Annotated in this window: 186 protein-coding genes, 2 tRNA genes and 1 pseudogene; 76 read left to right on the top strand and 113 right to left on the bottom strand. The window is 39.9% G+C overall.

All coding sequences use genetic code 11. The features are described from left to right. The first annotated feature begins 550 nt into the window (after positions 1-550). A complete protein-coding gene (locus G6W42_RS10450) occupies positions 551-1,033 on the top strand; it encodes a hypothetical protein (protein WP_242042575.1) in 483 nt (160 codons plus the stop codon). Between the two features lie 61 nt (positions 1,034-1,094). Here the strand turns inward: G6W42_RS10450 and G6W42_RS02210 are convergent, their stop codons facing one another. The 27 genes from G6W42_RS02210 to obgE all read right to left on the bottom strand — a co-directional run bounded on the left by G6W42_RS02210 (position 1,095) and on the right by obgE (position 23,373). After that, a complete protein-coding gene (locus G6W42_RS02210; protein ID WP_194172774.1) occupies positions 1,095-1,895 on the bottom strand; it encodes a cell surface protein in 801 nt (266 codons plus the stop codon). 9 nt (positions 1,896-1,904) lie between these two features. Beyond that, the gene (locus G6W42_RS02205; RefSeq protein ID WP_194172773.1) at positions 1,905-3,086 is read right to left on the bottom strand and encodes a Cj0814 family flagellar-dependent secreted protein; all 1,182 of its coding nucleotides are present in this window, start codon (positions 3,084-3,086) and stop codon (positions 1,905-1,907) included. A 117-nt stretch (positions 3,087-3,203) separates the two neighbouring features. After that, positions 3,204-4,307 (bottom strand): Cj0814 family flagellar-dependent secreted protein, encoded by a 1,104-nt coding sequence (locus G6W42_RS02200; protein ID WP_194172772.1) that lies wholly within the window; start codon positions 4,305-4,307, stop codon positions 3,204-3,206. A gap of 136 nt (positions 4,308-4,443) precedes the next feature. Then, on the bottom strand, positions 4,444-5,202 hold the full coding sequence (locus G6W42_RS02195) for a tRNA 2-thiocytidine biosynthesis TtcA family protein (protein ID WP_103597313.1): 759 nt from the start codon (positions 5,200-5,202) through the stop codon (positions 4,444-4,446). After that, the gene (locus G6W42_RS02190) at positions 5,199-5,882 is read right to left on the bottom strand and encodes a 5'-methylthioadenosine/adenosylhomocysteine nucleosidase (protein WP_148786942.1); all 684 of its coding nucleotides are present in this window, start codon (positions 5,880-5,882) and stop codon (positions 5,199-5,201) included. Before G6W42_RS02190 ends, G6W42_RS02195 begins: the two co-directional genes overlap by 4 nt. Continuing rightward, positions 5,879-6,808 carry an ACP S-malonyltransferase gene (gene fabD, locus G6W42_RS02185; protein WP_194172771.1) on the bottom strand — a complete coding sequence of 310 codons (930 nt, stop codon included), beginning with the start codon at positions 6,806-6,808 and terminating at the stop codon, positions 5,879-5,881. Before fabD ends, G6W42_RS02190 begins: the two co-directional genes overlap by 4 nt. Positions 6,809-6,817: 9 nt before the next feature. Further along, positions 6,818-7,402, bottom strand: a complete 585-nt coding sequence (locus G6W42_RS02180) for an FKBP-type peptidyl-prolyl cis-trans isomerase (RefSeq protein WP_223154902.1) — start codon at positions 7,400-7,402, stop codon at positions 6,818-6,820. 55 nt (positions 7,403-7,457) lie between these two features. Beyond that, positions 7,458-8,300 (bottom strand): tetratricopeptide repeat protein, encoded by an 843-nt coding sequence (locus G6W42_RS02175; RefSeq protein WP_194172770.1) that lies wholly within the window; start codon positions 8,298-8,300, stop codon positions 7,458-7,460. Positions 8,301-8,313: 13 nt separating this feature from the next. Beyond that, positions 8,314-8,820: an OmpA family protein gene (locus G6W42_RS02170; protein ID WP_002939415.1), complete on the bottom strand. Its 507-nt coding sequence runs from the start codon at positions 8,818-8,820 to the stop codon at positions 8,314-8,316. Positions 8,821-8,883: 63 nt separating this feature from the next. Further along, positions 8,884-10,140 carry a Tol-Pal system protein TolB gene (gene tolB, locus G6W42_RS02165; protein ID WP_103567598.1) on the bottom strand — a complete coding sequence of 419 codons (1,257 nt, stop codon included), beginning with the start codon at positions 10,138-10,140 and terminating at the stop codon, positions 8,884-8,886. 24 nt (positions 10,141-10,164) lie between these two features. Beyond that, positions 10,165-11,112, bottom strand: coding sequence for a TonB C-terminal domain-containing protein (locus tag G6W42_RS02160; RefSeq protein ID WP_194172769.1), 948 nt, complete (start codon positions 11,110-11,112; stop codon positions 10,165-10,167). A gap of 1 nt (position 11,113) precedes the next feature. Continuing rightward, positions 11,114-11,512 (bottom strand): biopolymer transporter ExbD, encoded by a 399-nt coding sequence (locus G6W42_RS02155; protein WP_194172768.1) that lies wholly within the window; start codon positions 11,510-11,512, stop codon positions 11,114-11,116. Further along, positions 11,513-12,097, bottom strand: coding sequence for a MotA/TolQ/ExbB proton channel family protein (locus G6W42_RS02150; protein WP_009294341.1), 585 nt, complete (start codon positions 12,095-12,097; stop codon positions 11,513-11,515). It abuts the gene before it with no gap. Continuing rightward, positions 12,098-12,487 (bottom strand): ATP synthase F1 subunit epsilon, encoded by a 390-nt coding sequence (gene atpC / locus G6W42_RS02145; RefSeq protein ID WP_002939398.1) that lies wholly within the window; start codon positions 12,485-12,487, stop codon positions 12,098-12,100. It abuts the gene before it with no gap. An 18-nt stretch (positions 12,488-12,505) separates the two neighbouring features. Next, positions 12,506-13,903 carry a F0F1 ATP synthase subunit beta gene (gene atpD, locus G6W42_RS02140; RefSeq protein WP_002939420.1) on the bottom strand — a complete coding sequence of 466 codons (1,398 nt, stop codon included), beginning with the start codon at positions 13,901-13,903 and terminating at the stop codon, positions 12,506-12,508. A gap of 11 nt (positions 13,904-13,914) precedes the next feature. After that, positions 13,915-14,802 carry an ATP synthase F1 subunit gamma gene (gene atpG, locus G6W42_RS02135; RefSeq protein WP_194172767.1) on the bottom strand — a complete coding sequence of 296 codons (888 nt, stop codon included), beginning with the start codon at positions 14,800-14,802 and terminating at the stop codon, positions 13,915-13,917. A gap of 9 nt (positions 14,803-14,811) precedes the next feature. Next, on the bottom strand, positions 14,812-16,329 hold the full coding sequence (atpA, locus tag G6W42_RS02130; RefSeq protein ID WP_009294343.1) for a F0F1 ATP synthase subunit alpha: 1,518 nt from the start codon (positions 16,327-16,329) through the stop codon (positions 14,812-14,814). Positions 16,330-16,343: 14 nt separating this feature from the next. Further along, the gene (locus G6W42_RS02125; protein WP_194172766.1) at positions 16,344-16,874 is read right to left on the bottom strand and encodes a F0F1 ATP synthase subunit delta; all 531 of its coding nucleotides are present in this window, start codon (positions 16,872-16,874) and stop codon (positions 16,344-16,346) included. Next, positions 16,874-17,386, bottom strand: a complete 513-nt coding sequence (locus G6W42_RS02120; protein WP_194172765.1) for a F0F1 ATP synthase subunit B — start codon at positions 17,384-17,386, stop codon at positions 16,874-16,876. The genes G6W42_RS02125 and G6W42_RS02120 overlap by 1 nt, the downstream gene beginning before the upstream one ends. A gap of 9 nt (positions 17,387-17,395) precedes the next feature. Next, positions 17,396-17,818, bottom strand: coding sequence for a FoF1 ATP synthase subunit B' (locus G6W42_RS02115; protein ID WP_194172764.1), 423 nt, complete (start codon positions 17,816-17,818; stop codon positions 17,396-17,398). A gap of 95 nt (positions 17,819-17,913) precedes the next feature. Continuing rightward, entirely contained in the window at positions 17,914-18,774 is an 861-nt protein-coding gene (locus tag G6W42_RS02110) for a ParB/RepB/Spo0J family partition protein (protein WP_194172763.1), read from the bottom strand. A gap of 15 nt (positions 18,775-18,789) precedes the next feature. Beyond that, on the bottom strand, positions 18,790-19,572 hold the full coding sequence (locus G6W42_RS02105; protein WP_087582696.1) for a ParA family protein: 783 nt from the start codon (positions 19,570-19,572) through the stop codon (positions 18,790-18,792). Next, on the bottom strand, positions 19,569-20,204 hold the full coding sequence (locus G6W42_RS02100) for a biotin--[acetyl-CoA-carboxylase] ligase (protein WP_194172762.1): 636 nt from the start codon (positions 20,202-20,204) through the stop codon (positions 19,569-19,571). Before G6W42_RS02100 ends, G6W42_RS02105 begins: the two co-directional genes overlap by 4 nt. A gap of 1 nt (position 20,205) precedes the next feature. Beyond that, the gene (thiD, locus tag G6W42_RS02095; protein WP_194172761.1) at positions 20,206-20,994 is read right to left on the bottom strand and encodes a bifunctional hydroxymethylpyrimidine kinase/phosphomethylpyrimidine kinase; all 789 of its coding nucleotides are present in this window, start codon (positions 20,992-20,994) and stop codon (positions 20,206-20,208) included. 16 nt (positions 20,995-21,010) lie between these two features. Further along, positions 21,011-21,916, bottom strand: coding sequence for a methionyl-tRNA formyltransferase (gene fmt, locus G6W42_RS02090; protein WP_194172760.1), 906 nt, complete (start codon positions 21,914-21,916; stop codon positions 21,011-21,013). Between the two features lie 16 nt (positions 21,917-21,932). Further along, a complete protein-coding gene (locus tag G6W42_RS02085) occupies positions 21,933-22,268 on the bottom strand; it encodes a hypothetical protein (protein ID WP_194172759.1) in 336 nt (111 codons plus the stop codon). Positions 22,269-22,314: 46 nt separating this feature from the next. Then, positions 22,315-23,373, bottom strand: coding sequence for a GTPase ObgE (obgE, locus tag G6W42_RS02080; RefSeq protein ID WP_194172758.1), 1,059 nt, complete (start codon positions 23,371-23,373; stop codon positions 22,315-22,317). A 175-nt stretch (positions 23,374-23,548) separates the two neighbouring features. On the opposite strand from obgE, the gene polA reads away from it, so the two are divergent. Both polA and G6W42_RS10725 read left to right on the top strand, forming a co-directional pair. Continuing rightward, entirely contained in the window at positions 23,549-26,185 is a 2,637-nt protein-coding gene (polA, locus tag G6W42_RS02075; protein ID WP_194172757.1) for a DNA polymerase I, read from the top strand. A gap of 221 nt (positions 26,186-26,406) precedes the next feature. Beyond that, entirely contained in the window at positions 26,407-27,321 is a 915-nt protein-coding gene (locus tag G6W42_RS10725) for a TerB family tellurite resistance protein (protein WP_194172756.1), read from the top strand. 56 nt (positions 27,322-27,377) lie between these two features. Here the strand turns inward: G6W42_RS10725 and ttdB are convergent, their stop codons facing one another. The 7 genes from ttdB to larA are packed head-to-tail and all read right to left on the bottom strand — an operon-like array spanning position 27,378 to position 34,183. Continuing rightward, positions 27,378-27,989, bottom strand: coding sequence for a L(+)-tartrate dehydratase subunit beta (gene ttdB, locus G6W42_RS02065; RefSeq protein ID WP_194172755.1), 612 nt, complete (start codon positions 27,987-27,989; stop codon positions 27,378-27,380). Next, on the bottom strand, positions 27,986-28,885 hold the full coding sequence (gene ttdA, locus G6W42_RS02060; protein ID WP_194172754.1) for a L(+)-tartrate dehydratase subunit alpha: 900 nt from the start codon (positions 28,883-28,885) through the stop codon (positions 27,986-27,988). Before ttdA ends, ttdB begins: the two co-directional genes overlap by 4 nt. Positions 28,886-28,896: 11 nt before the next feature. Beyond that, positions 28,897-30,222, bottom strand: coding sequence for a DUF2809 domain-containing protein (locus G6W42_RS02055; RefSeq protein ID WP_242042568.1), 1,326 nt, complete (start codon positions 30,220-30,222; stop codon positions 28,897-28,899). Positions 30,223-30,251: 29 nt separating this feature from the next. After that, entirely contained in the window at positions 30,252-30,998 is a 747-nt protein-coding gene (gene larB, locus G6W42_RS02050; RefSeq protein WP_194172753.1) for a nickel pincer cofactor biosynthesis protein LarB, read from the bottom strand. After that, positions 30,995-31,768 carry an ATP-dependent sacrificial sulfur transferase LarE gene (gene larE / locus G6W42_RS02045; protein ID WP_194172752.1) on the bottom strand — a complete coding sequence of 258 codons (774 nt, stop codon included), beginning with the start codon at positions 31,766-31,768 and terminating at the stop codon, positions 30,995-30,997. The genes larB and larE overlap by 4 nt, the downstream gene beginning before the upstream one ends. Further along, positions 31,740-32,930, bottom strand: coding sequence for a nickel pincer cofactor biosynthesis protein LarC (larC, locus tag G6W42_RS02040; RefSeq protein WP_194172751.1), 1,191 nt, complete (start codon positions 32,928-32,930; stop codon positions 31,740-31,742). Before larC ends, larE begins: the two co-directional genes overlap by 29 nt. Positions 32,931-32,932: 2 nt before the next feature. Continuing rightward, positions 32,933-34,183 carry a nickel-dependent lactate racemase gene (gene larA, locus G6W42_RS02035; protein WP_194172750.1) on the bottom strand — a complete coding sequence of 417 codons (1,251 nt, stop codon included), beginning with the start codon at positions 34,181-34,183 and terminating at the stop codon, positions 32,933-32,935. A gap of 203 nt (positions 34,184-34,386) precedes the next feature. Between larA and G6W42_RS02030 the strand changes: the two genes are divergently transcribed. Further along, the gene (locus tag G6W42_RS02030; RefSeq protein ID WP_194172749.1) at positions 34,387-36,066 is read left to right on the top strand and encodes an anaerobic C4-dicarboxylate transporter; all 1,680 of its coding nucleotides are present in this window, start codon (positions 34,387-34,389) and stop codon (positions 36,064-36,066) included. Between the two features lie 61 nt (positions 36,067-36,127). On the opposite strand, the gene flhB is transcribed toward G6W42_RS02030, so the two are convergent. Beyond that, positions 36,128-37,201, bottom strand: coding sequence for a flagellar biosynthesis protein FlhB (gene flhB, locus G6W42_RS02025; protein WP_194172748.1), 1,074 nt, complete (start codon positions 37,199-37,201; stop codon positions 36,128-36,130). A gap of 144 nt (positions 37,202-37,345) precedes the next feature. Here flhB and G6W42_RS02020 point away from each other — a divergent pair, with 144 nt between their 5' ends. The 3 genes from G6W42_RS02020 to rpmA all read left to right on the top strand — a co-directional run bounded on the left by G6W42_RS02020 (position 37,346) and on the right by rpmA (position 38,999). Beyond that, the gene (locus G6W42_RS02020) at positions 37,346-38,308 is read left to right on the top strand and encodes a hypothetical protein (RefSeq protein ID WP_194172747.1); all 963 of its coding nucleotides are present in this window, start codon (positions 37,346-37,348) and stop codon (positions 38,306-38,308) included. Between the two features lie 107 nt (positions 38,309-38,415). Continuing rightward, the gene (rplU, locus tag G6W42_RS02015; RefSeq protein WP_002942523.1) at positions 38,416-38,730 is read left to right on the top strand and encodes a 50S ribosomal protein L21; all 315 of its coding nucleotides are present in this window, start codon (positions 38,416-38,418) and stop codon (positions 38,728-38,730) included. An 11-nt stretch (positions 38,731-38,741) separates the two neighbouring features. Continuing rightward, positions 38,742-38,999, top strand: a complete 258-nt coding sequence (rpmA, locus tag G6W42_RS02010; protein ID WP_002942569.1) for a 50S ribosomal protein L27 — start codon at positions 38,742-38,744, stop codon at positions 38,997-38,999. Positions 39,000-39,121: 122 nt separating this feature from the next. Here the strand turns inward: rpmA and uvrA are convergent, their stop codons facing one another. Further along, positions 39,122-41,950, bottom strand: coding sequence for an excinuclease ABC subunit UvrA (uvrA, locus tag G6W42_RS02005; protein WP_194172746.1), 2,829 nt, complete (start codon positions 41,948-41,950; stop codon positions 39,122-39,124). A 173-nt stretch (positions 41,951-42,123) separates the two neighbouring features. Here uvrA and G6W42_RS02000 point away from each other — a divergent pair, with 173 nt between their 5' ends. From G6W42_RS02000 to G6W42_RS01935, 14 genes are all read left to right on the top strand, one after another. After that, a complete protein-coding gene (locus G6W42_RS02000) occupies positions 42,124-42,408 on the top strand; it encodes an NADH-quinone oxidoreductase subunit I (RefSeq protein WP_002942606.1) in 285 nt (94 codons plus the stop codon). 102 nt (positions 42,409-42,510) lie between these two features. Then, positions 42,511-42,924, top strand: coding sequence for a nucleoside-diphosphate kinase (gene ndk / locus G6W42_RS01995; protein WP_087584078.1), 414 nt, complete (start codon positions 42,511-42,513; stop codon positions 42,922-42,924). Between the two features lie 14 nt (positions 42,925-42,938). Continuing rightward, the gene (locus tag G6W42_RS01990; protein WP_194172745.1) at positions 42,939-43,298 is read left to right on the top strand and encodes a hypothetical protein; all 360 of its coding nucleotides are present in this window, start codon (positions 42,939-42,941) and stop codon (positions 43,296-43,298) included. Between the two features lie 11 nt (positions 43,299-43,309). After that, the gene (gene rpmF, locus G6W42_RS01985) at positions 43,310-43,456 is read left to right on the top strand and encodes a 50S ribosomal protein L32 (protein ID WP_194172744.1); all 147 of its coding nucleotides are present in this window, start codon (positions 43,310-43,312) and stop codon (positions 43,454-43,456) included. Positions 43,457-43,459: 3 nt separating this feature from the next. Then, positions 43,460-44,449 carry a phosphate acyltransferase PlsX gene (plsX, locus tag G6W42_RS01980; RefSeq protein ID WP_194172743.1) on the top strand — a complete coding sequence of 330 codons (990 nt, stop codon included), beginning with the start codon at positions 43,460-43,462 and terminating at the stop codon, positions 44,447-44,449. A 3-nt stretch (positions 44,450-44,452) separates the two neighbouring features. After that, positions 44,453-45,457: a beta-ketoacyl-ACP synthase III gene (locus tag G6W42_RS01975; RefSeq protein WP_194172742.1), complete on the top strand. Its 1,005-nt coding sequence runs from the start codon at positions 44,453-44,455 to the stop codon at positions 45,455-45,457. A 198-nt stretch (positions 45,458-45,655) separates the two neighbouring features. Then, positions 45,656-46,255 carry a peroxiredoxin gene (locus G6W42_RS01970; RefSeq protein ID WP_021086863.1) on the top strand — a complete coding sequence of 200 codons (600 nt, stop codon included), beginning with the start codon at positions 45,656-45,658 and terminating at the stop codon, positions 46,253-46,255. A 122-nt stretch (positions 46,256-46,377) separates the two neighbouring features. Continuing rightward, positions 46,378-47,460, top strand: coding sequence for a PilZ domain-containing protein (locus G6W42_RS01965; protein ID WP_194172741.1), 1,083 nt, complete (start codon positions 46,378-46,380; stop codon positions 47,458-47,460). An 8-nt stretch (positions 47,461-47,468) separates the two neighbouring features. Beyond that, complete coding sequence (locus G6W42_RS01960; protein ID WP_194172740.1) at positions 47,469-49,757, top strand: helicase HerA domain-containing protein; 2,289 nt, start codon at positions 47,469-47,471, stop codon at positions 49,755-49,757. Between the two features lie 59 nt (positions 49,758-49,816). Continuing rightward, complete coding sequence (plsY, locus tag G6W42_RS01955) at positions 49,817-50,428, top strand: glycerol-3-phosphate 1-O-acyltransferase PlsY (protein WP_021089007.1); 612 nt, start codon at positions 49,817-49,819, stop codon at positions 50,426-50,428. Next, positions 50,425-50,751, top strand: coding sequence for a dihydroneopterin aldolase (locus tag G6W42_RS01950; RefSeq protein WP_002942574.1), 327 nt, complete (start codon positions 50,425-50,427; stop codon positions 50,749-50,751). The genes plsY and G6W42_RS01950 overlap by 4 nt, the downstream gene beginning before the upstream one ends. A 76-nt stretch (positions 50,752-50,827) precedes the next feature. Then, on the top strand, positions 50,828-51,499 hold the full coding sequence (gene hsrA, locus G6W42_RS01945; RefSeq protein WP_021091657.1) for a homeostatic response regulator transcription factor HsrA: 672 nt from the start codon (positions 50,828-50,830) through the stop codon (positions 51,497-51,499). A gap of 38 nt (positions 51,500-51,537) precedes the next feature. Then, positions 51,538-52,755, top strand: coding sequence for a sensor histidine kinase (locus G6W42_RS01940; RefSeq protein ID WP_194172777.1), 1,218 nt, complete (start codon positions 51,538-51,540; stop codon positions 52,753-52,755). A gap of 3 nt (positions 52,756-52,758) precedes the next feature. Next, the gene (locus tag G6W42_RS01935) at positions 52,759-54,207 is read left to right on the top strand and encodes a Ppx/GppA phosphatase family protein (RefSeq protein WP_194172739.1); all 1,449 of its coding nucleotides are present in this window, start codon (positions 52,759-52,761) and stop codon (positions 54,205-54,207) included. 590 nt (positions 54,208-54,797) lie between these two features. Here G6W42_RS01935 and G6W42_RS01930 read toward each other — a convergent pair. The 10 genes from G6W42_RS01930 to G6W42_RS01885 form a co-directional block, all read right to left on the bottom strand. After that, positions 54,798-55,676, bottom strand: coding sequence for a hypothetical protein (locus G6W42_RS01930; RefSeq protein WP_194172738.1), 879 nt, complete (start codon positions 55,674-55,676; stop codon positions 54,798-54,800). Continuing rightward, a complete protein-coding gene (fliN, locus tag G6W42_RS01925) occupies positions 55,673-55,990 on the bottom strand; it encodes a flagellar motor switch protein FliN (RefSeq protein ID WP_002942551.1) in 318 nt (105 codons plus the stop codon). Before fliN ends, G6W42_RS01930 begins: the two co-directional genes overlap by 4 nt. Continuing rightward, complete coding sequence (locus G6W42_RS01920) at positions 55,987-56,406, bottom strand: chemotaxis protein CheX (protein ID WP_107791023.1); 420 nt, start codon at positions 56,404-56,406, stop codon at positions 55,987-55,989. The genes fliN and G6W42_RS01920 overlap by 4 nt, the downstream gene beginning before the upstream one ends. A 66-nt stretch (positions 56,407-56,472) precedes the next feature. Beyond that, positions 56,473-57,222 carry a tryptophan synthase subunit alpha gene (gene trpA / locus G6W42_RS01915; protein WP_194172737.1) on the bottom strand — a complete coding sequence of 250 codons (750 nt, stop codon included), beginning with the start codon at positions 57,220-57,222 and terminating at the stop codon, positions 56,473-56,475. After that, positions 57,215-58,396 (bottom strand): tryptophan synthase subunit beta, encoded by a 1,182-nt coding sequence (gene trpB, locus G6W42_RS01910; protein WP_194172736.1) that lies wholly within the window; start codon positions 58,394-58,396, stop codon positions 57,215-57,217. Before trpB ends, trpA begins: the two co-directional genes overlap by 8 nt. Then, positions 58,389-59,000 carry a phosphoribosylanthranilate isomerase gene (locus G6W42_RS01905; RefSeq protein WP_194172735.1) on the bottom strand — a complete coding sequence of 204 codons (612 nt, stop codon included), beginning with the start codon at positions 58,998-59,000 and terminating at the stop codon, positions 58,389-58,391. The genes trpB and G6W42_RS01905 overlap by 8 nt, the downstream gene beginning before the upstream one ends. Then, the gene (gene trpD / locus G6W42_RS01900; protein WP_194172734.1) at positions 59,000-60,604 is read right to left on the bottom strand and encodes an anthranilate phosphoribosyltransferase; all 1,605 of its coding nucleotides are present in this window, start codon (positions 60,602-60,604) and stop codon (positions 59,000-59,002) included. The genes G6W42_RS01905 and trpD overlap by 1 nt, the downstream gene beginning before the upstream one ends. Before the next feature lie 83 nt (positions 60,605-60,687). Then, complete coding sequence (recR, locus tag G6W42_RS01895) at positions 60,688-61,260, bottom strand: recombination mediator RecR (RefSeq protein ID WP_194172733.1); 573 nt, start codon at positions 61,258-61,260, stop codon at positions 60,688-60,690. Continuing rightward, entirely contained in the window at positions 61,257-62,513 is a 1,257-nt protein-coding gene (locus G6W42_RS01890) for an ArsS family sensor histidine kinase (RefSeq protein ID WP_021086841.1), read from the bottom strand. Before G6W42_RS01890 ends, recR begins: the two co-directional genes overlap by 4 nt. Next, positions 62,510-63,181 (bottom strand): response regulator transcription factor, encoded by a 672-nt coding sequence (locus tag G6W42_RS01885; RefSeq protein WP_009294394.1) that lies wholly within the window; start codon positions 63,179-63,181, stop codon positions 62,510-62,512. The genes G6W42_RS01890 and G6W42_RS01885 overlap by 4 nt, the downstream gene beginning before the upstream one ends. Before the next feature lie 124 nt (positions 63,182-63,305). Here G6W42_RS01885 and dnaJ point away from each other — a divergent pair, with 124 nt between their 5' ends. Next, on the top strand, positions 63,306-64,448 hold the full coding sequence (gene dnaJ, locus G6W42_RS01880; RefSeq protein ID WP_194172732.1) for a molecular chaperone DnaJ: 1,143 nt from the start codon (positions 63,306-63,308) through the stop codon (positions 64,446-64,448). A gap of 126 nt (positions 64,449-64,574) precedes the next feature. On the opposite strand, the gene G6W42_RS10440 is transcribed toward dnaJ, so the two are convergent. From G6W42_RS10440 to gap, 5 genes are all read right to left on the bottom strand, one after another. Then, entirely contained in the window at positions 64,575-64,709 is a 135-nt protein-coding gene (locus tag G6W42_RS10440; RefSeq protein WP_242042556.1) for a DUF2625 domain-containing protein, read from the bottom strand. 78 nt (positions 64,710-64,787) lie between these two features. Next, positions 64,788-65,606, bottom strand: coding sequence for an enoyl-ACP reductase FabI (gene fabI / locus G6W42_RS01875; protein ID WP_194172731.1), 819 nt, complete (start codon positions 65,604-65,606; stop codon positions 64,788-64,790). Positions 65,607-65,822: 216 nt separating this feature from the next. Next, positions 65,823-66,506: a triose-phosphate isomerase gene (locus G6W42_RS01870; protein WP_194172730.1), complete on the bottom strand. Its 684-nt coding sequence runs from the start codon at positions 66,504-66,506 to the stop codon at positions 65,823-65,825. A 3-nt stretch (positions 66,507-66,509) separates the two neighbouring features. Next, positions 66,510-67,709 carry a phosphoglycerate kinase gene (locus G6W42_RS01865; protein WP_194172729.1) on the bottom strand — a complete coding sequence of 400 codons (1,200 nt, stop codon included), beginning with the start codon at positions 67,707-67,709 and terminating at the stop codon, positions 66,510-66,512. Positions 67,710-67,725: 16 nt separating this feature from the next. After that, positions 67,726-68,724: a type I glyceraldehyde-3-phosphate dehydrogenase gene (gene gap / locus G6W42_RS01860; RefSeq protein WP_009294741.1), complete on the bottom strand. Its 999-nt coding sequence runs from the start codon at positions 68,722-68,724 to the stop codon at positions 67,726-67,728. Between the two features lie 79 nt (positions 68,725-68,803). On the opposite strand from gap, the gene nadD reads away from it, so the two are divergent. Next, positions 68,804-69,685 (top strand): nicotinate (nicotinamide) nucleotide adenylyltransferase, encoded by an 882-nt coding sequence (nadD, locus tag G6W42_RS01855; protein WP_194172728.1) that lies wholly within the window; start codon positions 68,804-68,806, stop codon positions 69,683-69,685. Here the strand turns inward: nadD and G6W42_RS01850 are convergent. Then, on the bottom strand, positions 69,669-70,652 hold the full coding sequence (locus tag G6W42_RS01850) for a YeiH family protein (protein ID WP_194172727.1): 984 nt from the start codon (positions 70,650-70,652) through the stop codon (positions 69,669-69,671). The genes nadD and G6W42_RS01850 overlap by 17 nt on opposite strands. Positions 70,653-70,755: 103 nt before the next feature. Between G6W42_RS01850 and G6W42_RS01845 the strand changes: the two genes are divergently transcribed. Then, a complete protein-coding gene (locus G6W42_RS01845) occupies positions 70,756-71,691 on the top strand; it encodes a sugar transferase (protein ID WP_194172726.1) in 936 nt (311 codons plus the stop codon). A 50-nt stretch (positions 71,692-71,741) separates the two neighbouring features. Here the strand turns inward: G6W42_RS01845 and argS are convergent, their stop codons facing one another. The 19 genes from argS to gpmI all read right to left on the bottom strand — a co-directional run bounded on the left by argS (position 71,742) and on the right by gpmI (position 89,067). After that, complete coding sequence (argS, locus tag G6W42_RS01840; RefSeq protein ID WP_194172725.1) at positions 71,742-73,325, bottom strand: arginine--tRNA ligase; 1,584 nt, start codon at positions 73,323-73,325, stop codon at positions 71,742-71,744. Positions 73,326-73,334: 9 nt separating this feature from the next. After that, positions 73,335-73,556: a twin-arginine translocase TatA/TatE family subunit gene (gene tatA, locus G6W42_RS01835; protein WP_194172724.1), complete on the bottom strand. Its 222-nt coding sequence runs from the start codon at positions 73,554-73,556 to the stop codon at positions 73,335-73,337. A 51-nt stretch (positions 73,557-73,607) separates the two neighbouring features. Next, positions 73,608-74,219: a guanylate kinase gene (gene gmk, locus G6W42_RS01830; protein WP_194172723.1), complete on the bottom strand. Its 612-nt coding sequence runs from the start codon at positions 74,217-74,219 to the stop codon at positions 73,608-73,610. Further along, positions 74,220-75,776 (bottom strand): Highly acidic protein, encoded by a 1,557-nt coding sequence (locus tag G6W42_RS01825; protein WP_194172722.1) that lies wholly within the window; start codon positions 75,774-75,776, stop codon positions 74,220-74,222. Positions 75,777-75,832: 56 nt separating this feature from the next. Then, entirely contained in the window at positions 75,833-76,594 is a 762-nt protein-coding gene (gene fliR / locus G6W42_RS01820) for a flagellar biosynthetic protein FliR (RefSeq protein WP_194172721.1), read from the bottom strand. An 89-nt stretch (positions 76,595-76,683) separates the two neighbouring features. Then, a complete protein-coding gene (locus tag G6W42_RS01815) occupies positions 76,684-77,328 on the bottom strand; it encodes an ABC transporter ATP-binding protein (RefSeq protein WP_194172720.1) in 645 nt (214 codons plus the stop codon). Next, positions 77,328-78,392: a translation elongation factor Ts gene (gene tsf, locus G6W42_RS01810; RefSeq protein WP_194172719.1), complete on the bottom strand. Its 1,065-nt coding sequence runs from the start codon at positions 78,390-78,392 to the stop codon at positions 77,328-77,330. The genes G6W42_RS01815 and tsf overlap by 1 nt, the downstream gene beginning before the upstream one ends. Continuing rightward, entirely contained in the window at positions 78,392-79,180 is a 789-nt protein-coding gene (gene rpsB, locus G6W42_RS01805) for a 30S ribosomal protein S2 (protein ID WP_002941277.1), read from the bottom strand. Before rpsB ends, tsf begins: the two co-directional genes overlap by 1 nt. A 190-nt stretch (positions 79,181-79,370) precedes the next feature. After that, positions 79,371-80,510 carry a beta-aspartyl-peptidase gene (iadA, locus tag G6W42_RS01800; RefSeq protein WP_194172718.1) on the bottom strand — a complete coding sequence of 380 codons (1,140 nt, stop codon included), beginning with the start codon at positions 80,508-80,510 and terminating at the stop codon, positions 79,371-79,373. A gap of 10 nt (positions 80,511-80,520) precedes the next feature. Next, positions 80,521-80,730, bottom strand: coding sequence for an acetyltransferase (locus tag G6W42_RS01795; protein WP_194172717.1), 210 nt, complete (start codon positions 80,728-80,730; stop codon positions 80,521-80,523). Further along, positions 80,720-81,439: a polyphenol oxidase family protein gene (locus tag G6W42_RS01790; protein WP_194172716.1), complete on the bottom strand. Its 720-nt coding sequence runs from the start codon at positions 81,437-81,439 to the stop codon at positions 80,720-80,722. Before G6W42_RS01790 ends, G6W42_RS01795 begins: the two co-directional genes overlap by 11 nt. 10 nt (positions 81,440-81,449) lie before the next feature. Continuing rightward, positions 81,450-82,064 (bottom strand): riboflavin synthase, encoded by a 615-nt coding sequence (locus tag G6W42_RS01785; protein WP_194172715.1) that lies wholly within the window; start codon positions 82,062-82,064, stop codon positions 81,450-81,452. Between the two features lie 344 nt (positions 82,065-82,408). Then, the gene (locus tag G6W42_RS01780) at positions 82,409-83,251 is read right to left on the bottom strand and encodes a YwqG family protein (RefSeq protein WP_194172714.1); all 843 of its coding nucleotides are present in this window, start codon (positions 83,249-83,251) and stop codon (positions 82,409-82,411) included. Positions 83,252-83,262: 11 nt separating this feature from the next. After that, entirely contained in the window at positions 83,263-84,117 is an 855-nt protein-coding gene (locus G6W42_RS01775; protein WP_194172713.1) for a CbrC family protein, read from the bottom strand. Positions 84,118-84,320: 203 nt separating this feature from the next. Further along, entirely contained in the window at positions 84,321-85,256 is a 936-nt protein-coding gene (gene accA, locus G6W42_RS01770; protein ID WP_002941254.1) for an acetyl-CoA carboxylase carboxyl transferase subunit alpha, read from the bottom strand. Position 85,257: 1 nt separating this feature from the next. After that, a complete protein-coding gene (locus tag G6W42_RS01765; RefSeq protein ID WP_021085320.1) occupies positions 85,258-86,469 on the bottom strand; it encodes a beta-ketoacyl-ACP synthase II in 1,212 nt (403 codons plus the stop codon). Positions 86,470-86,503: 34 nt separating this feature from the next. Continuing rightward, on the bottom strand, positions 86,504-86,737 hold the full coding sequence (acpP, locus tag G6W42_RS01760) for an acyl carrier protein (protein WP_002941395.1): 234 nt from the start codon (positions 86,735-86,737) through the stop codon (positions 86,504-86,506). 86 nt (positions 86,738-86,823) lie between these two features. After that, entirely contained in the window at positions 86,824-87,567 is a 744-nt protein-coding gene (fabG, locus tag G6W42_RS01755) for a 3-oxoacyl-ACP reductase FabG (protein WP_194172712.1), read from the bottom strand. Positions 87,568-87,603: 36 nt separating this feature from the next. Next, positions 87,604-89,067 (bottom strand): 2,3-bisphosphoglycerate-independent phosphoglycerate mutase, encoded by a 1,464-nt coding sequence (gene gpmI / locus G6W42_RS01750; protein ID WP_194172711.1) that lies wholly within the window; start codon positions 89,065-89,067, stop codon positions 87,604-87,606. 79 nt (positions 89,068-89,146) lie between these two features. Here gpmI and mraY point away from each other — a divergent pair, with 79 nt between their 5' ends. The 9 genes from mraY (at position 89,147) to G6W42_RS01705 (ending at position 106,802) form a co-directional block, all read left to right on the top strand. After that, entirely contained in the window at positions 89,147-90,211 is a 1,065-nt protein-coding gene (gene mraY, locus G6W42_RS01745; protein WP_194172710.1) for a phospho-N-acetylmuramoyl-pentapeptide-transferase, read from the top strand. 3 nt (positions 90,212-90,214) lie between these two features. Then, positions 90,215-90,730 (top strand): hypothetical protein, encoded by a 516-nt coding sequence (locus G6W42_RS01740; protein WP_194172709.1) that lies wholly within the window; start codon positions 90,215-90,217, stop codon positions 90,728-90,730. Positions 90,731-90,734: 4 nt separating this feature from the next. Continuing rightward, positions 90,735-91,952, top strand: a complete 1,218-nt coding sequence (gene murD, locus G6W42_RS01735) for a UDP-N-acetylmuramoyl-L-alanine--D-glutamate ligase (RefSeq protein ID WP_194172708.1) — start codon at positions 90,735-90,737, stop codon at positions 91,950-91,952. A 172-nt stretch (positions 91,953-92,124) separates the two neighbouring features. Then, positions 92,125-94,158 (top strand): hypothetical protein, encoded by a 2,034-nt coding sequence (locus tag G6W42_RS01730; RefSeq protein WP_194172707.1) that lies wholly within the window; start codon positions 92,125-92,127, stop codon positions 94,156-94,158. A 105-nt stretch (positions 94,159-94,263) separates the two neighbouring features. After that, entirely contained in the window at positions 94,264-100,158 is a 5,895-nt protein-coding gene (locus tag G6W42_RS01725; protein WP_194172706.1) for a hypothetical protein, read from the top strand. Between the two features lie 372 nt (positions 100,159-100,530). Further along, complete coding sequence (locus tag G6W42_RS01720; protein WP_194172705.1) at positions 100,531-105,321, top strand: hypothetical protein; 4,791 nt, start codon at positions 100,531-100,533, stop codon at positions 105,319-105,321. 116 nt (positions 105,322-105,437) lie between these two features. After that, a tRNA-Phe gene (locus G6W42_RS01715) sits at positions 105,438-105,513 on the top strand. Positions 105,514-105,544: 31 nt separating this feature from the next. Further along, positions 105,545-105,635: transfer RNA gene (locus G6W42_RS01710), tRNA-Ser, on the top strand. Positions 105,636-105,779: 144 nt separating this feature from the next. Continuing rightward, a complete protein-coding gene (locus G6W42_RS01705) occupies positions 105,780-106,802 on the top strand; it encodes a tyrosine-type recombinase/integrase (RefSeq protein WP_242042549.1) in 1,023 nt (340 codons plus the stop codon). 289 nt (positions 106,803-107,091) lie between these two features. On the opposite strand, the gene G6W42_RS10720 is transcribed toward G6W42_RS01705, so the two are convergent. Both G6W42_RS10720 and tupA read right to left on the bottom strand, forming a co-directional pair. Then, positions 107,092-109,335, bottom strand: coding sequence for a molybdopterin oxidoreductase family protein (locus G6W42_RS10720; protein WP_346010455.1), 2,244 nt, complete (start codon positions 109,333-109,335; stop codon positions 107,092-107,094). Between the two features lie 257 nt (positions 109,336-109,592). Further along, on the bottom strand, positions 109,593-110,411 hold the full coding sequence (gene tupA / locus G6W42_RS01690; protein ID WP_194172703.1) for a tungstate ABC transporter substrate-binding protein TupA: 819 nt from the start codon (positions 110,409-110,411) through the stop codon (positions 109,593-109,595). 71 nt (positions 110,412-110,482) lie between these two features. On the opposite strand from tupA, the gene tupB reads away from it, so the two are divergent. The 10 genes from tupB (at position 110,483) to G6W42_RS01640 (ending at position 120,103) form a co-directional block, all read left to right on the top strand. Further along, complete coding sequence (gene tupB / locus G6W42_RS01685; protein ID WP_194172702.1) at positions 110,483-111,175, top strand: tungstate ABC transporter permease TupB; 693 nt, start codon at positions 110,483-110,485, stop codon at positions 111,173-111,175. A gap of 9 nt (positions 111,176-111,184) precedes the next feature. Continuing rightward, positions 111,185-112,138, top strand: a complete 954-nt coding sequence (tupC, locus tag G6W42_RS01680) for a tungstate ABC transporter ATP-binding protein TupC (RefSeq protein ID WP_194172701.1) — start codon at positions 111,185-111,187, stop codon at positions 112,136-112,138. 245 nt (positions 112,139-112,383) lie between these two features. Continuing rightward, positions 112,384-113,079: a molecular chaperone TorD family protein gene (locus tag G6W42_RS01675; RefSeq protein WP_194172700.1), complete on the top strand. Its 696-nt coding sequence runs from the start codon at positions 112,384-112,386 to the stop codon at positions 113,077-113,079. Continuing rightward, positions 113,069-113,242, top strand: a complete 174-nt coding sequence (locus G6W42_RS01670; protein WP_194172699.1) for a twin-arginine translocation signal domain-containing protein — start codon at positions 113,069-113,071, stop codon at positions 113,240-113,242. The genes G6W42_RS01675 and G6W42_RS01670 overlap by 11 nt, the downstream gene beginning before the upstream one ends. A 31-nt stretch (positions 113,243-113,273) precedes the next feature. Then, a complete protein-coding gene (locus G6W42_RS01665) occupies positions 113,274-116,099 on the top strand; it encodes a formate dehydrogenase subunit alpha (protein WP_194172698.1) in 2,826 nt (941 codons plus the stop codon). Between the two features lies 1 nt (position 116,100). Beyond that, positions 116,101-116,742: a formate dehydrogenase FDH3 subunit beta gene (gene fdh3B / locus G6W42_RS01660; protein WP_194172697.1), complete on the top strand. Its 642-nt coding sequence runs from the start codon at positions 116,101-116,103 to the stop codon at positions 116,740-116,742. Positions 116,743-116,961: 219 nt separating this feature from the next. After that, positions 116,962-117,744: a formate dehydrogenase accessory sulfurtransferase FdhD gene (gene fdhD, locus G6W42_RS01655; RefSeq protein ID WP_194172696.1), complete on the top strand. Its 783-nt coding sequence runs from the start codon at positions 116,962-116,964 to the stop codon at positions 117,742-117,744. Continuing rightward, positions 117,737-118,480 (top strand): winged helix-turn-helix domain-containing protein, encoded by a 744-nt coding sequence (locus G6W42_RS01650; protein WP_194172695.1) that lies wholly within the window; start codon positions 117,737-117,739, stop codon positions 118,478-118,480. The genes fdhD and G6W42_RS01650 overlap by 8 nt, the downstream gene beginning before the upstream one ends. A 23-nt stretch (positions 118,481-118,503) precedes the next feature. Beyond that, positions 118,504-118,692 (top strand): hypothetical protein, encoded by a 189-nt coding sequence (locus G6W42_RS01645; RefSeq protein WP_002941192.1) that lies wholly within the window; start codon positions 118,504-118,506, stop codon positions 118,690-118,692. An 85-nt stretch (positions 118,693-118,777) separates the two neighbouring features. Further along, the gene (locus G6W42_RS01640) at positions 118,778-120,103 is read left to right on the top strand and encodes an aminotransferase class V-fold PLP-dependent enzyme (RefSeq protein WP_194172694.1); all 1,326 of its coding nucleotides are present in this window, start codon (positions 118,778-118,780) and stop codon (positions 120,101-120,103) included. Positions 120,104-120,482: 379 nt separating this feature from the next. Here the strand turns inward: G6W42_RS01640 and G6W42_RS01635 are convergent, their stop codons facing one another. From G6W42_RS01635 to G6W42_RS01610, 6 genes are read right to left on the bottom strand one after another with little or no spacing between them, the layout of a single operon-like run. Then, positions 120,483-120,794: a DUF6980 family protein gene (locus tag G6W42_RS01635; RefSeq protein WP_194172693.1), complete on the bottom strand. Its 312-nt coding sequence runs from the start codon at positions 120,792-120,794 to the stop codon at positions 120,483-120,485. 37 nt (positions 120,795-120,831) lie between these two features. Continuing rightward, entirely contained in the window at positions 120,832-121,446 is a 615-nt protein-coding gene (gene hisG / locus G6W42_RS01630; RefSeq protein ID WP_002941288.1) for an ATP phosphoribosyltransferase, read from the bottom strand. Further along, complete coding sequence (locus tag G6W42_RS01625) at positions 121,443-122,072, bottom strand: type III pantothenate kinase (protein WP_194172692.1); 630 nt, start codon at positions 122,070-122,072, stop codon at positions 121,443-121,445. Before G6W42_RS01625 ends, hisG begins: the two co-directional genes overlap by 4 nt. Beyond that, positions 122,059-122,391 (bottom strand): hypothetical protein, encoded by a 333-nt coding sequence (locus tag G6W42_RS01620; RefSeq protein WP_194172691.1) that lies wholly within the window; start codon positions 122,389-122,391, stop codon positions 122,059-122,061. Before G6W42_RS01620 ends, G6W42_RS01625 begins: the two co-directional genes overlap by 14 nt. Next, the gene (locus G6W42_RS01615) at positions 122,388-123,395 is read right to left on the bottom strand and encodes an L-seryl-tRNA selenium transferase (protein WP_194172690.1); all 1,008 of its coding nucleotides are present in this window, start codon (positions 123,393-123,395) and stop codon (positions 122,388-122,390) included. The genes G6W42_RS01620 and G6W42_RS01615 overlap by 4 nt, the downstream gene beginning before the upstream one ends. Then, a complete protein-coding gene (locus G6W42_RS01610) occupies positions 123,395-123,958 on the bottom strand; it encodes a hypothetical protein (RefSeq protein ID WP_194172689.1) in 564 nt (187 codons plus the stop codon). Before G6W42_RS01610 ends, G6W42_RS01615 begins: the two co-directional genes overlap by 1 nt. A 124-nt stretch (positions 123,959-124,082) precedes the next feature. Between G6W42_RS01610 and gatC the strand changes: the two genes are divergently transcribed. From gatC to G6W42_RS01560, 10 genes are all read left to right on the top strand, one after another. Beyond that, positions 124,083-124,370, top strand: coding sequence for an Asp-tRNA(Asn)/Glu-tRNA(Gln) amidotransferase subunit GatC (gatC, locus tag G6W42_RS01605; protein ID WP_194172688.1), 288 nt, complete (start codon positions 124,083-124,085; stop codon positions 124,368-124,370). Between the two features lie 4 nt (positions 124,371-124,374). After that, on the top strand, positions 124,375-125,508 hold the full coding sequence (locus G6W42_RS01600) for a type IV pilus twitching motility protein PilT (protein WP_194172687.1): 1,134 nt from the start codon (positions 124,375-124,377) through the stop codon (positions 125,506-125,508). Then, entirely contained in the window at positions 125,505-126,125 is a 621-nt protein-coding gene (locus tag G6W42_RS01595; protein ID WP_242042538.1) for a CvpA family protein, read from the top strand. The genes G6W42_RS01600 and G6W42_RS01595 overlap by 4 nt, the downstream gene beginning before the upstream one ends. Next, positions 126,122-126,589, top strand: coding sequence for a Fur family transcriptional regulator (locus G6W42_RS01590; protein ID WP_002941362.1), 468 nt, complete (start codon positions 126,122-126,124; stop codon positions 126,587-126,589). The genes G6W42_RS01595 and G6W42_RS01590 overlap by 4 nt, the downstream gene beginning before the upstream one ends. Positions 126,590-126,593: 4 nt before the next feature. Beyond that, positions 126,594-128,102, top strand: coding sequence for a lysine--tRNA ligase (gene lysS / locus G6W42_RS01585; RefSeq protein WP_223231786.1), 1,509 nt, complete (start codon positions 126,594-126,596; stop codon positions 128,100-128,102). After that, a complete protein-coding gene (locus tag G6W42_RS01580) occupies positions 128,099-129,343 on the top strand; it encodes a serine hydroxymethyltransferase (RefSeq protein WP_194172686.1) in 1,245 nt (414 codons plus the stop codon). Before lysS ends, G6W42_RS01580 begins: the two co-directional genes overlap by 4 nt. Next, positions 129,343-129,885 (top strand): DUF1882 domain-containing protein, encoded by a 543-nt coding sequence (locus G6W42_RS01575; RefSeq protein WP_002941307.1) that lies wholly within the window; start codon positions 129,343-129,345, stop codon positions 129,883-129,885. The genes G6W42_RS01580 and G6W42_RS01575 overlap by 1 nt, the downstream gene beginning before the upstream one ends. A 9-nt stretch (positions 129,886-129,894) precedes the next feature. After that, positions 129,895-130,788 carry an SPOR domain-containing protein gene (locus G6W42_RS01570; RefSeq protein WP_194172685.1) on the top strand — a complete coding sequence of 298 codons (894 nt, stop codon included), beginning with the start codon at positions 129,895-129,897 and terminating at the stop codon, positions 130,786-130,788. After that, positions 130,785-131,573 carry a shikimate dehydrogenase gene (locus G6W42_RS01565; protein ID WP_194172684.1) on the top strand — a complete coding sequence of 263 codons (789 nt, stop codon included), beginning with the start codon at positions 130,785-130,787 and terminating at the stop codon, positions 131,571-131,573. The genes G6W42_RS01570 and G6W42_RS01565 overlap by 4 nt, the downstream gene beginning before the upstream one ends. Before the next feature lie 170 nt (positions 131,574-131,743). Continuing rightward, entirely contained in the window at positions 131,744-132,061 is a 318-nt protein-coding gene (locus tag G6W42_RS01560) for a hypothetical protein (RefSeq protein ID WP_194172683.1), read from the top strand. Positions 132,062-132,118: 57 nt separating this feature from the next. Here G6W42_RS01560 and G6W42_RS01555 read toward each other — a convergent pair whose 3' ends face one another. From G6W42_RS01555 to G6W42_RS01540, 4 genes are all read right to left on the bottom strand, one after another. Further along, positions 132,119-133,954, bottom strand: a complete 1,836-nt coding sequence (locus tag G6W42_RS01555) for an aryl-sulfate sulfotransferase (RefSeq protein WP_194172682.1) — start codon at positions 133,952-133,954, stop codon at positions 132,119-132,121. Positions 133,955-134,158: 204 nt separating this feature from the next. Next, the gene (locus G6W42_RS01550) at positions 134,159-134,902 is read right to left on the bottom strand and encodes an ABC transporter ATP-binding protein (protein WP_012140336.1); all 744 of its coding nucleotides are present in this window, start codon (positions 134,900-134,902) and stop codon (positions 134,159-134,161) included. Next, a complete protein-coding gene (locus tag G6W42_RS01545; protein ID WP_194172681.1) occupies positions 134,899-135,624 on the bottom strand; it encodes an ABC transporter permease in 726 nt (241 codons plus the stop codon). Before G6W42_RS01545 ends, G6W42_RS01550 begins: the two co-directional genes overlap by 4 nt. Then, entirely contained in the window at positions 135,621-136,538 is a 918-nt protein-coding gene (locus G6W42_RS01540) for an ABC transporter substrate-binding protein (RefSeq protein ID WP_194172680.1), read from the bottom strand. Before G6W42_RS01540 ends, G6W42_RS01545 begins: the two co-directional genes overlap by 4 nt. 153 nt (positions 136,539-136,691) lie before the next feature. On the opposite strand from G6W42_RS01540, the gene cooS reads away from it, so the two are divergent. Further along, positions 136,692-138,731 (top strand): anaerobic carbon-monoxide dehydrogenase catalytic subunit, encoded by a 2,040-nt coding sequence (gene cooS / locus G6W42_RS01535; protein ID WP_194172679.1) that lies wholly within the window; start codon positions 136,692-136,694, stop codon positions 138,729-138,731. A 204-nt stretch (positions 138,732-138,935) separates the two neighbouring features. Here the strand turns inward: cooS and G6W42_RS01530 are convergent, their stop codons facing one another. The 6 genes from G6W42_RS01530 to gltX all read right to left on the bottom strand — a co-directional run bounded on the left by G6W42_RS01530 (position 138,936) and on the right by gltX (position 143,746). Beyond that, a complete protein-coding gene (locus tag G6W42_RS01530; RefSeq protein WP_194172678.1) occupies positions 138,936-139,619 on the bottom strand; it encodes an MqnA/MqnD/SBP family protein in 684 nt (227 codons plus the stop codon). Next, complete coding sequence (locus G6W42_RS01525; RefSeq protein WP_194172677.1) at positions 139,616-139,888, bottom strand: barstar family protein; 273 nt, start codon at positions 139,886-139,888, stop codon at positions 139,616-139,618. Before G6W42_RS01525 ends, G6W42_RS01530 begins: the two co-directional genes overlap by 4 nt. Then, a complete protein-coding gene (locus tag G6W42_RS01520; protein WP_194172676.1) occupies positions 139,885-140,391 on the bottom strand; it encodes a ribonuclease domain-containing protein in 507 nt (168 codons plus the stop codon). The genes G6W42_RS01525 and G6W42_RS01520 overlap by 4 nt, the downstream gene beginning before the upstream one ends. Positions 140,392-140,400: 9 nt before the next feature. Continuing rightward, a complete protein-coding gene (gene upp / locus G6W42_RS01515; protein ID WP_194172675.1) occupies positions 140,401-141,027 on the bottom strand; it encodes a uracil phosphoribosyltransferase in 627 nt (208 codons plus the stop codon). Between the two features lie 89 nt (positions 141,028-141,116). After that, on the bottom strand, positions 141,117-142,370 hold the full coding sequence (locus G6W42_RS01510; protein WP_004317644.1) for a malic enzyme-like NAD(P)-binding protein: 1,254 nt from the start codon (positions 142,368-142,370) through the stop codon (positions 141,117-141,119). After that, the gene (gene gltX / locus G6W42_RS01505; RefSeq protein ID WP_012140345.1) at positions 142,367-143,746 is read right to left on the bottom strand and encodes a glutamate--tRNA ligase; all 1,380 of its coding nucleotides are present in this window, start codon (positions 143,744-143,746) and stop codon (positions 142,367-142,369) included. Before gltX ends, G6W42_RS01510 begins: the two co-directional genes overlap by 4 nt. Positions 143,747-143,816: 70 nt before the next feature. On the opposite strand from gltX, the gene G6W42_RS01500 reads away from it, so the two are divergent. Beyond that, complete coding sequence (locus tag G6W42_RS01500; protein ID WP_021087484.1) at positions 143,817-144,647, top strand: peptidylprolyl isomerase; 831 nt, start codon at positions 143,817-143,819, stop codon at positions 144,645-144,647. A 206-nt stretch (positions 144,648-144,853) separates the two neighbouring features. Here G6W42_RS01500 and G6W42_RS10425 read toward each other — a convergent pair whose 3' ends face one another. Beyond that, entirely contained in the window at positions 144,854-145,117 is a 264-nt protein-coding gene (locus tag G6W42_RS10425; RefSeq protein WP_242042532.1) for a hypothetical protein, read from the bottom strand. A gap of 137 nt (positions 145,118-145,254) precedes the next feature. Here G6W42_RS10425 and G6W42_RS01490 point away from each other — a divergent pair, with 137 nt between their 5' ends. Beyond that, positions 145,255-145,467, top strand: a complete 213-nt coding sequence (locus tag G6W42_RS01490; protein WP_194172674.1) for a hypothetical protein — start codon at positions 145,255-145,257, stop codon at positions 145,465-145,467. An 84-nt stretch (positions 145,468-145,551) separates the two neighbouring features. Here G6W42_RS01490 and dapE read toward each other — a convergent pair whose 3' ends face one another. From dapE to murC, 6 genes are all read right to left on the bottom strand, one after another. Next, complete coding sequence (gene dapE, locus G6W42_RS01485; RefSeq protein ID WP_194172673.1) at positions 145,552-146,643, bottom strand: succinyl-diaminopimelate desuccinylase; 1,092 nt, start codon at positions 146,641-146,643, stop codon at positions 145,552-145,554. Then, the gene (locus G6W42_RS01480; protein WP_194172672.1) at positions 146,643-148,553 is read right to left on the bottom strand and encodes an EAL domain-containing protein; all 1,911 of its coding nucleotides are present in this window, start codon (positions 148,551-148,553) and stop codon (positions 146,643-146,645) included. The genes dapE and G6W42_RS01480 overlap by 1 nt, the downstream gene beginning before the upstream one ends. A 96-nt stretch (positions 148,554-148,649) precedes the next feature. Further along, positions 148,650-150,851 carry an endonuclease MutS2 gene (locus tag G6W42_RS01475; protein ID WP_194172671.1) on the bottom strand — a complete coding sequence of 734 codons (2,202 nt, stop codon included), beginning with the start codon at positions 150,849-150,851 and terminating at the stop codon, positions 148,650-148,652. After that, the gene (locus G6W42_RS01470) at positions 150,848-151,192 is read right to left on the bottom strand and encodes a hypothetical protein (RefSeq protein ID WP_194172670.1); all 345 of its coding nucleotides are present in this window, start codon (positions 151,190-151,192) and stop codon (positions 150,848-150,850) included. Before G6W42_RS01470 ends, G6W42_RS01475 begins: the two co-directional genes overlap by 4 nt. Next, on the bottom strand, positions 151,186-151,503 hold the full coding sequence (locus tag G6W42_RS01465; protein ID WP_194172669.1) for a hypothetical protein: 318 nt from the start codon (positions 151,501-151,503) through the stop codon (positions 151,186-151,188). Before G6W42_RS01465 ends, G6W42_RS01470 begins: the two co-directional genes overlap by 7 nt. Continuing rightward, positions 151,503-152,810, bottom strand: a complete 1,308-nt coding sequence (murC, locus tag G6W42_RS01460) for a UDP-N-acetylmuramate--L-alanine ligase (protein ID WP_107714132.1) — start codon at positions 152,808-152,810, stop codon at positions 151,503-151,505. Before murC ends, G6W42_RS01465 begins: the two co-directional genes overlap by 1 nt. A gap of 291 nt (positions 152,811-153,101) precedes the next feature. Between murC and G6W42_RS01455 the strand changes: the two genes are divergently transcribed. From G6W42_RS01455 to G6W42_RS01380, 16 genes are all read left to right on the top strand, one after another. After that, a complete protein-coding gene (locus tag G6W42_RS01455) occupies positions 153,102-154,058 on the top strand; it encodes a transposase (RefSeq protein WP_194172668.1) in 957 nt (318 codons plus the stop codon). 174 nt (positions 154,059-154,232) lie between these two features. Further along, complete coding sequence (locus G6W42_RS01450) at positions 154,233-154,685, top strand: hypothetical protein (RefSeq protein ID WP_148807322.1); 453 nt, start codon at positions 154,233-154,235, stop codon at positions 154,683-154,685. Between the two features lie 86 nt (positions 154,686-154,771). After that, a complete protein-coding gene (locus tag G6W42_RS01445; RefSeq protein WP_194172667.1) occupies positions 154,772-156,193 on the top strand; it encodes a hypothetical protein in 1,422 nt (473 codons plus the stop codon). Next, on the top strand, positions 156,190-156,489 hold the full coding sequence (locus tag G6W42_RS01440; protein ID WP_194172666.1) for a hypothetical protein: 300 nt from the start codon (positions 156,190-156,192) through the stop codon (positions 156,487-156,489). Before G6W42_RS01445 ends, G6W42_RS01440 begins: the two co-directional genes overlap by 4 nt. Before the next feature lie 9 nt (positions 156,490-156,498). After that, entirely contained in the window at positions 156,499-157,287 is a 789-nt protein-coding gene (locus G6W42_RS01435) for a hypothetical protein (protein ID WP_194172665.1), read from the top strand. Further along, positions 157,287-158,528: a hypothetical protein gene (locus G6W42_RS01430; RefSeq protein WP_194172664.1), complete on the top strand. Its 1,242-nt coding sequence runs from the start codon at positions 157,287-157,289 to the stop codon at positions 158,526-158,528. Before G6W42_RS01435 ends, G6W42_RS01430 begins: the two co-directional genes overlap by 1 nt. Beyond that, positions 158,528-159,292: a hypothetical protein gene (locus G6W42_RS01425; RefSeq protein ID WP_194172663.1), complete on the top strand. Its 765-nt coding sequence runs from the start codon at positions 158,528-158,530 to the stop codon at positions 159,290-159,292. Before G6W42_RS01430 ends, G6W42_RS01425 begins: the two co-directional genes overlap by 1 nt. Continuing rightward, positions 159,282-159,479: a hypothetical protein gene (locus G6W42_RS01420; protein ID WP_194172662.1), complete on the top strand. Its 198-nt coding sequence runs from the start codon at positions 159,282-159,284 to the stop codon at positions 159,477-159,479. Before G6W42_RS01425 ends, G6W42_RS01420 begins: the two co-directional genes overlap by 11 nt. Beyond that, positions 159,479-160,291, top strand: a complete 813-nt coding sequence (locus G6W42_RS01415) for a hypothetical protein (protein WP_194172661.1) — start codon at positions 159,479-159,481, stop codon at positions 160,289-160,291. The genes G6W42_RS01420 and G6W42_RS01415 overlap by 1 nt, the downstream gene beginning before the upstream one ends. Next, positions 160,257-160,616 (top strand): hypothetical protein, encoded by a 360-nt coding sequence (locus G6W42_RS01410; protein WP_194172660.1) that lies wholly within the window; start codon positions 160,257-160,259, stop codon positions 160,614-160,616. Before G6W42_RS01415 ends, G6W42_RS01410 begins: the two co-directional genes overlap by 35 nt. A gap of 60 nt (positions 160,617-160,676) precedes the next feature. Beyond that, complete coding sequence (locus G6W42_RS01405) at positions 160,677-161,078, top strand: hypothetical protein (RefSeq protein ID WP_103607843.1); 402 nt, start codon at positions 160,677-160,679, stop codon at positions 161,076-161,078. A 405-nt stretch (positions 161,079-161,483) separates the two neighbouring features. After that, positions 161,484-161,831 (top strand): hypothetical protein, encoded by a 348-nt coding sequence (locus G6W42_RS01400; protein WP_012140358.1) that lies wholly within the window; start codon positions 161,484-161,486, stop codon positions 161,829-161,831. A gap of 10 nt (positions 161,832-161,841) precedes the next feature. Continuing rightward, positions 161,842-162,180, top strand: a complete 339-nt coding sequence (locus tag G6W42_RS01395; RefSeq protein ID WP_194172659.1) for a hypothetical protein — start codon at positions 161,842-161,844, stop codon at positions 162,178-162,180. After that, the gene (locus G6W42_RS01390; RefSeq protein WP_194172658.1) at positions 162,180-162,566 is read left to right on the top strand and encodes a hypothetical protein; all 387 of its coding nucleotides are present in this window, start codon (positions 162,180-162,182) and stop codon (positions 162,564-162,566) included. The genes G6W42_RS01395 and G6W42_RS01390 overlap by 1 nt, the downstream gene beginning before the upstream one ends. Before the next feature lie 212 nt (positions 162,567-162,778). After that, positions 162,779-163,078 carry a hypothetical protein gene (locus tag G6W42_RS01385; protein ID WP_107790733.1) on the top strand — a complete coding sequence of 100 codons (300 nt, stop codon included), beginning with the start codon at positions 162,779-162,781 and terminating at the stop codon, positions 163,076-163,078. Positions 163,079-163,082: 4 nt separating this feature from the next. After that, entirely contained in the window at positions 163,083-163,421 is a 339-nt protein-coding gene (locus tag G6W42_RS01380) for a M15 family metallopeptidase (protein WP_194172657.1), read from the top strand. Positions 163,422-163,465: 44 nt separating this feature from the next. Here G6W42_RS01380 and G6W42_RS01375 read toward each other — a convergent pair whose 3' ends face one another. The 8 genes and pseudogenes from G6W42_RS01375 to ileS all read right to left on the bottom strand — a co-directional run bounded on the left by G6W42_RS01375 (position 163,466) and on the right by ileS (position 172,139). Next, the gene (locus tag G6W42_RS01375; protein ID WP_194172656.1) at positions 163,466-163,819 is read right to left on the bottom strand and encodes an MmcQ/YjbR family DNA-binding protein; all 354 of its coding nucleotides are present in this window, start codon (positions 163,817-163,819) and stop codon (positions 163,466-163,468) included. Positions 163,820-163,822: 3 nt separating this feature from the next. Continuing rightward, positions 163,823-164,380, bottom strand: a pseudogene (locus tag G6W42_RS01370) (DNA-3-methyladenine glycosylase I). Positions 164,381-164,383: 3 nt separating this feature from the next. After that, the gene (locus G6W42_RS01365; protein WP_194172655.1) at positions 164,384-165,178 is read right to left on the bottom strand and encodes a carbon-nitrogen hydrolase family protein; all 795 of its coding nucleotides are present in this window, start codon (positions 165,176-165,178) and stop codon (positions 164,384-164,386) included. After that, positions 165,171-165,362 carry an exodeoxyribonuclease VII small subunit gene (gene xseB / locus G6W42_RS01360; RefSeq protein ID WP_103589975.1) on the bottom strand — a complete coding sequence of 64 codons (192 nt, stop codon included), beginning with the start codon at positions 165,360-165,362 and terminating at the stop codon, positions 165,171-165,173. Before xseB ends, G6W42_RS01365 begins: the two co-directional genes overlap by 8 nt. 3 nt (positions 165,363-165,365) lie before the next feature. Next, positions 165,366-166,472, bottom strand: coding sequence for a homoserine O-acetyltransferase MetX (gene metX, locus G6W42_RS01355; protein WP_194172654.1), 1,107 nt, complete (start codon positions 166,470-166,472; stop codon positions 165,366-165,368). Beyond that, positions 166,472-167,920 carry an IMP dehydrogenase gene (gene guaB / locus G6W42_RS01350; RefSeq protein WP_103566481.1) on the bottom strand — a complete coding sequence of 483 codons (1,449 nt, stop codon included), beginning with the start codon at positions 167,918-167,920 and terminating at the stop codon, positions 166,472-166,474. Before guaB ends, metX begins: the two co-directional genes overlap by 1 nt. 4 nt (positions 167,921-167,924) lie before the next feature. Continuing rightward, positions 167,925-169,283 carry an Asp-tRNA(Asn)/Glu-tRNA(Gln) amidotransferase subunit GatA gene (gene gatA, locus G6W42_RS01345; RefSeq protein WP_194172653.1) on the bottom strand — a complete coding sequence of 453 codons (1,359 nt, stop codon included), beginning with the start codon at positions 169,281-169,283 and terminating at the stop codon, positions 167,925-167,927. Positions 169,284-169,382: 99 nt separating this feature from the next. Then, positions 169,383-172,139, bottom strand: coding sequence for an isoleucine--tRNA ligase (gene ileS, locus G6W42_RS01340; RefSeq protein WP_194172652.1), 2,757 nt, complete (start codon positions 172,137-172,139; stop codon positions 169,383-169,385). A 95-nt stretch (positions 172,140-172,234) separates the two neighbouring features. On the opposite strand from ileS, the gene G6W42_RS01335 reads away from it, so the two are divergent. Next, a complete protein-coding gene (locus G6W42_RS01335; RefSeq protein WP_194172651.1) occupies positions 172,235-173,332 on the top strand; it encodes a CinA family protein in 1,098 nt (365 codons plus the stop codon). Positions 173,333-173,404: 72 nt separating this feature from the next. Further along, positions 173,405-174,655, top strand: a complete 1,251-nt coding sequence (locus G6W42_RS01330) for a hypothetical protein (RefSeq protein ID WP_194172650.1) — start codon at positions 173,405-173,407, stop codon at positions 174,653-174,655. Positions 174,656-174,727: 72 nt separating this feature from the next. Here the strand turns inward: G6W42_RS01330 and G6W42_RS01325 are convergent, their stop codons facing one another. The 6 genes from G6W42_RS01325 to G6W42_RS01300 form a co-directional block, all read right to left on the bottom strand. Further along, entirely contained in the window at positions 174,728-175,411 is a 684-nt protein-coding gene (locus G6W42_RS01325; protein ID WP_194172649.1) for a sulfate ABC transporter ATP-binding protein, read from the bottom strand. A 429-nt stretch (positions 175,412-175,840) separates the two neighbouring features. Further along, positions 175,841-176,695 (bottom strand): TPM domain-containing protein, encoded by an 855-nt coding sequence (locus G6W42_RS01320; RefSeq protein ID WP_194172648.1) that lies wholly within the window; start codon positions 176,693-176,695, stop codon positions 175,841-175,843. After that, a complete protein-coding gene (locus G6W42_RS01315; protein WP_194172647.1) occupies positions 176,695-177,288 on the bottom strand; it encodes a LemA family protein in 594 nt (197 codons plus the stop codon). Before G6W42_RS01315 ends, G6W42_RS01320 begins: the two co-directional genes overlap by 1 nt. A 110-nt stretch (positions 177,289-177,398) precedes the next feature. Next, the gene (locus G6W42_RS01310) at positions 177,399-182,501 is read right to left on the bottom strand and encodes a retention module-containing protein (RefSeq protein ID WP_194172646.1); all 5,103 of its coding nucleotides are present in this window, start codon (positions 182,499-182,501) and stop codon (positions 177,399-177,401) included. A gap of 294 nt (positions 182,502-182,795) precedes the next feature. Continuing rightward, a complete protein-coding gene (locus G6W42_RS01305) occupies positions 182,796-183,203 on the bottom strand; it encodes a hypothetical protein (RefSeq protein WP_194172645.1) in 408 nt (135 codons plus the stop codon). Beyond that, positions 183,204-183,572 carry an L-arabinose ABC transporter gene (locus tag G6W42_RS01300; RefSeq protein WP_242042525.1) on the bottom strand — a complete coding sequence of 123 codons (369 nt, stop codon included), beginning with the start codon at positions 183,570-183,572 and terminating at the stop codon, positions 183,204-183,206. It lies immediately after the preceding gene. A gap of 84 nt (positions 183,573-183,656) precedes the next feature. Between G6W42_RS01300 and G6W42_RS01295 the strand changes: the two genes are divergently transcribed. Beyond that, a complete protein-coding gene (locus tag G6W42_RS01295) occupies positions 183,657-184,178 on the top strand; it encodes an ATP/GTP-binding protein (RefSeq protein WP_148822898.1) in 522 nt (173 codons plus the stop codon). 18 nt (positions 184,179-184,196) lie between these two features. Here G6W42_RS01295 and G6W42_RS01290 read toward each other — a convergent pair whose 3' ends face one another. Together G6W42_RS01290 and dut are read right to left on the bottom strand one after the other, a co-directional pair. Continuing rightward, positions 184,197-184,937, bottom strand: coding sequence for an EI24 domain-containing protein (locus tag G6W42_RS01290; RefSeq protein WP_194172644.1), 741 nt, complete (start codon positions 184,935-184,937; stop codon positions 184,197-184,199). Continuing rightward, entirely contained in the window at positions 184,934-185,629 is a 696-nt protein-coding gene (dut, locus tag G6W42_RS01285) for a dUTPase (protein ID WP_009294967.1), read from the bottom strand. The genes G6W42_RS01290 and dut overlap by 4 nt, the downstream gene beginning before the upstream one ends. A gap of 129 nt (positions 185,630-185,758) precedes the next feature. On the opposite strand from dut, the gene G6W42_RS01280 reads away from it, so the two are divergent. Then, positions 185,759-185,947 (top strand): hypothetical protein, encoded by a 189-nt coding sequence (locus G6W42_RS01280; RefSeq protein ID WP_002940779.1) that lies wholly within the window; start codon positions 185,759-185,761, stop codon positions 185,945-185,947. On the opposite strand, the gene G6W42_RS01275 is transcribed toward G6W42_RS01280, so the two are convergent. Then, positions 185,944-188,313, bottom strand: coding sequence for an EAL domain-containing protein (locus tag G6W42_RS01275; RefSeq protein ID WP_194172643.1), 2,370 nt, complete (start codon positions 188,311-188,313; stop codon positions 185,944-185,946). The two genes, G6W42_RS01280 and G6W42_RS01275, sit on opposite strands and share 4 nt — an antisense overlap. Positions 188,314-188,403: the final 90 nt, after the last annotated feature.

Raw genomic sequence — 188,403 nt, 5'->3', positions numbered from 1 at the left:
AAACAAAGTCATTTTTAGGAATAGTGGCTTGGCTGATCGAATTTATATTTGGAGTGTTAGGTAAGAAATTTGCAAAACCTTCGCTTTTTGTCTGTTTTTGGTAGTGCTGTTTTGTTAAGATGGAGTTATAAGAGACTTTCATAGCTTACTCCTTGAAATTTAGTTTCAAAGAGTAAGCAAAAGTTGTGCCGTAAATTTTTATCAACAGGGGAGCATTGTGTGTAGAGATAAGTCACATATAAACTAAATTGTTGAAAGGTCGATTTAGTTATTGATTATACTCTAGCCCATAAAAGCATTAAACCTAAGTAGATTGAATTCATATTCTTTAGCTGAATGTGTGTTGGTGTATAAAACAGCACTGCTGGATAGGTGGTAATATGCTCTAATGCAAATTAATACCATTAAAACCTATGAAAGAGATGTTGGAATATCTAAATAAAGTGAGACCTTAACAATGCTTAATAATATAACCTATTCGCCAAATCTCAATAACGATTCACTATTTGAAGGAAAAGAATTTGCGAGTAGAGTTAATTATAAGAAAGTGATGGGCAATAGCACAAACTTTACTGGAGCTTTTAAATCATACAATGATGATAAACAAACCATTTGGGGCAAAACATCAGATAATGATTTAGAAGGACAAAAGATACGTCAAACTTTAGAAAGATTTGGTGTGTCTTTTAGTAATGAGGGTCGTGAGCTTCTCGAGTCGTCTAATATAAGTGTGGATGAATTTATTGAGAGATATTCTAAGGTTATAAATAGAAGTATGCCACAAGAGGTTGGTGACTATGGACTAATAGATCAAAAAAGCGATCATGAAGAACAAGACAATCAAACTGACACGCAAAAACAAGAAACCTTTAAGCCCATGCAAGTAACTAAGAAATTTAAAACTTATGATATGCAAGCTGACGAGAAATTTAAAGAATTTTACAAATTTATAAAAACTGAATTTGATAATGGCGAAAGCATATTTGAAATTTTAGAAAAAGTCGCAAATACAAAAGTGGATAAAACCGCATAAAAGAACTAAATTTAAAGCAATCATTGTTTTCTATAATAAATAAGATGCTATCTTTAACCGATCAAACCATCTTATTTAAAATTTGCTTCTTATCTATCTTTTGCATAAGCTCTAAGACATCTATGCCTCTTTTTTCTTTAAAATTTAAAAGCTCTCTTGTATAAAGAAATTTTTGATCCTTGTTTATATCATAGGTCTCATACTTCTTTTTAACCTGCATAGGTTTAAATTTCTTCTCATTTTGCTCTTTAGCGAAATTTGCATTGTATTCTTGTTCTTCTTTGATTATCTGTTTTCTTTGTTCTGCAACATCATTTGTAGCTTTTTCTCTTGCTTTGGCAAATAAAGTCTTAAATTCATCTATGCTTAGGTCGGTTCTATTTAAAAGACTAAGCGACTCGTCATTATTATTTGGATAAAGGGAGGACATAGTTTCCATAAAAGCATCTAGTTCATCTTCTTCTTCTTTTGTGCCGATACCTATTAATTTTCCTAACATGGTTGGCTTGCCATCAACAGAGTTGGTAAGTAGCCAATCCATATAGCTTTGTAACTCTCCAACTCTAAATTCTTCCATAGTTTCTGGATATTTTGATGCTAAAGCTCTTCTTTCTTTCATGGGGTAATCAGACAGCATACTATCTATTCGATTTATAGTATCTGTTATCCAGCCCTCTTTACTTTGGTCTATATCAATAAATTCTTTTACATTATCAGTCCAGGGTCTAAACATATACTTTGAGTAATCAAATTTTTCTTCGATGACGCTTTTGTCTTGCTTGCCTTCTTTGACTAGATTTTCTTTTTGGATAGTGTTATCTTGTATTGGTGTATTGCTAAGTCCGTTTATGCTAGTTATCATTTCAACTCCCTACGCCTTTATATCAACATCTCTTTTTATGCCAAGCATATCTACTAGGTATTTTCCAGCTGGGTTTTCATTTAGCTCTTTTACTAAATTTAAAGGTGGCATGCTAAATTTCAAAAAGCTATCCATAAAGTCCTTGCTCTTTTTGCCGTCCTTGTCTATCTCACCAAAAAGTAGCTTTAGCATTTTTAGATTATGCTCCATCATCTTTTTAAATGAGAGTTCGTCTTCTTCATATCCCCTACGTCTATCTTCAGGAGTGCTGACAAAACCACTTTCTAAGTCGATATAGACAAAGTCTCTTTTAGATCTGATGTAGTCTTGCATATATTTAGGCATACCTGCTATGTCATTATCAGTAGCATTTATAAAGCCAGGTCCAAATTTCATCTCGCCCATAAGTTCAAACAGCTCAAAAGCTCTATTAAATTCTTTACTATCTATGCTCTTATCATAGCCTTCTCTTTTGCCTTGTGCTGTTGTCTCGCCCTCTCTTACATCAAGGTTGTTGTTTATAACGGCTGCTATAAGTCCGCCTTTAGTTATAGAGCCGTCTTTATTAGTGTATTTCTCTCCATGCGGATCCATAAATACACCACTTCCCACACTCTCCTTGCCGCCATTGTTGTTGTTAAAGATATCTGTTGTTGGCTTTAATGGCTGTCTGCCGTCTCCTCCTTTAAAGCTTGGGTTGAAAAAGAGCGTGCTTATCATCTGCTTATTTGACTCTTTGCCGTTAAAATCAGCCGCAGCCGAGCCAAATTCATGAATGGAGTTATGAATTTTTGTTACTTGCATACTTTGGCGGTTATACTCAAAGCCTTGAGGGAAATTTCTTATCTCATCTAAGCTAAAGCTATCTTTTGAATTTAGCGTGTCTTCACCAACGACTTGGGAGAGAATTTTATAGGCATTATTTACGGTTTTTAGTATGTCGATGCTATCAAAAGTCCTTTGCATATAGTCAGACTGCGTCTCTATCCTTACTAACGACTCCAGCGTGCTTGAGTGAATTTTATAATCACTTGGTATGCCAGCTTGCTTGTTAAACTCATCTGTAAAGTAGCCATCTTTATCTACCTTGTAGCCTAAAACTAAAGAGCTCGTTTGGTTGGTAGAAACTTTGGTTGATACCTTTATGTTCTGCTCTAAATTTAAGGGGTAGCTACCAAGTGCGTTTATCATTTTAGATCCTTTTAGCTTTAACTCACACCAAAGATATCGTCTTTTTTGTGAAAAGATTTACCTAGTAAATTTAGCTACTTTGGCTAGAGCAAATGTCTATCTTAAGAGATGCCTAAACTACTTTTGTCTGCCTAAAGCATAAATTTGATTTAGCTCATTAAAAGCTAAATTTATATTATCTTCGCTTGGCTTTAGGGTGCTGTTTTTTAGTAGCTCAAGCACTAAATTTTTAAAATTTTCTCTATCTTCTGCTAGCTTTTTAAGACTAGCTACATCGCTCAAGCTTTTGTTTCTATGATCCTTTGTCTGGGCAGCGATGAAAGCGTTATTTAGTAAGACTTCGGGCTTTAGCGCAGTCTCTCCACCTTCTAGGATCGCAGGACTTTCTGACTTTAGAAAACTAATAAACAAAGCCTCTTTTTTGTAACCAGACTCCGTTTTATAGTAAGAGACGTCTGGGCTAAAGCCACCACTATTTTCCTGATCTAAATTTGCAAAATTTAGCTTTTTAAGGTTTATTTTTATGCCTAGTTTTAATAGATCTTCGCTTAAATTTGATGCGAGCTTCATTTCATCTTCGCTAATAAAGATGTTTGTCACGACCTCGTTTTTGCGACTATTTAAAAAATCAATATTTGATCTATCACTCAAATCTGCGTTAAAATCGATGCCTTTCATCCCTTGCGAGATGTAGCCTTTTGGCAAATTTACTAGGTCGCTATCTGTAAAACTATCTTTGTTTAAACTCTTGCCCATTACCTGAGAAAAGATAGCGTAATACTGACCTATCGTGTTTGCTATGTCGATATTTTCAAAGACATCATTGTCAAAAAGCTTGCCGCTGGCGTTGCTATAAAGGACGCTATTTATATTATTTTGCTTTGTTGCGAAGTTTAGAAATTCTTTCAACGTGCTTTTGTGAAGCTTAAAGTCCTGTGGCAAGCCGGCTGCTTTATTAAAGCTAGCGTCCATAAAGCCAGCCTTATCGCTTTGATAGCCAAGCTCGTTTTTGTCTTTAAATTTCACGCTATAAATGCTTTGCTGTGTATCTTTTGTAAGCTCAAGTCTTTGTAAATTTTGTGCAATGTCTTTTGTCTTTTCATTATTTGCAAGAGCATTTTGAAATTTGACACTTTCAGACTGCTCTTTTTGAAGTTTCCTTGCTGTTGCTTCAGTTGCTACTGAGCTATACTTTTGCGTGCTAACACTAAAAATGCTCATTTACGATCCTTGCTTATCAAATTTACATTTAACAAGCAAGGAGTGTTCCTACTTCAAAATGAGTTTTGACTTTTTGTATGTGTTGTAAGAAATTTTGTTTTAATTTAGCTTTAAGGGCAGAAACGAAGAGTTAAATTTACTCTTCACTGCCTTCATTGATGCCAAAAAATGTATCTGTGTGGATATTTTCAAATGCTGCTTTAAGCGAAGTGAAAAGCTTTGGATTTTCTTTCTCTAAATTTGCTAGAAGCTGCTTGGTCTCATATCTAGCGTGTGGCATCTTCACATCAAATCTCATCGCAGGACACGCCTCATCACCAACAACTCTTAGCTCATTTTTGATCGCATTTTCGCGAAGTTGTCTTTCGCGCACAAAGATAAATGGCCTGATCACGACGATGCCATTTTTGGCTCTGTATTTTGGAGCAAGCGTCCTTAGCGCGCCATTATAAGTAAAATTCATAAAAAAGCTCTCGGCTGCGTCGTCCAAGTGATGAGCGATCGCAAGCTTGTTAAAGCCGTGCTTTAGCGCATAGGTGTAGAGATAGCCTCTTCTCATGCGTGAGAAAAAGCTGCAAAAGCTAGAATTTTTGCGGATCTTCTCCTTTGATATCTCAAATATCGAGCTATCTATCACCTCATGCTCTATGCCGTGCTCGTTGCAGTGTTTTGTAAGATATGCGTAGTCTTCGCCCATGCCGTAGCTTAGCGTCACAGCCTTAAACTCAAATTTCTCAGGCGTGACGTTTTGAATGTGCTTTAGCACGTGAGCGAGTGCGAGGCTATCTTTGCCGCCACTAAGGCCAAGCAATATCTTATCCCCGCCCTCTATCATCTTGTATCTAGCGTTTGTCTGACCAACCTGCCTTAGTAGCCTTTTACTAAGCTCTATCATAAGCTCTCCACCATTTCTAGGATAAATTTAGCGCTCACGTTTGCTGAGTCTTGCAAAAATTTATCAAAGTCAAATTCAGCCTCATTGCCAGCTCCGTCGCTGATGGCTCTAAGGATGAAGAATGGCACACCAAGCGTCTCACAAACTAGCGCAACGCTCGCACCCTCCATCTCGGTAGCACTTGCATTAAATATCTTTTTGATCCACTCTTTTTTCTCGTTGTCACAGATGAACTGATCGCCAGTTGCGATGATGCCTGAATTTAGGCTCATGCCTTTTTTACTGGCGACATTTTTAGCTAGCTCATTTAGACCCTCATCACTCTTGACAAAGATACTTGTCCCTGGCACAAAGCCGTATGGATGACCAAAAGCTGTGATGTCAAGGTCGTGCTGCACAAGGCTGGTGGCATATAACATATCACCTATTTTCAAATTCTCATCAAGTGAGCCAGCAACGCCTGTAAATAAGAGCTTTGAAGCCTTAAATTTCTCTATCATCAAGGTCGCAGTGATCGCCGCATTTACCTTGCCAATCTTCGAGTAGGCGATGACTAGGTCTTTGCCTTTGTAGTTTGCCTCGTAAAATTTGTTGTTTGCGTACTCTGTGGTTTTATACTCTCCCACCATCTCAAGGATAGGTGTGATCTCCTCTTGCATCGCTCCAAGTATCGCTATCATCTCTCCTCCAAAATCTTCACAACTTCTTCAAGACTCGCCATGTCCGTGACGCTGTATGTTGGTTTTTCAGTGATCTTTTTGTTTATGCCTTTTAGTGTCGCAGCACCAAGCTCGATAAAGCAATCAACCTCGTTTTCATAGTTTTTAATACTTTGTTTGTAACGAACTGGATGCGTTAGCTGCTCTTTTAAAAGAACTAATGCCTCTTTTTTATCATTGTAAATTTTTGCATTTACATTTGAAACGACTGGGACAAAATTTGCAGCCAAAACGCCCTCAAGCTCGTTTGCTAGTTTAACACTAGCTGGCTCAAGTATCGGGCAGTGGCTAGCTACTGACATATTTAAAGGCATCGCTCTTTTAGCACCTGCTTCTTTAAACTTTGCCTCGTATTTTGCAAGGTCTGCTCTCACACCAGCTACAACGATCTGACCATCGCAGTTGTAATTTGCAGCGTAAATTTGCAAGCCCTCATCCTGTGCTTCTTTACAAATCCCCTCAACAACTTCATCGTTAAGTCCAAGCACTACCATCATGCCAGCATCTTTGCCAACGCAGGCTTCTTGCATAAATTTACCACGTAAATTTACAAGTCTAATCGCTTCAATAAAGCTAAATGCGCCACTAACCGCAAGAGCTGTAAATTCTCCGAGTGAGTGGCCTAAGCTAAATTCTGGCTTGGCTTTTATGAAATTTGAAAATGCCAGGTAGCTCATAAGCGAGTTTAAAACAATAGCAGGTTGGGTAAATTCTGTCTTGTCTAGCTTATCATTTTGTGTAAATAAAAGCTCTTCAAAATCAATGCCTATGTCGTTGCAAGCGTCATTTAAAAGAAGTTTTGCCGAAGAGAAATTTTCATAAAAGTCTTTCCCCATGCCAACACTTTGCGAGCCTTGACCCGCAAAAATAAAAGCAAATTTTTTCATTTTGGCTTCTTAGTGGTGATGATGTCCGTGACCGCCACAACCGCAACCGCCTTCACCATGTCCGTGACCGCCGCAGCACTCATGCTCGTGATCATGATCATGTCCGCCACAACCGCAAGTGTGTGCACCTGCTACCATGCCAGTTGCTTTTTCATCTTCAGTAGCGTCTCTAACTTCTAAAATTTCAACATTAAATAGCAAGTCTTTGCCAGCGTATGGGTGGTTAAAATCAACTGTCACTTCGTCATCTTTGATCTCTTTAACGATGACGCGAACACTTGAGCCATCTTCATTTTGACCAAAAAGCTCCATGCCTTCATGTAGGTCTATACCGGCAAATTGCTCTTTTGGAAGTGATTGGATGGCGTCTTTATTGTATTCGCCACAACCCTCAGCTGCTTTGATATTTATAGTAGCTTTGTCGCCTGATTTTAGCTTGCTAACTTCTTCTTCAAGCTTTTCTATAATATGGCCATGTCCTGTAATAAAAGAAATTTGACCACCTTCTTGCATATTTGACTCTAAAATTTCGCCAGTATTAGCGTCTTTTAGCTCATAAAACATAGTTATAACTTGATCTTTACTCACAATAATCTCCTTGAAATTTAGTTTTGATTAATGCGAGATTATATCTAAAAAAGAGTAAATTTTAGTTTCTGTTGGGAGCAGCTTTGGCTTCTTTACTATCTGGATAGCCTACTTTTAAAGCCTTATAAAACCTATTTGCACTTTGAGTATCACCTATCTTATCAAAGCTTATAGCTGTGTGATACAAAAGTTTTGGAGTGTAGTCAGCCTTATCTTCACTTTGTATACTTTTTTTATAGTATTGTATGGCTGTGCTGTATGATTTTTGACTATAAGCAACTTCGCCTAGATAATAATTTGAAGCACCAGTTTTATAGCCTTTTTTATTTAAGTATTCAAAATATTCAGCTGCTTCTGTGCTATTACCAGAATTTAATAGTTTAATGCCGTCAGCTAAAATGTCCTTGTCGCTTTTGCCACTAAAATTTGAAGTTGGCTTATTTTGTTGTTTTGGATTTGCATTTTGCTTTGGTTGAGCAGCGTTTTTATCCATTATCGCGCCTAACTTATTTAAGGCAGCAGTAATGTTTTTATAGTTTTTATCTTGTATATCTCTAGTCTCATCAACGTAAGCTTTTAGCGATGTTAAACTTACACCAGAATCGCTTATACCACCATTTACTTTGGTTTCAATATCGTTCATCCTTTGCTCAAGCTTATTCATCCTAGCACTCATACTCTCGATCAAGCTTTGCAAACCTTGAAGTTGTTCTGAAACATTATCCATGTTTTCTTCGATATTTTGAACGCTTCTTTTGTTACTTAGAGTTGCTTTTTCATCATCTGTTAGACCGTATGGATTTGCGCTATCCATATTGCCTGCATCAAATACTGAAACTTCTTGAGCTGAACCTATAGAGAAAGCGGCTCCAAGAAGAGCCGCAATGATTATTTTTTTATTCATTATTACTTACAGATTAAGGAAGCACTTTGAAATCTGCACGTCTGTTTTGAGCGTCGCAAGCTTTTGTTTTGTCTGTACAAACTGGGTTGCTTTCGCCAAAGCTTACTACAGCGATTCTATCAGCGCTAACGCCATTTCTTACAAGAGCGTCTTTAGCACTTTTAGCACGTTTTAGACCAAGAGCATAGTTATACTCATCTGTACCCCACTCGTCGCAGTTACCTTCTACTTTTATAGAAAGAGCTTGAGCGTCAGCTTGGTTGAATACTGATGCATTTGAGCTAACAACACCTTGTTGATCAGCTTTGATGTTAAATTTATCAAAGTCAAAGTATACACTTTTAACTTGGCTCTCGATATTAGCGATAAGAGCTGCTAATCTATCAGCATCACTCATGCTACCTGAGTTATCTGCAGATTGATTTGAATTTGCATTCATATCAACTTCAGGGTTTTTAGAGCTACAACCGCTCAACAATAAAGTTGCAACTGCAACACTTGCTAGAACTACTTTTTTCATTCCTTATCCTTTTTGAAAAATTTGGTCGAATTATAACATATTTTTTTAAATATTATCAGAATATTACCAATCAATAGATTGAATTTTACCTACCTTTAGTGGAAATTGGAAACTTCTGTTCTCATTTAATCTAACAACGCCAAGCGAGCTTTGACCGCCAAGTTCTTTGATAAATACGACACTTTGACCGTCACTTGAAAATCTTGGATAGTTATTTTTACCATTTGCTGTAAGCTGACGGATAAAATCTGTTTGAGTTGAGATCAGATAGATGTTAAAGCCACCACTAGCCTCTCTACTTGAATAAACTACATAGTTTTCAAAAGTGCTTACTGAGTTGTTGTTTTTACCATGAAACACCATTTGCTCAACACTTCCGCCTGAAGTTGCAGGTGTTGCGAAGATGTTTGGATATCCAAGTCTATCTGAGACAAAAACTATTCTGCTGTCATTATCTACAAAATTTCCATTTACGTCAATGCCCGGATAGTTTGTTATCTGAGTTAAATTCTTACTACCTGTGTTGTAGATAAAAATATCTGGCTGATCTTTTGGCGCCATAGTTAATAAAATTTTGCTTCCATCTTTGCTAACGTCTGAAGCTATAAGCATACCAACGCTGTCGATTATCTTCGTTTTTGTGCCTGAATTTAGGTCATATCTAAACAAAGTTGGTTTGTTATTCACATAAGATGTGTAGTAAAATTTACTTTGATCAGCGCCTGCCCATTTAGGGAAGATGTTTAGACCACCGCTTACGATTGTCTTTTGATATGTAAGTGTGTAATCAGCCACTATGATAGAGCTTTGGCGAGCCGAAGTGTATTTTGCTAGGATGATAAATTTCTCCATCCAGCCAACTGGTGGTAAATTTAGTTCATTTGTTAGCTCAACTATACTTTTGTGTGCCAAAAACGGATACTTCGCACCATCAGGCATGTTATATACTCTCTCATACCTTGTAGTTGCAGTCTTTGCATCGATGAGTTTTACTCTTAAAGTAAGAGGTGAGCCCATAGAACCCTCAAGAGCATATCTAAAGATAAGCTCAACACCTTTGTCGCTCATTGTATTTGTAGCTGCTGTTCCTTCGTAGCTTGAAGGCACGTGATCTTCGATAACCTCAAAGTCAGAACTAACTTTCAAGTCTCCTAGCATGATCTTAAAGAATTTATCTTTAAAGCCTGCATCACTAACAGCTGTAGTTGCATCTTGCAAAGCTATCTTTGGCAAAGCAACACCTTGGTTTATAACAGATATCGTCGCATCAGCAGCATAAAGCCCTAGAGCAACGCACAAAAAAAGAAAAATTTTCTTCATCTCTACTCCGTAAATTTATAAATTTTAGTTTATTTTATCTTCTAAATTTAAATTAAAAGTAGTACTTTTGTCTGGATTAAATGGAAATTTCTCTGCAGTAAGCTTTTCCAGGCACTCTCTAACCTTTGCATTAAACTCTTCATTGTATGATAGCTCTAAAATTTCATAGTTGAAATTTCCACTCTGATCTATCATGACTTTTACCTTAGCTATATTTGCAGAGTCAGCTTTATAGCTTTGCCATCTTCTTTGAATTTGTTTTGTTATGGCTCCCATCAATGGATCATAAGTGCCCGTCATTTGCGATTTTGGTGCGGTTGGATTTTGATCTATTTTTAGGCTCTTTATAATATCACTAGCCTCTTTTGCAGCTTTTGAGCTAGAAGCCTCGCTTTGTTTGCGGCTTTGCACTTTATTTTCAGCCTTTTTTATACCATCATCTTTTTTAAGCTTAGTCGAGTCTATGTCACTAAAAAGGTCTTTTATATTTGGCTCTTTTGGTTTTGGCTTTTCAACTGGCTTTGGCGTAGGTTTAGGCTCAGGCTTTGGCTCTGGCTTGACATCCTCTTTAGGCTCTTCGCTAGGTTTTGGGATTTCAGGCTTTGGTTCTGGTTTTTTAGGCTCAGGTTTTGGCTCTTCTTTTGGAGGAGTTGGCAAGCTTGGGGTTGGCAATGGCTCATCTGGCACAACAGGCTTATTTGTGGTCTCTTGTTTGTCTTCTTCTGACTCTTTTTTTGGTTCTGGCTTGGTCTCTTTTACAACCTCTTTTGCTTGTTTTGGCGCTTTTATGGTTTGATCAACTTCTCTATCAACCATAACTACATCCATAATAGCATCTTTGTCATCAGTATATTTTTTAGGAGGTTCGCTAAAAAAAGTAAGCTTTATAAACAAAGCAAGCACAATTATAATGTAAATACAAAACGCTACAAAAAACGAACTAAGCGTTGGAAATTTAACTTTATTAGGCATCTTAACCGTTTGTCTCTAAAGCTACTTTATTAAAACCAGCACCTTTTAAAGTCTTTAATACAAACATAACATCATCGTATTTTAAATTTTTATCAGCCTTTATGTATATAGGCGAGGTTTTGTCATATTTTGCACTCATCAGCGCAATATTATCTGGGAGTTCAGCGAGGCTCATTATACTTTGATCTATCCTAACTTGTCCTTGTGCATTTATAGAGACTATAAGATCTTTTTGTTTGGATGTAGATGTCTTTGCCTTTGAGCCATCTGGCAATGTTATATCTTCTTGATATGTTATAGTTGGCATTGTAACCATTAAAATAGCCAACAAAACAAGCATGATATCAACAAGAGGCGTTATGTTTAGCTCTGGTTTTTCGTCGTCGAATTTAAGAGCCATCTATAACGTCTCATCATCTTTTTTAAGTGCTATCATAACGTCAGCTTGACGCTCGATAACGCTCATTAGTTCGTAAGCTTTTCTTTTTATAAGCAAGTTAAATGTATATGCTGGGATGGCAACAAAAATTCCACAACCTGTCGCAACAAGTGCTTCAGAGATAGCTGGGGCTATAACTCCAAGAGATGAACCTGCGCCATTTCCTAGCTGTGAAAATGTCTCCAAGATAGATACAACTGTTCCAAAAAGACCGATAAAAGGAGAAGTAGAAGCTATTACGCTAAGCCATGTAAGCCCACTTGTAGCATTCTTTTCTGCAATGCTTATGCAGACATTTAGCTTTTCTTTTGAAATTCTACCGCTTGCGCATTTCTTTAAAGACGAGTCATTTGGTATATTCTTAGCGCCCATAAGTAGTGCTTCAAGCGCATTTTGCTCGCGTTTTTGCCAAGCTCCTATGCCAGCCATTCTTGAAAAAAGAATTGTAAAACTAACTATAAAATATATTGACAACCAAGTTAAAACTATAATTGTAATAAAACTACTTCTTTGAATGTAATTTAAAAATATATCTATTCCGCCCACTTATCTTGCTCTCACTACATTTTCCATTTTTGATATAGTTGCTGCAAAAGCATTTGTATCACTACTCATACTCTCTATCAAATTTCTAGCAGCTTCTAATGAATTTGCAAGCTCACTTTCACTATTGCCAGAGACATAGACCGCACCGTCAGCTAGTATAACTACTTTGCCCTCATCGATCTTTGCATAGCCCCAGTTAATAGCAACTACATCGTGCTTTTTATGCTTATCTTCTATATCTATAATACCTGCTTTTAAAAGAGATATTAATGAGGCGTGGTTTGGCAAAACACCAAACTCACCCTCACTACCTGGAAGCACTACACTACTCACGTCATCATTAAATATCTGACCTTGAGGAGTTACGATCTCTAAATGTAATTTATCCATTACGCTTCCTTTTTAAATTTAAGCCTTAAGTTTCTCAGCTTTAGCTAAAGCCTCATCTATATTTCCAACCATATAAAATGCTGCTTCTGGTAGATGATCATATTTACCTTCTAAAATTCCCTTAAAGCCAGCGATATTTTCGTCAAGACTTACGTATTTGCCAGGGCTGCCTGTAAATACTTCAGCAACGAAGAATGGCTGAGATAAGAATCTCTCTATCTTTCTTGCTCTATCAACTGTTAGCTTATCTTCTTCGCTAAGCTCGTCCATACCAAGGATAGCAATGATATCTTGAAGGTCTTTATATTTTTGAAGCACAGCTTGAACGCCGCGAGCTACCTTATAGTGATCTGCTCCTAAAATTTGAGGATCGAGCATTCTTGATGTTGAATCAAGTGGATCAACAGCTGGATAGATACCTTTTTCTGCGATCGATCTGTTAAGAACTGTCGTAGCGTCAAGGTGAGCAAAAACAGTTGCAGGAGCTGGGTCTGTAAGGTCGTCAGCTGGAACATAAACAGCTTGAACAGATGTGATCGAGCCTTTTTTAGTTGATGTAATCCTCTCTTGGAATTTACCCATCTCACTTGCAAGAGTTGGCTGATAACCAACAGCTGACGGGATACGTCCAAGTAGAGCTGACATCTCTGCACCTGATTGAGAAAAACGGAAGATGTTATCAATAAACATCAAAACGTCAAGTCCCATCTCATCACGGAAGTACTCAGCCATTGTAAGACCAGTTAGCGCGATACGGTTTCTTGCCCCTGGTGGCTCGTTCATTTGGCCATAGCACAAGGCAACTTTATCCAAAACATTACTTTCTTTCATTTCGTGATAAAGGTCATTTCCTTCACGAGTTCTCTCACCAACGCCTGCAAATACAGAGTAACCGCTATGTTTAAACGCAACGTTGTGGATAAGCTCCATAATAATAACCGTTTTACCAACACCAGCACCACCAAATAGACCAACTTTACCACCCTTTGCATAAGGAGCTAGAAGATCAACTACCTTGATACCAGTTTCGAAAATTTCACTCTTCGTGCTTTGCTCTTCAAATGGAGGAGGATCGCGGTGGATAGACCAGTGCTTATCAAAATTTATACCCTCGCCCTCGTCGATCAAATCGCCAACTACGTTAAAAATTCTACCCAAAACTTTTTCGCCAACTGGCACACTTATAGGTGCGCCAAGCGCTTTAGCCTCTAAGCCACGAGTCAAACCCTCACTCATATCCATAGCGATCGTTCTAACTCTATTATCACCTAGGTGAGCAGCAACTTCTAATATTAGTTTATGTTTCTTGCCCTCAACCTCAAAGAAAACTTCGATAGCTTCATTGATCTTCGGCAAGTAGTCATTAAAGTCAACATCGACCACAGGGCCCATAACTTGACTAATAACACCCTTCATTCATACTCCTTTTATTTCATTGATTCAACACCACTGATAATCTCGATAAGCTCAGTGGTAATAGACTCTTGTCTTGCTTTGTTGTAAGCAAGATTTAACTGTTTAACGCGTTGTTTAGCATTGTTTGTTGCATTATCCATAGCTTGCATTCTAGCGCTGTGCTCAGCCGCCAAAGAGTCAACCAAAGCATAATACATACTATACTCAAAATATTTATTGAGCAATTCATCCATAATCTTAGTATAGTTGTCTTCTGGTTCAAATTCCATCAAAGAATTTGTCTCAACCGCAACTATCTTAGACGGCTCAATAGGCACAATATCATTTACTCTAATCTCTTGAGAAATCATATTTTTATAGCCATTGTGTATTAGCACGACCTTATCTGTTATGCCGTTTGTAAAATCATCAATAGCATCTTTTATGATCTTTTGAGCTTTTTCATAAGTAGGAGAAGAGCTAGCTCCGACATATGTCTCAAGTAGTTCAACACCTTGGAAATTGAAAAATTCAATACCTTTTTTACCAACAGCTCTTAGTCTAACTTTCATCTTTTTGGCTTTTAGCTCATCGATCATGCGCCTAACTGTCTTTATAGTCTGGACATTAAAGCCACCGCAAAGCCCTTTATCAGCCGTCACAAATATAATATCAACCTTTTCTACACTCTTTGTTGTATTAAAGAATTTACTCTCACTCATAACTGAAGCGTATTGATTGATCTTATAAGCTATCTCTGATAAAACCTCATTGATCTTAAGTGCATAAACTCTAGAGTAGCGTGCAGCTTCTTCGGCTTTGCGAAGCTTTGCTGTTGAGACAAGCTTCATCGCACGCGTCGTCTTTTGAGTGTTCTGGACGCTCTTGATCTTTCGTTTTATATCTTTTAAATTTGACATATCTTAGCCCTAGTTAGCGGCAAAAGTCGCTTTAAAATCTTTCAACGCTTTATGTAAAATTTCTTCTACTTCTTTATCAAGAACTTTTTTAGTTCTGATCTGCTCAAAAATTTCAGGGTATTTTGCCTCGATATATGGATATAGCTCAGCTTCAAATTTTGTTACATTTGCAGTTGCAACGTCATCTAAATAGCCCTTAGCACCAGCAAATATAATAACTACTTGATTCTCAACTGGAAGCGGAGAATATGGAGGTTGTTTTAGCACTTCAACCATCTTTTGACCACGCTCTAGTTGTTTTCTTGAGCTCTCGTCAAGGTCGCTTGCAAACTGAGCAAAGGCTTGTAGTTCGCGGTACTGAGCAAGATCTAGTCTTAACGTACCAGAAACTTGTTTGATAGCTTTGATCTGAGCTGCACCACCGACACGAGATACAGAAAGACCAACGTTGATCGCTGGGCGGATACCTGAGTTAAATAGGTCGCTCTCAAGGAAAATTTGACCATCTGTAATTGAAATAACGTTTGTTGGAATATAAGCTGAAACGTCGCCCGCTTGAGTCTCGATAATAGGTAGAGCTGTTAGAGATCCAGCACCTAGTGCGTCATTTAGCTTACTTGCTCTTTCTAAAAGTCTTGAGTGAAGGTAGAAAACGTCACCTGGGTAAGCTTCACGACCTGGTGGTCTTCTTAAGATCAAAGACATCTCACGATAAGCAACCGCGTGTTTTGACAAGTCATCATAGATGATTAGCGCGTGGCGAGAGTTATCTCTAAAGTATTCACCCATTGTTACACCAGCGTACGGAGCAAGGTATTGAAGCGCAGCTGCGTCACTAGCACCAGCATTTACAACTATCGTGTAGTCCATAGCGCCGTATTCTTCAAGCTTTTTAACGACTTGAGCAACTGTTGATTGTTTTTGACCGATAGCTACATAGATACAAATGACATCTTGACCTTTTTGGTTGATGATAGTATCTATCGCAACTGTTGTTTTACCAGTTTGGCGGTCGCCGATGATTAGCTCTCTTTGACCTCTACCAATTGGCACAAGTGCATCGATAGCTTTGATACCTGTTTGAAGTGGCTCATGAACGCTTTTTCTAGCCATGATACCTTTTGCTTTTTCTTCGACGAAGCGAGATTCAGTAGCTTCGATTGGCCCTTTTGCGTCGATTGGCTCACCGAGTGAATTTACAACACGGCCGATCAATGCGTCACCAACTGGAACGCGTAGAAGTTTTTTAAGTCTTTTTACAGAGCTGCCTTCTGTGATACCGCTAGTTTTTCCAAGGATAACTATACCAACACTGCTCTCTTCAAGGTTAAGAGCCATACCTTTTTCGCCGCTTTCAAATTCAACCATCTCGCCAGCCATAACGTTTTTCAAACCATAAACGTTAGCAACGCCATCAGCGACTGAGATGACTTTACCGGTCTCTTCTACATCAACACTTAAATCAAAATTTTCAATACGCTCTTTGATTATCGTGCTAATTTCGTCAGCTTTAATTTTTGCACTCACGCTTTCACTCCTTTTTAAATTGCTTTTAATATATATTCACTCATTTGACTTTTTAGTCTGTCGATAGAGAAATTTACCTCGACACCTAAATCATCTAACTCAACTTTTACACCGTTGTAATCGCTCTTTGAGCCATCAAGCTTGATCTTAGAGTCAAATTTCTTAGAGAAATTCTCTTCTAAAGCTTTTAGCTGCTCGGCGCTTAGATCAAAATTTCCAATAACCTCACCACGATATGTATTTTCAAGCAAAGATTGCTCTATCTTCATCTCGTTTAAGATCGCTGGGATAAGTTCTAGTCTTTTGTTTGCACCAAGAAGCTTTATAAAATTTGCAAATTTGACGTCTGAATTTTTTACTAAAGAGAGTATAAATTCAACCTTTTTTGCAGCTTTTAGAGTTGGCAAGCTTATGATGCTCTTAAATTTATCGCTTCCAAAAGCGGCAGCTAGCTCAACTAAATTTTCGATAAATGCGTTTAGTTCACCTGGCTTTGCATCGCTCAGGATCGCTTTAACATATTTTTTGGCTACTACTTCATTCATTAGCTAACCTTTTTAAGTATGATATTTACAAGCTCTTTTTGATCGACTTTTAGGCTATCGCTTGAGAAAATGTCGCTCAAAATTTCATTTACAACGCCTTTTGTCATCTTGCGCTCTTCAAATTCTTTTTGCTCTTTGTAACCTTTTTCGATATTTGCGATATCGTTTTGAGCCTCTTTTTTAACTTTTGCAGCTAAATTTACAGCCTCTTTTTTCGCGGTTTCGATTAGAGCATTTGCATTTTGCTTGGCCTCTTCTACACGCTTTAGAACGTCATCTTTTTTAGCTTTAGAGTCGCGAAGCTTCTCTTGGATACTCTCAAGCTTATTTGCGATCCTATCTATCCTACTTTGATAAAGAGCTTTTAGTGGCTTAGCAGCAAAATAGACCAAAATAGCAAAGAAAAGTAAGAAGTTTAGTGTTCTCTCGACTATGTCGTAGTTTGTTCCACCATGCTCGCTAGCGTATGCTAGAAATGGAAATGCTAGAAAAAATAAAATTTTTATCTTCATAAATTTCCTTTAAATTTTAGAGAGCTTAGCATTTAAAGCAGCTCTAAGCTCAGGTAGTTTAGCTGATAGATCTGCCTTTAGGCTATCTTTTTGAGAGCTTAAAGCGTTTAGGAATTCGTTATAATCAGCCTCTAAACTACTTTTTACTGCATTTATCTCTTTTAAAGACTCTTCTTTTGCCAAATTTAAGGCCTCTTGTCTTATTTTGTTGGCCTCTGCTCTTGCGTTTTGTATGATCTCTTCGATCTCTTTTTCATGAACGCTTAGATCACTTGCGTTTTTGCTTGTGCTCTCTTCGTCATGTTTTATAGAGGCATTTCTGTCATCTATAAATTTGAGCATTGGCTTATATAGCAAGGGATTTAAAATGGCGATCAGGGCAAAGAAAACGATAGCCGTTAAAAGCATCAATGGCACATCTATTTCTAACATCCACTCTCCTTATTTTGTTATTAAGTTTTATTTAATATTCAAATCAAAGTCTGATTTTACAATAAAATACTAAAAATAAAAATAAATTTGTAATTCTATTTTAGCTTAGCGATAAATTCTTCTACCTGCGAAATATCGCTAAATTCTAATATTAAATTTTTAGATTTTACTTTCGTCTTTATCTTTAAATTTTTAAAAATTTCTTGTAAATTTGATAACTTTTTGCTCATTTCCTCTGAAATTTGAGGCTTTGGCTCTTTTACTTCTTCTTTATTTTTTATCTTTTTTACTAAAATTTCTGTATCTCTAACACTTAGCTTTTGACCGATGATCGTATCAACAACCATTCTTTCTTCTTCGCTGCTAAGTCCTACGATGACTTTAGCGTGGCCTTGCGTGAGCTTATCTTCTTGCAAAAGTCTTTGCGTATAGTCGCTAAGCAGCAAAAGTCTCATCGTGTTTGTTATCTGAGTTCTGCTCTTGTGGATGATGTTTGCTAGGCCATCTTGTGTGATCTTATACTCGTTTATGAGCTCTTTATATGATTTTGCAAGTTCGATTGGATTTAAATTTTCACGTTGTATGTTTTCGATAAGCGCAAGCTCTCTTAAATTTTGAGACTTGATATCAGCGATGATCGCCTTTATCTTGCTTGCTCCAAGCATCTTTGTAGCACGGTATCTACGCTCACCAGCTATTAGCATATAGCCATCATCTTTTTTGATGACGATTATTGGTTGTATTAGTCCGTGCCTTTTGATACTTGCACTTAGCTCTTTTAAAGCCTCTTCGTCAAAATACGTTCTTGGTTGGTATGGGTTTGGTAAAATTTCATCTATATTTATCTCTTCGACTATCTCAGAGTCATTTAAATTTGCGATCTCTTTGCTGTAGGCCTGCTCTACATCTTCAAGTATCGCGCTAAGTCCGCGCCCTAATCCACCTTTTTTCGCCATTTTTTTCCTTATTTTTTAGTTTAAAATACAATATGCCAAATTTTGATACGCAATCGAGCCTGGTGATTTTATATCATAAAGTATCACTGGCTTGCCAAAACTTGGGCTTTCAGCTAGTTTTACATTTCTTGGAACGACTACAAATTCATCCTTGCCGTCCTTGCTCTTAAAGAGCTTATTTTCAAAATGCTGCTTTAAATTTGCAATGGTCTCTTTTGAGAGATTGTTTTGCGAGCTAAACATTGTTGGCAAAAAGCCCTTTATATTTAGCTTTGGATTTATCGTTTTTTTGATGATCTTTACAGTGTTTAGGATCTGCGCCAAACCCTCAAGTGCGTAAAATTCGCACTGGATAGGGATGATCACACTATCGCTTGCACTAAGAGCATTTATCGTGATGCTGCCAAGTGCTGGAGGACTATCGATGATGATAAAATCATAGTCGCCTACAACTTCTGAAATTTTGTTTTTAAGTATTAGTTTATAGTCTTTGCTTTGGTCGTTAAATTCTTGCTCGATGCCAACAAGTCCGATGTTTGACGGAGCTAAAAAAAGCGTTGGGATCTCAGTTTTTAGCACTATTTGTGAGAGCTTTTTTCTATCTGTTAAGACGTGATAGATGTTAAACTCATAATCGCTTCTGCTAAAACCAAGTCCGGTCGTCGCGTTTGCCTGTGGATCGATGTCTATTAATAATACTTTTTTTTCAGCAACCGCCAGTGATGCGGCTAAATTTACGGCCGTTGTGGTCTTGCCAACGCCGCCTTTTTGGTTAGCTATTGTTATTATCTCGCTCATCTTAAAGAATATACCTTTTCCCCGTTTAATAATATCGCTCCATCCTCGCAAATTTCAGCATCCTGAAGCGAAACAGCTCTATTTGCAATATGCGTAATAAAACTTTTTGACTTGCAAAAGTCTATCCTAAATTTGCTAAAAATTGGCTTCCATAAAATCTTTTTATCAAGCATGCCAACAAAGCCCCAAACTAGCTCATCTACGCTAGCTTTTATGTCTAAAATGCCCGCATTTTCAGGCGCACTAGCTAAATTTATCCCCATGCCGCAAATGTAAATTTCATCCACTTTATTTGTCAAAGTGCCGCCTATTTTACGCTCATCCACGTAAAAATCATTTGGCCATTTTAGCCAGCACTTTGAGCCAAGCTCGCTCAAGACTTCACGCATCAACATAGAAAAATATATCGAGATCGAAGGCGGAGGTATGTCACTTGGCAGATCATCTTCGCTTATGCAAAATGACATAAATAAATTTCCGCCAAGTCCCTCCCAGCTGTTGCCACGGCTGCCGACCCCTTTTGTTTGATTGTACGCCACAACCATGTGCGGAGGCTTTATCTCGCCGTTTTTTAGGGCTTCTATCAAAAATTCCTGCGTCGAAGGCAGACTCTGGATAAACTCAACCTTCAAATCACACCTTAAATTTATAGAAGTGATTTACCGGATTTTGTCCGCCGCCGATGATGACCGCGTTTTTGATAGCATTAAAGATATAATCATGCGCATTTTTCACGCTTTCTTTTAGGCTATGGCCATTTGCTAAATTTGATGCGATCGCACTTGATAGCGAGCAGCCTGAGCCGTGTGTCGCAGTCGTTTTTATGCGCTCGTCGCTAAAAATTTCATACTCGCTGCCATCATAAAATATATCAAGCGACTTGCCGTCTATCTCGCCACACTTTAGATAAACGCTCTTTGTGCCAAATTTCAAAAGATCTTTGCAAGCCTCTTTTAACTCGCTCTCGCCCTTTAGCTCACGCTTTAAAATTTCGCGCGCTTCAAAGATATTTGGCGTGATCACGCTTGCAAGCGGGAAAAGCTCCTCTACGATGGCGTCTTTTGCCGAGCCTTCTAGCCAGATGTCGCCATTTTTACAGCTCATGACTGGATCAAGCACGACTGGCGGTAAATTTTTGATCTCTCTTAGCGTTTTTGCGACGCTTTTGATGATCTCAACGCTTGGGACAACGCCTATTTTTATCACATCAACTCTTATATCATCAAATATCGCTCTTATCTGATCCTCGATGAGCTTAGTTTCAACTAGCTGCATGCCAAAGATGCCTTTTGTATTTTGAGCAGTGACCGCTGTGATCGCTCCCATCGCATATACGCCGTGTGTTATAAAGACCTTTATATCAGCTAAAACTCCAGCTCCGCCACTTGGATCAACCCCTGCTATACTTAGCGCATTTTTCATAACCGCTCCTTTAAATTTATTTTAATTCATCGCCAACACTAAGACGCTTACCATTTATATATGCTTTTGCGTTTGTTGGCTTTTTACTTGGCTCTTGAAGCTCGTAAATTTTAACCGCCCCACCCTTGCAAGCAACCACGACGTGATCTTTTTCTACGCTTAAAATTTCTCCACTTTTGCCACTTTTTTCACTTAGCTCAAGAGATAAAATTTTAAGGCCGCTTGCCAGATAAATCCCCGGCCAAGGTGTGAGCGCACGAAATTTATTATAAATTTGCCCCGCCTCTTCATCAAAGCTAAAAAGTCCGTCGCTCTTGCTTATCTTTTTGCAGTGCGAGGACTCTGCGTCATCTTGCTTTTGTGGCTTTAAATTTTCAAAATTTCTTAGTACTTTTACGATTAGCTCGCCGCCAAGCTCGCCTAGCTCACTAAAAAGCTCGCTTGACATCTTACTCTCGCAAGGCGTGTAGATGAAGTCCAGCATATCGCCAGTGTCAAGCCCAGCGTCCATTAGCATTGCAGTCACGCCAGTTTGCTTTTCGCCTGCTAGGATCGCGCTTTGTATAGGGCTTGCACCTCTATATTTTGGCAAGATCGAGGCGTGTAAATTTATACAAGTCGCCACGTCAAGCACACTTTGTGGCAAAATTTTGCCATAAGCTGCCACTACGATAAATTTAGGCTCAAATGCCTTTAGCTCGGCAACCACCGCCTCATCTTTTAGCGTATGTGGTGTAAAGACTGGCACACCATTTAGCTCATTTTGAGCGTAAATTTTGACCTCGCTTGGGGTTAAAATTTGCTTTCTGCCAACTGGCTTATCAGGCTGGGTAAAGACCGCTTTTATATTAAAGCCAGCTTCTTTTAGGTGCCTAAGTATCCTAACGGCATAATCAGGCGTCCCCATAAAAACTACATTCATCACTTTCCTTTAAATTTCAACGACTTTTATTTTGATCTAGTTTTTTGTTATCCCGCAGCCAAAAAGCGCAAGGATCTTTCTGCCAACTAATCTTTTGAAACACTAAACTTCTTAGCTCATCAACGCTAATCTTGTCGTCGCGGTTTGTATCAAGCCTCTTAAATTCCTGCTCAGTGCATAGATCTGGCGCTATTTTTAGAGCTTGGGGCGCTTTGCAGGTCATCCACTCATCTAAATTTAGCGTGCCGTCGCGGTTATTGTCATTAAAATGCAAAAACATATATGCTGGATCGGCTGGCTCACAGCTATATGCACCAAGGCAAAATAGCATAATGCAAAAAATTTTCTTCATTTTATATTCTTAAATTTTTAAGTTCAAAGCACTAAAATATCGCAACTCAAAGCTCCTTTTTAAGTAGCTCAAGCAGTGCAAATTTAAGCTCGTCGATGTTCTCATTTGTCGCTGATGAGACCCGCAAAACAAAGTATGGTTTTTTGGCATCAAAATTGTATAGGTCTTGCTTATAGACAAATTTACCAACTTGATTTAGCTCTAAATTTATACTTTTCATAAATTCTTTTATATTTTCATCTAAATTTTCCGCCGCATCGACTCTTGTAATAGCGATAGCATAGTCCCTGCTAGCAAGCACGCTTGAAAATTTAGCGACCTCTTCTTTTAGCACGCTAAACTGCTCGCTCATGCTTCTGTAGTTCGCACTATCTATCATGAAAAGTAAAATTTTATTTCTCTCAATATGCTTTAAAAACTGCACGCCAAGGCCGCGTCCGTCGCTCGCTCCCTCGATGATGCCAGGGATATCAGCCATGACAAAGCCGCTAAACTCATCGACCTCGACAAGTCCGAGCTTTGGCGTAAGCGTGGTAAATTCGTAGTTTGCTATCTGTGGCTTGGCGTTTGAGACGGCTGAGATAAGGGTTGATTTACCGACGTTTGGAAAGCCAACAAGGCCCACGTCAGCTATTAGCTTTAGCTCGAGCCTAACCTCTACGCTCTCTTCTGGCATGCCCTTTTGAGCGTATTCTGGAGCTTGGTTGATAGAGTTTTTAAAGTGAAAATTTCCTAGTCCGCCCTTGCCGCCTTTTAAAAATAGCGTCCTTTGCCCCTCTTCTACCATGTCACAAAGCAGCTCGTTTGTCTGTGCGTCATAGACCGCCGTTCCTGGTGGCACGATGAGCTCTAAGCTCTCGCCCTTTTTGCCAGTCATGCGTCTGCCCATGCCAGCCTCGCCGTCGCTCGCTCTCATCGCCCTTTTGCCCTTGTAGTTTGCCAGTGTGTGGGTGTTGTTGTCGCAGACAAAATAGACATCTCCGCCATCACCGCCATCACCGCCGTCTGGGCCACCTAAAATGACGTGCTTTTCGCGGCGAAAGCTTACTGCACCAGCTCCGCCATGCCCTGAGCTTAGGGTTAGTTTCACGCTATCTATAAACATTTTTTACCTTAAATTTATCTATTATTTAGTTTGAATTTTAGGCGAGATTATATCTTTTAAATGATTAAAATTTGTTTTGCGCTTAAAATCTCACTTTGTTTTTAGCATCTTATAAATTTAGAAAATCAGCCAAATTTTTGCCTAAATTTCATAAAATGGCGCAAAAGGATAGAGAATGAAAACACTTACGATTATTGATACTTTTGGCTTCTTTTTTAGGCTTTACTACGCTATGAGCGGGCTTAAAAACAGAGATGGCAAACCAAGTGGCATGATAAGTGGCTTTGCAAATTTCATAGCGAGCCTAAAAGACGAGTACCAAAGCGACTACCTCATCTTCGCACTTGATAGCAAGGGCAAGACCCTGCGCCATGAAATTTTGGGCGAATACAAGGCAAACAGGAGCGAGCCACCAGCTCAGCTAAAAGAGCAACTACCAGTTTGTATAGATATGATAGAAAAAATGGGACTTTACAGCCTTAGCCGTGAGGGCTACGAGGCTGATGATATCATCGCGAGTGCGGTTAAAATTTGCAAAGATAAAGATATATTTGTGCGAATAGTCACGCACGATAAAGACCTTTATCAGCTCATAGAGGACGGCAAAGTGAGCATCTACAGCCCACAAAGCAAGATCGACCACGATAGCGCTAGCTGCTTTGAAAAGTATGGCGTCTATCCAGCTCAGGTCAGGGACTTTTTAGCGATCGCTGGAGACAGCTCAGATAATATCCCAGGTGTCAAAGGTATCGGCGCAGTGGGAGCTAAGAAGCTTTTGGCTGAGTATGGCAGCTTAGAGGGAATTTATGAAAATTTAGCCCTTCTTAGAAACGAGCGCACCAAAAATATGCTAGCAGACGCAAGAGACGAGGCGTTTTTGAGCAAGAAACTAGCCACGCTCTTTGATGACGCCATCACTTCGCTTGATCTTGAGCACTCTAAATTTCCAGAGCAAAATCCTTTGATAAACATCTCAGAAATTTTAAAAGAGTACGATCTAAACAGGCTTCTTAAGAGCTTGCAAAAAGAGGAAAATGCTGAATTTAAGCTTGGCTTTAGAGCAAATTTACTACTTGATGAAGCGAGTGTTGAGAAACTGCTTGCCGACATTACTCCAGAGACCATCGTCGCCTTCGACACCGAGACCACGGGCGTTGATAGCAAGAGCGCAAAGATCGTTGGCTTTAGCTTTTGCTTTAACGACGAGGACGCCTACTACGTGCCAGTAGCTCACAACTACCTAGGCGCACCAAAACAAATAGACCTAAAATTTGCCACTTGGGCGGTTGGGCAAATTTATAAAGGCTGCGTGATCGGACAAAATTTAAAATATGACTTTGAGATCGTGAAAAACAACCTTGGCCTAAACCCACCTGCAAATTTCAAAGATACGATGATACTTGCGTGGCTTAGCGATCCAAACTCGAGCGTTGGCATGGATGCGCTAGCAAAGAGGCTCTATGACTACGACACGATCAAATTTGAAGATGTGGTCAAAAAGGGGCAAACTTTTGGCGATGTGCCTCTAGAAAATGCCGCTAAATACGCCGCTGAGGACGCTTGGATAACGCTTAAATTTTATAAAACTTTTCAAAACACGCTTGATAAAAATTTACTCACCCTTGCCGACGCACACGAGTTTCCTTTTATCCTAACGCTTTTTGACATGGAGCAAAATGGCATCAAGATAAATGAAGCCAAAATGCAAAAGCTCATCCTTGAAAACGACACCAAACTAAAGGCGCTAACAAGTGAAATTTACGAGTTAAGCGGCGAAAATTTTAATATAAACTCAGTAAAACAGCTCGGCGTTATACTCTTTGAGCATCTAAAACTTCCAACCAAAAAGAAGACAAAAACAGGATATAGCACCGATGAGAGCGTGCTAGCTGAGCTCATAGACGCTCATCCGGTGATTGAAAAAATTTTAGCTTACAGAGAGCTATATAAACTGCAAAGTACCTACTGCGAGCCACTTTTAGCGCTTGCGAAAAAGGATGAGGACTCACGAATTTACACGAGCTTTTTGCAAACTGGCACTAGCACTGGCAGACTTTCAAGTAAAAATCCAAATTTGCAAAACATCCCAGCTCGTGGCAGCCTCGCAAAGGACGTCAGAGAGTGCTTTGAAGCGCGCGCGGGGTATAGTTTTGTGGGGCTTGACTACAGCCAGATCGAGCTTAGACTGCTAGCTCACTTTAGCCGTGATCCTGCGCTTCTTGAGGCGTTTAAAAATGATGAGGATATCCACGCAAGGACGGCTATTAGCATATTTGGCAGCAGTGACGGGCAAAATAGAGCCGTGGCAAAGAGTATAAATTTTGGCCTCATTTACGGCATGGGCTCAAGCAAGCTGGCAAATCAAGTAAATATCACGCGTGCCGAGGCAAAAGAGTATATAGAGCGCTATTTTAAGGCATTTGCGACGATCAAAGAGTTTTTGGAGAGCATAAAAATTTCAGCTAAAAACGAGGGCTTTGTGCAGACGCTACTTGGCAGAAGGCGCTACTTTGACTTTAAAAGTGCCACACCTATGCAAATAGCTATGTTTGAGCGCGAGGCGGTAAATACGGTCTTTCAAGGCTCAGCAGCCGACCTTGTCAAGATGGCGATGGTAAAAGTTAGAGCAAATTTAGATGAAAATGCAAAAATGCTGCTTCAGATCCACGACGAGCTGATCTTTGAAGTAAAAGACGAGTTTGCACAGGAATTTGGAGAAACGACACAAAAGACGATGGAGGAAATTTACACGCTAAATGTGCCACTTAAAACATCGCTAAATATCGCCAAAAACTGGGGCGAGCTAAAATAAAAATTTTATGCAAAAAGTGCTAATTCTTAGCGTAGATATTGACTTTACAAAAAAAAAAAAAAACGATATAGTTACCTGCAAAAATACCTTAAAGGAAAGGAAATAACTATGGTAAATGCGGTAGAAAGTAAAATTACAGAAGGTATTAATAGTGCACTAACGAGTGTCATTAATGACAGGGAGGATTACTATGAAAAAACCCTCTTCCAAGCGTCAGCGATGTGAAAGGTTTAATATCTAGTTGCAGCTACAAAAATGCTGCTATTTCTGGAGGGGCAGGTTTAATACCAGGTCCTTGGGGTATGGCTGCAGCTGTGCCTGAAATCATAGCTATAATTAGAAATCAAATGACTATGGTAGCTGATATTGCTAAGGCTCACGGTAAGACAGCTAGTAACGAACTGATTTTAGATGTGCTATTTGGCGCAAGCGGTAATGTAGCAACTGGACTAGTCGTGGTGCATGGACAAAAAATTTTAGTAAAACGTGCTGGAGCTAGAGTTATACAAAAAATAGTAGCAATGCTAGGTGGCAAAATAACACAACAACTGGCTAAATCTATGGTTGCAAAATGGCTTCCAGTAGCTGGTGCGGTGGCTATGGCTGCATGGTCAAAAATAAGTACCGATAAAATAGGCAAAAAAGCCGATTTTATTTTTTCAAAACAGATAGAGTATGAAACCACATCTGATGATCTAGCCAGAATTAGTGATGGTGTTGCACAAATTCAACTGGCTGCAGATGATTTAAAATCCGCATACCAAGATTTAACACAAGGCACAAGTATTATAAAAACCAAAATCCAAGTTTTAATAAATTTGATGAAGATAGACGGCAAAATCGATGACAGCGAAGTAGCACATTTACAAAATCTTATAGAAAACTCTTTATTGTCTAACGAAGACCAAATGCAACTAATTGAACAGATTGGGTCGAAAGAGAAAGTTGCAGTGGATTATTCGGTTTTTAAAGAGAATTTTGATGAGTCTCTAGCATTAGTATTAGATATGATAGCACTTGCGAACATAGATGGAAATTTTCACGTAACTGAAAAGATGTTCATTAAAAACGTTGCAAAAATGATAGGATTTGATGACAACGACTTAAATGAACTTTTAGAAAACAATACAAAATAATCTAAATATGATGTGAGATAAGCAAAACTATCTCACATCTACAATTTCATACAATTTTACTTTATAAATCCAACCCGCGGTAAAATTTCAGCTAATGCCTCGTCCTTTTTCTCGTTAAATTTAACCTTGTTTTGCTCAAAAAGGTTGTTTCCGTGCGCATCGATCGAGACGATGAGCGGACCAAACTCCTTCACGCGGCACTTCCAAAGAGTCTCAGGCATACCAAGCTCCGTCCAGTCAGCACTCTCTATCTCTTCAACCTGCGTCGCAGCCACTACCGCACAGCCTGCTGGAAACACACAGTGAATCGCGCCAAACTCCCTGCAACCGCTCATTGTGCCTTCCCCCATGCCGCCTTTACCGACAATGAGACTAACGCCAGTTTTTGCGATAAATTCTCGTTCAAATTTCTCCATTCTCATGCTGGTTGTAGGTCCTACTGAGACCATTTCAAAGCTTTTTTCGCCTGTTTTTCTGATGATCGGTCCTGCGTGTAGGATCGCGCCGCCTCTGATATCAAGCGGTAGCTCTCTAGCCTCCTCCACCACGCGTCTATGTGGCACGTCGCGGCAAGTGACGATGTGTCCCGTGAGGTATATGACGTCGCCGATTTTGATATTTGAAAGATCCTCGGCGCTTATTGGCGTGGTTAAAATTTTCTTACTCATAGCGCGAACTCCTTGTGCGATTTTACGTCGAAATTTAGATCTGCGTCCCAGACGATGTGGCCTTTACGGTGCGACCAGCAGCCCACGTTTACGGCGACGGCTATGACGCTTGGGTGACGGGCGCAGTTTTCTATATGCACGCCCATTACAGAGCTTGCACCGCTCATACCTTGAGGGCCTAGGCCGATTTTATTGATGCCCTCTTCGAGCAGCTTTTCAGTTAATGCAGCGCGTTCATTTGGATTTTTAGAGCCCAAAGGTCTCATCAGTGCCTTTTTAGACAGCAATGATGCCACGTCGATCGAAGTGCCCACGCCAACACCAACTAATAGCGGCGGACAGGCGTTTATGCCGTAGCTTGTCATTATATCCATGACAAATTTAACAACGCCCTCATAGCCCATGCCAGGCATCAAAACGGTCGCTTTGCCAGGCAGGCTACAGCCGCCACCTGCCATATAGGTGTGTATCTCGCACTCGCTGCTACCTGGTACGATATCCCAAAACACACTCGGCGTGCCCTTGCCGACATTTTTGCCAGTGTTGTACTCGTCAAATGTCTCGACGCTGTTATGGCGAAGCGGAGCTTCACGAGTAGCTTGCAGCACCGCCTCTCGCAGCAACTCTTCAAGCTCGCCGATGAGTGGGAAATTTGCACCACATTTTACGAAAAACTGGATCACTCCAGTATCCTGACAGGACGGGCGGTTTAGCTCCTTTGCAAGGCGCTGGTTTTCAAACATCGTTTTGTAGATCTCCTTTGCCAGCGGCTGCGTCTCGCGCTCGCTAAGCTCAAGTAGCTTCGCTGTCACGTCATCAGGCAGCACCTTGCCCGTGTATCCAACAAATTTCGCCATGACCTCAGTCATCTTTTTTATGGATTTTTCTTTATCCATCACTTCTCCTTTTAAATTTCGTCCTCAAAAAACGGCTCGGGATTTTTAAGCAACCAAAGCACGAACAGGTATCTAAGCTTACCTATATCTTCGGCATGCCAGCTCTTTCTTAAATTATAAAACATCTTATCAAGCGCGTCATCATTTAGCTCTTCGAGCCTATTGCCTAGCTTAAAATATTTTTTAATTTCGACAGCAGCTTTATCTGTATATTCATCATCCCATGAACGTCCATATTCTCCGTTGTAGTCCCAGTACCGGTATAAATTAGTAGCCGCATGTATCATTTTATACTGCACGCTATCTTTTTGTCTTAAGAATTTCATCCAAAAATTATAGGTAAATTCGCTGTATTCTTGCGGATCGTATTTTTCCATATCCGTTGGATACTCGGGTACATATAGGTATTCCAACCTTTTGCCAAAGCGACGCCAAATATAAATTTGCGATTTTTCAGGTAGAAGATTGTATATATAGTTATACATTATTCCAAAATCGATATTAACGACTTCACCCACCTGTTTTATATATTCCCGAGAGGTATAGTCCTGCTTGCCTACGATTACTAACTTTTGATGCGGTTTTAAATTTTTATATACATACCACATAAAATTTCTAAGCGGCGTCTCGCCCTTTTTATTTTTAGCGTTTATGTTACCGCCTTGCATAATAATCCATTCGATTAAATTTGCGTCCGCATACGCATAGGGCGAGTTTGGGTCTTTTTTCTTGATATCTTTGTCCGCATGCAGCATATGCAGTATCGTGTTGCCGTCTTTGTCGGTCGCATTTATATCGTAAATTTCAAATACCGCCTTAATCTTCTCATCGTCGCCGCTTTGCAAAATTTCATTAAAATTTTTGGGTAATCTTTTACGCCTAAAAATTCGTATCTCGTTATAGATCGCATGCTCACTACCGATGAAATTTTCAGATGCGTAAGCTAAAACGCAGCCTATCGCGTAGCAGATAATGTCCGTCCAATCAAATGTTCCACCAAAAATTATCCATAGTGCGTAATTTTGAACGCCTAAAATTTCAAGTACCTTAAAATATTGTGTGATTTCGATAACTAGCGAGAGAGTAAAGACCGAGAGCGCTAAAATTTTAGGCGGTAGCCTGAACGCGGCTCGCCCAAATGCATAAAGCATCGCTACGGCTAGTACATCGCCTAGATAGTAGCGTATGAAGCCGTCTTTGGCGTAAATTGCGATAAAAATTTCAAATGCTAAAATAGCAATACCCGTCATCACCCAGTTCATTCTAGCATCCCAACAATATTCACTTCTAGATGCGTCCATAGGCGAAAGTATTGCTTTTTTCGTATCCTCTCTCAATTTTGCTCCTTACAAATTCTATTTAAAATTTAGAGATGATTTATCAAGCTAGCGTTATATGCAGCGCCGTATCCGTTGTCGATATTTACGACACTTATGCCATTTGCACAGCTATTTAGCATAGCTAGCAGTGCTGCTAATCCTCCAAAATTTGCCCCATATCCCACGCTAGTAGGCACTGCGATCACAGGCACACTCACGAGGCCAGCTAACACGCTAGCAAGTGCGCCCTCCATGCCAGCAACGGCGATGACGACCTTTGCGCCGCGTATCTCATCAAGCTTTGCGACCAGCCTATGTAGCCCTGCCACGCCGACATCGGTAAATTTTTTCACTTCATTGCCTAGAAATTTTGCCGTTTCGTAGGCCTCCTCCACGACTGAGCCATCAGCAGTGCCAGCAGAGACGATAGCGATGTAGCTTTTAGTGAGCTCACTCTCTTTAAATTTGACACTAATCACCCTGCCACGAGCGTTAAAATTTGCCTGCGGAAAGATCTCCTCTATGCGTTTAAAAACGCTCTCATTTGTTCTTGTGATCAGGATATTTTCATTTTTTTCGCCGATCGCACTAGCAATTTGCAAAATTTCATCATCTGTTTTATTTGCCCCGTATATCACCTCACCAGTGCCATTTCGCAAAGCGCGCTGAGTGTCGATCTTGGCGCATCCGATGTCGTTAAATGGGTAGTTTTTTAGATACTTTAGCGCATCTTGCTCGCTCGTCTTGCCGTTTTTTATACTGGCGATAAATTCTAAAATTTCAGCCTCACTCATGCCAAAACATCCTCTCTAAGCCCCTTTAGATCAAGCATCACCTCTGCTACACCAAGTGCTACTAGCTCTTTAATGATAGACTTAAATTTCACGTCATTTAAAAAGCTTTGCATGCTAGAAAATGGCATTTGCAGCTTCATTTTTTTATCATCAAGCCTTGCTCGCACATTTGCGTAGCCGCTTTTTATCAGTAAATTTTCAGCCGCCTCTACTAAATTTAGATCGCTAATACTTATCTCTTTTTCATGTGGCAAACGAGTTAGCAAGCATGCGTAGCTTGGCTTTTCAGCCGTTGATAAATTTAGCTCACGCGAGAGCTCGCGGATCTCAAATTTACATAAATTTATTAGAGGCGAAAGCACGCCAAGCTCCTCTTTTGCCTTAAGCCCTGGGCGATATTCGCCAAGATCGTCCTTGTTTGTGCCATCAGCCAAATTTGTAAATTCAAGCTCGTTTGCACGTGTGATAAGCCTTGAAAAAACTGCTTTTTTGCAAAGATAACAGCGATTTTGCGGATTGAGCTTGATCTCATCAGCGATGCCTACCTCAAATATCTCGTGCCTGATGCCATAAAATTTAGCAAATTCCGTCGCCTCGTCTATCTCTCGCAAAGACATATAGGGCGATTTTACCGTGAGTGCTAGCGCATTTTCGCCAAGCACGTCCGCAGCGACCTTTAGCAGTAGCGAGCTATCCACGCCGCCACTAAATGCAACGGCTAAATTTCCTAGCTTTTTTATATCATTTTTTAGAATTTCTAATTTCGTCATACTTTTTAAAAATTTCTTTTTTTACCTGAAATATCGATATTTTATGCGCAAGTGCTGCGCTTTTGCACTCGTCAAATTCAGGCTTTGCCTTTTCATCATCGCCTGAAATTTTTAGTCTTATATCGCCAAATTTTGTGCGAACACTTACAAATTTTCGTTTTAGCTCGGTTTTTACGACATCTATCTCACGAACGCCAATGGCCGTCGTATGCGTAAATATAAGCTCTTTTAGCTTTTTTGCATCTTCGTCTTTGCACAAGACGTTTAGTTCAAAGCCGATGCGCCCTTTTTTCATATATATAGAGTGGCTAAAGACGTCTAGCGCGCCATTTTCACGTAAAATTTCGCACGCAAAGGCAAAGCTTTCTGCGTCCATATCGTCTATGTTTGTAGATATCATTTTTTGCACCAAATTTTGACTCTCATCCACCTCGCAGATCATCGCACGAAGGGCATTTGCAAAATTTGGAGCGTTCTTTTCGCCAGCTCCATAAGCTACTTTTTCTATTTTGAAATTTATACCCTCTACAAACTCATCTACGCATGCTTTTAGTATCGCCGCACCTGTTGGCGTAGTCATCTCAAAATTTGCTCGACCAAGACTTACAGGCACGCCCTTTAAAATTTCACAAACGGCAGGCGCTGGGACATTTAGCGTGCCATGGTCGCACTTTGCTACGCCGCCGCCAAGCTCGATCTTTGAGCTAACAATCCTAGAAATACCAAAATTTTTAGATAAATACTCAAAGCAGATCGCCGCTCCAACGACATCTACTATGCTATCAATCGCTCCAACCTCGTGAAAATGCACCTCATCGATGCTAACTGCATGTACTTTTGCTTCAGATTGAGCGATCACGCGAAATATCGCTGCAGCCTTTTTCTTGCAAATCTCGCTTAAATTTGAGCTAGCCAAAATTTGCTTGATATCAGCGTAACTCCTAGCGTGAGGCTGCGATTTTAGTAGCACGACGTCTATTTCGATCGCAGCGATGCCATTTTTTACTACGTTTTTTTGCTCTAAGCGAAATTCTCCGCTCAAATTTAGCTTCTCTAGCTCAGAGCAAAGATAGTTAAAATCCACCCCAAGCCCGACAAGAGTGGCTAAATTCATATCGCCACTAATGCCACAGCTTGCGTCATAATATAAAATTTTAGCCAAGCTTAAACCTTAGGCACGGTCATAGAGCCAAACGGCAGGATGATTATTTTTGCGTTTGCACCTTTTTGTGCTAGTGCCTCATCTACAGCCTTTTGTAAGTCGTGATATGGCTTTAGATGCACGGCTTTCATCTCATCATCGCTTAGATCAGTCACTGCCCAAGTCTGCGCCCAAAGCGAAATTTCAGCCATTTTTGCAGCCTTGTGGTAGCCAAGTTTAAAGCCAGAATTTATCTTTTCTAGCACTTTTTTTGGCGTATCGGCCGATGCCATAAGGTCAAAGAAAGGTTTTGGACCGATGCCTGTGCGGCATTTTGCGACCATTATTAAAATTCCGTCCTGCGCAAGCGCTAGTTTGCCGTTATCTAGGGCCTTTTGTGCCTGATAAAGATCCACATCCATAGGATAGGGCGCAACAGAGATCACGATGTCGGCTTTTTGTGGGATATTTACACAAAATACCTCATCAGCCTTTTTCACGCAGTCATAAAAGCTATCGTTTAGATCGCCAGCACTCGCGTAATAGACGCCATGCTCGCTATCAAGCACTGTCTGGATCGAAAAGACATCGATATTTGAAAGAACTTTCATCGCATCGATCATATCTTCATGCACAGGGTTGCCCTCTAGTCGCAGTGCCTGAGCGTCAGCGCTAAGTGCTAGTTTGTGGTTTTGCGTGATGCTTTCGTATGAGGCAGTGCCTGGTAAAAAGGCCTTTCTACCGCCAGTGTAGCCTGCAAAATAGTGCGGCTCGACAGACCCTATAACGATCACTTTTTTAGCTTCAGCTACGATTTTGTTTAGATACATCTGCGTGCCGTTTTTGCTCTCGCCCAAAAAGACCATCTCATCGTGCTTTGAGTCGTGGTCATGAACCTCGTTTTTAGCTCTAAGCTCAGGATAAATTTCTTTAGAAAATATCATATTGTATTCATCTAGCGTCCCCTCTCTGTGGCAGCCAGTGGCAATGATGAAAATTTTATTTTTATCGCGAAGTTTTGGATAAATTTGCTTTAAAATTTTAGCAGTTGGCGTAGGTCTTGTGCCGTCGTTTACGATGATGACGATCTTTTCATCGCCAGCGATAAACTCATCAAAGCTTTTTTGGTTTATCGGATTTGCCAGAGCCTTTGCGATGAGCGCTGCTTCGTCAAATTTAGCGACTTTGTTTGGATCAAAAACTCCAAGCAGGTTTTTCTCGTCTATTTTTAAATTTATGCGGTCATCTTTGCCGTAAGCGATAGGGATTTGCATGCTTGCTCCTTAAATTTAACTATTAATTGTTTGCTTTTAGGATTTTATCTCAATCTTTCTTTTAAATATATTTAGTTAAAAACTCTTTTTCAGAGATAATCAAACAAACTTTAAATGTATTATTAAAGATTTCAAACTTTTTTTAATTAGTATTTAATTTTAATATTTATATACTATTTACGTAATTTTCGAAAGGGGAAATCATGGAATTTCTTACAAGTTTGTCTGAAAGCACGCAATTTTTCTTACAATTAATCGTCGTGCTAGGTTGTTTGTTCTACGGAGCAAAGAAAGGTGGTATGGCACTTGGTGTCCTTGGGGGCATCGGTCTTGTTATTTTGGTATTTGCATTTGATTTAAAACCAGGTAAGCCTGCTATTGATGTTATATTAACTATTCTTGCAGTTGTTGTAGCAAGTGCCACACTTCAAGCAGCTGGTGGTCTTGATGTTATGCTTCAGATCGCTGAAAAAGCGCTTAGAAAGCATCCAAAACTAGTCTGTTATCTTGCGCCGATTTGCGGCTGGACACTAACGGTGCTATGTGGTACTGGTCACACAGTTTATACACTTTTACCGATCATCTATGACGTATCAATGAAAAGTGGCATCCGTCCAGAACGTCCGATGGCAGCTACTACGATCTCGTCACAACTTGCTATTATCGCAAGCCCTGTTTCAGTTGCTGGTGTGTCTATGGTTGCTGTTCTTCTTGGTACTGGCACAGTTCATATTGAGGGCTTTACAAGCTATGTTGATCTATTAAAAGTTACCATTCCTTCTACATTTTTGGGCGTGCTTTGTATAGGAACTTACTCAGTATTTAGAGGTAAAGATCTTGATAAAGATCCAGAATTCCAAGCAAAAATAGCCGATCCAGAACAAAGAAAATATATATATGGTTCTGATGAGACACATTCATTGATCGGTGTGCATTTACCAAAAAAACAATGGAATGTTATGTGGATATTTCTTGCTACAATCGCTGTTGTTGCGGTTTTAGGCTATTACAAACAACTTCGTCCAAGCTGGACAAGTAATGTCCCTGGTAAATCAATAGAAATACTAGTAGATAAAAAAACAGTTAAAAATATCACTGTTAAAGACGGACAAGTTGTTTCTATGGTTGGAGATAGCAAGATCGTTTCAAACGTAAAAGATAATAAAGTAAAAGACGCTACTAAATTTACAAGCGTTCAAGTGCTAGATAAAGACAATAAAGTAACACAAAGCATTGTTTCAAACGGCGCTGATGTTGTTATCACTGCAGGCGATAAAAGCGAAACTGTTGCAAATGCGAGCATTGTAGTAAAAGACACTATGAAAAAGACTGCACCGCTTGGCATGGTTGATACGATCCAAATTTTCATGCTTTTAGCAGCATCTATAATGATGATCTACTCAGGCATTAAAGCAGCCAAGATCGGTCAAAATGAAATTTTCCACAGCGGTATGGTTGCGCTTGTTGCGATTTACGGCATTAGTTGGATGGCTGAGACAATGTTCAACTCACACATTGATATGCTTAAAGGCTCACTTGGTGAAGTTATGAAGGCATATCCTTGGATGTATATCATAGTTGGTATGCTTATATCAAAATTCCTAAACTCTCAAGCTGCCGCAGCTGCGACTTTCGTGCCACTCGCTGTTCAAATAGGCGTTCACCCAGGCGTTATAATCGCATTTGCTACTGCTTGTTATGGATACTTCATCCTTCCAACATATCCAAGCGACCTTGCAGCAGTGCAGTTTGACCGCTCAGGCACAACGCACATTGGCAAATATGTAATCAACCACAGCTTTATCATACCTGGTTTCATAGGTGTATTTAGCTCTTGTGCTGTTGGCTGGGTACTAGCTAATGCTTATGGATTTATTAAATAAAAAATTTATACCAAAGACAGGCTGTTTATGACAGCTTGTCTTTTTTGCTACATCAAATTTTCTAAAGCCTATCTTTAAATTTCTGCTTGTTACTCATATAAACAAAGCTTAACACCTCAGCCACAGCTCTAAAAAGATGTGCTGGTATCGTATCATCGACCTCGCAGACCTTGTAAAGTTCCCTTGCAAGAGGTGGATTTTCATAAATTTGCACTCCGTTTTCAACCGCTACCTTTTTTATCTGCAGCGCTAAAAAGTCGACACCTTTAGCAAGTATGAGCGGCGCTTCGTCACGACTCTTGTCATATCTGATCGCCACAGCGTAGTGGGTCGGGTTTGTGATGACGACGTCAGCTTGCGGGATATTTTGCATCATACGCCGCTTGGCTGCACGCATTTGTGCTTGGCGGATCCTGCCTTTTACCTGTGGGTCGCCCTCCATCTGCTTATACTCGTCCTTGATCTCTTGCTTGCTCATGCGAAGATCCTTAAAATACTGAAAACGCACGATAAGCAGGTCAGCAAGGCCGATCACAAAAAGTATAAAAAGCATGACGCTAACTAGGATGATGAGTTTCTCCTTTAGCCACGCAAGCTGGTCAAACATAGAAAAAAATAGCGTGTGTGGAAGCTCTTTGATAAACTGCAAGAAAAAGTAAAATCCAACTCCAAAGACGATGCTTACTTTAACGACGATCTTGATGCTCTCGATCGCCTTTTTCATAGAAAATAAATTTTTTAGCCCTTTTAACGGATTTATCTTGCCAAAATTTGGCGTTATAGGCTTTGTGGTAAATATAAAACCAAACTGCATTACATTTGCGATTATGCCGGCAACCGCGACGCAGATACAAACTGGCAGGATCATCAAAAGCGCCCTGCCAAAGGTATTTACAACGATCATCTTCACCGTTGGCAATGTCAGTGGCTGACCGATAAATTTAGAGTAGTAGATATAAAGCGAGATGACCTGATCTTTCATGAAATTTAGCATCGCAAGCAGCACACCAATAGCAATGACTAGGGTTACAAAGCCAGATAGATCCTGACTTTTGGGGACGTTGCCGTCCTTTTTGGCGTCTTCTATCTTTTTGGGGGTCGCTTCTTCGGTTTTTTCCTGATCTTCGCCTGCCATTTTTGTCCTAGGGTTGCTTAAATTTGGGGCAATTATAGCCAAAATGCGGTTAAAATATCCGCTAAATTTAACTTTTTGTGAGCCAAAAAACTAAGCCACTTTAGGCGTTTTTGGCTAAAATTAGCAAAAATAAGGAGACGCAAAATGTCATTTTTAGAAGGCTTATTTAACATTTTTAAAGCTAAAAAACCGCCAAAAAGCGATGAAGAGCTACTTTTAGACGAGTACGCAAGCATTTACACCGAGATAAAAGAGAAAAATTTAAACGATTACGACTTTTTATGTGAGCTCATACGATTACTCTCTTTTTCAAGAGCCAGACGTTACGACTTTTGCCTTGAAAAGTGCCTAGCTGATGGCGACGCCGAGGCACTAAATGATCTCATCTTTCAATACGCTAAGCTAAATTTACTCCCAGGATGTAGCGGTGGATATGATCAGTGCGAGAAGCTGATCCCTGCGTTTTTTGCTATCGCTTGTGGCGACACAGATAGTATGGCAAGCATCTTTCCAAAAGACCTGCCGCCTAGCAAAAACGGCTATAAATTTCTATGTGTTATGCATGATCTGCTCACGGCGATGCTTTGGCAAGATGAAAATTTACTCGCCCCTGCCCTAGAAAAAGCTCGCACTTTTGCAGAGTCCAAAAAGCCAGCAAATGAAAGAGAAGCGGTTAAATTTGTGCTTGCCTTGCATAAAAAAGATACGGCCGCTATGAGTGAGCATTTGCAGAAATTTTGCTCCACTTTTGGCAGGACAGATGCACCTAAATTTGAAAAACGACTTTACATTTTTGCGCACGGACTTCATGCCTTGGCGCGCTACTTTTTACCGCTTGAACTCTTTAAAGAGATAAAGCTACCAAAAAATGAAAATTTCAGTAAATTTTACGCACAAAGGCTCTTTCAAAATGAAATTCCTAAGCCAAAACTTTATTTTGTTTTCCCGCCTGAGCTTGAACTAATAAATGTGATCTTAAGCGCACCAGTAGCCAAGACGCTGATATATCAGCCACATTTGCCAAGTGATAAAACATTTTTCTTAGATCATACATCTATGATAAGAAATTTAGCGGGTGAGATCATAAGATCAGGAGCATTAAAGTAGAATTTATAAACTTTTAGCTAATATTCACACCTTACAACCAACAAAGCTCCATAAATCTTTTGCAAAAAAGTGCTTTTTGGTCTTACCAAATTTTAGAAAGGTAGAGTATGTCAAAATACGCTATATTTAAGCATGGCGGTAAGCAATATCGTGTTAGCGAGGGCGAGTTTCTTAAGCTAGATCACTTTAGTGCTGAAGCTAAATCAACCGTTGAGATTACAGAAGTTTTAGCTGTAAACGACGGCGAAGTAAAGGTAGGTGCGCCATTTGTTAAGGGTGCAAAAGTTGTTCTTGAGGTCGTTAATGAAGGCAAAGACAAAAAAGTAGTTATCTACAAAAAACGCAGACGTAAAGACTCAAAACTAAAACGCGGCTTTAGAAGACAATTTACACGTGTAAAAGTCGTAAGTATCGCAGCTTAAGGAGATAAGATATGGCACACAAAAAAGGTCAAGGTTCAACCCAAAATAACCGTGATAGTATCGGACGCCGATTAGGTGTTAAGAAATTTGGTGGCGAGTTCGTTCGTGCTGGAAATATAATCATCCGCCAAAGAGGAACGGCAACTCACGCTGGAAACAACGTAGGTCTTGGCAAAGATCACACTATTTTTGCATTAGTCGATGGCTTTGTAAAATTTGAAAGACTTGATAAAAACAGAAAAAAAGTATCTGTTTATCCAGCTGCATAACCCCAGGGGCATTCGCCCCTTTTTCTTTTAAATCCACTAAAAATTCAACAAATTTCATTTACCTTACTTATTATATTATATAGCTTGGCATTTTAGACAAACACCAAACTATTAAATTTATTTTATTTCGCTTTTAATAAAGCAAGCTCTTGTGCTAGAAATTCCCCTGTGTAGCTGCCAGTTTTTTTGTAGTTTTTAGCTACCTCTTTGACACTGCCACAAGCTATCACTTTACCGCCTTTTGCGCCGCCTTCTGGTCCCATATCTACGATATAGTCGCAGTTTTTGATGACATCCATATTATGCTCGATCACAAAGACTGAATTTCCAAGATCGACTAGGTGATTTAGCACCTTTACTAGCCTATCAACATCGGCAAAATGAAGTCCCGTCGTTGGCTCATCAAGGATGTAAAGCGTATTTCCAGTGTCGCTTCTACTAAGCTCTTTTGCTAGCTTCACACGCTGCGCCTCGCCTCCACTAAGTGTGACTGCATTTTGCCCAAGCGTGATGTAGCCAAGCCCCACGTCTTGCAGTGTGGTGAGCTTTGAAGCGATCTTTGGTACAGCCTTAAAGAACTCAACCGCCTCATCTATGCTCATATTTAGCACTTCGGCGATGTTTTTGCCTTTGTATAAAATTTCCAAGGTCTGAGCATTATATCTAGCGCCATTACAAACGTCACAAACCACGTTTATGTCAGGCAAAAAGTGCATCTCGATCGTGATCTCGCCCTCGCCTTGGCACTTCTCGCAGCGCCCACCCTTGACATTGAAACTAAAGCGCCCTATTTTATAGCCTCTAAGCTTTGCCTCTTTAGTCTGCGCAAACAAATTTCTTATCTCATCCATCACGCCGGTGTAAGTCGCTGGATTTGAGCGTGGGGTGCGGCCGATCGGGCTTTGATCGAGGTATATGACCTTGTCTAAATTCTCAAGCCCGCTTAAATTTACCCCAGCTATCTTTTTCACTTTTTTAGCTCTATTTAGCTGTTCCTGCGCCTCTGGGAGCAAGGTCTGAAGCACTAGCGAGCTCTTGCCAGAGCCTGAGACACCAGTGATACCCACAAGGTTTCTAAGCGGAAATTTAGCGGTTAAATTTGAGATGTTGTTGATATTTACATTTGAAATTTCGAGCCACTTTTCAGCTTTTCTATTTTTTTGATAGTCGATCTTTTTCTTTCCATTTATATATAAAGCAGTCTGTGTGTCTGAGCTTAAAAGCTCTTTTGCCGTGCCTGCAAAGACCACATTACCGCCAAATTTACCAGCTCCAGGGCCGATATCTACGATATAGTCAGCCTCCTCTATCGTCTTTTTATCATGCTCGACGACGATCACGGAGTTGCCTTTAGCTTGCAAATTTCTAAGTGTTTTTATGAGTTTTATCGTATCTCGCTCGTGAAGGCCGATGCTTGGCTCATCAAGCACATACATGACGCCACTTAGCCCACTTCCTATCTGGCTTGCGATCCTGATGCGCTGTGCCTCGCCGCCGCTGATCGTCCTAGCATCGCGCCCAAGCGACAAGTAGCCAAGTCCCACGTCATACAAGAAGAAAAGCCTTTCGTTGATCTCTTTTAAGATAGGCTTTGCAATCGCCTTGTCGTAGTCGCTAAGATAGGCAAAATTTTTCTCATTTGAAAAAAATGCGGTGCAGTTTTCTATACTCATATCTAAAATTTCACCAAGCCCAAGACCAGCGACCTTGACCGCTAGGCTTTGAGGCTTTAGTCTGTGGCCGTTACAAGCGTCACAAATTTTCTCACTCATATACTCGTCAAAGTCCTTATAATCCTTCAAAAGTCCATGTGAAATTTTAACTACTCCGTCAAATTTTCTAAGCAGTTTGTTTCGCTTCCAAAAGAACTCAACATCCTTGACGTTGCCGTATAAAACGAGCCTCTTTTCATCTTCGCTAAGCTCATAATAGGGCTTTTTGATATCTATCTCATTTTGCTCACAAAAAGCAAGTAAAAATTTATAGTAATAGCTCATGTTATAGCCGTAAAGTAGCTTGATAGCGCCGTTTTCTATCGACTTTTCCTCGTCGATGATCTTACTCATATCTAGGCTATATCTTATGCCAAGTCCGTCGCAGTGCTCGCAAGCGCCCTTTGGCGAGTTAAAGCTAAAACTTAGCGGCTCAAGCGGTGTAAATGAAATTTTGCAGTCAAAACAAGCCATGTGCTCGCTGTAATGTATAAAACTCTCTTTTAAGCCCAGTTCGTCGGCATTTGCGATCTCTATCTCGACCTCGCCAAAGCTCTCATTTAGCGCCTTTTCAACGTCGCTTGCTAGGCGCTCGTGATTTTGCTCGTCGATGGCGATCCTATCAACGATGACCTTTATCGTATGCTTTTTTGTTTTTGCAAGCTCGATCTCCTCATCAAGCCTCACCACCACGCCATCTATCTGCGCCCTTACAAAGCCTTTTTGGCGTAAATTTTCGATCAGATCCGCCCATGTGCCCTTTTTCTCACGCACTAGCGGCGCATAGATGATCACTTTTGCGCCAAGTGGGAGCTTTGAAATTTCATTTATGATGTCGCTCGCACTCATTTTTGAGATAGGTTTGCCGCATTTATGGCAGTGCTGCACGCCAACCCTTGCGTATAAAAGTCTTAGATAGTCATAAATTTCAGTGATCGTGCCAACCGTTGAGCGAGGGTTTTTAGAGGTGGTCTTTTGATCTATCGCGATAGCAGGCGTTAGACCCTCGATCTTATCAACATCAGGCTTGCCCACGCGGTCTAAAAACTGCCTAGCGTAGCTACTAAGGCTCTCCATATACCTTCTTTGTCCCTCGGCATAGAGCGTGTCAAAGGCTAGCGTGCTCTTGCCGCTTCCGCTAAGACCGGTAAAAACTACTAATTTATTTTTTGGAATTTCAAGGTTTAAATTTTTAAGATTGTGCTCTCTTGCACCGGTAATTTTTATAGTATCATTCATTAAATTTATACGACCTTTTTAAAATTTTAATCTGTAAATTTAGTCTAAAAGTGATAAAAACTTTATAAAGCAGTTTAGAGAAATTAAGCGTGCTGTGAAAATTTAAGAGTATATTTATATCATTTTCAGTTTTTTTTGATATTCTACGCCAAAATTTTATTTAAGGAGAAAAAATGTCTGTAAAAATAACCGATATATGCATAAGCTGTGGTTCATGCATCGATGAATGCCCGGTTTCAGCTATTGTTGATGATAGCGACAACCCAACTGGAGCGGATACATACTATGTTTATTCAAACAAATGCGTTGAGTGCGTAGGTTACAACGACGAGCCAGCCTGTGCATCTGCCTGTCCAACTGATGGCTGCATCGTTTGGGATGCCGTAGTAGCAGGACAACCTTCACGTGATCAAATCGGTGCTGACGCTCGCACTGGCAGCACTCCAGTTATCCAATAAATTTACAAAATTTAGGCTCAAATTTGAGCCTATTTTATTTTTAAGCTTTATTTGATATAATTGCCAACTTCATTTAAATAACCTAAATTTTAAGGAAAATTTATGCAAAGAACACTTTCTATTATTAAGCCTGACGCTGTTAAGAAAAATGTTGTTGGAAAGATCATAGATAGATTTGAAAGCAATGGCTTAAGAATCGCTGCTGCAAAGAAAATCAAACTTAGCAAATGCGATGCAAAAGCATTTTATGCTGTTCATAAAGATAGACCTTTCTTCAACGACCTAGTTGAATTTATGGTAAGCGGACCAGTTGTGGTTATGGTTTTAGAGGGTGAAAATGCAGTTGCTAAAAACCGTGAGTTAATGGGTGCAACTAACCCAAAAGAAGCAGCTCCTGGCACTATCAGAGCTGATTTTGCTGATAGCATTGACGCAAACGCAGTTCACGGAAGCGACAGCCTAGAAAACGCTGTAAATGAGATAAATTTCTTTTTTGCTTCAAGAGAAATTTGCTAATTTTGGACTAAAACTTGATTATTACGTTTTCTAAAATAGCAAACAAAGAGATAAACTTTGAACTAGTAAGAAACAATGATCTAGTTTTTAATGGAATTTTAAAAAGAAAAGACCCTTTTTTGGTAAAATGCCAAGGCACTATAAAGGGCGAGATAAAATATATTTGCGATCGATGCGGTGATGAATTTATGTTGCCTATCGATCAAAACGTAGAGCTAAATTTAAGCGATGGTGTCTATAAAGACAGAGAAAATGAGCTTAGCGATACGGTTGAATTTTTTGATGGCAATATAGATTTAAAAGAAGTTTTTGAAAGCGAAATAGAAGCTTTTAAGAGCGATTATTTTTATTGTGAAAAATGTAAAAATTTATAAAGGAGAGTAAAATGGCAGTACCAAAGCGTAGAGTGAGTCATTCTCGTTCAGCAAAACGTAGAACACATTACAAAGTTACACTTCCAGTGCCTGTAAAAGACAAAGATGGCTCTTGGAAAATGCCTCACCGCATAAACAAAACAACAGGTGAATACTAAAATATGATTCGCATTGCTATTGATGCTATGGGTGGTGATTTTGGTGCAGATCCTATAATATCTGGCGTTATCGAAGCACTAAAAGAGACAGAATTTAAAGCTGTATTAGTTGGCGATAGCAATGCCATAAAACCACTCATCCCACAACACTATTTAAAAAATATAGAATTTATAGAAGCTACTGAAGTCATCTCTATGGCTGATGGAGCTACAGACGCACTAAAAAGAAAAGATAGCACGATCTACAAAGCTGTTGAGCTTTTAAAAGAAAAAGAAGTCGATGCTGTCGTTTCTGCTGGTCACAGCGGTGCTACTATGAGTTTAGCTACACTAAGAGTTGGTAGGCTAAAAAATGTATCTCGTCCGGCAATAGCTACGCTTATGCCTAATTCAAAAGAGACAGCTACTTTGGTTTTAGATGTTGGTGCAAACGTTGATTGTAGAAGCGAACATCTTTTTCAGTTTGCCATCATGGGTGAAGCCTACGCAAAAGAAATTTTAGGTAGAAAAGAGCCAAAAGTAGGTCTTTTGTCAAATGGCGAAGAAGAGAGTAAGGGCAATGAAGTCAGCAAAGAGGCTTTTAAACTAGTTTCTAGACTTGATAGCTTTGTTGGCAATGCAGAGGGCAATCAAATTTTTGATGGTAGCATTGATGTCATGGTCTGCGACGGTTTTATGGGAAATATCCTACTAAAAACGAGCGAAGGCGTCGCTGATGCCATAGGCAAGATCATCAAAAAGCAAGTCAAAAAATCACCCCTTGCTATGGCTGGATCGGTGCTTATGAGAAAAGTTTTCAAAACTCTAAAAAAACAGGTTAGCTACGATGAGTATGGCGGTGCTCCGCTTCTTGGTGTAAATGGCTGCGTCATCATAAGTCACGGCAAAAGCAACTCAAAAGCTATAAAAAATGCAATCTTTCAAGCAATTAAATTTGCTAATTCGAATATAAATAAAGTTATAGAAGAAGAACTTTCACACTTTGCAAGGTAAAATATGCCAAAAGCTTCATTGATCTCCATTGCGTCATATGTCCCAGAAAAAATTTTAACAAATTTTGATTTTGAAAAAATGGTCGATACGAGCGATGAGTGGATAGTAAAGCGAACTGGCATAGAGCAAAGACACATCGCAAGAACCGAGATAACAAGCGACCTTGGCACAAAAGCTGCCGAGCTAGCTATAAAGCGCTCAGGCCTTGAAAAATCACAAATCGATGCAGTGATATGTGCTACGATATCTCCAGATCATCTTTGCATGCCTTCAACCGCTTGTAAGATAGCTGCAAATTTAGGTTTAAATTTTGGCATTACAGCTTTTGATATAAGCGCGGCTTGTACGGGTTTTATCTATCTTTTAGAGCTTGCAAATTCCCTTGTTACAAGTGGTGCTAAGAAAAATGTTTTAATCATAGGAGCTGAAAAACTAAGCTCGATGATCGACTACACAGATAGAAGCACTTGCATACTTTTTGGTGACGGAGCTGGTGCTGCTGTGATAAGTGCGAGCGAAGAAAACGAGATCATTGACATCCACACTGCAAGCGACGGCAGACAGGCTGAGCTTTTGATAACTCCAGGATGTGGCAGTGCATTTCCAGCTAGCGAAGAGACACTAAAAAATAGGCTAAATTTCATCCACATGAGCGGAAATGAGGTCTTTAAGATAGCGGTTCAAACGCTTAGCAAAAGCGTGATAGAAATTTTACACGCAAACAAAATGCAAAGCGAAGATATCGACTTTTTCATACCCCATCAAGCAAATATCAGGATAATAGACGCTGTAAAAAACAGGCTAAATTTCACTGACGAGCAGTGCGTTTTGACAGTTGCAAAGTACGGCAACACAAGCTCTGCTTCGATCCCGATGGCGATAAATGATGCTTACGAGGATGGACGCATCAAAAATGGTTCAGTTTTGCTTCTTGACGCATTTGGTGGTGGCTTTACTTGGGGTTCAGCGATACTAAAATTTGGCGGGAAAAATTTTAGCGATCTGTAATTAGCCGCTTTTGCACCCAAAACTCTAAATTTAATAAAATTTCTACGACACCCTCTATAAATTTTTAAAAAATTTCCATTCATTTTCAAATGCATATTAAAATTACAATGTTTTAAATTTCCAGATCTATTTAATTAGAATTTAAATTTTTATGGATATAATTTTGCAATCAATAAAATTTATTATTAAGGAGAAAAAATGTTAGTAACAAAAAAAGCACCTGACTTTACAGCTGCAGCAGTTTTAGGAAATAATCAAATTGTAAATGATTTCAACCTTTACAAAAACATCGGCGAAAAGGGCGCTGTTGTGTTCTTCTACCCAATGGACTTTACATTTGTTTGCCCAAGCGAGATCATCGCTTTTGATAAAAGATATGATGAGTTCAAGTCACGCGGTATCGAAGTTATCGCAGTCTCTTGCGACAACCAGTTCTCACACTTTGCATGGAAAGAGACTCCAGTAAACAAAGGCGGTATCGGCAAAGTTCGCTTCCCAATCGTAGCTGACATGACAAAATCAATCGCTCGCGGCTTTGATGTACTTCTAGAAGACGCTGGCGTAGCACTTCGCGGATCATTCTTACTTGACAAAGACGGCACAGTTCGCCACGCAGTTATAAACGACCTACCACTTGGCAGAAACATCGATGAGATGATCAGAATGGTAGATACTATGCTATTTACAAATGAGCACGGCGAAGTTTGCCCAGCTGGCTGGCACAAAGGTGATTCTGGTATGAAACCAAGCACTGAAGGTGTTGCTGACTACCTTTCACACAACGAAAGCAAACTATAATTATTCAAATTTCTAGGCAGCTTTGCCTAGAAATTCTCTCTCTACACAAATTTAAATATTTTTTTAATATAACTTTATATATGATAGCAATGTTTTAATAAATAACCTTTTTTGGAGACCCCATGGAGTTTAAGGGCAGGCAAGAACTTGTCGAAAATTGCGAGGATTGCATACTTGGTTTAAGAGCTAAATTTATAGATGAGGGCATCAAATTTTGCAGACAATTAACCCTTGTGGTGCCGCACGAGCAGATGAAAATTTGCCTTGAGAGTATCTTTGACGCACTTCTTATCCAAAAGCCAGATGCCACACAAATTCGCGACGACTTAAACAGCCTAATACCAAAACTAAACGCAAAAGACGACCTTATAAATTTCCTACTTTTAAATTTGACACTAAATTTTAGTCACGCCTGCGACGATGCAGTCTATGTAGGCTACTTTGTAAATGCCATCTCAAGGTTGAAAGAAATTTTATATAACGCCGAAGATCACCAAGAGACTACAGTAAAAGAAATGATCGATACTGGCTCATTTTTCTACGAAGATCCGATCAATACATTTACACGCATGAAAAACGCCAAAGTCCGTCCTGAGTTTTTAAATTTATACGACGGTCTAAATATAAAATATGAAGCAGAAATTTTAGAAGTTAGAGAAGATAGTGTCGTATTTCGCGTAGATATGATGCAAATTTTAGCTATGAAGCAAGACGGCAAGGGCTTTATCCTGCCAAATAGCTTCTTCTCAAAGCAACTTCGCGCCGACATCATCGACTACAATATCGCCGATAAAAGCGTCACTCTTTCAAATTTCTCGCGCACAGCGACCATGCATGCAAACAAGAGAAAATTCCAGCGCGTCTTACCAAACCGCTTTACCAAAATTTCTCTAAAAGGAGAGCAAGGCGAGCTTGTTGGCAGCCTTTACGACATCTCAGAGGGCGGCATAAGTATATTGAGCTCACAAGCTACAAATTTTAAAGATGGCGAAGAGTTAGAGGCAAATTTTGACATCTTGCTCTCACCAGATGAAGTAAAAAACGTCTCCTTAAAGCTAAAACTTGTCACTGAGCTAGCCTACAAGGGCTACATCAGATACTGCATGCAGCTAGTTGATGATGACAAAACGATAAAAGACTTCACGCAAAAGCGCGTCAAAGAGACACTTGACGAGCTTCGCTCACGCATAAATTTATACGAATAAGGCAATTAGTGAAAACCATACAAGAAAATTTAAAACTTTTTTACATCGGACTAAAAGATAAAGAGCCATTTTTTTATAAAAACAAGGACCTTACCACCCATGCAGCTATTATCGGTATGACTGGCAGTGGCAAAACAGGCCTTGGTATCACACTTTTAGAAGAGGCCTGCATAGACAACATCCCCTCTATCATCATCGATCCAAAGGGCGATATCACAAATTTAGCCCTCACCTTTCCGCAGATGAGAGCGGAGGATTTTTTACCATACGTCGATGAAGTAGAGGCTGCAAACAAAGGTCAAAGCGTAGAGGAATTTGCCGCCGCTCAGGCCGAGCTTTGGAGAAACGGCATAGAGTCGAGCTTTCAAGACCTTGAGCGGGTAAAAATTTTAAAAGATAGCGCTAGCTTTAATATCTACACTCCAAAAAGCTCAGCTGGCATAGGTGTGGCGTTACTTAGCGACTTTGCCTACCCAAATATCAATGACGAGGAAATTTTTAGCAACTATATAAATTCGCTAGCAGCCTCGGTACTCTCGCTTATTGGTATGAGTTCTGAGGATATGAGCTCAAAAGAACAGCTGCTTATCTCAACCATTTTTGAGACTAAATTTAAAGAGCAAAAAGACGTCACTATCGAAGAGCTCATAAATTTCATAGCAAATCCGCCGTTTAAAAAGATAGGCGTTTTTGACGTAGATACCTTCTATCCAAGCAGTGAGCGTCTAAAGCTTGCCATGAAGATCAACGCGCTCATCGCAAGCCCAAGCTTTAAGGGCTGGACGCAGGGCGTTAGACTTGAAATTTCAAAGATGCTTTTTGACGAAAACGGCAAAGCAAAGTGCAATATCTTTACGATCTCACACCTAAATGACGCTGAGAGGATGTTTTTTGTCACCCTTTTACTAAACGAGATCATCGCGTGGATGCGCGGTACAGAGGGCACTAGCTCACTTAGAGCGATCCTATATATGGATGAAATTTTTGGCTTTTTTCCGCCTAACGCAAACCCTCCGTCAAAAACGCCTATGCTCACACTTTTAAAACAAGCCCGTGCATTTGGTTTGGGCTGCGTATTAAGCACGCAAAACCCAGTCGATCTTGACTACAAAGGCCTTAGCAACATCGGCACTTGGTTCATCGGCCGCCTTCAAACAGCGCAGGATAAGGCCCGCGTGATCGACGGCCTAAGCGGCATCGCAGGCTCGAGCTTAGATAAAGCCTCACTTGAAAATCTCATATCAAATTTAGCCAAAAGAAATTTCTTACTCAAAAATATAAACGAGGACGGCCTAAACGTCATCTCCACGCGCTGGGCACTTAGCTATCTAAAAGGCCCGCTAAGCCGCGAGCAAATTTCAAATTTGATGAAAGACAAAAAAGAAAATTTAAGTAGTCAAAGCGTGGATAAAAGCGAAATGAAATTTAGCGCAAAACCTATCATCTCAAGTGCGATCACGCAGCTTTATGCTAACTCAAAAAGCCTCACACCAAATTTACTAGCAAACGCAAAAGTGAGAATTTATGACACCAAAAAAAGCATAGATAGCGTTTGTGAGGTGAGCTATCTTTACGAGCTTAGTGAAAACGACAAAGAGCCAAACTGGAGCGAGGCTAGCGAAGGCATGCACGTTGATGCGAGCGAAAATGAACCAAGCGGTGCAAGCTTTGCTGCTGTGCCAAATTTCATAACGAGCGCTAAAAATTTTGACGCTTTAGAGAAAGATTTTAAAGAGTTTTTGTATAGAAATTTCAAATTTAACACCTTTGAGGCGATGGGAATTTACTCAAAAGAAAACGAGTCAAAAGAGGAGTTTTTCATAAGACTTCAAGATAAGTGCAACGAAATTTTAGAGGAGCAAACCGCAAAACTCACGGCTAAATTTGAAAAAGAGCAAAAGAGCTTGCAAGATAAGCTAAGCAAAGCCCTTGCAAAGCTTGATAAAGAGCAAAAAGAGATGACCACAAGCGGCCTTGACGCAGCTATAAATATAGGCGCAAGCATATTTGGAGCGCTATTTGGCAACAAGCTCTTATCTCGCCAAAATGCCGGCAAGATCGCCTCAAGTGCTAGGAGTGCAAACAAGGTCTTAAAAGAGCGAAGCGACGTCAAGCTTAGCGAGCAAAGTGTAAATGATATAAATTTGGCCATAAGCGAGCTTGAAGAGAAATTTGCAAAAGAGTGCGATGCACTAAAAGAGGCAAATGATGTTAAAAACATCACGATAAACGAAACGCAAATTTCGCCAAAGAAAAGCGACATCTACGACAAAAAAGTCGTGCTTTTGTGGAGATGATTTATAAAAAAATTAGTATTTTTTTATTATCATTTCTCTTTAAATTTAAAAGGTAAAATATGCAAAATTTAATACTTTATGCCGTTAGCTACCTGCTTGGTAGCATCCCATCAGGGCTCATACTAGCAAAAATTTTCGGACATGTTGATATAAAAAAAGAGGGCAGCAAAAGCATAGGCGCGACAAATGTTTTAAGGGTTTTAAAGCAAACAAACCCAAAACTCGCCAAAAAACTAGCCATTTTAACAGTAGTTTGTGACGTTTTAAAGGGTGTTTTGCCACTCATCATAGCCTCTTTGCTTGGAGCTAGCCAAAGCGTGCTTTGGACGATGGCAGTTTTAAGCGTTGCGGGGCATTGTTTTTCTATATTTTTAGGCTTTCAAGGTGGCAAAGGCGTGGCAACCGGAGCTGGCGTGCTCGCATTTTTCTTGCCAGTTGAGATAATAATCGCTCTTGTCGTTTGGTTTTTGGTCGGTAAATTTTTAAAGATAAGCTCTCTAGCCTCGCTATGCGCGCTGATAGCTCTCATCGCATCAAGCTTTATCATCCACCCAGAGCTTGATGAAATTTACACTCACGCGCCGATCCTTATCATTGCATTTTTGGTGGTTTATAAACACATACCAAATATCGTTCGCCTGCTTTCAGGCAAGGAGCAAAAAGTCGTATGAAAAGTGAAATAACAACGATCATTAAGGATTATAAATTTCAAACTGTTATCGGGATGTTTGACTTTGAGCGAGTTGCAAAGCAAGAGGTAAAAGTAAGCTTAGAATTTCGCTCAACTAGCTTGATTGATTATGTTTTGGTGGCTGATTTTATAAAAGAATTTTACAATGAGATGAAATTTCAAAGCGTAGAAGAGTCACTAGAAGCAACCTGCAAAGCGCTAAAAGAGAGGTTTAGCTCACTTACTAGTTTGGATATGGAGATTTTAAAAACCGAGATTTTACCAAATGCAATTGTCGGTGCAAAAATCAGCACTGTTTTTTAAAAATTTATTAAAGTATCTTGAAATATTTCTTAATTTATGATACAATCGACCATAAATTTTAGTTTAAGGAAAAGAAATGCGTATTTTAATAGTAGAAGACGAAGTAACGCTAAATAAGACGATTGCTGAGGGGTTGCAAGAGTTTGGTTATCAGACAGATAGCTCTGAAAATTTTAAAGACGCTGAGTACTACATCGGCATCAGAAACTACGACCTAGTTTTGACTGACTGGATGCTTCAAGATGGCGACGGCATTGATCTTATAAACATCATAAAACATAAATCTCCACGCACTTCAGTTGTAGTTCTTTCTGCAAAAGACGACAAAGAGAGCGAGATAAAAGCACTTAGAGCTGGTGCTGATGACTATATCAAAAAACCATTTGATTTTGACATTTTAGTAGCTAGACTTGAGGCTAGACTACGCTTTGGCGGCACAAATATCATCAAGATAGACGAGCTTATCATCAACCCTGACGAAGAGAAGATCACTTATCTTGGCCGCGACATCGAGCTAAAAGGCAAGCCATTTGAAGTGCTTACTCACCTTGCAAGACACTCAGATCAAATCGTATCTAAAGAGCAACTACTTGACGCTATCTGGGAAGAGCCAGAGCTCGTAACTCCAAACGTTATCGAGGTTGCTATCAACCAAATCCGCCAAAAAATGGACAAACCGCTAAATATTTCAACAATAGAAACTGTTAGAAGACGCGGATATAGATTTTGCTTTCCCAAAAAAGCTTAAGAAATAGATTTATACTGCAATTAGCATCTGGTGCGATGATGCTAATTGCCGTTGTTTCGGTGATGCTCTATCACTACATAAGAGTCACCGTTTTTCAAAGCGTAGTTAATGAACTAAATCAGCAAGCAGCAGATTACAAAAACAATCCACAAAATTTTAATCCCAACAATCTAAAAACTTTTACTATAGAAATCCCAAACAAAACTTTAGCCACCGTAAAAGCGGGCGAGCTTAAAGGCGAAAAGCCCTACCTTGTGATGCAAAAAATAAAAGATAAGAGCATAACCACTCTAACAACAAGGCTAGATGACAGCAGCTACTTAGTCCTAGAAAAAGAGACGACGCTTCAAAGCCAGATAGTCGAAGAAATTTTTATAGATATTATAATCGTAAATGTCACAGCGATACTTTTGGTGCTATTTTATGCACTATTTTTATCAAGAATGCTTTTAATACCTATAAAAATTTTAAGTCACAAGCTTACAAATTTAGATGAGAAATTTCTAAAAGAGATTGATATCAAAAGCTTGCCAGATGAGTTTTTGCCACTTGGTAATAGCATAAATAGGCTAATTGCTCGCATACAAACTTTTGTCTTATACCAAAAAGAGCTTTTTGTAGGCGTTGCACACGAGCTAAAAACTCCACTTGCCGTTATGAAAACCAAAAACGAAGTTACGCTTTTAAAACCACGCGAGAGCGAAAAATACATAGAAGCGCTAAAATCAAACAACGAAGCGATCAACGGTATGAACGCTATGATAGGCTCAGTCCTTGAGATCGGTCGTCAGGAGGGTGCGCAGTTTGAAGAGCCAGTAAATACCGATGTTATAGCATTTATAAAAAAACTAGGCAAAAACTACGAAGTGCTCGCAAAAGGTGAAGAAAAAAATCTCGCACTTGATCTAAAACCTGAAATTTTTAACCTAAATATCCAAACTAGCCTACTAACTCACATCGTGCAAAATTTCGTCCAAAATGCTATCAAATTTTCTCCAAAAAATAGCACGATTACGATTAGCTCAAGACTTGAAAAGAGCAAATTTATCATCGAGGTTGCCGACGAAGGCGTGGGCATAGACGAGAGCAAGGACCTGTTTGCTCCATTTAAAAGATACGGCAACAAAGGTGGTGCTGGACTTGGACTATTTCTAGCAAAAGGCGCAGCACAGGCACTTGGAGCTGAGATATCTATCAAAAATAGAGAGAACACAAACGGAGCAGTTGCAAGCCTCGTTTTAAATTTAAAAGGATAAAAAATGGCAAAGAGAACCGCAGTGATCGATCTTGGCTCAAATTCTATGCGTATGGCGATATTTGAGCGCACGTCACGCTTAGCATTTTTTATACTAGCCGAATACAAAACAAAAGTGCGATTAGGCGAAGGTGGATACGGTTCAAACAACGAAATTTCAGAAGCTTCAATGCAAAAAGCCATCAAAGCTTTTAGCGAATTTGATAACATCATAAAAAGCTATAAATGCTCCAAAGTCCTATGTGTCGGCACTTCAGCGCTTAGAGATGCTCCAAACTCAGGCGTTTTGATCTCGCTTTTAAGAAAAAAACTTGGCATAAATTTAAAAGTTATTGACGGCAAGGAAGAGGCCACTTTTGGAGCGATAGCAGCTAAGAATTTGCTTCATAATCTAGCTGAGTGCGTTACTATCGACATAGGCGGAGGCTCAACAGAGCTTGCTAGGATAAGTAACGGCAAGATAGTCGATGTCCTCTCGCTTGATATAGGTACAGTGAGGCTAAAAGAGCTATTCTTTGATAAGAAAAATTTAAACAAACTACCAAAATTTCTGTCGCAGATCACGGCGCAGATATATGAGCGATTTAAGTGTCCGAATTTAATAGCGATCGGCGGCTCTTTAAGAGCGATCTCATCAGCCATAATGAGCAAAAATTTATATCCGCTCTCGTCGCTACATGGCTTTTGCTACAAGCTTAGCGACGAGCAAGCCTACATCGAGAGCATCGCAAACGTTAGCGTGCTTGAACTAAATAAATTCCCTATAAAAAAAGATAGATATGACACCATCAGAGAGGGTGCGCATATATTTTTAGCCCTTGCCAAGGCGCTAAACGCCAAAAACGTCATCACAAGTGGCGTTGGTGTAAGAGAGGGCGTCTTTTTAAAAGACTTTTTGCGTCCAAGTCTTAAATTTCCAGAAAATTTTAACCCGAGCGTCAAAAGCCTGCAAGATCGCTTCATCCTCTCTTGTAATAAAGCCGTGGCAAGATACGCAAAGGATATTTTTGTGGCGCTTAAAAAGCTTCATGGACTAAATGAGAGCTATCTTAAGACGCTACTAATTGCCGCAAAACTCCACAACGTCGGTCAAGAGATAGGCTTTTACGGCGATCACAAAAACTCGGCCTATATCATACTAAATGCCCTAAATTACGGCTTCTCACACGATCAAAAGACACTAATAGCCGCAGTCATAGGCACAAATGGCAAGAAAAATATTTATGAGTTTGAAAAGTATAAAAATTTATTACCAAAGGCTGAGTGTGTAAGGTGGCTAAGCTTCATCCTTGCGCTAGCCAAGGCACTTGATATAACCTGTGAGAAGCTAAATTTAAGCTTTGAGTTTAGTGGCCATACGCTAAAAATAGAGGGAGCAAAAGAATTTACCATGGCAAAAGAAGAGATAAAAAAGATCGCAAAACCTGAAATTTTTGCCATTTCGTTTGTATAAATTTAAAAAATTTTCAATCAAATTTACATATTTTAAATTTATCCATTTTTACCCTCTTAACCATTAGCACTATCACATTGCATAATTTTTTTCAAAAAACTCTATCAAATTTTAAAATTAGAGCTGGCATATCATACTTCTAAATTTAGCAGCCTGCTAAGGAGAATGAGTAAAGTTTTAAAATTTGTAAATTTGCTTTGTTAAATGAGGCGAGTGTCAGGTAAATTTTAAAAATTCATGAACGAGTAATTTCGGCTCTAAAATTTGAGCTAAGCGATAAGCGAAGCCAAATTTTAGTAGTCAATTCTTAGGAGTGAGTGAAATTTTAAAATTTGCAAAATAGTAAATTTCTATTTTTGAAATCGCAACTTTAAATTTATAAATTCTTTTATTCAAAAGGGAGACAAAGCCGTCCTATTATCCCCCCCCTTTTTTTTTAAATCCCCTGTCTGCTTGCAGTTACGAGACGAAGCCACAGTAAAAACCATCACACGTTAGAAGTGCATGCGATAGCACTACCATGCAACATGCGTTTTTATTACAAAAATTTCTGAGAAATTTTAAAATTTTAGTGTCATAACAAAGTGGGATTAAAATTCCCCGCTCATTTTGTCTTTGTAGTTATTTAGGCTATTTTGGCGCTCTTGTAAAAATGAACCAAGTTTTTTCTTATTTTCCTCAAAGAAAACTGCAAAGTCCTGCTCATTTTGGATCTTATCCTCACCAAAGCTATCAAGCATGACATTTGAGCTGCCAACTATCACTAGATAGCGCCTATTTTCGTAGCTTAGAAGCATTAGCTTGTTTGTGCGATCAAGGTATTTTTCATAGATGATATTGACGCCACTATTTTGGTTTTTAAGCAGCCAGTTCATCGACTTTGTGTCATTTTGTTGTTGATTTTGTGGCGTTTTGAACCCGCTAAAATCACTACTTTTTGAAGTGATATATCTTTTAAAAACATATAAAAATATAAGAAGCGCGATGAGCACACTTAGGACGATGAAATATCTCGAATCAATATTAACCATAGGTTCATTTTCTGCCTTTGGCGTGCTAGCAGTTTCTATCTTTGCGCTTGCTTGAGGCATGTTTTGTACCTGCGTTTTTGTGTTTTTTAGTGTCACTCTGATGCGAAGCCCGAAGCTATCTGTTGTCTTTGAAGCATTTACGATGATCGCATCGTTTGAGCGTAAATTTAAAACTAAAGAGTTTTGCTTTGGCTCAATATCTAGCTCTTGAATGATCTTTGAGTTTATATCCTTGCTCGCGCTTTGATCGTAGCTTAGTGAATTTAGTATCAAAGAGGTTGTGTCTTTTTCACGTTTTTGAAAGATATTGCCCTCGTAAGGCGCATCAAAGCTAAGCATGATATCGACCCTGTCGGTGCGCTCATAGATATTATATGTTAGCAAGTTTGAGGCTAAAATTTGTGTCACAAAAAGTATAAAAAATAATATTATTCTCATAAAAGTTCTTTTTTGAAGTACTGAATAACTGACTTTGAGTCCAAAATTTCATTTATCCTGATGGCTAAATTTTTCTCATAAACCATTACTTCGCCTTTTCCAAAAATTCTATTATTTATATATAGCTCCACGCTCTCGCCAGCTGGTTTTTCGAGATCTATGACCGAGCCAGCTTCAAATTTCAAAAGCTCATTTATGCTAACTGTGGTAGTTCCTAGCTCAGCTATAAAATCAACGCTTATATCCATAAGCTCGTCATAGCTCTTAAAAAGCCCTAGCTGTTCTAGTGTCTCTATCGCACCTTCATCGTTCATTGTATCTTGTAGCCTATTTGAAATGTTCTATTTTTTATCTTATATATAAATTTCTCTTTTAGCTTTATGCCAAAATTCTCAACCTCGCCCAAAAACTCAGGCGTTCCAAGCTTATAAGTATTTGGCTCTTTTTCATTTAGCAGATTTTTAGCCTTGCCGATGATCTGATTGGCTATCTCTTTGCAAAGATCGTCCAGATCGCCACCATCAACATCTTCGTGACCAAAAAAGGCATTCATGAAAATTTTTAAAGTATCTTTTTTAAAAAATAGATAAAACTGATACTCGCTTTTGCCCTTATAAACTGGTATGCTAGCCCCGTAAAATCCTTTACCAAGGCTCTTGCCAAACTCTAAATCCAACCCCAAAGTATCCTTGCAAAGATAGCTTGTGGCTTCATCTATAACTTTTCTCATATCTCTTCCTTAAGACTTGAAATGCACAGGTCATTATACTTTGGCTTTACTAAATTAGCTATAAATTTAAAAGAGATTATCTATCTCTTTTATCAGCTCTTTTCCGCTGTGCTGCGCAAAAAGCTTGACTATTTGCGTGCCTATTATCGCTCCGTCAGCATATTTTTTCACTTCGCTAACATCATCTTTGTTTTTGATACCAAAGCCCACAGCTACTGGCAGATCGCTCTTTTTCTTAAGCTCTAGGACTAAATTTCTTATCCTATCTTCATCAGCCCTTTTTGAGCCGCTAACGCCGATCGCACCAAGAGCGTAGATAAATCCTGAGCCAAATTTCAAAATTCCATCCGCCCTGCCCCCAGATGTGACGCTGATGAGCGGTATCAGGCTTAAATTTAGCTCCTTACACTTTAGAGCAAATTCCTCGCACTCCTCGCAAGGCAGATCTGGCACGATAAAGCCGCTAACTCCTGCCTCGACCGATCTTTTTAGAAATTTATCCACACCGTAAGCAAAGATGATATTAAAATAGACCAGAAAAACAAGTGGCTTTGTCACTTTTGCCTTGCAGCTCTCTAACGTGTTAAAGACAGCGTCCGTATTTACGCCCTTTTGCACCGACTCAAAGCTAGCTTGTGCGATGAGCTTGCCGTCAGCCAGTGGGTCAGAGTAAGGTATGCCGATCTCGACTAGATCAAGCGTACTCTCATCTAAATTTTCTAAAAATTCCTTCGTTTTCTCTAAGCTTGGATATCCAGCCACGATGTAGCCGATGTTTGCCTTTTTGCCGCTAAATGCGCTTCTTATCTTATCCATAAATTTTTCCTTTTTCGTAGCCGATAACTGTGTTTATGTCCTTATCGCCCCTGCCTGAGACATTTACGACGATGACGCTTTTTTTGTCAAGTTTTGGGCAAAGCTTTTCTAGATATGCCAGTGCGTGCGCGCTCTCGATGGCTGGGATGATGCCCTCCATCTTGCTTAAAAAATACAAGGCATTTATGCACTCATCGTCGGTTACTGCTTCGTATTTTACCCTTTTGATGTCGTTTAGGTGGGCGTGCTCTGGGCCGATGCCAGGGTAGTCTAGTCCTGCTGAGATGCTGTGAACTGGCGAGATCATACCGTACTCATCTTGCAAGACGGTCGTTTTCATGCCGTGGATGATGCCGGTTTTGCCTTTAGTAAGCGTAGCTGCGTGATAAGGCGTCTCTATGCCAAGGCCACCAGCCTCGATACCTACTAAATTTACGCTCTCATCGTCCAAAAACGCACTAAAAATGCCAATAGCATTACTGCCGCCGCCAACGCAGGCGATGATATAGTCGGCCTTTTTGCCGTAGTCTGCAAGCTGGGCTTTAGCCTCCGTACCAATAATACTTTGAAAGTCACGCACAATCTTTGGATATGGGTGCGGGCCAACGGCTGAGCCGATGACATAAAATGCACTCTCTATCTCATTTACCCACGCTTGTATGGCCGCCGTAGTCGCCTCTTTTAGCGTTTTTAGCCCGTCTTCAACGCTCACCACCTTTGCTCCAAGAAGCTGCATACGAAAGGCATTTAGCTGCTGTCTAGCAACATCCGTAGCACCCATATAGACATCGCACTCTAAGCCCAAAAGTGCCGCCGCAGTCGCTGTTGCCACGCCGTGCTGACCAGCTCCAGTTTCAGCTAAAATTTTCTTTTTACCCATCTTTTTGGCAAGCAGCGCTTGAGCAAGAGCGTTGTTTATCTTGTGCGCGCCCGTGTGGTTTAGGTCCTCTCTTTTTAGATAAATTTCATGTCCGTAGTGCTCGCTTAGGCGCTTTGCGAAAAAGAGCGGACTAGGCCTGCCAACGTAGTTTTTAAGCAGATCATCAAGCTCGTTTTTAAATTCTTTTGTCTTTGCGATGCTAGCATAGGCGTTTTCTAGCTCATCAAGTGCAAACATTACTGTCTCAGGCACGAACTGCCCGCCAAATTTTCCAAAATATGCTTTACTATTCATCTTCTACCTCACCTATGATCTTTAAAATTCTCTCTATCTTTTGCGCATCTTTTATGCCGTTTTCGTCCTCGACTTTTGAGTTGATATCGACTAGATATGGCTTAAATTTCAGCGCCTCTTTGATGTTCTGCTCGCCTATGCCCCCAGCCATGCCAAATTTAAATTTAAACTCTTTTAAAATTTCCCACTCAAAGCTAGTGCCATTGCCACCTGCATTTTCGCCCTTGCAGTCAAAAAGCGCCATGTCAAAATGCTTAAAATCAACCTCTGGCAAGCTATCTTTCACGCTAAAAACCTGCCAGATTTCTTGCCCCATATCTTTTAAATTTGTATGCAAATTTTCACTCACCACTCCGTGAATCTGAGCCACATCAATCCCCGCAAACTGACAAATTTCCATTATCTCGCAATCACTTTGCTCAACAAAAACACCAACTACTTTTTTGCCCTTGCTGTGAGCAAATTTCGCTATCTGCCTAGCTAAATTTAGCTCGACCCTTCTTTTGCTTTTGGCAAATATTAGTCCGATAAAATCAACATCCAAAGCGCAAACCGCACTTGCCTCATCTAGCGTTTTGATACCACAAATTTTAACTAGCGCCATTACGCTTGCGCCTTTATAAACTCTTCATAAAATTTATATGCCTTGCCGCTTTTTATCGCCTCAAGCACCATTTTTTTGGCCTCGTCTGGGCTCTTTGCGCCATCAGCTGCGTAGAGTACAAACATCGCATTAAAGACCACGATGTCAAATTTCGCCCCCTGCTCCTCGCCTTTTAACGTGCGTATCAAGGTTTTGGCGTTTTCTTCAGGTGTGCCGCCTTCTATGTCGCTGTGAAGCGCTCTTTTAAAGCCAAACTGCTCTGGCGTGATGCTGTACTCAAAAATTTCACCATTTTTTAGCTCCACAACGCTCGTTTCACTACAAAGCGTAATCTCGTCTAGTCCGTCATCGCCACGAACGACTAGAGCGTGCTTTCTGCCAAGGATTTTTAGCGTCTGGGCGTAAAGTTTTAAAACTGGTTTGTGATAGACGCCAACTAGCTGATTTGTAAGGTTTAAATTTGGATTTAAAAGCGGTCCAAGCACGTTAAACACGGTTCTTATGCCAAGTCTTTGGCGCACCTCTCGCACCTCACCAACTAATGGATGGAAAAATGGCGCGTGGAAAAAGGCTAAATTTTTACTAGCTAAATTTTCACGCTGTTTTGCGAGTGATTTTTCACTCTTTACGCCTAAAATTTCAAGCACATCAGAGCTACCTGACTTGCTTGAGACGGCCTTGTTGCCGTGTTTTGCAACCTTTATGCCAAGACTTGCAAGGATAAATGCGACCGTGGTTGAGATATTTATCGTCTTAAAGCCATCGCCTCCAGTGCCGCAAAGATCGATCATAGGCGTATCGTCGCGGTAGGTTTGCGAGTATTTTAGGATATTTTTCGCAAGTGCAGCAAGGCTTTTTGGATATAGACTCTTTTCGCTAATGAGCACCAAAAGTGCTGAAAGCTGCACGATCTCGTACTCTTTGCTAGCTATTATCTCGCAAATTTGTTCAAAGTCGCTATCATCAAGCGGTATGCTCTCTTGAAGCTTGATAAGATAAGGCTTGAGTGAGCGGATTTTAGGCTCTTTTACCTCATCTTTTGCTTTGTAATTTACAAAATTTTCAACGATCTTTTTGCCGTATTGTGTGAAGTAGCTCTCAGGGTGAAACTGGATGCCAAAGATTGGCTTATCTTTAACGCTAAGTGCCATAACTACGCCATCATCACTCACTGCATCAGCGCTTAAGCTAGCTGGGAGCTCATCGACATAGAGCGAGTGGTAGCGCATAACCTCAAATCGCTCAGGTAGCCCTGCAAAGAGTGGCTCTTTGTTTTTAACGTCTATAAACGAGGTTTTGCCGTGAAGTGGGTCGTCTAGCCTTTTTATCTTTGCGCCAAAACTAAGTCCTATGGCTTGGTGTCCAAGACAAATTCCAAGCACTGGTACGCCAAGGTCCGCCTCCAAAATTTCTAAGCAAACTCCGCTATCTTTCGGGTGCTTTGGCCCTGGGCTTAGGATGATCTTACTTGGGTTTAGTTTTTTGATCTCTTCAAGCGTTATCTTGTCGTTTCTAACACATCTAACCTCTTCATTTGTGAGCTCTTTTACGTACTGCTCGACGTTGAAGACAAAACTATCGTAGTTATCTATAAGTAAAATCAATCTCTATCCTTTTAAATTTAGCGGCGGCTACACGGACTAAATATTATAAATTTAGGTGAGATTATAACTAAAAGAAATTTTAATTAGGCTTTTGTGCGGCTCTCGTAGGCTTTTAAGAGCGATAGCATATCGACGTTTTCTAAATTTACACCAGTTGGCACACCTTGAGCGATCTTACTAAATGAAATTTCACTCATGCCAAGCTTATCCTCAACGTAAAGCATAAGAGCATCTGAATTTAGCCCTGGCGTAAAGGCAAAGACGACCTCTTTTGAGCCATTTTGCTTGATGGCACTTCGTAGCCTTTCTATCGTCTCCTCGTCGATCTCGTCAAGCACAAAGTAAAGGCCGTTATAAATGCCATTTTGCTCAAAGACTAAGATATCTTTTGGGCTCTCAACTAGCAAGATGACCTCGCTGTCCCTGCTCTCGTCGCTGCAAATGTCGCAAATTTCATTTTCGCTTAGCCCACCGCAACGCTCACAACGCTTGATAAATCTCACCGCATCTTCGATATTTTGAGCAAGCCTTAGCCCTGCAAAGCTATCTTGCATACAGACAAAGTAGGCAAATCTCGCGGCTGATTTTTTACCAACACCTGGTAGCTTAGCAAAAGACTCAGTTAGCTCGTTAAATTTCTCTAGGCCCCTTTTCATGCTCGTTTTGCCTTTGCACGAAGTAAAATTTTAAAGACGTGATAGCCATCCTCATAGTCATAAGCAAGCTCAAATTTTTGCATCTGACAAATTTGCTCGATGATGTAAAGTCCAAGCCCCATGCCACTTCCCGCACTCACTTTATCGCCTCTAACAAAGGCTTGTTTGTAGTAATCAATCGGATGATTTAGCTTTTTGCCTAAATTTTTAACCGCTATAAATTCACTATCGCAGATCAAGATGGCCTTTTTGTCCTCTGCGTATTTTAGGGCGTTATCTATCAAATTTTTAATCGCCAAACTAAAAAGCTGAAAATCAACTCTTAGTATAACGTCATCTCTGATGTCACAGCTCACTCGCTCTTCAAATTTATCAAGCATGAGCATATCTTGCACCTGCTCCAAAATGAGCGAGAAATGGCACTCTTGATAGTTTAGCGCGTAGCTTTTTGAAAGAAGCTGCTCGACCTTGCTAAATTCATTTATAAGCATCTCAAGGCGCTCAAAAACGTTTATGAGCCTCATCTTTTGAGTGTCGTTTGCGACCATCTCAGAGACGATCCTGCCCTTGCCAATAGGCGTCTTTAGCTCATGCATGATCGCACGTAAAAATAACTGCCTTGAGCGGATGAGCTCTCTGATCTTGCAAACGGCGTTGTCAAATTCAACTGCGACCTGCCCGATCTCGTCTTGCTCGTTTTCATTTAGCCTAGCAGTCATCGCCATCTCCATGTTTCCGCTGGCAAATTTTCTGATATCTTTGCTAAGTCTTCTAAGCGGCAAGAGGCTTCTAAGCACCGAGACATAAAGCGAGATAAGCAGAGCCGAGATGATCAAAAATGCCACCCAAAGCGGGTCATTTACGTGCCTTGCGTCGTTACTCTCAAGTAGCAGCTGAAAAGATGGATTTTTGATAAGCAGATACAAATCACCTTTGTAATTAACAGACTGCATCATTCCAAGAGGCGTGTGCTGCGTAAAAATGGCGTTTCCGCTTGTAGTAACTGAGGTGGCTAAATTTTTGTTGCCGACATATTCTAGGTTGAAATTTTTAAAGTAGTGCTCCAAATCTCTTGGGGGATTGCCACGCTCGTAAAGCGCCACAAGGTAGTTCATAGCGCTTATTTGTTTGTCTTTTAGCTTCTCAAGGGCACTTTCTTGCTGAATGTTTGCAAATGTCACAAAAAGCAAGCACATCAGCGAGAAAGCGATGGCAAAGATGATAGTTATCTTGGTGGTTATGGAGTATTTCATCCGATAAGTTTATATCCTATGCCTCTAACTGAAAATATATGTTTTGGCGCTTTTGAGCTATCGCCGATCTTCGTTCTAAGGCGTCCAATGATGACATCTAGGCTCTTTGAGTCCTTATCTTTTAGGCTCTTGCAGTTATAAACTAGCTGCTCGCGAGATACTGAAAAGCTGTGCTGTTTGATGAGATAGGTTAAAATTTCATACTCAGCAGGTGTTAGAGCAAGGGCTTCATTATTAAAGTAAATTTCATGGCGCTTGTCGTCTATCCTAAATGCGCTATCAACGACCTCTTCTTGCACTTCGTTTGTCTTTTTATATCTTCTAATAAGGCTTGTGATACGAGCATACATCTCTTTTGGATCGTATGGCTTTGGCAGGTAGTCGTCCGCTCCAAGCTGAAGTCCAACTACCTTGTCACTGATGTCACTGCGAGCTGAGCTTATAATGATAGGTATGTCGTATTTTTGGCGAATTTCTTTGCAAACTTCAAGGCCGTCTATGCCTGGCAAAGTAAGGTCAAGTATGAGCAGGTCATAGTTTTTTATCCCTGCGCTTAGGCCTAGATATGGGTCTTCAAAGTTAGTCACTTTTATATTAAAGCTATCAAGATATTCAGATAAAATTTGTGCAAATTCTGGATCGTCTTCGATCATTAAAACATTAATCATAATTTTTTCCTTTTGACTAAAAATAGTTAGAGATTATACGGCAAAAATGTAAATTCTTTTTTAAATTTAAACTTTTTTGGATAAAATCTCGCATTTAAAATAAGCTTAATGAACAAGGAAAAATGTGGAGTTTGATTATTACGAGATCCTTGAAATTTCAAGAAATGCAAGTGGCGACGAGATAAAAAAAGCCTTTAGAAAGCTCGCACTAAAGTACCACCCAGACAGAAATGCTGGCGACAAAGAGGCTGAGCAGAAATTTAAACAGATAAACGAAGCCTATCAGGTTTTAAGCGACGAGCAAAAACGCTCTATCTACGACAGATACGGCAAAGAAGGGCTTGAGGGCAGATTTGGCAGTGGGGGCGGATTTAGCGCTGATTTTGATCTTTCAGACATTTTTGACTCGTTTTTTGGAGGCGGTTTTGGTGGTGGCTCTAGACAGAGAAAAAGACGAGCTGAAAAGTATTCGGCCGACCTTGAAATTCCTATAAATTTAGAGTTTAACGAAGCTGTTTTTGGCTGTGAAAAAGAGATCAAATTTGATCAAAAAGTGCCTTGCCCAACATGCAACGCCACAGGTAGCAAAGACGGCAAAAACAAAACTTGCCAGCACTGCGGCGGAAGCGGCAGGATCACGCGTGGAAATGGCTTTATGAATATCGTTCAAGAGTGCCCATACTGCCACGGATCTGGCGAAGTGATAAGCGAGCCATGCCCTGATTGCAACGCAAAAGCTTATAAAATCAAAGAGCAAAGCGTCAAGATCACGATCCCAGAGGGCGTTGATAGTGGCATGAGGATGAGGGTCGCTGGTAAAGGCAACATCGGTGCAAACGGCGTTCAAGGCGATCTTTATGTGAGCATAAATGTAAAAGACGACAAGCACTTTATCCGCCACAATGACGACGTTTATATAGAAATTCCAGTATTTTTTACCCAAGCTGTTCTTGGCGAGAGTATAAAAATCCCAACACTTCGCGGTGAAGCAGAGCTAAAACTGCCAGTTGGTGCGAAAGATAAACAGCAATTTATCTTTGAAAATGAGGGTATCAAGGGCGTAAATTCACGCAAAAAAGGCAGACTTGTAGCTCAAATTTCTATCCAAACGCCTGATAAACTAAGCGACGAACAAAAAGAGCTTTTAAACAAACTTCAAGCTAGTTTTGGCATAGTTTCAGGCAAGTCAAGCACCGATGAAAGCGTCTTTGACAAGATAAAAAGCTGGTTTAAAGGAGACGAGCCAAAAGGCAAAAAGAAAAAATAAATTTAAATTTGTGGCGTGAAATTTGGCGTCACAAATTCTTTCAAAATAAATTTTATATCCTAATTTTTACAAGTAAATTTCACACAAATTTTAAAATTTGTAAAAAAGTAAAAAATTTACAAAACCCTATTTCTCGCCCTTAAACAAAGAATCAAAATACTCATCAATATTAACGCCATCTTTTTTCATATCTTTTAGCCACTCGTCTATCAGCGCCCAGCCTGGCTCATTTACTTCTATAAGCTCGTCCAAAGTTCTCATTTTCTGTCCTTGCGATAAATTTGGTGAAATTTAAAAGAAGAATTTGGCGAGCCGCCCCGCCAAATTTATATCAGTAAGTTACTTTGCGTCCCAAGCTAGGATCGTGTTGCCCTCGGCATCGGTAGCCACGTCGCCCATACCCATGATGTTGTAGCCGCAGTCTACGTAGTGAACCTCGCCTGTCACGCCGCTAGCTAGGTCGCTAAGCAGGTACATAGCGCTGTTGCCGACGTCTTCAGTGGTGACGTTGCGTTTTAGCGGGCTGTTTACTTCGTTGTAGCGCAAGATCATCCTAAAGTCGCCTATGCCGCTTGCCGCAAGCGTCTTGATAGGACCTGCGCTGATCGCATTTACGCGGATATTTCTAGCGCCAAGGTCGTGTGCTAGGTAGCGAACTGAGCTCTCAAGTGCCGCTTTTGCAACGCCCATGACGTTGTAGTGTGGCACAAATTTTGGTCCGCCAAGATATGTAAGAGTAAGGACCGAGCTGCTCTCTTTTAGCACTGGTAGGACCGCGCGAGTAAGGCTTAGTAGCGAGTAAACGCTCGTGCCCATCGCTATGTCAAATGCCTCTTTTGTGGTATTTACAAACTCGCCCTCAAGTGCCTCTTTTGGTGCGTAAGCCACCGCATGCACGACAAAATCGATCTCGCCAAGGTCTGCTTTTATGCGATCTGCAAGGCCGTCTAAGTGCGCTTGGTTATTTACATCAAGCTCGTAGACAAATTTGCTTCCAAACTCCTCAGCGATCGGCTCTACACGCTTTTTCAGAGCGTCATTTAGGTATGTAAATGCCATTTGCGCACCTTGATCGTGACAAGCTTTTGCGATGCCGTAAGCGATTGATTTTGCATTGGCAACACCTACGATCAGACCTTTTTTACCTTTTAGTATCATCATTTCTCCTTTAAAATTTTGCAATTCAAATTTTAAACCAAATTTAATAGCGGCAGTATCACGCAACTCCTGATGTTTAAATTTGCGTTTCGAAATTTAAACAAACCAACAAGCGGATATATCGCTAGGTAAATTTAAATGTTTCGCAGCAAATTTCATCCCAGACTAGGCAGATAGCCTGTCACAGGGTGAAATTTGCAAGATCGTTTAAATTTATCAGCGAGATGCCGCGTTAATAAGCCCTAGAAAATTATTCGCATCCCAGCTGGCTGTGCCTACTAGCACCCCATCGCAGCTCTTTATACCTGCGATATCAGCGATGTTTGCTGCATTGACGCTTCCGCCGTAAAGTAGCGGCACGTTTGCCTTTGTCTTTAAAAAACTTAGCACCTCATCTATCTGCTCTATGCTAGCGCTCTTGCCAGTTCCTATCGCCCAGATCGGCTCGTAGGCGATGACTAGATTTTTATAGCCAATGTCGATATTTTCAAGCTGGCGACTTAGAAATTCTTTGGTCGCTCCGCTTTCATTTGTGCTTAAATTTTCGCCGATGCAGTAGATCACGTTCCAACCATTTTTTGCGGCAAAGTCAAATTTCGCTCGCAAAAACTCCTCGCTCTCTTTTAAAATTTCACGCCTCTCAGAGTGGCCGATCAGCACATCTTTGATGCCAAACTCATCAAGCATCGCCTTGCCGATCTCGCCGGTAAATGCCCCGCTCTCGCACGGATAGAAATTCTGCGTCCCAAGCCTAAACATATGCCTTTTTTCATCAAAGGCACTAGCTGGCGCAAATACGCTCACATCGTCATTTGCGCTTAAATTTGCGTCTAAAATTTTTGCGTACTCTCTAAAGCTCTCTCTTGTGTGGTTGCACTTTAAATTCGCTAGAAATTTCAAGACCTACTCCTCTTTTCTAAGCGGTTTTATGCCAGGCAGCTCTTTGCCTTCTATTAGCTCCAAGCTAGCACCACCGCCAGTTGAGATAAATGTCATCTCATCAGCGTCGCCTGCGCGCTCGACCACGTCAGCCGTATCACCGCCGCCAACAACGGTTGTCGCGTGAGTGTCAATGATAGCGTGACTCATTTTGATGCTGCCTTTGCTAAATTTATCCATCTCAAAAACGCCCATAGGTCCGTTCCACCAGATAGTCTGCGCATCTGCGATGACCTCTTTAAATAGTCTAATGGACGCTGGTCCTATGTCAAGCCCCATCCAGCCGTTTGGAATCTCTTGAGCTGGGACGTATTTTACGGCACTTTCAGCTGAAAATGTCTGAGCAGCGACGACATCCACTGGCAGATAAATTTTCACTCCTAGCTCTTTGCCTTTTTGTAAAATTTGCCTTGCATCTTCGATGAGCTCTTCTTCAAGGAGCGAATTTCCGATGTTTTCGCCAAGTGATTTTAAAAATGTAAATGCCATGCCACCGCCTATTATAAGCTTATCAACACGTGGCAGAAGGTTATGCAATGCTTGAAGCTTGCCGCTCACCTTGCTACCGCCAACAACTGCGACAAATGGACGTGACGGATGTTTTATCAAATTTTGAGCGAAATTTATCTCCTTTTGTAGTAAAAATCCCGCCGCTTTATGCTTTTCATCGTAAAATTTAGTGATCGCCTCAACCGATGCGTGAGCCCTGTGGCAAACGCCAAATGCGTCGTTTATGTAAAATTCGCCAAATTCTGAAAGCTCTTTTGCTAAATTTTCATCATTTTTTGTCTCGCCCTTTTCAAAGCGCAAATTTTCTATCATCAAAATTTCGCCTGGCTTTAGCGCCTCAGCCTTTGTTTTAGCGTCATTTCCGATCACATCTTCAGCAAATATCACCTCCCTATCAAGAAGTCTTGATAGCCTTTTTGCTACGCCTTGAAGTGAAAATTTCTCCTCGTAACCATTTTTTGGGCGTCCAAGATGGCTAGCCAAAACCACGCTGCAGCCGTTATCTAGGCAGTAGCGGATAGTTGGTATCGCTGAGCGGATCCTGCGGTCATCAGTGATGTTTAAAAACTCGTCCATAGGCACGTTAAAATCGCACCTTATAAAGACTTTTGCGCCGTTTAGCTCAAGGTCGTTGATCGATAAAATATCACTCATTTTTTACCCTTTAAATTTACTTTGTAGCCACGATCTTAGCAAGATCTACAAGCCTTGTTGAGTAGCCCCACTCGTTGTCGTACCACGCAAAGACCTTCACCATATCATCAGCGATGACCTGCGTAGTGTCGCTCGCTACGATGCTGCTAAAGGTGCTTGTGCAAAAGTCGCTGCTAACTCTGTAGTCGTCATCGACAAATAAAATTCCCTTTAAATTTGACTCCGCAGCCGCTCTAAACGCCTCGTTTATCTCCTCTTTGCTAGCTGGTCTTTTTAAAACCGCCGTTAGATCGACCATTGATACGTTTGCCACTGGCACGCGCACTGCTTGGCCGTGCAACTTGCCGCTTAGCTCTGGAAGTACTTTAGCGATCGCTTTTGCAGCTCCTGTGGTCGTAGGTCCGATATTTAGTGCTGCTGCGCGTGAGCGGCGGAAGTCTTTAGCTTTTACATCAACTAGGCTCTGGCCATTTGTATATGCGTGGATCGTAGTCATAAGCCCTTTTACGATGCCAAATTTATCGTTTAGCACCTTTGCTACTGGAGCTAGGCCGTTTGTAGTGCAGCTTGCATTTGAAACGATCGCTTCGCCTGCGTATTTATCGTCGTTTACGCCGACTACAAATGTAGCAGTATCATCTTTTGCAGGAGCGCTCATGACGACTTTTTTGACGCCGCGAGCAAGATAAGGCTCACATTTTTCAGTGGTTAAAAACTTGCCAGTGCACTCTAAAACTACGTCCACGCCGTAGTCTGCGTAGCTAAGCTCGTTTAAATCTCTTGTAGAAAAAACTCTTATCTTTTTGCCATTTACTTCTATAAAATCGTCGCTTATCACCTTAACGTCTTGCTTAAATTCGCCATGCACGCTGTCGTATTTGAGCAAATACCTCGTCATATCCCTTGTTGCGGTGTCGTTAATAGCGACAAGCTCAACATCATCTCGCTCTAAAATAATACGCGCAGCACACCTACCGATACGCCCAAAGCCGTTTATTGCTACTTTAACTGACATCTTAGCTCCTTTTGATATAATTACGCCTAATTCTACAAAAAAGAATTTTAAAACAAATATAAACAAGGCACTTTAATAGATGAAGTTAGCACTTTTTGGCGGGAGCTTTGATCCGGTTCATTTAGGACACGATAGCATTGTGAAAATGGCACTAAGCGGCCTTGATATCGACAAGCTCATCATCATGCCAACTTTTATAAGTCCCTTTAAGAGCGAATTTTCAGCTCCGCCAGAGCTTCGCCTAAAGTGGATAAGAGAAATTTGGGGCGGCCTAGAGAAGGTCGAGATATCAGACTATGAGATAAATTTAGCTCGCCCAGTGCCTACCATAGAGACTGTTAAGTATTTGTATGAGAAATTCAAGATAGAGAAATTTTATCTCATAATAGGCGCGGACCACCTAGCTACGCTTGATAAGTGGCATGGATATGAGGAGCTAAAAAATTTAGTGCAGTTTGTGATCGCCAAGCGCAATCATATAGAAATTCCACAAAATTTACAAAAAATGGACGTGCATGTGGATGTTAGCTCATCGCAGATCAGGCACCAAAAGGGGCTTGATGAGCTGCCTAGCGAGATAAAAGATGAGATTATAAATTTTTACCAAGGATTAAAGATGCAAGAGAGATCGATGCAAGAGCGCACCGAAAGTATAGTTAAGGTTTTAGACTCAAAAAAAGCTGAAGAGATACAAGTGTTTGATATGAGCGGGGATGATTATTTCGTAAAAGCCGTAGTTATCGCTACGACTCTTGGTGAGAGGCATGCTTATTCACTGAGCGAGGATCTAAAAGAGGAGTTAAAGCCTCTTGGTGAGAAATTTATAGGCACGGAGAGCTCGCCTGATTGGATCGTGATGGACCTTGGTGACATTTTGATACATCTTTTAAGCCCAGCTTATAGAGCAAAATACAACATCGAAGAGTTTTTGCAAAAGCTAAAAACTAGCAAAGAGTCTTAACAAAGACAAGCGATGAGCAAATAAGCCATAAAAATATAAAAAATGCTAACAAAAATGGCTTTTTGCCAGTCGCTTTAAATATACTCCTATCTATCCCAAACCCCAAAGCACACATCGCCACGCAAAGGCAGATGCTAGCTAAGAGCTTAAAAATTTGCACCAAATTTTCAGGGAAAAATGGCAAAGATCTAATGCAGATCGCCACTAGGAAAAATAGCGCAAACCACGGAATGCTCTTTAGCTTTGAGCCGCCACTATTTTGGCTTAAATTTAAGAAATTTAGCAAAAACAAAAATGGCACTAGCATGATGACGCGAAGCATTTTTATGATGAGGGCGGTGCTGCTTGTCGCGCCATCAAATGCTGCTGAGGCTCCGACAACGTGAGCTACCTCGTGAAGTGAGCCGCCGATAAAAAAGCCAGTTTGCTGAGGCGTGAGAGCTAGAAATTTAGCGATAAACGGATAGATAAACATGCCAATAGTCCCAAAGAGTACAACAGTGCAAATGGCGATAGCAAGCTTGTTTGCGTCCGCTTTTATCTCATTTTGAGTAGCCATAACAGCAGCTGCGCCGCAGATGCTTGCCCCTGAGCCAATGAGCACGGCACTATCCTTGCTAAGCCCCAAAGCTTTAGCGACAAAAAGCGCAAAGCAAAAGGTTGCAAATACCATAAAAGCTGAGTATATCACGCCTAGAGTGCCGACACTTGTGATCTCGCTAAGGCTTATGTTAAAGCCAAAAAGTATGATACCTAGCCTTAAAATTTGCTTCCCAGCGACCGCTACGACGCCACTTGATTTTATAGTTTGTGTTTGTTTTGGAAAAAAATTTGCAAAAATGGCGCCAAGAATGATCGAGATGATGAGCGGGCTAATATGAAATTTGGCTAGAAGCGTGTTTGAGAGCGTAAAAGAAATGGCACAGATCAGCGCCAAAACAAGCACAGCAAGAAATTTATGAGACATATTTTAACCTTAACTCTTTTTTTAAAAATGCAATTAGCACGTTTGGGTATAATTAGACGAATTTTATAATGCAAATTTAAAATAAAGATAAAGGGATAGGCCTATGATCATCCTTGGCGAAAAATATACTTTCACCAAACTCGAGCTAGAGAAGCTTAGGAAGAAATTTGGCCAGGTAAATTTTCTATCCCCAAAAAATAGCGACGCGAAGGCGTTGCGAGGCGCACTAGAAAATCTCATAAAATCAGGTAATCAAAGGCTGATCGTACTAAATACCGCGACACCGGTTGATGGCAAGCTAGTGAGATTTCTCACGCTTTTGCAGTTTAAAACGAAGTATAAAAAAATAAAATTTCTAAATGTGGAGAGCTTTTTAGAAATTTACCTGCAAAAGTGCTATATCCCAGAAAATGGCGAAAATTTAAACTTTCTAAACGACATCAAGCCTTATAATGCCTTTGAATATGTCTTAAAACGTGTGATCGACTATGTAAGCTGCTCGACGCTGTTTGTGATGCTTTTTGTGCTTAAATTTTACGTAAAGAAAAAGATAGACGAGCAGTCGCCTGGTAGCCTTTACTTTTTGCAAAACAGGGTTGGGCTAGGAAACAAAGAATTTGAATGTATCAAATTTCGCTCGATGGTGGTTGATGCTGAAAAAGATGGGGCTAAATTTGCTAGCAAAAACGATGAAAGGGTCTTTGAATTTGGCGAATTTATGCGCAAAACTCGCATCGATGAGATACCGCAGTGCATAAATGTGCTTTGCGGACAGATGCACCTAATAGGACCAAGACCAGAGCGAAGATACTGGATAAATTTCTTTGAAAAAGAGATACCTTACTACAATGAACGCCACATCGTCCGCCCTGGCATCACCGGCTGGGCACAGGTAAATTACCCTTATGGTGCAAACACACATGACGCCAAACAAAAGCTGATGTATGATCTTTACTACATCAAGCACTGGTCACTTTGGCTGGAGATAAAGATCATAGCAAAAACTATTGCAATTATATTTGAAAAAAGGGGTATTTAGTCAAAAACCGCATATCTCTTTTTGACTAAATTTGTCTGGTAGCTATAAAGCTACATCCTATCTTTAGCTGTGATTCCCATTATATTAAATGCTGTTTTTATCGAGATAGCAACGACTGCAAAGACTTTTAACAAGCTATCTTCATTTTCATTTCCAACCACGCGGTTTTCATTATAAAATTTATGAAAGCTAGCAGCTAGTGACTTTAGATAGTCTGGGATCTTTTGAAGCTGTCTTGAGATGAAAGCGTCCTCTAAAATTTCAGGCAATATCAGTGCTTCAAAAAGTAAATTTTTAGCATTTTCATCTAGACACTCAAAGTCCGCATTTATCACGTCGCTAACGCTTTTTTCAGCCTTTGCAAAGACCTGATTTATCCTAGCGTGAGCATAATTTATATAAAAAATAGGGTTTGAGCTATCCTCTTTTTTAAGCTCATCTACGTCAAATTCCAAGCTACTTGTGTTTGCCTTGCTTATAAAGATAAATCTAAGCGCCTCAGCACCGATCTCGCTTGCGATATCACTCATAAGCACGGCATTGCCAGCACGCTTACTCATCTTGTATGGCTTACCATCTTTTAGCAGGCTAACCATCTGCATAAGTATCACTTCAAGCTTGTTTTCATCATACCCAAGGAAATTTATCGCAGCCTTTAGCCTTGCAATATATCCGTGATGATCCGCACCCCAAATGTTTATATAGTGGTCAAAATTTTTCTCAAATTTAGCATTATGGTAAATGATGTCACCAGCTAGATATGTCGGTCTGCCGTCATTTCTAACCACAACCCTATCGTTATCGTCGCCAAGCGTAGTAGAAGCGATATAGGTAGCGCCCTCTTTTTCATACATTTGATTTGAGCGTTTTAGCTTTTCTATAGTTGGCACAAGATGGTCATAAAGAGCCTTTTCGCTAGCCCAGCTCTCTATAAATATCCCAACATCAGCTAAGTCTTTTTTGATGATATCAAGCACGATATCCTTGCCAAACTCAGCAAGCTCAGGGTTTCTGCTCTCGTCATAAAAAATTTCCTTACCAAATTTCTCATTTGCAAGCTTAGCGATATCTAAAATATAATCCCCGCGGTAATATTTCTCTGGATAGACGACACTTTCGCCAAAAAGCTGCTCTTTGGCCGCGAGAGATATCGAAGTTCCAAGCAGATCTATTTGATTGCCCGCATCGTTTATGTAGTATTCTGTTGAGATGGCGTAGCCAAGTCTTTTGCCAAGCCTAGCCAAAGTATCGCCGTAAACCGCACCTCTAACGTGTCCGATGTGAAGCGGCCCAGTTGGATTTGCGCTGATGTATTCTATTAAATAGCTATCTTTATTTGTATCTTCTTTTGCAAAATTTTCGCTATCTAGCAAAATTTGCTTTGAAATTTCATCTAAAAATTCGCTCTTAAGCTTGAAATTTAAGTAGCCATTTACCGCACTAGCTTCGACTATCTTGCTATCACTAAATTTATCAGCAAATTCGCTAGCTATCATAGCCGGCGACTTTCTTAGCTCCTTTGCAAGGCTAAAAAGTGGCGTCGCATAGTGGGCTAAATTTTTATCTTTTGGCTTTTCAAGCACAAATTCACGCTCTAAAACCTTTGAAATTTCAGCTTTTATTTTATTTTTCAACTCTAAAACCTATGCGTTTTTAGTTGTTTCTTCTATCTTATGACTAGCAGCGCTCTCTTCTTTATGCTCGACTTTCTCGCTCTTTTCAGGTGTTGTGTCTTCCATCTCGGCTTTAAAAGTCTTTATGCCCTTACCTAGTCCTTTTGCAAGTTCTGGGATCTTCTTTGCTCCAAAAAGTAAAATAATAATCGCCAAAACAACTAGCCAGTGTCCAATACTAAAAGAACCCATCTTTTCTCCTCGTTAAAATTTTTCAAAATGTTATCATAAATTCCTGAATTTCTAGCAATCTATCCACTCGTCTATAACGCGCCTCAAGTTTATCTTGGCACTTTTTAGCCTCATCGCTCTAAGTATTGACTTTAGTCCGCGGTAGCTCTTTTCGATATCATCATTTACTAAAAAATAATCATACTCTAAGATATGCTCCATCTCTCCAACTGCGTTCATTAGGCGATTTTCTATCGTCTCTTCGCTATCTGTTCCGCGGTTTTTCAAGCGCTTTTTAAGCTCTTTTTTATTTATAGTCGTGATAAAAACTGAGGTGATATAGCTTTTAAATCTCTCAAGTGCGATGTGAAAGCCTTGTACGTCGATGTCAAATATCACTATCTTCCCAGCCTCAAGCGCTGCTAAAACTGGCTTTAAGCTCGTGCCATAGTAGTTTTTATGCACCTGCGCCCACTCTAAAAACTCGCCCTTTTCTATGCCGCTTTTAAATTCATCCTCTTTTATAAAATAATAATCCACCCCATCGACTTCGCCTTCTCTTTTGGCTCTTGTTGTACTTGAGATAGAAAAATATAGGTCTTTCTCTTCCTTTAAAAGACGGCCCAAAAGCGTGCTTTTACCGCTTCCACTAGGTCCTGAAACTACTAAAATTTGTCCTTGCAACTACTTTTCCTCGAAACTTATATTTATCTTGATGTTCATATCTTTTAGCACATCTCTTAGTGAGCTCTCATTTAGTGACTCGTGGACGTGTTTTGTTATCTTTTTAGTTAGCTCTTCTTTGTAGCCTTCTTTTGTCTCTTTTTTTGAGCTTGTTTGAGGCATATCTTTTAGTCCAAATGCCGCCAACATCGTGCTTTCATCTATATCATCTATCGATACTGCGTCGAAGTTTAACTCGCTTGATGCTGCGTCTTTGCTCTTTTCTTGTACGTCTTCTTCTTGAGCATTTTCTTCTTCAAAAGTTTCATCCGCAAGACCTAGATCTTCTTTAACTTCTGGCTCGCTCACATCTTCTAGCTCTTCTACTGGCATCTCATTAGAAGCATTTTCACTCTGGCTAGACTCTAAATTTTCTAGCTCCTCACTTGAAATTTCATCCAAAGCCTCTTCTTCTATATCTTCTTCTACTTTTTCATCATCTACTTGAATTTGCTCTTCATCAGCCTCAAAGCTCTCATCTAAATTCTCATCATCTTTAGGCTCATCTTCTAAATTTGCCTCATTTTCAAGGCTATCTTCATCATCAAATTTGGCTAGATCGTCTATATTTAGCTCTTCTTGCTCTAAATTTTGAACATCTAGCTCGATATCGTCTAAATTTTTATTTTCCTCATTAGACTCTTCACTATTTAGCTCTTCATCAAGCGAATCAATCTCACTAAGCTCAAATTTACTCTGATCTATCTCGTCAAACTCGCTACCAGTGTTCTCTTCATCAACCAAGCCTGCAACGTCATTTTGGCTAATAATATCATCTAAATTTTTATTTAGCTCTTCATCTGCTTCAGACTCTTCTGGCATATTTTCTATCTCATCGACAAGCGCACTAAGCTCTGCTAGATCGCCATCTTTACTCTCTTCGCTCTCATGCGCATCACTTATCGCTTCGCTAGTCTCTTCATCCACGCTCTCATCAGCAAGATCTTCGCTGGCAAGCTCTTGTAGGTCTTCAAGCTCTTCTAAAGACTCCATATCGCTAGCTTCATTTTCCTCTTGTAAGTCGCTCTGGCTAATCTCCTCGCTTGGGCTATCTATGCCACTTTCTAAAAGCTCTTTGTCAAGATCTGCAAAATTTTCTAAATTTGTATCGATATCAGGCAGTTTAAACCCAGACATCTCGTCAAAATTTATAGCCTCGTCGCTAAAGTCACCAAAGTCACTTTCACTCTGCTCACTCTCGCTCTGCTGGGCAGCTGGCTCATCTTTTGGGATATTTTGCTCAAAAACACTTATAAATTCAGTCGGTAAAAATGGTTTTTCAAGCATCAAAGTAGCAAATTCTGGTTTGCTCTCGCCACGACTTGCTAGATACATCACATCTTTTGTAGTCGCAAGCTCGCTGCTGTCCACGTCGCTGTCGATTATAATAAAGTCAAACTGAGCATCGTCAAATCCATTTAGATCCTCAAATTCGCTATATTCGGTGCCGATTTTATTCAGACTTAAAGTTATCAGACGTGAAACTGCTGGATTTTTATTTATAAGAGCAACTTTCATCATCCCTCCTTGTAATAGTAAAAGCCTATTCTATGATAAATTTCATTGCTATTTTCTTAAAAAAACAGAGCTGGCAGATCATTTATCACTTTTAAAAGTAGGTCGCTCATTATCTTCATAATGCCTGCTAAAATGGCTATCAAAACAGAAAATCCGATCGTCACTTTTATAGGATAGCCGATGACTAGTAGGTTAAACTGCGGCATCGTCTTCATGAGCATACCAAAAATGGAGTCTGAGAGCAAAGAGAGGGCGATGATAGGAAATGACATGATAAAGCCAAATATAAACAAATTTGTAAATAAATTTATCGCATAGCTCATTATGCCAGGGCGTGGATAAAAATCTCCTAGAGGCACCACAGCAAGTGAGCTAGCGTAAAACTGAAGGAGTAAATGATGTCCATCAAATGCCAAAAATGTTAGCAGTGCGATGAAATTTATAAGGTTTGCAATGACTGGAGAGTTTGTGCCAGTTTGTGGGTCAAGCACAGAGGCCATAGAAAAGCCCATGACCATGGAAATTTGCTCGCCTGCCATTTGAAGCGTGGCAAATATGATGGTTAGCATAAGTCCTGCACTAAGACCTAGCATCACCTCGCCAAGTATCTCACCGACTAGGAAATTTATAGAGTTTTCATGAGCTTTTGAGAGAGGAAAAAGCACGACACAAAGAACAAAAACTAAAAGCGTTTTTACGCTAAGAGGAATTTGATTGTGCGAGTAGAATGGAAAAAAGACGATGAGACCGCTTAGACGTGCAAATAAAAGCATAAAAACTATAGCTTTATCGGCTCCAAAAAATTCTACTAGTTCCATTTTGCTCTTTTTAAATTTTTGCTAATTTTACAAAATTTTACTTTGTTTTTAAATTTATGCGGTAGTTTTTAGAAATTTGAAGCTAAATTTTAAGAAATTTGCACAAGCTCTTTGTTCTCAAGCTTGTATGAGTTGTCGCATTTTGCGGCTAAGTCGTTGTCGTGAGTGACTAAAACAAGGGCGGCGTTGTTTTCATTTATGTAGTCAAATAAAACCTGCATCACTTCATTTGCCGTTTGCTTATCAAGGTTGCCTGTTGGCTCGTCTGCAAAGATGATCTTTGGCTTTTTAGTAAGCACTCTAGCAATGCTGACACGCTGCTGCTGACCGCCACTTAGCTCACCAACTTTTTGATTTATAACGCTTGAAATTTTAAGCGCTTCAAGATCATTTTTTTCTATATTTTCGCCTGATAGTATGCTTGCAAGCTCGATATTTTCATAAGCGCTAAAGCCTTTAAAAAGATAGTGCGACTGAAAAATAATGCCAAAATGAAGCCTTCTAATAGCCAAAAGCTCGTTTTGAGAGAGCTCATAGATCGATCTATCTTGGTAGATAACTTCGCCAAAATTTGGTTTTAAAAGTGTTGAAAGTATATGTAAAAGTGTTGATTTGCCACAACCGCTAACGCCAGTTATCGCAATACTTTGTTTTTGATTGAGAATTAAATTTATATTGTTAAAGAGCGTATAATCATACGCAAAGCCTAGATTAGACGCTCTTAAAATTTCCATTAGCCTATTTGAGCAGCAACTTCTGCAGCAAAGTCATCTACTTTTTTCTCTAAGCCTTCGCCAAGCTCGAAGCGAACGTATTTTACGATCTCGATCTTGCCGCCAAGCTCTTTGCTTTTCTCTTCGATAACTTGTTCGATAGTCTTTTTATCGTCCATTACATAAAACTGACCTAAAAGCGTAAGGCGTTGGTCAAGCACTGTGTTATCAGCATAAAATCTCTCGATCTTACCAGGGATGATCTTATCCCAAATTTTCTCAGGCTTACCCTCAGCTTTTAGCTCTTCTTCGATCGCTTTTGTAGCTTTTGCAAGCTCAGCGTCGCCTATCTGGCAGCGGCTAGCATACTCAGGGATGTGGTGAAGTGGCTTGCCTAGGCGTTTTAGTTCTTCATTGTCTTTTTCAAGCTCAGCGCGAAGTGCGATAAATTCTTTCTCAACAAACTCTTTATCAAGGTCTTTGTAGCTTATAACGCTTGGCTTCATCGCAGCTGCATGCATACATAAATTTCTTATAAATTCAGTTGCTTTGTTTGCAACTTCAGCACTTTCGCAAGCTGCACCGATAAGTACGCCAACACGGCCATTTGAGTGAACATAGCCATTTACCACGCCCTTATCATCAGCGCTAATAGTCTCAAAGCGACGAACTACAAGGTTTTCGCCGATAGTTGCGATCTGAGTTTTGAAGTATTCTTCAAATTTAACGCCATTTAAAGTGCTAGCATTTAGCTCTTCAACTGTTTTTATACCGCTTGATTGGATGTGAGCTGTAGCGTCTTTTGCAAGTGCTTGAAACTGTGGGTTTCTAGCAACAAAGTCAGTTTCAGAGTTGATCTCACTAATAGTTGCTTTTTTGCATTTTGAGCAAACTTCAACGCTTACTAGGCCCTCGCTTGCAAGGCGGTCAGCCTTTTTAGCAGCTTGACCTAGGCCTTTTTCACGAAGAATATCAACAGCTTTTTCCATGTCGCCATTTGCTTCGCCAAGTGCCTTTTTGCAGTCCATCATGCCAGCTCCGGTTGATTCACGGAGCTCTTTTACCATTTGTGCAGTTATTTCCATTACTCTTCGTCCTCGCCAAAGTCTTCTTCACTCATAGCCTCAGCTACAACTGCGTCTTTCTCATCTTGGCTTACTTCTTCGCCAGCAGCTTGTTCGCCACCATCTTGCTCAAGAAGTGATTTGCCTTCGTTGATAGCCTCAGCCATCTCTTGGCAGAAAAGCTGAACAGAGCGGATCGCGTCGTCATTTCCTGGGATAGGATAATCAACAACGTCAGGATCGCAGTTTGTATCGATAGGTGCTACAACTGGGATTTTTAAGCGATTTGCCTCTTGAACAGCGATCTTTTCTTTCACTGTATCAACAACAAATATCATATCAGGAAGGCTTTTCATATTACGGATACCACCTAGAGTTGCGATAAGCTTCTCTTTTTTGCGGCGAAGCATCAAAGCCTCTTTTTTAGTTAGTAAATTTATCGAGCCATCTTCTTCCATAGTCTCGATAACTTCTAGTTTGCGGATAGACTGGCGGATAGTACCGAAGTTTGTCATCATACCACCTAACCAGCGGTGATTTACATAAGGCATTCCACATTTTTCAGCATACTCTTTGATAGCGTCGATAGCTTGTTTTTTAGTACCGACAAATAACACTGACTTGCCTTCAGCAGCTGCGTCACGAACGATGTTGTAAGTGTAGCGGAAGTAGCGAATAGTCTTTTGTAGATCTATAATATAGATACCTTTTCTCTCGCCAAAGATAAATTTTTTCATCTTTGGATTCCAGCGGCGTGTTTGGTGACCAAAATGTACGCCACACTCTAATAAATCTCTCATAGTTACCATGAGTTTCTCCTTGTTTTAGGCATTTTGCCTTGAATTTAGTTTTATCCTCCACGACCATTAATGCTTTCGCACAACCAAATTTAGGATTGTCGTGTGTGAAATAAAGCTTGGATTATATTGAAACTTGGCTTTATTGAAGCTAAATTTAAAGATTTTTTTAGCTATAAATAAAGCTCAAATTTCTATAAATTTACTCGAAAAAGCCTTTTTTAACGACCTTTTCGTCCTTGACACAAAACTCGCCTTTTGCGATCACGTCATATAAATTTAGCTCCTCGTCAAAGACGCAAAGATCAGCGTCGTTGCCAACTTTTATCTCGCCTTTTTGGCTTAAATTTAGATACCTCGCCACATTTTTACTCATCAAGGCCAAAGTATCTTCTATATTTAAAATTTTATTTCTTACCAAAGCTTGCAATACCTCCAAATTTGACGCACATGACGCACAGCCATATCCCACTAGCTCGCCATTTTCGTTAAATTTAGGCACGCTGCCGTTGCCGTCTGAGCTTATCGTTAGGCGCTCTAAATTTAGCCCATTTTCAAGGCCGTAAGCCACCACCTCATGAAGCGGGGCAAATTTACTTCCACCGCTTGTGATATCGACGTTTCCGCCCATTTTTTGAAATTTCAAAGCCTCGTTAAACAGGTCTTTTGTCCTAGCGCAGTGCGTCGGCGAGAAGTAATGAACTGGGAATTCATAGTCTTTTATCACCTTAAAGACGTTGTCAAATTTCTCGCTTAATCCGCCCATGTGCATGTGAAGCACGCCGCCTTTTTTAGAGACCATGCCGCCTATGCGTATCTTGCTTAGTATCTTGATGAGCTCCTCTTTTGAGACGTAGCTGCCGCGGTTGTCGGTTAGTGCGATCTTTACGCCGATCACTTTGTCTATTAAAATGAGATCCTTTGCGATGTCGCCAGTAAATGTCACACAGGGGCTTGCGTATGAGCCAGTGTGGATAAAGGTCGAGATGCCCTCAAACTCGAGCGCTTTTGCCTTTGAGTAGAGATTTTCCAAGCTTCTGGTGACACCATCGGTCCCCAAAACGCCAACAAGTGTGGTCGTGCCGTATTTTACGATCTGACTAAGCGTGATCTCAGGCGTTCTTGAGTGATATCCAGCCTCGCCACCGCCACCCGTGATATGCACGTGCTGATCAATGAGGCCTGGAGCCAAAATTTTACCTTTAAGATCGTAAATTTCTAGCCCTTCTACGCTAAAGCTTAACCCCTCGCCGATAGCTAAAATTTTACCGCCACCTACCAAAACATCGCACTTGTCAAGAAATTTTGGCGTGTATAGATTAGCATTTTTAAGCAAAAGCATATTTTCTCCTTTATTTGCTAAGTTGTACTTTCTCTTCTATCTCCATCAGTTTTATAAAAATTTGCTCCACATTTTCCCTATCCACGGCACTTAGCTCCAACTTTTTTGAGCTAAGAAGCATCTGCACAAACTCTTCGTTCATAAGCTGCTCAAAGCCCAAATTTCTAGCGTTTTGAGCTATTTTTGCCGCTAGTGGATTTTTAAAACTCTCATATCTCATTTTTATCCTTAAATTTCACTGCAAATCCACAAAATCTACCGCACACGCCGTCTCTTCGGTACGAAAAATATCTCTCGTCGCAGTGCGTGCAGACCTCGCTAAAGTTTAAATTTTTAACCCCAAGTGCGCTAAATTCATCCCTTAAGGCCGCGTTCATATCAAAATTTCTACCTATCTTATATGCGTTAAATTCCCCAAGGTCAAGCTCGCCAACCTCGTAGCAGCCGCCCTTTATATTTGCTCCGACAAAGACACTCATTTCGTCTGCTTTTGAGCCAAATTTCTCACTCATAAGCCCAAATGCTTTTGTGCAAATTTTTAGCGTAACGCCAGCTCTTCCTGCATGAGCCACGCAGATAGCGCCCTGCCTCTCATCTATCATCACGACTGGCGAGCAGTCCGCCACCAAGACGCAGATGCCGACATCGCTTAAATTTGTGATCACAGCGTCACACTCTGGCAGCTCGTCCTCCTCGTTTTCAAGGACAAAGACCTTGTCCGAGTGGATCTGCTTCATAAATTTAAGCTTTTTCACGCCTAAATTTTTAGCCAAAATTTCTCTATTTTTTATGACATCTCTTGGCTCATCGCCCACGTGATCGCCTAAATTTAGCGAGCTAAATTTACCCTCACTCACGCCGCCAAGCCTATTTGTAAAGCCAGCTACTATGCCATTTTTATCAAAAACGATCTCTAAATTTTCACGCATCTTCGCTCGCTTAGTAAAGGCTCGAAATCCTCTCGACCTCGTCCCAGCTAAGGCCGCTATTTTGCTTAGTATCAAGCATCCTAGTCACGTAGCGAGCCAGCAGGTCACTCTCGATATTTACGCGTCTGCCAACCTTGAAAGTGCCAAAAAGACTATCTCTAAATGTGATGGGAATGATCGTGAGCCTGATACCTTTTGGCAAAATTTCGTTGATCGTAAGGCTCACGCCCTCGACGCCCACCGAGCCCTTATTTGCCATAAGAGCCATCGCCTCGCGCGGCAGGTCGATGTAAAAATCAACGCCGTTTTCATGCTTTTTGATAGCCGAGATCACGCCGATAAAGTCGATGTGGCCTTGCATCAAATGCCCATCTACTCGCTCTCCAAGCTTCATCGCTGGCTCTATATGCACCCTGCCAGCTAAATTTTCAACCGCGACATTTGCCCTGCTCTCTGCGCTTAACTCCACGCTAAAGCCGTCCTCATATAGTTTAGTCACACTTAAGCAAGCACCATTTACTGCGATGCTGTCGCCTAAATTTGGGCGAAATTTAGCCTTTAGCCGTAAAACATTTTGCGAGTAGCTAATGACCTCGGCAAGCTCCCTAATTAAGCCATTAAACATATTTTGCCTTTAAATTTTTTAAGGATTTTACTAAATTTTGCCTAAATTTGGCGCATGGATAGATTTGCTAGTTTTATTAAATTTAAGAGATATAAAGGCTAAATATCGCGATTTTCTATCTAATCAGCAAAGAGAAATTTAAGGAGAGCCAAGCTAGTATGGGAGTAAAAGTCACTTGCAAGGTAAATTTAACCAGCAGCAAACTACAAAAAATTTAAATTTAATCTGCCATTTACCTTTAAATTTTTAAATTTACACATTCTACGCACGAAATTTAGATGGCATGCCAAATAATTTTACTACCAAATCCACACCAACAAGAGCTTTTGGCTAAATTTTCGCCCCTAGCTCGTCTGCAAAACTAGCCACGTCTTGCTAAAGTCGCGCGCCGCTAGATCGTCCCTCTTTATCCATAGATAAACTCTGCCCTCTCCGTCCCAGTCCATGTCGCTATCCCAGTCGCTATCTATCTGCAAAAGCAGCTGCCACTGGGCGGCATTTTTCTCAAATTCAGAGATATTTGGGTGGTGATAAGCGCTGCCATCGCCGCAGTCAAGGCCATTTGCCACGAGCTCGCACTCTAGCTCCATGCCGTCTTGGATATTGTCAGAGTGGCCAAGTAACTTGTTTTCTTTGGCCTGCCAGCTTGGCTCGATGATCTCGTGATAGGCCGCCCACTCCTCCTCGCTAAATTTACCAAATGGCACGAGTGAGCTTTGCAAACTTGGCAAATTTAGCTCGTTTTTAAAGCTAAGAGAGCATGCGCCAAATGTGAAATTTCCGCCCTCCATGTTTTGGCGAGCAAGCTGGTCTTTAGCTGCCTCACTAAAGATCACAGCAAAGCCCTTTTTATCAGCAGGGTCGTAGCCCCAAATGCGTAAATTTATATCATAAAAAAGATATAGCATACCACTTTTTGGTAGCAACCCGTCGGTGTCAAATTTACTAGCTTCAGCAAAATTTATCTGCGCCACAAAGCTAAGCGCGCCGTTTTCATTTGAGGGCCAAGACACGCTAGCTGGTAGATCTGGCTGCCCGCCAAATTTAGACGCTCCAACAACGATATCACCGTCATCTTTAGCCTGCGTATCTATCTTTATAGCATTTTTGGCCATTGGCTTTAAAAACTCGAAAAGCCCCTCCAAACCGCGCTCTTTGCAGCCTTTTGCAATTTCATTTAGATCCATATTTTTCCTTTCTAGCAAGCATCAATGTAGATGTGATACTTTTTGCAGTGCAAGCAACGAAACAAATATCCAGCAAAATCGCCACCCGCTACGAGCAGCTCGCGAGCCATTTTCGCGTCGTAATCGTCCCTTTTTGCGTAGTCCGCAAAGACCTCGTCTGCGATGCCGAGCTCAAGAAGCTCCTTCGTGCCCACATCTCCCAAAAATGCGCAATAATCATCACAGCACGCCACCCAGTGCTCGCCCTGCCAGCTCTCATAGCCAGGTGTTCTTTCAAAGAGCTCCTCATCTTTTTTGGCGTCATCCGTGGCAAGATTGTCGGCATCTTGCACAAAGGTAGCGTCAAATTTCTTGGCAGCTTCACCATTTGCGATGCAGGCTGGGCAAAGATAGGTGACGTCTTGCTCGCTATAGACGCCATTGTTGTAATAAATTTCTGTGTTTTTGCCGCAGCACTCGCAGGTGACACTCATATCATCTTTAAATGCGCCAGTTTTTAATGGCTCTGGGTGATAGCGAAATTTTGGCAAGGTGGCAGCCTTTGCCTTTTGAGCTAAAATTTGCTCTTTGCTCTTTGGCCTTGGCACCGCCCATTTGTCACCCTCATCCATAAACTGCGCAAGGTAGCCAAGCGTTTTTAGCTGTTTTTTGTCGTTTTTATCATGTATATTTAAAAGTAGCTCGTAAGCACTCTTTTGCATAGACAAAAGCTGATAAATATCGACTAAAACGCTCTTTGCTTGCGAGTCCTTGCTTGCTTCAAGCTCTTCTTTAAACTGATACAAAGCCTCCACACTCGCCGCATTGCCGTTATTTTTGTAGTAATCTTTTGAAAGCTTTATATATTTTTCTTGAAATTTATCCATAAATAGCCTTTATGAAATTTGCTAAGAATTTTAGCCTTAAACACTTAAAAGTTGCATAGATGAGTTATTAAATTTTAAAATACTGAGATAAAAAAATAAAACTGTTTAATTTTTAAAATTTAAAAAAAGCATATCAAATTTAGCATAAAGGAGAGTCGCAAGCAAATTTACTTAAACTTTCAACTCACTTGCGACTGTAAATTTTACTCTTCATAAGCCCCGATAGAGAGGATTTTGTCTATTCTTTTTGCGACAAGCTCGTTTATATCAAGCTTCTCAAGCTCGGCTAGCTCTGAGATGAAGTAGTTTGCAAGTGCTTTTGCGGCACCATCTTTATCTCTATGAGCTCCATTTATCGGCTCGTTTATCACGTCATCTATAAGCGATAAATTTTTTAAGTCATCAGCCGTTATCTTCATAGATTTTGTGGCTTGCTCTTGTTTAGCTGGGTCATTCCAAAGTATCGCTGCACAACCCTCTGGCGAGATGACTGAAAAGACAGAGTTTTTCATCATGGCAAGTCTATCAGCCACGCCTATTGCTAAAGCACCGCCACTTCCGCCTTCGCCGATAACGACAGCTATTATTGGAGTTTTTAAATTTGCAAATTCAAATAAATTTCTAGCTATGGCCTCGCTTTGACCTCGCTCTTCAGCGCCAACACCAGGATATGCGCCTGGAGTGTCTATCAAAAATAAGATAGGTAGGTTAAATTTCTCAGCCAATTTTGCTACGCGTAAAGCCTTTCGGTAACCCTCTGGATGAGGCATACCAAAATTTCTTTTTAGTTTATTTTTAGTGCCACGACCTTTTTGCTCGCCTATAACGACAGCCTTTTTGCCTCCGATGTAACCGATGTAGCAAACTATTGCTGGGTCGTCGCGAAATGCCCTGTCGCCATGGATCTCATAGCCATCAACTAAAAATGAATTTATATAATCAATAGCGTATGGCCTATCTGGGTGACGAGCAAGTTGTAAACGTTGATATTCGTTTAAATTTTTATATACTTTTGATATCTCTTTAGATAGGTTCTTATTTAAAATTTCAACAGCATGTTCATCGCCTCTGATCTTAGCATTTGCTATATCTTCATCAATCTGCTTTATGCTCTTTTCAAAATCTAAATAATTTGACATCTTAATCCAACTTTTTAAATATCACGACGCCGTTTGTTCCACCAAAGCCAAATGAGTTGCTCATAACAGCTTTTATATCAGCTTTTCTAGCTTTATTTGGAACGTAGTCTAGATCGCAGTCTGGATCTGGTGTTTCGTAGTTTATCGTTGGAGGGATGATGCCATCTCTCATTGCCATTATAGATATGACAGCCTCGATCGCACCAGCGCCGCCTAAGCAGTGTCCGGTCTGACCTTTGGTTGAACTAACTGGTGGGCACTTATCACCAAAAACAGCCTTTAGTGCAGCTGTCTCATTTTTATCATTTACTGGTGTTGAAGTACCATGCGCATTGACATAGTCTATCTTTACGCCTTTTGCCATATCAAGTGCTTGCTTCATCGCGCTTAATGGACCTTCAAGTGTTGGTGATGTGATATGGTGTGCGTCTCCGCTCTCGCCAAAGCCAACTACTTCAGCGTAAATTTTAGCACCTCTTGCAACAGCTGACTCATACTCTTCAAGCACAAGTGCGCCAGCGCCTTCGCCCATTACAAAGCCATCGCGGTTTGCATCAAATGGCCTTGAAGCTTTGCTTGGCTCGTCATTTCTAGTTGAGAGTGCTTTCATCGCCGCAAAACCGCCTATACCAACGCCGCAGATAGTTGATTCAGCACCGATAACTAGCATATTTGTTGCTTGACCGATCATTATGCATTTTGCAGCTTGTGATATCGCATGAGTGCTTGCTGCACAAGCTGTTACGCTTGATAAATTTGGACCTTTTAGTCCGTGGTTTATTGAAACTATGCCACCTAGCATATTTACAAGTGCAGATGGGATGAAAAATGGCGAAATTCTCTTTACGCCTTTTTCAAAATATGTGATTGAGTTTTTCTCAATATTTGGCAAACCACCTATGCCAGCTGCTGAACTAACGCCAAATTTATGAGCGTCAAACTCCTTAAAATTCGCATCAGCCATAGCTTCGTTAGATGCTTTTATGCCAAGCTGTATGAAACGATCTACTTTTTTCACCTCTTTGCCGTCTAAAATGCTATTTGGATCAAAATCAGTTATCTCGGCAGCAATTTTAACAGGGAATTCGCTTACATCAAAGCTCGTGATCTCTTTCACACCTGTTTTACCCTCGCAAATAGCCTTAAAAGAGCTCTCTTTATCAAGACCAAGTGCGTTTATCATGCCAATACCAGTTACAACGACTCGTTTCAATACATCTCCTTAAATCAAACTATGCAAATTTAAATTATTTGCCTAGTTTTTCTATATAATTTACAACGTCTTGAATGCTTACTAATTTCTCTGCTTCGCTATCAGGAATTTCTACTTCAAATTTCTCTTCTAAAGCCATAACTAGCTCTACAACGTCAAGTGAATCAGCGCCTAAATCTTCGATGATTTTAGACTCTAGTTTTACCGCTTGTGGATCTACGCTTAGTTGCTCTACAACTACGTCTCTTACGTCTTCAAATACTGCCATTTAAGGTCTCCTTATAAAAAATGTCTGTTATCTTATAATATTTACGCTTTTATTTATTTTAAATTTCAAAACTTGTTGAAATTTCATTACATATAAAGTCCACCGTTTATTTTTAGCGTCTCGCCAGTTATGTAGCTTGCGTGATCACTTAGTAAAAATGCCACAGCCTCGGCCACCTCACTAGCGCTGCCAAAGCGTTTTAGCGGGATATTATCGCTATAAGTTTTTTTCACCTCATCGCTTAGCCCATGCGTCATATCAGTCTCGATAAAGCCTGGAGTTACGCTGTTAAAGCGGATATTTCTACTTGCGCCCTCTTTTGCAAAGCTCTTGCTCATGGCGATTAGTCCGCCCTTACTGGCTGAATAATTCACCTGTCCTGCATTTCCCATCTCGCCAACGATAGATGCGACGTTTACGACCGCTCCAAAGCGCTTTTTGCTCATCACTTTTAAAGCCTCTCTACATCCTATGAAAGCTGAAGTTAAATTTGCATTTATCACATCTGTAAATTCGCTAGTTTTCATGCGAAGCGCTAGCTTGTCATTTGTGATGCCAGCGTTATTTACAAGGTAGCTTAGCTCGCCGTCGCTATCGACTATCAAATTTATACCTTTTATAAACTCATCTTCGTCTGTTGCGTCAAATTTTATCACCGCAGCCTTGCCGCCATTTTGCTCGATCTCAGCCTGCAAAGCGTCTGCTATCTCAGGCTTTGAGCGGTAGTTTATCCACACTTTTAAGCCCATATTTGCAAGCGTCTTTGCGATCTGTGCGCCGATACCTCTGCTTGCACCTGTTATTAGCACGTTTTTTCCACTAAATTTCATAGATTCTCCTTATAAATTTTGCTTATATTATCAAATTTAAAATAACGCCTCGTCCATCTCAGCTGGGATCTCAAGCCCCATGAGCTTTAAAACGCTAGGCGCGATGTTGTTTAGACCACCGTTTTTTACCTTTTTTACGCCATCAGCCATCACAAAGCAAAAGACATCATAAGTTGTGTGGTTTGTCAGTAGCTCGCCGCTACTATCACGCATCTCTTCGCAGTTTCCGTGATCGCTCGTGATGATCATAGCGTAGTTTTTCTCTTTTGCTTTTGCGTAAATTTCTCCAAGAGCCGCATCCACTGCTTCAACTGCTTTTATAGCGGCCTCGTAGTTGCCAGTGTGGCCTACCATATCGCCATTTGCGAAATTTACCACGATAAAGTCTTGCTCGTCATCCATGCCCTTTAGCACGGCTTTGCAAACCTCAGCAGCGCTCATCTCTGGCTTTTCGTCGTAGGTTTTTACTTTTGGACTAGGGATGAGCACCCTAGTTTCGTTGCTAGCTAGCTCCTCGACGCCGCCATTAAAGAAAAAGGTTACGTGGGCGTATTTTTCAGTCTCAGCCGTGTGAAGCTGCCTTAGCCCAGCAGCCGCTACGACCTCGCTTAGGGTGTTTTTTATCTTTTCATTTTTAAATAGCACTTCAAATTTAAAATTTGCGTCGTATTCGGTCATGGTGATGAGATTTTTGATAGCAAAAGGTCGCTCAAACTCGCCAAATTTCTCTTCACCCAAAGCCTGACAAATCTCTCTTGCTCTATCATTTCTAAAATTTATAAAGATCACGCCGTCATCTTCGCCTATGCCCTTAAAGCCATTAAAGCTTGCTGGCTTTACAAACTCGTCTGTCATGCCCTCATCGTAGCTTTTTTGTAGATACTCGCTTGGCGAAAGCTCGCTTAAATTTGCTCCCTTTACCAAGCTATCATAGGCCTCTTTTACGCGCTCCCAGCGTTTGTCTCTATCCATCGCGTAAAATCTCCCGCAAACTGTCGCTACCTTAAATTTAGCCTCCAAGCTTTTTATGAAATTTAGACCGCTATTTGGGCTAACGTCGCGTCCGTCGGTGATAGCGTGGGCAAAAACTTCGCAGCCACTTTTGCTAGCAAGCTCGCACATACCATCAAAATGCTCCATGTGAGAGTGCACGCCACCGTCGCTATAAAGCCCTATGACGTGGATCTTTTTGCACTTTTTAAAAAGAGCCTTTAGCGCTTCATTTTCTGCTACTGAGCCATCATTAAAGCCGCGTGAAATTTTGACCAAATTTTGATACAAAACTCGACCGCTTCCTATGCACATGTGCCCTACTTCGCTGTTTCCCATCTGTCCTTTGGGTAGCCCCACAGCGTTTCCAGAGGTTTTTATGAGCGAGTTTGGAATTTCTTTAAAAAATTTATCGTAGTTTGGCTTTTTGGCCGCCTCAAATGCGTTAAATTTACCATTTTTATTAGATCCGATACCATCAGTTATTATAAGTATAGTTTTTTGAGCCATTTTTAAATTTTATCCTTAAATTTAGATAATTTTTAAGGCCATTATACTAAAATTGCTTTTTTTTAAAATAAAGGCTCCCATGTTTTACTATATCTATGAAATTTTCAACTTTAATATCTTTCAGTATATCACCGTTCGCGCTGGCATCGCATTTTTCATAGCATTTATCTTGACAGCTTATCTGATGCCTAAATTTATCGCTTGGGCAAAGGCAAAAAATGCCGCCCAGCCTATCTATGAGCTCGCACCACAAACTCACCAAAAAAAGGCCAAAACACCGACCATGGGCGGACTTGTCTTTGTCTTTACTGCCGTGATCGCCACGATCATCTGTGCAAGGCTTGATAACACCTTCATTCTAGCCTCGCTCTTTTGCCTAGTTTGCTTTACTCTGCTTGGCTACAAGGATGATTACAGCAAAATTTTAGGTGCTAAAAACCACGCCGGCCTAAGCCCAAAGGCAAAGCTCTTTTTTCAGTTTCTCATCGCCTTTTTACTCGCAGCGTTTTTATACATCAGCAAAGAGCTAAATACTGAGTTTTACCTGCCATTTTACAAGCAGCCCATCTTTGATATGAAAATTTTTGCCATTTTCTTTTGGACGCTTGTCATCGTCGCAGCCTCAAATGCGGTAAATTTAACAGACGGACTTGACGGACTTGCCGCCGTACCATCAATATTTTCACTTCTAACTCTTGGCGTTTTTGCCTACATCTGCGGCCACGCTGTCTTTAGCTCATACCTGCTTCTACCAAAGATCGCAGGCGTTGGCGAGAGCGTCGTCGTAGCCTCTGCACTCATTGGCTCGCTCATGGGCTTTTTGTGGTTTAACTGCCATCCGGCTGAAGTCTTTATGGGCGATAGCGGCAGCTTAAGCGTTGGTGCATATATCGGTTTTATGGGCGTTGCGACCAAAAACGAAATTTTGCTCATCATCATCGGCCTCATCTTTGTCGTAGAGACGCTTAGTGTCATCTTGCAGGTGGGTAGCTTTAAAATTTTTAAACGCAGAATTTTTCTCATGGCGCCTATACATCACCATTTTGAGATAAAAGGCTGGGCGGAAAATAAGATCATCGTGCGCTTTTGGATCATCGCACTTTTAGCAAATTTGATCGCACTAACCGCGCTAAAGATCAGGTAGATCATGCGAGCGCAGATAGAGCCTGACTTTGAGCGTGCTAGAAAAATATATGATGAAATTTTGGAGCAAATTTTAGCCTATACCGACTTTTGCGACGAAAATGGCGATGAGGACGGCGAAGAGTACCGCAAAGTAGAGAAACGCCTAGCACAGATAAGTGGCAAGGATATGAGTAAATTTAGCCTGCACGAGTGGTGGGAGGCTGAGGGCGCTGAGAATTTAGCCTTTGACATCGCCCTGCCAGAGCCAAAACTGGTGCCTGATACCACAAAAGACGAGCTTAGCGTGATCGTAGAACGCATGTTGGCGCCTGTGCCTGAATTTGATGATGATTTTTTAGAGGCATTTTATATAAGAGTAAAATTTGCCTGCAAAGGCGCATATTTTGCAGAGTTTTTGAAGCTAAATTTTGCTGATACGTTTAGATTTGAGCTCTTTGAACGCCGCGAGATAGAGGGCGTGATGCGTGAGCTAAGTGCTAATGAGATAGTAGAAATTTTATGGGGCAAAAGAGGATAAAAGCATGAGAAAATCACTATTTGGCTATGGTGGCACGACGAAAGCTATCGCTAAAAACTTCGTAAAAGACGGCTTTTGGGATATCTATGATGATAAATTTAGCGAAATTTCAAAAGATGAGTTTGGCAACGCTCTTTTGCCAGTTAGCGAATTTGACCCAGCAAAAAGCAGCCTAGAGATACCAAGCCCGGGCATCCCGCCTCACCACGAGCTTATCAAAAAAGCTAGAAATTTAGTTAGCGAATATGACTATTTTTATGAAATTTACAAGGCGCATTTACCATTTAACGTCTGGATAAGCGGCACAAACGGCAAAACGACGACTACAAAGATGATGCAGCACCTGCTAGAGAGCAAAGGCTCAGTGATGGGCGGAAACGTCGGCATCGCACTAGCAAATTTAGACCCACAAGCTAAAATTTGGATACTTGAGACCAGCTCATTTACTCTGCACTACACAAACCACGCCACACCAGGAATTTACGTGCTTTTGCCGATCACACCAGATCATCTAAGCTGGCATGGCGACATGAGCGAGTACGAAAAAGCCAAGCTAAAGCCGCTTGCTAGCATGAGCGAAACTAGCGTAGCGATCGTGCCTGAAATTTACGCTAAAACGCCTACAAAAGCCAAAGTTATCGCCTATAAAGATGAGAGCGATTTAGCTAAATTTTGCGGCGTAAATTTGGACGATATAGCCTTTAAAACGCCGTTTTTACTTGACGCACTACTGGCACTTGCGGTGGAGAAAATTTTATTTGACCGCTGTGATGTCGCACTTTTAAACACATTTGTCATCGAGGCAAACAAGCTTGAAGAGCTCACCGACAAGATGGGGCGAACCTGGGTTAATGACACAAAAGCGACCAACATAGATGCAAGCATACAAGCCGTGAAACGCTACAAAGATCACTTTATACACCTAATCCTAGGCGGCGACGACAAGGGCGTTAGCATGGATGAGCTATTTGAAAATTTAAAGGGTCTTAAAGTCAAAATTTATGCCATTGGCTCAAACAGCGACAAACTTATGAATTTAGCCGCTAAATTTAGCGTGCCTGCCCTAAAATGTGACTTTTTACAAAACGCTGTAAATGAGATAAGCAAAGAGCTAAAAGCTGACGAGATAGCGCTTCTAAGCCCTGCTGCTGCGAGCCTTGACCAGTTTAAGAGCTACGCCGAGCGAGGAGATAAATTTAAAGAGTTTATAAGGGCTCTTTAAAACTCAAATTTTTTAAATTTACCCTGCTTTTTCATAAATATATAGGTATTACTTTGATCTAAAACAATGATAATACCTAGCAACTTTGACTACAATCTCCACAAAATAAGACTTTAGCTATACATATTTTATAAATTTATCCGATATGGCTTAGACTAAACCAAGGAAAAATATGAAAAATAAAAAATTGATAATAAAAGATACTCAGGGCGAAATTTACATCATAAGCCAAGATGGAAGCATAAAAATGCTAAAAGATGGCGACGAAATTTATCCTGATCAGAAAATTTTTACTAAAAATTTAGATGCCAAGATCACTCTAGAAGGTGGCGAGCAGATAAATTTAAACGCTCATCAAAGCATAAATTTAGATGATATTTTAAAAATTTCAACAAAACCAGCAGAAGAAAAGAGTGAGAGTGGATACGGATCATCAGTAAGAGATGGCATATCTCTAAGCGCGGCTAGTTTTACCACAAGTGGTCACAGCGCAAATATCCATCAAATTTACAACCAGTACAGATCTTTAGAGCCAAATATAAGTAGCACCCAGCCAGCTCAGACAAAAAGCGTCTCAGGCGCTTCAAGCACGCAGGTAGAAAAAGGTAGCGCCACCGAAGAATCATTTATAGATTCCACCAATAAAATAATGGTTGTAAATAAAGGGTTAGACTCAAATATAAGTAGTGCCCAGCCAAGCGAGCTAAAAAGCGTCTCAGGCGCTTCAAGTCTATCCTCTAGCACGCTAGTAGAAAAAAGTGGCGGCGCTGCAGAGCCAAAAGAAGAGCCATTTATAGATACCATAAATGTGTTAAATGTCACAAACAGAGGACTAGACGCAGATATGTGGTTTTATAATATCGCTAGAAACAACAACAAAGAGATAGATTGGCACTCAAACAACAAATACGCATATGAAGAGTGGATGGACGAGCATAAGGTTAGCGCCTCAAGCACTTTTAGTGAGCTTAGATGGCGCACTGGCACAGCATATAATCCATTATCTTTTAAAAGACAAGGTACAAATGAAGATCTAAAAAAATACAAAATACTATCTGATCCAGATCTAAAGCCAGAAGAGCTTATCAGGATAGGGCAAGACCCACGTGCAAAATATGATGTAGATAGACTTGGTAATAGCTTTGGTAGCTATGGTTTGCCACAGAAATCGAATGGACACTATCTTTTAAATGAGTCAAAGCCGAGTGGGAGCGACGGCTTGATACTAAAGGCAGAGGGCTGGATACATATCAAAGATCATACACTCGTTAAAGAATTTGCTTTTTACGAGGTAAAATCAAGAGAGATAATAAAATTTATCTTTAATGACACAGCCATATACAACAGAGGTTTTACTACTGCAAAAGGCGCGGACGAAGAAGGCGTAAACTATGTAAAGACAAATGAGCTACACTTAAGTGAGAGTGGTTTTTATAAAGTAACTTTTATAGTAGTTGATGACACGCCATATATGTCAAAAAGAGTTGCCACAAGGATAACAGGGACAAGTGAAGATGATAATTATACATTTGATAAAACAGGCGTTACTCTAGTAAGTGATGCCTACATGGAGGCTCTTGCTCAAAAGGGCCTTGTGACAAAAGAGAGCGATACATTTTATAAGGCAAAAGAAATAAATGGTACAAAATTTGGCGATAATGCAAGCGATTTTGATAAGCCATTTGACCTAAAATTTGAAGGTACAAAAGACGTTGGTAGCAACCTTGATGACAAATTCATCTTTAACTCACACGATATCGACGCAAAAGGTGGCATAGATACGCTAGTTTTTACCCAAAACGTGGATCTAACAAAGATAAGTGAGCTAGATAAGCGCCTTGAGAGCTTTGAGCGCATCGAACTTGATCACACAAAGGCTGTGAAGCTAAAGCTAAATGGGCAAAACATAAGCGATATGATAGACTCCAACCCTACCAAAGGACCCGATGGCTTAGAGAGCCTAAATACTATCCTTAAAATTTCAGGCGATAGTGACGATGTGGTGCAGCTAGTTGGAAATTTCGTAAAGGCCACAAGCGGCGAAGTAGCCGCGCTAAATGCAAAAAATAGCGTAATCGGAGCTGGTTATAACAAACTCGATGAAGTTGGGGGCGAAGCGGTCAATCAAGTCTATAAAGGCGAAAACAACGCTGGGCAGACATTTTTCGTAGAGATAGATAAAAACGTGCATGTCGAGGTGATGTAGTAAATTTACAAGAGCTAAAGACCTCATCCCAAAAAGCCACAAAACTATATAAATTTTAAGAGATTTTCCGATATTACAATACACACATTTTACAGGGATGAAGAAATGCCAAATTTTGACGCCATAAGGATCGGCGTTATCAAAAAGATCAAGGGTGAAGCCATCGCCATAAGTAGGGACGGCACTATGAGGGTGCTACACAAAGGCGATGAAATTTACCTTGGTGATGATATAAAAACGAGCGAAAACTCGAACCTTACCATTGTTTTTGATGACGGCGAAAAGGCTTATGTCGGCTTTAGCTCGGTATTTCACACTATAAATGTCTTTGCTGAGCATAAGGGCGAGCTAGTCATCCCAAAAAATGCAAACATCCTTGAAAATCACAAAGAACACGCAAATGACGATGATCAAATCTCCCATCAAGAGCTATCTTCTCACGGCTCATCATCGCAATACTCTGCTTCAGTGGGTAGTGGCGGCATCAAATTTGAACTAGGTGGCCACTACTCAAATATCTACGACTTTTACACAGGTTTGCGCGCTCTTGAAGCTAGGCATGACGAGGTCAAATGGCCAGTTGGCGAGGCTAAGATCGGCGGGATCTCATACGCTGGGTCTAACAAACTAGAGTCAAATACTAGTGCAACCAATAACAACGTCATAAACTATGACACATACGTACCTCCTATCAACAACACATTTATAAATCCTGGCACTTATACACCGCCAGAGCCAAACATCGTGCTAAATTTCAACCTCACAAGCGACACTGGCGAGAAAAAGGGCTTTTTAGGAGGAGCGCAGCTAAACTCACTACCAAAAACTCCTGATGGCAAAAAGATCATCACAAGCATAGGCGTTGATATCCCAGACGTTGCTAAAAATGGCGACATCATCACGATAAAGACAAACATGAAAGGTGGTGGCAAAACTAGCAACTACAAAGTAAATACGATAACAAACGAGCTAATCCCAGTTGATAGCACCGGCATGCCTACTGGAGCGCCTGCTATACCTATCGTAAATGGCAAAGCAGAGATCACTGGAGTTGAAATTTTAAACCATGGCAAAACGACCGTGACAAGCTCATACACCACTGGTGGCAGGACATTTACCGCGCCGCCAACTGCCTATGAGCTAAACGACACGCCAGCCATTTCAAAAGTGACAGCCACGCTTGATCTTGATAAAAATGGCGACGGCGTGATAGATGCGACCGAGCTAGGATATGGCAGCGGCACGCAAACTAGCGGCATGAAATTTGTAGTGCCTGACGAGCTTAGCACTGGAGATAAGATCACGTTTAAGCTAAATGAGCCGGGCAAACCGCCAGTTGAGAAGAAATTTACGCTAGATAAAGAAAATGGCACAGCTACTGACGAGGACGGCAACAGCTATACATTTACGACAGATGAAAATGGCGCAGTTAGCTTTAGCGTGCCAAATATCGCAAACATCACAGCAGGAAGCAGCATAGAAACTGGCGTAGTTGATAAATTTGGCAACGTCTCAGCCACAAGCACTACGCCAAGCAGTAACGTAAGTGACACCGTCAAAGTGACGCTAACAGCTGATAAAAACGGTGATGGGCTGATAAGTAGCGACGAGATAGGTGACGGTACTTCAAAGGTTGAGATAAATTTACCTCGCACCATAAAGCCAAAAGAGAGCGTCACTATAAACATAGGTGGCTCGCCAAAAGAATTTGTAGTAAGCGACGATGGCACAAGCGTTTATGATAAAAATCACCCAAACGTATTTATACCAATAGTTAATGGTAAATTTGAAGTGCCGGGCGTAAGTGTGCCAGTGACACCTGGCTCAAGTGTATCTATAAATACAACGGTTAATGACGAGCATGGCACGCCAAAACCAAATGGCACAAGCAACCAAACCACCCCAAGCGTCGTAGTAGCTCCACCTGTAAAATCAGCCAAGATAAGCTTTGATAGCGACCTAGGGCATAACAATGGAACTCCAGATGGCAAGATAGATACCTCAGAAAACAGATACAATGACGGCGACCCAACAAAAACTGAGGCGTCTATAAAAATCCCAAGCGTGATAAAAGAAGGCGATAAGATAGCCATAGATGTCACAAATCCAGACGGCAGTAAAACGCACAAGGTCTATACATACACTAACGGCAAGATAATCGCCCCTGATCACAATGAAGTGCCCCTAAATGATGGTAAATTTAAGATCACAGTGCCAATAGAACATGGCAAAACAACAAGCATAACGACGACCATGATGGATAAGGCTGGCAACAAAGGCGAGAGCGACACAAATGAGATAAAATTTAGCGACAGCCCAGTGGCGAAATTTGTCAAAGACGCTGACGGAGATGGGCTCATAGATGACACCACTGGAGCTATAACGACCTCTGATGTAAAGGTCTATCTCCCAAGTAGCGCAGTGCCAAAAGATGAACTAAAGATAAGCATCCTAAACCCGCTTACCAACAAACAATCAACCGTGAGCTACATCCTAGACGATGATGGCGTGCATATGATAAACAAAAAAGACCCGAGCGATATAAAAGTGATAAGTGACGGCGCTATCACCATACCAGACGTGACGGTAAGTAGCAAGCGCCCAACCTTAGTCGATGCGACCCTTATAAAAGACGACGGGAGTGCAATATCAGGCACTTCAAGTGGCAGGCTATTTGCCTTTGGCGTGCTTGACTATATAGACGACGTAAAGCTTGTTACAAAGATAGATAATGCCGATATCCACTCCGCAAAATACCTAAACGAAGAGGACTACGAGCATATCATCTCAACAAGCCAGTATGAGTCAAATTCGACCCAAAAGATAAACTATAGCATCGCCCTTACAAATGACGAACAGCCATACATTAAATTTGGTATAAATAAGCCCGATACCACAAGTGACGGCAAAGGCTACGTGCTAATAGAGATAAAAGATGAAAACGCAAATGTAAGTGATAGCTTTATAGCTAAGATCGAAAACAACACCGTAATAGCAGACTTTGAAAAGGTTGGCAAAAAGCTAGATAGAACTCACCACATCATAGACGCTACCTACGTGGGAACTGACGGCGTGCCTCAAAGAGATGATAACCTAACTATCACAGTCGATCTTGACTCAAAGCCTGATAAGCTAATAGAATCTGACTTTGATAATATAAAAAACAGCTCTGGCAACTACGCTATAAATTTTAGCGGCAAAGGCGAAGCTGCAAACAATCCACACGATGAAAAATCAAAAGATGTAGAGGTCATAGACGCTGAGACATCTGAGAAGACGACACTGACACTTGATAGAAATTTAAGCTACTCTGGAAGCTTTAACGTAGCACAAAATACTGGCAGCAAAAACTACATAGTAGAAAGACTAGATGATGCGGGAAATTTAGCTGTTCAAACCGTAACTATGGTGGCAAACAAAGGCCTTGATGTTGATATGTGGTTTTTTGACTGCACAAATAGAGAATTTATGGATATATATCCAGAAGTAACAACTAATTCTAGAGCAGACCTTAATGATAAAAAAACAGGATATGGATACCACGTAGCTAATCACTACACACAGTGGATGGAGTGGGCTGGCGTTAGTGCAACTACTACTTATAATGAGCTTTCTTTTCAAGGAGGTAAAGACTGGCAATTAAGCTCAACAAGACCTCACAAAGGTGAGCTAAATACGGACGATATGGCAAAAGTAGGTCACTCTCCATATGCAAAGGATACCGATCACACTGGGGCACACTATAACCTAAACAAAACAGGAAACTACGTCCTTGAAGAAGCAGAGCCTGTAGGAACTGATCTGATCATGAAAATGAAAGGTTGGATATACATAAAAGAAGATGGTCGATATAATATAGCTGCAAGACACCATCAAGACATGATAGATGTCAAAATAGCAGATGAAAGTTTTGGAAAGTGGGCGTATTGGTTTGGTTCAGGAGATAATGGTCCTCATGGACAAACTCATACTTATAATCTAAAAAAAGGATTTTATAGGATAGAGGTTGATTATGTCGATAGGACAGAAGATACATTCTTAGACATAATGATAAAGAAAAGCTCACAAAACCCTAGCGACTATAAAATCATAGGCTCACAAGGAAGCGGCACGCACCTTTTTAGTGATAGCTATGTAAAAGCCCTACATGACAAAGGATATGTTAGCGATGAAAAAGATGGTCTTATAGCTGGTAAAAAAGGATATAGAAGTTTAGTAAATCAAGAAAAAGATATAAGCAAACCAGCAAAATATTTTGGTGATGATGCGGATGACTTTAACAAAGTAATACATCTAAAACACAACACAGATGCTCTTGAAGGTAGCAACCTAAACGATGTCTTTATCTATAACGGCAAGAATATAGACGCAAAAGGTGGCGTAGATAAGCTGATATTTGTTGAAGATATAGACCTTAGTGAAGTAAATAATCTAAAAGATAAACTAAAAAGCTTTGAACGCCTGCAACTAGGCACAGAGAGCCAAAACGTTTCAATCGCGCTAAATGCAAAGAGCGTTCTTGACATCATAGACTCAAAAACGACAAAGATAACAGAGGGCGAATACTCAACCTTAAGAACTATACCTGGAACAGAGAGTGTAAATACAGTTTTAAAGATAGCAGGTAAGGATGGAGATATAGTAAAACTTATAAATTCTGGAGTTAATAAATTTGAATTAGCAACAAAAGAAGAGGTAACTTTACTAAACTGGAAGCATAGCAAAGCCATAGGGGATAGCTATAACAAAGTAGAAGTAGATACGAATGGATATGCAGTAAATCACATCTATAAAGGCACATACGTAAAAGATGGCGAGTTAAAGACATTTTTTATTGAGATAGACAAAAATGTCAAGATCGTAGCGCAAGAGCGCAACTACGACGACACCTTTACATATAATGCCACCAACCTTATAGACGCAAAAGATGGAGTAGACACGCTCATCTTTACAGCAAATACCGACCTTAGCAACATAGACGTAAAAGATAAGCTAAAAAGCTTTGAGAGGTTGCAACTAGGTAAAGATAATGAAGCGGTTGCCCTCACTTTAAATTCAAAAAACATACTTGACATCGTTGATTCAAAAGAGACCGCCACGACCATCGAAACAAGCGGCACAAAAAAAGAGATACAAGGCACAAAAAGCATAAATACAGTCTTAAAAATAACAGGCGACGAAAGTGACGCGGTAAAACTCATAGGAAGCTTCTCAAAAGCAACTGATGAGGAAGTGACGATGCTAAACTGGAAGCATAGTCAAGTCGCGGGCGATGAATTTAATAAAGTCGAAGTCACAGATAATAGCGGTAGCAAAACCTACCCTAACCACAGCAATGTAACTTACAATGCAAGTGCAAATGCAACGATACACGGCATGGATCACGCGGTAAATCACGTCTATAAGGGCACATACACTGATGGAGCTAACACAAAAACATTTTTCGTTGAGATAGACAAAGGCGTTAAATTTACACGCGAAGGAGATGACAAAGATAATAAATTTATCTATGACGGCGATCCGATAGACGCAAAAGGTGGCGTTGATACGCTCATCTTTACTGAAAATATCGATCTTAGCAGGGTGGCTGACCTAAACGATAAACTAAAGAGCTTTGAAACTTTACAGCTTGGTAGCAAGAGCACTCAGGCTGTCTCGATAGGACTGGATGCCAAAAGCGTGCTTGATATCATAGACGCACAAGTAACAAATGGTGGCTTAAAAAGTGTAAATACCGTGCTAAAAATCAAAGGCGATAATAATGACAAAGTGGCATTAGAGGGTAAAGGCACTATCTTCGCGCAAGCAACAGACAGCGAAGTAGCGGCACTAAATTTAAAACATAGCGCTTTAGGCGATACACACAACCAAGTAGCAGTTGATGGTAGCGGTCACGCTGTAAATCGAGTCTATAAAGGCATATATGGCAGCGGAGCTGGCGCACAAACATTTTTTATCGAGATAGATAAAGATGTAAGTGTAGTAAATTTGGTGCATTAAATCTTTTAAATTTAAAGAAATTTCTGTCACTTCTTAGCTTAATGAACATTTAAGCTAAAATCATAAATTTTAAAAATTATGCTCTAAAATCCGCTTTTTTGTGCTATTTAGCTTAAATTTCATAAGCATCCCTAAAAATAATGCTTTATAGATAATAATTTTTATCATATACTAAAATAAATTTTACTCTAAGAAATATCTATAAATAACCTAAAATAAGGCAAATAAAACTAAATTTAATCAATTATAAATATATCAAGGCTTTTATATAAAACTTAAATAAAATAATTAATCTTAAAACTATAAACTTTTAAAGGAATTTGTCGATATAAAATAAACTTTATAAATTTAGAAATATCACAAAGGGATAAAATGCATATCGTAGCCTTAAAAATAGCCATCGTCAAACAAATAGTAGGCGAAGTCATAGCCATCTCACCAGATGGGAGCACAAGAGTGCTTCGCAAAGGCGATGAGATATTTTTAGGCGATATCATAAAAACAGCTGTCGATGCCAAAGTAAGGATAGTTTTTGATGATGGAGAGGTCGCAAATATCGGCTTTAACTCTACTTTTAGGACAACAAACGTCTTTGCAGAGCAAAACGGCGAGCTCGTCATCCCTGGCTTACAAAAAGATGAAAAAGATGCAAAACACGAAGATAGCGAACATGAGAGCAACATTCACCACGGCGGATCAAATTTATCTAGCCAAGCATCGCTAAATAATGCAGGCTTTAGCAAAAGCGGTCACTATACAAATATCTTTGATAACGTAAAGCACGCACTACGTGAAATTATAAACTCTGAAAAGTTTTTTAACGCTCCAGTCTCATCTGTAAAAGGTGCGGTCAGCTATCTTGAAAATATCTTTAACACTTCAGTCTCATCTGTAAAAGGTGCGGTCAGCTATCTTGAAAATATCTTTAGCGCTCCAGTCTCAACTATAAAAGGTGCGCCAGCACAAGCTACAAAACCAAGTGTGCCATTTATCGACAATGTCCCTAAATTTTTCCTGGATGCCGACACAAACAAAGATGGTCTTTTGGACAAAAATGAAATTTTAGCTTCGTCTGAAACTACAAAAAGATGGAATAAATTTTACACTCCTGTGGTTGTCACTTTGCCACCAGCTGCAAAAGATGGCGATATCATCAAGATAAAAAGTGGCTCGCAAACTCTAAAATACAAGATCGATCTTATAAGTAGCGAACTCATTCAAGTAGATGATAACGGATCGCCAGTGCCAGCACCCACCTCAACCCCAACAGCACCTACTTTTATCTCAGTGCCACTTGCTAATGGCAAAGCAAAGATCCCAGATGTCGAGATCCCAAATGGCAAGCCTATAGATATCGCTGTAAATTTAGTTGATAAAAACGGACACGAAAGTGGTTCAAATTTAAATGTTGAGACAAACGACGTTCCGCCAGCATCAAAAGTAAGCGCGACACTTAGCATAGACAAAAATGGCGACGGCGTGATAGATGCTACCGAAATGGGCGTAGGAGAGGACTCTGTAAAAACTGATGTGAAATTCCTAGTGCCTGACGATATGAAAAGTGGCGATAAGATCAAGTCTATCGTCACAGACGCAAATGGCGACTCAGTCACTAAAATTTACACCATAAACAAAGAAAACAACACCGCCACCGACGAAGCAGGCAATGTCTATCCACTAAAACCAAATGGCAAAGGTGCTATGGAATTTAATGTGCCAAATGGTGCCACTATCACGCCAGGCACTGAGATCAAAACTCAGTTTATAGACCGCTTTGGCAACGAAGGCACGATCAAGCAAAAGCCAAACACCATAAGCAACAAAGCCGAGGCGACACTAAGCGCTGATACTAATAACGATGGCGTTATCAGCAAATCCGAGCTAAAAAGTGGCGAGTCAAGCGTAGATATCCACTTACCAAATACCATGAAACCAGGCGAGAGCGTAAAAGTCACGATAAATACAGGCACTGGAACTCCGGTGCAAAAAGAATTTGTCCTAAGCCCTGATAAAAAAAGCGTCTATGATCCAAATGACCCAAACCACACACCTATACCTATCCAAAATGGTAAATTTGTAGTCCCTGACGTAAAAATACCTATCAATGAGGGTAAAAATGCTACTATAAAAACAGAGGTCAAAAAAGATGACGGCTCGACAGAAACTAACGAAAACACTCCAGCCACCGACACCACGCCACCTACAAGATCAGCCAAGATAGAATTTAGCAAAAACCTCCCAAATGCAGATGGCAAGAGCGACAACAAGATCGACACATTTGAAAATGGTTACGGCAACGATAGCGACAAAACTGAAGTAACTATAAGTATCCCAAGCCAAAGCAAACCAAACGAAAAGATAAGAGTAGCCATAACAAATCCAGATGGAAACATAGAAACAAAAGAATTTACTATCGGTGAAAATGGCAAGGTCATAGCACCTGATGGCAACGAGATAGATGCAAGTGGTGGAAAATTTAAGATCAATGTGCCTATCAAAAATGGTGCAAAAACTAGCATAGACACAACAGTCATCGATCAGTTTGGCAACGAAGGCACAACTGACAGCCAGTTTATAGTCTTTGACGACAAGCCAAAGGCTAAATTTATAAAAGACATAGATGGCGACGGGCTGATAGACGGCACAAACGGCGTCACTATCACAGGTTCAGATGTCCTAGCCTCTATCCCAAGCACAGCTAAAGTAGGCGACGAGCTAAAAGTCTCTGTGCTAAATCCAAATACAAACAAACAAGAGATAAAAACCTACATTATAAAAGAGGCAAAACCAGGCGAAACTCTAACCACATACGAGAAAAAGCCAGACCCAGATATCGAGTATGAAGCCAAAACCAAAACACTTACAGATGAATACATCAAAGTAGTAAATAAAGATGACCCAACAGATACTCAGCTAGTAAATGGCAGTCGTTTCTTGCTCAAAGACGTGCCAGTAAATACCAGCAAGCCAACCCTTGTTGATATAGACCTTGTAAGAGATGGCACCAAAATTTTCACTGGCTCTTCTAGTGGTAGATTATTTAAATTTGGCATTCTTGACTATGTAGATGACGTTAAGCTAGTTACCTCAGTAGATGGCGGAGCAAGCAACCCAGCCAAATACCTACTCGAAAAAGACTTCGAGCACATCATCTCAACAAGTAAATTTGACGATACATTTAACGAGCGCATAAACTACAAGATCGCTCTTACAAATGACGAAAGTCCAATGATCAAATTTGGTATCGCACAAAAAGATACAGACACAGCCATAGGTGGAGATGGTGGCAAAGTACTCATTGAGGTAAAAGACGAAGCTGGCGTTGTAAAAAGTAGCTTTTACGCAAATATCAAAGATAATGTCGTAGTAGCTGACTTTGAAGCAGCTGGCGTAAAGCTAGATAGGACGCACCACGTCATAGATGCCACATATGTAGATAAAAATGGCGCAGAAAGACGAAGTGAAAATTTAACCATCACAGTTGATCTTGATGCGACGCCAGATGGGCTAAAAGAGCCAAGCTTTGGTGGCTCAAAGTCTGGCTCAGGTCAAAGCTACAAAGTAACCTTTGGTGGCGAGGCAGACACACCAAACAGAGCAGACGACAAGACATCTATAAAAGTAGATGTCGTCGATGTAAATAACTCATCTAAACAAATTTTGCCACTAACTGACCTAAAATATGAAGGCGAATTTCTAACGACACTAACCAGCGGTAGTAAAAATTTCATCGTCAAAAGGCTAGATGACGCTGGCAATATGTCAGTCCAAACCGTCTCAATGATCTCAAACAGCGGTCTTGATGTGGATATGTGGTTTTATGACTGTGCAAATAAAGATTTTAACAACTATTGTAGAAGCAAAGGCTGGATAAAAGGTGGAGACAATCCAACTTATAATGGTGGCTGGGGGCTTCATGTAAAAAATCACTATACTGAATGGGCTGACTGGACAAACGTAAGTGCTACCACAACTTTTAATGAAGTGACATTTAGATCAGGCAAAGACTGGGACCTCCCAGAAACAAAACCAAAAAAAGGTGAGCTAAATATGAAAGATATGGCAAGGGTCGGTCACTCACCAAACGCAAGCGATACCGACCACACTGGCACAAAATACAATGTAAATCACACTGGAAACTACATGCTACTAGAAGCAGAGCCAGTAGGAACAGATCTCATAATGAGAATGCAGGGCTGGATATATATAAAAGAGACAGGCAGATATACCATAAAAGCTAGCCAATACGAGTCTGCATTTAGTATAGACATAGCTGGTCAAGGTTTTAAAAATAATACGTGGGCTGGCGATCGCAATAAAAGTCAAGATTTCACCCTAGAAAAAGGCTTTCATAAAATAAATATCCAATATGTTGATGACAATGAAAACGTAAATTTAGATGTTGCCATAAAAAAGACTGGAGAGAGCGACGCTAACTATAAGATCATAGGCTCTGCTGATAGTGGCACGCATCTTTTTAGCGATAACTACGTAAAAGCACTAGAGCAAAATGGCTTTATAGACCATGAAACAAATAAATTTCACAAGATCCTCCAAAGAGATGGCAAATACTACGGAGATGATACAAACGATTTTAACAACATTGTGCAGTTAAAACATGACGCAACAGAGACCGTAGGAAGCAACCTAAACGATGCCTTTGTCTATAATGGCAAGCCAATGGATGGCAAAGGTGGCATAGATACACTTATCTTTGTAGATGATGTTGATCTTAGTAAAGTAGCCAACCTTGATAAAAATTTAGAAAGCTTTGAGCGCATACAGCTAGGCACAAGCGATCAAGCAGTCTCTATAGGACTAGACGCCAAAAGCGTGCTTGATATCATAGACTCAAGGGTCACAAAGATAACGGGCAAGGCTGGCACAGAAAATATCAACACAGTGCTAAAAATCTTTGGCGACAGCGATGACATAGTAGCCCTAAAAGGCAAAGGAACTACCTTTACACAAGCAACAAATGATGAAGTAACTATGCTAAATTCAAAACATAGCGTTATCGGAGATGAATATAACAAAGTAGCAGTTGATGCAAGTGGTCACGCTGTAAATCAAGTCTATAAAGGCGTATATGGTAGCGGAGCAAGCGCACAAACATTTTTTATCGAGATAGATAAAGATGTAAGTGTAGTTGATTTGCATTAAATTTAATCTCATTAGGCTATAAATTTATAGCCTAATTTTAAAAATAAAGCATCTTTTAGATTTTTAAACTTAGTTTAAATATTTAAAATGTATAATCCAATTTCTTTTATCAAGGTGGTTGGATAGCTCAGTCGGTAGAGCAGCAGACTGAAAATCTGCGTGTCGGCAGTTCGATTCTGCCTCTAACCACCATTTCTTTTTCATAAACTTTTTTCATGGACACGGACAGATGGGTGAGCGGCTGAAACCACACCCCTGCTAAGGGTGCAGCTCTTAATCGGGGCTCGAGGGTTCAAATCCCTCTCTGTCCGCCACCAATACAATATTTTTCTTTCCAACTCCCCTAAATTTCGGTGTTTTAACTGCATTTATTAGCAGATATTCTTGTCCTAAATTTCAGACAAATCAGCTTTGTTACAGAAAATTTGCACTTTTGTTACAGAAACTAGGATCATTCTATGAGCTCTAGATTGATCACAAAGGTTCCCAACAGACCAAATTTTTACTTTTTTGATACCGCTCTTAAAGATGGTAAAAAGCTAACTGTTAAATTTTGCCTCTTTACAAAAGATCTAGATGAGGCAGTAAGACTGGCAAATTCTATAAAAGCCGCAGCCAACGAAGCTCTTTCTAAAAAGATAACCACGACGCATGCAAATTCTAAAAGCCTAAGAGCCTTGATAAACATTAAAAGACAAAATGAGCGGTGCATTAAACAAAATGGCATATTTTTAGATGTTAGCGAATATAAAGAGCTCTCAAAAGAGGTGATAGCTAAATTTTATAATCTAGTAGCACTAGAAGAAAAGCTTGAAAACGAGCTCAAAACATTATTGGATACATCTTTAAGTCCAAAAGAAGCCACGACGCTATCTTTTGAAGCAGTAGCTAAAAGATATGTGCAAACAGAATGTTTAAAGCTAAAATCTAGCGATAAAACCAAGGGCTATTATGTTAAGACTGGCAAGCTCTTGGATGAGTTTTTTAAAGATCATCAAGGTAAAGAGTTTAGCTACAGCGATGCTGAAAATTTTCAAACAACTCTAGCAAGCAAAAAGCTCAACAAAAAGACCATCAACAACTACACATCTTACTCAAAAAGGCTCTTTGAGTATGCCATAAAGATGGGCAAGCTCACGACCAATCCTTTTAAAATGCTTACATCCTTTAAAATTTCAGCCGACGAGAAGTCGCCGAAAGATAATTTCACTATGGATGAACTAATGATAATCTTTGACACAAAAAGGCTTGATCTACGAAACTATATGATATTTGCTCTTCATACTGGGCTAAGGCTTAATGAAATTTGGCAACTTGATAGCAAAAGTGTAGGCGAAGAAGATGGCATAAAATTTATAAATGTTAAAACTGCCAAGCAAAAAGGAGGCGTTAGCAAATATAGGCAAATTCCACTACATAAGAATATTGAGCATTTTGGTGACAATTCAAAAACAGCCAAAACTTTTGCCTTAGTCAGCTAAAAGAAAAACAATACCTAAACCCTCACGCCAACTGCGATAACACATTTTAAAAATTAAAGCCAATAAAGTCTTGTTAAAAAGATAGCCATGACGCATACAAGCTCTAAAAGCATAAAAGTCTTAATAAATTTAAAAGAGAAAACTAGGGATAGCACTTCACAGTGATTTTAAAAAAATAGCCCTTTCTTACTATGAAATTTCATCTAAAACAATAGGAAATTTTATTTAATAAAAGTTGATTTGCTATTAAAAATTGAATTAAAAATTCAAGGGCATTGCGCCCTTGAAATTATGATCTAACAGGTGAAAGATAAGGTTTTTCAGAGTGCATAGACATCTCGTTTTGTTGTCTAAATGCTATATACTCTTCTTCGCTTAATTTTTTTATGTTAGCTATAGTGATCTTAAGAGGTGTGATACCTGAGAGTGGGTCGTGGTCTTGTGCGTTTGCGAGCTCATTGCCATCAGCCTCACTATAGTGGAAAGTCGTAAATATCGTACTCTCCCTAAGGTCAGGATTTACGCGAAGTTTAGCTGCGATCCTGCCGCGTTTGTTCTCTACCATTGCGTAGCAGCCATCTTCTAGCTCTCTTTCTCTTGCGATATCAGGGCTTACTTCTATTAGCGGACCTTCGATGCCAGCACCATACTCTAGCGGTGGGCACTCTCTTGTCATCGTTCCTGTGTGGTAGTGATAAACTTTTCTACCTGTTGTAAATAGGCAAGGATAGACCTCATCAGGTACTTCGCTCATTGCGCCTGAACCTAATGGATAGCCATCAGGTATATGCATTTTGGCTTTAAATTCAGCCTCCATGCTTGCACGCTTATCTTTATCGTCAGCGTAAAGTACTGGAGCTAGGCGGAATTTACCATCAGGTAGCATTGATTTGTGATCAGTATAAAGATCAGGTGTGCCTGGGTGATCTTCATCAGGGCATGGCCAGCTGATGCCACCTAGTTTTTCAAGTCTATAGTAGCTGATACCACCAAAAAATTTAGGCATTAGTTTTCTAAGCTCGTCCCAAACCTCTTCTGCACTTAAGAAGTCAAATCCCTCAAGACCCATAGCTTTTGCGATGTTGCAAACTACTTTCCAGTCAGGCTCTACGCCACCTACTGGCTCGCTTGCTTTTCTGGTTCTTTGAACGCGGCGAGATGTGTTGATAAATGTTCCATCTTTCTCACCCCAACCAGCTGCAGGTAAGACGACATCGGCTTTTTGAGCACTTTCAGTAAAGAATAGATCTTGTACGATAAAGCAGTCTAGGTGGTGTGTAGCATGCACAAAGTGCTCTGTCCAAGGGTCACTCATAACAGGGTTTTCGCCATAAACGTAAAGCACTTTTAGCTCGCCGCTATCCATTTTATCAGGTGCGTATGTTAGTTTAAAGCCAGGCACTGGATTAAGCTCGAAGTGCCATACTTTGCGAGCTTGCTCTTGTGCGTAGGCACTATTTACTGGGCCTGCTGGGATGACGTTAGGTAGTGCACCCATATCGCATGAGCCTTGAACGTTGTTTTGGCCACGAAGTGGGTTTACGCCAGCGCCTTTTTTACCTAAATTTCCTGTTAGGATAGCTAAATTTGAAAGTGAGAATACATTTGATGTACCGTCACTAAACTGAGTGATACCCATAGTGTAGCAAATAGCCGCACTGCCGGCCTTAGCGTAAAGTCTAGCAGCCTCAATTATGAGCTCTTTTTTCACACCAGTCTCACGCTCAAATCTCTCAGGAGTGAAGTCTTTTACGGCTTCTTTTAGATACTCAAAACCCTCTGCATATTTTTCGATAAATTCACGATCTTGTAAATTTTCAGAGATGATGACGTTCATCATTGTGTTTAGTGTTTTGATGTTTGAGCCAACTGGAATTTGCAAGAATATATCTGCTTTTTTAGCCATATCGGTGCGTTTTGGATCCACGACGATCATTTTTGCACCACGCTCTAGGCCTCTTTGCATCTGCATAGCGATGATCGGGTGGCATTCGCTTGTATTTGTGCCTATTAGTAAAAATACATCTGTATCAGTCGCAAACTCAACAAGATCGTTTGTCATTGTTCCGTTTCCAAGGGTGCTGGCAAGACCTGCCACTGTTGGAGCGTGTCAAAGACGAGCGCAGTGATCTACGTTGTTACTTCCTAAAGCGCGAAAGAATTTTTGAAATACATAGTTGTCTTCGTTGTTTGAACGAGCTGAACTAAAGCCCATGATAGAACTTGGACCATATTTTTCTACGCTATTTTTAAAAGTCTTTCCTAAAAATTCATAAACCTCTTCAAAGCTAACCTCTTCGAGTTTGCCCTCTTTGTTAAACTCTCCGTTTAGTTTTCTCATCATTGGTTTTGTTAAACGTTTTGGAGAATTTACAAATTCCCAACCAAACATACCTTTTAAGCACAACTCGCCATCATTTACATGGTGGTTATCAGTCGGCTTTGCATCGACTATCCTACCGTTTTCTACGATAAGGTCTATGCCGCAACCAGTTCCGCAATACGGACAGGTTGTTTGAACAATCTTTTGCATAGATTTCCTTTCAAGTAATATTTCTAATAGTTCGGTTATTATATACCTTATAAAATAAAAGTAGTTTTAAAATTAATTATTTAATTTAAAAAAATTTTAAGTAATATGCAAAATTTGCATATTACTTTGACGCTGAATTTACGGAGCCTTTTATCGTTTTTGCCTTATTTTAAATTTGATTTTTAGCTTAAGTGATTAGAAATAAATTTAAAAAAATGAAATTTTATAATAAGATGGGCGATTGCTCGCCCTTTGGATTAGTTTTTGCGTGTATTTGCGTCTGGTGTGAAAAGTGGCTTGTCAAGAAGTTTGAAGTCGCCTATAAATTTCTGACCCTCTTCGCTTGTAGCCCAATCGATAAATTTGTTTGCATTCTCGATGTCAGCTTTTGCGCAGTGTTTTGGGTTTACTGCGATTAGAGAGTAGAAGTTTTTAAGGTCGTTGTCGCCTTCATTTATGATAACCATTTCAGGGTTGCCGTTCTTGTTCGCTTCATATTTTATATATGTACCACGATCTGTAAAGCTAACGCCTTTTTGCTCAGCAGCCGCATTTATCGTAGCTAGCATGCCTTGGCCTGTTTGCATATACCAGCTGTCTTTTTCAGGAACTTCGCCAGCGATCTTTTTCCAGATGCCTTTTTCTTTATTGTCTGTGCCTGACTTATCGCCACGTGAGAAGAATTTGATCCCCTCTTTTTTGATAAGCTCGAAGCTCTCTTTTATATCTTTACCTTTAAATTTATCAGCGATTGATTTATCAGCGATAACGACGAAGTCATTGTACATTACAGCTTTGCGCTCTACGCCAAAACCTTTTTCTACAAATTCTTTCTCAACTTTTGGTGAGTGCACGAAAAGTATGTCAGCGTTGCAGTCTTCGCCAAGCTTTAGCGCAGCGCCTGTGCCAACAGCTGTCCATTTTATATCAACGCCTGTTTTAGCCTTATAAACTGGGTAGATCGCGTCAAGCAAGCCAGTGTTATCTGTGCTTGTTGTAGTCGCCATGATTAGTTCATTATCAGCACCAAATGCCAAAACCGCAGCTGCTAGTGAGCCTAAAATAATCTTTTTCATTTTTCTCCTTTTTAGAAAATGTGGTATTATAGCATATTAAAATAATATGAATAAAAAAATAGGAACAATATTTGGACTTTTTACTTCACGGCTTTGCAGAAGCCTTTAATCTACTTTTAAACGGCAATCTTGAAACATATTCAGCCATCAAGGCTACCCTTTACACATCAAGCGTGTCGATACTTTTTGCTGTTATTGTTGGCTTTCCACTTGGTTTTTCGCTTGGTTTTTACGACTTTAAGGGGCGCAAAATTTTACGCCTGCTAAGTGACACAGCTCTAGCCATGCCAACGGTTGCCATTGGTCTTATTTTATACGCATTTATCACGAGAAATGGCCCGCTTGGCAGCCTAAATTTACTATTTACGCTAAAAGCGGTCATGCTAGGCCAGTTTGTGCTAGCCCTGCCTATCATCATCTCGCTTACTGCAAGCGTGGTTGAAAATATGGAGAAAAAGCACTATCTAACTATCCTAAATTTACGCCTCGCGCCAGCAAAGCTAGTTTTTTGCGTGCTTTATGAGCTGCGTTACGCTCTCATGGTCGTCATCGCCACTGCTTACGGCAGGATCGTGGCTGAAGTTGGCGTTGCGATGATGATAGGTGGCAACATCAAGTATTTTACCAGAACGATCACCACAGCCGTTTCGCTAGAAACAAACAAGGGTGAATTTGCCATGGGTATAGCGCTCGCGATGGTTTTGATATTTATCGCATTTTTGGTAAATTTAGTGATCTTTGCGCTAAGAAAACTCGACAAATAGGAGCAAATTTTGATAAAGATAAGAAATTTACACCTAAACTACGGCAAAAACGAGATCCTAAATATCCCAAGCCTTGATATAAATACTAAAAAAATAACTGCTCTAATGGGCAGCAACGGCAGCGGCAAAAGCACGCTTATACGTGTCCTCTCACGCCTACAAAGCCCTAATAGTGGCGAAATTTCACTCTGGGGAGAGAGCAAACCAAGCCTTGAAATGCTGCGTAAAATTTGCGTTTTACTGCCTGAACCTGCCCTTTTAAAAAGAAGTGTAAGAGAAAATTTCAAAGTCATTTTAAAAAGTAGAAATTTACTAAGCGAATTTGATGAGCGAACTAGCGAAGCACTCGCCCTTGTAGGACTTGATGAGAAGTTTTTAAACAAGCGTCACTTTGAGCTAAGCTCTGGGCAAACGCAGCGCATCGCATTTGCTTTGGCACTTTCTTTAAGAGCGCCATTTTATCTGCTTGATGAGCCGACAAACAGCGTTGATATCGGCACTTCAAAGCTCTTTAGCAAAGCTATAAATTTGATGCACGAGAGATATGGCTGCGGTTTTGTCATCGCAAGTCACGACGAGAAGTGGCTTAGTATGCTAGCAAACGAGTGCGTGTTTTTACACAAAGGCAGAGTCTGCGAGTTTGAGTACAAAAATATTTTTGAGATAGAAGATGGCGTGCTAAGCTTTGGCGATGATATAAAGCTAAATTTACCTTCAAATTTCAAAGGTAAAAGCAAGATCACGATCAATCCAAGCAAGATAAAAATTTCTAAAACGGGTGGTGAGGGTCAAATTTCAGGCTATCTGCACTCGGCCTCGCTTTATATGGGCAACGAAAAGCTTTTGAAGGTCAAAGTTGGCGACTTTTTGATCAAAATTTTTAGCCACGATGATGAAATTACAAAGATCGGCGAGCGAGTATTTTTAGAATTTGAAGACGGCTCGATGCTAGCTTTAGAGTAAAATTTACTCCCACTCTTTAAATTTAGTCCAAAAATAAAAATGGATATCAAAAAAGAGCTAAATTTTAATAATTCTGCTAAAAAATCATATCTTCTATAACCACCTAAAAATAGCGTTTTTAAATATGCAATTAAGGCATATTTAAGCTTTTTTTAACTTTTCTAATTTATTTTATTTTAAGCCACATTAATAAGGCAATTAATTGTATAGTTGCATTGTCATTAAAAAACTATTTAAGGAAAAAGGTGAGCACAAAAGAGGAATTTGCAGCTGGCAGAAAACTTTACTACGCTACTCTCTCTAAATTCTTTGTATTTAGTGAAGATGAAAAGAGATTTGATGGTCTTAGTAAAATGCTTGATCTCATAGAAGAATACAGCCTAAACGATGAAGTCTTGCATGCTGCTACTAATATAAAAAGTAAATTTAATGAAAAAAATCCAGAGAATTTGATCACTGAATTTGATGACATTTTTCACACTCCACCAAGTCCGCTTCGAAACTCACTATCTTTTTACGATGAGGGATATGAGGTGGGTCATGCTTGCGCCGATGTGCGTAAAATTTTGGCTAAGACAAACATTAGAAGAGATGAAAGTAAATTTAAAGAGAATGAAGATAACGTGGGCTTTGTCTTTACGCTTATGAACGAGTTTATCGGTAAATTTGACGAGTGCGAAGAGGAGCTTTTTAAAAATATTATAAATCCAAACATTGATGAGTTTATAGAGAATTTATATGAGCATAAAAATAGTGAAATTTACAAGGATGTAGCCGTTTTGCTAAACGAATTTATCGCATTTGAGCGTGTGGCACTAAACTCACCAAAACCAGTCAAGATAGACCACAAAAAGAGCGATGGTCTTTCAAGATCTGAAAGCATAAGAAGAGAAAAAAACAGGATAAGAAAACTAAGATCGGAGGGTACATATGCAAAATAGACGCGAATTTTTGAAAAAAGTCGGTCTAGTCGGAGCCGTCGCTGCCAGTGGCGCAGTCGTGGCAAATGCTGGTGAGAATTTAAAATCAGGAAAAAGTAAAAAGACCGAAGTGCTTTATAAAAGAAGCAAAAATTGGGAACTTTACTACAAACAAGCAAAATAAAATTTTGATAGAAATTTAAGAAAGGATGAAAATGTCTGAAGCTAGACTAAACGCTACGCCAAACAACATCGGCCGTAGATCGTTTTTAAAAATGGCTGCATTAGCAGGCGCTAGTGGCGCGGCCGGCTTTGCAGCGAGCAATGTCACAAGAAGCGCGACAGCACAAGAGATGGCAAACCCATTTCCAGACTCAAAAATAGTAAAAACTGTCTGTACGGTTTGCTCTGTAGGATGTGGAGTGTTAGCTGAGGTAGAAAATGGAGTTTGGGTGCGTCAAGAAGTAGCGCAAGATCACCCAGTAAGTGCTGGTGGTCACTGCTGTAAAGGAGCAGACGTTATCGATATGGTGCGCTCACACTGCCGTGTAAAATATCCGATGAAAAAAGTTGGTGGCAAGTGGCAACGCATCTCTATGACGCAAGCGCTCGATGAGATCGGTGCAAAACTAAAAGCTTACCGCGAGAAAAACCCAGAGCAAGTTATGTTCTTAGGATCAGCAAAAGACTGCAACGAGCAAAGCTATTATATAAGCAAATTTGTTGCGATGTTTGGGACAAACAACCTAGATCACCAAGCACGTCTTTGACACAGCTCTACAGTCGCCGGTGTGGCGAATACTTGGGGTTATGGAGCTATGACAAATCACCTTGGAGATATCCAAAACGCAAAGTCTATCTTTATAATTGGATCAAACCCAGCGGTAAATCACCCAGTTGGTTTTAGACACTTTTTAAAGGCAAAAGAGAATAATGGCGCTAAGCTAATAGTAATCGATCCAAGATATACAAGAACAGCGGCAAAGGCTGATTATTTCGCACAAATTCGTCCAGGAACGGATATACCTTTTGTATATGGCATGATGAATCTCATCTTCGAAAATGGCTGGGAAGATAAGAAATTTATTGATGACCGTGTTTATGGTATGGATCTGATTCGTGAAGAAGCTGCAAAATGGACACCTGAAGTCGTTGAAGATGTGACTGGAGTCCCAGCTGCAACTCTTAAAGAGATCACAGAAGTCTATGCTAAAAACCGCCCTGGCTCAGTCGTTTGGGCGATGGGTCTAACTCAGCACACAATAGGTAGCTCAAACACTCGTATAGCTCCGATCTTGCAACTAGTGCTTGGCAACATGGGCGTAAGTGGTGGCGGATGTAACATCCTAAGAGGCCACGATAACGTTCAAGGTGCAACTGATATGGCAAATTTACCAGATAACCTACCTGGTTATTACCCTAAAAATGAAGGAAGCTGGAAATATTTTGCAAAAATGTGGAAGGTTGATTTCGAGTGGTTGCAAAAGAATTTTATCAAGCCTGAGTGGATGTTTAAGCCAGGATTTTCACTTGCACGCTGGTGGGCTGGTACGCTAAATGGTAAAGATGGTAATGATGCAATCGATAATGCAGGAGATAGTCTAAAAGCTCTTGTAGTTATAGGTAACGGCATAACATCTACTGCGCAACAAGCAAAGGTTCAAGAAGGTCTTGATGCACTTGAGTTACTTGTTTGTGTAGATCCGTTTGTAAATGACGCTGCCGTTATAACAAATAAAAAAGATGATGTTTATCTACTTCCTGCTGCAACGCAGTTTGAGGGTAGCGGTACAGTCGTAGCTACAAACAGAAGTGGTCAATGGAGAAGCCAAGTGTGCAAACCACTCTATGAGAGCATACCAGATCATGAGTTGTTGTTTGAACTAGCTAAACGTATAGGCTTTTATGACGAACTAACTCGCACTATAAGGGGCGCTGATGGTAAGATAGAGTGGCCAGAAGCTGCTACTCACGAGATAGCAAACATTATAAAAACTATCGGTATGACTGGCTGGACACCTGAGCGCTTGAAACGCCACCAAGAGAACTGGGATAAATTTGATGAAGTAACATCTCTTGGCAAGCCTGGCACTCCTGTTGAAGGCGAATACTACGGACTTCCATGGCCATGCTGGACAGAAAATCACCCAGGTAGCCCAATACTTTATGATACACATAAATCAGTTCGCGAAGGTGGAATGGGCTTTAGAAACCGCTTTGGTTTAGAGCACAACGGTGTTAGCCAGCTAGCAGCTGAAGGCTCAGCGCCAGTTGGTTCATCTATAAATGGTGGATATCCTGAGATCAAAAAAGACAATATCGAGAAAATTTTAGGCATCACACTAACTGATGATGAAAAAGCAAGAATCGGAGCTAGCTGGTCAACTGATGATAGTAATATCATAGCAACAAAATGCTTGGAGAAAAACATCGCTCCATATGGCAATGCACGTGCTAGAACTATCGTTTGGACATTTGCTGATCAGATCCCTCAACACAGAGAGCCGATCCACTCACCAAGACCAGATCTAGCCAAGAAGTATCCAAGCTTTAAAGATAAAGCAAAACAATACCGCGTTGATACTAAATTTGAAAGCTTGCAACAAAGTAAAGACTTCTCAAAAGAATTCCCTATCAACTTAATTACAGCTCGTCTCGTAAATTTCAGCGGTGCTGGTATGGAGACGCGTGCTAGTAAGTATCTATCACGCATTACGCCTGAGATGTTTGCTGACATCCACCCAGAGCTAGCGGCTAAACATGGCATTAAAAATTGGGATTTTGTTTGGGTTCATTCACCTGAGGGTACCAAGATCAAGGTTCGTGCAAGGATCGTGCCATCGGTCAAGCCTGATATGATCTTCTTGCCATTCCACTGGGCTGGATATATGCAAGGTGTTGATATGACTGGAAATTTCCCAGAAGGAACTTTGCCATTTGCGGTTGGCGAGAGCGCAAATACCGTAACAAACTACGGATATGATATCAACACTCAAATTCCAGAAACAAAAGGCGGTCTTTGCCGCATAGAAAGGGCATAATATGAGCGCATTTAACGATAACAATAGACTTAAATTTTACTGCGACACAGATAGATGCATTGATTGCAACGGTTGCGCAGTAGCATGTGATGAAGCTCATGAGTTGCCTATCGGCGTTAGAAGACGCCGCGTCGTCACACTAAATGAAGGTATGCCTGGCAAAGAAATTTCAACATCAATCGCATGTATGCACTGCGAAGATGCACCTTGTTCGCTTGTTTGCCCAGTTGATTGTTTCTACATCAGAGCTGATGGCATTGTGCTTCACGATAAAGATATCTGCATAGGCTGTGGATACTGCTTGTATGCTTGCCCATTTGGCGCACCGCAATTCCCTAAGGATGGTGCGTTTGGCGCAAGAGGTGTAATGGATAAATGCACTATGTGCGCAGGCGGTCCGCTACCAACTAATAGCGAAGAAGAGCGCGAAGTATATGGACAAGATAGAATTTCTGAGGGCAAAGTGCCAGTTTGTGCTGCGATGTGCTCTACAAAGGCTTTATTAGTTGGTGAGTCAGATATGATAGAAAAAATCTACAATGACAGAGTTACTGCAAGAGGTTATGGCGAAAAAGACCTAAAACAAACTACTGTTTGGAAGATCGCTTACTACTCTGGCGACAGACTAAAACTAAAAGCGTAAATTTATAGGTGCTTTTTGCACCTATAAAATTTGTTATTTTCTCTAATTTTACACTTTAAGAAATATGCCTATCTTGCATATCAAATTTTAATTATAATAGCGTTTATTTCGTATCAAAATGCGTTTAAGCTTTTTGCTTTGTTTAAGCAAATTTTTACTACAATCCAAAATTAAATTTAGCTTTTTGGGCTATCATTTGTGAAAACTTCAAGGAGCAAGATGGAACCGATTTATAAAACGCAGATCATCAAATATAAAGGCGAGCAAAAAGCGCAGGTTGATGATATTTTGGTGCGTGAAATCAAGCTTGAAATTTACATAAATGACAAAAAATTTGGTGCCGTTATGGCAACGCCAACGGATCAAAAGGCGCTTGCTGTGGGCTATTTGGTCAGCGAAAATGTCATCACAAAGTCAGAAGACATAGCTGAAGTTAGGCTCTCAACCGACGAGCTAAGCGTCTATGTAAGCGCCAAAGTGAATGAAAAACGCTTAGAGCAGTTTGACGAAGAAAAGGTCATAATAAGTGGCTGTGGCAGAAGCTCAACGGCAAATATCGACCCACAGGCGATGGCGGCAAGAGCCGTAAAAAGCGGGGCTAAATTTAACAAAGATATGATCCTTGCTCAAATGAAGGAGTTTTACACGCAGTGCGAGCTTTATGAGATGACTGGCTGCGTGCATACGGCAAAGCTTTTTGTGAGTGAAGATAAATTTTACATAGGCGAGGATATCGCTCAGCACAACACGATCGACAAAGCCGTTGGCAAGGCTGTTTTAGACGGAGCTAACTTAGCAAATTCATTTTTGATGGTGAGTGGCAGGCTTAGTTCGGAGATGGTTGCAAAGGCCGTTATGCACGGCATCCCAGCGCTTATCTCAAGGACAGCACCGACTAGCCTTGGCGTGGTGATCGCTCGTAAATTTGAGCTCACGCTTTGCGGCTTTGCAAGGGGCGAAAATATCAACGTTTATAGCGGCGAAGAGAGAATTTATGAGTAAAAATTTAGAAGAGCTAATAAAACAAACGCTAAATAAAAGCGGCAAACTTGACTGCGGCACGGCTTTTAAGATCGCAAACAAGCTTGGCATAGAAGTCGGCGAAGTGAGCGATGAGGCAACCAGACTTGGCATCAAGATAGATAACTGCGAGCTTGGGCAGTTTGGTGGCTTAGATAAAGACCGCGGTAAATTTACATTGTCACTAAAACTAAAAGAAGTGAGCGACGAAAAGGGCAGAGTTTTTTGCAAAGATGCAAGGGATATGGCGGCAGCTAGCGGTGGCCTAAAGACCATGCGCTCGACGCTTAGAGACTACGGCTTTGACGTGAAGTACTGTCAGCTAGGCTGTTTTAAGGAAAAGAAAGGCAAAAAGATGAGAGTAAAGACAAAGACTTGGATAGAAAACGACGAGGGCGAGCTTATATTTGGCAAGGGTAAAACCGAAGTTTTAGACGTTATAGCCGAGGTTGGCTCGATATCAAAGGCAGCTGAAATTTTAGGCATGAACTATAAAAAATGCTGGTCGCACCTACAAATTTTGCAAAAAAATTTAAAAGAAGATCTCTTTACGACCAAGCAAGGCGGCGGAGATAGCGCTGGCACTACGCTAAATGATAGAGCTTATGAGCTCATAAACGCTTATAAACAGCTTCAAAACGACATCGAAGACTATGCAAATAAGCGCTTTAAAGAGTTATTTTTAAAACAAGACGAAAAGAAAAACGATAAAAAATAAACCAAATTTTTAAAGGAGAAAACATGTATGTAAAACTAAACGACAGGACTTATCTAAACAAAGATAAGATCACTAGAATCAAGATCGATAGCGTTCAAGACGGCATTCGTATCCGTTTCTATGAGGGTGCAAACCAAGTTGCTAAGAGCCAAAGATTTGAGAGTGAAGCAAAAGCTAACGAGTGGTTAGAAAAAAACTTCTTAAACAAATAATCATGCGAGTGGGCGCTCTGCCCGCTTGTAACCTCACTTTATACAAAATTTCATTATAATCGCGCTTTTAGCCAAAGGGAAAATCGTGCCAACTATAGATGAAGTAAGAAAAAATATCATTTTAAAAGATGGAATTTACTATTTTGACTACACGGCCTCAGGCCTTGCCTATGCGCCTATCGAAGATGAAATTTTTAAATTTTTAAAAACCTACGCAAACACTCACTCAGACAGCAGCTCAAGCGCTGTGCTAACGCAAAAACGCTACGAAAACGCAAGGGCTGAGTTAAAGGAGCTTTTGGGGCTTGATGAGAGCTTTTATCTCATCGCAACAGGACAAGGCGCAACGGCTGCGATAAAGAAATTTCAGGAGATAATGGGAATTTATCTGCCGCCAACGACAAGAGCCTTGATCGGCGAAGCAAATTTAAGAAGCGTAAATTTACCACTCGTGCTTGTTGGCCCGTATGAGCACCACTCAAATGAGATCAGCTTCCGCGAGGGACTTTGCGACTGCGAGCGCACCTTGCTTGATGAAAATGGCGAGATAGACTACGTGATACTTGAGAGGACGCTAAAACTAAACGCAAAAAGAAAGATCATCGCCTGCTTTAGCGCCGCCTCAAACGTCACAGGCGTGAAAACCGACTACAAGAGAATTTACTCGCTCGTTAAAAAATTTGGCGGAGTGGTGGCATTTGACTGCGCGGCAACCAGCTCGCATGAAATTTTAGACGCTGCATACTTTGACGCAGCCTTTTTTTCGCCTCACAAGCTACTTGGCGGAGTTGGGAGTTGTGGGCTTTTAGCGATCAAAAAAGAGCTTTATACAAGCGACATACCAAGCTTCGCAGGTGGTGGCACCATCGCACTTGCGACGCCATCAAAGCACCTTTTTATAAAAAATGCCGAGCAGCTTGAAGAGGCTGGCACGCCCTCTATCTTGGGGCTAGTGCGAGCAAGTCTAGCCTACAACTTGCAAGCGAGTGTCGGAGTAGAAAATATCAAAGCACGCGAATATGAGCTAGCAAATTTCTTTGAAAAAGAGCTTAGTAGCATCGAAGATATCACCATTTATGGCCCTAAAAATGCAGAAAAACTGCCTATTTTTTCATTTAATGTGCGCGACATTTCGCCTTATGACTTTGCTGCAACACTTAGCAACAACCACGGCATACAAAGCCGCGCTGGCGTGATGTGCGCTGGGCCTTATGCTTTTGATCTGCTTGGACTTAAGGAGAATAAAATCTTAGAGAAAAAGCCAGGTTTTGTAAGAGTTAGCCTGCACTACACGCACACAAAAGAGGACGTGCTCTATCTCATAAACGCTATCAAATCATCTATCAAAAAGCACCGCGAGCTTTGGGGCGAGGAAAAGGCGATGTATGAGATGTTTGGTGGGAAAATTTAGGCTGAATTTTGCTAACTAGAAAAGCTAGAAATTTAAATTTAGCTTGTCACTAAAACACAAAAAACAATTATTGTTTTTCTAAATTTGATAGTTTTTGCCTGTAAAATTTAACTGCTTCAAATTTAAATTTGCTTTTTGGGATCAAATTTGGCTAGTAAATTTTAAAAAATTTAAAATTTCTAATAGAAAGCTATACCTACTTAGCCTTAAAAAGGCTAACAAAACACGCCCCCTTATGAGCGACAAAGAAGATATTAAACATTTTCTGTTGCAATTACATCTAGTTAGTAGAAATTTCCAGAGATTTTTATGAGATAGTTGTTTAAAATTGATAACAACTAGTTTTTATGTTGATTGAAAAATTCAAAAATAATTTAAATCATTTTCTCAACCACCAACCATAGCTTAAATATACTTTAGGAATTTCATCGCTATCAATATCTATTCCTAATTTTTCCATTTTGTCAAACCATTTATCTCGTTTTGAACTTGGCAGTTTTGTGCCACAAAAAGGGCAAAATTTGATTGAAACACTACTTGTTCCACCATCGTGAATTATAATTCCGTATTCATCAAATTTTGGATAGTACGAGATAAGTACATCTGGACAATCATAAATATTTTTATGAGTCTCGCAATTTAATTTAATTGCCTTTTTCATTTGCGTACAACAGTGTTTTACCTTAACCATTTTTCCATTTGTTTGTACTATTTAAATTTTTAAAATTTTACTTTGAAATTTCGTCTTTTATCTTTTGATAAAGCTCCAAAATTTCATCTTTTTTGATGATGAAGCTATTTTTATTTGCGATCAGATAGGCTGAGCTTTGCATGATATCACCAGCTACTTTTAGCCCATTTTGCTTCATGGTTGAGCCAGTCTCGACCACATCGACGATCGCATCGCTTAGCCCGACAAGCGGCGCTAGCTCGATCGAGCCATAAAGCTTTATGATCTTCACGCCAACAGCAAGCTTTGCAAAGTAGTTTCTCGTGATATTTGGCATCTTAGTAGCGATCTTTAGCTCAGACCTTGAAAAATCAAGCTCATCTTCGTTTTTTATGCCGATACAGACCTTGCACTTGCCTATTTGCAGATCAAGTAGTCTAACCACATTTGGCTTGTGCTCTTCAAGCACGTCAAGGCCAACTACACCGATATCTGCAGCACCTTCGGTGACGTATGTTGGTATATCTTGGTTGCGAACCATTAAAAACCTAAAATTTCCCTCTTCAAGGATGAGCTTTCTATCCTCAAACATAAAACTCGAACCAAAAATCTTTCTAAAAATCTCAAGTGTATCTTCCGCGATCCTACCCTTTGGCAAGGCTACTGTTATCATTTTAAAATTTCCTTTTTCTCATCGATTATTTTTTGCATGGCACGAAAGATCAGCATCTTATCGCAAATGGCATTTTTAAAAAATTTAGATAAAAAGTCGCCGTCTCCGCCTGTAAAATAGACTTTTTTGCTGCCTGCTAGCTTTGAGATAAGCGTGATAATGGGCTTTATGATGCCGTAACTCACAGCGTCGCTCGTCTTTTGAGGCAACGCATCGATGTCGATTTGCGAATTTAGCGTCACATCAAGGCGTGGCGAGATACTTTTATAGGCATTTAACATACTTGCGATACCTGGCAAGATGTAGCCGCCAAGATGAAGTGAGTTTGCCATTATATCAACGGTTATAGCACTTCCAGCATCTACTATAATGCCATCTTTTATCATATAACAACCCGCTTTTCTATCTACGCCAAGACCCTGATATATCGTGTCGATCTCAAAGTGTGGCTCTAAATTTACAAACATTTCGTCCTTATCTATCATGCGCAAAATTTCTTCATTTACGCAGATAAAATAGACCTTTTCGTCTGGCTTGTAGTTTTTAAATTCGCTAACTTTTATATGTGTGATCTTGCCATTTTGCAGAAAAGAGGCGTTGGTGTTGCCGATATCACACAAAATCATAGCAGCTCCAACCTTGCTCTTTGAAGTATTTTAGGGACTTTGAACAAATTTGTGAGTTGTAGAAAATAACTCGTTTTTTGATCTTGGTTTGAAATTTCTCTTCAAATTTAGCACAAATTTCATTTATCTCGCCGGCCTCTTTAACCAAAAGCCTACTCTTTGCGCTTCTTAAAAAAACGATCTCGTAGAAATTTTTTGTATCGACACCAAAAAACGCCTCAAGCGAGCGTTTCTTGGTAAATTCGCTAAGATCAAGCCTTTTTAGATCTCTTAGCAAGATCTTTTTAGCTTCAAAAAGCTCCCAAATTTTTTGGTTCATTGTCCTAGATTAACATACTCGTTATCGTAGTAAAATGCGCCATTTCCCATGAAGCTTTTATCTTTTATCTCGTCGCTAAACTCATAAATTTCAGCTCCACTAAGGTCTAAATTTGTCTTTATAACGTAGCCTGTTTTTTCGATAACGTAGAGTTTATTATTTATGATAGTTGCAGCTGAGAAGATAGCAAATTTGAAATTTACCTTATTTTGCTCTTTTAGCATAAGGTCTGTTCTTACTATCGTGCCATCTTTTTTAAAGATGTAAATTTCATCGTTATGAACTAGCACGTCTTTGATCTCGCCGTCATAATATACTGTTTGGCTTGGGTTTATGACGATCACTTTTTTTGCTGTTGCAGCGATTAGGTTGTCGCCCTCAACGCCTAAAAATATGATGTTGTTAAAGAAATTTTCAGAGCTTACGACAACGTCACGTAAAATTCTACCAGTATCTTTTTGCACGATGTAAATTTTGCCGTCAAGTGCTGGATATACGATGAGTGAGCTCATAAAGTAAGGTGCCACAACTCTTGAATCAACCGCAGCGATGTCAGAAGAGCTATACTCCATTAGCGTAGTAGCAGTGCTTATATCGATTAGATAGATGTGGTTTGATGCGCTGATGGCTGCAAGTTGGTTTTGATCAAGTGAGGCTGCTACGATCGCAGTTGGGAATTTACCACTATAGACGCTGTGGCCGCTAGGATCAGTCACGTTGAGATCGCCATTTATGCTAGCTGAGATGACAAAGCCGTTATTTTCATTTAAGAAGTTGAAATTTTCAGGCAAAGTAATGCTTTTATTTAGCCCATTTTTAGTGACGATGTTGCCATTATCAAGCGTTGCGCCATTTGCATTTGCTGATTTTATGTAAGAAGGAAGATCTTTTGACAAAGATATCTCACCAGAAGTTTGCGCAGGCTCAAAATATTGTCTTTTTGTGCCGCATCCGCTTAGAACTAAAGCCAAGGCAAAGGCCAAGAATAGTGTAAGTTTTTTCATTATTTTATTCCCTGATAGTGTTTTAAATTTTTAACTAAAGTTTGAAGTTGTGAGTCAAGTGCGATCTTGTCAAATTCTACATTTGCCTCTTTGATTTTATTTTGTTTTAAAAGCTCAAAACCTTTTAAAAGTGCGTTATATTCGCTTAAAATTTGAGTATTTGTATCGCCAGTTTGTGAAAGGATGATATCTTTTACGATCGGATTTACTTTTAAATTTGCAAGCTCACTGATGCCTTTCGTATCGTTTTTATCAAGCATTTGCCCAAGCGAGAAAAGCGCATACATGTTTGGCTCTTTATCCTTTAAAACATTTAAAGCGCTTGCGTCATTTGGATTTAAGATAAGCTTTGAATAGGCTAAATTTGCCTCCTCAACTCTGTTGTCGTTTAAAACCTTACTAGCGTAAAATCCGATGAGTGCGACGATAGCTGCCACGCATAGCACGATCAGCAAAGTTTTGTATTTCCTAAAAAAACGCTCTCCCTTGATCATACTCTCAAGAAACTGCTCTTGGGCGTCGATCTCTTTTTTTATCTCGGTTAAGTCTTCTTTTATAGCCAACGTTTTTCCTTGCTTTTGAAAAATTTTAATTTGCAGATTTTAGCATAATTAAATTAAAAGTAGCCCAAAATTAAAGCTTGAATGTGATATAATGCCTCAAAATCAATTAAAAGGTTGCTTAATAATGCAAATAGACGACACTCTCTTAAATAAACTAGAAAAACTCTCAGCATTACAAATTAATGATGAAAAAAGAGAAGAGATCAAGAAGCAATTAAGTGAAATCGTATCTTTTGTCGATGTTTTAAACGAGCTTGATCTAAGCAGCGATGAGGCTGTAGTTAGCTCTATAAAAGGCGGCACTCCATTAAGAGAAGATGAGCCACATTTAAGTGAGGTTGTCGATGAAATTTTAAAGCATGCCCCTTCACGCGAAGGACACTTTTTTGCCGTGCCAAAGATCATAGAGTAAAAATATGGATCTAATCGAACAACTAAGAGCGCAAAGCTCGGACTCTCAAGCCAAAGCATCAGAGAGCAATCTCTCAGGCGACATTCAAACGCTTTTAAAAACCGTTGTTTTTAATAAAGCCAGTGACCTTCACCTAGTCTCAAGGTCTGAGCCTCAAATAAGGATAGATGGCACTTTAAGACCGCTTGAATTTGGCGTGCTAAGCGGCAAAGATATAGAAAATTTATGCTACGCTCTGATCACAGATGCCCAAAAAAGCGAGCTTGAAAACAATAAAGAGCTTGACTTTGCCATAGAGCTTCCAAATATCGGTCGCTTTCGCGGCAACTACTACTACACGATGAATGGCGATCTAGCCGCAGCTTTTCGTATCATACCTATTGACATCCCTTCGCTTGATGATCTAAATGCACCACAAATTTTCAAATATATCATCAAACGAGAAAAAGGCCTTATTCTGGTTACTGGACCAACAGGTAGCGGTAAATCAACGACGCTTGCTGCGATGCTTAATGAGATAAATTTAAATTATAGAAAGCACATCATCACCGTTGAAGACCCAGTCGAGTTTGTGCATAACAACAAAAAAGCCCTATTTTCACATAGAAATATCGGCACCGACACACACTCTTACTCAAAGGCGCTAAAATTTGCACTTCGTGAGGACCCAGATATCATACTTGTGGGCGAGATGAGGGATAGAGAGACGATCTCTACGGCTATTACAGCAGCTGAGACTGGACACCTAGTCTTTGGCACTCTTCACACAAACTCAGCCATACAAACTATAAATAGGATCGTTGATAGCTTCGATGGAAGCGAGCAGCTTCAAGTAAGAAATATGCTTAGCGTTTCGCTAACTGCTGTCATCTCACAAAGTCTGATACCAAAAATAGGCGGCGGAAGGTGCGCTGTGCATGAAATTTTGATAAATAATATGGCGATATCAAACTTGATACGCGAAAACAAAGTGCATCAAATTTACTCTCAAATGCAACTAAATCAGCAACAAACTGGCATGAGCACGCAGACTCAAGCCCTGATGAAAGCGCTAAAAGAGGAAAAGATCACAAAAGAAAATGCGCTAGCCTACTCGACTAGCCAGCAAGAACTTCAAAATTTAATAGGAACTGTATGATGGATTTAGTAACTTGGTTTGACATTATCATTATCGCCCTTGTCTTGATGCTGGGCGTAAAGGGCATAATAAATGGCCTCATAAAAGAGACTTTTGGGCTCATCGGACTTATCGGCGGTTTAGTTGTCGCTAGTAGGTTTTCAGATGTGGCTGAGGGTTTTATAAGTAAAAATATATATAAATTTGAAAATGCTTCATTTTTACAATTTGTCGCATTTATCGGACTTTGGCTAGTTTTTTGGCTCATTTGTCTGCTAGTTGGCAAATTTTTATCAAAGATAGTTTCAGTAAGCGGACTTGGCTTTTTAGACAGGCTTGGTGGATTTATCATGGGAAGTGGCAAAATTTTCCTCACATTTTCAGCAGTCGTCGCTGTAATGGCAGGCACTTCACTAAATAAAATGATCGAGCCATACTTCACAAATAGCAAAGTCTATCCGCTCCTACTTGAAACTGGTAGATGGATAACAAATATCGATGTGAAAAACATCAAAAATGAACTAGACGAAATGGTAGTAAGACCAAAGGATACAAACAAGAGTGATGCATTCATATCAATGGATGCAAATGCAAGCACAAACACCGACACAAACGTCACTAAAGGGGAAGAAAAATGATAGAAAATTTAGAATATGATGCCTTACTTGAGAAATTTAAAAGAGTTCTTCGCGACAATGGTTTAAAATATACAAAACAGCGTGAAATTTTGCTAAAAACGCTTTATAACAACGACGAACACTTTACGCCAGAGAGGCTATATCTTTTTATAAAAGAGACCTACCCTGAGCTAAATATCGGCATCGCAACTGTTTATAGAACGCTAAATTTACTAGAAGAATCAGAGATGGTAACATCAATCAGCTTTGGTTCACAAGGCAAGAAATTTGAGCTTGCCACAAAGCCACACCATGACCATATGATATGTAGAAAGTGTGGTCTTATCATAGAATTTGAAGATCCTATGATAGAAAAAAGGCAAATCAGCATCGCAAAAGAGCATGGCTTTAAACTAACTGGTCACATGATGCAGCTTTATGGAATTTGCGAAAAGTGTTCAAAAAATAATATAAAGGGAAAGTAAGGTGATATTTGACAACCAACATGAAATTCAAAGATTAGAAAGCATAGATGAGCTTAGAAATTTAGGCATAAATCCATATCCACATTTTCTTAGAAGAGATATGAATATCTCTAAATTTAGACTTAAATTTAACTATATAAAAGATACAGAAGAGAAAAAAGCAGAGGGGCAGTTAGTAGGCCTTGCTGGTAGGATAAAGCTGATCCGTGACGCTGGTAAAGCGGTCTTTGCAAACATCGAAGACGAAAATGGAAATTTACAAATTTACTTTAGCAATAAGACGCTTGATCCAGAGTGGTTTAAAATCGTTAAGAAATATGTAGAAATAGGCGATATCGTCTATGTTAGAGGCTACGCTTTTATAACAAAAACTGGCGAATTTTCAATGCATGTAAATGAGCTTAGCTTAGCTACAAAGTCAATAAGTCCGCTTCCAGAGAAGTACCATGGGCTAGTTGATGTTGAGACAAGATACCGTCAAAGATACCTTGATATGATAATGAACCCTGAAGTTAGGGCTGACTTTAAAAAGCGCTCGGTGATTATAAGCACGATTAGAAGATTTTTTGAAGAAAAGGGCTTTTTAGAGGTTGAAACTCCGATGCTTCACCCAATAGCTGGCGGCGCAAATGCAAAACCATTTGTGACATTTCACAACGCTCTTGGAGTTGAGAGATACCTAAGAATCGCTCCAGAGCTATATCTAAAACGTCTTGTAGTTGGTGGCTTTGAGGCTGTTTATGAGATGAATAGAAACTTCAGAAACGAGGGTATGGACCTAACCCACAACCCTGAATTTACAAGTATCGAGTTTTACTGGGCATATCACAACTACCACGATCTAATGGGTATCACAGAGGATCTATTTAATGTCATTTTAGAAAAACTTGGCATGGAGAAAGTGATAAATTTTGACGGCATGGAGATTGATTTTAGTAAGCCATTTAAACGCATAAGCTATAAAAAAGCCTTAGTTGAGATAGGCGGACTTGCCGAAGATGTCGTAAGCGACAAGGCTAAAATTTTAACAAAACTAAGAGCTGATGGCTTTGAGGCAAACGAGAAACTTGACCTTGGTCACTTGCAGGCTGAACTCTTTGACAACTACGTAGAGAGTAAGCTCATCCATCCAACTTTTGTCATCGACTATCCGATCTCTATTAGCCCGCTTTCAAGAAGAAGTGACACAAATCCTGATGTGGCAGAGAGATTTGAGCTATTTATCGCTGGTAGAGAGCTAGCGAATGGCTTTAACGAGCTAAATGATCCAATCGATCAATACAACCGCTTTAAGGCTCAAATCGACGCTAAAAACGCAGGCGATGATGAGGCACATGAGATGGACGAGGACTATGTAAAAGCCCTAGGATACGGCATGCCACCAGTTGCAGGCGAAGGCATAGGCATCGACAGACTTGTCATGCTTTTAACAGATAAAAAATCAATACGCGACGTTGTCCTCTTCCCAGCGATGAGGCCACTAAAAACTGAGACAAAGGAGAACGAAAAATGAGTTTGCAAAGCTACGATAAAGATATTTACGACCTAGTAAATTTAGAGTTAAAACGCCAGTGTGATCACCTTGAGATGATCGCTAGCGAAAATTTCACATATCCAGAAGTCATGGAGGTGATGGGCTCAATCCTAACAAACAAATACGCCGAAGGCTACCCTGGCAAGAGATATTATGGTGGCTGCGAATTTGTCGATGAGATCGAGCAGATCGCTATCGATAGATGTAAAGAGCTCTTTGGATGTGAATTTGCAAACGTTCAGCCAAACTCAGGCTCTCAGGCAAACCAAGGTGTTTACGGAGCTTTGCTTAACCCGGGCGATAAAATTTTAGGCATGGATCTAAGCCATGGCGGACACCTAACTCACGGCGCAAAGGTAAGCAGCTCTGGCAAGATGTATGAGAGCTTCTTTTATGGCGTAGAGCTTGATGGTCGCATAAACTACGATAGGGTTATGGATATCGCAAAGATAGTAAAACCAAAAATGATCGTTTGTGGTGCGAGCGCATACACAAGGGAGATCGAGTTTAAGAAATTTAGAGAGATAGCTGACGCAGTTGGTGCGATACTCTTTGCAGACGTAGCTCACATCGCTGGCCTTGTAGTAGCCGGTGAACATCAAAGTCCTTTCCCACACTGCGATGTCGTAAGCTCAACTACGCATAAAACTCTAAGAGGCCCAAGAGGCGGCATCATAATGACAAACAACGAAGAGTACGCTAAAAAGATAAACTCTTCTATCTTCCCAGGCATCCAGGGCGGACCACTAGTTCATGTCATCGCTGCAAAGGCAGTTGGCTTTAAGCACAACCTTAGCCCTGAGTGGAAAATTTATGCTAAACAAGTAAAAGCAAACGCTAAAAAACTTGGCGAAGTGCTAATAAATAGAGGCTTTGAGCTAGTAAGTGGCGGCACTGATAACCACCTAATCCTAATGAGCTTTCTAAACCGCGAATTTAGCGGAAAAGACGCTGACATCGCACTAGGAAATGCTGGCATAACAGTAAATAAAAATACTGTCCCAGGCGAGACAAGAAGTCCGTTTATCACAAGCGGCATACGTGTAGGTAGCCCAGCTCTTACGGCTCGTGGTATGAAAGAGGCTGAATTTGAGCTAATAGCAAACAAGATCGCTGACGTGCTAAGCGACATCAACAACGCATCTTTGCAAGAGAAGATCAAGGGCGAGTTAAAAGAGCTAGCTCATAAATTTATAATCTATGATAAAGCGACATTTTGATGCAAAGTATTGATACATCTCTTATAAAGATAATAACGACCCACTACTACATCAAACGTGACACGATCGTCAATAAGATAGAGTACAAGGGCAAAATTTTCTTTGATAAATTTGAAAAGATCAACGAACCACTAACTTATAGTGTCATGAAAGAGCATGAAGAGGGCAAAGCTATAATCGCCCACTCGCTAATCAATGCAAGTGACAAGGTCGAAAACATAGTCTTTGACTACAATGGCAGAACTCCAGATAGGTTTTGGCATAGAGCGCAGCTTCTTTTAAGAGAAGAAGGCTTTATAAATTTCACAGCCTACGAGACCAAGACGCCAGGACATTTGCACCTTTATGTGCATAAAGGTCACACTACGCTAAATGAAGCTTGCACGCTTGCAAATATGCTAAGCGCAAAGCTTTCACAAAAGTTAGCCAAAGAGTGGAGAATGTTCCCAAATCAAGATATGCCAAAAGAATTTAACATCCTAACTTTGCCATATAACCTCTATCAAAAAGAGCGCGGGGCAAGTTGGTCAAAATATATGTAAGGAGAGATAATGGAAAACGAAGAGTTAAAAGATATACTTTTAGAAAAGGATGATGAGGCAAAGGGTGCTAAACTAAAGAAACTTCTTATGTTTATAGCAGCTCTTGTTATACTATTTTTAATCATCATCGTAGCCATGAAGCTTATAAACTCAGGCGACTCAACACAAGCACAAAACGAAGCTGACTCAAGACTAGTTCTGCCTCCAGTGCCAGCAGAGCAGCCAGTCGATACACAGGTGCCTGCACAAGATACAAATTCAGATGTTAAAAAAGGCGATACTCAGCTTTTCGAGCAAGTGCCTATCGTGCCTGAAAATAAGCAACAAGATGATTTTGAAGATATGATCAAAAAGCTAAAAGATAAAGAAGGTGCAAAATCAGCTCCTAAAACTGAAGAGCCAAAAGAGGTAGTAAAAGCTGTCGAGCATCCAGCTGAAGCACCTAAAAAAGCTGAGACAAAAGTAGAAACTCCAGCTAAAAAAGCTGAAACAAAAAGCGAAGCAAAAGCCGAGAAAAAAGTAGAAGCAAAGCCAGCTAAAACTGAGGCAAAAGCTGAGAAAAAGGCTGAAGCAAAAGCTGAGAAAAAACCTGAAACAAAAGTAGAGAAAAAAGCTGAAACTCCTGCAAAAGCAGAAAAAGCCGAGAAAAAAGTAGAAGCTCCTGCAAAAGCTGAGAGCATCGCAAAAGGCTCTTATGTTCAAGTATTTGCAACTAGCAAATTTAACCCAAATGCCGACTATATGAAAAAAATAGCAGCCAAAGGATATAGCTACAAGACCATAAAAGCTGGCGAGCTAACTAAAATTTTAGTTGGTCCATTTGATGAAAAAGGGCTACAAAAAGCTGTAAATGACATAAGAAAAGATGTCAATAAAGACGCTTTTGTCTTTAGAGCAAAATGAAAATCTTCGCAGTTTTTGGAGATCCGATAGCTCACTCGGTATCTCCAAGACTACACAACAAAGCCATTGCCGATCTAGCTCTTGATGCCCTATATACTAGGGTTTTGCTAAAAGATGGCAATGAGCTAATCAATAAATTTAAATCCCTAAAACTAAACGGCGCAAATGTCACGCTCCCGCATAAAGAATTTGCTCTAAATTTAGCCGATGAGGCCTCAGAAGCAGCACGTAAAATAGGCTCTGCAAACACTTTGGTGCTAAAAAATGAGAAAATTTACGCTTATAACACTGACGCACCTGGTTTTTTAAAAGCGATATCAAATTTCAAAGAGGCAAAAAGCGCCATCATCCTTGGAGCTGGAGGCACTGCAAACGCCCTAGCCTATGCACTTAAATCGCGAAACATAGATGTTTGCATACTAAATAGAAGCAAGGCAAGACTTGATAAATTTAAAGATCAATACGAGTGCTTTAGCTGGGATGACTATAAAGAGCACAAATTTGATCTAGTGGTAAATTCGACCTCAGCAGGGCTAAAAGACGATCTTTTACCAGCACCAAAAGAGATTTTAGATGGCATTTTAAAAAGCGCTAAATTTGCATTTGATGTGATATACGGCAAAGAGACGCCATTTTTAAAAGAGGCAAAAAGGCAAAATTTAGCATGCAAAGATGGAGCTGATATGCTATTATATCAAGCTGTTTTAGCGTTAAATTTATTTTATAACAGCAATCTTGATGAGAAAAGGATAGAAGCTTCTATGCGAGAGGCTTTGAGTTTATAGGATTTGCAAAGACCAGATCGTTAAATTCTTAAGCTTAATAAATAATGCTCTAAAGCTTAGCGATATAAATTTTTAACTCCTTTAGCCATTCTAAAGTGCCTTAAACTACGATGATACTAGCTTGAGCGATGAAGCGCTTGAAGTAAAACCTTTTCACGATAAATTTAAACTTGCAAGAGCCAAATGAGTACTTTGATCTTGGTTTAAATAGTGAAATTTTGCTGCCTGCCATCTGCCTTAGGATAGATGCTTTAAAATTCAATGAGATCAAAGATCTAGCTAAACTACTCATGCTTTATACATACTCCTTAAACGAGTGGTGCTTTTTTATCTTTCCAAGCCTAAATTTAGCGCTTTATCCACATGATGAGAGAGGTTTTGGCTGCATCGGACTAAATGACGATACAAAAAATGGATTAAATTTTTTAGAGTTTTGTAAAAGAGAGAAAAATGCAAAGGTTGTTTTAAGAGAGCAAAATACCAACTAAATTTTAAAATCAAACAAAACTAAAAGCCTCCCTTGCCGAAGCAAAGGAGGATAAAATTTACTTTTCAAAAGCTTTTTGCAAGCTAAATGGAAATGCCTGATAGCCCATTGCATTTGTCATCTTTATCTCGATGCTAGGCTCTTTTGCGCCCCACTCAAACTCATCGATGTGTGGGCTAGGAAGTCCTACTGGGCGACCTTTTGCGATGTCAAACTGCATGCCAGCAACGGCTGAGTAGACCATAATACTATCAAGGTCATCTTGATACTGCGTAAGGCTTGTAACTGAGCTATACCACTCTTTACCGCGCTCTTTGCCGTACTCCCAGATCTGCTCAATGGTCTTTTTGTTCTCATCGATCTTATAAACGACCGCACGAGAGTACTTCATGCCAGCGATGGCTGGTTGCTCCATGCCTCTTGTGTCGCCGTTGTCAAAGACACTTAGATAAATTTCGCCTTTTTTAGACTTGCTATCTATCCTAAATGCCGTATGTTGCGTCCATTGCCAGTCAAAGCCACCTTTGTCGCTATCGTATCCTGGGCATTTTGAGTACTCATCTTCGCAGACGATCTTGTTGCCTTTGCTATCAACTGGCTGAAGAAGCTTATCTTTAAATTTATCGCTCCAGCCCTTGTGAGCGCCCATGATCCATTTTACTTGTTTGTCACGGCCGATCTTTATAACTGCGTCTTGGTGGCGGCTTGAGATGATGATACTATCATCGCTTGGGTCATAATCCACGCTATTTACGTGCGCCCAGTTACGTCCGGGACCAGCGCCAACTATGTCGCCCCACTGATCGTGCGTATCCATAGACTGAAGTTCATCAGAGCTTGCTGTGTGACCTGCTTTTTTAGCGTCTATGTTTAAGCAAACTGCGCCTTGATCGAGCGTTTTTAGCACGATGTCGCGGTAAGGATCTAGGATTTCATATAGTCTAAAGTCATCAACTACGTTGCCGTCGCGGTCAAGCTCAACAATGACGTCGCGCACTGTTCTTACGTTTTTGCCATCAGCCCTTTTATAGTCGGCATTTGCTACGCGCAAGAAGTAGTGTCCGTTTTGTGCTACGTCCATTGAGTGAGAGAAGTCGTTGTAGCTAGCTGGTAGCTCGCGGTTGAAAATTTCTCTACCCATGATGTCGTATTTTGCGTATCTTTGGCCATATCCCCAAGTCATAGCGCCGTCGTCATTTTGCTTAAAGCCCATCATAACGCCAGCGTGAAATGGCTGTTTTAGGTCGTAAATTTTACTTGGCTCAAGGTACCATCTAACCTCGCCTTTTGTATCAAGGATGAAGTTATTTGGGCTGTAGTTCCACTCGATCGCACCGCCAGCTGGGTTGTTCCAAACGACTTTTGTGCCCTTGCCTGTTTTATTGACAAAGTTATTTACATAGTAGAGGCGGTTTGCAAATTTAGCGCTCGCAGGCTTGGTAACCTCGATCTTGTCAAATAGCGCGCCCTTTTGATTTGGCGTGCCAGCGCTCTCTAGATAGATAGCTGGGGCATAAATTTTATAGCTCTCTTTTATATGCTCAGTCTTGCCCTTGTAGCTCTTGTCGTACTCGACCTCAACGGTGTTTTGATAGTCAGGGTACATACCAAAAACTGGGATGCCGCCATGTGTGCGAAGATGCTTGTCAGCCACTTTGTAGCTTATAGTTTGACCACCTTGTTTTGGCACGATAGTGACCTTAGCGTTGCTTAGTGTATAGCCACCATTTTTGATGACTGCAGTAAGAGGCGCTGTGTCGTATGGATTTACCACTACTTCGCCGATAGCTCCAGTGATAGCGTAGTCAAGTTTAGCCCCGCTTGGACCGCCTATCGCAAAAGCGCTCGAACAAAGCACAGAGGCTAATGCAACACAACTCAAAGTCTTTCTCATAACATCTCCTTTAGATAAATTTTATAAATCTTACTCGTAAAACTTATAAAATTTAGAAAAAGCCTTGGCTAAACCAAGGCTTCAATCAGTAAAAGGAATAACAAAAATGATTTGCTTTGTGTGTAATTGTAGTAAATCTTTATAACATAAATTTCACGCTAAAGTTAATACTAGCTTAAAATTTAAAAATATATTTAAAATTTATTAAATAGCGTATTCAACCTCGTTATCTTCGCCATTTATGAGATCAAAAATCTTAGCTTTTAGCTCAAAATACTTTAGATCATGCACGCCAAAATTTGGATTGATTATCTCTTTTATGATCACACCATCGTGTAAGATCACGATCTTATCAGCCAAAAATAGCGCCTCATCGATATCATGCGTGACAAAGATAGTGGTTTGAGTCTTTGACATCTGCTTTAAGCTTTTTTGTAAATTTGTCCTTGTTATTGGATCAAGCGCAGAAAATGGCTCGTCTAAAAAGAGCACCTCAGGGCTTAAGCTAAGTGCCCTTGCGATGGCGACACGCTGCTTTTGACCGCCACTTAGCGAGTGCGGGAAGAGCTCGGCCTTGTGAGAAAGGCTAACAAGCTCCAGAAATTTGCTAGCTCTCTTTTCTTGTTCAAATTTATCCTTTATGCCAGAGCATTTTAGGGCAAATTTGATGTTGTCTTTTGCGCTTAGCCATGGCATTAGCGAGTAGGTCTGAGTGATGATCTGGCGCGATTTGTCTAGTGAAATTTTCTTTGTATAAATTTTATTTTGCATTGAAATTTCACCGCTACTAAGCTCGCTCGTGCCACTTAGGATGTTTAAAAGTGTCGTCTTGCCAGAGCCACTGCCGCCAAGCAAAACGCAAAATTCATTCTGCTTTATCTCTAAATTTATCCCTTTTAAAATTTTGGCGTCCCCAAAAGATTTGGTTAAATTTTTTATCTTTATCATCGTCCAAGCCTTTCTCCTGCGTATCTTTCAATGAGCGAAAAGATGAAATTTATCACGATGCCTATCACGCCGATCACAAAAATCACCGCCATTACGCTATCTATCCTAAGCTGGTTTCTAGCGTCTATTATGAGATATCCTAGCCCGCTTTGAGCTCCAACCATCTCACCAACTACTAAATTTATCCAAGCAAGGCTCGCTGCTAGCTTTAGCCCTGAGATGATGCTAAAAAGACTTGCTGGCATGATGACGCCAGTGATTATTTGCATTTTGCTAGCTCCAAAGCCACGAGCCGCTAAAACGAGCTCATTTGGCACGCTTTTTACGGCACTTATAGTAAGAAGCAGCATAGGGAAAAATATCGCATAAGCGATGATGAAAATGGTCGGTTTATCGCCGATACCAAAGGCAAGGACTATCAAAGGTATCCACGCAATCGGCGAAATAGGACGCAAAAGTCCGATAAGCGGTTCAAATGCATTTGCAAATTTTGGAAAAAGTCCAAATATAAGTCCAACCAAAACCGCAACAAGCGAGCCAATGGCAAGTCCTATGACGTATCTAATGAGTGAGTCAGTGACGCCAAGAAGCAGTTTGCCGCTTTTTGCAAGCTCGAAAAATGCACCTACCACCTCTTTTACGCTTGGTACCAAGTCTCCACTAAAAGCTTGCCAGATAAGCAAAGCTAGGGCTAAAACGAGAATTTGAAAAAAGTATTTCATCTTTGCTCCAAGTATGAGTTTATCTCTAAATTTGCTAGTTTTTGATTGCCTAAATTTTTGCTGATTAAAAATTCTTTTAGCTCCTCTAGCTCTTCTGCTTTTAGGCTTAGATCATCGTAGCTTACGATCTCTTTATCAAGCACTAACTTTAATAAATTTGCATTTTGGCTTAAGATCTCATTGCCTAAAAGTGCGCTTGTTTCGTGATCTTTTGTGATAAAGCTTGCTGCTTGCTTAAAAGCTTCTAAAAGCTCGTTAAAATAAGGCTTTGAGAGAATTTCTTCTTGAAAATTTAGCGTGCAGCAGATGTGGTTTGGCTTTATATCTTTTGAAAAGAGTAAATTTTTCGCCCTGCCTTTAAAATTTACCGCCATTTGCCCAAATGGCTCAGCCACGATGTAAGCGTCTATTTGATGACTAAGAAGCGCAAAAGGCATCTCAGGTGGCGCCATCTCGATGATATCTGCGCTCATATTTTCACGCTTTAAGATCGTATCAAGTAAAAAATAGTGCATGCTAAATTTTGAAGGCACAGCGATCTTTTTGCCAGCAAGCTGCTTAAGACCGGTCACGTCGCTTCTAGCCACAAGAGCTGAGCCATTTTTGTGAGCTGATAGCACTGTCTTTATCTTTGCGCCATTTGCTCTTAGCATAAGACCTAGTGGAGCTAGCATAAAAGCCCCGTCAATCGCCCCTGCCCTGAGCGCCTCAGCTAGATCAACCCAGCTAGCAAATTTAATGGGCACTATCATGAAATTTTCACTTTTATAGAGCTTTGAAGCGATGATGCATAGATGATCGCTTATCGGCACAAAGCCTATTTTTACGCCGATCTTTGGAGTGCTTGCTAGAGCTTTTTGGCTACTAAGAGCCAAGAAAGAACCTAAAATTTGTAAAGCATAACGCCTGGTCATAAATTTTCCTGAATTTTATTTTAAGTGTGTAATTATAGTAACCAAATCTAAAATTTACACTAAATTTATCCTAAATCAATCTCTGTGAAAATTTTTGATGATATAATCCAAGACTTATCCAAAAGATAAAATTTACTTGCATAAGGAGCAAAAATGCAAACAAACGACGAAATTTTAGGCATCAAGATCCAGAAATACAGACTTGATAAAGAGGCTAAGCCAAATGAAAAAGGCTTTTATGACTACAAAGACGAGGCAGAATTTACAGACTACTCAAATGCTATCTCACTTTATAAAAAAACCTTTCCAAATAAACAAAAAGTAATCGAAGAGACACCTGATCCAGCCGTTAGCGAAATGCTCCTAAAAATGCAAGATATGGGGATCGAGACTGTTTTTGATAGATTTGACAAGCAAAAGCCACAATGCACCTTTGGCATGGCTGGAATTTGCTGTAAGATCTGCTTTATGGGGCCATGTAAGATCACGTCAAAGGCTACTCGTGGCGTGTGCGGTGCCGATGCAGACGTCATCGTGGCTAGAAATTTACTCCGTCACGTAGCTGGCGGTGCTGCAGCTCACGGCGCAAGAGGCAGAGAAAATATGCTAGCTCTTAAAAACGCAGCAACTGGCAAGCTAAATATCCCAATAGAAGGCGAAGAGAAAGTGCGTGCAGTTGCAAAGGCTTTTGGACTTGATGAGAGCAAAAGCATAAACGAGCTTGCCTCGCAGATCGCTGATATCTTGCTTGAAGATCTATCTCGCACATTGCCCCAAGAGCATAAAGCTATAAAGACCTTTGCTCCAAAAGAGCGTCAAGAGGTGTGGAAAAAGCTTGATATCTTGCCAATAGGCGTCTATCACGAGGTTACAGAGAGCCTTCATAGAACAAGCACAGGCACAGATGGCGACTGGCGAAATGTCATGAAGCAGTTTTTCCGCACAGGTCTAGCTTATGCTTGGTCAAGCACGCTTGGCACGTCTATTGCGATGGATTGTCTATTTGGTCTGCCAAAGCTAAATGACTCTAAGATAAATTTAGGCGCTATCAAAAAAGGCTACGTAAATATCGCGCTTCACGGACACTCTCCACTTTTAGTAAGTGTCGTCGTTAAGCTTGGCAAGAGCGAGAAATTTCAAAATTTAGCTAAAGAGAAGGGCGCTTTAGGTATTCAGTTTTATGGTGTTTGCTGCAACGGACTTTCGGCTATGTATCGCTATGACGGCGTTATACCACTTTCAAATGCAGTTGGCGCAGAGCTTGTCGTTGGCACAGGAGCGCTTGATCTTTGGCTAGCTGACGTGCAAGATGTCTATCCTACCGTTATGGAGGTAGCAAGGTGCTTTAAAACGACAGTTATCACTACAAGCGACTCTGCAAGACTTCCTGGAGCTGAGCACATCGGTTTTGATCATCATCACTCAAATATGAGTGAAATTCACGAGATCGCAGAGAAAATTTTATATAGAGCGCTTGAGAGCCATGAAGCTAGAAAAGGCATACCAGTGCATATCCCGCAATACGAAGTCGAAGCTAAAATGGGCTTTTCACTAGAAAATGTAAATAAAATTTTTGGCTCAACGCAGGTTATCGCTGATGCGATAAAAGAGGGCAAGATACTTGGACTTGTAAATTTAGTCGGCTGCTCAAATCCACGCGTAGTTTATGAAAAAGCTGTCGTAAACGTAGCTAGAACACTTCTAAAAAACAATGTCTTAATCATGACAAACGGCTGTGCCTCATTTCCACTACTAAAAACAGGACTTTGCAATGCAAATGCGCTTGAATACTGCGGCGATAGCTTGAGAGAATTTTTAGCCCCTTATAAGATCCCACCGATCTGGCACATGGGCGAGTGCTTGGATAATGCTAGGGCTTCAGCAATGTTTAATGCGCTTAGTCAAAACTTAGACACTAACATCAAAGACCTACCATACGCATTTTCAAGCCCTGAGTGGTCAAATGAAAAGGGCATAGATGCCGCACTTGGCTTTAGACTACTTGGAATTTCATCTTACCACTGCGTCTTTGCCCCAGTTCAAGGCTCAAAAAATGTTGAAGAATTTATGGCAAATGGTACATTGCCGATCCTTGGCTCAAAAATGGTAGTAAATCTTGATCCTGTCGCACTTGCTGAAAATATCGTAGCTGATATGAAGACAAAACGAGAAAAACTTGGCTGGGGAGTGTAAGATAAATTTACACGCTCTAGCACTTTAGTCTGCTCCAAAAAGCCACTTTGGCGGAGCAGATCTTATTAAAATTAGGTCATAAATATGATGAAATTTTACCTCTAAAATGTTTTTGTGATTTTGTTAAAAATAAAGCAAAGTCCTAATCTTAGAGGGATTTTTTGCATCACAACTTTAAACATTTATATAAAACTCTAAATTCATCTAGTTTTGCGATACTGCCTCTCTTAAAAACCTATACTCTTTAAAAAATTTGCGGAGTGATTTTTGCTCTTTTGGGCCTATTTTGTAGCTTATAAATTTAAGATACCACTTGATATCTTGCTCACTTATGCCGCGACTTTTGGCGTAGCTAGCCAAGATATAGTTTGGGATTTTTACATTTTTTTGCAAAAATTTTGCGACCAGTCTTTTGTAAAACGAGCCATTTTTTACGTAAGAAAATCTACCAAAAACAAAGGGTAAATTTGTCTTTTCGTGCCAAATTTGACCAAGGTCGTAAAAGTACTCTTTGCCATCGCTTAAATATGCCCTTAGCGCACGGTCACCTATGATCACCTCGCCTTTTAGATGAAGTATATTTGCTAGTGCGTTTGAGCTAGCTGAAGCTGGGTCAAATTTCATAGCGGAGTTTTTGCGCACAAGCACGCTTTTGACATCTTTTTTGGCGACTATGCCAAAATTTAGCTTCTTTAAATTTGCCTTTTTGCTAGCTATGCTTGAGATCACCGCAGCGTCGATCTTTCTGGCATTTAGGGCTCTATTTAGCTTACTTGGCACGCCCTTTTTAAACTCGATCGCCTTTTTTATCTGAGAGTTTAGTGGGGCTGATTTTAAAAATACGTGAAATGGGAGTAAATTTAGATAATCAATCTTTCCAAATATCATCTTTTATCTTTTACAAGCTCAAATTTAACCAGCTCATTTTCGTTGCAAACGTCGCGAAATAGCTGAGTTAAGCTCTCTTTTGTGGCACTATCCAAAGCATTTTCATTTTTTAGCTTTATAAGCGTTGGCTCATTTATCTCGCAAAGACAGTCAAAGAGCGCGTCTAAATTTTTGCCGTAGTACTCTGGCAGGTCAAATTTCTTTGCAAAATACTCATGCATCTTCTCTTTTTCGAGCATTTTTTTAGCATCTAAGATCACGATTTTCATTGCATCCTCTTCTCATAAAGCAGGTAAAAATGCTCGTAGTGATCAGGCGTGTAGTAGATAAGTCCGTCATTTGAATATAAAATTCTCTCAGCGCCGCGTCTGCCGCCATTATAATTTACATCGCACTCAAACCACTTTCTACCATCAGCCTCAGGCAGCCTCTTTTCTCGGTTTGAAAATCTATCCCCGCCGATGCTTTTGCCGCCGCTTATCTGCCATAAATTTCCGCTTTTTGCGTCCCAGCCAAGTTCAAGTGCCTCTTTTTTGGTTATGAAATTCTTTGGTAGCTTGTTAAATTTATAGATATAAAGTGCGACCTCATCTTTTGAGGTGTATGAGCCATTTTCTGCAAGACTCTGGCTCTTTTGCCCCTCTTTATTAAGCTGCTCAAGTAAAATTTGAGCGTTTTTATTTGCCTCGCCACCATCTTTTGAAAAAAAGAAGGTACCGATGATGATAGCAATGACAAAGGCGACTAGAGCTGGCAAAAGTCTTTTGTTCAAATTTAGCCCTTAAAGAGTGTTAAAAACTCTATCGCCAGCGTCACCAAGACCTGGAACAATGTAGTTTTTCTCATTTAGTTTCTCATCGATAGAAGCCGTATAGACCTCGACGTCTGGGTAAATTTCGCTAAATCTCTTTAGCCCCTCAGGTGCGGCAATGATAGAGATAAATTTGATCTCTTTAATGCCCTTTTCACGTAGGAATTTAACCGCGTCTATCGCCGTGCCGCCAGTCGCAAACATAGGGTCGATGATGATAGCCATGCGCTCTTTTGCGTCTTTTGGAAGCTTTGCGTAGAAAAACTCAGCCTGCGCTGTCTCTTCGTTTCGCTGAAAGCCCAAAAAACCCACACTCGCATCTGGTATGATGGTAAAGACGCTATCAAGCATGCCAAGAGCAGCCCTTAAGATAGGGCATATCATCACCTTTGTAGTGAGCCTTTTTGCGTCTGCCAGCGCAACTGGGGTTTGGACTTTGACATCTTTTACCTTTAAATTTCTAGTCGCTTCAAAGATCATAAGGTAGCTGATCTCATCAACTAGCATACGAAACTGAAAAGGCTGGGTGTTTTTATCACGTAAGATTGTTAATTTATGCTCGATCAATGGGTGTGAGATGAGCTTCACGTTTTGCATTTTTTGTCCTTAAATTTACTGTTTTTACAAGGTTTGTCTTTTACAAAATGCCAAGAGAAGAATTTAGCCCAAATTTGGGCTAAATTTGATTAAAAACCTTTTGCAAGTTTGGCTTTGTAAGCCTCAACATCAAAATCTTTTACTCTCGCTACGCCATCTTCAACTGCAGCTTTTGCAACTGCTGGAGCGACCGCCGTTAGCACGCGCTTGTCAAATGGTTTTGGGATGATGTACTCTTTGCCAAATTTTAGCTCGCTAACGCCACTTGCTTTTAAAACTTCAGCTGGCACTGGCTCTTTTGCAAGCTGTGCAAGTGCTTTAGCTGCAGCCATTTTCATATTTTCAGTGATCTTTTTAGCCCTAACATCAAGCGCTCCTCTAAAGATAAATGGAAAGCCCAAAACGTTATTTACTTGGTTAGGATAGTCGCTTCTGCCTGTACCCATCATAACGTCATCTCTTACAGCTACGACGTCCTCTGGGAAGATTTCAGGCACTGGGTTTGCCAAAGCGAAGATGATAGGCTCTTTGTTCATCGACGCAACCATCTCTTTTGTCACAACGCCAGGCTTAGAAAGACCTAAAAACATATCAGCGCCTTTCATCGCATCAGCCAAAGTCCTATCCTCGGTCTCAAGCGCAAATTCAACCTTCTCTGGAGTTAGGTCTGTTCTTTTTGAGTGGATAACGCCTTTGCTATCTATCATCACGATGTGTTTTGCGCCAAGTGCTTTATACATCTTTGCGCAAGCGATGCCGGCTGCACCTGCGCCGCTAACTACGATCTTTATCTTAGATATATCTTTGCCAGAAATTTCCATCGCATTTATAATGCCAGCGCTTGTTATCATCGCTGTGCCGTGCTGATCGTCGTGCATTACAGGGATATCGACTGCTTCTTGAAGCTTTCGCTCGATCTCAAAGCATTTTGGAGCACGGATATCTTCTAAATTTATACCACCAAATGTCGGAGCTAGAGCCTTGCAAATCTCAACGATCTTATCAGGATCATGCTCGTCTAGCTCGATGTCAAAGGCATCAACGTTTGCAAATTTCTTAAATAGCACCGCCTTGCCCTCCATAACTGGCTTACCAGCAATAGCGCCGATGTCGCCAAGTCCAAGAACAGCCGTGCCATCGGTGATGACAGCTACTAAATTTGCCTTATTTGTATATTTATAAGCTAGTTCAGTGTCTGCATTTATCTCACGGCATGGCTCAGCAACGCCTGGTGTATAGGCCATTGAAAGGTCTCTTGAAGTCTCGCAAGGTGTCTTTACCCTGATCTCGATCTTACCGCCGATGTGGTAGTTTAGTGCCTCTTCTTTAGTTACATGTGTCATTTCTCTTCCTTTAATAAATTTTGTATTCTGTTTTTGATCTCGTTGCTACCTACTACTTCAAGCACTTCGAATATACTTGGGCTCACGCTTGAGCCAGTTAGCGCTATCCTTAGGGCCTGAGCTAGGTCTTTTAGTTTTAAGCCATTTTGCTCTAAGAATTTATTAGTTAGCTCCTCATAGCCTTTAGCATCAAGGTCACGGTCTAAAATTTGAGCAAATTTCGCCAAAATTTCTTTGCTATTTTCATTTATAAATTTAGCCCATGCTTTCTCGTCGTAGCTTTTTGGAGCGTTGATGATAGCATTTGCGCTATTTGCCATTTCAATTAGTGTCTTTGATCTCTCACGGAGCGAATTTAGCAGTAGCTCGCCCTTTACCAAAGCCTTAAAATCCACGCCAAATTCAAGCATATCGTGCGCTAGCCTTTCGTAAGGCAAAGTTTTTATATAGTGAGAATTTAACCAGTCAAGCTTTTGAGCGTTATAGGTGCTTGAACTTTTGTTGATATCGTTTGGATTGAAGTATTTAAGCATATCCTCGATAGTAAAAATCTCATCATCGCCGTGGCTCCAGCCAAGACGAACGAGAAAATTTAAGAGCGCTTCAGGCAAGTAGCCCATCTTTTTATACTCCATAACGTCAGTTGCGCCATGTCTTTTGCTAAGCTTTTTGCCGTCCTCGCCGTTTATCATAGCGACGTGATAAAATTTTGGCACCTTAAAGCCAAGTGCCTCGTAAAGAACGATCTGTTTTGGGGTATTTGATAGGTGGTCATCGCCGCGAATAACGTCTGTTACGCCCATTAGCGCATCATCTATCACGACTGTGAAGTTATATGTCGGTGTGCCGTCGCTTCTTGCGATGATGAAGTCATCTAAGATATCTTCAACCTTAAATTTAACCTCGCCCTTTATGCCGTCATGTATGACGATCTCGCCGCTAAGTGGGGCTTTTATACGGATGACTGGCTCGATGCCAGCTGGAGGCGTGCCAGTAAAATCTCTATATCTATTATCATATTTTGGGCGCTCTTTTCTTGCCTCTTGGCTAGCTCTAAGCTCCTCAAGCTCCTCTTTGCTCATGTAGCATTTGTAGGCTTTGCCCTCATCAAGCAGCTTTTTAACGTACTCTTTGTAAAGATCAAACCTCTTTGACTGATAGGTCACTTCGCCGTCGTGATCTAGCTTGCACCAAGCAAATGCCTCTTTTATGGCTTGCGTGGCTTCTTCTGAGTTTCGTTTTAAGTCAGTATCTTCGATGCGGAGCAGAAATTTTCCATTGTTAGCTCTTGCGTATAAATAATTATAAAGAGCTGTCCTAAGTCCGCCTATATGTAGGTATCCAGTAGGCGACGGAGCAAATCTAGTAACTATCATTTTGTGCCTTATTTTTATGTTATAATTGCCCAAAATTATATTTACTAAATACTTAAATAAAGGTTTCATTATGAAAAAATTGCTCTTTTTGGCTGCTGGCGTGTTAAGTGCCTTAAATTTATATTCAGCTCAGATGATAAACGGCATCGCAGCTATCGTGGAGAACGAGCCTATCACGCTTTACGAGGTTTATAGCTTGAAGGAACAGCTAAAGACAACAGAGCAGGACGCTTTAAATTTACTTATCAGAGATAGGCTTGAAGATGCTCAGATAAAAAACTTAAATTTAAGCGTGACACCTTTTGAGCTAAATGATAGGATCGAGGCGATCGCAAAGCAAAATGGCATGACAAATTCTCAGTTTAGAAGCTCTATCCAAGCTCAAGGCATGGACTTTTTGGACTTTAAAAACAACCTAGAGCACAAGATGCTTCAAGAAAAACTTTATAAAAGCATAGCTGCTGAGGCTGGCAAGAATATAAACGAGCAAAAAGCAAAGGCATATTTTGACGCTAATCCTGATAAATTTAAGGTTTTTAGCACCGCTAGAGTCGTAGTTTATAGAGCAAAAGACCCCAATCTACTTGAAGCTCAAAAGACAAGTCCGAAGCTACTAGACGGCGTGCAAACGCAAGAGGTTAGTTTGGACTATCAAAGTATAGATCCAAGACTTGCTGCGATCATCTCAAGCACAAATAACGGCGACTACACACAGCCTTTGCAAGGACCTGACAGCTTTGATATGTTTTTAGTAAAAGAGAAGATCGGCTCATACACACCAAGCTTTGCTGATGTAAAAGATAACGTTATAAACGAGCTTTACCAAGGTGAGCAAGAAAAATTAATGAGTGATTACTTCGAAAAACTCCGCGCAAAAGCAAAAATTCAAATCCTAAGATAACTTCAAATTTAGCCACTTTGGTGGCTAAATTTCTCTAAAATTTAAATTTAAAATTTATAAGCAAAAACCTGCAAAAGCAGCCAAATTTAATTAAGCTTTTTTAGTGAAAAATTCAACATAGATAGCACAAATAAAGCCAAGCACTACGGCACACGGAGTAAAAGGTGTGATGCCAGCTCCTGAGCTTGCAAGCGCAAAGTTATGACTTATAGCAGCACCTGCGCCCATGCCCAAAACAAAAAGAGCCGAGCCTCAAAGCCAAATTTGTATTGATTTAGCACTAAATTTGTGATGCTTGCAAAAAGGACGATAGAGACTATGCCATAAAACATCGAAAAGTCACGCTCAAAAATTTTGCTGATAGCTCCCACTGAGCAAAATTTACTTCTTTGCATAAATGCGCTATTTTCGCCAAGTTTTAGACCAAAGATAAGTGCTAGTAAAAGCAAAATAGCGATGATCGGTGGCAAAAGCCCTATCGCCTTTGCAGTGTATTTGCTACTTTTTTGGGCGTGGGATCATCTAAAATACGGCAAATTTGCAGGTATAACTCACGCCTTATCCCTGAAATTCGTAGTACATCAGCATGCCAGCTGGACTTGCCAGGATGAATATTTTTAGATTTTGCCTACATATCCCGCTTAGTGCTGGGGTTTGGTGTGCTGTTTTGCTTGGAGTTGGCTACTTTCTAGGCTTAAATCCTGACAAACAGACGCTTCTAATAATAACGATCACCATTTTAGCGGTGGTTGCGGTAATAAGCGTGGTCTATATAGTGAAGCAGTTTTGCTCTCAGGCAAAATGTAGCTATTTTTCTTAAAAGCTCGTCCCACAAAGACGCCAGCAAATAAGCCAACAACACCAGCGATGATGTTTAAATTTAACTATTTGATGATAAAAGAGATTAATGAAAATTTTCTATCAGGTCTTTAAAAACTTCATAAAGTTTATTTACTTCATCAACGCTAACTCTTTCGTTTTTGGCGTGTATGCGGTCGTTTATGACGCCAAATTCTATCGCATCTACGCCAAATTCAGCAAAGTGCCTTGCATCGCTCGTGCCACCCTTTGTGTTTAAAAGTGGCGCAGCACCGGTGATCTTTGTGACAGATGCCATTAAATTTCTTACGATCTTGCTATCTTTGTTCGTTAAAAATCTCTTCGAGCTTTGCTTTATGCTAAGCTCGTAGCTAAGCCCATCTAAAACGCTTCTAAGATATCTCTCAACGTCATTTACATCGGTTAAATTTGAGTTTCTAACGTTAAACATTATGCTAAGCTCGCTTGGCGTGACGTTGCAAACCTGCATGCCACCACGAATGTCCGTCACCACGATCTTGCTTGGGCTAAAAAACTCGCTCCCTCCGTCCATATCGTGATCAGCTATCTTACTTAAAAGTGGAGCTATCAAATTTACTGGATTTACGCATTTTTCTGGGTATGCCACGTGACCTTGAACGCCCTTTATCACGATCTTACCATTTATCGAGCCACGTCTGCCGACTTTTATGCTATCGCCAAATTTCTTATCACAAGTTGGCTCAGCCACGACGCAAAATTTGGGCAGATCCCCTATCTCACGCAGATATTCAAGTGCCAAAGGCGTGCCATAAGTGCCATCGCCCTCTTCGTCACTTGTTAAGATAAGACTTAGCTTGCCATCAAATTTTACATCTTTAGCAGCACAAACAAAGGCGGCCACGCCACTTTTCATATCCTGCGCGCCCCTTGCGTAGATGTAGCCATCTTTTTCTAGCGGGGTAAATGGCTCGCTCTCCCAGCCATCTCCTGGAGGCACGACATCGACGTGTCCTGCAAAGGCTAGATGCTCCCCGTCTCCATAAATTTTAGAAAGTATGATATTTTTTGTGCCGTTTTTTTCTATAAATTTAGCCTCAAAATCAGGCAAAAATTTAGCGATAAACTCCAAGCTGCCTGCATCATCTGGCGTGATAGAGCGAAAGCTTAAAAGCTCTTTTAAAAAGCTAACTACCACTAAAACGCCTTTTTAGAAGGAATTCCCAAGTAAAATCCCTGGAATTCGTCGATGCCTATCTCCTTACAGACGTTAAAGATTTCTTTAGAATGAACATACTCTGCGATCGTTTTTATGCCAAGATCCTTTGCAAATGCCACGATCGCGCTTGCGATGGCGTATGAGTCTTTATTGATATCGATATCTTTGATGATAGAGCCGTCGATCTTCACGTAGTCTGGCTTGATCTTTATGATGTAAGAGAAATTTGAGTAGCCAGAGCCAAAGTCGTCGATCGCTATCATAGCACCCATGCTCTTTGCACGCTCAACAAAGACTGAGACGCGCTCAGCGCTCTTTAGCTCCTCGTCTTCAACTATCTCAAAAACTATCCTGCCAGCGACATTGTGCTTGTTTAGCAAATTTAAAACAAGTGCGCTAACGTCGCCATCTATCATATCTCGGCTGCTTAAATTTATAGAAAGAACCAAATTTGGATCTTCAGTGAGGTGCTCAAAGCACTTTTTAATGAGTTGTTTTTCAAGGTCTGCGTAACGCTTGATACGCTTTGAGATATCCAAAAATACGCTTGGTGAGATGACATCGTCGCGGTCTAAAATTCTTATCAAGCATTCATATTTTATAGGGATCTTTTTCTCGTCAAATATCGGCTGAAAATACGGCACGATGTTGTCGTTTATAGTCGCATTTTGGATCAGTTTTGAGCGCTCGATCTGATTTGCGTATTCATCCTTTTGACTTAGCCCTTTAAAGTAGCAAACATAGTCTTTATCAAGCGTTTTAGCTGATTTTAGCGCGATGGTTGCCTTTCTTAAAGTCTGGTCACTATCAAGCGCAAAGCCTATGGTGTTGTGAATTTCTATATCATCGACCTCTACGCCATTTTCATCTTTTATGCTAAGCATCCTGCCTTTAAAGATATCTAGTAAATTTTCAGCTAGCTCCTCGTATCTGTCGATAAAGTCGTTATTATCTTCGACCAAAGCAAACCTGTCCGCCTCGATACAATAAGCCTTCATATTCTCATTTTTGGCAAATTCTTTGATGAGATTTGCCATCTGTTTTAGTATCTGGTCACACACGTATTTGCCGTAGTAGTCGTTCATCTTGCCAAAATCATCGATATCCATAAGTATCACTTTTGGATATTTATACTCGCTCACATCTTTTATGAGTGCTGCCTTGTTAAAAAGTCCAGTCATCGGATCGATGTATAGCCTCTCTTTTAGTTCAGCGATCTTAATAGTGCTCTCTTCTTTTACTTTTAGATAGTCAAATTTGATGTTTAGATACTTAAATACAAACCAAAGACAGACCGCAAGCCCTAAAAATAGACCGATCGAGCTTAAGATCAAAGTAAGAGTCATGTTTTTCATCAGCCACTGAAAATAAAATTGGTCGCTAGTGCCAGTTATCCTTTGATCTATATGCGCTTTAAAGCCCAAAATATAGTCGTTCACGGCAACAAACATACATACTTTGGCGCTATTTTCTGGCAAAATTTCAGCCCAAAAATAATTCTTTTGAAAATCATGCGAGTAGATGTCGCCACAGCTCTTGTCTTCGTAGTCTTTATTTACGAGGCTTTTGTCTGACGATGCCTCTATCTTAAAGCCATTTTTACCATTTTCTTTTAGTAAAAAGACATCGCCAAAAGCGTTATCGGTTATATAATTTTGAAAATCTATAATGTTAAATTTACTTATATTTTTAAGATAATTTACATATTGAGATGTTAGATACTCGGTCTTTTTTTTGAGGCCAAAGTTGTTTGTAGAGAGTGCGTTGTTGTATTTATACGAATAGACGATTAAATTTTCAGTTAAGAAAAATGCAAAAAGCAAAACCACGACCAAAGCGACTATTTTTACCGTACTAAAGTGCTTTTTTTGCGATTCGTCACCTGGCATAAAGTTTAAACTTCCTTTCTTAAATTTAAATTTTTCTACTGGATTATATCCAAGCTAAATAAAAAATTTCTTTCATTTTTTAATTAAAAATTTAGCTCAAAGCTTAACGATCTTTGCACCGTATCCGCCTTGATTTGCCGGTGCATCGTGAAATTCTTTCACGCTTGGATGCTCTTTTAAGAAATTTTTGACTGCAAAGGCTAGCTTGCCAGTACCGATGCCGTGAAATACGCTAACCTCGTCAAATCCCATAACAAGACTATCTGAGATAAATTTATCAAGCTTTGCTATCGCCTCGTCAGCTCTCATACCGTGCAGATCAAGCGAGAGCGAGGCCGTTTTTGGCTTATCTACACTTAAACTTACGCCACCTTTTTTAGGCAAGACTACTTCGTTGCCATTTTTTCTTAAAAGCTCGAGTGGCACACGTAAATTTATACCATTTGACTCGATCATAGCGTCATTTTTAGAGATGCTTAAAACCGTGCCTTTTATATTTTCATACTTCACTCTATCGCCTACTTTTAGGCTCTCGCGCTCAGTTTTTTTAGGCTTAACGATGGCAGCTTTTTTCTCATTTGCCACGTTTAGCGCCCTTTGCTTGTCTTTTATATCTTTGAAATTTATAACAGCTTTTGCCGCATTTATCGCGTCAAAATACTCTTTTTCAAGGCGCGAAATAGTCGCATTTAGCTTGATCTCATTTTTCTCTTTTAGCTCTTTTTGCTCCTCAAGCAAGCGCTCTAGCCGCTCCTCTTTTGCCGTGACCTCTTTTATCCCCTCGTCAAGCTTTGTTTGTAAATTTAGCGTCTTTGTGATGATCTCGTTTAAATTCTCTTTATCTTCGCCATAAATTTTCTTTGCCTGTGCCACTAAATTTTGAGATATGCCGTATCTTGCCGCCGTTTCAAAGGCGTAAGACTTGCCGATCGTACCTTTTAAAAACTCAAATTTAGGCCTTTGGGCCGCCTCGTCGTAAAGTGCCGCCACTAGCTCAACCTCTGGATTTTTAGCTAGCAACATCGCAAGGCGCTTGTGGTGGGTCGTGATGATCATTTTGATATCTTGAGTGATGAGGCGCTCTATCATGACGCCATACAAGCTCGCAGCCTCCTCAAAGTCGGTGCCAAGCTCGATCTCGTCGATACCGATGATGATCGATTTTTTAGTAAAAAGCCTTGCAAAATGCACCATCCTGCCAGCAAAGGTCGAGATGTCGTTTTTCACACTTTGCGGATCTTCTATGATCGCGTCAAATTCTTTAAAAGAGCCGATGCTTGAGCGGTTTGCGTCGATACGCATAGGCAGCAGATACTTTGCAAGCAGCGTGGCTGAGATGATTGATTTTAAAAGCATCGACTTACCGCCAGCATTTACGCCGGTGATGAGAAGCACCTTTTTACTAAAATCCACACTCACGCTCTTTGGATTTTTAAGCGCTGGGTGGGCAAATTTCTCAAGCTTTATGACGTGCGAGCTGTTTGGCAAAACAAACTCATAGTCACGTGACCTAGCCAAATTTACGCGCGCTTGATAGGCGTCAAACTGATCAAAAGCGTTATTTATAAATTTCAAAAAAAGCAGGCTCTTGCTCATCTGCAGGCTAAATTTCTTGCAGTGCTCAAAAATGATCTCCTCTTTTCTATCAAGTAGCTCGCTTTGCTCCTTTTTTAGGCGCTCAGTGCTTGCAGGTGCGACGTAGAAGTAGCCGCCCGAGCTTCTAGCGATCACGGTGCCTTTTAGGGCGTGATTAAAGCCGCCACGCACCAAAAGTGCCTCTTGTGAGTTGATGTAGTGCGTCTGGGTATCGACTAGATATGGCGTGATATGCTTTGAGTAGATGAGCTTTTTAAGCTCGGCGTCGATCTGGCGCTTTTTCTCGCTAAAAGCCTGCTTTATCGCGTAAAATCTCTCATCCACGCTGTCGCTAAACTCGCCGTTTTCATCAAAGCTGTTTGCCATCTGGCTCATCGCTTCAGGGATTTCGACCTTTGCGATCCACTCGCCAAGCCTGCCTTCAAATTTTTGCTTTTTTAGATATGAAAAATACTTAATGATCTTTGCAAACTCGTAAATTTCACTGATGTGAAGCACCGCTTGCTTACTAAGTCTCATAAGCGCGTCATCAAGCTCTTTTATCTCGTCAGGTGCCTTAAAATCATACTTTGAAAGCTCGCTGATGTTTTCAAAGTGAATTTTGCTGTCGCCTTGTAAAAATAGCGGTTTTTGCCTTGCTAAAAAGGAGTTAAATTTATCCAGATACTCGCCCAGATCGAGCTTTGCAAATATATCGTTCATTGCTCGCAACTTTTTATAGGTACGATGAGACCTGCAAGATCACTAAATTCTCGTTTTGGCAAAAATGACGCCGTGCCAAATTCGTAGTTAAATTTCTCAGCGCTCACGTTGTATTCGCCACATTTTAGTGTTTTACCCTGCTTAAAGTCGGTCACTAGCTTTGAGATGGCGTCCTCGTTTTTTGATAAATTCTCCTCGTAAAAATAGACGCAAACAAGGATCACTACAAGCACCGCGCTAACGAGTGCTTTTATGCTTTTGCTGATCTTTTCATCTTTTATCGCCCAGATCGCTCCAAAAAGCAGTATCACGCCGGCGATTATTATCAAATTTCTTACCATTTTACGCCTTTATATTTTGCGATGAGCTCCTTGTAAAGCTCAGGATGAGGCTTGATCTTTTCTAAAATTTCTGCTTTCACTTCGCTAATGTCTTGCTTTTCAACTAGCAGGCAAACGGCTAGATATGGGGCATTTGGCAGCATATCTTTTATCTGAGCGCTATTTAGCTTTTGTGACCTTGCAAGCGCGATCAAAATATCTTTTTTGCCTAAATTTATAAGGCTAGAAATTTTATCCTCGCTTAGCTCTTTTTCTTTTATCTCTTTTAAAATTTCATTTTCATCTTGAGGCTTGAAACTACTTAGATCCATTAATATCCGCCTCTTAGCTGCACGCTGATATCGCCCGCTCCAAAGCCAACTACGATGCCGTCACTTAGGCGGTTTTTCACGCCAAATTCATCTGTAAATTCTATCCCCTCTTCAACCCTCTCGACCTTATCGGTAAAGATCGGGTTATACTCGCTAAATTCGCTCTTCATATCAACTTCGATCGGATTTTCTCCGGCTGCATAAACTGGCAAGATAACAAGCTCATCAACGCCTTTAAAGCACTCTTTAAAGCCAGGTAAATTTGTGCTAAGTCTTGTGTAGCGGTGTGGCTGAAATATCGCTGTGACGCTCTTTATACCTAAAATTTTGGCGTATTCAAAGACTGATTTTAGCGTCGCTTTTATCTCGGTTGGATGGTGCGCGTAGTCGTCTATTAGGACGAAATTTTTGTTTGCACTAAGGATGTCAAAACGCTTTTTGATACCTTTAAAATTTAATAAATTTTCTCTTATGTCTTTAAGCGGCGTCTCGTGCATCGCAGCTAGAATTGCCAAAGATGCGTCTATAGCGATGTGCTCGCCCATGCCAAAGGCTTCAAATTTGCCTAAATTTTTAAGGTTAAAGCTAGTGTATGGCTGATAGTCTCTTACAACCATCGTTAGCTCGGTGATATCGGTGCTTGGATAAAGTCTGATCGCATCAAGCTTAAGAGTGCTTAAAAACTCGTCCTCAGCGTTTATCACCCTAACTTTCGCGCGCTCCAAAAAGCCCTTGTAGGCTGCGTAAAATTTAGCTAGATCGTAGTCGTAGTGCTCCATATGTTCTGGCTCTGCGTTGGTGACGATGGCTAGATATGGGTTTGAGTTTAGAAAGCTAGAATCGCTCTCATCAGCCTCAAATACGACGTTGTCGCTTTTGGCGTAGCGCATATTTGAGCCAAACTGCTTTGATATGGCGCCGATGATCACTGAGCCCTCAATAAGGCTTGCTAGCATCGCTGAAGTCGTGCTTTTGCCGTGCGCGCCAGCAACTGCGAAAACGCACTTATCTTCAAGCACATAAGGCAAAATTTCTTTTCTTGAAAAGCACTTTATGCCCTTATTTCTGGCCTCCACTAGCTCGATATTATCCTCTTTTATCGCAGCTGAATAGACCACGAAGTCTTGGTCTTTTATCGCCTCTTTGCAGTGTGGCGTGATGACCTCGATGCCTTCATTTTGAAGCTCCAGCGTCGTCTTACTCTCTTTGATGTCGCTGCCGCTTATCTTGTGGCCTTTTTCGTGTAAAAACCTAGCGATGGCTGAGATGCCGATGCCGCCGATGCCTATGAAATGGACTTTTCTGATCTCATTGTTTAGCTCTTGCAAATTTTATCCTTAAGTTTTTCGTGATTTTAACAAAAACTACTAAATTTTGTATGATACTTCCATAAAATCAAAGAGAATTTATACATCTCGTTTCGTCTTTTTCTCTTTTGATTTTATAAAATTTTCCATAAGTCCCTGCTACTAAATTAAGCGGTTTTACGCTGTGCCTTAGATTTTGGGCTTATGGTTAATGTTTCGGTTAAAAATCTTAGTGTTTAACACTGAATACAAGAAAGAAACATAACCTAAATTTTATTTCGGAGTATCAAAATGAAAAAAGCGTTTTTTTGCGGTGTTGATGTTTCTAAAGATAAAATCGACGTTTGTTTTTTAACTTCTATCGCAAGTGAAAAAGCTAAGTTTGAAACCCTGCCTAACAATTATGAACTTATTAAAGTTTATTTTAATAGTTTTAAAAATGATGAAATTTTAGTTGTTTTTGAAGCAACTTCAAATTATCATTTAGCACTTCAAAAGGCTCTATCTGATTTAAATATTAGATATAACGTTACAAATCCATATAAGACTTCTTTGTTTTTAAAGCATCTTAGCACTATAAAAACTGATGTAAGTGATAGTTATGGTTTGGCTGTTTATGCTAGGACCTTTAAAAGCGAAATCCTGCCTGATAAATATAACGCCGAATATTTACAAATTAAAAGTTACAATTCGACTTTAAATTTACTTCAAAAGCTTAACACTCAACTTAAAAATTTTAAACAATCTCAAAAAAATGTAAATAATAGCGTTATTGATGACGTTATAGAAAATCTTATAAAAGAGATCGCAAAGCTTCAATCTATGCTTCAAAAGTTGGCTTTCGATCTTGTTAAAAAAACTATTCCTGAAACCGAAGAAATTATTAAAAGTAATAAAGGCTTTGGCATCGATCTAGCTTTAAATTTATTCCCACAACTGCATTTTAATCGTGATAAGTCTGAAAAGCAGTTCATTAGTTTTCTCGGTCTTAGCCCTAGAATTTTTCAAAGTGGATCAAGCGTGTATAAAAGCCAAAAGATAAATAAAATGGGTAGCTCCAACATAAGACGTATTTTATTTATGTCCGCTTTGTGCGCCGTTCGTTTTAATGAGAAATTTAAAGCACGTTATGATCGTTTAATCGCTAATGGTAAAAAGAAAATGGTTGCTATTGTTGCTGTTATGTGCGCGATAGTTCGCTATTTAAAAAGCTTGTTTCCATTTCATGCTGAGATAAAGGCTATTTAGTGCGAAAGATACATTACAAGCTTATTCTTTCAGTCCTTGAAATTTTATCAACTAAAACAACTTTAACAAGGGCTGATCTTTGCGATCATTTAAAGATTAGCAAGGCTTATCTTTCGCAGATTATTGGCAATAGATATTTACTTAAAAATCAAATTTTTTCAAAAAGGATAAACAATGGCAAAAAGCACAGCTCCATTAATGGATAGCACAAACGAAACACTTTATCGCGAAATTTACCAGTCGCTTAATCAAAACGCTGATTATTTCGAACAAAAGATAAAGGTTCTAAAAGTTAAGAAGATTGAAGGCAAACAAAAATTTGACAAGGACAATAATCCAGTTGTAAATGAGTTTGGCGAGTTTGAGAAGTGGGATGATAGCTATGTTGTCACTTTCGTTGCGCTTAACAGCGGTGGCGAGCATACGACGAGAATAACGCAAGAGCAATATTTAGACTTAAAAGAAGATGAAGTATATATTGCTAGTGGCAAGATTGAATATAGACTTTACAAGGATGCTTATAACTCAACCCCCGTTGTTGTTTTTAATAAATTTGTCCCTGCCATTGATAGCTTTGTCACGGCAATGCTAAAAATGGAGAGTATAAAAAACGGCTCAAATGCTTGAAAAATAGGGGCTAGAACTTAGCCCCACGCCTAGACTATCAGCAAGGTTAGGCGGGACAAGCTAAACTTTACTTAAGGTTAAAGAAAATGATTTATAAAGACGATAGATTTAAAATACTTCATCAAGGTATCGACACTTTAGTAATTGGGGTTAATTGCACCGATGAAAAATATTTTAATACTAAATTTTCGGCTTTTATTCGTAAAATTGCTATGCTTAAACAGCAGGCGCAAAATCTTCGCACGTTTGGCGAAAAGTATGTGCTTGATGATTTGGGCTTTGAATATGGTAATTTCAAAGTATCAAGTAAGGGTTTGGGGCAATATTTTGGTTATTTTGCAAATGATGATATTTTTTGCACTATTTCGGACACAAAATTTAAGCCAAAGGGGCTATATCATTTAAAAATTCAGTTTAGAAGTGTATTTTTGCTTAAATATGGGCATATTAGGGCTTATGAGTTTGTAAATAAATTTTTAAATGATATATTTGGGGTAAATTTCCGTGTAAGCGTGCTAAGGCTTGATCTAGCTACTGATGTAACTGGGATAAAATATACTCCACAAGACTTTTTAAAATTTAGAAGTTTAAAGAGAATTTCTAATTACTCCGATCAATATAAAAAAGATGATGACGATTTAATAATTGATGAAAATTCGGCTATTTTTAGCGATATCGCCGAAATAAATGTAAATAATTTTATGCGTTTTACGCGTTTTGAAGGTGTAAGCTTTGGCAAAAATCCACACATGTTTAGGGTTTATGACAAGATAAAACAAGTTCAAAGCAAAAATATATCTACTCTAATTTTTACGAAATGGGAGATTAACGGATTTAATCCAAAAATCGATCTTTTTGTTTTCAGACACGAAGCAGAATTTGGACGTTTGGCAATTAAAAGGCTAATTCCTATCAATGAAGAAAACGAGATAAACTATATTTTCAGCCATTTAGGGGCATTTTGGTCGCAGGGGCTTAGCATTTGTAAATGGTATGATCTAACTGATGATGAAGTCAATCGTTTAACTGCTGGGGCTATTCAGTCTGAAAGCGTGCGTAAAATTTACCAAAGATGTGATCTTGATACTAATCGGCTTAAATTTTGGGATTTTATATCTACTTGGGGCGATGATAAATTTAAAGCTCTTACTATGCATGATCTTATTCAGTCAAGAGATATCAAAAAAGCAAAAATGGCTTTAAAGGCTTTTGTTAGTGCGGTTTATACAAATTTAGGTGTTAGCGGTGAAAATTTTATTTATGTTTTCACCGAAACCTTAAAAGACCTTGAAAAGGACGGCTTAAGTCTTCACGAATATGGTTTATCAAAGCTTGCAGGTAATTTTTTAAAAAATGAAAAGACTATAAAAAATCAAAATTTAGATGTTGATAACCCGCTTTTTGATGTTTTTACTGCTTCTTTAAGTGATTTTTTTGTTGCAATTTCTCAAATAAGAAATAATGATTACAAGCGTCCTATTGAAACGGCTTTAAAGGCTATTAAATGAAGAAGTTAAATGCTTATGGTAGCTTAATAAGTGATCTTTTGCGTGGTGGTGATGAAATTTATTGTATTGATATTAAAAGCCCCTTTATTAAAAGGCTTTATGCTAAAAAGTTGGGCTTTGTTTGGGCTGATATTGTTGTTGGTAGCCGTCGATCTTTGTATTCTGCTTTTGACGAATTAAACGAGCTTTTTAAGCAGACAAATTTAAAAAAGCTTTTAGAAGATCACGGCTATTCGCTTCGAAATGGTCGTAAATATATATTTGCTATTAAACAATTTAAATTAGATTTATTTTAAGGAGTTTTTATGTCACTTCAGTTTTCTGATGTTGTTCGTGGTGCTGAATTGCCTCATTATTATGCTTCTACTGCTAAGGGGCGGATTAGTTTTGTTTTTCATCATGTATCTGATCGACCTTATTTCTATGAAACTTCTAGCATTCAATTTTATAAAAATACTGATACTAATACTTTGATGATTAAAGATTTTTCTTTTCCGCTTTATAATGGTAATAATGAATTTTTTAGTTGTGATCGTATGCTTTTTCGTGGTTTTGGTTTTAAGCCTTCTTTTGATTATTATGTTAGTGGGCTTTATCCTGAAGTTGATTATGGCACGGCATCTTCTGCTTTAAAAGCTGAGCTTGACTCTTTGAAAGCAACTTTTGTAGATGGCGATAGACCTTCTTTTAAAGATTTATCTTTAAATTTAAATAATAATGGTAATCCTTTCGCTTCTTTAGCTCCCGGTTCTCTTGTTGCTGTAAGTGGTTTTACTAATTTGTTTCTTGTTAATAAGGCTTATTCTTTACATTTGAGTTCTTTTAAAATTATTGTTTTTTATGAGCTTTGGAGTATTAATTTTGCTTCTTCGAAATTAAATGAAATATTTTTGCAACGTCTTTTTTGTCCTGCTTCTTTACTTGATCGTGCAAATTTAGATGATGCAAAACAATATAAAGAGGCTGTTTTACTTCGTTATATTTTTGGTGGTAATAATTTTGAAGAAGTAACTGGTTATCAAGAAGAAGAAGGCGTTGATTTTAAAATTGGTATTGCTAATGTTCTTGATACTCCACATATGGATACTTTATAATGCCAGCTCGTATTAATTCTAATTTTTGGTCTGCTCCAAAAAATTCAAATGATTTCAAGCCTATAACAATTAATTCAGCTGATGTTACTGCTGGGGCTGGTGGTATCGTTGCTGGTGCTGCTTTGTTTGGTCTCAGTAAATATGTTGAAAAGCAGTTGCAAAATAGCAGTTCTTCAGATGAAGTTTTAGGCAATATTGTTACTAAAAATAGTGAAGTTGTTTCATCTATTAAAACTGAAAGTGAGAAGCCTGCTCCTGCTGATGCTTCTAAGTTGGGTAATTTTTTGCCTAATACAAATTTACTTAATATTCTCGCTAATCAAAATCAAATTTTGCAAATTCTTTGTTCTGGGTTACTTTCTTCTTCTTTATCTGCTTCTCAATCCGTAGAAGAAAACAAAAATGTAAATCCAAATGATAAGAGCAAGGCTGAAGCAAATCAAGAAGCTATCGTTAGGCGTGAAAATTTATATAGTCAGCCTTTTACCATTAAAGGACGTGTTATAAAAGACAGTAATGGTTTTTGGCTTGATCCTATCACTCAAAAGTTTTATAACCCTATAAATGGTGATCGTATTTTTGAAAATGATTTAACTTCTTTTAAAACTGAAACTCATACAAATACAAATGTTGGTAGTGGTTCGGTTGTTTCGGCTGATGTAAATTTTAAAGAAGTTCTAAAATCTCAAGCAAATATTAATAGCGAAATTTCTAAATATATATCAACTATCGGTGAAAATCAAAAAATTTATAATCAAAATTTAATTAAAGTCGCTGAAAACTCTGCTAAGCTTGTTGATAGCACAAAGGGTTATTCGCAGGCTATAAAAGAAGGCTTGGCAGGTGTAAAACTTGATGCAAAAGTTGATGTTAAGAATCGTGTTGATGCTTCTTTGAGCCTTGACCGTCCTGTTGAAATTTCTTTGCCAGCTTCTTATGCTGAAAATCAAAAAATACTTAGTGAAAACTCTACCAAAACACTTGAAATTTATAAAGAAAAGGCGGAGTATGATAAAACTTCAGTTGCTATTAAAGACCTTGACGGCAACACTATCGCAAAGGCTTCGCCGCGTGAGATAGCTTTATCTCGTCAAGCCGTTCAAGCTCGCACTTATACCGATGAAAATAATTTTGAGCTAGATAATGAAGCTCTTGATCTTTTTGATTTGCCTATGCCAAATTTTAAAGATCTTTTTGATACTGAATTACCTAGTAAAACATTACTTAAGGATGTTAAATAATGGCTGAGAAACAATCTGAAGCAGGTAGAATTTTAAAACTTGGTATTGATGAGATGTTTGAAGACCTTACTTATAATGTTGCTTACGATCAAGTTTTAAAACGTTTAAAAAATAGTGGTATGGATGACGGCATTTTAAAGGATGCTATTAATAGCGGTATTACGATTATGTTTAGCGCCGCTTTGATGAAATATATCCAAATTCAAGAAAATGTAGTTAGCAAAATAATGTCTATTGTTTATGCTGGTGTTATCGCTTTACTCTCTCCGCTTGGTCGGTATGCTAAAAATAAGCTTGGAAAGATTAAAGGAGCAAAGCTTAATCGCATGATTGGCTTTTTAACTGGTAATTTTTCTGATCGTGTTGGTGTTGCTCAAGTTCTTGTTAATTGTGGTAACCAAATCATTAATACTAATAATTCTAATAGCTCCGCTTTACAAAATGCAAATGTTATTGTTGGGCAGCGTCAGCATATTTTAGAAACTAAAAATCAAGAATTTCAATATGCAAAGGCTAAGGTTGATAATATAAATCAAACTTTGCTTTTTAAGCTTTTTAGCTCTCGTTTCACTCCACAAGATAAAGAAGTTTTAAGGCGTATAACTGGAAGTGATAAGATCGATATCGATGCTTTAAATCACGTTGCTGATTTTATGTTTGTTACTGATGATAGTGGTAATGTTTTGGGTCTTAGTGAGATGTTTATTACTATGATGAACGGCTTGGGTTATTTTAGTGGAAAGGATAAAAATCGTGGCTCTTGATTGTGAAAGTGCATTTGCTGAAGAGATGAAAAAGTTTGATACTCTTGGGGCTATTCTTGCTCGTATTGAGAAAATTTTAAACGATCATATTGTTAATAAGCCTGAAGAGAAAAAGGATATTGGCTCTCTTGAAGAGACAAATCGTCTTCTTAAAATTCTTTGTCAAGATCTTGTAGGTAAAGAATAGTGGTATCTCTTTTATGTGGGTGTTGTGCTGAGAAGCCTATTACTTCACTTAATGTTACTCGTGTTTTTCGTTGTTTTTTTGAGATTAATCCTATGACTTATCGTTGGTATAGAAAAAATGAGAATAAACAAACTCAGCTTATGGCTCGTCTCAATGCTTCTAGATATGATTTTTCTTTAAAAGATGATGTTGATCTTTTTAAAACGCTGTTTTATATGGCTAATTATCATGATTATTATTGGGAGCAAGCTAATGCCCCTTTACATATGTTTTTCCCTGATCCTGACAACGAAGATGATTTCCGCTATGCTTTGGGTGCTGATTTTTTGACCCCTTTTGGCAATGATACAATGGTTGAGTTGCCTAGTGCTTCTGATATGTCTTCTTATTTGGTTCCTGAGTTGCTTTTTGATAATCCTACTTCTGATTTTTTTTATTTTTTTACTTCTTGCGTTCTTGATTTTGGTAAGTGTAAAAGTGAGCTTGATTTTTATGACCCCCATTGTTATGGCTCTTCAAGTCCTTTTTTCTTTGTTCCCGGTGTTTCTAGTGTTTTTAATCGTTATGGTTCTTCCCCTGATTTTGTTGTTCGTCTCCCCTTTCATTCTGCTTTTTTTAATCTTTGTAGTTCTGGTTTTGTTTATGATTTTCCGGATTTTTTCCCTTTATTTAAGCAGGGTTTTTTATCTTCTTATCAAAAATTTTATGATGATGTTATGGCTTGCAAATATCATAAATCTTGTTTTTCTGTTTTTAAATTTTTAAAAAAGGATTATTATGCCTATATACAAAATAACTCAACAACAAGGTAATCGAGTGATCACTTCTACGCTTGAAGCGAAGAGCGTGCCTGATCTTGTTGCTTTTCTTACTGCTGTTTCGACTGCTGAAATAAAATATATTTATAAAGTTGAGTTTGAAACTCAAAAAACAACTTTCCCCCCTGATGACTTTAATTACAATAAGCAATTTAAAGCTTTTGTATCTAATAAAAATCGTATGTGTAAGCAAATTTTACTTCATAATGTTAAGAAAACTAAAAATGAAAATGAATTATCTACGCTTATTAAAACGCATCTTGAAGTTGGCGGTTTAGCTGTTAAAGGGGTTTCTTGTTCTTTATTTATGGATAAGTAAAAATTAATCTTGCTTATCTATAATTACATTAATTCTATTTTTTAGAAAGAAAGGACTATTATGCTTAATAAATTTTTTTTATTATGTTTGTTTTTTAGTCTTTCTTTTTCTAGTTCAAGATTTGATAATTTTAAAAAGGCTTTTATGGATATAAGTTCTTCTGAAGCCGCTTTTGTTCTTTGTCGCAATTATTCTTATCTTGAAACAGTTTCTTGCAATGGTTATCCACCTTTGGTCGATAATGATAATTGTGTTGTCGAATATGTGTTGTTTAATGATGCTAATGCTTTGCATGAAGCTGAAACTTATCTTGATAAGCAGTTTTGCTCGGTAGATTTTTTAAGAGCTTTTCTTTTTTCTAAAGCTACTCTTATAGCTAAATTTTACAATTCTAATGGTTCTTTACAAAAGACTAAACGTTATAATCAGTATAACCGACCAGCTTGCACCTTACTAAGATAATCTTATTCTCGTTTCTGTCTTCTCTTCAAACACGGCATCACCACCGCTCTGCGGTGTGTGCCGTGTTTTCTCTTTCTTCCCCTTAAGTCTGTTTTTTCTCTTTCAGTCTTTACCCTTTACCGATCCTTCCCCCTGCTTAATTGATTTCGTTTGCGTTGTGGCGTTAGTTTTCTGCTAATGACTTAAAAGAAATTAAAATTTATAGTGTTTTTTTGCTAGCTAACGCCACGCAAACACATCGCGGACGAAAACCGCTAGCGGTTTGAGCGTCGCTGAAGCGTCCGCTTAATATATTCTTAATTATTTAACTTTTTCTTTTTTGCTTAATATTATCTCGTTTAAAACGTTTTAACAAAAAAAAACAAATCAAAAAAGTCTAAATGACGAGAAAGGATATAAAAAAAAATGTTAAGACAACAAATTGACGGACTTTATTCGAAAAGCCTTGTTTTTTCAACTGGTAGCGACGAAAGCGCTTTGATCCCACTTCTTGCTGGCAAGATCGAAACTTATTCCTCTTTTCAAGAAGGTGGCACAGCCGTTACAGCTACGCCAGACCCACTAAATCGTAAAAGTGTTATTGTTGGTGCTAAAACTCCGACAGGTAGGGTTTCAACCATGATAACCATTCCACACGTTAAGCAAAGCTATATGTATCAAAATTTTGTAGCAGATTTTAAAAATAATCTTAATGCTAGTTTTGATGATACGACTAAATGCGATTACGTTACTTTGAAATTTGATAGGCTATAAGGAGTAAAAAATGGCTGAAAAAGTTTTAATTAAAAATACGATAAATGGTAGAACTTATCATTTTTCTCTTCCTTGCTCTGGTGCAGAAGCGCAAACGTTTTGCGCTAATGCTCTTGAAGGCACTTATCACATTCTTTATAGGGACGCTGAGCAAGGCAATTCAAACGAGCCTAGCGTTATTGAATACACTATTACTGGCAAAAGTCAAGCAGGTCATAAGGCTACATTTAGCTTTTATTCAAAACCTAGTATTGACGAAGCTCAAGTAAAAACGGCTCTCGCTGGTAAAACATTTAACGGCGTTAAATTTGATGATATTTATATCATAAGTGCAAGAACTGTTAAATAATGTTTTCTTTTTTAAAATTTAGCTCTCTACTTAGTAGGGGGCTAGTTATTCATATCCTTGCTTATTCAACTCTAGTCTTATATATATTTTTTCTTAAAAATAGCATTAACGATCTTGAAGCTGAAGCAACTAAATTAAAAGCTGATCTAGCTGTTGAAAAGCTAGCTACTCAAAACGCTTTTTTAATCATTGATTATCAAAATTCTAAAATCGAGCAATTAAAAATTGATAGTGAAAAACTTTCTTTAAATAATAGCTCGCTAAGTCAAGAATTAAATAAACGCTTTGGTGAGATTAAAATACCTAACAATAGTGATTATTGCGAAAAACTAAAGTTTTATGATAATTTGCTTTTGGAGTTCAACAATGACTACTATAAGAAATAAAATTTACTTTTTTATCTTTCTTTCTTATATTGTGTTATTTGTTGGCTGTTCTGCTAAAGCTCCGCAAACTACTATCCAAAAGGTCTATATCCCCATAAAGTGTGATGTAAAACTTCCTAAAAAGCCTTTGTTTAATCCAGCTGATCCAGATAGTTTAAAGGGGCTTATAATCTATTATATTCAGATAGAAAATTTATTAAAAGGATGCATAAATGGATAATTTTAATAAAGATGATGATTATTTAATCGTTGTTTTTATTATAGGCTTTATCGCTTCTATCTTAAATTTTGATCACGTTGATTATAAAAGGGCAAAGTATAAAATTCTTTCCTTTCTTTTGAGTTCTCTTAGTTCTATGTTTCTTTGTTGGATAAGCTATGAGATATTTTTTTACTTCTTAAATAATCTTAAAGTTTCTCTTGCTCTTAGTGGCTTCGTTTCTTGGCGTGGCACTGAGTGGATAAATTCAATAATTGATAGAGCAATTAATAAAAAACTTGAAAAGGAGTAATAATATGACACTTGGCGAAAATCAAGAAGCGTTCATGCGTGACGTTGAAAAGCTTTTGATTTATCTTCATACAAATGGTTATTCTGTAAGGGGTGGCGAGCTTGAAAGGACGCAAGCCCAGCAAGAAATTTATTACAATACTGGTAAAAGCAAAACAATGCAGTCAAATCACTTAAAACGTTGTGCTATTGATCTTCATATTTTTAAAAATGGCGTATGGCTTCAATCTAAGCAAGACTTGCAAGAAATAGGTAATTACTGGACGAGCCTAAATAGTCTTAATCGCTGGGGTGGCAATTTTACTTCTTTTCTTGATACGCCACATTTTGAAAGAAATTGTTAAATATTCTTGACATTTATCTTAAAATCTAAGGCTGAAAATGGCTTTTATTTGCTTAAGCTAAAGCTTTCATCTATCAGGTCAAAAATGGTTTTTTGTGAGATTTTGGAGTTTAAATTTACGCTTATCCAGTGCTTTTTATTCATGTGATATGCTTTAAAAATTTGCCGCTCATCAACTAGCACCATGGCTAGATCTGGGCTACATTTTAGATTTAAAACCTCTATCATCTCGTCACTTTCAAGACCAAGCTTGCTTGCACTTAGCTGCATAAGTAGCGCAAACCACTTCTTATTTTTCTTGTGACGAAAGACGCTAAATTTTGGATATTTTGGGAAAATTTGCTCACCTAAAATGTCAAATTTCTCTTTTATATATTTTTCAACGTCACTTCGTTTCAAATTTCACTCCGAAATTCCTTTACAAAAGCACTCATTTTCGTGATCATCGATGACGCCAACGCCCTGTAAAAACGAGTAGATGATCACAGCGCCTACAAATTTAAAGTCACGCTTTTTCATATCTTTTGAGATGGGCTATAAAAGCTCACCGCTTACTGGCATATACTTGGCGATTTTTATGTCGTTTATCGCGCGCTTGCTATCTGTAAATTTATAGATATAGCTATGAAATGAGCCAAACTCGGCGCAAAGCTCTAAAAAGCCTTGGCGTTTTTGGCAGTGAATAAATTTAAGGCGGTTTTTGATAGCTCTATCATAGCTTAAAAGGCTTTGAAGCTTCTTTTCATCATAAAGTGCGATCTTTTTTGCATCAAAGCCGTCTAAAATTTGAGCAAGCCCAGCTCTTTTTCGTAGCACATAGTCCCAGCTAAGACCTGCTTGAAAGCCCTCTAAAATGAGCATTTCAAAGAATTTCTTATCATCTTTGACCACCCTGCCCCACTCGCAGCCCTGATAGCTCCTGCTAAATTCACTCTTTTCCGCCCAGGTGTAGCGTTTCACTTCCTACTTCCTAAATTTCGCCTCGATCTGCATAAAGCCCCAGATGCTTCTAGCCTCGCTAAGCTCCTTTTTACTAAGCTCATCGATCATCATCTCTTCATTTTTGCCAAGTCTGTTTTTGACCTCGCCAAATGGGCTAATAAGCATCGAGTCGCCGTAAAAACTCCACTGCTCGTCCTCACCCTTGTGGCTTCCCACGCGGTTTACGCGAAGCACATAGAGGTTGTTTGTGAAGGCTCTAACCTTTAAAAGCTCCTCCCAGCGCGCCTGCGAGAAAAACGTGCAAGCCGTTGGCACAAGCACGATATCGACCTTTTTAGCGCTCATATACGCCCAGCACACGTCAAAATGCGCCTCGAAGCCAAACATGACGCCAACCTTAAATTTCTCATAGGTAAAGATAGGTAAATTTAGCTCCTCGCTTGCATTGCTAAAAAACTTCGCCTCGTTCCAGTGCGCATAAGGCATAAGAATTTGCTGATCGTAGAGTTTTACTTGGGTTGGGCTAAATTTAGCTAGGCTCTTAAAAATTTCCTTGCCTTTTAAATTTATGATAGGTGCGATGATGTTTAGATCATACTTTTTTGCCATCGCAAATAGCGCCTCTTTTTTGCGCTCGCTCTGCTCTTTTATGAGGCTTTTTGGCATGCTGGCAAGCTCTTTAAAAAAGCTATTTAGCACGTATTCGCCAAGGACAACCAGCCTTACGTTTTCATCCGCGCAAATTTTAAGGTAATAATCAAGCCTTGCCTCGCTTAAGGGCTGCGTTGGTAGCTGAAGGGCGCAAATTTTACTCATCATCCACCTGCTTTATGCTAAGTTTTGCGTTTTCTAAAATTTCTCTTGCCTCGTTTAAGAGCTTTTTGCCCTGCTCATGCAGCTTTATGCTCTTTTCTAAGCTCACATCATCTTTATTTAGATCGTTTAAAATTTTATCCGCAAGGGCCAATTTCTCTTCAAAACTTTGCTCTTTTTGCTCCATTTTCTATCCTTTTAATATATTTTTTATATATCCATCAAATTTTTCTATCTCGACCAAAAAGGCGTCGTGGCCGTAGTTGCTATCTATCTCTACAAAATTTGTCTTTGCGCCTCTGCCCATCTCGCAAAGTGCGTCATAAATTTCTCTCATGCAGCTTGGCGGAAAGAGCAGATCGCCTTTAAAAGCGATGAGATGCAAATTTGCTTTGATCGGCGCAAGGGCATCTTTTAAGCTATCATAGTGCCTTGTGCAGTCAAAGATATTCATCATCTTTACGATGTATAGGTAGCTTAGCGGGTCAAACCTCTTTGGGAAGTTGTAGCCGTTATACTCCATGTAGCGATCGACCTGAAAATGCCCAAAAAGATCGTAAAGGCCGTCAGTTTCGACGTAGTTTCGTCCAAATTTCTTATCCATGCTATCAGGGCTTAAAAAGCTGATGTGCCCTGCCATCCTGCCATAAGCCATACCTTTTAGACCATTTTTTCTTATAAATTCCACATCGTATTCGCCGTTTTTGAAATTTTCATCGTGCAAAATGGCCTCGATAGCGATTTTATTAAAGGCTATCGCCCAAGGCTTAGTCTGATAGGTGCTTGCAAGCATGACGATATCCTGCGCAAATTCTGGAAACTCGATAGCGTAGCAAAGTGCCTGCATACCGCCAAGACTGCCACCTATCACGGCTCTTGCCCTCGTGATGCCAAGCTCGCTAAATAGCCTCATCTGCGCCTTTACCACGTCACTTATGGCAAGGACTGGGAAATTTAGCCTATACTCTTTGCCACTACTTCTATCAACGCTTAACGGCGAAGTCGAGCCAAAGCACGAGCCTAGGATATTTACGCAAATAACGTAAAATTTATCGGTATCGACCGCCTTTTTGCTGCCTATTAGCCCGTCCCACCAGCCAGCTTTCTCATCTCCTGCGTATGTGCCAGCAGCGTGGTGCGAGCCAGTTAGTGCGTGGCAGATCACGATAACGTTGCTTTTATCAGCATTTAGCGTGCCGTAAGTCTCATAAATAAGCTTGAAATTTGATAGCATACGGCCACTCTCAAGATAGAGTGGCTCGTTAAATTTAATAGTTCTAGTTTGCAGGTCTAACACTAATTAACTTTGTAGTTTGGTGCCTCGTGAGTGATAACTACGTCGTGGACGTGGCTCTCTTTTAGTCCTGCGCTTGTTATCTCAACAAATTCAGCTCTTTCTTGAAGAGTAGGGATATCTTTTGCGCCAACATAGCCCATAGCGCTTCTTAGGCCGCCTATTAGCTGATGTATCACATCTTTTATACTACCAGCAAATGGCACACGGCCCTCGATGCCTTCAGGCACAAGCTTATCTTGAGCGGTGCCCTCTTGAAAATAGCGGTCTGAGCTGCCCTTTGTCATAGCGCCTATTGAGCCCATACCGCGGTAAACTTTATACTGGCGACCTTGGAATGTTATAAGCTCGCCTGGGCTCTCCTCACAACCTGCTAGCAAGCTACCAGCCATAACGCAAGCTGCCCCTGCTGCAAGGGCTTTTGCCACGTCGCCTGAGTATTTTAAACCGCCGTCTGCGATAACTGGGATGCCATATTTTGCTGCTTCGCTTGCGCAGTCGTCAATCGCTGAAATTTGAGGCACGCCAACACCAGCAACGATCCTTGTAGTACAAATCGAACCTGGTCCAATGCCTACTTTTATGCCGTCCGCTCCTGCTTCTGCTAGGTCTTTTACGGCTGCTGGGTTTGCGATATTGCCAGCTACGACATCAACTTTGAAATTTGCTTTTACCTCTTTTAAAGTATCGATGATACCCTTTGAGTGTCCGTGAGCTGAGTCGATGACGATGACATCTACGCCAGCATCAACAAGTGCTTTAGCGCGCTCTATCTGACCCACGCCAATAGCCGCAGCCACGCGAAGTCTGCCGTAGCTATCTTTGTTTGCGTTTGGATACTCTTTGCGTTTTTTTAGGTCTTTTATAGTGATAAGCCCGTCAAGTCTGCCGTCTTTATCGACGATAGGAAGCTTCTCAACTCTATTTTGAGAGAAAATTTTCTCCGCATCATCAAGCGTGCAGCCCTTTGGTGCAGTGATAAGCGGTGCTTTTGTCATGCGGTCTTTTACCAAAACGCTCATATTTGTCTCAAATCTCAAATCGCGGTTTGTTAAAATTCCTATTAGTTTGCGGTCTTTATCAATGACTGGAACGCCTGAAATATGAAGATCTGACATAAGGCTTAGAGCTTCAGCCACTGTCGCTTCTGGATTTATAAAGATAGGATCGATGATGACGCCACTTTCGCTTTTTTTAACGCGCTTGACCTCTTTTGCTTGGCTTTCGACGTCCATATTTTTGTGGATGACGCCGATACCGCCGAGCCTAGCCATCATGATAGCAGTTCTATGCTCAGTCACCGTATCCATCGCAGCAGAGACGATCGGGATATTTAGCGTGACATTTTTGCTGATCCTGGTTTTCACATCAACTTGCTTTGGCAAAATTTCAGAGTATTGCGGCACAAGAAGCACATCCTCAAATGTTAAAGCTCTCTTTACTATCTTCATATCTTTATCCTTTTATTAAATTTTCTAGGCTCTTAGCACCATTTATCAAGGTCTGTTCGTCCCACGCTTTTGCGATGAGCTGGGCGCTCACGTTCAAATTTTGATCATCTTTGCCAACTGGCACAGAGATAGCTGGTAGGCCTGCTAAATTTACGCTGATCGTATAGATATCGCTTAGATAGGCTTGAAGCGGATCGCTGTGTGCTCCAAATTTATAAGCTGTGCTTGGAGCAACTGGCATGAAAATAAGGTCATTTTCTTCTAAAATTCTCTCATACTGAGCTTTTATATGTGCTCTTGCTTTTTGCGCTTTGATGTAGTAAGCATCGTAGTATCCGCTACTTAGCACAAATGTACCAAGCAAAATTCTTCTTTTTACCTCGTCGCCAAAGCCCTCTGAGCGCGAATTTACATATAGTTCTTTTAAATTTCTAGCATCTGCACGTCTGCCATATCTCACGCCATCGTAGCGGCTTAAATTTGCACTTGCCTCTGCGGTTGCGATGATGTAGTAGGCAGCGACGTCATATTTTGAGTCTTCAAAATTTGTATAAGTTACGCTGTGACCGTGTGATTTTAGCTTCTCTATAGCTAAATTTAAAGCAGATTTTGTCTGCTCACTTGCGTTTTCAACGTAGTTTTTAACAACGCAAATTTTAAGCTTTTTGTTGCCATCTATCTTGTCGCTAATGCTCACAAACGGCACATCTGCGCTCGTGCTATCTTTTGGGTCGTGTCCAGCGATCGCGTCATATAAAATGGCTGCGTCTTCTACGTTTTGAGCGATAGGTCCTATCTGATCAAGGCTACTTGAGTATGCGCCAAGGCCGTATCTGCTCACTCTGCCGTAGGTTGGCTTAAAGCCCACACATCCGCAAAATGCCGCTGGCTGGCGGATCGAGCCACCAGTATCGCTACCAAGTGCAGCTACTGCAAGGCCAGCTGCGACTGCTGCTGCTGAGCCACCGCTACTGCCGCCTGGGACATGAGCGTGGTTTAGTGGGTTTAGTGTTTTGCCGTAAAATGAGCTCTCAGTCGTGCTTCCCATCGCAAATTCGTCCATATTTGTGCGGCCAAATGGAGCTAAATTTTTACTAAGTAGCTTTTCGATGACAGTTGCGTTATAAGGTGCCACGTAGCCTTGTAAAATTTTTGAGGCACAAGTGATGTTCCAGCCTTTTACTTGGATGTTGTCTTTTATAGCGATAGGCACGCCCTCGCCTAGTTTTGCGATCTCTAAATTTGCTAGCTGCTCGATATAAGCGCCAAGCTCTTTTTCTTTTATGATCTTCGCCTCAAGCTCGGCTCTTAAATTTTTTATCTCTTCAGCTGAAAATTTCAAAGCTTCTTTTAAAGTTACCACTATTTTTATCCTTTAAATTTATTAACCAAAAATATGCCAAACAAGCTAACAACGACCACCGCAGCGATCGTTGCGACTATGATAGTTGCGCTTACTGGCTCACTTAGCACTTATGACCTCTTCGCATCTTGGGCATAGCGCGTCTTCTTTGCTAGCGTTAAATTTCCAGCATCTTGGGCATTTGTGAAGGTTGCTTGCTATGATCTTAAATTTATCGCCCTCTAGCTCAAACTCAGCTAGTGGCTCGCTATCATCATAAGCTCTAACCGAGCTTACCATGTAAAGATCAGCCACCTCGCGCTCATCGTAGCCTGTGATGTTGTGGTTTGTGGTCTCTAGGCTTAGCTCTAGAGTTGATTTTATCTTTTTGTCCTTCTTAAGAACATCCACGATCTCGTTAAATTTCTCTCTGCTGGCAAAAAGTAGCTCATCTTCAAAGCTAAGATCAAATTTGATTGGCTCATAGACTAGGTCAAACGCGTCTTTTGCCTCGCCTTTGATGATCTTTGGAGCGTAGTCCATCACCTCATCAACGGTGTAAGTAAGCGTTGGAGCGATGAGTGGCAAAAGTGCCTTTGTGATGATTGCCATCGCACTTTGAGCTGATCTTCTTCTTGGGGCGTCTTTTGCGTCGCAGTAGAGTCTATCTTTGCAAACGTCAAGATATACGCCGCTAAGATCGGCTGAGAGGAAATTTAAAAGGATGTTAAAACCCTTTGAAAAGTCGTAGTTTTTAAAGCAAGCGCTCGCATCGTCAAAGACCTTTTTAGCGCGTGCTAGTATCCACTTATCAAGGATGTTAAACTCTGTATTTAGGCTCTCAAGATCATTTACGTTTGCTAGTAAAAAGCGTATAGTGTTGCGTATTTTGCGGTACTGCTCGCTTATTTGTTTTAATATATCTTCGCTTATTTTTAAATCACTTGAATAATCACTCATGCCAACCCAAAGGCGTAAAATTTCCACGCCGTGAGTCTTGGCCACGTCTTGTGGAGCGATGACGTTACCCTTACTTTTGCTCATCTTTTCACCCTTGGCATCGACAGTAAAGCCGTGAGTTAGGATGCTCTCGTAAGGTGCGTGAGAATTTATAGCTGTGCTTACTAGAAGCGAGCTTTGAAACCAGCCGCGGTGCTGATCTGAGCCCTCAAGATACATGCTTGCAGGGTATTTGCCAGCGTCGTAGTTGTCGCTTTGTAAGACCGCATGCCAAGTCGAGCCGCTATCAAACCAAACGTCAAGGATGTCCATCACTTTTTCTAAATTTTCAGCCTTGTATTTTGTGCCTTTTGGTAAAAGCTCGTCTATACTTAACGCCCACCACGCATCAGCGCCTTTTTCTTTAAAGATAGCCACGATGTGGTCTAAAATTTCACTATCAAATATAACTTCTTTTGTCGCTTTATCTCTGAAAAACGCGATCGGCACGCCCCAGTCACGCTGACGAGAGATGCACCAGTCTGGGCGATTTTCTATCATAGAGCCTATTCTTTTTATGCCTACGCTTGGGTAGAATTTAACCTTTTCAAGCTCTTTTAGCGCTGTTTGTCTAAGTGTTTTGCCGTCTAGTTTAGCCTCGTCCATAGCTATAAACCACTGCTTTGTGGCTCTATAAATGACAGGCTTATGCGTTCTCCAGCAAAATGGATAAGAGTGTCTAAATTTAGAGACGCTAAGCAAGCTTTTGCCAAGTAGCTCTAAAATTTTCTCATTTGCTTTAAAGATGTGCATACCGACAAACTCATCTACCACATCACTTCTAAATAGTCCGTGGTGCTTCAAGCTCTCATCGTAGCAGCCGCCATCATCAACTGGCATCAAAATTTCACTAAAGCCATATTTCAAACATACGTAGTAGTCGTCCTCGCCGTGACCTGGCGCTGTGTGAACAAGTCCAGTACCGCCGTCCATCATTACGTGATCGCCTAGCAAAAATTTAGACTTTCTGCCATTTAGCGGATTTATCGCGTGAGCGTTTTCAAGCAGACTTGATTTAAACTCTTTTTTGACCTCGCCCTTGCTTAGACCACTCTGCACAACGCTTTCAAGTAGCGGCTTTGCAAAGATCAAATTTTCAGCTGTTAGGACGTAAATTTCATCTGGATTTAGGCTTATAGCTTGATTTGCTGGAAGCGTCCAAGGCGTAGTCGTCCAGATGACAGCGCTTGCTTCTTTTACGCCAAGCTTTTCTAGCGCGTCGCTATCAAGCTCAAATGCTACGTAAATAGAGTAGTCCTCTTTCTCCTCGTACTCGACCTCAGCTTCAGCCAGTGCCGATCTAGCCGCCCAGCTCCAATAAACTGGCTTGCTTCTCTCTACTAAAAGCCCCTTTTTAGCGATCTCGCAAAGCGCTTTGTAGATGTCAGCCTCAAACTCAAATTTCATCGTCATGTATGGATTTTCAAAGTCGCCGATGATGCCAAGGCTTTTAAATTCATTTCTTTGAATGTCTATAAATTCTCTCGCGTGCTGCCTGCAAAGCTCCCTGATCTCGACCTTGCTAAGCTCTTTTTTCTTATCGCCAAGCTTAACTTCTACTTGCTGCTCGATCGGCAAGCCGTGGCAGTCCCAGCCTGGCACGTAGCGGACGTTTTCGCCGTAAAAATAGTGCGTTTTTGTGATGATATCTTTTAAAATTTTATTTAGCGCATGGCCGATGTGAAGGTGTCCGTTTGCATACGGAGGGCCGTCGTGGATGTTGAAGCTTTTAGCCGCATTTTGGCGGTTTTTCTTCATTTTTTCGTAAACCTTGCGGTCTTCGTACCATGATTTTAGTCTTTGTGGTTCATTTTGTGGGAGATTTCCGCGCATCGGGAAATTTGTCTCTGGGAGTAAAAGCGTCTCTTTGTAGTCCATTTTTTACCTTGATTTTAAAATTTGCTAATTTTACACCTGTGCTGGTTAAATCACACTGAAAAATAGTATAATGAGGCAAAAAAAGGAGCTTAAAAATGAGACAAAGTATCTTGATAATAGGCGAAGATCTTGAGATAAATAGAGAATTTCTAAACTACATTTTTCAGAGCTACGAGGATCATTTTGGCGAGCTTGGAGAGGTCAGTTTTGCTCCAAAAAATAGCAAAGAGCTACCTTTTATCATCGAAAATTTATCAAAAGATTACGACTTTGTAAGCATTTTTGGCTCAGATGAAAATTTTGCCATCGCCGCAAAGATCGTGGCGACGCTAACTGGGGGCTCGCTCGAGCTAAAAGATAGCACGACACTTGCACTTAAAGATAGCTTAGACTACTCTAAAAATAGCTTTTTAGCTAGCCTAAATAACGCTCAGATAAATCTCATAAAAGCTAATCCAAATGAAGAGCTAGGTGAGTTTCTCACCGAGTACGAGCCTGATTTTAGCTACTTTCATCTAATAGACATCGACGCAGATAGCGCTAAGATCCTTATGCTGCCACTTGCTAAAACTTATGAGGTCGATATCACCCTTGCGCAGATCCTGCCAAATTTGATACTAGTAAGAGCAAAAAGCAATAAATTTGGCCAGATTGAGAGCTTTTTACAAGGCGTAAAAACGCTATTTTCACAAAAATTTATCCCACAAAAAGATGTGATCAAATTTGTAGCAAAAAAGCTCATGCAAAAGGGGCTTAAAATTTCATTTGCCGAGTCTTGCACGGCTGGGCTTGCTGCGGCTAAATTTGCAAGATATGGAGGTGTCTCGGCTAGCTTTGATGGCTCGCTAGTAACCTACGCAAATCACATAAAACATGAGTGGCTGGGCGTTGAGGATGAAATTTTAGATACTTACGGAGCCGTGAGCGAGCCTTGCGTAAAAGCGATGGTAAAAGGCACGCTAAGCACGACAAATGCGGACTTTGCGCTTGCTATTAGCGGTATCGCAGGACCTGGCGGGGGCACAGCTAGCAAGCCAGTTGGCACAGTATATGTCGCAGCTGGCGATAGAAACGGTAACATTGAGGTTGAGAGGCTTCTTTTAAAAGGGGAGCGCAACTACGTAAGAGAGCAAAGCGTGCTAAGTGCGTATCTATGCCTACTTCGCCTAAAAAGTGAGATATTTTTCGCATAAATTTTGTTTTTTTAGACCCTTTTGCCAAATTTAATAATCTAAAAACAAAAAGCCAAATTTAGGAGGCAATAAGTGCTTAAAAAGATACTTCTGCTCGCCATTGGTGCGTTATTTGCATGTGGGGCTGAGACGCAGATGATCGAGATAAAAGCAAGCGACCAGCCTTTTGGTTACGCCAGCATTGGTGCAGCGCCAAATTTTGGCGGATATGTTGGCAAGCAGAGTAAAGAAGTCACTATAAAAAATAGACAAAGCTTGATAAAATACGCCAAAATGGGTGGCTACGTCATCTATGTGGATGGCCTCATAGATCTTAGCGAAGGCAAGATCCCGCAAAATGGTGAGAGCGAAGAGCTAGATAAATTTATAAGAAAGATCAGTGGTGATGAGTTTAGCTCTTATGCCCAGTTTATGCAGGCTTACGGTGCTTCATGCCTTGCAAATTTAGATGGATCGCAAGATCCAAAACTAGCAGCGCTTCGCAAAAATTTAGCCAATGAGTATAAAAAGCTCATAGTAGTGCCAGTAGCTAGCAACACCACGATAATCGGACTAGGCGAAAACTCAGGCATAAAAGGCGGCTCATTTTTACTAAAAAATGTCCAAAATATCGCGATCCGCAATATGAAGATTGAAGATGCTTTTGACCCATTTCCAGATATAGAAAAAAATGATGGCTTTAACGCGCAATACGATGGTATAAGCATAGAGTCAAGCAAAAATATCTGGATAGATCGCTGCCATTTTAAGGACACAGTAGATCCTAGCCATGTGCATTTAGCAGGCGGAGAGCTTACTAAATGGCAAGCCTACGACGGACTATGCGACATTAAAGGAGATAGTAAAGCTATCACGATATCACACAACATCTTTGAAAATCACGATAAAACGATGCTAATAGGCTCAAAAGACTCAGATGGCAGTAGCGAAACAAGGACGATAACACTCGCTCACAACCTTTTTTATAACTGTGCTCAACGCCTACCTATGGCACGCAACTCAAAGGTGCATGCCTATAACAACTTTTATGATGCAAAAGATGGCTTTTATGACCAAAAATACGCTATTGGTGTGCGTTTTGGCTCGCTGATATACGCCCAAAACAACTACTTTGCAAAAGGTGTAAATATAAGCTACAAATGTAGCAATGGCGCTATTTTTCAAAGTGGTAACATAGACCTTTCTAAAAAAGGCAACACTTGTAAAAAGCTAACTAAGCCACCATTTGAGCCACCATATAAATTTGAGCCAATAAAAGCCTCAAACGTCCAAAACGAGGTAAATAAAAACGCAGGCACTGGTAAACTAGCCGTTATAAAATAAAACCAAAGCCCCGAGCTAGCTAAACGCTCGGGGCTAAATTTCTCAGCCTCAAAGCCGATAAAAAGATAAATTTCACCCCTTTTTATATGCATTTTCAACTCTTTTTCTATACTCTTTTGCACTTTCAAGGGCCTTACTAAACTCGCCACTAACCGCCCTTAAAGCGTCATTTTGAAGCTCAGTCTCATCTTTAAACGACCTAATCCTTGGCGTAAAAGCGACCTCATCATTTCTAAAATCAGCATCTTTGAGATCAAAATTTAAATTACTTATTTTGCTATTTAAGATATGCAAGGCACATTTTCTTGGTCCAAAGATGAAATTTCGCTCTTTTAATGGTTTCAAGCTCCTTACCAAGATGCCACCATAAAGCGCTGGCTCGCTCTTAAAAGAGATGTCAAAACCAAAGTTGTGAAAGTAAATTTCGCCCGCCTCGCACGATCTTTTGTAGGTGTTAGCATCAAAGCAGGTGTAAATTTCAAGCTCGCTAAATTTATACTCCACACCGCTTACAACGAAGATCTTGCTTTGCATCAGCTCACGCAAAAATTTCTGAAATTTCGTGTCAAGATACGCTTTAAAGCCCGCTATTTTAAGAAGCTCCTCTCTTTGGCTCTTATCTAAACTTTTAAAGCTATCTCGCCTAAGTGCTTGAAATTTTTCTTTATCAAAAGAACATTGCTTTAAAAACTCGCTAAGCATCGCCACTAGATCAAATTTAGCAAAATGGCTTTTAAGTAGCTCGCCTGATAGCATTTTTGCTCCTAATTTTTTGGCATATTTTAAGAAATTTAGCTTTTATATGCAAATGCCGAGTATAAAATGCACAAAATAATCCTTTGTTCTACAAAGAAAAATGTCAAATTTTAAAATTTCATGAACGAGTAATTTCGGCTCTAAAATTTGAGCTAAGCGGTAAGCGAAGCCAAATTTTAGTAGTCAATTCTTGCGAGTGAATGGAATTTTAAAATTTGCAAAGCAATCTAATCAAATTTAAATGTTTGCTTCTTTGTTAAGGGGGAAGAGGCTTGAATTACGAAGTCGCTCCCTTCCCCCTTAACAATCCCCTAACCCCTACAACGTTAGAAGTGGCATGCGATAGCGCTTTGCGCCGCACGCAATCTAAAACTCTAGCAAATTTTAAAATTTGCAAAATAATAAATTTACTTCTAAAGCAGGCAAATTTTACCAACTACCGCTGGCTCCGCCTCCGCCAAAACCACCACCTCCGCCGCCAAAGCCTCTTCCGCCACTTGAACGACCACCACCTCCATTCGAGTCTGATCTACCACGACTAAAGCCACCAAGCGGGCTTGCACCGCCGTTATTTTTCTTAAAAGCGTCTTTTAAAATAAAGAAAAATACCGCAAATATAAAGGCAAAAACGCCAAAGATGATAAGGTAGTTTTGCACGCCAAATCCCTGCTCAAGTGCGGTTGATACAAGTCCAGCAAAGCACGTGCTAAAGCCAGTTCGCATAAAAAATTTGCCAAAGATCACAGAGGCAAAACAAGAGAGCATGCCAGCAAAAAAGGCAAATACGCCAAAAGGCAAGTCGCTAAGGCCGGATTTACTACTAAATTCCTCGCCGCTAGCCACTTTTATGATCGCTAAAACGCCATCTTTCACGCCTTCGCTCATATTGCCATTTTTAAACTGAGGTATCATCACGCCGTTTATGATCTGGCTTGAGATGGCGTCAGTTAGCACCCCTTCAAGCCCGTATCCAACCTCGATGCGGACCTTTTTCTCATTTGGAGCTACCACTAAAAGCACGCCGTTGTTATCTTCTTTTTGACCTAGTTTGTAGTCTCTAGCTATCTCTAGCGATAGCTCTTCGATACTCTTATTTTCAAGCGAATTTAACGTCACTATGGCGATTTGCGTGGTGCTATTTTGCTCGAAATTTTGCACTAAGCTTAAAAGCTCATCTCTTTCATTTTGTGAAAAGATATGAGCCTCATCATTGATCTGCTCATTGAAATTTAGAGCAAAACAAAAACAAAGCGCAAAGAGCAAAAGGCTAATGATTTTTTTCATTATTTCTCAAACGAAACTTTTGGGTTTTTCATATCTTCGCTGCTAACCTCGATGCCTTGTTTTGGCTTCATCTCTGGATGAAAAATGCTGGCTATAAATTTACCAGGAAAGCTTCTAAGAGCTACGTTATACTCTTTTACGGCTTCGATGTAGTCGCGCCTTGCTACGCTTATGCGGTTTTCTGTGCCTTCAAGCTGGCTTTGGAGTGAGAGGAAATTTTGGTTTGCTTTTAGCTCTGGGTAGCTCTCGCTAACCGCCATTAGCCTGCCAAGTGCGGAGCCTAGCTGACCTTGAGCTGCCATAAATTCTTTAACTTTTGCCTCGTCACTAAGGCTGCTTGCGTCGATGCTTACTTGCATGCTCTTGCTTCTTGCGTTTGACACGTCTTCAAAGACCTTTTGCTCGTGGGCTGCGTAGCCTTTTACAGTCTCAACTAAATTTGGTACTAGATCGGCTCTTCTTTTGTATTGATTTAGCACCTGAGACCACTTCTCGTTGGTGTTTTCATCAAGCACGACAAATGAATTTGCGTATTTGAAAGCGCCAAAAACAAGTGCTGCTATGACCACAACTATGGCTATTAAATTTTTCATGTCTTCTCCTTTAAAAGGGGTGATATTAGTAAAATAAGGCTTAAAAAATGATGTGAATTTGAAGTTAGGTAAGTGAAGTGAGTGCTTAAATGGCACTCACTTTTTGGGGATTATAGGTCTGTTTGGATCTTATCTTCAATGATAATATGTACTGTCTGACCATTTATAGTATCGTTGCTTGTGTAGCCTTTTGAGCCAAAGTCAGCATGTACTGATGAGTCTTCATGCCACTTATCTTTTATATCTACCTTGCTAGTGCTATCGCCTCTTATCTTAAGGATAGTGTTGATGTTATCAGTCATAGCAAAGATATCTTTTGCGTCAAATTTGATCTCAGAGTTGCCTTTTAGCTCGATCCTTTCGATGCTCTCAACTTTTGTGTTAAGGTCAGTAACGCCGCTAAGATCTACGTAAGAAGTATCTCTAAAGACGATCGTATCAGATGTACCCTCTCCACCTTTCATCACTTTGCTTGGATCATAATCCATCCTAAAGTCTTCAAGCTCTATGCGAAGTGTATCGCTATGAGTTTTATTTACAAGACCGCCTGGAGTTTTAAGCGTAGCATCTACTTTTAGATCATAAGCTGATCTTGCGTTGATGTCTAGTAACTGATCAAATACACCTTTACTCATATCATCAGCTGTTAGTACATGATTTACTGTTTTTGTTTGAGCGTGATTGTCTGGATCAGTATATTTGATCTCAACTGTATCACCTACTCTTGCATCATCGCTAACATAAATTTTAACTGGCGTTGTATCTTGAGTTTTATTATTACCGCCAAAATTTTCGTTGCCATATAGATGTCCATCTCTATTGCCATCTTCGCTAAACTGCATACCTCTTATAGCATCCATCTCAACTTTTGCATGATCTTCTGCGCTTACAGTAGTTGTTCCATCAGATAGAGAGACTTTTGCTTTTGTCTCTTGTCCTACTGCGATAGCTGCATCAAGCTCAAGTGGTTTGCCATTTTCAAGAGTGAAAGGGTGTGCGAGATCTTGTTGATCTTGCAATTTGATATTGCCAAGTGGGTCTTTGCTAAGAACTTTAAATTCTTTAGTCACAGGCGTTGTACTGCCAGCATTTGTGATCTCAACTTTTATACTATCGCCAGCTATTACGCTACCAGGGAGAGATACGCTTACTTTTGAAGTATTACTACTTGTCTCATCTCTTGTGATAGTGCCATTGTCGTTTGCATCAGCTGCTATGCTTACACTTAGGCCTTTGCTGCTTAGCTGTGCTAGCTTTGCCTCTGCGTCAGCATGTGCTGTTTGATCATCTTGAGTAGTTATAGTCGCATCTACCTTTGTTTTCTCGCCTGGCTTCATAGGGACATTATCTACTTGTATGGTGTTAGTTTTTGTGATATCTTGTGGTGTTCCACCATTTATTATATCAGTAGCAGTGATTTTACCATCTGCTGTTTTAGTTATTTTAAATTCTCTACTTCCTTGGGTGCCAGTATTTGGATCAACATAATCAACTTTTACGTGATCGCCTGTTACAACATTGTAAGGCACTTTTACGCTTACTGTTGTAGTTTTTAGGTTGTTATCTGATATAGCCTCATCTCTACTTAGTTCATTGTTTCTATTAGCATTATCTTCGTTGAAAATTACGCTTAGCTCGTTATTGTCTATAGGCTCTAGTATCGCCTCTGCTGATTTAGGTGCGATATTAGGTATCTCTACTTCAACCTTAGCAGGATTTGTAACGCTTACAGCGATATGAGGTATCTTTAGTAGGTTGCCTGGTGCTAAAGACACATTGTTTCCAGCTGCATCTTTTATCGTTAGTATGTGGCTATTGTTGCTAGTTACTTCATATGTAGTTGGCACGCCATTTACTTTTACAGTAAATGTATCACCTGCATGTAGGTTACCACTTGGTAGAGATACGGTTGCAGATGTCTCTTTAACCTTACCATCTGAGTTTGCCTCGTCTCTACTTAGTTTGCCATTTCTATCTTTGTCTTCATCGATAAGTACATAGAAATTTGTACCACCATCACCAGCAGCATCAAGTAAGATATCGCTACCAGCTTCTACCTTATCAACGCCTGTTGCATCGCTAACTGTTGCACTTATCTTACTTGTTTTATCTTCTTGTAACGGTACTGTATACTCAACAGCTTTATTGCCAACCACATTTAGACCATCTACTGTTATGTTGCCATGAGCGTCTTTGTGGATAGTATAAGTTTTAGGAGTTTCTGCTCTATTTTCTATGCTTGTAGTTATCTTTAACACGTCACCATCTACAACGTTGCTTGGTAGTTTTATGATAGCTGTGGTTTTATCTAAAACACCATCTGAACTTGCTTCGTTTCCATTTAAAATTCCATTAAAGTCTGTATCCTCTTTAAATATAACACTCATATCATCATGAAGCTTTTCAAGGGTAGCGTGGTTTGTTACTATGGTTTTTGCATGATCTTTGGCATCTGTAAATGTTGCTTGAGCCTCAGTATTTTTACCTTCACCTATTACTATGCCTGGGACTGTGATTTTATTATCACTATCAGCTGTTATAGTATCAGTGCCATCTGTTAGAGTAATGCTATTGCCATTTCTTGTGATAGTAAATTCTTTTTGTAAAGTTTTGGTGCCATCAGCTTTAACCTCAAGTATCATCTTGTCGCCAGTTATCACATTATTTGGCACTTTTACTTTTAGATCAGTCTTATGAAGATCTCTATCTTTCATGCTCTCATCTCTTGTGATAGATGTATTAGCATCAATATCTTCGCCAAAGAAAATTCCAGAGTCATCAAGCTCTGTTACGCTTACACTATTTGTTCCAGTAGCACTTTGAACATCATCTTTATCGATGATAGTAGCTGAAATTTTAGTCTCAGCTCCTGTTAATGTACCAACATGAGAAATTTTAAAGCCGTTGTCGCTTACTGCTACATCATTGACATGCTCGTCTGTTATCTTAACGCCTGAAGCATCTTTATGGACATTAAATTTAAGCGTTCTATCTTTAGTTGTACCATCAAGTTGTGGCTCAGTGATCTTAACTTCGATCCTATCGCCATCTACTGCATTTTTAGGGATCTTGATAGTTGCAGTTGTGTTAAATTCATCATGGTCGCTAGCTGAATCTTTTCTGCTCATAGTTTTTGAGTTATGCGCCTCATCAAAGATAACCTCAGGTGCTTTTACATGCTCTAAGCTAGCTGAAACTTCTGGCTCATTTATATATGTATCATGTCTGCCTGGTTTCATGTTTGTGATGCTAGCTTTGATAGTGGTATCTTGTCCGTGCCTTAGATCAAAGCCTGGTACTTCAAATGAGTATTGATTAAAGTCCTCTTTTGTAAATGGGAAATTTTGTCCGCCATTGCCGATCTCAGTTATACCAGTTACCTCACCTTTATCATTCATATGTATAGTGAAATTTCTATCATATGGTGCTTTTCCAGGCTCATTTATATGAAGTGTGAGTGTATCACCATTGTCTATTTTGTTTGGAAGTCTTATAAGAGCTGTTGTTTTATTTACCTCATGCTCGTCCATACTCTCTTGTCTTGAAATTTCATGAAGAGTGTCTTGCTCTATAAATTTTATATCCATGTTTCTACCGATAGGTATTACATTATCTTTATTAGACTCTGCACTCTTTGGTGTGCCATCTGCAGCTACGACATGAGCACTTGCATAGTTCCATACGTCAGGGAAAACTGGTAAAGATGTATTTACCTTATGGTTATCAACGTCTGCTTGTGTAAGAGGCACTTCTGTTGTTGTATTTTGTTTAGTTAGTGGATCAGTGTAAGTTATGACAACTTTATCGCCTGCTACAACATCTTTTGGAAGTGTTACTTCAACTGTTGTGCTTCTAAAGTTTCCATCTTTGCTATTTTCCCAGTCATCTATACCGCCATCATTATCGTGGTCTTCAGTAAATGTTAAAGTTGGTCTTACATCTGGAGTAACATCATCGGTTGCTACATCGCTCTTCCAAGTGCTAGAGTTTGTGCTATCAGTAACATAAGCATCTACTTTTGAAACTTTACCCTCAGCAACTGGCATATTGTCTATCTTGTAGCCATTATTGATTATATTTTGATCGATAGCAACTTCTCTATTTTCAGTAGTGCCATCTGGTTTTGTTAGAGTAATGTGAAGTTTATCTCCAGGGATAACATCACTTACTTTTATAAGTACTGGCGACTCATTTTGCTTATTGTCATCTTTATTTTCTGTATAAGTTAAAAATTTATCGTTATTTCTATCTTCTGTAAATTCAACGCTTACGCTTGATTTTGTAGGAGTTACGTGATCTTCACTACTACCACCAGTGTTACCTTGGAAATTTGTAACACTTGCTTCTACTTTTGAGTTTTTACCTGGCTCTACAGGTGCGTCTATAGGATAGCCATTAGTTATGATAGCTGGAGTGATGGTTATGTTTGTTGTAGTTTCATTATCATTTGGATCAGTTACAGTGACTTTTAGTATATCACCAGCTCTTACTGTACCGTCATTTGGTACTGTGATAAGAACTTTAGATGTATTTATATTTGTATCATTTCCATGCTCTACTCTGCTTAAAGTGTGGTTGCCATTTATATCATTTATAAATTTAACAGTAGGTGCACCAGGGATTATTGCAGGATTATTTGGAGTAACCGGAGTTACTGGGGTTGTTGGGGTAACTGGGGTTACTGGGGTTGTTGGGGTAACTGGGGTAACTATACTACCATCCTCTCTATCAGAGTCACCATTTCCATCATTATAGCCGCCTATTGGGCTATCGTATGAAGCAAAAGCTCTATTTGTATCAGTTAAATTTCTATAATTTTCATTGATGTTTGAGTAGTGACCACCCTCAGCAAATCTAGCTTCGCCAAGGCTAACGCCATCTCCACCACCAGCAGCAGCATTACCACCAGCAGCAGTCTCTTCAAGTTTTGTTAGATCGCCACCATTTAAAATAGCATTTTGTAAAGCGCTTATATCAGCTAAGCCCTCAGCGCCTATCGTATTTGAATTTAAAGAAAGCGTGTCACTTCCTAGTACAGTTAGCTCTTTGCCGTTATTTGCAACAATAGTTACTTTGTCGGCTGCATCGCTAGTTTTGACAATCTCGCCCATATAAACGATGTCACCAACTTTTAGCTCTCTCTCGTTTCCGTTTTGATCAACTGCGACCGCCTTGCCACTTAGCGATTTTACTACACCCGCTTCTTTAGCCATAAAACTCTCCTTATATAATTTTTTCGGCGATTATATAATAAGAGTGAGGCTGGGGATATTAAGTAAAATTTGGGTAAATTTAAGTTTATTTTTAGTTATTTAATACTCTTTTATCACACTTTAATATTTTTAAAATTCCCCCTAAAAAAGGCATTTTGTGTAACTTTTGTGTAAAAAATTTTTTAAAAAAATTTTATATGGTACATGTACCTTTCGTTTCATAAAAGCGTTATTCTGAATGCCTTAAGAAAGAGCATCTTTTAAGCTAACACGAAAATATTATGCGATTTTTAGCTACTTTTGCCAAAGAATTTTCTTGCCAAAGCCTAGAGTATTGCTCGTAAATTTAACCTTTTCAAGGCTTATAGACCAAATTTTTGGATCCATCGCTTTTGCATAAAAAAATCTTTTAAAGTAAATTTCTCGCTCGCTTGCGCTAGCCTCTCTCATCACCCCTTGAAACTGCACGCCCTCTATCTTGCCAACAATCTTCGTATCAAGAGCGATGGTGCCAGCAACGAGCTTTGAGTTTTTTAAGAATTTAACATGTGAGCTCTCATCAGAGCTAGCTAGTAAAAGGCAAAAATTTAGCTCATCAAAGGCGTAAAATGCGCTAAAAGCGTAAGGCTGACCCTCATCATCAATGGCGCAGACACTTGCAAGGTGCATCTTTTTTAAAAATTTAACTATCCTCTCATCCATCTAAATTCCCCTAAAAATGCCAAGAATGGTTTGAAATTTAAAGATGACTATGGTGATTATAAGCACCCAAAGCGTAAAAATAATGAGCTCTATTAGAGTAAATTTATCTTTTGCAACCTTTTTAAAAGCAAGCATTGTTAAAAACGCCCCAAAAAAGCCACCAATGAGCGAAAAATAGTGGATAGCATTTACCTTTACGAAGCTTGGCAAAAGCCCTTTAAAAAATAGTGAAAACATTAAAATGGCAAGTAAATTTGCAAGTATCAAGTAGTAGCCAACGACTGGCAAAACAGGCCAAAGCCTAGCAAAAACAAAGCTTAAAACAGTTATAAGCATCAGCAAAAAAACCCTAGTCCCAAAACAACACATCGCCCGTCCTTTTTTGACGCATTTTACAAAATTTTGCTTTATGAAATTAAAATTTTGCCGATTTAGCCTCAAAAGGATTTAAAAATGCAAACAAATTTTTACTCTCAAGGAAGCTACAACAATATGAGCTTTTCGATGAAGACTAGCTCAGGCGATGAGATAAGCTTTTCTATGTATGACAACAAAAACTTAGAGTTTTCTAGCCAGAAAAATGGCACTTCAAGCCAAAAAAGTCTAACTCTCACGCACGAATACGGCTATGAGTTTGCCTATAAAGGCAACGGCATAGACGAGCAAGATATGAAAGAGATCGAAGAGGCGATGAAGCAAATTCGCCCACAGGTTGATGAGTTTATGAAAAATGTCAAAGAGGGCGACAAGATCGCAGGTAGTAGCCAAAGCATAAGTGAGCTTTCAAACAAGATCAAGCAGATGTTGCCTGACGCAAAAGATATGGATCATAAAAATTTCATAAATGATAATATGCTAAAGATGTTTGACGAACTTTTAGCTAAAAATGATGCTAATAAAAATCTACTAAGTGCGACAAAAAGGCTATTTGACACATTGCTTGATGAGAGCAAAAAAGTATCTTACTACGCATAAATTTAGAGCTTTTTGGCTCTAAATTTTAACCAGCGCCTCTCTTTGATAAAAGAGGTGCGACAAGACTATCACAAAATAAAGCTGAAAAAATAATCCCACAAGCGGTACAAGCGAGATAACGTAAAACAAAAGTGTAAAAACTACAAATTTAACCCCGCCACCCTCAAGCAATGCTAGCTCAAATTTATCGCTATCAAGTGTGTTTGAGCCGACGTCTATTAGTAAAAGCTTATAGTAGATGTAAAAAAACGGCACGTTGATGATGAAGAAATTTACAAATGGCACAAACAAAAGTGGCAAGCAAACGAGTAAGATCCCAAGAAATTTCATGATCTCAACCATCATCACCTTTAGCACTCTAGCCGTGCTAGCCTCGCTTTTAAGCACGTAGTTGTAGTGCCTTTTGTTTATCTCTTTGGCCACAACTGGCGTTAAAAAGCCAGCTACGATTAGAGCTATCACGATGCTAATGATGATCGTTAAAAATGTGCTTAAGACGTAAAAAAGTATGCTAACTATCCACTTTGTAGCGCTAAAGCTTAAAATTTTAATAGCTATAAAAGATAGCGTCGAGTTTGACTCTAAAAAAGCGAAATTTTCGTTTTTAGCGCCGTCACTTAAAAGATCAAATATCTCGCCACCTCCCCAGATGCTTAGCCAAGCTAGGCAAAGTATGCTAAGACAAAGTGGCAAGATCGATAGTGTTATAAATTTGACTGTAAAAAAGTCTTTAAAGCCAAGGTGAAGAAGATTTATCATTTTACCTTTTTGTACTCACGCTCAAGTGCGGCGTAAATTTCATCAATCTTACTAACGCCATTTGATAAAATTTCACTCATAACCTCGTTATCTTCGCGTCCGTTCCAAATTTTCTTATAGCTACCCTCTTTGTAGCCATTATTTTGGCGGAAGCGATTTAGCACGTTTTTAGCGATGTAGCACTCATAAAGCGAGTATAAATTTACGCCACATTTTAAAGACATTGAGAAATAAATTTTAAAGATATCAAAGATGTCATAGTCAAAACCGCTGCACTCATGTATGAGCATCTCAACATCGTTCATGATCTCATAAATGCTCTCATCTTCGACCTTTAATGGCTCTTTGCAATAGTCGCTAAAGCCACTTGACTGGCAGATATCATCAGCTAATGTCTCAACATCGCCAAGCTGTTTTGCCTTGTAAATTTGTAGCGCTAGGCTCATTATAAAGTGCCAGATATCGACAACCTCTATGCGTAAATTTTGTTCATCAGTCTTAGCATCTATGCTCTTCCAGTGCTTCCAAGCAAAGCTGTCGATAAGCTCAGCGCACTCCATATATATGCAGCGCCTCCAGCTTATGAGTTTATTTTTATTTGTATAGCCATTTTCCCAACCAAGCCCGTTTGTCTCGTCATTTAGGCTTTGTTGCATCTTTAACATCTCTAAAACAATAGTTCTTTCATCCATTTTTAAACCTTTTAAATTTTAAATGATTATAACAAAAAACAATTAATGCTTAAGCGACAAGCTTGACCCAAATCATCTTAATGCAAGCTTACAAGATGTAAAATCACCCAAAATTTCAAAGGAGAAAAGATGAGAGAGAAAGATCTAGTAGTTTGCAACGTTTGCGGACTAAAAAGCAGCGATGACAAAAATGCGGTTTTCATCCACGCTCACAAAAACGGCGAAGAGGTTGATATCTGCACAAGCTGTATCCCAAGCGTGATACATGGCTCAGGCATGGTCGTAAAATCAAACGAAGAGATAAAGGCTGAAATTTAAATATCAGCCACCATGTGAGAATTCTGCCTTAAAGAATTCTCAAACTCCTCCGCACTCATCGGACGAGATAAGAAATATCCTTGCATTTCATTACAATTAAGCTCTTTTAAAAGCTCTTTTATCTCGTGACTTTCCACGCCTTTTGCTGTCACTTTTAGCTTCATTGATTTTGCTATATTTATGATAGCAGCGACTACTTGCATATCTTTTTTGTTGATCACTGACTGAGCGACAAAGTCATTTGCTATCTTTATGCGGTCGATCTTATACTTTCTGATATAGACAAATGACGTATATCCAGATCCAAAGTCATCTATACAAACATCTATGCTATTTTTCTCCAAAAGTGAGAAAATTTTATCGAGCGTCTCTTGGTCGTTTTTCCATATATCTTCGCTAAATTCAAGCTCAAACTGCTTTGGATTTAGGTGGTGCGAGTTTAAAGTTAGCATAAATTCATTTACAAATTTTTCAGATGTGCTTTGAATTTGCGCTATGTTTATGCTTATTTTTGGCATTTTTAGCTTTTTGTTTTGCCATCTTACGGCTTGTTCTACTGTTTTTGAGACAGAAAGCGTGCAGATGTCGTTTAAGATGTCGCTATTTAAGCTAGCTATATCCATAAACTCGCCAGCTTCTTTTTGTCCATACTCTTTTGACTGCCATCTAAGTAGCGCTTCTACGCAGATGATCTTTAAATTTTTAATGTCATAGATCGGCTGAAAATATACCTCAAAATCCTCTTGTAAATTTGCTTTTTTAAGAGCTATTTCTATGTTTGAGCTTTGTTGTATTTCGCTATCTATCTCATTATTATAAACCATCGGGTTTTTGGCTGGATTTTGCTTAGCATAATACATCGCCATATCAGCTTTTTTGATGATATTTCTAGGATCACTGATGTTATCTCTTGTGACAACGTGGATACCAACGACACTCTTGATCGCAAAGTGATACTTATCTATTTGCAAAGGTTTTTCTATCGTATCTCTTAGCTCCATACCAAGTTTCATGCGTTTAGTGTGGCTATTTTCTTCCATTTTTGAAAGCACGATGAACTCATCAGCGCCGATCCTTGCGGTGACCTCTTGTCTGTTGCACGCTTCACGTATGCGCTTTGCTATCGCTTTTAAAATTTTATCGCCAACCTCATGTCCATAAGAGGTATTTATATTTTTAAAGCGACTTATATTTATATAATAAACTGCGATCTCTTGCTTCTCGCCCAAAACACTACACATACCTTTTAGCTCATTTAGCAAAGAGTCTCTGTTGCCAAGAGAGGTTAGATAGTCTTTTTCAGATACGCCCTCTAAGCTTAAATTTATCATCTCAAGTTCGTTTGTCTTTAGGTGTTTCTCTTTGTTTTTAGCATCATGTAAATTTTGCTCTGCGTTATATATCTCTTCGCTTTGATCAAGCACCTTCACAAAATAGCTAATAACCGCTCCAACTACAACAACAAAAATTATAAGCAGATCAACATAAGATGAGAGGTCAGCTTTTATTAGTATTAGTGCAGCTGAGATGATAGGCACGAGCTTAGATGTTGTTTTTATGCCAACATCTGCTGCGCTTATACGCTTGTTGTCGCCCCTTAAGTAAAAAGCCCCGAGCATTAAGAGAAAAAATGGCACAAGGTAGATAGAGTGCAGAGTAAAATCATGCCCTTTATTTATAAGCTCATTATAAAAAACATATAAATTTAATAGCGTAAAAATCGCACTTGCGATTATCAAGAAAAAGCCGCTATGTCTAATATAAAGATGGTTGCTATTAAAAATTTCACTAAGAGCAATGAATAAAATAGATAAATTTACAAAAATAGCAATGCTAGCAGCAAGCTCGCTAGGGCTTTTAGGATGGATCAATATATTAAAATCGCCCATATCTCCAACAATACAATAAGCAAGCGTGAAAACTAACAAAAGAACGTTAAAGCTATCGGCTAGAACTAGGATCTTTTTATCGCTAGCTATAAATTTGACTACAAAAAATATGCCTACAGCAGCTAGGAGTAAAAACATAGGGAGTAGATCGAAAAAATGAAGATAAGAAATTTGCTCTTTGCTTCTTAAAAGAAAGTCTTCATTGACACTTCTAATGGCGTCAATAATAGTCCAGATAAAGACTCCAAAGCATGCAGCAAGCCAGTGCATAGCTTTAAGCTTTGATCTGTTCATAGAGATGTAGATACCAAGAACTACAAGACCAAAGCCAAAAAATATCAACAAATTTTCAAAAATTTTATAGTTTAAAATGCCGGCAAACTGAGAAAATATAAAAAGAGCTATAACGGCATAGAAAATTTGTTTTTGTCTTACGATAAGTGACGAATTTGACGTAAAAAAAATGTTTCTCTCCATTGTTTATTCTGTTTCAAACCTTATTTTTAGTTATAATTTTGCAAATTTTTCTTTAAGGTTAATTATGAAATGTAATATCGTCTTATCTGG

Origin of the sequence: Campylobacter concisus (genome assembly GCF_015230015.1) — a bacterium.
In the GTDB taxonomy this organism is placed as follows: domain Bacteria; phylum Campylobacterota; class Campylobacteria; order Campylobacterales; family Campylobacteraceae; genus Campylobacter_A; species Campylobacter_A concisus_AF.
Note: the sequence above shows the minus strand (reverse complement) of the source record. Positions and strands in the feature narration are given on the sequence as shown.

What these genes read in the sequence shown, in the direction of transcription:
- G6W42_RS10450 (WP_242042575.1), top strand. Translation starts at nt 551, where the DNA reads ATGGGCAATAGCACAAACTTTACTGGAGCTTTTAAATCATACAATGAT.
- G6W42_RS02210 (WP_194172774.1), bottom strand. Translation starts at nt 1,895, where the DNA reads ATGATAACTAGCATAAACGGACTTAGCAATACACCAATACAAGATAAC.
- G6W42_RS02205 (WP_194172773.1), bottom strand. Translation starts at nt 3,086, where the DNA reads ATGATAAACGCACTTGGTAGCTACCCCTTAAATTTAGAGCAGAACATA.
- G6W42_RS02200 (WP_194172772.1), bottom strand. Translation starts at nt 4,307, where the DNA reads ATGAGCATTTTTAGTGTTAGCACGCAAAAGTATAGCTCAGTAGCAACT.
- G6W42_RS02195 (WP_103597313.1), bottom strand. Translation starts at nt 5,202, where the DNA reads ATGATAGAGCTTAGTAAAAGGCTACTAAGGCAGGTTGGTCAGACAAAC.
- G6W42_RS02190 (WP_148786942.1), bottom strand. Translation starts at nt 5,882, where the DNA reads ATGATAGCGATACTTGGAGCGATGCAAGAGGAGATCACACCTATCCTT.
- fabD (WP_194172771.1), bottom strand. Translation starts at nt 6,808, where the DNA reads ATGAAAAAATTTGCTTTTATTTTTGCGGGTCAAGGCTCGCAAAGTGTT.
- G6W42_RS02175 (WP_194172770.1), bottom strand. Translation starts at nt 8,300, where the DNA reads ATGAATAAAAAAATAATCATTGCGGCTCTTCTTGGAGCCGCTTTCTCT.
- G6W42_RS02170 (WP_002939415.1), bottom strand. Translation starts at nt 8,820, where the DNA reads ATGAAAAAAGTAGTTCTAGCAAGTGTTGCAGTTGCAACTTTATTGTTG.
- tolB (WP_103567598.1), bottom strand. Translation starts at nt 10,140, where the DNA reads ATGAAGAAAATTTTTCTTTTTTTGTGCGTTGCTCTAGGGCTTTATGCT.
- G6W42_RS02160 (WP_194172769.1), bottom strand. Translation starts at nt 11,112, where the DNA reads ATGCCTAATAAAGTTAAATTTCCAACGCTTAGTTCGTTTTTTGTAGCG.
- G6W42_RS02155 (WP_194172768.1), bottom strand. Translation starts at nt 11,512, where the DNA reads ATGGCTCTTAAATTCGACGACGAAAAACCAGAGCTAAACATAACGCCT.
- atpC (WP_002939398.1), bottom strand. Translation starts at nt 12,487, where the DNA reads ATGGATAAATTACATTTAGAGATCGTAACTCCTCAAGGTCAGATATTT.
- atpD (WP_002939420.1), bottom strand. Translation starts at nt 13,903, where the DNA reads ATGAAGGGTGTTATTAGTCAAGTTATGGGCCCTGTGGTCGATGTTGAC.
- atpG (WP_194172767.1), bottom strand. Translation starts at nt 14,802, where the DNA reads ATGTCAAATTTAAAAGATATAAAACGAAAGATCAAGAGCGTCCAGAAC.
- G6W42_RS02125 (WP_194172766.1), bottom strand. Translation starts at nt 16,874, where the DNA reads ATGAATGAAGTAGTAGCCAAAAAATATGTTAAAGCGATCCTGAGCGAT.
- G6W42_RS02120 (WP_194172765.1), bottom strand. Translation starts at nt 17,386, where the DNA reads ATGAAGATAAAAATTTTATTTTTTCTAGCATTTCCATTTCTAGCATAC.
- G6W42_RS02115 (WP_194172764.1), bottom strand. Translation starts at nt 17,818, where the DNA reads ATGTTAGAAATAGATGTGCCATTGATGCTTTTAACGGCTATCGTTTTC.
- G6W42_RS02110 (WP_194172763.1), bottom strand. Translation starts at nt 18,774, where the DNA reads ATGGCGAAAAAAGGTGGATTAGGGCGCGGACTTAGCGCGATACTTGAA.
- G6W42_RS02105 (WP_087582696.1), bottom strand. Translation starts at nt 19,572, where the DNA reads ATGAGCGAGATAATAACAATAGCTAACCAAAAAGGCGGCGTTGGCAAG.
- thiD (WP_194172761.1), bottom strand. Translation starts at nt 20,994, where the DNA reads ATGAAAAATGCGCTAAGTATAGCAGGGGTTGATCCAAGTGGCGGAGCT.
- fmt (WP_194172760.1), bottom strand. Translation starts at nt 21,916, where the DNA reads ATGAATGTAGTTTTTATGGGGACGCCTGATTATGCCGTTAGGATACTT.
- G6W42_RS02085 (WP_194172759.1), bottom strand. Translation starts at nt 22,268, where the DNA reads ATGAAGAAAATTTTTTGCATTATGCTATTTTGCCTTGGTGCATATAGC.
- obgE (WP_194172758.1), bottom strand. Translation starts at nt 23,373, where the DNA reads ATGTTTATAGATAGCGTGAAACTAACCCTAAGCTCAGGGCATGGCGGA.
- polA (WP_194172757.1), top strand. Translation starts at nt 23,549, where the DNA reads ATGAAAACACTTACGATTATTGATACTTTTGGCTTCTTTTTTAGGCTT.
- ttdB (WP_194172755.1), bottom strand. Translation starts at nt 27,989, where the DNA reads ATGAGTAAGAAAATTTTAACCACGCCAATAAGCGCCGAGGATCTTTCA.
- ttdA (WP_194172754.1), bottom strand. Translation starts at nt 28,885, where the DNA reads ATGGATAAAGAAAAATCCATAAAAAAGATGACTGAGGTCATGGCGAAA.
- larB (WP_194172753.1), bottom strand. Translation starts at nt 30,998, where the DNA reads ATGAGTGAGGCTGAAATTTTAGAATTTATCGCCAGTATAAAAAACGGC.
- larE (WP_194172752.1), bottom strand. Translation starts at nt 31,768, where the DNA reads ATGACGAAATTAGAAATTCTAAAAAATGATATAAAAAAGCTAGGAAAT.
- larA (WP_194172750.1), bottom strand. Translation starts at nt 34,183, where the DNA reads ATGCAAATCCCTATCGCTTACGGCAAAGATGACCGCATAAATTTAAAA.
- G6W42_RS02030 (WP_194172749.1), top strand. Translation starts at nt 34,387, where the DNA reads ATGGAATTTCTTACAAGTTTGTCTGAAAGCACGCAATTTTTCTTACAA.
- flhB (WP_194172748.1), bottom strand. Translation starts at nt 37,201, where the DNA reads ATGGCAGGCGAAGATCAGGAAAAAACCGAAGAAGCGACCCCCAAAAAG.
- G6W42_RS02020 (WP_194172747.1), top strand. Translation starts at nt 37,346, where the DNA reads ATGTCATTTTTAGAAGGCTTATTTAACATTTTTAAAGCTAAAAAACCG.
- rplU (WP_002942523.1), top strand. Translation starts at nt 38,416, where the DNA reads ATGTCAAAATACGCTATATTTAAGCATGGCGGTAAGCAATATCGTGTT.
- rpmA (WP_002942569.1), top strand. Translation starts at nt 38,742, where the DNA reads ATGGCACACAAAAAAGGTCAAGGTTCAACCCAAAATAACCGTGATAGT.
- uvrA (WP_194172746.1), bottom strand. Translation starts at nt 41,950, where the DNA reads ATGAATGATACTATAAAAATTACCGGTGCAAGAGAGCACAATCTTAAA.
- G6W42_RS02000 (WP_002942606.1), top strand. Translation starts at nt 42,124, where the DNA reads ATGTCTGTAAAAATAACCGATATATGCATAAGCTGTGGTTCATGCATC.
- ndk (WP_087584078.1), top strand. Translation starts at nt 42,511, where the DNA reads ATGCAAAGAACACTTTCTATTATTAAGCCTGACGCTGTTAAGAAAAAT.
- rpmF (WP_194172744.1), top strand. Translation starts at nt 43,310, where the DNA reads ATGGCAGTACCAAAGCGTAGAGTGAGTCATTCTCGTTCAGCAAAACGT.
- plsX (WP_194172743.1), top strand. Translation starts at nt 43,460, where the DNA reads ATGATTCGCATTGCTATTGATGCTATGGGTGGTGATTTTGGTGCAGAT.
- G6W42_RS01975 (WP_194172742.1), top strand. Translation starts at nt 44,453, where the DNA reads ATGCCAAAAGCTTCATTGATCTCCATTGCGTCATATGTCCCAGAAAAA.
- G6W42_RS01970 (WP_021086863.1), top strand. Translation starts at nt 45,656, where the DNA reads ATGTTAGTAACAAAAAAAGCACCTGACTTTACAGCTGCAGCAGTTTTA.
- G6W42_RS01965 (WP_194172741.1), top strand. Translation starts at nt 46,378, where the DNA reads ATGGAGTTTAAGGGCAGGCAAGAACTTGTCGAAAATTGCGAGGATTGC.
- plsY (WP_021089007.1), top strand. Translation starts at nt 49,817, where the DNA reads ATGCAAAATTTAATACTTTATGCCGTTAGCTACCTGCTTGGTAGCATC.
- G6W42_RS01950 (WP_002942574.1), top strand. Translation starts at nt 50,425, where the DNA reads ATGAAAAGTGAAATAACAACGATCATTAAGGATTATAAATTTCAAACT.
- hsrA (WP_021091657.1), top strand. Translation starts at nt 50,828, where the DNA reads ATGCGTATTTTAATAGTAGAAGACGAAGTAACGCTAAATAAGACGATT.
- G6W42_RS01940 (WP_194172777.1), top strand. Translation starts at nt 51,538, where the DNA reads ATGCTAATTGCCGTTGTTTCGGTGATGCTCTATCACTACATAAGAGTC.
- G6W42_RS01935 (WP_194172739.1), top strand. Translation starts at nt 52,759, where the DNA reads ATGGCAAAGAGAACCGCAGTGATCGATCTTGGCTCAAATTCTATGCGT.
- G6W42_RS01930 (WP_194172738.1), bottom strand. Translation starts at nt 55,676, where the DNA reads ATGAGAATAATATTATTTTTTATACTTTTTGTGACACAAATTTTAGCC.
- fliN (WP_002942551.1), bottom strand. Translation starts at nt 55,990, where the DNA reads ATGAACGATGAAGGTGCGATAGAGACACTAGAACAGCTAGGGCTTTTT.
- G6W42_RS01920 (WP_107791023.1), bottom strand. Translation starts at nt 56,406, where the DNA reads ATGAGAAAAGTTATAGATGAAGCCACAAGCTATCTTTGCAAGGATACT.
- trpA (WP_194172737.1), bottom strand. Translation starts at nt 57,222, where the DNA reads ATGGATAAGATAAGAAGCGCATTTAGCGGCAAAAAGGCAAACATCGGC.
- trpB (WP_194172736.1), bottom strand. Translation starts at nt 58,396, where the DNA reads ATGAATAGTAAAGCATATTTTGGAAAATTTGGCGGGCAGTTCGTGCCT.
- G6W42_RS01905 (WP_194172735.1), bottom strand. Translation starts at nt 59,000, where the DNA reads ATGGCGCTAGTTAAAATTTGTGGTATCAAAACGCTAGATGAGGCAAGT.
- recR (WP_194172733.1), bottom strand. Translation starts at nt 61,260, where the DNA reads ATGAAAAGGGGCCTAGAGAAATTTAACGAGCTAACTGAGTCTTTTGCT.
- G6W42_RS01890 (WP_021086841.1), bottom strand. Translation starts at nt 62,513, where the DNA reads ATGAAATACTCCATAACCACCAAGATAACTATCATCTTTGCCATCGCT.
- G6W42_RS01885 (WP_009294394.1), bottom strand. Translation starts at nt 63,181, where the DNA reads ATGATTAATGTTTTAATGATCGAAGACGATCCAGAATTTGCACAAATT.
- G6W42_RS10440 (WP_242042556.1), bottom strand. Translation starts at nt 64,709, where the DNA reads ATGAGAACTTTGGACGAGCTTATAGAAGTAAATGAGCCAGGCTGGGCG.
- fabI (WP_194172731.1), bottom strand. Translation starts at nt 65,606, where the DNA reads ATGATACTAAAAGGTAAAAAAGGTCTGATCGTAGGTGTTGCCAATGCA.
- G6W42_RS01865 (WP_194172729.1), bottom strand. Translation starts at nt 67,709, where the DNA reads ATGAGTGATATTTTATCGATCAACGACCTTGAGCTAAACGGCGCAAAA.
- gap (WP_009294741.1), bottom strand. Translation starts at nt 68,724, where the DNA reads ATGTCAGTTAAAGTAGCAATAAACGGCTTTGGGCGTATCGGTAGGTGT.
- nadD (WP_194172728.1), top strand. Translation starts at nt 68,804, where the DNA reads ATGAAGTTAGCACTTTTTGGCGGGAGCTTTGATCCGGTTCATTTAGGA.
- G6W42_RS01850 (WP_194172727.1), bottom strand. Translation starts at nt 70,652, where the DNA reads ATGTCTCATAAATTTCTTGCTGTGCTTGTTTTGGCGCTGATCTGTGCC.
- G6W42_RS01845 (WP_194172726.1), top strand. Translation starts at nt 70,756, where the DNA reads ATGATCATCCTTGGCGAAAAATATACTTTCACCAAACTCGAGCTAGAG.
- tatA (WP_194172724.1), bottom strand. Translation starts at nt 73,556, where the DNA reads ATGGGTTCTTTTAGTATTGGACACTGGCTAGTTGTTTTGGCGATTATT.
- G6W42_RS01825 (WP_194172722.1), bottom strand. Translation starts at nt 75,776, where the DNA reads ATGAAAGTTGCTCTTATAAATAAAAATCCAGCAGTTTCACGTCTGATA.
- fliR (WP_194172721.1), bottom strand. Translation starts at nt 76,594, where the DNA reads ATGGAACTAGTAGAATTTTTTGGAGCCGATAAAGCTATAGTTTTTATG.
- G6W42_RS01815 (WP_194172720.1), bottom strand. Translation starts at nt 77,328, where the DNA reads ATGGAAATTTTAAGAGCGTCTAATCTAGGCTTTGCGTATGATTATACG.
- tsf (WP_194172719.1), bottom strand. Translation starts at nt 78,392, where the DNA reads ATGGAAATAACTGCACAAATGGTAAAAGAGCTCCGTGAATCAACCGGA.
- rpsB (WP_002941277.1), bottom strand. Translation starts at nt 79,180, where the DNA reads ATGGTAACTATGAGAGATTTATTAGAGTGTGGCGTACATTTTGGTCAC.
- iadA (WP_194172718.1), bottom strand. Translation starts at nt 80,510, where the DNA reads ATGCTTTTGCTTAAAAATGCTAATCTATACACGCCAAAATTTCTTGAC.
- G6W42_RS01795 (WP_194172717.1), bottom strand. Translation starts at nt 80,730, where the DNA reads ATGAGATATGAGAGTTTTAAAAATCCACTAGCGGCAAAAATAGCTCAA.
- G6W42_RS01790 (WP_194172716.1), bottom strand. Translation starts at nt 81,439, where the DNA reads ATGCGTGAAAATTTAGAGATCGTTTTTGATAAAAATGGCATAGTAGCT.
- G6W42_RS01785 (WP_194172715.1), bottom strand. Translation starts at nt 82,064, where the DNA reads ATGTTTAATGGCTTAATTAGGGAGCTTGCCGAGGTCATTAGCTACTCG.
- G6W42_RS01780 (WP_194172714.1), bottom strand. Translation starts at nt 83,251, where the DNA reads ATGGATCTAAATGAAATTGCAAAAGGCTGCAAAGAGCGCGGTTTGGAG.
- G6W42_RS01775 (WP_194172713.1), bottom strand. Translation starts at nt 84,117, where the DNA reads ATGGATAAATTTCAAGAAAAATATATAAAGCTTTCAAAAGATTACTAC.
- accA (WP_002941254.1), bottom strand. Translation starts at nt 85,256, where the DNA reads ATGTCAAATTATTTAGATTTTGAAAAGAGCATAAAGCAGATTGATGAA.
- acpP (WP_002941395.1), bottom strand. Translation starts at nt 86,737, where the DNA reads ATGGCAGTATTTGAAGACGTAAGAGACGTAGTTGTAGAGCAACTAAGC.
- fabG (WP_194172712.1), bottom strand. Translation starts at nt 87,567, where the DNA reads ATGAAATTTAGTGGAAAAAACGTGCTAATAACAGGTGCAAGCAGAGGT.
- gpmI (WP_194172711.1), bottom strand. Translation starts at nt 89,067, where the DNA reads ATGGCTCAAAAAACTATACTTATAATAACTGATGGTATCGGATCTAAT.
- mraY (WP_194172710.1), top strand. Translation starts at nt 89,147, where the DNA reads ATGTTTTACTATATCTATGAAATTTTCAACTTTAATATCTTTCAGTAT.
- G6W42_RS01740 (WP_194172709.1), top strand. Translation starts at nt 90,215, where the DNA reads ATGCGAGCGCAGATAGAGCCTGACTTTGAGCGTGCTAGAAAAATATAT.
- murD (WP_194172708.1), top strand. Translation starts at nt 90,735, where the DNA reads ATGAGAAAATCACTATTTGGCTATGGTGGCACGACGAAAGCTATCGCT.
- G6W42_RS01730 (WP_194172707.1), top strand. Translation starts at nt 92,125, where the DNA reads ATGAAAAATAAAAAATTGATAATAAAAGATACTCAGGGCGAAATTTAC.
- G6W42_RS01725 (WP_194172706.1), top strand. Translation starts at nt 94,264, where the DNA reads ATGCCAAATTTTGACGCCATAAGGATCGGCGTTATCAAAAAGATCAAG.
- G6W42_RS01720 (WP_194172705.1), top strand. Translation starts at nt 100,531, where the DNA reads ATGCATATCGTAGCCTTAAAAATAGCCATCGTCAAACAAATAGTAGGC.
- G6W42_RS01705 (WP_242042549.1), top strand. Translation starts at nt 105,780, where the DNA reads ATGAGCTCTAGATTGATCACAAAGGTTCCCAACAGACCAAATTTTTAC.
- tupA (WP_194172703.1), bottom strand. Translation starts at nt 110,411, where the DNA reads ATGAAAAAGATTATTTTAGGCTCACTAGCAGCTGCGGTTTTGGCATTT.
- G6W42_RS01670 (WP_194172699.1), top strand. Translation starts at nt 113,069, where the DNA reads ATGCAAAATAGACGCGAATTTTTGAAAAAAGTCGGTCTAGTCGGAGCC.
- fdh3B (WP_194172697.1), top strand. Translation starts at nt 116,101, where the DNA reads ATGAGCGCATTTAACGATAACAATAGACTTAAATTTTACTGCGACACA.
- fdhD (WP_194172696.1), top strand. Translation starts at nt 116,962, where the DNA reads ATGGAACCGATTTATAAAACGCAGATCATCAAATATAAAGGCGAGCAA.
- G6W42_RS01650 (WP_194172695.1), top strand. Translation starts at nt 117,737, where the DNA reads ATGAGTAAAAATTTAGAAGAGCTAATAAAACAAACGCTAAATAAAAGC.
- G6W42_RS01645 (WP_002941192.1), top strand. Translation starts at nt 118,504, where the DNA reads ATGTATGTAAAACTAAACGACAGGACTTATCTAAACAAAGATAAGATC.
- G6W42_RS01635 (WP_194172693.1), bottom strand. Translation starts at nt 120,794, where the DNA reads ATGGTTAAGGTAAAACACTGTTGTACGCAAATGAAAAAGGCAATTAAA.
- hisG (WP_002941288.1), bottom strand. Translation starts at nt 121,446, where the DNA reads ATGATAACAGTAGCCTTGCCAAAGGGTAGGATCGCGGAAGATACACTT.
- G6W42_RS01625 (WP_194172692.1), bottom strand. Translation starts at nt 122,072, where the DNA reads ATGATTTTGTGTGATATCGGCAACACCAACGCCTCTTTTCTGCAAAAT.
- G6W42_RS01620 (WP_194172691.1), bottom strand. Translation starts at nt 122,391, where the DNA reads ATGAACCAAAAAATTTGGGAGCTTTTTGAAGCTAAAAAGATCTTGCTA.
- G6W42_RS01615 (WP_194172690.1), bottom strand. Translation starts at nt 123,395, where the DNA reads ATGAAAAAACTTACACTATTCTTGGCCTTTGCCTTGGCTTTAGTTCTA.
- gatC (WP_194172688.1), top strand. Translation starts at nt 124,083, where the DNA reads ATGCAAATAGACGACACTCTCTTAAATAAACTAGAAAAACTCTCAGCA.
- G6W42_RS01600 (WP_194172687.1), top strand. Translation starts at nt 124,375, where the DNA reads ATGGATCTAATCGAACAACTAAGAGCGCAAAGCTCGGACTCTCAAGCC.
- G6W42_RS01595 (WP_242042538.1), top strand. Translation starts at nt 125,505, where the DNA reads ATGATGGATTTAGTAACTTGGTTTGACATTATCATTATCGCCCTTGTC.
- G6W42_RS01590 (WP_002941362.1), top strand. Translation starts at nt 126,122, where the DNA reads ATGATAGAAAATTTAGAATATGATGCCTTACTTGAGAAATTTAAAAGA.
- G6W42_RS01580 (WP_194172686.1), top strand. Translation starts at nt 128,099, where the DNA reads ATGAGTTTGCAAAGCTACGATAAAGATATTTACGACCTAGTAAATTTA.
- G6W42_RS01575 (WP_002941307.1), top strand. Translation starts at nt 129,343, where the DNA reads ATGCAAAGTATTGATACATCTCTTATAAAGATAATAACGACCCACTAC.
- G6W42_RS01570 (WP_194172685.1), top strand. Translation starts at nt 129,895, where the DNA reads ATGGAAAACGAAGAGTTAAAAGATATACTTTTAGAAAAGGATGATGAG.
- G6W42_RS01565 (WP_194172684.1), top strand. Translation starts at nt 130,785, where the DNA reads ATGAAAATCTTCGCAGTTTTTGGAGATCCGATAGCTCACTCGGTATCT.
- G6W42_RS01555 (WP_194172682.1), bottom strand. Translation starts at nt 133,954, where the DNA reads ATGAGAAAGACTTTGAGTTGTGTTGCATTAGCCTCTGTGCTTTGTTCG.
- G6W42_RS01550 (WP_012140336.1), bottom strand. Translation starts at nt 134,902, where the DNA reads ATGATAAAGATAAAAAATTTAACCAAATCTTTTGGGGACGCCAAAATT.
- G6W42_RS01545 (WP_194172681.1), bottom strand. Translation starts at nt 135,624, where the DNA reads ATGAAATACTTTTTTCAAATTCTCGTTTTAGCCCTAGCTTTGCTTATC.
- G6W42_RS01540 (WP_194172680.1), bottom strand. Translation starts at nt 136,538, where the DNA reads ATGACCAGGCGTTATGCTTTACAAATTTTAGGTTCTTTCTTGGCTCTT.
- cooS (WP_194172679.1), top strand. Translation starts at nt 136,692, where the DNA reads ATGCAAACAAACGACGAAATTTTAGGCATCAAGATCCAGAAATACAGA.
- G6W42_RS01530 (WP_194172678.1), bottom strand. Translation starts at nt 139,619, where the DNA reads ATGATATTTGGAAAGATTGATTATCTAAATTTACTCCCATTTCACGTA.
- G6W42_RS01525 (WP_194172677.1), bottom strand. Translation starts at nt 139,888, where the DNA reads ATGAAAATCGTGATCTTAGATGCTAAAAAAATGCTCGAAAAAGAGAAG.
- upp (WP_194172675.1), bottom strand. Translation starts at nt 141,027, where the DNA reads ATGCAAAACGTGAAGCTCATCTCACACCCATTGATCGAGCATAAATTA.
- G6W42_RS01510 (WP_004317644.1), bottom strand. Translation starts at nt 142,370, where the DNA reads ATGACACATGTAACTAAAGAAGAGGCACTAAACTACCACATCGGCGGT.
- gltX (WP_012140345.1), bottom strand. Translation starts at nt 143,746, where the DNA reads ATGATAGTTACTAGATTTGCTCCGTCGCCTACTGGATACCTACATATA.
- G6W42_RS01500 (WP_021087484.1), top strand. Translation starts at nt 143,817, where the DNA reads ATGAAAAAATTGCTCTTTTTGGCTGCTGGCGTGTTAAGTGCCTTAAAT.
- G6W42_RS01490 (WP_194172674.1), top strand. Translation starts at nt 145,255, where the DNA reads ATGAATATTTTTAGATTTTGCCTACATATCCCGCTTAGTGCTGGGGTT.
- G6W42_RS01480 (WP_194172672.1), bottom strand. Translation starts at nt 148,553, where the DNA reads ATGCCAGGTGACGAATCGCAAAAAAAGCACTTTAGTACGGTAAAAATA.
- G6W42_RS01475 (WP_194172671.1), bottom strand. Translation starts at nt 150,851, where the DNA reads ATGAACGATATATTTGCAAAGCTCGATCTGGGCGAGTATCTGGATAAA.
- G6W42_RS01470 (WP_194172670.1), bottom strand. Translation starts at nt 151,192, where the DNA reads ATGGTAAGAAATTTGATAATAATCGCCGGCGTGATACTGCTTTTTGGA.
- G6W42_RS01465 (WP_194172669.1), bottom strand. Translation starts at nt 151,503, where the DNA reads ATGGATCTAAGTAGTTTCAAGCCTCAAGATGAAAATGAAATTTTAAAA.
- G6W42_RS01455 (WP_194172668.1), top strand. Translation starts at nt 153,102, where the DNA reads ATGAAAAAAGCGTTTTTTTGCGGTGTTGATGTTTCTAAAGATAAAATC.
- G6W42_RS01450 (WP_148807322.1), top strand. Translation starts at nt 154,233, where the DNA reads ATGGCAAAAAGCACAGCTCCATTAATGGATAGCACAAACGAAACACTT.
- G6W42_RS01445 (WP_194172667.1), top strand. Translation starts at nt 154,772, where the DNA reads ATGATTTATAAAGACGATAGATTTAAAATACTTCATCAAGGTATCGAC.
- G6W42_RS01440 (WP_194172666.1), top strand. Translation starts at nt 156,190, where the DNA reads ATGAAGAAGTTAAATGCTTATGGTAGCTTAATAAGTGATCTTTTGCGT.
- G6W42_RS01435 (WP_194172665.1), top strand. Translation starts at nt 156,499, where the DNA reads ATGTCACTTCAGTTTTCTGATGTTGTTCGTGGTGCTGAATTGCCTCAT.
- G6W42_RS01430 (WP_194172664.1), top strand. Translation starts at nt 157,287, where the DNA reads ATGCCAGCTCGTATTAATTCTAATTTTTGGTCTGCTCCAAAAAATTCA.
- G6W42_RS01425 (WP_194172663.1), top strand. Translation starts at nt 158,528, where the DNA reads ATGGCTGAGAAACAATCTGAAGCAGGTAGAATTTTAAAACTTGGTATT.
- G6W42_RS01410 (WP_194172660.1), top strand. Translation starts at nt 160,257, where the DNA reads ATGCCTATATACAAAATAACTCAACAACAAGGTAATCGAGTGATCACT.
- G6W42_RS01405 (WP_103607843.1), top strand. Translation starts at nt 160,677, where the DNA reads ATGCTTAATAAATTTTTTTTATTATGTTTGTTTTTTAGTCTTTCTTTT.
- G6W42_RS01400 (WP_012140358.1), top strand. Translation starts at nt 161,484, where the DNA reads ATGTTAAGACAACAAATTGACGGACTTTATTCGAAAAGCCTTGTTTTT.
- G6W42_RS01395 (WP_194172659.1), top strand. Translation starts at nt 161,842, where the DNA reads ATGGCTGAAAAAGTTTTAATTAAAAATACGATAAATGGTAGAACTTAT.
- G6W42_RS01390 (WP_194172658.1), top strand. Translation starts at nt 162,180, where the DNA reads ATGTTTTCTTTTTTAAAATTTAGCTCTCTACTTAGTAGGGGGCTAGTT.
- G6W42_RS01385 (WP_107790733.1), top strand. Translation starts at nt 162,779, where the DNA reads ATGGATAATTTTAATAAAGATGATGATTATTTAATCGTTGTTTTTATT.
- G6W42_RS01380 (WP_194172657.1), top strand. Translation starts at nt 163,083, where the DNA reads ATGACACTTGGCGAAAATCAAGAAGCGTTCATGCGTGACGTTGAAAAG.
- G6W42_RS01365 (WP_194172655.1), bottom strand. Translation starts at nt 165,178, where the DNA reads ATGAGTAAAATTTGCGCCCTTCAGCTACCAACGCAGCCCTTAAGCGAG.
- xseB (WP_103589975.1), bottom strand. Translation starts at nt 165,362, where the DNA reads ATGGAGCAAAAAGAGCAAAGTTTTGAAGAGAAATTGGCCCTTGCGGAT.
- guaB (WP_103566481.1), bottom strand. Translation starts at nt 167,920, where the DNA reads ATGAAGATAGTAAAGAGAGCTTTAACATTTGAGGATGTGCTTCTTGTG.
- ileS (WP_194172652.1), bottom strand. Translation starts at nt 172,139, where the DNA reads ATGGACTACAAAGAGACGCTTTTACTCCCAGAGACAAATTTCCCGATG.
- G6W42_RS01335 (WP_194172651.1), top strand. Translation starts at nt 172,235, where the DNA reads ATGAGACAAAGTATCTTGATAATAGGCGAAGATCTTGAGATAAATAGA.
- G6W42_RS01325 (WP_194172649.1), bottom strand. Translation starts at nt 175,411, where the DNA reads ATGCTATCAGGCGAGCTACTTAAAAGCCATTTTGCTAAATTTGATCTA.
- G6W42_RS01320 (WP_194172648.1), bottom strand. Translation starts at nt 176,695, where the DNA reads ATGAAAAAAATCATTAGCCTTTTGCTCTTTGCGCTTTGTTTTTGTTTT.
- G6W42_RS01315 (WP_194172647.1), bottom strand. Translation starts at nt 177,288, where the DNA reads ATGAAAAATTTAATAGCCATAGTTGTGGTCATAGCAGCACTTGTTTTT.
- G6W42_RS01310 (WP_194172646.1), bottom strand. Translation starts at nt 182,501, where the DNA reads ATGGCTAAAGAAGCGGGTGTAGTAAAATCGCTAAGTGGCAAGGCGGTC.
- G6W42_RS01305 (WP_194172645.1), bottom strand. Translation starts at nt 183,203, where the DNA reads ATGGATGAGAGGATAGTTAAATTTTTAAAAAAGATGCACCTTGCAAGT.
- G6W42_RS01300 (WP_242042525.1), bottom strand. Translation starts at nt 183,572, where the DNA reads ATGTGTTGTTTTGGGACTAGGGTTTTTTTGCTGATGCTTATAACTGTT.
- G6W42_RS01295 (WP_148822898.1), top strand. Translation starts at nt 183,657, where the DNA reads ATGCAAACAAATTTTTACTCTCAAGGAAGCTACAACAATATGAGCTTT.
- G6W42_RS01290 (WP_194172644.1), bottom strand. Translation starts at nt 184,937, where the DNA reads ATGATAAATCTTCTTCACCTTGGCTTTAAAGACTTTTTTACAGTCAAA.
- dut (WP_009294967.1), bottom strand. Translation starts at nt 185,629, where the DNA reads ATGGATGAAAGAACTATTGTTTTAGAGATGTTAAAGATGCAACAAAGC.
- G6W42_RS01280 (WP_002940779.1), top strand. Translation starts at nt 185,759, where the DNA reads ATGAGAGAGAAAGATCTAGTAGTTTGCAACGTTTGCGGACTAAAAAGC.
- G6W42_RS01275 (WP_194172643.1), bottom strand. Translation starts at nt 188,313, where the DNA reads ATGGAGAGAAACATTTTTTTTACGTCAAATTCGTCACTTATCGTAAGA.